This window comes from Haloferax sulfurifontis (assembly GCF_014635105.1).
GTDB classification, from domain to species: domain Archaea; phylum Halobacteriota; class Halobacteria; order Halobacteriales; family Haloferacaceae; genus Haloferax; species Haloferax denitrificans.
This window is the reverse complement of sequence record NZ_BMCI01000003.1, coordinates 166264-388953: the sequence shown is the minus strand read 5'-3', so window position 1 is coordinate 388953 and position 222690 is coordinate 166264. Positions and strand designations below refer to the sequence as shown.

Below are 222690 nucleotides of genomic sequence, written 5' to 3'. Positions count from 1 at the left end.
GAGAGGCGACGGCGGCCCCGCTCCCGAAGGCCACCGCGACCGCGCCGACTCAGGCCAGTCGCGCTCGGTAGTAACTCGACTCGGCGTTCGGGACGGTCACCTCACGCACGTCGAGGGCCGCCTCGGCGGCGACCGCCCGGAGCCGAGCGGGCGAGACGAGAACGAAGTCGAGCGTCGGCCCGCGCAGGTCGCCGTACTCCACGCGGAACGACCGCCGAGCGATGCCCTCTCGCGGGCCTGGCCGGTAGCCGAAGAACCGCTCGGGGTCGATGCGCGTCGGGTCGTACGAGTCCACGACGACCTCGCCGGACGACGAGACGAGGTCGGAAAACGACGCGAGCAGGTCGGCGAGTCGGTCCAGCGACCCCGCGAGGCCGACCTGCGTCCCGTTGGCGAGGACCGTCTCGAAGCCCCCGGTCGCCGACCCCGCTTGACTCGCTTCGACTGGCGGGTCGAACATGTCGCCGACGACCGCCGCCTCGACGCCGCGCTCGCGGGCCGCACGCACCGCGTTCGGGCTCACGTCGAAGGCGACGACTTCGCCGCGGTCCTGCACGGCGAGGGCGTGTTGGCCCGCGCCGCACCCCACGTCGAGGAGCGGGGTTCGGAGGGAATCGACGAACTCGCGCTTCGCGGCGGGCCACCGCTCGGACGGGACGAGATAGTTCTCGTAGACGTGCGCGTCGCCGGCGGCGGCTCCGGCGGCGGCTCCGGCGTCGTCGCCGGCGCGGTAGACACAGGGGGCGCGCAGACAACCGCGAACGCGGTCCAACATCGCCAGTCCGAGGGCGTCGTCGGGCATGACGGGTCGTTCGTCGCCCTCGTGTAAATTATATTTAATGTTCCGGATGGTAGCAATTAACAGACATGGGGGACGGAGGAAGCGTCAGTCCAGCCGGTCCAAGTCGCCGTGTAGCTCGCGGTTCATCACGTCCGCGACGAACAGACGGATGCGCTTGTGAAGCTCCGCTTCGGTGTCGTAGGTCTCGATACGGAGGTCCCAGCGAGCGCGCGCCGCGCGAATCATCTCGCTCGTGACGCTCGCCTCGTGGACGAAGACGATTCGGTCGCCGTGCGTCTCGGAGAGCCGTTCGAGTATCGACCCCGCCTCCTCGCCGACGCCGAAGTTGTGGCCGAGAAACGGGAGTACGAACACGGTCGCGTTGCTCGCCTCGGCGAACGCGAGCGACTGCGTCGCGGCGTCAACCTCGTCGGTTCCGATGTCCACGTCGACGGCGAGAAAGGCGTTCACGCCCGGGTCGGCGCGGAGCGTTCCCTGTACGCGTCGGAGGAGCGCGAGCGCGTCGTCGACCTCGTCTCGCGCGGCGAACAGCTTCCGAATCGGCCCCGGAAGCTCCTCGATGTCGATGGCGGCGAGTTCCTCCTCCGAGAGGACGTAGTTGAGGTTGAACGACTTGTACGGACCCATCACGTAGACGAGAAACCGGTCGTAGGTCGTTCGCCCGAGCGCCGCGCGTATCTCGTCGCGCGAGACGGCGTCCGTCATGGGCACACGTACCGCGCGATAGTATATAAAATCCGGATTTTTCAGCGAAGCTCGACTCAAGAACCGTTAAACCGACACGCCGCGTCTAGCGAACCGAGATGGCGACGAACGACCCGGTCGATTCGGACGGCCTCCCCGAGGACCCCGCCGAGTTGCTTCCCCCGACGAGCGTCCTCACGCTGGACGAGTACCTCGACATGCAGGCCGCGCTCGGCGACCGGACGCGGTTCACCCTGCTGTACCGGCTGGTCCACTTCGGCGAGCGGAGCCCGAAGGCGCTGGCCGAGGCGCTCGACGTGCAGGCGAACACGCTCCACTACCACCTCAACAAGCTCGTCGACGCCGGGTTGGTCGAGAAGCGAAAGCGGGCGCGAGCCGACGAGGAAGGGCTGTTTTCGTACTACCGCGCCACGTCGCTCGGCTCCGACATCCTCGAACACGGCGTCGAGGAGCTCATCCGGCGCGAGCGCGACTACCGGGACGCCTACGCGTCTGAATAGCGGCGTCGCGGCCGGTCGCCGCGTCTCAGTTCTCGCCCCGTGACTGCCGAAGCCGCCGCCTATTTGGCGCTCGCTCGCACAGGCTGAAGCGATGTCCAATCTCCTCCCCGAGGAAGCACAGGAAAAGCTCGTCACCGTCTGCCGCACGGCCGTCGGCGACAGCCTCCGCTCGCTCACGTACTTCAGCCGCTTCGACTACGTGCAGGTGTACCTCCGCGAGGACCTCGAACAGGAGGCCGACCTGAACTCCTTTATCGGCAACGAGTGGCACGACTTCAAGATGACACAGGACGCCTACCGCGGGTCCGAACTCGGCGACTACGAGTACACGATTCGCGTGTTCGAAAACGGCTATCTCGTCCGAATCACCGTCGAGGACTTCGGCGTCTTCGTCACGACCGACGGCATCTCGATGCAGGACTTCGAGGCGCTGGCGGCCGCGACGACCGAGATTCTCGACGAGTGGGCCATCGAGGAGTAAGCGGTCGACCCCGAAACCGGCTCCGTCAGTCCCAGAACGACTGGGTCCGGGCGTATTCGCGCTCCCGTTCGAGGATGTCGCGGTAGAAGTCGTCTTCGTCCTCGCGGAGCTTGTTGATGATGCGCGCGGCGTTGTGCGGGCCGACGCCGCGGGCCGCGAGCGCGACGACCGCCCGCTCGCCGTGGGCCTGCACCAGACTCGCCGAGCGGTAGGCTCGCTTCGTCAGTCGCTCCTGTTCGTCGTCTTTCTCCGGCGCGCGGACCGCTTTCACCGTCTCGTCGTCCCACGGGTTGAGCGCGGCGACGCGGGTCGCGCCGCACTCGGGGCACGTCACGGGTTCGCGGACGCGCTTGACCTTCGTTTTCCGAGTCCAGTCCTTGCAGTGGAGACACGCCAACAGCACGCGGTCGTTCTGAATCCGGTCCCGGACCGTCTCGATGACGCTCGCGTCGGCGTTCTCGGGGACGAGCAGGTCGGTGCCCGACCCGCGGCCGCCGGTGCCGATGGCGGTCGGTTCGCGGGCGACGGAGAGTTCCACGTCGCCCTCGCGGAGGCGGCGGAGCAGTTCGACCGTCTCCGCGACGGCGAGGTCGGTGTGGAACACCTCGCGGACGGCCTCGTCGTAGACGGGCGTGTCCTCAAGCGCGGCGAGGAGGCGGTCGCCGCCGAAACGGCCCTTGCCCTGATAGCGCTTGAGCGCGCCGAACTTCGCGGCCACCTGCGCCAGCGTGAACTTCAGCGAGTCCGACCGCTTGAGCGCGAGTTCGAGCAGGGCCTCGACGTGGTCGGGGTCGGTCTCGCGGAGCACCTCCGCGAACGTCGTCGGGCGGACCTTCCCCGGCACGTCGAACTCGACGCGGTAGGGGTCGACCTCCATGCCGACCGAGGAGCCGGTCCGCTGGCCGATGAGCGCCGACAGGAGCCGCCCGAGCGTCTCGTTCACCCGGTGGCCGTGCGGCGAGTTCAGCGTCACCTTCCGGGGCGAGCCTTCGAGGACGAGCCTGTTCGCCGTCGGAATCGGCGCGCCGGCCTCGACCTGTCTTTCGATGGGGCCGAGCGCCGACCTGACCGTGGCCTCGTCGGTCGGGTAGCGCATGGCGATGTCTCGGGCGACGGCCTCGCGGTCGGCCCCGGACTCGAACTGCGGCGCGGCCACGTCGCGGAGTTCGCCCACCTCGCCGGCGACCGGCGCGGGGACCGGAATCTCCGAGCCGACCCACGACGGCACCTCGCCGCCGGGGTCCTCGATGGGCGAGACGTTCACCCGCGCCTCCTCGTCGTCCACGTCGTTGACGCGCCACATCTCGCCGCGCTGGATGAACGTCGCGCCCGGCGCGGCGAAGTTGAGGACGAACTTCTCGTCGAGCGTCCCGATCTGCCGGCGCGAGGAGATGTCGTGGACGTCGTAGGTCTCCTCGTCGGGAATCATCGAGAGGTTGGCGTAGAAGTACTGCCACGTGCCGCCGGACTTCTCGAGGAGGTCCTTGTCCTCGTCGAGCCAGAGGAGGCGGTTCCCCGAAAGCTCGCGGACGACGGCGCGGAAGTCGTCCTCGGCGAGGTCGCGGAAGGGGTACGCCCGCGTGATAATCTCGTAGGCGCGGCGGGCCGACACGTCGCCGTAGTCCATGACGACGCCGACGATTTGGTTAGCGACGGTGTCGAGGCTCCCGTGGTGGACGCGGGCGGGTTCGACCTCGCCGGAGACGGCCCGCCGGGCGATGGCGAGCGCTTCGAGCGTGTCGTCGGGGTGGTCGGTGACGACGGTCCCGCGGGAGACGACGCCCAAGCGGTGGCCCGCGCGACCGACCCGCTGGAGGAGCCGCGACACCTCGCGGGGGCTGTTGTACTGGACGACGTGGTCCACCCGACCCACGTCGATACCGAGTTCCATCGACGACGTGCAGATGAGCGCGTCCAACTCGCCGGCCTTGAAGCGGTCTTCCACGTCGATGCGAACGTCCTTCGACAGCGAGCCGTGGTGGACCTCGATGGGGTCGCCGAGCGCCTTGAACCGCGAGCCGAGCGCCTCCGCGGTCTGTCTGGTGTTGACGAAGACGAGCACCGACTCGTGGTCGCGGACGATATCCCGAATCGCCCGAACGTGGCTCGCTATCTCGGGGTCGGTGGCGAGTTTCCCGGCCAGCGCCTCGTCCTCGTTCGTCACCTCGGGGCGGACGACTTCGAACTCGACGCGGTTGTCCACGTCCACCTCGATGACCTCGAACGGGCGGTCACCGGTCAGGAACTTCCCGACCTCGTCGGGCGACCCGACCGTCGCCGAGAGGCCGATTCGCTGGAACGACCCGGCCAACTCGCGGAGCCGCTCCAGCCCGATTGTCAACTGCGCGCCGCGCTTGGCCGACGCGAGTTCGTGGACCTCGTCGACGACGACGTGGTGCACGTCCGAAAGCGCCGTTCTGAGCTTCTTCCCCGTGAGCATCGCCTGTAGCGTCTCGGGCGTCGTCACCAACACGTCCGGCGGGTCGTTCGCCTGCTTCTGGCGCTGGTACTGCGTGGTGTCGCCGTGGCGAACGTCGATGTCGATGTCGAGCCGTTCGCCCCACCAGTCGAGCCGCTCGCGCATGTCCCGGTTCAGCGCCCGAAGCGGGGTGATGTAGAGCGCCGAAATCCCGAATCGGTCCTCGGCGTCGGCGATGGCCGAGAAGACCGGGAGCATCGCCGTCTCCGTCTTGCCGGTGCCCGTGGGCGCGATGATGAGACCGTGTTTCCCGTCCGAAAGCGGGGGAATCGCCCGGCGCTGGGGCTCTGTCGGCGTCGTGAATCCGCGCTCCGAGAGCGCGTTCCGAACGGGCGACGAGAGCGTCGCGAAGGCGTCCATTCCGGCGGCGGCCTCGCCGTCTGGCATCGCCCGAGGTAGCGGTTCGAGGCGATTAAGCGCACCGCTCGGGGCGGTCCCCACCGGGAGATTCATGTCGCCCGTGAATCAACTTCGGGCGTGTCCCCGAAACGAGTCTACTGGTCCGCGTTCCTCGTCTTCGGTCTCTGCGCCGCCGTCGATATCGCGCTCGACGTTTCGGCGGGAGACGTGGGTATCAACACCGCGGCGGCGGCCGCGGGCGTCGTTGCGGTCGGCTACGCGTCGGTCGTCGCCCTCCGCGACCCCGACCGCGCCCGAGTCCCGACCGACTGGAGCCCGCTCGTCTACCTCGTCGTCCTCGGCGCGGCGCTCTACGCCTTCGGCGTCGCGCTCCAACTGTACTCGGTGGTGACGTGACTCCCGAGCGGTCCTTTTGGCTGTCGCAGGCGGGCTTCACCGCCGGGAACCTCTTCATCGTTCTCGGCAATCAGTGGGGCGACCTCGCGGCGTGGCAACTGGTCTTCGCGGCGGTGCTGGTGCTTTCGACCCTCTGGTTCGTCGGCTACGCCGTGCAGGAACGAAAAAAAGGCGTCCCGGAGTTCTTCCGCGAGTGGACCGGCTGGCAACGACTCGCCCGCGTGGCCGCCGTCGCCGTGTTCGTTCTCGGCACTCTCACGTTCGGTTTCGGCTCGGGGCTGTTCTGACGACCGAGGCCATCCCGGCGACTGCGGCGACCGCGACCACCGCCCCTGCTACTCAGACGTTCCGGTAGTCGCCCAGCCGCGTCCCGTCGAGCAGGTAGGCCTCCCCGTTCGCGAGGCCGTCGGGCAGGAACGGCGAGAGAAAGCCCTGTCCGGCGACGTTGACCCACGTCCCGCCCGAGGTGTCGTTGAACGCCGGGAACACCACGAGTTCGGCGTCTGCTCGCGTCACCTCCGCGGGGGCGACCTCGTAGTGTTCCGCGAACACCGCGGGCGCGAGGGAGCCGCGGAGCCAGACGCGCTCTTTCCGCGCGCCGCCGACCTCGTCTTCCAGCCTGACCGCCGGGTGTTCGTGGGCCGAACAGACCACGTCGGCGGCGAGCACCTCCCGCGAGGGCCACGTGTGGCCGTGGCAGAAGCCCACGTCGCCGAGGCGGACGCCAGCGGGGTCGGTCACCTCCACGTCGTCGCCGAAGAAGTCCGCGAGGCCGCCGTCGTGGTTGCCGGGGACGACCGTCAGTTCCGCGCGGTCGGCCACGGCGGCCGCGAGGGCGCGCAGTTCCTCGGCCTCGTCTCCCTTCTGGTCGCCGATGCGGTGGCCGAGGTCGCCGAGGACGACCAGTCGGTCGGCGTCGGTCCGGTCGAGAAGCGACAGCAGGCGCTCGCGGCGGACCGCGGCCTTCGACGGGAGTTCCACCCCGCGTTCGTACCGCAGGCCGGCCTCGATGCCGGCGTGGTAGTCGGCGACGACGAGCGAGCGCTCGGGGAACCCGCGCCTGCTCGTCCGCGCCACCGCGGCGGGATGGCCGGGAATCGGTTCGACGAGCGGTCCCGACACGGCCTCAGATGGCCTTCAGCACGCCGTCCTGCGGCTCGTAGCACCGACCGCCGAGGAGCGCCTCCTGGATGGCGTCTTCGACCGCGCCGGGGTCCGCGCCGTACTCGTCGACGACGGCGGCGACGACCTCGTCGCGGGTCGCGCCGTCGCCCCCGTCGAGGTCGTCCATGGCGTCCACGACGACCGATTCGAGGTCGATGTCCTCGGCCTCGGCGGACTCGTCGGCGTCGGGCGTCGGCTCGTGTTCGGGTTCTGGCTCGGATTCGACCGCTGGTTCGGGCTCCGGTTCGGGCTCGGCCGCGGCGTCAGCCGCGGGTTCCGGTTCCGGCTCTGCCACCGATTCGGCGTCGGCGGGTTCGTCTCGGAGTTGCTCGGTGAGGTCGTCCGCGTCGGGCACGTCGATGTCCGCCTCGCCGGCGGGGTCGACGTCCGCGCCGGAAGTGAACTCCGTGCCGAACTCGGACTCGATTTCGGCCCGCTCGTCCTCGTCGAGTTCGTACATCCCGTCTGGGTCGACCGAGTCGTCGGCGTCGGAGGACGCGGAGTCGGTCGAGTCGGTCGCCGACTCGTCGGCCGGCGCGTCCGCCTCGGGTTCGGGTTCGGGGTCGTCGAAGCCGTCGTCGAAGTCGCCGAGGGTTCCGCTTCCCGATTCGTCGAGCGAACCGGCGTCGGTCGTACCCGCGTCGGGGGCGTCGTCTTCGAAGTCACCGAGCGCGCCGTCGTCGGCCCCGGCGTCGAAGTCTGGCTCAGAATCGACGTCGAGCGAGTCGGTCTCCGGTTCGGGTTCGGACGTGAGGTCGGCCGCTTCGACCGATTCGGACTCGGCCGTCGCGGACGGCTCGCTCTCCGGTTCCGGCTCGGACGCCTCCGACTGGCTCTCGGTCGCGGCCGTCGTCTCGGTGGCGACGGGTTCCGGTTCGGGTTCGGGTGCGGGCTCCGGCTTGGTTTCCGCGACGGGGTCGGATTCAGACTCCGGCTCGACGGCCTCGGACTCGGTACTGTCGGCGGGTTCCGGCTCCGGCTCGTCGGCGACCGGTTCGGACTCGGATTCGGCCTCGAACTCCTCCGGGTCGGCGTCGAACTCACCCGCGTCGGGCTCCGCATCGGCGGGTTCGTCGGCGTTGTCCGCGTCCGCCTCACCGACCTCGATATCGATGCTCTCTGCCGGTTCGAGGCCGAGTTCGGGGAGCGGACCGAGCACCGCGTCGCCGCCGTCGCCGGGGGCGACGTCGAGGTGGTCGACTTGGTCGCGGTCGCCCGCGACGAGCTCGAGCGCCTGCACGGCCACTTCGCGCAGTGCTTCGAGGTAGGTTCGGGTCGTCCCGTAGTGGTCGATGGCGCGGGGGATGCCCGCCGCGAGCGTCGGGTCGACGCCGCGGGCTTCGAGCGCGCGGGTCAGGTCGTCGCCACGGTAGGGCATCGACAGCGCCTCGTCGAACACCGCGATGCGGCGGAGCGTCGCCTCAGCGGCCGAGACGATCCAGCGGTCGCGCACGTCGGCGTCGACGGTGTTGACGCTCTCGGGGCGGACCGAGGAGTAGACCACGTCCGCGTCGTCCGGTTCGTACGTCCGGGCCTTGCCCGCGAGCGAGACGAACGCCGGGGGCGTCGCCGCGTCGAGGTAGGCCATCGGCTCGGGCTGGTACTGGCCGGCGTAGGTGACGAACGCGCCCGTCGGGTCGGCGATGCGCCCCCGGAGCACCTCGTCGTTGACGTGTTCGATCTCGGTGAGCACGCCCGCGACGAACGTCCGGTTGAGTCGCGCGCCGGTTGGCGTGACCACGTAGTTCGGCGCGCGCTCCTCGTCGCTCTCGGAGTACGAAAGCGACGCGTCGTCGAACTCGGCGGCGAAGACGCGGTAGGCGATTTCCCGCGTGCCGACGACCGGCGAGGCGCTCATGCGCGCACCTCCGTGAGGAGGGCGGCCGCGCGTTCGGCCGGGTCGTCGTCGGTCTCCTCGAACTCGTCGGCTTCGAGGTTCGCGCCGTACTCGTCCACAGAGAGGTTCCCGCGGACGCGGTACTCGCGGCCGACGAGCGTGTCGGCGATGTCGTCGGCGACGACCTCCTTGTCCATCGCCTCGCGGGCGGCCTCCATCGCGTCGGCCATCGTCCCGCCGTAGATCTCCTCGGTGAGGTCGCGGTCGAGGATGGCGGTCACCGTGCCGGTGCCGTCGTCGAGAATCGCCTTCACGCGCATGTCGTCCTCGCCGTCGACCTCGCCGTGCTGTCGGCACTGGCCGTTCTGGACGACGCGGCTACACTTCGGACAGCGCTCGATGAGCCCGGAGCCGTCGCGCACTTCGAGGACGTTCCCGAGCACTTCCACGTCGAACATCCCGCCGGCGTCGACGGCCTCGCCGATTTTCAGGCGGGGCGCGGAGTCGGTCACGGAGACGGGGTCGTCGAGCACGTCGAGCGTCGTGAACTCCGAGAGGTTCACCTGCGGCACGCCGCGGAACTCGCGGACGTACACGTCCGAGAGACGCAGGCTCGCGCCCTCTTCCACGTCGGGGCGGGGTGCCCAGTCGGTGAAGGGGAGTCGCCCGGACTCGTCGGCGACGACGCCCGAGAGGATTGTCGTCTCGCCGTTGCGACCGTCGATGGTGCGCGAGTCGACTTCGAGGACGCGGACCTCGACGGTCCGGCCGCGGTCGCCGGCCTGGAGGTCGATGAGGTCGGCCTCGCCGCCGATGCGGTCGTCGTAGGGCGTCTCGACCGTCTCGGACTCCACGCCGACCGTCGAGGACGCGCCGATGTTCAGTTCGGGCTTGCCGTCCCACTCGCGGACGCCGGCGTTGCCGATGACGACGGAGTCGCCCGGTTCGAAGCCGAAGTCCTGCCACGCGGTGTAGGAGATGACGCCGGACTCGTCGGCGAGTTCACCCTCGCGGATGGTCTGTTCGTCGCCCTGATAGACGATAGAGCGGGTGCCCACGGTGAGCACGCGGACCGTCACCGAGACGTTGCCGCCGTCGGGGTCGATGTCGGCGATGCGCTTCGTCGAGGGCGCGCCGTCGCTCCCGCCGGAGCTTCCGCCGCCGTGTTTTCGTCGGACGCTCTGTTTCGCCTCGTCGAGCGGGACGCTGTACTGCAGGAGGTTCTGCAGGTCGGATTTGACCTCCTCTTTGTCGACACCGAGGGCGGAGGCAAGCTCCTCGGCATGCTGGTCGAGTTCCATCGAGTCGGGATTCGCCCCCGTCGGATAAAAAGTGTTGCCGGGCGGCCGGGCGACCGGCCGCGGGCGAATCACTAAGTGCTCGCGTGCCAGTTGGACTCGTATGTCGAACGACGAGGGCCCGGACGCCGGCGACGCCGACGAGGAGGTCTCCTTCTCCGTGACCATCGAGGACGGCTGGACGACTATCGTGATGGAAGGCGACAAGGACAGCGCGGTCGTCGTCCGCTCCGCGTCCGGCGAGCGAATCTACCTCCCGCCGGAGGGGTTCGACGCCGAGGCGGCGGCCGACAGCGCGTACCAGTCGGCGGACAGCCCCTACCAGTCGGCGTACGACTCGCCGTACCAGTCGGTCCAGACCGACGACTCGCCGTACCAGTCCGCTCGCGGCACGATGCCGCGAGAGGGGATGGTCCCGACCCGCGGCGGCTACCGAATTCGCCACCCAGAACCCGTGACCGACGTGCGGCTCCTCCGCTGAGTTCCGATACCGTCGATTTCCGAGCCGGAGTGCTGACCCCCGGGTTCGACGTTCAGTTCGCGTCTGACTCGGCGGCGTCCGCGTCGCCGGCGTCGGCTTCGTTCTCCGCGCCGGCCGAGGGGTCGACGTCATCGTCGAGGATGCTGTGGTAGTACGCTACCGTCTCGTCGACGACGCGGTCCCACGTGTACGGCTCGTACTCCGGTTCGCCGTCGAGCGAGAGGCCGTACTCGATGCCGTCGGCGATGGAGCGCGAGTCGGGTTCGACCTCGATGACGCAGTCCTCGGGGAGGACCTCCGCCGCGCCGCTCTCGGTGGCGACGACGCGCGTGCCGGTCGACAGCGCCTCGACGATGGTGATGCCGAACGGCTCTGACAGCGACGGCGAGACGAACAGGTCCGCCGAGGCGTAGTAGTCGCCGAGCGCCTCTTCGGGGACGTAGCCGGCCCACTTGATGCGGTCTTCGACGCCGAGCAGTTCGGCGAAGCGCTTGAGTTGGGCGGTGAGGTGACCCGACCCGCCCATGACGAGCGTCACGTCGTCGCGGGCGAGCTTCTCCATCGCGTAGACGAGATGCGAGATTCCCTTCTGGTCGGTGTGCCGGCCGACGAAAAACAGCATCTTCCCGTCGATGCCGAGTTCTTCTTTGAGGTCGCGGCCCGTCGTCTCGCACTCCGAAAAGCCGTTGTAGATGACGTGGCAGTCGCCGCCGTACTCGCGTTTGACCTTGTCGGCGAGGAGTTCGCTCACCGCGAGCAGGTGGTCACAGCGCTCGGCGATGCGGCGCTCGGTCTCGACTTCCCGCTGGGGCGGGTCGATGTTGCGGTCGGACGAAAGCGAGTGGAACGTGGTCACCCACTCCACGTCCTCGTTGTTCGACTTCGCGCGCGACCCCGGGCCGTAGCCGAACCAGTCGTGCGTGTGGACGATGTCGGCGTCGGCGGCGCGCTCCGCGAACGTCGAGCCCAGCCGTCCGATTCGGGTGATGATGTCGCCTTCGCCCGTCGGAACGCCCACGATGCCCTCGCGGTCCGGCGCGTACTCCGCGGGGAGCACGAGTTCGATGTCGACGTCCTCGCGGTCTTCGAGTCGCTCGAACATCTCGCCTACGTGCGTGTCGAGCCCGCCGCTGACGTTCGGCGGAAACCCCCACCCCAGCATCAGGACCTTGGCAGTCATAGATGACACAATGTACCACAGAGGCCTATTTAATTCCTGTCCGGCAATACTCCGACGGCACCTCACCGAAAGGCGTTTTCGCCGCGGCGACGACCCGCGAGTATGCACGTCCACGTCAACGCCGCCGCGAGCCTCGACGGCAAGCTCTCCTCGCGCCGCCGCGAGCAGGTGCGGATAAGCGGCGACGACGACTTCGCCCGCGTGGACGAGATTCGCGCGGCCGCCGACGCCGTCGCCGTCGGCGTCGGGACCGTCCTCGCCGACGACCCGCATCTCACGCTCGACGACCCCGCCCTCGTCGCCGCCCGCGAGGACCGGGGCGACCCGCCGCACCCCGCCCGCGTCGTCGCCGACTCGCGCGCTCGAACCCCGGCCGACGCACGGATTCTGGACGACGCGGCGACGACCTACGTGCTCGTCTCCGAGGCCGCGCCCGCCGACCGCCGCGAGGCGCTCGAAGCCGCCGGCGCGGAACTCGTCGTCGCGGGCGAAACGCGGGTGTCGCTCCCCGACGCCCTCGAAGCCCTCGAAGCCCGCGGCGTCGACCGACTCATGGTCGAGGGCGGCGGCGAACTCATCTTCTCGCTGTTCGAGGCCGGCCTCGTCGACGAACTCACGCTCTACGTCGGCTCGATGGTCATCGGCGGCCGCGACGCGCCGACGCTCGCCGACGGCGAGGGCTTCGTCGCCGACTTCCCCCGACTGTCGCTCCGCGTCGTCGAGCGCGTCGACGACGGTGTTCTCCTGACCTACGACTGCTGAGCCTCGTTCCTCGAATCCGGCCGTTTTCGCCGCGAACGCGGAGTTTCGCGGTCGTGCGTCGCCACGCAAACAGGCGCAATGGGTAAGAGTGTCGCGCCGATACGTGGAGATATGAGCACTCCGAAGACAACCGATGTACCCGTCCATATCGAGAGTTCGGACGAACTCGACGAACTCATCGCCGACAGCGCGGTCGTCCTCGTGGACTACCACGCTGACTGGTGCGGCCCGTGTAAGATGCTCGAACCCACGGTAAAGGAAATCGCCGAGGAGACCGACGCCGTCGTCGCCAAGGTCGACATCGACGAACTCCAAGAGCTGGCCCGCGAGCAGGGGATTCGCAGTGTCCCGACCCTCCAGTTCTACGCCGGCGGCGAGCAGGTGAAGGAGGTCATCGGCGTCCAGAGCAAAGAAGACCTCGTCGACATCATCGAAGCCGCCGCGTAAGCCGGCGTCAGCTCCGCTCGGCTCGATTCTTCGTTTTTCTCTCACGGCTAGCGACGGCGCGGCGCGCGCTCGGGTGCGTTCGGGCGTCGTCGCTCGTCGGGGCAGTTCGGTCGAAAAGCGGAGTCAGAAGACGGCTCAGAAGGGCGCGTCGGACACGTCGGGTTCGAACCCCGCGCCCGCGTCGTCGTCGTAGAAGCCTCCGGTCGAGGCGTGGACCGCGTCTATCTCCTCGAACTCGGCGACCATGCGCGACTTCAGCGCCTGAATCGTCATCGGCGAGATACCGCATCCGGAACACGCGCCGGTGAGGGAAATCCACACCTCGCCGGTCTCCTTGTCGATGGCTTCGATACCCGCGTCGCCGCCGTGCATCTCGATTTGGGGGAAGTTCCGCCGCATGAACAGGTCGAGCCGTTCTTCGAGGGACTTCTCCGACGTCTGCGAACTCATACCGAGACGTGGGGTGCGGGCGAGCATAACGATTGCTCCGAACGAGGTCGCGGCGAATTTCGCGAGACGCTGTCGGGGGAGTCGGTCGGCGAGGGCTTTTTACCACGGAGAGAGTATCAGAACCTATGATTTCACTCGACGAGGCAGTCACGGCCCGCCTGGAATCCCACGGCGCGCGGTTCGAGGTGCTCATCGACCCCGACGCGGCGCTCGCGATAAAGCGCGGCGAGTTCGACGGCGACCTCGAAGAGGTCATCGCCGCCGAAGACGTGTTCGAGGACGCCTCCCGCGGCGACCGCCCCGCCGAGAACGACCTCGAAGAGGTCTTCGGAACGACCGACCCGCTGGAGATAATCCCCCAGGTCGTCAAGAAGGGGGAGATTCAGATCACGGCCGAACAGCGCCGCGAGATGCAAGAACAGAAGCGCAAGTCGCTCATCAACCGCATCGCGCGAAACGCGGTGAACCCGCAGATGAACGACTCGCCGCACCCGCCGGAGCGAATCGAGCGCGCGCTCGAAGAGGCCGGCTTCAAAATCGACCCGATGGAGCCCGTCGAGTCGCAGGTCGACGACGCCCTCGACGCGCTCCGCCCCGTGTTGCCCATCAAGTTCGCCGAGGTCACCGTCGCCGTCCAACTCCCCGCCGAGTACGCCGGGAGCGGGCAGGCCCAGATTCGGAGCTACGGCGACCTCGAACGCGAGGAGTGGCAGAACGACGGCTCGTGGGTCGGCGTCATCACCTTCCCCGCGGGGATGCAAAACGACTTCTACGACAAGGTGAACAACATCACGAGCGGCACGGCCGAGACGCGCATCGTCAAGGACGAAGACGAGCTCTGAGACGGGTGCGGGTCGGCACGGCCGAGACGCGAACGCGAACTATCCTTTCTTGAAGCCGACGAGGAAACCGCCGGAGAAGCCGGCGGAGACGGACAGCGTCGAGAGAATCGTCGAAATCCAGTCCGGCGGCGCGCCGCTCGCGGCGTCTTGGGTGGCGCTCACGAGCCCGCCGGTGAGGCGCTCCCAGTCGACGGTGATGATGCCCCGCGATTCGAGGAACTTGAACACGGCGAGTTCGAGGCCCACGATGACGGCGATGAGCTTCGCGATTTTCTTGGCCGCGAAGCCGATGATGCCGCCGATGACGGCCCCGCTTCCGAACTCGATGCCGAGCTGTTGTGGGTCGATACTCAGTTGTAAGGGGTCCATACGGCGAACAACCCGTCCGTCGATATAAGTGATTTGTGGGGAGACTGTCGTCGTCGCCGAACTGTCAGGTCGCGGCCGGGCAACCTACAAGAGTCCCGGCGTCCAAACGCGGCCATGGAACGGGAGGTGACGGGACGCCATCTCGACGCGTGACCCCGGCCGAGCGGGGCTTAAGTGCCTCCGGCGGCTAGTACCGACTGACACAGTGCAGGCAACGTACCCCACACTCGAGGTGCGGCGATGAGCCGCGTCGTCGTCGCGAAGCGCGTCGACCGCGGAGACGCCGACCTCACGGAGATATCGGACCTCGCCCGCGCGGCGGGCTACGAGGTCGTCGGCGAACTCACCCAGACCCGCGAGGAGGACGCCGCCTTCCACTTCGGCGAAGGGAAAGTCGGCGAGTTAGCGTCGCTCGTCGCGCGCGAGGACGCCGCCGCCGTCGTCTTCGACAACCGACTGGGCCCCTACCAGACGTACAACATCGCCCAGAAGCTCCCGGACGACGCGGAGGTCATCGACCGCTTTACGCTCATCCTCGACATCTTCGGCCAGCGGGCGAACACCCGCAAGGCGCAGTTGCAGGTCGAACTCGCCGAGCTACGCTACGAACTGCCGCGCGCCGAGGCGAAGGCGTCGCTGGCGAAGCGCGACGAGCGCCCCGGCTTCATGGGGCTCGGCGAGTACGACGAGAGCCGCGAGCAGGACATCAAGGTCCAGATTTCGCGCATCAAGAACGAACTGGACGCCATCGCGGACAAAGAGGAGACCCGGCGCGAACAGCGCCGCGAGTCCGGCTTCGACCTCGTGGCGCTCGCGGGCTACACGAACGCCGGGAAGTCGACGCTGATGCAACGGCTCGCCGCCGACCTCGAAGTCGGCCAGAACGACGACCTCCACCCGGACCTCGACCCGACCGCGGAGTCACAGGACAAGCTGTTTACGACCCTCGGGACGACCACCCGGCGCGCCGAAACGGGCAAGCGAGACGTGCTTCTCACCGACACCGTCGGGTTCGTCTCGGACCTCCCCCACTGGCTCGTCGAGTCGTTCAAGTCCACGCTCGATTCGGTCTACCGGGCCGACCTCGTGTTGCTCGTCGTTGACGCCTCCGAGCCCATCGAGGAGATGCGCGAGAAGCTCGTCACGAGCCACGACACACTCTACGAGCGCAACGAAGCGCCCATCGTGACCGTGTTCAACAAGGTGGACAAGGTCGCGGCCGAGGAGCTCGACGAAAAGCGCGCGGCGCTGTCGGCGCTCGCGCCCAACCCCGTCGCCGTCTCGGGGCTGACCGGTGAGAACGTCGAGGAACTGGCCGCCCGCGTCGAGGACGAACTCCCCCCGTGGGAGCGCGAGCGCCTCCTGTTGCCGATGGCCGACGACACGATGAGCCTCGTCTCGTGGCTCTACGACCACGCCCACGTCGAGACCGAGGAGTACGAGGGCGAACAGGTCCACGTCGAGTTCGAGGCGCGCCCCGCTATCGTCGAGAAGGCGCGGGCGAAGGCCGCCGACCTCTCCGTGCCGGCCGACTCGGCCTGAGCGGCCTGCGCCGAGTCGCGCCCACCACGCTTTGGTCCGTCGCGGACTCGACCCGACCCGCCGGTTTCGACTCAGTCGAGCGTCGCTTTCTCCTTCGTGACGACTTCCACGTCCGAGATTCGCGTCCCCGGATACTGGCCGTCGTCGTCTTTCTCCGCGGCTTTCACCATGTCCCAGACGACGTTGAGGCCGGTCGTCACGCCCTCTAGCGCCTCCATCTCACAGCCCGTCTTGCCGGTCGTCCCGACCGTCACGGAGAGCGTGACCGACTCGTCGGCCACCTCGAACTCGGTGTCGACGTTCGTGATGGGTATCTGGTGGCACATCGGAATCGTCTCCCACGTGTGCTTGACGGCCTGAATCGCGCCGATTCGGGCGGTCGCCAACACGTCGCCCTTCCCGATTTCGTCGTCGCGGATGGCCCGAACCGTCGAGGCGCTGAGGTGGATGGTCCCGCGGGCGACCGCCCGGCGGCGGCTGTCCGGCTTCGCGCCCACGTCGACCATCTGGACGTTGCCCTCCTCGTCGACGTGGGTCAGGTCGCGGTCGTCGCCGTCGGCCGATTCGTTCGACTCCGCACCGGCGCGCTCGTCGCTCATGCTTCGTCACCTCGCAGGGCCGCGGGCAGTCGTTCCAAGAGGTCGGTGGCGACGAGGCCGCCGCCGAACGCCTCGGCGGCGAGGTCGCCCGCGCGGCCGTTTCCGTAGGCCGCGACGGCGGCCGCGTCGAGCGGGGGCAGGACGGCCGCGAGCGCGCCGGTCGCGCCCGCCAGCACGTCGCCGGTGCCGCCGACTGTCATGCCGGGGTTCCCGGTCCGGTTGACGCGGACGTCGTCGCCGTCCGAAACCACGTCGTACGCGCCCTTCACGAGGAGCGTGTGGCCGAGGTCGGCGGCGAACTCGCGGACGAGGTCGCTCCGGACCTCCCAGTCGGAGTCGGTCTCGCCGCCCATCTTCCGCAACTCGCCCTGATGGGGCGTACAGATGAGCGTCGCCTCGGTGTCCACGTCGGGGACGACCTGCAGGGCGTCGGCGTCGACGACGGCGGTCCCGTCGTAGGCGGCGAGGAACTCGCGGACCGCGGCGAGCGACTCGTCGGCGTCGCCGAGGCCGGGGCCGAAGACGACCGCGTCGCGGTCGGCGGCGAAGTCGAGGAGGTCCGGGACGTGTTCGGGCGCGAGTCGGTCGCCCGAAAAGCCGCGGACGATGAGGTTCTCGGAGTAGCCCTGTACCTCGCGGGCGACGGCCTCGGGGCAGGCGACGCGGGCGAGGTCAGCGCCGGCTCTGAGGGCCGACTGCGCGGCGAGCGCGGGCGCGCCGGTGTACGGACCGCCGCCGACGACGAGCACGTCGCCGTGGTCGCCCTTGTGGCTCTGGGCGTCGCGGTCGAGCGCGAGGAGGTCGCCGGGACCGGTGAACAGCTCCGCGGCCTCGGGGATGCCGATGTCGGCGACGACGACCTCGCAGTCGAGGTCGCCGAGGCCGGGCTTGTCGTCGTGGAAGGTGACGACCCGGTCGGCGTCGACCGCGAGGCCCGCCGCGTCGCCCGTATCGGCGTCGACGCCGGAGGGAACGTCCACCGCGAGGACGGTCGCCGAGGAGTCGTTGATGGCGCGCGCGGCCGTCGCCTCGGGTTCGCGGAGCGCGCCGGTGACGCCGGTGCCGAGCATCGCGTCCACGACGAGGTCCGGGTCGCCGAGGTCGAAGCCGGCCGAGTCGGTGACGGTCCGGTGGTCGGCCTCGCCCGCGACGAGGGCGTCCCAGTTCTCGCGGGCGATGTCGGTCGAAATCGTCTCGGGGCGGCCGAGCAGGTGGACGGTCACGTCGTACGCCTTCAGGAACCGCGCGGCGACGAGGGCGTCGCCGCCGTTGTTGCCGCGCCCGGCGACGACTGCGACCGACGCGCCGGGGTCCGCGAGGTCGCGGCACGCCCGCGCGACGGCGTTCCCGCTCGACTCCATGAGCTGTTTCCGCGGCACGCCGAGCGCCTCGGCGTTCAGGTCGACCGCGGCCATGCGTCGACTCGTAATCATACGCCTCCGTTTGCCCGGCGGCGCGTTAACACATGTGGTCGCGGGTCGGATTCGCAACGTTTGACACGGCGGCGGCTGAATCCGCGGTAGTGACTCGCCGCCTCTTCGGAACTCTCTGCGGACTCGTCTTCCTCGTCAACTTCGGCCGCGTCGCGTTCCCGCCGCTCGTCGAGACGCTCCAGACGCAGTTCTCGGTCGGCCCGGCGACCATCGGCGTCGTGACGAGCCTCGTCTGGCTCGGGACCGCCATCCCGCGCATCCCCGTCGGCTACCTCCTCACGCGCGTCTCGCGGTCGAAGGTCGTCCTCGGGTCGGGCACGCTCCTCGTCGCCGCCGCGGCGTTCACCGCGAGCGCGACGTCGGTGCTGACGCTCCAAATCGGCGCGTTCGGCCTCGGGCTCGCCTCGGGGGCGTACTTCGTCTCCGCGACCCCGCTCGTCGGCGAACTGTTCCCCGAGCGCGTCGGCCGCATGGTCGGCATCCACGGCGCGGCCAGTCAGGTCGCCGCCGTCGTCGCCGCGCCCGTCGTCGTCTTCATCCTCGCGTCGTACTCGTGGCGCGAGACGTTCTGGGTGCTGGCGGTCGCCGGCGCGCTCGTGACGCTCCTCCTCTACGCCGTCTCCCGCGACGGGAGCGCGGGGGCCGGCACGGGCGCGGACCGCGATTTCTCCGCCGCGCTCGGCCACTGGAAGCTCATTCTCACGGGCATCCTCCTCATCGCGCCCGCGGGGTTCGTCTGGCAGGGGCTTTTCAACTTCCTCGTGTCGTACATGACGCAGGCGAAGGCGTTCGACCCCGCCGCGGCGAGCACGATGCTCACCATCGTCTTCGCGGCGGGCGTCCCCGCGTTCTCGCTTTCGGGCCGCCTCGCCGACAAGCTCCCGCACGTCCCGTACATCTTCGGCCTGCTCGTCGCCTTCATCGGCGCGCTCGTCGCCCTGACGTACGCCCAGGGCTTCGTCGCCGTCGCCGTCGTCGTCGCGGTGCTCGGCTACGTCGTCCACAGCCTGTTTCCCGCGCTCGACACGTTCATGCTCTCGTCGTTGCCGAGCGACGCCCGCGGGAGCGCCTACGCCGTCTTCAGCGGCGCGGCGCTCCTCTTGGAGGCCAACGGGAGCGGCGCGGTCGGCTTCCTGACCGAGGCGAACTACGCCTTCGAGGCCGTCTTCCGAACGCTCGCCGGGGGACTCGCGGTGTTCGTCGCCGCGCTCGCCGTCCTCTACGCGCTGAACCGACTGCCCGGCGTCGACCGCGCCGAGCCGTCGAGCGCCTGACAGCCGAAACGATTTACTTCTCCCTCCAGAAATATCACCCACGTGTCAGAGTTGCGACCGTCCGACGGAGCCGTCGATGCGAGCGGTGAGGCCGACCCTCGGGTTCACTGGCTCGACGACGACGAGACGGCGCGACTCCTCGGAAGCCTCTCCTGTGACACCGCCCGCGACCTGCTTTCGTGTCTGCAGGAGTCGCCCGCGACGGCGACCGAACTCTCGAAGCGGGTCGACACCTCCGTCCAGAACGCCCGTCACCACCTCGGAAACCTCATCGACGCCGACCTCGTCCGCGTCGCCGACACCCGCTACTCCGAGAAGGGCCGCGAGATGAAGGTGTACGCCGCCGCCGCGCCGTTCGTCGTCTGCGTCGGCGGCGACGCCGACGACCGCGAGGCCTTCGCCGAGGTCATCTCCGCGTTCCTCGAATAGCTCGGCGCGCCCCGCCCCATTCCTCCTCGCTCCGCCCCGCCCCACGCCTCCTCGCTCCGCCCCGCCCCACGCCTCCTCGCTCCGCCCCGCCCCACGCCTCCTCGCCCCGGCGCGAACGTTCAAGTGCGACGCCGCGGCCACTCACCGACACCCCTATGGCCGTCGCAACTGGACCACAGAGCGTGACCTGGCAGGAGGTGTTCGGCCACCCGGAGGCGTACCCGGAGCAGGCCGACGGAATCGAGACCGCGATACAGACCGCCCGCGACGACGGCTTCGCCGTCGTGGAGGGCGCGTGCGGGACCGGCAAGACGATGCTCGCGCTCACCGCCGGCATCGACCTCGTCCGCGACCCCGACTCCGACTACGAGCGCGTCTTCGTCCTCACGAGCGTCAAGCAACAGCTCCGGCAGTTCGAGGCCGACCTCCGAACCATAAACGAGAACCTCCCGACCGACTGGAAGCCCGTCTCGGGGCTCACGCTCGTCGGCAAGTCCGACGTGTGTCCCTACAGCCGCGAGGGCTGTGGCGGCATCGACGACGCGACCGTCTACGACCGCTGTGAGGCGCTCCGCGACCGGACCCGCGGGCTCGTCGGCGACGGCGGCCGGACCAGCGCCGAGGCGCTCGCCACGGACGCCCGCGAGCAACAAACCGGCCTCCTCGACACCGGCTCGACGGCCGCGGGGCCGGACTACCTCGAAACCGCGGGCGACCCGACGCCGTACCCGACGTCGATGCCGGAGTACGAGGACGTGGAGTACTGCCCCTTTTATGCGAACTTCCTCGCGGACCTCCCCGAGGACGGCGACCCAATCGAGGCCGTCCCCTTCGAGTTCGACGAGAAGGGACTCATCGGGACCGAGGACCTCGTCTCGCTGGCCGCGGGCGCGGGGTCGTGTCCCCACTCCGTGATGGGCGCGCTGTTGCCCCACGTCGAGGTCGTCGTCGGCAACTACTACCACGCGTTCGACCCGACGACCGTCGGCACCTTCACCGGCGCGCTCGTCGACGACTCGACGTTCGTCATCTGCGACGAGGCGCACATGCTCGAACCCCGCGTCCGCGACCTCGTCTCCGTCGGCGTCGGCGACCGGACGCTCCGCGACGCCGAAAGCGAGTTCACGCGCGTCATCCAGCCCGTGAAGTTCGACGACGCCGGCAAGTCCACCGTCGACGCCGACCTCGTCCGCGGGGAGCTACAGGAGGCCGACGTGACGCTCCGCGAACTGGAGGAGACCCGGGACTTCATCCGCGACCTCCGGGAGGAACTCGACCGGCGCGTGACCGCCCACCTCGACCGCGAGTACGTCGGCTGGCGCGCCGACCTCACCGAACTCGAAGACGAGGAGCTCCCGCTTCGAGACCCCGAGGAGCCCGGCGTCGACGAACTCACCGAGTGGGCCGAAGAGAGCGGCCACGACGAGGGGACGTGGGTCCGCGCCGAGGCGACCGGGTCGGCGGTCGCCCGCATCCTCGACTCGGTGGAGGACGACGACAGGCGCCGGGCCGCGCCCGCGGCGGGGCGGGCGCTTTCGACGTGGGCCTACGCGGACCACGAAAAGCACTTCCGCGAAATCGAACTCGAACGGACGTGGGACGAGATGGAGCCGCCGGAGTCGTGGCGGCGCGCGTACAACGCCCGGCTGTCGGTCCACAACTGCGTCCCCGGCGAGGCCATCGCGGAGCGCCTCGGCGACTTCGGCGGCGGCGTCCTCATGAGCGCGACGCTCGAACCAATCGACGTGTTCCGGCGCGTGACCGGCCTCGACGCCCTCGCCGACGACGGCCGCCCGGTGGCAGAGCGGACGTTCGGCCTCGGCTTCCCCGAGTCGAACCGCGCGAGCTTCGCCGTCGACGTGCCGAAGTTCACCCACAGCAACCGCGGGCCGCCCGGCGAGGAAAACGAGACGCGGCTCGCGTACACCGACGCCGCGGTCGAGGTGTGCGAGCGGTCGCCGGGGAACGTCCTCGTCGGGATGCCGAACTACGCCGAGGCCGAGTGGATGGCCGGCGCGCTCGAAGCCCGCGTCGGCAAGCCCGTCCTCCTCGACGAGTCGTCCGACGACGGGGCCACCGAGCGACTCAAGCGCGACTTCTTCGGCGGCGAGGGGAAGGTGCTCGTGACGAGTCTCCGCGGCACGCTCACCGAGGGCGTCGACTACAGCGGCGACAAGCTCTCGGCCGCCGTCGTCTGCGGCGTCCCGCTCATCAACACGTCGTCGCCGCGGACCCGCGCGGTAAAGACCGCCTACGACCGCGAGTTCGGAGACGGGTTCGAGACCGCGCTCACGGTGCCCGCGGTCAGAAAGGCGCGACAGGCCATCGGGCGCGTCATCCGCGGCACCGACGAGGTCGGCGTCCGCGTCTTCGTCGACGCTCGGTACGCCCGCGACTCGTGGAACGGCGTCCGCGACTACCTGCCGGCACAGGAGCGCGAGGAGTTCAGACCCGTCAGTCCGGACATGCTCGGCTTCGGCCTCGACCAGTTCTGGTCGTCGGTCGAGTAGTCGCGGCCGGAGTTGGGTCGGGTCAGGCCGGGTGGAATCGCGTCCTGCGAATCGGCCGTCAGAAAGCGGCTACCGCTCGTCGTCCCACGCGTCCCGGCAGTCGTCGTCGCAGAAGTGCCGCGCCTGCAAAGCGTCGTCTTCGACCCACGTGACGACGTGGTGCGTCGGGCTGTTCACAATCGGTTCCCCGCACGTCGCGCAGGTCGGGGCGTCTTCTGGGTCTACGTTTTCTTCCAAATCGGACGTGGGATCGACCATTGACACCCAGATGGCGGTTCCGGGCACTTCAACCCGTCTCCGCCGGCAGAAGTCGCCCGACGGCGCGGCCGACGCCGCGAAACTGTGGAATCCACGCCTTCGCGTCGGCGAGCGCGGCTATGTATCACTCCGTACTCCCACTTGGTGCAACGTTTTGTAACCTCCGGATATTGTCAATGCCTACCACACTTAGTGAAGGTTATGTAATCACGGTCGCGTTTGTTTACGTGACGGCGAATGTCCGAACTGCCCGCATCTCAGAACTCGGTTGCAGGGACCGCTGACCGCGCCGGCGCGGATACCACCGGGGAACGCTTCCTCCATAGCGTCGTCGTCTCCTATCGAGGGAGCCCGGACCAGGTCACCGTCTACCCCCGACGCGACAGCTGTTGCGACCGGATGGAGGCGTGGTTGACCGCCGACGCCGACGCGTTCGTCTCGCTCGACGAGATGTGCTGAGTCGCCGACGCCGACGCGGTCGCCGCGCCGCCGACGAGAGCCTCCGCCGCCGCTAGCCCCCTCCGACGCCGCGTCGCGTCAGCCGACGAACTCGGCGTCGGACAGCGTCTTTTGTACCGCCTCTTCGCCCACCGCCGCCGCCAGCGCCTCGAAGCCGGCGCGCTCGGCGCGGTCGCCGGCGTTCGCCACCAGCCGCGAGACGATGAACTCCGGCGTGGACTTGCCGACCGTCCCGAACCGCGGCTGGTAGTCCACGCGCAGTTCCAGCTCGTCGGTCAGCCCCTCGGCGAAGATGCCGTCGATGCGGGCCTCCGGCGGGAGCGGGCTCAGCTCGTCCGCGAGGTGCGTGACGTAGACGCCGAAGGCGTCGCGCTCGACGGTGAGGTTCACGAGGCCGTTGAGCAGGTCGGCCGCGCGACCCGGCTCGGTGATGGCCTCGAACTCGTCGACGAGCATCAGCGTCCGCCCGTCGCCCGAAAGCGGCGGGACGATAGACTTGAGCGTCGATTCGAGCACGCCCGCGTTGAAGCTCGCGTGCCGGCGGTGGAACACGACCGAGTCGAACCGACCGACGACCGCCGACTCGGCGGGGACGGGAAGCCCCATCGACGCGAGGATGGCGACCTGCGAGAGCGTCTCCAAGAGCGTCGTCTTCCCGCCGCTGTTGGCCCCCGTGAGGACCGACACGCGGTCGCCGACCGGCGGTGTCGACCCGGCGGGACACGCGAGTTCGTGGTCGCCGACGGCGTAGGAGACGGGCTGTGGGTCGTCGAGAAAGAGGTTCCGCGCGCCGCAGACCGCCAGCCCGGTCTCGGCGATGTCCGGCGGCGTCAGGTCGTACTCGTCGGCGAACCGCGCGAGCGACAGCGACAGCGCCACCTCGTCGACGGCCTCGACCGCGAGGTCCACGTCGTCGCGGGCCGCCCAGATTCGGTCGCGTAACTCCTCGGCGACGGTCTCCTCGCGGGCGGCGACGTCGGCTTCGAGGTCCTCGACGAGCGCCCGGAGCGACGCGCTCACGAAGTCGGTCGCGTCGCGGGCGTCCTCGGCGGCGACCGACTCGACCTCGCCGCGCGAGAGGTCGGTCTCCTGGGCGACGTACTGGACGAACGCGGCTCGGAAGTCGTCCAGCGAGCGGACGCCCCGCGACTGGATGGTTTCGAGCACGTCGAACGAGCCGGATCGGAGTTCGTTCGCGGTGTCGAGCCGGCTCCGCAGGCTGTCGAGGCGCTCGTCGGCACCCGCCGCGACCGAGCCGTCGTTGTCGACGTAGCCGAGCGCCCCGAGCGCGTCGCGGAGGGCGTCGGGGTCTGCCTCCGCCAGCGCGTCGAACGGCTCGCCGCGGAGTCCGGCCTCCCGGAGTTCGAGCGCGGCGCGGACGGCGGCGCGCTCGGTCTCGCCGGCCTCGTCGTAGTCGCGGAACGCCGCCTCGATAGCGTCGCGGGCGTCGCCGTCGAGGTCGGCCCACGCCTCCCGCGCCGCGAGGATGCGGTCGAGGCGGTCGCGCCGGGCCTCGACGCCCGGAAGCGGCGTCAACACGCGGATTCGGTCGGCGGCGTGTTCGGTCAGCGCGCGGTCGCTCGCCAGCGACAGCAGGTCGTCGTACACGTTCCGTGCGTCGCGGGTCGCAAGCGCGTCGATACCGGCCTGCCCGTCGGCCCGGCGGAGAATTCTGACCGCCCGCCCGCGGGTGACGCCGGCGTCGACGAGCGCCCGCACGTCGGCCGACTCGATGGCGGCGACCGCCCCCTCCCTGCCGAGCGCCGATTCCAGTCGGTCCGAGGTCTTCGGACCGACGCCCCAGTAGTCTTCGAGTCGCATACCGAGGGCGTCTCACCGGGCGCTCTTAGGTCCACCCGTCGGGCGGTGCCGCCGCTGTTCGAGGGAGACCGCGGAGAAAAATCAGTACGATGTGGCGCGCTGGTCGGTGTCAGTGCCGGCCGTCTCGTCGGACCGGAGCAGGCGTCGGCCGGGCACCGCCTCCGCGTCGCGGTCGAGGTCGCGGGCCGCACAGACCGCGAGCACGGCCGTGAGCGTCCGGACGGCGCGCTCGTGGTCGGCGCGGCAGTCCCGGAGGGCCATCGGGCTGATTCCCAGTCGGTTGTACGGTTCGAGGTCGGCGCTCGTGACGACCCCGCTGTCGCGGTAGTCTGTGGCGATTTCCACGAGGAGCGAGTGGACGTGGATGAGTTCGTTTTTCTTCATGAGTTGCACATATGTGCTCATCGGGCGTAAATGGCGCGGTGAGGCGTCCTTTCGGTCTTGTATCTGCCTCCGCTAGAAATGAATGTACGAGTCGGGGACACGAACGAAACACCCGTCGCTCGTCGGTCGATTTCGCGGAAAGGGAGTTGGGGTTTGGGCAGGGACACGTCCCCTGGGCGGAGAGGGGGTGGGTTGTCGATTCCGCCGTGGGGGCGTGCGGGCACGACGAGTGACCCGGGCAGGTCACTGTGGCCACATAGTGGAATGGAACGGTCAGTAGTAATTCACGGCCCTACGTGGTTAGGGAAGAGCCGGCCCGACCGAGAAACGCACAAGTCGGTGGGGGTTAGAGTCGGGGTATGCACGCACGACGGGACGCCGATTCGCGGGGGGGTCGAGAGGGATGACCGACGGGTCTCGGCGGTCGGTCGGCGAGCCGTCGGCGACCGAGCGCGAACTGCGCCAGCGGCTCGACATCCTCGCGACGTTCAACGAGGTCGTCGCTGACGTGAACGAGACGATCGTCGACGCCGCCGGGCGCGCGGACATCGAACGGCAGGTCTGCGAGCGACTCGTCCAGACCGGGGAACTCCGGTTCGCGTGGGTCGGCGTCGTCGACGAGACGACGGGCGACGTGGAGCCGACCGCGTGGGCCGGCGTCGAGGACGGCTACCTCGACGAGATTTCCGTGTCGGTGTCGGCGGACAGCCCCGCGGGAAACGGCCCAGTCGGGCGGGCGGTCCGGTCGAACGCGGTGCAGGCGACACACAGCATCGCCGACGACCCGTCGTTCGGGCCGTTCCGCGAGCCGGCGCTCGAACGCGGCTACCGCTCGGCGGCGTCGGTCCCGCTCGTCTACGACGACGCGCGCTACGGCGTGCTCACGATGTACGCCGAACACGAACGGGCGTTCACCCCGGAGCTCGACGAGCCGATTTGGAACCTCGGACACGCGGTCGCCCACGGCATCGACACTCACGTCCGCCGGGAGCGCGAGCGCGAGCTCGAACGCCGCGAGCAGGCGTTTTCGCGCATCGTCGAGAACATCGAGGAGTACGCGCTGTTCCGCCTCGACGCCTCGGGGCGCGTCGAGAGCTGGAACCGCGGCGCGGCGGCCATCAAGGGCTACGACACCGAAGAGATACTCGGAGAGCACATCGAGACGTTCTACACCGACGAGGACGCCGAAGACGGCCTGCCCGACCGCCTCCTCGACCGGGCGCGCACCGAGGGCCGGGTCGAAGACGAGGGCTGGCGCGTCCGGGCCGACGGCACCCGCTTTTGGGCGTCTGTCACCATCACCGCTCTGACCGACGACGCCGGCGAGGTCATCGGCTTCGCCAAGGTGACACGCGACATGACCGACCGGAAGCGCCGCGAACGGCAACTGGACGCGGTGTTCAACAGCACCTTCCAGTACATCGGGCTGGTCGACCCCGACGGGACGGTCCTCCGGGTGAACGACGCCGCGCTCGACCTCGTCGACGCCGACCGCGACGACGTCATCGGACTGCGAGCGTGGGAGACGCCGTGGTGGCGCGACGACGACGAACGCGTCGCCGACCTCCGGGACTCGCTGGACCGCGCGGTCGACGGAGCGTTCGTCCGCCACGAGGTCGAAATCGACCACGAGAACACCGACCGGACGGTCGTCATCGACTTCTCCGTCACGCCGGTCGACGACGACGAGGGCGAGGTGTCGTTTCTGGTCCTCGAAGGCCACGACATCACCGCCCGCAAGGAGCGAGAGCGGGCGCTCCGCCGCGAACAGGAGCGACTGGAGTTCGTCAACCGCATCATCCGCCACAACCTCCTGAACGGGCTGAACGTGGTCGGCGCGCGGGCGGACATCGTCGAGGACTTCGTGAGCGACGCGGGGCTGACGCACCTCGAAACGATACAGGGACGCGTCCGCGAGATGACCGAGCTGGTGGGGACGATGCGGACGTTCATGAAGGTCATCGTCGAGCGCGAGTCCCACGAGTTCCGCCCGCGCCGAATCGACGAGGCGGTCGGCCACGGCGTGGAGTCGCTCCGGCGGGAGTCCGACGCCGCGAGCGTCGCGGTCGGGCGACTGCCGGAGATTTCGGTCGTCGCCGACGACCTGCTGGACGAGGTCGTCGAGCACCTGCTGAAAAACGCCGTCCAGCACAACGACAAGCCGGACCCCGCGGTCGAAGTCGAGGTGGCCGCCGGCGACGACGCGGTCGAACTCCGCGTCTCCGACAACGGGCCGGGCGTCCCCGACGAGGAGAAACACCGCATCGTCGACCAGCGCATCGAGGACCTGTCGAACCCGGGCAACGGCTTCGGTCTGTTTCTGGTCCGCGAAATCGTCGAGAGCTACGGCGGCTCGGTCGGAATCGAGGACAACGACCGCGGCGGGGCGACGTTCGTCGTCACGCTCCCGCGGGCGTGAGGCCGCCCCGCGCACCGCTCGCCTTCCGCTCTGTTCTCCCCGCCTTCGGACGGGGGTACCCCGCCCGTCGGAGACCGCCGACTCGGGTCGCCGTACCGCCTAAATTCCACCTTCTGCGATGGGCAGATATATTACTGTTCGCCGTCACTGTGTGTTCGATACGATGGTCACCGAACGCTCGGCGCGCGAGAGCCCCGAACTTCGGGCCGCCGAGCAGGTCGTCCTCGTGGTCGACGACGACGAGGACCTCGCGGACACCTGCCGGTACTGGCTCGACGGCGAGCGGTTCGCCGTCGAGACCGCCTACGGCGGAAAAGAGGCTCTCGGTCGACTGGACGACACCGTCGACGTCGTCCTCCTCGACCGCCGGATGCCGAACGTCACGGGCGACGACGTGCTCGAAGAGATTCGCGAGCGCGGCCTCGACTGCCGCGTGGCGATGATGACCGCGGTCGAGCCCGACACCGACATCGTCGACATGCCGTTCGACGCCTATCTCGTCAAGCCCGTCTCGGAGACGGAGGTCAAAGAGACGGTCGAGGAACTGCTCGTGCGGTCGGGGTTCGACTCCGAGGTCCGCGAGTACTTCGCGCTCGAATCCACCGAGGCGGCGCTCGACAGCCGCGACGTCGAGGAGCTCCGCGAGCCGGAGGCGCTTTCGGACCTCCGAAGTCGCCTGGAGGCGGTGCGGACCGAACACGAGGAGGCGATTCGCAACCGCGAGGCCCAGCTCGACCGCCTGAACCGGACCAACGAGCTCCTCCGCGACGTCGACCGGGCGCTCATCGACGCGCGCACCCGCGACGAAATCGAACAGACCGTCTGCGAGACGGTCGCGAGCGCCCACGAGGCCGCGTTCGTCCTCAGGCGCACCGCCGCCGGCACGCTCCGGTGTACCGCGGCGGCCGGTCACGGCCTCGACCCCGCGGGCGTCGACGTAGATTTCGTCGACGAGGCGTTCGACATCGACGGCATGGTCGAAGACGGCTTCGCCTTCGACGACATCTCCGAGGCGCACCGCGCGGCCGTGTTCGGCGACGACGCCGCCGCCCTCGACGCGGTGTCGGCGCTCTGTGTCGCCATCGACTACCGCGAGACGATGTACGGCGCGCTCGTCGTCTACGACGAGACCGACGGCTTCGACGACGAGTCCGCCGCGCTGTTTTCCGACCTCGGGGCGACCGTCGGCAACGGCATCAGCGCGGCTCAGAGCAAACAGCTTCTCAACGGCGACAGCGTCGTCGAACTGGAGTTTCAGGTCGGCGGCGACGCCGGCGACACCGGCGTGCTCGCCGGGCTCTCGGCGACGCTCGACTGCCAGCTTTCGCTCGACAGCGCGAGCCGCCTCGACGATGGTCTCACCTGCTTCGTCAGCGTCGCGGGCGCGTCGGGGGCGGACGCCGTCGAGGCCGCCGTCGACGCCGACGACGTCTCGCAGGCCCGCGTCGTCTCCGACGGAGACGAGGAGTCGGTCGTCGAACTCCGCACCGACGCCGAGGCGGTGCTTTCGACCGCTATCGACCACGGCGCGAGCGTCGAGCGGTTGACGCTCTCGGAGGGCTCCGGCAGTCTCGCGCTCCACGTCGCGGCCGACGCCGACCACGGCGCGCTGGTGGAGGCGGTGACGACGGCCGCACCGGGCGTCTCCGTCGTCGCAAAGCGCGAGGTCGAGCGGTCCGTCCAGTCGCCGGACTCCTTCCGGCGGGCGCTCGACTCGAAGCTGACCGACCGACAGCGGACGGTCCTCGAAACGTCGCTCGTCTCCGGGTACTTCGAGTGGCCCCGCGGGAGCACGGCCGAGGAGGTCGCCGACTCGCTCGGTATCTCGCCGCCGACGCTCCACGAACACCTCCGGACGGCGGAGCGAAAGCTCATCGAGACGTACTTCGACGAGCTGAGTCCCGCGCCGGCGGACGACTGAGAGACGCGGATACGGCGGGAGAACGGTTACTCGAGTTTCGCTTCTGGCGCGTCGCCGACGAGCCGAGCGGCGGCGTCGAAGACATCGCGTTTAGTGACCGGCTTCGTGAGGACGTCGTCGACGGGGAGCGCGGTCAGTTCGTCGCCGGGCGAGGCGCTGAGCATGACGACGCCGAACGACGACGGGTCGACCCGGCGGCGGAGTTCTTCGAGGACGGACTCGCCGGAGAGACCGGGGAGGTTGCGGTCGAGAAAGACGAGGTCGACGTCGTCGTCGAACGCCTGAAGCGCCTCGCGCCCGGAGTAGGCGACCCGGACGCGGTAGCGGCGTTCGAGCCACAACGCGAGGCTGTCGGCGAGGGCGGCCTCGTCGTCGACGAGGAGGACGGTCGGCGTGTCGTCAGTGTGAGTCTGTGTCATGGCTCGGGCCGTGGTTACGTCGTCGCGGGCGTGGTCGTCCGGAGTCGGACGCGGGTGGAGGTCGGCCGCCGGTCGGGAGCGCCGCTCACGCGTCGTTCATGCGCTGGGACTGCGTGTCTCCACAGCGCGTACAGCGCGTGACGCGGTACGGTTCGCGGGAGAACTGTCGGTTCTCGCGTTTCCGGCTCTCGGTCTTGATTTCGATGGAGACGTCGTGAGGCGTCCGCGACTCACACGACGGGCACTCTTCGACGAACTCGTTGTTTCGGGGACTGCTTTTACTCTTCGACATAGAGTGGTCGTAGCAGTAGCTATGGACTGTATGCGGTTGAATACGGAACCTAATCGATTTGGGACGCGCGAACCAATCGAGGGGCGACGGCCGCTCGTCGACCGAACGAACTCACTCTGCGGGGACGATTTTCTCGTCGTACTTGTCGCGGAACTCCTGGATGAGCGTGCCCATCTGGGCGTACCAGTCGTTGAGCATGCGTTGCATGTCGTCCGCGACCTCGTTGGGGTCGGTCGGGTGGTAGACGTGGTAGTAGCCGCCGTGTTCGTAGTTGACCTGTTCCTTCTGGATGAGCCCCGCCTGCAACAGACGCTGGATGGAGCGGTAGGCGGTCGAGCGCTCGCGTTCGACCGCGTCGGCGACCTCGTCGACGGTGAGGTGTTCCTCGGTCTCGACGAGCACCTCGAAACACCGCCGGTCGAGTTGTTTCAGTCCGTGGAGACACTCGAGGAGCCCCTCACACTCCATGTCCGATTGCAGGTATTCGACCATCGAGCTAGCCATTATCGGTTCGGGCTACGTGGTCAGCCCTCAAAAGGGTTTGTATAGTTTGCACAACACCGGGGGAGAAACGGCGGCCCGGTGTCGCGGATTCGTGTTCGATGCGAGTGCGGTTCGCGTGTGAGTCGTCGCCCTCAGTCGGCGGTCGAACTCCCGGTGGCCGAGGGCGCGCGCATGGACTTGACGGCGCTGTAGAGCACCGCGCCGGAGACCATGAGCGCCGAGCCGAGGATGAGCGCGAGGCTGACGTAGTCGAGGACGCCCATGCCGAGGTAGTTCCCGGCCTGCCGCACGGCGACCGCGAGCGCGCCGAGGAGCAACATCAGGCCGAAGTAGACCTTGATTTCGTCCTCGTCGACGATGGAGGTCGCGGCGGAGCCGACGCGCGCGCCGAGCGCCGAACCGGCGAGGAGCGGCGCGACGATAGAGAGGTCGACGCCGCCGGACTGCGCGTAGAGGAACGAGCCGATACCGCCCGAGAACATGATTTCGAACAGGTCGGTCCCGACCGCGATTGGCACCGGGACGCCGATGAGGTAGAACAGCGCGGGCATGCGGATGAAGCCGCCGCCGACGCCGAGGAACCCCGAGAGGAGCCCCGTGGCGAACGCGACGAGGAGGATCATCCACAGCGAGACCTTGACGCCGCCGCGAAGCGTTATCATCGGCGGGAGCGAGTAGCTCTGAATCTTCTTCGCCAGCTCGGGGATGTCGTCGGCGTCGATGTCGGCGTCGCCGTCCACGTCGTGGCTGACGCCGCCGCCGTTGCCGCCCTTCAGCGCCTCGTAGGTGACGAACAGCCCGATACCGCCGAGCAAGAGCACGTACGTGACGCTGATGATGTTACCGGCGAGTCCGAGCTCTTCGAGGTAGAGGACGATTTCCTTCCCGACTTCGAGGCCGACCGTGGTCCCGATAATCATCGAGACGCCGAGTTTGTAGTCGACCTGTCCGAGGTCGCGGTGTTTCAGCGTCGCGATAACCGAGGTCCCGAAGACGAACGCGAGGCCGGAGCCGACGGCCACGCGCGAGGGGTAGCCCATGACGAGGAGCGCGGGCGTCACGAGGAACGACCCGCCCATGCCGAAGAAGCCGAACAGGATGCCGATGAGGACGCCGAACGCGACGAAAAGCGCCAGCATCCCGGCCGACATGCCCAGTAGCTCGAACACGCTCACTCACCACCGATGGCCTTCCGCACGGACGGCCCGACCGCGGCGGTCAGCGCGCCGTAGCCGACGTACAGGACCATCGCCTCGACGAGGACGATGCCGACGAGCGCGGCGGCCTGAACGTTGCCGCCCAACGTCTCGATTCCGAACATCTTACCAGCACCCCTCGGGGTGCCCGGTGTGTATTGTGCGAATCATACTTTCTTGTACATGGCTGGCTAACCGGAGTGAGGATATAACGCTTTTGGGAATACTATACAATACCATATCCTCGTTGCATACACATAAGTTATAGAAACAGCATAGAAATACCACTAAATCGGGGCACATTTTGTATCACGCGGCCTTACAAACATATTTGGCCGCTTCCTATGACAGAAGAGTATTTTGTCTATTGTACAATTCTATTCCCACATGGAGTCGGAGACGAGAGAACGGCGTCGAAAGGCGCTCACGGCGGCACATACGAGCGTCTGGGCGAGCTTCGAACGCCACGCTGGGAGGGAACACGAGTCTCCGCACTCGACGGCGCGCGCGACTCGTTGCCTCGCGTCCGCGTTCAACGGAGCGGGCGTCGAGGGCGTCGCCGCCGCTTACGGTCGAGGTCGAGGTACGAAAAGAACGAAATCGAAACCGGGTTCGTCGCGAGACGGCTCAGTCGGCGGAGGTGCCGGTCGCGGCGCTCTCGGCGCGGCGGGCGCGCCAGAGCCCCTGTAGGTACGCGCCGACGAACATCCCGCCGATGGCGATGAGGATGGGGTAGTTGCCGATGCCGACGCTGGCGTAGGCCGCGCCGGGGCAGATACCCGAGATGCCCCAGCCGGCTCCGAAGATGACCCCGCCGACGACGACGTTCTTGTCGAACGACTTCAGGCGGCGGCCGTAGTCGCGCCCGGTGAGGGGCGCGCGGTCGCCGAACGCCTCGGCGAGCGCGAAGACGGTGCCGGTGACGACGGCGGCGCCGCCCATCACGAAGAGGAGGCCGAAGTCGTCGAACTGGAGGAAGTCGAGGACGACCTCCGGGCGGGCCATGTTGCTGACGGCGAGGCCGAACCCGAATATCAGGCCGCCCGCGATGACGACCAGCATGAACCCGAGTCCGCGCTCGTCGTCGCTCACGGCGACACCCCCAGCGCGCTCAGGAGCTGTGCGATCCCGATGGCGACGAGCATGAAGGTGGCGACGTTGACGAGCGAGGTCCGCGAGCGCGAGCCGACGCCGCAGACCCCGTGGCCGGACGTACAGCCCTTCCCGATGCGGGTGCCGACGCCGACGAGCACGCCGCCGACGGCGAAGCGCCACGGTTGCACGTCAGAGACCCACCAGCCGTCGCCGAACAGGACGGTGTACAGCGCGGCCCCGGCGACGATGCTCAGCGTGAACACGACCCGCCAGTCCCGCGAGGCGACGTACTTCGCCTTGTTGAACCGCGGGAGGTCGGAGACGTACGACAGCGTCGATTCGAGGAAGGTGCTCGCGCCGGCGATGACGCCCGTCCCGAGGTAGATGACGGCGGTCCCGAGGCCGATGAGGAGGCCGCCGAGCGCGTAGTGCGCGATGCCGTTCGGGAAGAGCCCGTCGACGAGGAGCGGCGTCAGACCCGACATTTAGTTCGTCAGGGCTTCGTTGCTGGCCGCGCAGTTGTTCGGCCCGAGTTCGAGCTCGAAGGCGCGGTCGTCGTCGGACTCCTGCACACCGAGGTTCGTTTCGATGATGTCGACGTAGTTGGCCGGCCGCGGCGGCATATCGGAGAGGATGAACTCCACGAACTCCTCTTTGGGCATCGAAAGTGCGTCCATCGTGTCCTTCAGTTCCCCGAGCGTGGCGGTGTAACTGCCGTCGTCGGCGGGGATTGCCGCGTCGCTGAAGTGCGCGGAGGCCACGATGGCGTCGTCGTCGTGCGAGAGGACGCGCTCCTGCAGGGAGTCGTAGAGCATCCCGGCCGCGTCGGGCGCGCCCTCGTCCCCGTCTTCGAGGTCGGGGCGGGCGACCGACTCGATGAACAGGCCGTCGCCCGTAAAGAGCACGTTGTCGACCTTGTAGGTCGTCATGCCGGTCGTGTGGCCGGGCGTGTGGATGGCCTCGATGTCGGTGTCGCCGACGGTGAGGGTCTCGCCGTCCGCGATGGTCTCGTAGGGGGTGTCGTAGTCGACGCCGCGGCCTTCGGCGGCCTCGGGGATGACGCCCGTGACGCCGTAGTCTTCGACCAGCGTGCGGACCCCGCTGATGTGGTCGGCGTGGATGTGCGTGTCGATGGCGTACTTCAGCTCCGCGCCGAGCGCCTTCGCGTCGGCGACGTACTCGTCGGCGAAGTAGCGAAGCGGGTCGACGACGGCGGCCTCGTCGCCGTCGACGACGAGGTACGCCAGACAGCCGCTGGAGGGGCGCTGGTACTGCGCGACGAGCGCGTCGCCGTCGGTCTCCAGTTCGGTGTACTCGTAGATGCTCGCCCAGCCGTTCATGCCGCGTTCGAGCGCCACGGCGTCGTAGCCCTCCTGGATGAGCAACCCGGCGACGTACTCCGAGGAGTGGCCCTTCGCACAGAGGACGACGAACTCCTCGTCCTCGGGCAGGTCCTCGAACAGCGACTCGTCGAGCTCCTCGTCGAGGAACTCGAAATAGGGGATGTTGACGTGCGAGACGTTCTCGCCGTCGATGCGCCAGTCCTCGTGTTCCGACGGCACGCGGTTGTCGAGGATGGTCAGCGCCTCGCCCTCGTCGATGCGGGCTTTCAGCGCCTCGGGTTCGATGACTGGCACGTCGACTTCGAGTTCCGGCAGGTCTGGAACGGTCATGTATGCATCACCCACTATCGGGTGGTTCGACTTAAGCTTTCGGATGGTAGTTTGGATTTTATGCAATATTCTCTCCGTAGACATCGACCGAAACTAGTGCGATTTCGCACCTACGCGAGCACACAATGGCTCTCTAACCCGTTAAGTGCCGATTTGACGCCCTTCAGCCCGTTCGATAAGGTATTGTGGTGTCTCCCCAAGAACCGACACACTTTTACGAAGCACCCTTATATTGTGGAATACACCCAACACAGGTGACCTCGAAAATGAGTACATACGAACCCACCGAGACCCTCGACGTGAAAGGACTGTCCTGCCCGATGCCCGTCGTCAAGACCCGCGGCGCGGTCGACGAGCTCGAATCCGGCGAGATTCTGCAGGTCGTCGCGACCGACTCCGGCAGTATGAGCGACCTGAAGGGCTGGGCCGACGCCACCGACGGCGTCGCCATGCTCGAACAGGAAGAGGCCGAGGAAGACGGCGACGCGGTCTTCCGCCACTTCATCCAGAAGGAATGAGCTCGGACGCCGACGCGCCCGTCGACGCGGGAGCCGACTCCGTCGAAGACCTCCGTGCGCAGGTCCAAGCCCTGCAGGAGGAGGTCTCCGACCTCCGGGAGGCGACCGACGACGACGGACAGAAGTCGATGACCATCATCGCGACCAAAGGCACCCTCGACATGGCGTACCCGCCGCTCATCCTCGCCAGCACGGCGGCCGCCTTCGGCTGGGACGTCGTGGTCTTCCACACGTTCTGGGGACTCGACATCCTCCACGAGGAGAAGTCGAAGAACCTGAAGCTCAGCGCGGTCGGCAACCCGAGCATGCCGATGCCGAACGCCGTCGCCGCACTGCCCTTCATGGACAACGTCGCCACGAGCATGATGGAAAAGAAAATCAAGGAAAACGGGACGGCGACCATCGAGGAACTCATCGAGACCTCCCTCGACATGGGCGTCGACCTCCAGGCCTGCCAGATGACCATCGAACTGATGGGCTACGACGAAGCCGAGTTCTACGACGGCGTCACCACCGGCGTCGGCGCGGCGACGGCCCTCCAGCACATGGCCGACGCCGACGTGCAACTCATGATTTAGGCCGGGTCGTCGTCTCCACCAGTAATCCAATCCCCCTACTTCCCCACCCCAACTCCAGCCACACCACTCCACCCAACTCCACCTCACCCGCCACCACCCCTGCGGTTCCCCTTTTCACTTTCTTCGGACGCGACGAGCGCGGTCGCTGTCGCCCGCTCGGCGCGTGAGTCCAGAAAATCCGAGGCCGACGAGCGCGCCGTCGTTCGATTCAGACGTTCCAGCCGTCGCCGAACGACGAAAAGCGGTCGAGGTCGTGGCCGAACAGCACGTCGCCGCCGGTCCGGCGTTCGAGTTCCTTCACCGTCTGGAGGCTCTCGAACCAGTCGCGCTCGCTCCAGAGCAGGCCGGGGCCGAGCGGCACCTCGTCGGCGTAGTTGCCTTCGACGTAGCACTCGTCGCCCGCGACGAGCACGTCGCCGTCGGGCGTCTCGATGTGCGCGCCCAGCACGCCGGGCGTGTGACCCGGCAGGTGAATGAGCCGGAAGCCGTCGAACAGCGTGTGCTCGTCGCCGTGGACGACGTGCCAGTTCAGGTCGCGGTCGAAGTCCGACGCGAGGTACGCGATGGAGCCCTCGGTCGTCTTCGCCGAGTAGTACGCGAACTTCAGTTCCTCCTCGTGGACGTATATCGGGACGTCCGTGCCCGCGAACTCGGCGAGGCCGCCGGCGTGGTCGAGGTGCAGGTGGCTCATCACCACCGCGTCGATGTCGTCGAGGTCGTAGCCGACCGCGTCGATGTCGTCTTCGAGCGTGTGTTCCGCGGCGTCGACGTGCGAAAACGCCTCGTACAGCGGTTCGGGCCAGTAGCCGTCGCCGGCCGCCGGGTTCGAGCCGGTGTCCCACAGCACCGTTCGGTCGGGGCCGTCGACGACGGCGTTCCAGACGACGAACTCGGTCATCTCGTGGTCGGGGTTCGGGTTCGACGCGCTCCCCATGGAGTAGCCGTCGAGGACGTAGCCGGTGTCCGCGTGGACGCGACCGCGGTCGACCAGGTGGACGCTGATGTCACCCATACCCCCGGATTAGGACGGAGCGGGCATAACCGTTCAGGCAGACAATATATCTCCGTCGAGCACTAGAGATTCGCGTCGTTTCGGCCCGCTTTGTGTCGGGTTGCGGGACGAACGGTCGGAAAGTAAAAGCGAGACGAGGGCGGTTCCGGGCCGGTCGACTACTCGCCGGGGCCGACTTCCTCGAACGGCTGGACGATGACGAAGCCGTCGTCGCCGGCGAATTCGAGCTGGTAGGACTCGCCCGACGAGCGGCCGAGCAGGCCCTTGATGTTGATGTCGCGGTTCGACGACGGCGAGACGTTGCCGCTCCAGGCGACGGTCGCGTTGGGGTCGGTCTTCGCCGGCGTCTGGAGGACGATAGGCTCGCCGTGGGTCGTGATGGCGACGTGGCCGGGGCCTTCGAGGAAGACGTTGAACAGGCCGCCCGAGGAGGTGCCGGCGATGCTCGTCAGCATCTTGATGTCCCAGTTCACGCCCGATTCGAACGCGAGCACGTCGTTGCCGTTGACGCTCAGTTCCTCGCCCGCGTCGAGTTCGAGAATCTGGACTTCCTTGCCCTGGTCCGCGAGGTAGAGGTGGCCGGTGCCGGTCGCCTGCATCATGACGTCGCCCTCGCCGGTGGCTTTCTTCTTGAGCATCCCCGTCAGCCCGCCGGCGGACTTGCGCTCGAAGGAGATGTCGCCGGTGTAGCCGACCATCGACCCGGCTTTCGCCATGACCTCCCCGTCGAGGGCCACGTCGAGGAGTTTCGAGTTTTCGAGTTCGAAGGAGTCGCCGCCTTCGGACGGTGCGTGCGCGCTGACGAATTCGTCGATATCCATTGGAGTCACCGAGTCGTAGCGGAGACGACTCTACCGGAGAGGCGACTGTCAGGGATATAGTTCTGTTTGCCGCGAAAAGCCGGACCCGAACCGCCGGGGTCGCTCAGCTCAGCCCTGTCGGCTTCGATGCCCGGGGCTCCATTCGGCGTCGAGCGCCTCGTGGGTGAAGGGGACGGCGTCCTCGCCGGCGTAGGTGGCGACCAACTGGCCGTCGCCTTCGAGGTAGTACTTGTAGGTCGTCAGCCCTTCGAGACCGACCGGGCCGCGGGCGTGAATCTTGCCGGTCGAGATGCCCACCTCGGCGCCGAGGCCGTAGCGGTAGCCGTCGGCGAATCGGGTCGAGGCGTTGTGGAAGACGCTGGCGGCGTCGACGCCGGTCATGAACGTCTCCGCGCGCTCGGCGTCGTCGGTGACGATGGACTCGGTGTGTTTCGAGCCGTGGGCGTTGATGTGGTCGACCGCGTCGTACAGGTCCGAGACGACCTTGACGGAGAGTTCGAGGTCGCCGTACTCGGTGTCCCAGTCGTCGTCGGTCGCGGGGTCGACATCGACGTGCTCGCGGGTCGCCTCGTCGCCGCGGAGGACGACGCCCTCGTCGCGGTAGCGTGCGACGACCGCGGGCAGGAAGTCGGCGGCGACCGCCTCGTCGACCAAGAGCGTCTCGACGGCGTTACAGACCGCGGGGTACTGCACCTTCGCGTCGAGGGCGATGTCTTCGGCCATGTCGAGGTCGGCCGCCTCGTCGACGTAGACGTGACAGATGCCCTCGGTGTGGCCGAGCACGGGAATCTGGGTGTTGTCCTGGATGTAGCTGACGAACTCCGAGGAGCCGCGGGGCATCACGAGGTCGACCATGTCGTCGAGTTCGAGCAGGCGGTCGACCTCCTCGTGGGCCTCGATGAGCGTCGCCCAGCCGTCGGGGAGCTCTTCGGTGGCGGACAGAATCGTCTCGTACAGCACGCGGTTCGACTCGCTCGCCTCGCTCCCGCCCTTGAGGATGACGGCGTTGCCGGACTTCAGCGCCAGCGCGGCGATTTGGACGAGCGCGTCGGGCCGCGACTCGAAGATGGTCGCGACGACGCCGATGGGGACCGAAAGCTTGTACAGTTCGAGGTCCTCGTCCAGCTCTCTCGCTTCCAGCGTCTCGCCGAGCGGGTCGTCCTGTTCGGCGACGGACTCGACCATCCCGGCGATGTCGTCGAGCTTCGCCTCGTCGAGTTTGAGGCGGTCGACGAGCGCCTGCGTGTACTCGCCCTCCGCGAGCATCGCCTCGGCCTCCCCGACGTCCTCGCGGTTGGCCGCGAGAATCGCCTCGCTGTTGTCGCGGATGGCGTCCGCGATGGCTCCGAGCGCGGCGTCGCGGTCGGCCGCGTCGACGTTGGCGAGGCGGAGCGCCGCCGACTGTGCCCGTTCGACCTGCGCGGTCGTGTCTCGCTCAGTCATCGAGTTCACCATCGAGCGGGAGGAACATTGTTCCCACCGATTCGCGCTCGGCTATCTTCGCCAACACGTCGGGTTCGGTCGACTGCGCGATGACGGCGGGGATGCCGTACTCGGCGGCGTCGCGCGCGCCGCGGACCTTCGTCTGGATGCCGCCGAAGCCGCCGGTCGAACTCGCGGTGACGACGTCCTCGACGTCGCTGTAGTTGTCGCCGACGACCTCGATGGGCTCGGCGTCGGGGTCCTCCTTCGGGTTTCCGGTGTAGACGCCGCCCACGTCGGTGAGCGTCACGAGCAGGTCGACGCCGATGCCGACCGCGATGTTCGACGAGATCATGTCGTTGTCGCCGATTTGGAGCTCCTCGGTGGCGACCGCGTCGTTCTCGTTGATGATGGGCACGACGCCCCACTCCAGAAGCGTCTCGACCGTGTTCCGGAAGTTGGTGAAGCGCTCGGGGTTCTCCAGGTCGTGCTGGGTGATGAGTATCTGGGCGACCTTCCGGTCGTAGCGCTCGAAGCTCTCCGTGTAGCGGTGCATGAGCAGGCTCTGGCCGACCGTCGACAGCGCCTGCGACGCTTCGAGGGTGTCGCGGTCCGCCGTGGGGTGGTCGAGTCGGCCGATGCCGGCTCCGACCGCGCCCGAGGAGACGAGAAGCACCTCCTTGCCGCGCGAGAGGAGCGACTCGATGTCGTCGACCAGTTTGTCGAGCTTGTCGTCGTCGAGGTTGGAGTCGTCGTCGGTCAGCGAGTTGGTGCCGGCCTTGACGATGACGCGGTCCGCCTCGGCGGCGGTCTCGCGGGCGGCGGCGACCGCGTCGGGGTCGGCGGGCGCGGTCGTTTCGGTCGACTCGGTCGCCTCCGAAACCCCGGTCGTCTCGCTCAGTTCACTCATCGGCGAACTCCTCCGCGAGTTCCTTCGACCGGCGCTCGGCGGCGACGACCGCCTCGGTGACGGCCTCGTCGGCGGCGCTGTCCCAGAGGACCTCCATCCCCTCGATGGTCGTCCCGTTCGGCGAGCAGACCGCGTCGATGAGTTCGTCGGCGGTGCGGTCGTCCTGGACGACGGTCTCGGCCGCGCCCTTGAACGTCTGGGCGGCGAGAGTCTCGGCGTCTTCCTCGGAGAGTCCGCCCGCGATGCCGGCCTGCGTGACGGCCTCGATGAGATAGAAGACGAAGGCCGGCCCACTGCCGTTGACCGCGGTCGCGATGTCCATCTGCGATTCTTCGACCTCGACGAACTCGCCCACGTCCGAGAGGAGTTCGCGGACCTCGTCGGTCAGGTCGCCGGTCGCCGCCGCGGCCATGTCGCGGGTCTCGGCGGCGAGGTTCGGCATGATGCGAACGACGCGGGCGTCGGTGTGCGCCTCGACGAACGCGGTCGGGACGCCCGCGGCTATCGTGACGAGAGTCTGGTCGGGAGACAGGTCGAGTTCCGAGAGGACGGCCCCGACGATGTCGGGCTTGACCGCGACGAACACCACGTCGGCCTCGGCGGCGCGCGACACGTCGTCCGTCGTCTCTTCGCAGTAGTCGGCGACCGCGGCGAGGGCGTCGGGGTCGAGGTCGCAGGCGATGACCGAGTGGCCACCCGCCTTCCAAAGCCCGGTGAGGAGGGCGCTCCCCATGTTTCCACAGCCGATAACGCTCGTTCGTACCATTGGTGCTGACTCAAGGTACGACGCTCAGATAGTAACTGCGTTCCGGTCAAGCCATGCCAAACCTAAAAACGAGTTGTCAGTTCCGGGGGCCGTGGCGGGACCGCCTTACAGCGCGCCCTGCCGGTAGATGAGGTTGCGCTGAATCTCGTTTGCGCCCTCGTAGATGACCGGGATGCGCACGTCGCGGTAGACCCGGGAAATCTTGTACTCGTTGAGGACCGACCGGCCGCCGTGGAGTTGCATGCCGCGTTCGGCCACGTCGACCGCCGTCTCGGTCGATTTCGTCTTGGCCGCGGCCGCCCAGAAGCCGGCGTCCTCGCCGTTTGCGACCTTCTCGGCGGCGCGCCAGTTGAGCGCGCGCGCCGCCTCGAACTCCATTCGCATGTCGGCGAGGATGTGCTGGACCGCCTGGAACTCCGAGACGGTGCGCCCGAACGCCCGCCGGTCGTGAACGAACTCCCACGCCTCCTCGATGGCGGCGGCCGCGAGACCGAGGCTGTGGCCGCCGACGACGACCCGGCCGTGGTTGAAGAAGTCCGCGAGCATGTAGAAGCCGCCGCCCTCGGTGCCGATGAGGTTCTCCTCGGGCACCTCGCAGTCGTCGAAGACGATGTGTCCCTGCTTCGACGCGCGCATGCCCATCTTCTCGGGGATGTGCTCGGCCTCGTAGCCGGGCGTGTCCGTCGGCACGACGAACATCGAGTAGTTCGAGTAGCGGTCGTCGGTGTCGGCGGTCTTGGCGTACACCGTCAGCCAGTCGGCCTCGACGGCGTTGCCGACCCAGTACTTCTCGCCGTTGAGGACGTAGCCGTTTTCGGTCTTCTCGGCGGTCGTCTCCATGCCGGCCATGTCGGAGCCGGTCTGCGGCTCGGAGACCGCGAGCCCCGAAATCTGCTCGTTTTCGGCGACCGGGCGGAGCCACCGCTCCTTCTGTGCCTCGCTCCCGTAGTCCTCCATAATCTCACAGCCGAACGAGGCGAGCTGGAGCGTCAGCGCGATGCCGGCGTCGGCGCGGTAGAACTCCTCGGAGATGGCGAGCATCTGCTGGAGGTCGAAGCCCTTCCCGCCGTACTCCTCGGAGATGTCCTGTGCGACGAGCCCCGCGTCCATCCCCGCTTGGAGCACCTCGTGGGGGTACTCGCCGGACTCGTAGTAGTCCGCCGCGACCGGGTCGATGTGCGCCTCGGCGAACTCCCGCGCCTCCTGTTTGAGGTCACGGGCGTGTTCGGGCACGATGGTGTCGTCGAGAAGTTCCATACCACGCCATAGAATTGTACAGTAAAAATAGTGTATGGAACCAGTCTAAACTTCAAACTCGTTTTTCGTTAAAACATCCGTCCGCCCCGCCGCTCACTCGTCCGACGGGGCCTCCGCGTCGGGCGTCTTCCCCTCGATGAGCGACGAGTCGTCGTACTGGTCGCGGAGCACCTTCTTGTCGAACTTGCCGGTCGCGGTCTTCGGCACCTCGTCGATGAACACGACTTCGTCGGGGGCCCACCACTTCGGGAACTCGTCTTCGACGAGCGCGACGAGTTCGGCCTTCAGCGCGTCCTGGTCGGCGCCGCTCTTCGGGACGATAAACGCCACGGGGCGCTCCTGCCAGCGCTCGTGGGGGACGCCGATGACGGTCGCCTCGGCCACGTCGTCGTGGGCCATGATGCTGTTTTCGAGTTCGAGCGACGAAATCCACTCCCCGCCGGACTTGATGACGTCTTTCGCCCGGTCGACGATTTGGACGTAGCCGTCTTCGTCCACCGTGACCACGTCGCCGGTCTTCAGCCAGTTGCCCTCGTAGTCCTCCTCGTTCGCGTCGGGGCGCTCGAAGTACTCGGTCGTCACCCACGGGCCGCGGACCCACAACTCACCGAACTCCTCGCCGTTCCACGGGACCTCGTTCCCGTCGTCGTCGACGACGCGCATCTCGAGCCCCGGCGCGAGCAGGCCCTGCTTGGCGCGCTTTTCGTACTGCTCTTCGGCGGAGAGGCCCTCCATCCCCGGCTTGAGGTGGGCGACGGTGCCGACCGGCGACATCTCCGTCATCCCCCACGCGTGGAGCACGTCCACGTCGTACTCCTCGTCGAACCGGCGGATGACCGACTTGGGCGCGGCCGACCCGCCGATGATGATGCGTTCGAGCGACGAGACGTCCGCGTCGTGCTCGTCGAGGTAGTCGAGCAGGCCGAGCCACACCGTCGGCACGCCCGCGGTCATCGTCACGCCCTCCTCTTCGATGAGTTTCGCGAGGTCCTCGGGCGTCGGCGACGGGCCGGGGTAGACGTGTTTCGCGCCCGCCGCGGTCGTCGAAAACGGCAGACCCCACGCGTTGACGTGGAACATCGGCACCACCGGCATGATGACGTCCTTCGCGCCGATGTCGAGGCCGGACTCGGGGAGCGTCGCCATCGTGTGCGCCCACAGCATCTGCTGGGAGTACTCGACGCCCTTCGGCTCGCCGGTCGTCCCCGAGGTGTAGCACATCCCCGCCGGCTGGTCCTCCGGGAGGTCCGGCCAGTCGTAGTCGTCGGGGAAGTCGGCGACGAACGACTCGTAGTCCGTCACCGGAGAAAGCCCCACGTCGTCCGGTACTTCGGAAGCCATCACGACGAACTGCTCGACCGAGGCGAAGGCCTCCTCGTCGACCGCGCCGGCGAGTTTCGGCGCGAGCGACGGGTCCACGAAGATGATGCGGTCTTCCGCGTTCTCGACGATGTACTGGATGTGGTGGTCGGGCAGAAGCGGGTTGATGGTGTGCAACTGCGCGCCCATCGAGGGCACGCCGAAGTACGTCTCGAAGTGTCGGTTGTGGTTCCAGCAGAACGTCGCCACCCGGTCGCCGTCCCCGATGCCGGCGTCCGAAAGCGCCCCCGCGAGCCGTGCCACGCGTCCCTCGTACTCCGCGTACGTGTAACGTTCCAGCCCTTCGGCGGTCCGAGAGACGATTTCGCGGTCCGGATAGAGCTTGCCCGCGCGCCACAGGAACGGCCGAAGCGTCTGGTTGGTAGCACCTACCATACTATCCTCTTGTGGTAAAACATAATGATTGTTTGGAAGCGACTCGGCGGGGCGCGGGCTGTGGATTCCGCGTCACCCGCGGGCGCGTTCACTCCTCGTCGCGGTCGAGAGCGAGTTCGCCGGTGCCGTCGGTGTCGTTGGTGCCGTCGCCGTCGTCGGTGTCACTCTCTGCGCTCCCGGCGTCGCCCTCCGCCCGCTCGGCGTCGCTGTGTTCGTCTCCGTCGGCGCTCGCCTCACCGTCGCCGGCTTCGTCCTCATCGGCTTCGTCGCGGTCGGCGTCTGCGACGACCGCGTCGTCCTCGGCGTCGTCGATGGCGTCCCCGTCGATGTCGGTGGCGGACGTCGCCTCGTCGGGTTCGGTCTCGACTTCGCCGGCGTCGTCGTAATCGGCCGCGCGCGCCGGTTCGGCCTCCGCGACGGGCTTGGCCGCGACCAGTCGCTCGCGGACCGCCTCGCGGTCGACGGTCCCCGAGACGGTCCGCGGGAGTTCGTCCGCGGTCGCGACCTGTCGCGGGCATTTGAACCCGGCGAGTCGCTCGCGGCAGAAGTCGTCGAGGTCCTCGTCGTCCGGCGGGTTCTCCGGGTCCGCGGGAACGACGAGGGCGGCGACGCGCTCGCCCCACTCGGCGTCGGGGACGCCGAGCACGGCGGCGTCGTCAACGTCGGGGTGGTCTCGCAGGACCGCCGCGACCTCGCCGGGGTCGACGTTCTCGCCGCCGGTGATGATGCGGTCGTCCTTCCGGTTCAGGACGTACAGGAGGCCGTCGTCGTCGCGGTAGCCGATGTCGCCGGTCCGGAGGCCGGCGTCGGCGAAGGCGTCGGCGGTGGCCTCGGGGTTCCGGTAGTAGCCGGGCGAGACGGTCGGTCCCGAGACGACGAGTTCGCCCGGCGTGCCGGGTTCGACGGGGGTGCCGTCCTCGTCGACGACCCGGAGGTCGGTGAAGTAGAGCGGCCGCCCGACGGTCCCCACGTCGGCGAACGCCTCCCGCGGGGTCGCGGTGGCGACCTGCGACGCCGTCTCGGTCATGCCGTAGGTCGGGTGGACCGGCACCGAGTAGTTCCGACAGCGCTCGACGAGCTCGTCGGGGGCGGGCGCGCCGCCGAGGAGCACCACGCGGAGCGAGTCCGAGAGCGTCCCCCGGCTGTCGAGCATCCGCGTGAGCATCGTCGGCACGAGCGAGACGCCCGTCACGTCGTACTTGCCGATGTCGTCGGCCGCGCCGCCGGCGTCGAACCCCTCGCGGAGGACGACCGTCGTCCCGTACAGCGGCCCGCGGAGAATCGGGCCGATGCCGCCCATGTGGTGCAACGAGAGCGTGACGAGCCACCGGTCGTCGGGAGAGACGCCGAGTCGGAACGCCCCGGCGACGGCGTTCGCGAGCAGGTTGCCCATGGTGAGTTTCACCGCCTTCGGCGTCCCGGTCGTCCCCGAGGTGAAAAGCAGGAGCATCGTCTCCGAGAGGGACCAGCCCGCCGGTTCGACCCGCTTCGGCGCGATAGACGAGAGGTTGATGACGCCCTCCCACCGCGGGTCGTCCACGGAGACGACGGGCACGTCGGCCGTGGCCTCGACCGCCGTCGACTCGGTGGACTCGCCGCAGACGAGCGTGGTCACGTCCGCGAGTTCGAGGTTCCGAGCGATTTCGTCGGCGGTGAGTCGGTCGCCGAGGGGGACGAGCACGGCCCCGAGGCGCGTCGCGGCGTGGATGAGTCGGACGTAGTCGACGCCGGGGTCGAGAACGACGCCGAGGTGGTCGCCGGACTCGACGCCGAGGGCGGCGAGCTGGCCGGCGGTTTCGTCGACGAGCGCGTCGAGTTCGCGGAAGGTCCACGAGTCGCCGGTCGCGGCGTGGATGAGCGCCCGGCGGTCGGGCGTCGCGGCGACTCGGTGGGAGAGCCAGTCGCGCATCGGCCCGGCGAACCCGCGGGACCCGGCGTCGGCGTCGGAGTCGGAACCGCTCGCGGCGGGGGCGTCGCCGTGTTCGGCCGAGCCGTCGGTGGCGGTCGTGTCGTCGGCCGCGTCGTCAGGAGAGCCCGTCATCGCTCAGTGCGAGACGAACTCGACGAGGACGCCGCCCGTGGATTTCGGATGTAAGAAGGCGACCTCGTGGCCCCACGCGCCGGGGCGCGGTTCCTCGTCGATGCGGTCGACACCGGCGGCCTCGGCGGTCCGAAGCGCGCCCTCGATGTCGTCGGTCTCGACGGCGACGTGGTGGATGCCGCCGCCGCGCTTGTCGAGGAACTTCGAGATGGCACCCTCCTCGTGGGGTTCGAGCAGTTCGAAGTAGCCGTTTTCGAGTTCGAGGAAGACGACCGACATGCCGTCGAACGTCTCCTCGTGGGCCACGGGCGCGTCGAACAGCTCCGCGAACAGCGCGGCCAGTCCGGCGGCGTCGGGCGTGGCGATTCCGACGTGGTCGAAGTGCATGCCTCCAGTTCGTCGGGCGCAACGGATAAACCCAGACGGTTCGATACTCCTGTCATGATAGTAACGACAACGGAGACGGTCGTCGGCCGCGACATAGAGGAGACGCTGGGCGCCGTCCGCGGGAACACGATTCGCGCCCGAAACGTCGGCCGCGACATCACGCAGGGCCTCCGAAACATCGTCGGCGGCGAGCTCAAGTCCTACACCGGGCTGATGGCCGAGGCGCGCGACGAGGCGACGGAACGGATGATAGCCGAGGCGGAGGCGATGGGTGCCGACGCCGTCGTCGGCGTCCGGTACGTGACCGCCGAGGTGGCGCAGGGCGCGGCCGAGATTCTGGCCTACGGGACCGCCGTCACGCTCGTCGGCGGCTCCGACGCCGACGCCGAACCCGCGTCCGAGTCGAACGCCGACGTGGCGTGAGCCGACGATGACGGCGCCGACCCGGCGGCGCGCCGCCCGCGACCCGCGGCGGTTCGCACGCGAATTCGCTCGACTCGCCAGTGACTGGACCACGCTCGCCGTCTTCGCCGTCCTCGCGGCCGTGTGGGCGGTCGGCTTCTTCGACGTGTTGCCGAAGGAGATTTGGGTCGTCGACTACCCCGCGCTCGTGGCCGCCTTCTTCTTCGACACGCTCGCGGCCAACGAGTTCGGCGCCCGCGAGACATCGGTGTTCTACCCGGCGCTCGCCGTCTTCGGCTACCTCCAAGCGATGCTCGTCGTGGCGGTCGCTCGGTGGCTTCGGGGGCGGTTCGTCGAATCCGGGGAGTGACGGGACGGAGCGAAGCGAGTCGGGAGGGAGCGCAACGGAGCGCGGAAGGGCGCGTCAAGAGCGGGACGCGAGGGGCGAGTGGTCGCGGGGTGTGAGTGTCGGAGGTGCGCGAGCGGGGTCGGCGTGGATTCGCGGCGTCGGGTCGGGCCTCAGTCGCGGGCGGTCCGGGCGACCGTGACCTCGACGGGGACGCCGGGCACGTCGACCGTCAGCATCGAGCGGTCGGCCCGGGTGACGATGACGCGGGCGACGGCGACGACGGCGGCGACGGTGACGGCGACCGCGAGCGACGCCACGGGGTAGGTGACGACCGCGACCACCGCGGCCATCGAGGCGAGCAGGACGGCCTGCGTCGCCAGCGAGGGCGCGGGACGGTGATGGGAGGGGTGGTAATCGGAGACGGTACGACTGTCTCGGGAGCGTCTTCGTGACATTCGTCTGGTGAGGTGGACAATCGGATGCGATACCGGGGGCTCTCCGGTCGAAGAGCCCCGCAACGCGACGGCCGCCGCTCGAAACGTCGAGCGACTGGTGGCGCGAACCTCGCGCCGACAGACGGCGGCCGGGCGTGTGACGGGTTTAGAATCCAGTAAACGGCATCATAAGCCTCGATTAGCCCCAATCGGGGGATGATAATAAAACTGGTTAGCCGGGTGAAAGTATAGACTTAGTGACTCGTTGGCACGGGGCGGAGAGGCCGCCGGCGCTGGTCGTTCGGGAGTGACGGGGGCGGCTCAGGCCATGCCGGGTTCGTACTCGCCGAACTCCTCGCGGAGGACGCCGCATATCTCGCCGACCGTCGCATAGGCCTTGACCGCCGTGACGATGAGCGGGAGGAGGTTCTCGTCGCCGTTCGCGGCGGCGCGGATGTCCTCCAGCGCGGCCTCGACGGCCTCGTCGTCGCGGTCGTCCTTCCGCGCGTCGAGCGAGTCGACCTGCTTGCGCTCGTCTTCCTCGGAGACCTCTTGGACCTCGACGGTCGGCTCCTCGTCCACCTGGTACTCGTTGACGCCGACGATGACGCGCTCGCCCTCCTCAATCTCGCGTTGGCGCTCGTAGGCCACGTCCTGAATCTCCCGCTGGACCCACTGGTTTTTCACGGCGTCGAGCATCCCGCCGCGGTCGTCGACCTCGTCGAGCAGGTCGAACGCCTCGTCTTCGATGTCGTCGGTCAGCGCCTCGACGTAGTAACTGCCCGCCAGCGGGTCGATGGTGTCCGCCGCGCCCGACTCGTGGGCGAGAATCTGCTGGGTGCGGAGCGCCGTGCGGACCGACTTCTCGGTGGGGAGCGACAGCGCCTCGTCCTTCCCGTTGGTGTGGAGCGACTGCGTGCCGCCGAGGACGGCCGCCAGCGCCTGATAGGCGACCCGGACGACGTTGTTCTCGACCTGCTGGGCGGTGAGCGTCGACCCGCCGGTCTGGGTGTGGAACTTCAACTGCATCGACTTCGGGTTCTCCGCGCCGAAGCGCTCTTCCATGATTTTCGCCCACATCCGCCGGGCGGCGCGGAACTTCGCCACCTCTTCGAGGATGTTGTTGTGGGCGTTGAAAAAGAAGGACAACTGGGGAGCGAATTCGTCCACGTCGAGACCCGCCTCGACCGCGGCCTCGACGTACTGGATGCCGTTGCCGAGGGTGAACGCGACCTCTTGGGCGGCGGTCGAGCCGGCCTCGCGGATGTGGTAGCCGGAGATAGAGATGGTGTTGAACTTCGGCGTCTCCGCCGCGCAGAACTCGAAGATGTCCGTGATGAGTCGCATCGACGGCTCCGGCGGGAAGATGTAGAGGTTCCGCGCGATGTACTCCTTCATGATGTCGTTCTGGATGGTGCCGCGGAGCTCCTCGCGGGGGACGCCCTGCTTGTCGCCGAGGGCGACGTACATCGCCAGCAACACGGCCGCCGGGGCGTTGATGGTCATCGACGTGGAGACCTCGCCGAGGTCGATGCCGTCGAACACCGTCTCCATGTCGTGGAGGCTGTCGATGGCGACGCCCGACTTCCCGACCTCGCCGGCGGCCATCATCGCGTCGGAGTCGTAGCCCATCTGCGTCGGCAGGTCGAACGCGAGCGACAGCCCCGACGAGCCGTTGTCGATGAGGTAGCGGAACCGCTCGTTGGTCTCGGCGGCCGTCCCGAAGCCCGCGTACTGCCGCATCGTCCAGAGCCGCCCGCGGTGCATCGTCGGATAGACCCCGCGCGTGTACGGTTTCTCGCCCGGGAAGCCAACGTCCTCGTCGTAGTCCACGTCGGCGTCGTCCGGGGTGTAGAGCCGCTCGACGACGTTGCCGCCCGTGTCGGTCGTGAACTCCGCTTTCCGCTCCCCGAAGCGGTCGAGCGTCGGCCCCAGCGTCTCGTCTTCCCACTCGGCTTTCGCCTCCCGAATCTCTTCGAGCTCGTCGGGATCAAACATGGTCGAAGATGTGGTTCGTCTCTACTTAAGCGTACGCGGGTCGGCGAACGGCGGTCGGCGTCGCCGGCCGGTGCGCGACGACGGAGAGAGTGACGGCGGTCCCCGCGAACGCGGCCGCGGCGACCGATTTTATGTCCCTCGCGCGCGCCCCTCCGGCATGGACATCCTGACCGACGAGACGCGGCGGTTCCTCGCGGCGACCGCGCCCGAACACGACGCGGTGCAGGCCGAGATGGCCGCCTACGCCGACGAGCACGGCTTTCCCATCATCGGTCCCGAGGCGGGCGGCGTGCTCCGCGTCCTCGCGCATCTCGCGGACGCGACGCGGCTGTTCGAGTTCGGCTCCGGCTTCGGCTACTCCGCGACGTGGTTCGCCGAGGGGATGGCCGACGACGGCGAACTCTACCTGACGGAACACGACGCCCACGAACTCGACATGGCGCGGGACTTCCTCGACCGCGCCGGCCTCGCCGACCGGACGACCTTCCTCGAAGGCGACGCGCTCGACCTGTTCGAGGGCGTCGACGGCGAGTTCGACCTCGTGTTGTTGGACCACCAGAAACACCGCTACGCCGAGGCGTTCGACCTCGTCTCCGACCGGGTCGCCGACGGCGGGGTCGTCGTCGCCGACAACGTGATGCGCGGCCCGCTCGACTTCGGCGCGCTCACCGACTGGAGCGAAGGGCAGGCAGAGGCCCTCGACGGGGCCGACGCCGACACCCGCGGCATCGCGGCGTTCCTCGACGCGGTGCGGGCCGACCCGCGGTACGAGACCATCGTCCTCCCGGTCGGAAGCGGCCTCGCGGTCAGCACGCGGGTCGAGTGAGCGCGCGACCGCCGGGCCGCGCGCCGACCGCCGCGCACCGACGTTCGCCACGCTTTTGAGCGCCCACCCCGACCCTTCGGGTATGTTTGGAGGCGGCGGGATGAACCCGCGAAAGATGAAGCAGATGATGAAGCAGATGGGCATCGACGTGACGGAGCTCGATGCCGAGGAAGTCGTCATCAAGACGGCCGACGAGGAACTCGTCTTCAGCGACGCGCAGGTCACGCGCATGGACGCGCAGGGCCAGGAGACGTACCAAATCGTCGGCGAGCCCGAGACGCGCGAACTCGGTGCCGGCGACGACGGCGGCGACGAGTCCGCTGAGTCCGCCGGGGCCGCCGACGCCATCCCGGCCGACGACGTGGCTATCGTGGCCCAGCGCGCCGGCGTCCCCGAGGACGAGGCCCGCGAAGCGCTGGAGGCCGAAGACGGCGACCTCGCCGCGGCCATCGCGCGACTGGAGTGATACTCCTCGTCCACGGCGACCGGGAGTACCTCCGGGCGCCCGGCGACGAGCTTCACACCGACCTCGGGATGCTCACCGTCCCCGAGGACGTGGAGGCCGGCCAGACGCTCGAAACCCACATCGGCGAGGAGTTCCTCGTCCGCGAGCCGCGCGGCCCGGACCTCTTCAACCACTTCGAGCGCACCGGCGCGCCGATGATGCCGCGAGACATCGGCCTCATCGTCGGCCACACGGGCATCGCGGCCGGCGAGCGCGTCCTCGACGCGGGGACCGGCACGGGCGTCCTCTCGGCGTACCTCGGTCGCCTCGGCGTCGACGTGACGACGTTCGAACGCGACGCCGAGTTCGCCGACGTGGCCCGCGAGAACATGCGACTCGCCGGCGTCGAAGAACGCGTCGACGTTCGCACCGGCGACATCACGGACGAGGTCGACGACCTCGCGGCGTCGGCGTTCGACGCGCTCACCCTCGACACCGAGAACGCGCCCGAGGTCGTCCGCCACGCGCCCGACCTGCTCGTGACCGGCGGCTACGTCGCCGTCTACTCCCCGTTCGTGGAGGGCACGCGCGCGGCGGTCGAAGCCGCCAGAGAGGCGGGCCTCTCGGACGTGGAGACGTTCGAGACGATTCAGCGCCACATGGACTTCAACGACCGGGGGTCGCGCCCCTCGACCGCCGGCGTCGGCCACACCGGCTACCTCGTGTTCGCCCGCAACGAGTGAGCGAGTCCGACCCGGGCGGGCCAATTTCTCTTTCGGCCCGACCGTGTCGCCTCACTCGATGCGGCGAATCACGCGAAACAGCTCTTCTCTGAAGCGTTCGGGGTCGATTGCCTCCCGGAGCGCCGCCGCCGTCTCCCCGTCGCCGCGGCGGACCTCGCGGGGGTACGCGCCGCCGGTCAGGAGGAACTCGCCGTCGACCGGCGTCACCGCGAGGTAGGCGTCGGCGGCGAGTTCGACCCCGGCGAGTTCGACGGTCGCCGCGTAGCGAACCACGTCGGCCTCGGCTTCGGTCGCGTCGTCGCTTCGAGGGTCGTCGCCTCGGGCGTCGTCGCGCTGGTCGCGGTCGCCACCGCCGCCGACCCGAACCCGGAGCGTCCGCGACTCGACGCGGCGGACGTCCGAGAAGCCGCGGGCTTCGAGGCGCGACCGGAAACCGGCGCTCGCGCGCTTGCCGACCAGTTTCGTCAGCGCCTTCGACGGCGGCGTGTGCGGTCGGATTTCGAGGCGGCTGGCGAACAGAAAACGCCACGGGCCGTCGGCGGTCGCCGGGACGCGCTCGCGGATGGCGGCGTCCTCGTAGACGACCGTCCGGGCGACGACGCTGACGGGGCCGAGTTCGAACGGGCGGTCGGTCGCGTCGTCGACGCGGACCCACCCCTCAAGCGGCGGGAGGGTCGGCGGGGCGAGCGCGTCGGCCATACCCCGCGTTACGGACGGAGGGCTCAAAAAGGCGAGTCGCTCAGTGGTCGTCTTCGCGCCACTTGTGGTCGCACTCGACGCAGGTGAAGAAACGCGTCTCGGACTCGTCGGCCGAGCGAATCTGCTTCATCTCGTAGCGCGCCACGTCGTGGCCGCACTTCGGGCAGATGGCCTTCGTCGTCGGCCCGATGTCGGCGTTGTCCACGTCGGACATGTCGACGACCTCGCTGGACTCCTGGCCCTCGGTCGTGACCATCGACTTCTCCTTTTCGCTGTCGCGCGCTTTCTCGTGGCCGTTCGGACAGACCCAGACGCCGTCTTGCGGCGTCATCAGGGACCCGCAGTCGTCGCAAAACTCCATGATAGTACGTCCTACCGCTTGAAGGACTTAAGCGTCAGGATTGCGCCGCGCTCGCGGGGTGAGCGCTGAAAAAGGCCGGCGCGAAGCGAGCGACTGAACCGGGTCGAAACGGGCGACTCAGGCGTCGCCGTCGGACTGCCCCGGCTCGCCGAGCGCCTCGATGGGCATCGCGTTGTTCAGTTCGTAGTACAGGTCCTTCGCGTCGGCGAACTCGGCCGTGAGGCAGTTCCCGACCAACTCGCCGAGGTCGGCGTTCCCGTCGGCCATGAGCACCGTCACACCGTCGAGGGAGGCCGCGGCGTCCCGGCGCGAGACCGGGTACGAGAGGTCTTCGAGGAGGGATTCGACGCGGCCGAGCGTGATGGATTCTTTCACGATTGTTCATTATACATGGAGCGTATTAGCAGTTGTAGGAGCCGTGCTAGCACGGCGACAGTGCGGAATCGGTGAGGCTAATCGGCCGACATCACCGGAGAACGGTCTCTCAGTCGAGTTCTATTCGAAGTCGGGGTCGCGCTTGTCGAGGAACGCCTCCATCCCCTCGCGCTGGTCGTGGGTACCGAACAGGCCGCTCCAGACGCGGGCCTCGAAGTCGAGCGCGGCGTCACGCGGCGCGTCGTGGGACATGTTGATGGCGGCTTTCGCGCCCGCGAGGGCGTGTCGCGGCTTCGACGCGAGCTCGGCGGCGAGGTCCTCGACGTGCGATTCGAGCTGGTCGTGGGCGACGACCTCGCCGACGATGCCGTACTCGTGGGCGTCGCTGGCGTCGATGCGCTCGCCGAAGAAGATGAGCCGTCGCGCGACCTCGTCGCCGACGAGCGCGGGCAGGCGGACGTTCCCGCCCCAACCGGGCGTGATGCCGAGGTCGATTTCGGTCTGCCCGAGGAGCGCGCGCTCGGAGGCGACCCGGAGGTCACACGCCAGCGCGAGTTCCATGCCGCCGCCGAAGGCGTAGCCGTTGATGGCCGCGACGGTCGGCGCGGGGAACTCCTCCAAGCGCGTCGCGATGCGGTGGCCCTGCTCGGCGTAGTTCTGCGCGGCGGGCGTTCCGATGTCCTTCATGTAGCCGATGTCCGCGCCCGCGACGAACGCCTTGTCGCCCGCGCCGGTGAGGACGACCACCCGCGCGCCGCCGTCTTCGGCCTCGTCGAGCGCCGCTTCGAGCGCGTCGAGCGCGTCCGCGTTGAGCGCGTTCATCTGCTCGGGGCGGTCGATGGTGATGGTCGCCACGTCGCCGTCCCAGTCGAGTCGGAGGGTGTCCCAGCTCATACTCGGGGCGACGCGAGGGACAGGGATAATAATTAACGTTTCGCGGTCGCGCCGAAGAATCCAGAACAACGTTATACCCCCTCCGTCGAATCCACCGATATGACGCTCTCCGACGAGGCGAAAGAACGCCTCGCCGACATCGTCCGGCTCCAGCCGACGAAGAACAAGGAGTTACAGAACCGCTGGGACCTCGAAAGCGGGAGCGAGGTCCACCGCTACCTCGAATCCGAGCTGAAAGACTACTACTACCGCGACGACAACAGCCTCATCCGCGCCACCGCGGAGGCCGCCGAACTCGTCGGCGTCGAACCCGGCGTGGAGGGCGACGACGAGGCGGAGTCCGTGCCGAGCGTCATCCGCGTCCCCTCGCTCGAAGCCCGCGTCTTCGAGGTCGTCGCCGGCCCCGACGACCGCTCCGAGAGCGTCGTCAGCGTCCTCAACAAGCTCCGCGAGGAGTTCGACATCGACCCCGACGTGGACGACGTGCGCCGCGCGCTCCAGAGCCTCCGCCGCAAGGGCGTCATCGAGGTCGTCTACCGGACCGTCCCCACGTTCCGCCTCGCCGTCGAGCGCGACGAGGTCGACGTGGAAGTCGTCTGACCGCCCGTCTCCGCGACGCTATTCTCGCCGCTCGAACACCAGCGCGTAGTGGTACGGCGGGATGTCGAGTTCCGCCGTCGCCGCGAGGTCGGTCGCCTCTGCGACCATCGCCGCGGTCTCCTCGGGACCGAGGCGCAGGTCGGTCGGCGGGCCGCGAGGCTCGCCCGCGACGGTCGTCTCCGCTCGGGGGAGCGGCCGCCAGTTGACGACGACGAACCGGCCGCCGTCGGCGAGAATCGACTCGACTTCCGTCAGGAACTCGTCGGGGTCGTCGACCCCGTGGAACGCGTTGGCGAACAGCGCCACGTCGACGGGGTCGGCGAGGTGCCCCGATAGCTCGCGGGCGTCGCCGCGGACCGATACCACGTTGTCGATGCGTTGCTGGGCGGCGAGCTGGTCGAGTTCCGCGAGGAGGTCGTCGTCGAGGTCGACCGCGTACACCGTGGCCGGCGCGACGATTCGCGCCGCCGGCAACGCGAAGTAGCCGTTTCCACAGCCGATTTCGGCGACGGTGTCGCCCGGCGACAACCCGAGGTCCCGAAGCGTCTCGCCCGGCGTCGGCCACAGCTTTCCCCACCAATCCCAGTCCGGCAGACTCGTGTTCTGGAATCGTTCCATATCAGTCGGTCCGAGGGGCGCGAAGTTAGGCGTTCTCACTCCCGCGTTCGGCGCGGTCTCGTTCGCGCTCGCGCCGTGCCTCCAGAATCCGGCGCACACCCTTTCCGGGGCCGCCCTCGATGGGCCACCCCTTCATCCGCCACGCCGGCGGCTCCGGCTCGAACGACGGACACGAGTGGGCGCACTCGCGTTGGCTCTGATAGCAGTCTTTCGCGGCGCACCGCGGGACGAGCGCGCGGCCGCGCCGGTCGAGTTCGAAGTGACGGCAGTCGGGTCGCATCGTGTCCACGTAGTTCCGCCAGCCGCGGTCGAAGGCGCGTTCGGCGAGGACGAGTCGCCGCCGGGCGTCCGCCGGGTCCGGCGAGAGCGAACTCGGGTGCCACAGCACCTCCGCCGAGTCGCCGTCGACGCCGAGGATGCCGACTTCGGCCGGGAGGTCCTCCAGCAGGGCGGGTTCGACCCGTCGGCCCGTCACCTCGGTGGCAACCCAGACCTCGTCTGCGAGCGCCCGCGACACGTCGTGTTCGAGTTGGTCGGCGAGCGCGCGCGCGGCGCTGGCGTCGAGGTCCGGCTTGTTCTCGATGGCGACGACGCGCTCGACCCAGTCGGGGTACGGCGCAGTCCGTCGGTACTCGACGCGGTTCCGCGAGCCGCGGCGTTTCTCGACGAGCCCGAGCCCCGCGGCGCGGTGGACCGCCGGCACGACGTGTCGCCACGGGAAGTCGGGTTCGGGGACGGCGTCTCTGTACCACGCCCACTCGGCGGGCGCGTGGCGGACGACGCGCAGGAGGTCCGAGTCGAAGCCGTCGGTCGAGAGGGCGCGTCGGGCGGCGAACGCCTCGGGGTCGACCTCGACGACGACGGTGTCCCAGCGGCGCTCTCGGGTGCCGAGCTGTCGGGCGACGAACGCGGGGCGCGGGCCGTCGGGGTGCCACGCGCGCTCGGCCCAGCGGCAGACCCGTAGCTCGAAGGCGAACTCGGGGTCACGGTCGCTGTCGCGGTCGGCGGCGTCGCTCACGACCGGGAGTTGCGGCGGGGAGCCGAAGGCGTTTCGGTCGGGCGGCTTCGGCGTCCGGCCCGACGACGAAGCAGACGATACCGCGGGTGTCGCCGCCCGCAACGCCCGCGTCGCCCGCGCCGACTCGCGGCGCTGTCGCTCGCGGGTGTCGCGTCTCGGGCGTCGGCCGAACCGACCGACGCTACTTCAGGTACTTGTGTTCGCCCTCGTTTTTCGCGGCGAGGTCGTCGAGGAACTCGTGGGCGCGCTCGAATATCTCGCGGGGGCCGTCCTGCGTGATGGTGTTGATGGCCTGCTCGTAGTCGCGCCACTGGAGGTCGCGGTGCTCCGTCGAGAGCTCCGCGGACGCCTCGAACGAGCGCGCGATAAAGAGGTGGACCGTCTTGTGAATCGTCGTACCGTTCGCCTCGAAGACGTAGCTGTAGTCCTCGCGGAAGCCGTCGATGAGGCGGAAATCTTGGATTCCAGCCTCCTCTTTGACCTCCCTGATTGCCGTTTGCTGAAGCTCCTCGTCCCCTTCGACCCCGCCCTTCGGGAACTCCCAGTCCCCGGGACGGCTCTTCAGGAGTAAGTACTCCCTCCGGCCGCGGGTGTCGCGGAAGAGAATGGCTCCAGCGCTGACCGCTTCGACTGCCATTACCCGAAATAAACGTGCCACCCTTTAAGAGGGTATCGGAGCCTGTAGCGCGTTCGCACGGTTTTTCACTCGGGATTCGGGTCGTGGGGGCCCGAGTCACCGGTTCGTGTAGATGCGCTTTTACCGTCGGAGCGTGCAACAAGGAGTAGTACCCAGCTATGGCCTTCGTCACAAAACTCACCTTTCAAAGCGGTGATAAGGCGGTCCTCGACCGGGTGGTCGACGACCTCAAGCAGTTCATCGAGCGGAAGGGCGCGGAGTGCCGCGGCCCCCACTCCGACCAGCCGAAACAGGTGAGCGTCCCGCAGTACCGGACGCTCCAGCCCGGCGACCAGTTTTCGTCGTGGTCCTACCCCGTCTACACCCGCCGCCTCGAAATCCACGGCGCGGACCAGATCGCCCGCGAAGTCGGCCTCAAGGAGTTCCCCGACAGCGTCCACCTCGAAATCGAAGTCGAACAGAAAAAGCCGCTCGGCCACCGTCGCTGACGGCGGCCGCGGAACGCGAAAAACGACGCGGGTCCCCGCTTTTCCTCCGGTCTCTGCGGTCGCTCAGGCGTCCGGCCCGAGCAGTTCGACCACGTCGCCGGTTCCGACGTGGTTGGTCGCGTCGAACGACGTGACCTCAAGCCGAATCTTGTCTTCGACGGCCGCGTCGCCGCCGTCTTCGACCCGGATGACCGAGTCGCCGATGCGGACGGTGAGGCCGTCGCCGTTGCGCTCGCTGACGTAGGCCGTGATGACCTCGCCGGGTTCGAACGTCGGCGTCGCGGTGCGGAACGTCCAGCCGGCCAAGAGCTTGTCGAGGCGGCTCATACGCGGCTCACCTCCTCGCTCGTGCGGTCGGAGACGTACTCGCGGCCGTAGCCGGTCCACGCGGCGAAGAGGAACACCGCCACGAGGAACCAGCCGTGGAACACGTAGGGGAAGACCGACGCGGGGTTCACGAGCATCTCGGCCGTGAACCACGGCGTCGCCTCGCCGCCGACGAGCCCCTGCATAGCCCCGTAACCGGCGAGCAGGCCGCCGCCCCACGGGAAGATGTAGCCGAGCGCCGAGGTGTTGGCGTCGAGGATGTTGGCGCGGCGGTAGCCGTTGATGTTGAAGCGCTTGCCGAGCGTGGCGATGTAGGGCGCGATGGCGATTTCGGCCGCCGTGTTGATGGTGACCGTCGCGTTGACGAGCGCCGTGCCGACGACCATCGTGGTCTCCGCGCGGCGGACCGTCGTGGCGACGCGGTCGATGACGAGCTCCTGAATCGCGTCGAAGCCGCCGCCGGCGCGCATGATTTCCGCGCCCGCGACGAGCAAGAGCGTCAGGACGATAAGCGGGAAGAAGCCGGCCGCGCCGGAGTAGACGCTCCCGCCGACGCCGACCTGTCCCGCGGGGACGGTCTCGACGACGGCCCCGAGGAGCGGAAGCGCCTCGACCGCCTGCGTGAGGCCGTTCTGCGGCGCGCTGAACAGGAGCATGCTCCCGGCCGACACGTCCACGAGGTTCGCCGCGCCGAGCGCGACGTTGAACGCCGCCGCGAGGAGCAGGCCCCACGAGACGGCCTCGATGATGTGCCGGCCGCGGACGGCGAGGACGATGACCACGGCGATGTCGAGCAGGTGGACGAGCCCCCACGGCGACACCGACGCGGAGACCTCGCCGGCCACGTCGACGTGCGGCATGCCGCCCCAGACGCCGGGGATACCGAAGCCGGCGACGAGATACGCCGCGATTGCGAGCGCCGCCGCGACGACGGCGTACTTCACGCGGGACGCGACGACGCCGCCGATGTCGGCGTCCTGCGTGACCGCGGAGACGATGGTGGTGTCGCTGACGGGCGCGAGGTTGTCCCCGAACACCGCGCCGGAGAGAATCGCGCCGAACAGCAACACGGGGTTCGCGCCGAGGAGGAGCCCCGCCGGGAAGACGAGGCTCGTGAAGGCGATTGCGGTGCCGTAGCCGGTGCCGATACCGGTCGCCAGGAGCGCCGCGAGCAGGAACGTCACCGCCGGGAACAGCCCCGGACCGACGTTCAGGACCGTGGCCGCCCAGACGAGGCCGTCGACGAAGCCGCCGACCTGGATGGTCTCGGCGAACATCCCCGCCCAGAGCCACGCGACGACCGCCGTCGCGGCGACTCGGCGGGTCATGCCGGCGAAGATGACGTCCGCGTAGTCCTTCCAGTCTCCCCGGACGAACAGCAGTCCCACGATGAGTCCTGTCAGCATCCCCGCGACGAGGCCGGTCGTATCGCCGATACCGAGGATACCGCTCTGGAAAATCGCCCACGCGATGAACAGGGCGATGGGCAGGGCGCTCACGAGGCGCCCGCCGCGGAAACTGAGCTCGATGTCCGGTTCTTCTGGCATCGTTTGTCAGAGATTGACTGGGATATATAATAGGCACGAATTTCCTCCAACTATTTCTTCCAAAGTTGAGTTTCTCGCCCACGAACTGTCGGGAGCGTTTATCATTGCCGGGGAAAAAGAGTCCAGACATGAGCAACCGAGCGACGATGGACGACCTCGTCTCGCTTCGCCGCGACCTGCACCGCCACCCCGAACCCGCGTGGTGCGAGTTCTACACCACCGCCCGCCTCGTCGACGAACTGGAGACGCGCGACCTCGACGCGCTCTACGTCGGCCCCGAGACGCTCGACGCCGACGAGCGCATGGCCGTCCCCGACGACGACGACCTCGACGCGTGGTTCGAGCGGGCCCGCGAGGCCGGCGCGCGCGAGGACGTGCTCGACCGTCTCGCCGGCGGCTACACCGGCGCGGTCGCCGTCGTCGAACGCGGCGAGGGCCCGACCGTCGGCCTCCGCGTCGACATCGACGCGCTCCCCATCCCCGAGTCCGAGGCCGATGACCACCTCCCGGCCGCCGAGGGCTTCCGCTCCGAGAACGAGGGCTTCATGCACGCCTGCGGGCACGACGCCCACGCGACCATCGGGCTCGGCGTCCTCGACGCCGTCATCGACTCCGACTTCGAGGGGACGTTCAAGGTGTTCTTCCAGCCGAGCGAGGAGCAGGTCGCCGGCGGCAAGGCCGTCGCCGAGGGCGGCCACCTAGACGACGTGGACTACCTGCTCGCGGTCCACGTCGGTCTCGACCACCCGACCGGCGAGGTCGTCTGCGGCATCGACGGCTTCCTCGCGGTCTCGCACTTCCGCGCCGAGTTCACCGGCGCGCCGGCCCACGCGGGCGCGAAACCCGAGGAGGGGAAGAACGCGAACCTCGCGGCCGCGACGGCCACTCAGAACCTCTACGGCATCTCCCGGCACTCCGACGGGGCGACCCGCGTCAACGTCGGGCTGATGGGCGGCGGCACCGCCACGAACATCGTCGCCGAAGAGGCGTTCATCGAAGGCGAGGTGCGCGGCGCGACGACGGAACTCATGGAGTACGTCGAGGGCCGCGCCCACACTATCATCGAGTCCGCGGCCGCCATGCACGACTGCGAGGTCGAAATCAACGTCGAGGGCAAGGCCCCGAGCGCCCGGAGCGACGACGCGCTCGCGGCCATCGTCGGCGGCGTGAGCGAGGGCGTCGAGGGCGTCACCTCCATCCTCGACCGCGACGAACTCGGCGGGAGCGAGGACGCGACGTACCTCATGCAACGCGTGCAGGACCGCGGCGGCCTCGCGGCCTACGTCGGCGTCGGCACGGACCACCCCGGCGGCCACCACACCCGGACGTTCGACGTTGACGAGGAGACCATCCGCATCGCCGTCGACGTGCTCGCCGGGAGCGTCGAGCGAATCGCGGCCGAGCGTCCCTGAGACGGTCTGAGCGCGTCGTTCGAGCCACCTCTGACCGCGTTACCGCGACGGAGACGGCACACTGTCGCCCGAATCGCCCCGACGAACCGCCAGCGGTTATTTGTCCCCCCCGTGCATAGCCGCCAGCGATGGGGTTCCTCGGCGGTGAATCGACCGAAGACACAGACCTGCGTCCGGGTCTCGCAGTCGTCGGCATCGCCGTCGGCGTCGCGGTCGTCCAAGTCGCCGTCTTCCCCCACAGCACCGAGGTTCGCTGGCTCCGGTTCGCCGTGGAGTTGCTTCTGGTTCCGATTCCCCTCGCCGGCGCGTTCGTCGTCGGGACCGTCCGCGACGTGCAGGCGGTCTGGCGGCCGCTGTACGCCGGGACCGCGCTGTTCGCCGTCTACGCCGTCACCGACGCGGTCGACGAGCTCGTCACCCAGCCCGAGGCGGTCACGCTCGTCTTCGAAGACGGGACGCTCCTCGTCGGCTCGGTCGCGCTCGTGGTCGGGGCGCTCCGGTGGTCGACCCACCGCGACGCCCGCGAGACGGACCTGCGCCGCCGCAACGAGCGGCTCGACCAGTTCGCGTCGGTCGTCACCCACGACCTCCGCAACCCGCTGAACGTCGCCCAGATGCGACTCGAACTCGCCCGCGAGGGCCACGGGACCGACCACCTCTCGACGGTCGCCGAGGCCCACGACCGGATGGAGGCGCTCATTCAGGACGTGCTCCAGCTCGCCCGCGTCGGCGAGTCGGTCGGCGACGTCGAGCCCGTCAGCCTCGCCACCGTGGCCGCCGACGCGGTGACGAACACCAGCCTCGGGGCGTCGGGACTCACCGTCGAGGCCGACGCGAGACTGCTCGCCGACCGGGGCCGACTCACCGCCGTCTTCGAGAACCTGTTTCGGAACTCCGTCGAACACGGTTCCACGAACCGCCGGGACTCCTCCGACGAGACCGCGGAGCGCGGCGCTCGGAGCGACCAGTCGTCCGCCGCCGAAACTACCCCGGCAGGCGCGGGCGGCCGCCGGGCGGTGGCCGACGCCGACGGGGGAACACCGGGCGTCAACGTCCGCGTCGGCCCGCTCGAAGACGGCTTTTTCGTCGAAGACGACGGCCCCGGCATCCCGCCGGAAGAACAAGACCGAATCTTCGAGTCGGGCTACAGCACCGATACGAAGGGGACCGGTCTCGGCCTCGCCATCGTCGCCGGCGTCGCCGACGCTCACGGCTGGGAGGTGACGGCGACGACCGGCGAAAACGGTGGCGCGCGGTTCGAGTTCCGAGGCGTCTCGTTCGCGGCGGAGTCCGAGGTCAGTACTTCGGGTCCGCGCCGGTGAGTTCGTAGATGTCGTCCATGATGCGGTCCCGCTCGACCTTCCAGCCTTCGAGGGCGCTCGGCCGACTCGGATAGCGGCCGTAGTGAGCCAGCAGTTCGTCGGCGAGGCGCTTGACTTTGAAGAACTCGTAAATCTGGCTCCAGTGGCCGTAGCTCGACGCCGCGGTCTGCGCGAGGAGGACCGGGCCGAACGAGGTCGTCCCGGAGTAGAGCGCCTCCGCCAGCTTCTCGCCGGGGATGGAGGCGATGAGGCCCATCAGGTCGTCCACGTCGACGGCGGTCGAGAGGATGTTGTACACGTCGAGGCTGGCGTAGCGGCCGCCGAAGTGGTCCATGACGCGCTGGTTGTAGCGCCACAGCGTCTCTTCGCTCACGTCGCCGGCTTCGAGCGCGATTGCGGCCTGCTCGCCGGCGTACTTCCCGGCGTAGGCCGCGCCGGCGATGCCGCCGCCGGTCGTCGGGTTGACGTGGGCCGCGGCGTCGCCGACGGCCATGTAGCCCGGCGCGGTCGCCGAGTCGTAGGGGCGGCGGGTCGGGAGGGCGGCGCCGAGCTTGTCGACGACCTCCGCGCCCTCGAATTCGGGGCGCTCGCGGAGGTCCTTTTTCAGGTCGTCGACGAGCTTCATCGGCTCTTCTGTCATCTGGAAGCCGAGGCCGGCGTTGATGGTCGTCTCCGTCCGCGGGAAGTACCAGACGTAGCCCGCGGCGACCTCGGCGGGCTTGAACACGAGCGCGTCCGACCACTCGACGGGCTCGGGGACCTCGACGACCTCGCGGTACGCCGACGAGAAGTGCTGGTAGGAGACGTTCGTGTCGAAGGTGGTCCCGGCGAAGTCCACCTTATCCTGGAGGAGCGACAGCGAGCCCGCGCCGTCGATGACGATGTCGGCGTCGTACTCGACGACCTCGCCGTCGTGTTTGCCGACGATGCCGGTGACGGTGCCGTCGTCGTCCTGTGTCACGTCTTGGACGACCGTGTCGTAGTGGAGTTCCGCGCCGGCTTCCTCCGCGCCCTCGATGATGAGCCGGCCGTACTCCCAGCGGTCGATGACGGCGAGTTCGCCGGGGACCGGGATGTCGAGGACGGTGTCCTCCTGCGGAATCTCGAAGCGGCCGTGGTCCACCTCGGTGTTGGTGAACGCGGGCTCGATTTTCGACTTCGGAATCGCCTCGGGGAAGGCGTCCGCGCCCTTCAGGGCGTCGCCGCAGGCGATGTGGCCCGCTTCCTCCGCGGGCTTGCGCTCGACGATGGTCACGTCGTAGCCCGCGTTCGCGATGGTGGCGGCGGCGTAACAGCCGGAGGTTCCCGCGCCGACGACCACCACGTCCACGGACTGGGTCCGTGGGCTCGCCGAGGAGTCCCCGGCGGTGTCGTTCTCGTCTGTGGACATGGTATCACCTCCATATCGCGGGCTGAAAACTCTTTACTCCCGCACCGACCGCGCGGGGCGACTCCGGCGGGAACCGCTCCCGCCGAGACGCGGCGCTCGACGGGGAGAGACCGGGGACGAGAGGCAGGAGAAAACGGAAACCCGAGGCGACCGAGTCGCTCAGCGGTTGTCGTCGCCGGTGTCGTAGTGCTCGCCCGAGGCGGCCGGGATGCGGGTGCGGCCGACGAGCGCGAGGACGACGAGGACCGTCACGTACGGAATCGTCTGGATGAGCGAGTCGGGAACGCCGTATCCGGGGACCTGCTGGAGGCGAATCTGGGCGGCCTCCAGCCCCGCGAAGAGGAACGACGCGCCGAACGCGCCGACGGGGTTGTAGTTCCCGAAGAGGAACGCCACGATGGCGATGAAGCCCTTCCCGTTGACCATCGTCTGGTTGTTCCCGACGAACTGGCCGAGGCCGAGCGACAGCGCGGAGCCGCCGATGCCGGCGAGGAAGCCCGAGAGGAGCACGCCCGCGTAGCGGACGCGGCTCACGTCGACGCCGACGGTGTCGAGCGCCTTGGGGTTCTCGCCGGACGCGCGGACGTGGCGGCCGAACGCCGTGCGGTTCAGGACGTACCACGACGCCGGGACCGCGACGAGCATCATGTACACCGCGGGGTCGGCGTCGAACAGCGCACCGAAAAACGGGATGTCCGAGAGGACGGGAATCGTCCACGTCCCGAGGGTCGTCCCGAGATTGTCGGTGTTGACGCCGCCGTAGTAGACGGTCGCCGCGAACGGCGCGAGGCCGAGCGCGATGAGCCAGACGGCGAGGCCGGCGATAATCTGGTCGGCCTTGAAGCGGATGCAGACCACGGCGAACAGCGCCGAGAACAGCACCGACGAGAGGACGCCGGCGAAGAAGCCGATCCAGATGGCAGGGAGGCCGAGGACGGTCATCTCGGGGCCGACGACGGCCGTGGTGATGACCGCGGTGAACGCCGAGATGATGAGCAGACCCTCCAGCCCGATGTTCACCACGCCGGCCTTCTCGGAGAAGATACCGCCGAGCGCGGCGAAGGTGATGGGCACCGAGAGCCGGAGCGCCGACGAGAGCGTGCTCCGACTGGTGAGGATGGCGAGGAGGTTGCCCCAGATACTGCTCGGGAAGGCGAGGCCGAGCAGTGCGATGAGCAGGAAGACGCTCAGCGCCCCGCCGGCGAGCGTCGCTCTGTAAGACAGTTCGGTGTCGCGGAGTCGGTCGATGGTGGTCGTGCTCATTCGTCGTCACCTCCGAGAGCGCCGCCGTCCGTGGCCACGGTCTCCCGGTCCGGTTCGAGGTCGATGGCGGAGCCGAGCATGCGGAAGAACTCGGGCATCGCGACGAACAGGATGATGAGACCGCGGAGGACGCCGACGAGCTGTTTCGGGACGCCGGTCCCGAACTGGACCGCGAGGGAGCCGGACTTGAGCGTCCCGAACAGGAGCGCCGCCGGGACGACGCCGAACGGGTTGTTCCCCGCGAGGATGGAGACGGTGATGCCGTCGAACCCGAGCGCGGGGACGCCGGCCTGCCACTTGCCCATGACCATGAGCACCCAGATGGCACCGCCCATGCCGCCGAGCGCGCCGGAGAGGAACATGCTCGTGACGGTCGTTCGCTTGGCGTCGACGCCGCCGTACTCGGCGGCTTCGGGCTGTTCGCCGCTCGTCCGGAGGTCGTACCCGAAGGAGGTCTGTTCGAGCAGGAACCAGACAGCGACGACGAGCGCGAGGCCGAACGCGAGCGCGAGAATCGAGAAGTCGCCCCCCTGCGGGAACGCCACCGGGAGGAGCGTCGCCCAACCGGGAAGCGGCGTCGTCTCGACGACCTGCGAGTCGGGGTTCGAGAAGAACTCGCTGACGAGGACGAACGCGATTTGCGCGGCGATGAAGTTCAGCATGATGGTCGTGATGACCTCGTTGGCGTCGGCGTACGCCTTGAGCGCGCCCGGAATCGCGCCGTAGAGGCCGCCGACGAGCGCGCCGACGATGACGGCGAGCGGAATCAGGACGAGGCCGCCGACGAGCCCGGACGGGAGCATCGGCGCGACGAAGAAGGAAAACAGCGCCGTCGCGAGGCCGCCGAGGACGAGCTGTCCCTGCGTCCCGATGTTGAACAGGCCCGCGCGGAAGGAGACGGCGACCGAGAGGCCGGTGAAGATGAGGAGCGTCGTCTCCTTGAGCGTGAGCGCGAGCCCGAAGTTCAGCGGGTTCCAGTCGGGGTTGAACAGCGCGGGGTCGTTCAGGAGGAACGGCTCGCCGAGCGCCCCGTTGAACAGCACGAGGTACACCTCGACGGGGTCGTAACAGAAGCCGGTACCGAACAGCGTCGTCGCCGCGGTCTGGCACGTCGTGATGCGGCCGGAGACGAGGATGATGACCGCGCCGACGAGCACGGCCATGACGAGCGCGGCGAAGCTGATGAGGATGCGCTCGGTCGCGGAGGCGGCCGTCAGCCGCCGGAGAACGGCCTTCGCGTTCTCGACCGCGCTCATCTGGCGTCACCCACGGGCGGTTCCGCGTCGGTCGCGTCGGCGTCGGGGCGTTCGCCGGCCATGAGCAGGCCGATCTCTTCTTCGGTGGTGTCGCGTGGGTCTACGATGTCCATGAGTTCGCCGTCGTGCATGACGCCGAGGCGGTCCGAGAGGCCCTGCACCTCGTCGAGCTTCGAGGAGACGAGAAGCACCGCTTTGCCCTCGGCTCGGAGGTCCAAGAGCCGCTCGTGGATGAACTCCATCGCGCCGATGTCCACGCCGCGGGTCGGGTGGGTGGCGACGACGAGGTCCGGTTCGCGTTCGAACTCGCGGCCGACGATGAACTTCTGTTGGTTTCCGCCGGAGAAGGACTCCGCGTCGGCGTCGGCGTGCGGCGGTCGAACGTCGTACTCGTCGATGATTCGCTCCGCGTGGTCGCGCGCGTCGGACCAGTGTATCCGGCCGTCGGCGGCGAACGTCGGGCTGTGCTGGCTCCCGAGGATGCCGTTTTGGACGAGGTCGAAGTCCATCACGAGCCCGCGCTCGTGTCGGTCCTCGGGGATGTACGCCATCCCGTCGTCGATGCGGGAGCGGCGCGAGGCGTCGGTGACGTCCCGGCCCTTGTAGGTAATCGAGCCCTCGGTCGGCGTCCGCAGGCCGGTGATGGCTTCGACCAACTGCGACTGGCCGTTGCCGTCGACGCCGGCGACGCCGAACACCTCGCCCTCGCGGATGTCGAACGACACGTCGGAGACGGCGGGGATGCCGCGGTTGTCCTCCGCCGAGAGGTTCCGCACCGCGAGCACCTCGTCGCCCGGTTCCTGCGGTTCGGCCTTCGGTTCGAGGAGGACCTCGCGGCCGACCATCAGCTCGGCGAGTTCCTCGTTCGACGTCTCGTCGGCCTTCACGGTGCCGACGTTCTTGCCGTTTCTGAGGACGGTGATGTCGTCGGCGGCGTGCATGGCCTCGCCGAGCTTGTGGCTGATGAAGATAATCGTCTTCCCCTGTGCAGTCAGCTCCTCGAAGACGCGGAACAGCTCTTCGACCTCCTGGGGAGTGAGGACCGCGGTGGGCTCGTCCAAAATGAGGATGTCCGCCCCGCGGTAGAGTGCTTTCAGAATCTCGACGCGCTGTTGAACGCCGACGCTCACGTCCTCGATGGCGTCGTCGGGGTCCACGTCGAATCCGTATCGGTTCGAGAGGTCGATGACCTCTTGGCGCGCGCGCTCCCGGTCGACGGTCGTGCCGAACCACTTGCGCGGTTCGTTGCCGAGGACGATGTTCTCGGCGACCGTCATGGGGTCGACCAGCATGAAGTGCTGGTGAATCATACCGATTCCGGCGTCGATAGCGTCCGCGGGTGAGTCGAAGTCCCGCGCTTTCCCGTCCACGCGGACGGTCCCCTCCGTGGGTTCGTAGAGCCCGTAGAGGATGTTCATCAACGTCGTCTTGCCGGCCCCGTTCTCTCCCAGAAGTGCGTGCACCGTGCCGCGCTCGACGGTCAGGTCCACGTCGTCGTTCGCCACGACGCCGGGGAACCGTTTTGTGATTTCGTCGAGATGAACAGCGGTGCTCATCTTGACCCTTTTTTCGGGGGGGTTCGCTTAAACTCGTGGGATTCGAGTCGACGCGGGAGTGGTCCACACGGAGCGTCGCGGCGGTTATCGGGGAGTTCGAACTGTTCAACCCGCGGGCATGTTCGACTGCCCGCGGTGTGGAACCGGCAATATTGACTGCTTCGTCTCGGACGCCGTCGCTCGGGGCGCGGCGTCGAAAGAAATGCGAGTGACGGGTCGCGGGGTTACTCGGTCGTCGTCGGAATCTCGATGTCGCCGGCGATGATGGCCTCGCGGGACTCCGAGAGCGCGTCCTTGACGTCCTGCGGGATTTCGGAGCCGAGTTCCGCGCCGTAGACGGCGGCGATGCCGTCCTCTTCGAGGCCGAGCGTCATGGTGGAGCCGCCGCTGAACTCGTCGTTGACGACGTTCTCGACGGAGGTGTACACCGCCGACTCGACGCGCTTGACCATCGAGGCGAGGATGACGTCGGCGTAGTTCGGCTCGGTCTGCGACTGGTCGGAGTCGACGCCGATGGCGAACTTACCCTGCTCTTTCGCCGCCTGGAAGACGCCGAGGCCCGTGCCGCCGGCCGCGTGGTAGACGATGTCCGCGCCGTTGTCGTACATCGACGTGGCGATTTCCTTCCCCTTCGCGGAGTCGGAGAACGACCCGGCGTAGGCCGCGTCGACCGTGATTTCCTCGTCCGCGTGCGCCACACCGGCCTCGAAGCCGGCCTGGAACTTCCGGATGAGCGGGGCGTCGACGCCGCCGACGAAGCCGACGTTCTTCGAGTCGGGCGTCGTCGAGCCGGAGCCCGCCGAGAACTCCTGGGTGGTGAGGAGACCGGCGAGGTAGCCGACCTGGAACGAGCCCTGCTCCTCGCGGAACAGGTAGCTCGCCACGTTGTCCTCGTCGACGGTGTCGTCGACGATCATGAAGTTCTGCTCCGGGAAGTTCGGTGCCGTCTCCGCGAGCGCGGACTTCTGGGCGTAGCCGATGCACGACACGAGGTCGTAGTCCGGGTTCGACGACTGCGCGAACCGGCGCTGGAACTGCGGGAACTCCTCGGCCGCCGAGGGCTGAGCCTCGTCGTACTCGACGCCGAACTCCGAGGTCGCCTGCTCGATGCCGCGCTTCGCGGCGTCGTTGAACGACTTGTCACCGAGACCGCCGAGCGCGTAGACCATGCCGACGTAGGCCGCCGGACCGGACTCCTCGGTCGTCTGCTCGGCCGCCGTGGTCTCCTCGCCGCCGGACGACTCGGTCGTCGTCGCCGTCGTCTCTTGGCTCCCCTCGGACGGTCCGCCCGTACAACCTGCGAGGCCCGCGATACCCGCGACCCCTGCCGCTTTGACAAAAGAACGTCTGTCCATATCTATGAACTCCTATTGAGACAGGGGCCGCGAAAATTGCATAAAGGTGTCGTTTCGCGGTTTCAGCGGCGTCGCATCACCACGTTTGCAAATCGGCGGGAACGGGACCGCGGTTCACCTTCGCGGACGTCGAGTTCGCGCCGCGCCGGCTCGCGCTCGCGCCGGGTCGAACCTGCCCCGGTACCCGCTCAGGCGTCCTCGATTTCGCCCTCGACGACGGCCGTCACCTCGTCGACGAGCGCGTCCACGTCGTCGGCCTCAGCGTACACCCGGATGTAGGGCTCGGTCCCCGACGGGCGGACCAGCGTCCACGACGCGTCGGCGAACTCCAGTCGGACGCCGTACTCGGTGTCGACCGACTCGGGGGCCATCGCCTCGGGGAGCGAGCGTTCGAGCGCCGCCATCGCCGCCCCCTTTTTCTCGTCGGAGCAGGGGACGCTCACCTTGCGATACGGGCGCTCCGTAACCGGCTCGCGCAGGCCGGCCATGCCGGACTCGGCGGCGAGACGGGCGACGAGCGCCGCCGAGGCGATGCCGTCTATCCACCCGCCGAACGACGGGTGGATGTGTTTCCACGGCTCGGCCGCGAACACCACGTCGCCGCCGCCGGCGCGGGCGCTGGCGATGCCCTCGTGGAGCGCGCCGAGGCGGACGCGTTCGACGCGACCCCCGGCCTCGCGGACCCGCTCGTCGATGCGGCCCGAGGCGTTGGGCGTCGTGACGACGACGGGGTCGTCGGCGTCGGAGACGCGGACGTAGTGCTCGGCGACGATGGCGATGACGGTGTCCTCGTGGACGACCTCGCCGTTTCCGTCGATGATGACGATGCGGTCGGCGTCGCCGTCGTGGCCGATGCCGAAGTCGAAGTCGCCGTCGGCGACGAACGCGATGAGGTCCGCGAGCGTCTCGGGCGTCGGCTTCGACTCGCGGCCGGGGAAGTGGCCGTCTATCTGCCCGTTGAGCGTGACGACGCGCGCGCCGAGGTCGCGGAGGACCTGCGGCGTGCCGAGTGCGGACATGCCGTTGCCGCAGTCGACGGCGACGGAGAGGCCGTCGAGGTCCGACCCGTGCCGGCCGGCGAACTCGACGATTGCGTCGCGGTAGGCGTCGAGGACGCCGCTCGTCCCGGCCGTGCCCCAGTCGTCCCAGTCGGCCGGGGTCGCGCCCGCTTCGACCCGCGTCTCGATGTCTCGTTCGAGGTCGCGGTCGTACTCCTGTCCGTCGACGAACATCTTGATGCCGTTGTCCGTCGGGGGGTTGTGCGAGGCCGTGAGCATGACGCCGCGGCGGCCCCGCGAGGCGAACGCGAGCGCCGGCGTCGGGACGACGCCCACGCGGGTCACGTCAGCGCCCGCGGAGAGCAGGCCGGCCTCGACGGCGGCGACGAGGCCCTGTCCGGTCGTCCGTCCGTCGCGGCCGACGACGAACTCGGCGGACCCGTCCGATTCGAGCGCGGCGAGGCCGGCGGCGCGGCCGACGCTGAGGGCGAGTTCCGGCGTCACTCGCTCCGTCGCGCTCCCGCGGATGCCGGCGGTGCCGAAAAGTTCCATAGTCCAGCGTTGGCGGGGTCGTACTTAGATGCTGACGGTTCGGGAGATGCGTGCGAGGCGGGCGCACGGGTCGGTGGCGGCGACGACCGCGGAGACGGTCGCTCGGGGAGCCTGCCCCCCGAGGAACCGACCGCCCGAGACAGCACGCCTTTGACGCCGGGGGACGAAGCGAAAGCCATGAGCGAACACGGTCGAACTCGCGCACACGTCTACGTCTCGGGCCACGTCCAAGGCGTCTACTACCGGGCGACGACCCGCGACACCGCCCGCGACCGCGGCGTCGACGGCTGGGTGAAGAACCTCGCCGACGGCCGCGTCGAGGCCGTCTTCGAGGGCCCCCGCGACGACGTGGAGGCGATGGTCGAGTGGTGCCACGACGGGAGTCCGATGGCGACCGTCGAGGACGTGGACGTCACCTACGAGGAACCGGACGGCGAGACCGGCTTCCGCGTCGAGCGCTGACGGGAACCCGACAACCGACCGATAACATCAACGAGACGGCCAAATCGTTCAAGCGGGGTTCGGGGGACCTGTCCCCATGCGCTTCCGGAACGACACGCGGGGAATCGGCGTCGCCAAACTGTTTTTCACGCTCGTCACGAGCGTCGGGCTCGGCCTCTCGATGGGCACCTCGTTTCTCATCGTCCGCGGGCCGTTCCTCGGCGGGCCGTCGCTCGACCCGTTCCCGATGATGGCGGCGCTCGCGGTCTTCATCGCCGGCATCGTCGTGCTCTCGTGGGGGTCGACGCGGCTGTTCGGCGTGGCAACCGGCGCGTGAGAATCGGCACGTGAAATCGGCGCGAGACACGGCACAGCACGGCACAGCACGGCTCACGCCGGCCGGTCGACGCCGAGTTCGGCCATCGCGCGGACCACGACGTGCGCCTCCACGAGGTCGCGTTCCTCGACCATGGGGTCGTCAGAGTCGTCGATGGCGGCGCGCGCCTCGGCGAGCATGCGGTCTTCCTGTTCTGTCTGGTCGGGCTCGTCGCGGGTGCTGTTCAGAAGCGCCTCGAAGTCCTCGCGGATGCTGAAGTCCGCGCGGGCGACGTTACACCGCGAAAGCGGGTGCATGCCGAGGTCCAAGACCAACTCGGCGACGAGCTCCCAGTCGCTCTCGCAGAACTGGAGCGTCACGTCGCCGACGATGTCGCGCCACGCGATGGGGGCGGCGTTCTCCATGAGCATCACCGCTCGCGGGGGGACCGCGATGCGGGCGACGGTCTTCGGGTCGTCACAGAGACAGCAGGGCTGGTCCGTCCTGCCGGTGTACATACGCGGGGTTAGGATGGGTCGCAGATGTAGCTTCGGGCCGGAGACCCGAGGCTCGAAACCGGGCGAGAACGGGGCGAAACGCCGACCGAAGCGGACGCTCGGGGCGTGGAAACGGTCGGGTTCGAGCCCGGGGCGGGGTCGTCGAACCCGAGTAGAGGCAGCGGGAGGCGCGGCCGACTGCGTGCTGGCACTGAATCACGCATTGGGCTGGGCTGGGTATTCTGTGGTGGCGACAGTGGCCACGCCATCTATCTGATTGAACACCGTGCATAAATATCTTCTCCTCTGAGAATACCACACACTATTGTTGACTATATACTAGTGTGTTTCAACATTCTGGAGTTGGTTATGCATGATTGTCAATCCGAGAGATACCATCCGAGAGCGCTCACCGGGACGCGAATCGCCATCTCCAGTCCGACGGCGTCTGTCGGCGGGTCGCTCGGGAGCGACGCGAGGGGACGGCTGGCCGCGGCGGCGAGGACGAGCGCGTCGAGCACGTCGTCGCGGGCCACGTCGCGGCGGAGCGTCCGGTCCAGCGTCTCGCGGTAGGCGCGCTCGGGGTCGAACTCTGACTGGTCGGTCGCGTCGGCTTCCGAACTGTCGCCGCCGTCCCCGGAGACCTCGTTTCCAGCGAACGCCGTCCTGAGCACGTCGAGGCGGCGGTCACGGCCCTCGGGCGTCGATTTCGGTTCCGAGAGGGGTTCGCCGGCGAACGCGGCGAACGCGAGTTCGGGATGGGACTCGAACACGCGCTGTCGGGCGCGCGGCGTCTGCCGGAAGACGGCGTCGGCCTCGCGGATTTTGGGCACGAGATGCCACGCCTGAATCGAGAGTCCCGCCCCGGTCCGCTCGCGGTTGGCCGCGCTGGCCGCCTCGTGGGAGTCGGCGGCGAGGACGGCCCGGACGGGCGCGAAGAAGACGGTGGCGGCCCGAGAGCCGAGTCGCTCGCGGGCCTCGCGGTCGCACGCCCGGCGGGCGGCGTCGGGCAAGCCGATAGGGATGTCGACGAGCACTCGCGCGGCGTCGCGCTCGCGGGCGAGGTCCCAGACGGCGGCGAAGTCGGCGACGACTCGCACGGAGAGGCCGCCCGCGGCGGCGACGGCGCACACCCAGCCCGCAGAGCAAGCATCAACACCGACAACGGAGCGTCGCTGTGACACGCGTCGTACTCAGGGGCCGGGAGGCAAAAGCGCCGAAGTTAGGAGTCGAGGGTTGCGGCCGTCATCTGTCGGCAGGAGTCGCGGAGTTCACCGAGTTTCACATCGGCGTTCGCGTCGAGCGAGACGAGCACTTTCACCTCGTCGTCGAGCGGCACCCTGACGATGAGCACGTCGTCGATGGCGAACGCGACGAGTTCCGGGCCTCCGATTGGCAGGTCTTCGAGGGGTTGGTCGATGGCCTCCTCGTTCGTGAGCGTCGCAACGAGCGTCTTGACGGTGTCCTCGTCGTAGCGGTCGAGAAGCGACCGCTCGAAGAACCGAATCCGCGTCTGAAGCGGCTCGCACCACGCAATCGCCCGGAGCGCGTCCCCGTACGCGTCCTGTAACTCGGAAGACATTTCCGGCGCGGGGAACTCGCCCGCTTCGACGACGGTAACGTCCGCCTCCCGGTCGAGCGCGACGCGCTCGTAGGCGAGTTCGCCGAGGTCCGTCAGCCCGTAGAGCCTCCCTTTCTGCTGTGACTCCGGCACCAACAGTTCGACGATGCCCCGCTCCCGAAGTTCGGAGAGCGCCCGGGACACGTGCGGCTGTGCGAGGTCGGTCTCGACGGCGATTCGGGAGGGAAGTCCCGAACCGTGCTCCGAGAGATACCGACAGACGGCCAGCCGGTACCGTGAACTCGCGATATGCCCCGCGGAATCCCACGTCTCGGTCATAACCGAGACTCTCCGCTGGTCGTTTTCATCATGATTGACACGTCCCGTGATGTTATGGAGTGCCAAGCGGGGTATATCTTTCGAGGGTCGGACAATACTACCATATACGTACCATATATGCGTTGAGAACGAAACGACTGGGCACCCTATCGCCTCAGATGAGACGAAATCGGCACCGGTTGAATGTACTCATCAGACGTGTGAACCCCGAGTAACGCCCGTGTAACCGGATACCCGAACGGTTACCCGGTAACACTCGTATCAGCAAACATATATGTTGGTTCGGACTCGTACCAGGTAATGCAATGTTAGTAGTTCTCCGGACGACGGACCGCCACACGACCACCGCCGCGACGGAGGTGTCGAGATGAGCGTCGCGCTCCAGTTCGCCTCCCCGGGCGCGGACGTCGCGTTCCTCCTCGCGCGCGTCCTCTTCGGCGCGGTGCTCGCGTTCATGGGACTCAACCACTTCCTGAACCTCGACCACATGACCGGCTACGCGGAGATGAAGGGCCTGCCGGCACCCCGCCTCGGCGTCGTCGTCTCCGGCGGGATGCTCGTCTTCGGCGGGCTCGGTATCGTCCTCGGCGTCTTCCCCGCGCTCGCCGCCGGTGCCGTCGCCGTCTTCCTCGTGGTCGGGACGCCGGTGTTCCACAACTTCTGGGCGGTCCCCGAGGACCAACAGGAGTCCGAGATGACCGGCTTCCTGAAGAACGTCGTCATGCTCGGCGGCGCGCTCGTCTTCCTCGCGCTCACCGGGACGACGTGGTCCTACGCCATCGGCCTGACGCTGTTCTAACCCCGCCGACGGGGCCGCGGCGCGAGTTCCGACACGAACCCGGCAGAACACCCGCCCCGACGCCGACACCGAACCGACACCAACACCCGAGCTGACGCTCTCCCACAGATTCATCGGCCTCCGAACCCACCACACATCCATTCGTGACCGACGCAATACCGGATTCGACACGCCCTCGTCGCCCGCCGAGTAGCCGACCACGCCCGCCCGCGGAGGCGAGTCGCTGATGGACGGCGCGCCCGACGCCTTCGGCTCGCCGTACCGCCTGCTTTCCGGGGCTGTGGTGCCCCGCCCCATCGCGTGGGTGAGCACCCGCGGCGACGACGCCGACAACCTCGCCCCGTACAGTTTCTCCACCGTCGCCAGCGTCGACCCGCCGGTCGTCGTCTTCGCGCCGGTCGGCCGCGGACCGTCGCTGAAGGACACGCCGCGAAACGCCATCTCGCGCGGCGAGTTCGTCGTCAACGTGGTCACCCGCGACCTCGTGGAAGCGATGAACGAGACCGCCGCGACGGTCCCCTCGGGCGTCGACGAGTTCGACCACGCCGGCATCGAGAAGGCCGAGGCCGTCCGCGTCGACGCCCCGCGCGTCGCCGACGCCAAAGTCGCCTTCGAGTGCACCCTCTACGACAGCATGGAGGTCGGTTCGTCGACGCTCGTCCTCGGCGAGGTCGTCCACGCGCACGTCGCCGACGAGGTGCTGACCGACGGCAAACTCGACACGACGAAACTCGACGCGGTCGGCCGACTCGCGGGCAGTGAGTACGCGACGACCGACGACCGGTTCGAGCTCGTTCGCCCGGACTAGCGCGTTCCGACGAGACAGCTCCCGCGGCCCGTCCGTTATCACGAACTGATAATGGGGCGCGAAGGTTTATCGCGGGATACGCGTTCTGTCTGAACAATGAGCGACGTGTCGTTGTCGAGCGTGCTCTCGTTTCTCGATACTGACGACGCGGCGACGGTCGTCGAGCGGGTCCGCGCGGCCCGCGGGGAGCGGACGAAACGGAGCGTCCGCGACGGGCGGACGTTCCTGTTTGCGGCCCCGGACGGGGAGTCACAACCGGCCGAAGTCGTCTGGATAGACGTCGAAGCCGCGTTCGACGCCCGGAGCGTCGAGGCGTTCGCCGAGCGCTGTGACGACCGCGGCGTCTACGGGACGCTCCTGACGACCGGCGACGAAGAGCGGGCCGCGGAGACGCTCGCGCTCGCGTTCGCCACCGACGAACAGCTCGACGAGCCCGACGAGGACGGCGACCGCGCGCTCCTCGTCGACCCCGACGAGGTCGAACGCCCCATCGACCTCGTGGCGCTTTCCGACCTCGTGGACGCGCTCGAAGACGCCGGCCTCGACGACGACATCATCGACGAGTATCACGAGCCGCACGAACCGGAGTTCGAGGAGATTCTCGACGAGATAGACGCGGAAGAAGCCCGCGCCGCGGCCGAGGCCGACGCCGCGTCGGATACCGGTTCCGGCCGCGCGCTCGCGCTCCTCGTCGCGGCCGTCGTCGTGGTGGCGGTCGTCGCCGCGCTCGTCCTGTTCGGGCCGCTCTGAACGGCGCTCGGGACCAGTCACTCATTCTGTCTCGCTCGCGACCCATCTCACCCGCGAGCGCGCCGCTCTGCGAGTCGCTCGATTCTGCGAAGCGCGACCGCACAGACGGCGGCGTACGGCCCCGCGAACACGGGGACTTCGAACGCCACCGCACACCGGTCGGGTCCGACCGGCTCCACGCGATGCCCCGTCGCGGGAACGCCGGCCACGCGCCACGTCCACCGACGGGCCTCGTCGTCGCACGTCTCGATGCCGAACGGGACCCAGACGCCGGCGACGCGGACCTCGCCGCGGTCCCCCGCCTCGATTCGCCCGTCGACGCCGCGGACGCCCGACACGCTCGGTCCCCAGTCGGGCCAGTCGGCGACCGACACCAGCACGTCCCACGCCGCCGTCTCGGGAGCCGAAACCCGCCGCGAGACGACCAGACGCCGCCCGTCAGGCGTTCGCTCCACGCGCGTTCGGGTCCGATTCGACGCGCCCCTCATACGACCTAGTATGCTAATAAGTCGTAATATAACATCGCCGAAATCTTTATCCGCGAACCGTGGTAGCAACTACCAAGGCAACACATGAGCAACACAAGTGACCGCCCGAAGACGATGCGAGACGTCAGCCACACACCGCCGACAGGCGAAAGCGTCACGAACGTCTGGGAGCGAGGACACGAATCCGAGTCCACAGAGTAGGCGGGCGGACTCGGCCGACGCGACGAACAGCAAACGAACCACCCGCATCGAATTCGACCGACCAATCGAACCGTAACGAACCACCCGCACCGTAACGAACCACCCGCATCGAACCCGACAACCAGCCAACTACTCGACGCCAACCAAACAACGCAATCACGATACAGCCACACACGAGACGGTTACCCGCGTAACCGAATTACCCGCGTAACCGAACGACCGACTGCATCGAACTCGACTGTCTCCCGCTGGAGAGGGAGAACGTGCCACCTTCCTGCGCACCGATTGCGACCGACCCCGCCGGCCGTCCCGCCGGCGCGCACTCGATTTCCGACCGATTCTTTCCGTGAGCCGCCGGAGCCGACGCCTATCGGGACGTTTAACCCCGAGTCCGACGGGCGTTCGAACATGAAGGCCACCGCCAAGGCCCACCCGATTCAGGGCCTCGTGAAGTATCACGGGATGCGAGACACCGAGCGCCGAATGCCGTATCACGACAGCATCAGCGTCTGTACGGCCCCGAGCCACACGAAGACGACCGTCGAGTTCCTCCGCGACGCCGACGAGGACGTCTACGTCATCGGCGGCGAGGAAGTCGAGGGCCGCGGCGCGGAGCGCATCCAAGCCGTCGTCGACCGGGTCCGCGAGCTGGCCGACTTCGACCACCGCGTCCGACTGGAGAGCGAGAACTCCTTCCCCTCGAACATCGGCTTCGGCTCGTCGGCGTCCGGGTTCGCCGCGGCCGCGATGGCGCTCGCCGAGGCGGCCGGTCTCGACATGACGCGCCCCGAGATATCGACCATCGCCCGCCGCGGGTCGGCGTCCGCCGCCCGCGCCGTCACGGGCGCGGTCTCACACCTCTACTCGGGCATGAACGACACCGACTGCCGCTCCGAGCGCATCGAGACCGACCTCGAAGACGACCTGCGCATCGTCGCCGCGCACGTCCCCGCCTACAAGGAGACCGAGCAGGCCCACGCCGAGGCCGAAGACAGCCACATGTTCCAGGCGCGGATGGCCCACATCCACGCCCAGATAGACGACATGCGCGACGCGCTGTACGACGCCGACTTCGACGCCGCCTTCGAACTCGCCGAACACGACTCGCTGTCGCTCGCGGCGACGACGATGACCGGCCCCGCCGGCTGGGTCTACTGGCAACCGCGCACCATCGCCGTCTTCAACGCCGTCCGCAAGCTCCGGAACGAGGAGGACGTCCCGGTCTACTTCTCGACCGACACCGGCGCGAGCGTCTACGTCAACACGACCGAGGAGCACGTCGACCGCGTCGAGGAGGTCGTCGCCGACTGCGGCGTCGAGACCGACGTGTGGGGCGTCGGCGGCCCCGCCGAGGTGCTCGACGAGTCCGAAGCGCTGTTCTGAGTTCTCTCGCGCGGGCAACCGGCGCGCGCCGGCGACCGGCACCCGCCGTCACCCTCTTTTCTCTCGCGCCCTACCCGTCAGTCATGCGTGTCCTGGTTCTCGGTGCCGGGTACGCGGGCCTCACGCTCGCCCGCGACCTCGAACGCCGACTCCCCGCCGACGCCGACCTGACCGTGGTGAACGACTCGCCGCATCACCTCGTCCAACACGAAGTCCACCGCGCGATTCGGCGGCCGGCGGTCGCCGACGCGATTCAGGTCCCCCTCGACGAGGCGCTCGACCGCGCCGAGGTCGTCGTCGACCGCGTGACGGGCGTCGACCGCGACGCGCGGACCGTCGAACTGGACGACGGCGACGCCCTCGACTACGACTACTGCGCGGTCTGTCTGGGCGCTGAGACCGCCTACTACGACATCCCCGGCCTCGAATCGCACTCGGTCCCGCTGAAGCGCGTCGCGGACGCCGAAACCGTCCGCAAGCGCTTTTTCGACGACTGCGACGAGGGCGGGACCGTCGTCGTCGGCGGCGCGGGGCTGTCGGGCGTGCAGGTCGCGGGCGAACTCGCCGCGCTCCGCGACGAGGAGGGCGCGCACGCCGATGTCGTCCTCGTCGAGCAACTGGACGCCGTCGCGCCGTCGTTCGACGAGTCGTTCCAGCGGGCGGTCCGCGACGAACTCCTCGACAGGGGCGTCGAGATTCGGACCGAGACGACCGTCGAGTCGGTGACCGACGCGACCGTCCAGACCGACACCGGCGACGTCGACTACGACCTGCTCGTCTGGACCGGCGGCATCGCCGGCGACGACGCGATGGGCGGCGAGCGACCTCCCGTCAGGGCGGACCTCCGACTCGACGGGCGGACGTTCGTCGTCGGCGACGCGGCCCGCGCCGTCGACGCCGACGGCGAGCCCGTGCCGGCGAGCGCCTCCGCGGCGCTCCGCGAGGCGAAGACCGTCGCCGGCAACATCGCCGCACAGGTCGAGTTCGAGGCCGACGCCGGCGAGAACGAGTTCGCCCCGCGGCCCGAGCCCTACCGCTTCGAGGTGCCCGGCTGGATCGTCTCGGTCGGCGACGGCGCGGTCGCGCAGGTCGGCCCGAGCATCTTCCGCGGGAAGGCCGCCAAGGCGATGAAAGCCACCGTCGGGGCGGGCCACCTCACCTCCGTCGGGGCGGTTTCGCGCGCGGTCGACCTCGTCGACGAGGAACTGCACGCCTGACGGGTCGTCGGGGGCAAACCGCTCCGCGGTTCGGCGGCCTACCCCTGAGAAGTTCTTTATCGGATGCCGGAGTATCTCCAGCTATCACCGACGATACCGGGCACGACCGCCGAGACTTCGCGTCTGTGGGCACTCCGCGAGACGTGACCGCCGAGCGAGGTGTTCGATGAACTGGCAGCACACGGCCTACGCCTACCCGATGGTCTTCGCGGCGGTCGTCGCCGCCGTCCTCTCGGCGTACGCGGTCCGGTTCGTCCGCCGTCGCGGGCGAAACCCGACTGTCGTCTCGTTCGCCGTGCTGACGGCCGCCGTCTCCTTCTGGACCGCGACGACGGCGGTCAAACTGCTCCTCGTCGACCCCGGCGCGAAACTGTTCGCGTACAAGCTCCTCCACGTCGGCGCGATGACGGCCGCGCCGACGTTCTTCGTCTTCGCCCTCGCGTACACCGGCCGCCGGGAACTGCTCGACCGCTACGTCGTCGCGTCGCTGTACGTCGTCCCGGCGGTGTTCCTCGTCGTCCTCTTTACCAACCCGCTGGAGCTGGGCTACACCGGCTGGCAGTTGTCGACCGTCGACGGCGTGACGACGCTCTCCGTCACCGACGGCCCGGTGAGCGTGTTCGGCCTCGTCTACGGCTTCGTGCTTCTGTTCCTCGGGCTCGGCGTCATCGGCCAGTACGCCCTCGAACTCGACCGCCCCTACCGGACACAGGCGACGCTCCTCCTCGTCGGGATGGTCGTGCCGTCGGTCGTCGCCGCGCTCGAACTCACCGACACCGCGCCGCTCGCCGGCGGCGTCAACCTCATCCCCGCCTCGCTCGCGGTCCCCTCGGTGACGTTCGGCATCGCCGTCTACCGCTACCGGCTCCTCGACATCCTCCCGCTCGCCTACGCGACCGCCGGCGCGCACTCGGCCGACGGGCTCGTCGTCCTCGACGCCGACGAGGTCGTCGTCCACGTCAACGACCACGTCCGCCCGCTTTTGGGAACCGACGGCCCGCTCCTCGGCCGCCCGGCGAGCGAGGCCGTCCCGAACTACGGCGATCTCGCCGGCGACCCCCCGACGTGCGACGTGCTCGTCGAGGGGGGGCGCTACGTCGAACTGACGCGCATCCCGCTCGACCGGGCGGGCGACCCGCTCGGCTGGGTCGTCTCCGTCCGGGACGTGACGCCGCGGAAACGCTACGAACTCGCCTTGGAGTCGAGAAACGACGAGCTGGAGGTGCTCAACCGAATCGTCCGCCACGACATCAGAAACGACATGCAACTCGTGACGGCGTACATCGACATCGTCCTCGAACACGAACCGCTGTCGGACGAGGCGCGGAGCCAGTTGGAGACCGCGCTCCGGCGGGCGCTCAACACCGTGGACCTCACCGACGTGCTCGGACAGCTGATGCGCGCGACGAACGACGACGAGCGCCGCCGCGCCCTCGACGTCGGCGACGCGGTCCGCGAGGCCGTCGAAGACGTGCGCGAGGGCTATCCGAACGCGGCGTTCACGGTCGATGACCTCCCGCCGGCAACGGTGTTCGCCAACGACCTGCTCGACTCCGTGTTCGTGAACGTCCTGAAGAACGCGGTCGTCCACAGCGACCGCGACCACCCGTCGATTTCCGTCTCGGGCGCGGCGGACGGCGAACGCGTCACCGTCCGCATCGCCGACGACGGCCCGGGCATCTCCGACGAACGGAAATCGGTCGTCTTCGGGAAGGGCGCGAAAGGGTTAGAGAGCCCCGGCACCGGAACGGGACTGTACCTCGTCGAGACCATCGTCACCAACTTCGGCGGCACCGTGCATATCGAGGACAACGAACCCCGGGGGAGCGTCTTCGTCATCGAACTCCCGCTCGCGGCCGTCGAGGCCGCCGACTGAGCTGACCCGTTTGACCCGTTCGGCCCGCCCGACCCGCCGAATCCCCGCCCGCCGAGTCAACTCGACGCACGTTTTTCTCGGTGTCACAACCGTTATCGCCCGCGTTTGTGACTAACAACCATGGACTATTCGCTCACGGACGAACAGCGGGCCATCCGCGAGGAGGTCCGGCGGTTCGCCGAAAACGAGATTGCGCCCGTCGCGGTCGAGTACGACGAGGCGGAGGCGTACCCCGCCGACGTCGTCCGCAAGGCGGCGGAGATGGGACTGACGGGGGCGCACTTCCCCGTCGAGTACGGCGGCGTCGGCTACACGTCGCTGGAGAACGCCATCGTCACCGAGGAGCTGTTCGCGGTCGACCCCGGTATCGGACTCTGCATCACGAGCGCCGGCTTCGGCGCGGAGGCCATCATCAGCTTCGGCACCGACGACCAGAAAGAGCGCTTCCTGCCGCCGATTACGGACGGCGAATCCGTCATGGGCGCGGCCATCAGCGAGCCGCAGGCGGGCTCCGACGTGACCTCGGTGCGCACCCGCGCCGAGAAGGACGGCGACGAGTGGGTGATAAACGGCAGTAAGATGTGGATAACGAACGGGAGCGTCGGCGACTACTTCGTCGTCATGTGCCGGACCGACCCCGATGCGGACGACCGCTACGCGGGCTTCTCGCAGATTATCGTCGAGGCCGACCGCGACGGCTTCGCCGCGGAGAAGATAACCGGGAAGATGGGCATCCGCGCCAGCGACACGGCCGAACTCGTCTTCGACGACGTGCGCGTGCCCGCGGAGAACCTCGTCGGCACCGAGGGGATGGGCTTCCTCCAGCTCATGCAGTTTTTCGACGAGACGCGGACCGCGGTGGCCGCGCAGGCGGTCGGCATCGCCAAGGGAGCCTGCGAGCGGGCGCTCGACTACGCCAGAGAGCGCGAGCAGTTCGGCCGTTCCATCGGCGACTTCCAGGCGATTCAGCACAAGCTCGCGGAGATGCACACCGCGACCGAAGCCGCCCGGCAGTTGACCTACAAGTCGGCGTGGAGCGTCGACAACGACGAGGGCCAACTGACCACGCTCGCGTCGATGGCGAAGGAGTTCGCCTCGAACGTCGCCACCGACGTGGCCGACGAGGCCGTCCAGATTCACGGCGGGGCCGGCTTCGTCAACGACCACGACGTCGAACGGCTCTACCGCGACGCGAAAATCACGCAGATTTACGAGGGGACCACGGAGGTTCAGAAGAACATCATCGCCCGCGAACTGCTCGGCAAGGGCTTCTGAGGCGGGGCTGAGACCTCCCGCGACTCGCGGGACTTCGCCGCCGCGGTCGGCGTCGACCGTGGATGAGGTTTTACCGCCGCCGCCCCAAGAGCGAGCGTGGCACCGTTCGACGCGATTCTCTTCGACCTCGACAACACGCTCTGTACGAACGACCAGAGCGGCGAAACCGTCTACGCCGGCGCGTTCGACGCCGCCGGTCTCGACCGCTTCGGCGAGCCGTCGGACCTCTGGGCCTCGCTCGACGGCCCGCCGGACCACGACGACCACGAGGGTTACCTCGCCGACGGCTTCGAGCGCGTCGCCGCGAAACACGACCGCGAGGGGGTCGACGTCCGGGCGCTGGCCCGCGGGTTCGTCGAGACGGTCGACCACTCGGCCGTCTCGTTCAGACCGGGAGCCGAGGCCGCGCTCGCCGCCGCCCGCGAGCACGCGTCGGTCGGCCTCGTCACCAACGGCCCCGAACGTCGGCAGTCTATCAAACTCGACGCGCTCGGCATCGCCGACGCGTTCGACTCGGTCGTCTTCGCGGGCGACATGCCGCGGCGAAAGCCTCACCCCGACCCGTTCGACCGGGCGCTCGAAGCCCTCGACGTCCGGGCGGACGCGAGCCTCCACGTCGGCGACTCGCTCGAGTTCGACGTGGACGGTGCCCACCGCGCCGGCCTCGACGCCGCGTGGTGCCCGGTCGAAACGGACGGTAAACGCGACCCGGACCCGACCTCCTACGCTCCGGCGTACGTCCTCCGGTCGCTCGCCGACTTCCCGGCGATTCTCGACGGCGGACCGTGACTCGGCTCACGCGGCGTCGGCGTCGCCACCGACCGCCCGTGAACCGTCCGCTGGACCTTTGTTCGCGTCGCCCGAGAGTGGGTCCATGAACCCCGTCGCGACCGTGCTCGCCCGCGAATTCCCGGAGCGACGCGTCGCGAGGACGGCCCGCGTCCCGAAGGGGAACCACAAGCGGACCGCGGTCGCGACGTTCGCCGACGGCGGGGAAGTCGTCGTCCAGACGGCGACCGACGCCGCGGCGCTCGCCCTCGAAGCCGCCCTCTCGCGGGCGGTCCGCGAGCGCACGACGATTCCGGTCCCCCGCGTCCTCGCGTCGGGCGCGCTCGACGGGGTCGGCTACGTCGTCGCAGAGCGCGCCCCGGGCGACGAACTCCACGAGCGGTTCGTCTCGCTCGACGCGACGGCCCAGCGACGCGTCGCTCGGTCGTTCGGCGTCGGCCTCGGCCAGCTCCACGAACAGTTCACCTTCGACGGCTACGGTCGGCTCGTGGGCTCTGCTCGCGGCGGACAGCGAGCCGACGGGGGCGACGCGGCCGCGGGCGGTGCCGCGTTCGAATCGGAAACGGCGACCGACAAGGGATTCGACGCCGCGAGCGCCGACGACAGCGATTGGGAGACGTGGTTCGCCGCCTACGCCCGCGAGGGAATCGCCGCGATCCCGCCCGCGTTCGACGGGCTTCGAGAGCGGTTGGAGGAGGCCGTCGCGGCCGCCTCGCTCCCGGCGAACCCGCCGTCACACCTCTACCCGTGGGACTTCAGACCGGGGAACGCGCTCGTCGCCGACGGCCGCGTGACCGCCGTGCTCGACTGGGGCCAACCGATGGCCGCCGCGCCCGGACTCGCCGTCGCCAAGGTCGAACACCTCGTCGCCGACTGGTACGTCGAAGACGGCGCGCCGCTCCGCCGGGCGTTCCGCGCGGGCTACGAGTCGGTCCGGCCGCTTCCGGCGGTCCCGCGCGCCTATCGGGTCGCCGCAGTCGTCCGCTCGTCCGTCGATTCGGCGGGCGAAGTGACCCGTCCCGGCTACCCCGAGCGGACCGGGACGGCCGCGGTGGACTTCCACCGAGCGCGACTCGACGCGCTGTTGTGACCTCGCGTGGAGTCGCTCGGGGCGTCGCCGCCCGGCCGAAGCCGCGCGGTGACGCTCGGCGACACCAACTACTAATTCGGAGTGCGTGGTATAGCCACGCATGGTACGAGAAGACGGCAAGCGAAACTTCGTCCTCGTCGAAGACGGCGAGGAGACGAGCGTGTTCAGCGGAACGTATCCCCGGCAGGCGGCGCTGAAGGCCGCCCGCCGGCTCCACCCCGCCCCCAGCCCCGACGACATCGACGGGAAGGCGACGCTCAGGCTCCGCGAGCGCGGGACCGACCGCGTCCACATCTACGAGGGGTGGGCGTGGACCGAGGCGAAAGACGACGACGCCCCCGAGTGGATGGACGACTACGTCACCCGGGCGAACGTCTCGAAGCGGGGCATCGAGCACCTCGAAGCGTAAGCCGGGGGTTCAGCGGGTCCGTGGAGACCCGGGGTCGGTCTTCGGTTTTCTTTTGGGTCGCGTGTCGCGCGCTTCGCACGTCGAGCGGCGAGTCGCCGGCTCAGTCGCCGGCCTGCGCCGCCTCGCCGTGACCGCCGCGGCCCTCGTTTCCGACCGACTCCGAGCGGTGGAGCCAGTAGAGGACGCCGAACAGGGCCGTTGCGAACACGTTCAACACGAGTTTGTAGTCGGCCTCGATGCTCACCTCGGCGATTTGAACGCTCTCGGGCGACGGGATGAGCCCCGCGCCGAGGAAGACGAAATGGATGACGACGCCCGTCAGGACCGCCGACACGAATATCATCCCGGAGAGGACGGCCGCGAACGTCGTCCCGTAGTACTCGCGGTAGGCGTCCATGATGGGCGGGACGATGAGGTCGGCGTAGATGTAGCTCAGGACGCTCCCGAACGGCAGGCCGTTCGAAAACAGCACCGCCCCGAACGGGACGTTCCCGACCGAGCAGACGAAGGTGGCGACGCCGATGACCGCCCCGAGGACCGCGGTCCAGAAGACGTACACCGGGAGCCCGAACGTCGGCCCCGAGAACACCGAGGTCCACACCGACTCGGGGATGAAGCCGGCGATGAGGCCGGCGAAGACGAAGCCGATGGCGATTTCGTCCCAGAGCATCCCCCACTCCTTCCACTGCTTGTCGGCGAGCGCCTTCCACCCCGACAGCGACGTGGCCCGCTCGCGGACTGTCGTGTTCGCCGCCTCGGGGTCGAAGCTCTCCTTGCACGACTTCGAGCAGAAGTAGAACGTCCGCCCGTCGTGTTCGACGCTGTACTCCGTCTCGTCGGGGTCGACTTCCATCCCGCAGACGGGGTCGCGGACGGTCTCCGAACCCTCGACTTGGACGTTCCGTCGAGCCTGTTCGACCACCTCGTCGGGCACGACGTAGACGAGGCCGAACGCCATCAGCCCGATAAGGATGAACCCGCCGAGGACGTCGGCCACGAGGAACTGCCAGCCGAGCAGAATCCAGATGACCGCGCCGATTTCGATGACGAGGTTGGTCGAGGCGAACATGAACGCCCCGAGGGTCGCCGCCGCGGAGCCGCCCTTCTTGAACAGGTTCTTCGCGGTGGCGATGGCGCTGTAGGAACACGACGAGGAGACGAAGCCGAACAGCGAGCCGTAGCCGATTTCCCGCGGGCCGTGGCCCGCCAGTAGCTCCGAGACCTCCTCGCCGGAGGTCCACGCCTCCACGCCGCCGGCGATGGCGAAGCCGACGACGAGCGCCCACCACGTCACCCACGCCATGGCCGCGGTGGTCGAAAGCGCCTCTCGGGTGCTCTCTACGAGGAACGTCCCGAGTGGTTGTGTGGTCGTGAACACGCCGAGTCCGACCGTCGCGAGTGCGATGACCGTGAGTATCGCGTATTCGGTCCGGTCCATGTGGGTGTGTATGAGGGGAGCCGTACCTAACTCGGTTGTGCCTAGAAGAATCGGGGTTTCGGCGCGGCGCGAGTTCGGATTGTAAAACCCCAAGGGGGAGTGAGCTCAGAACGTGAGCCGGTGCGTTCGGCTTGAGCCGTCGCTCGTCGCGAGGTTCCTCGCAAAATCATGGGCGCTGCAGGATTTGAACCCACGGCAACTTGGTCCGAAGCCAAGCACTCTGTCCAGACTGAGCTAAGCGCCCTACATGACTTCGTCTGTTGTGGACTGCTTTAAATGGATTGATTCGAGGCGGCGACTCCGCGCGATTTATACCCGACCTCGGAACAATACGGGGTATGTCTCTCGGAGCGCGGGCGCGCGGGTTCGCCGAACTCACCCGACCGGGAAACGCGGTCGCCGCGGGCGTGCTCACGTTCACCGGGGCGTTCGTCGCCGGGGCGTCCCCGAGCGATGCGCTCGTCGTCGTCGCGGCGGTGCTCGCCACCGTGTTCGCCACGGGCGCGGGCAACGCCGTCAACGACTACTTCGACCGCGACATCGACCGCATCAACCGACCGGACCGGCCGATTCCCCGCGGCGCGGTGAGCGCCGCCGAGGCCAAGTGGTTCAGCGTCGCGCTGTTCGGCGGCGCGGTCGTCTCGGCGCTCGTCCTCCCGGTCGTCGCCATCGCCATCGCCGTGGTCAACCTCGTCGCGCTCCTCGCGTACACGGAGTTCTTCAAGGGACTCCCCGGCGTCGGCAACGTCGTCGTCGCCGCGCTCACCGGCTCGACGTTCCTGTTCGGCGGCGCGGCCATCGGCGAGCCGTTGGGCGCGGCCGTCCTCTGCGTGCTCGCCGCGCTGGCGACGCTGACCCGCGAAATCGTCAAGGACGTCGAAGACATCGGCGGCGACAGAGCCGAGGGGCTTCGGACGCTCCCCATCGTCGTCGGCGAGGCGGCGTCGCTGTGGTTCGGTGCGGCCGTCCTCGTGGTCGCGGTCGGCGCGAGCGCGGTGCCGTTCGTCCGGGGGGAGTTCGGACTGGCGTACCTCGCCGTGGTCGTCCCCGCCGACGCGCTCATGCTCGTCGCCGCCGCCCGGTCGTTCAGTGACCCGGCCGCGGCCCAGCGTCGGCTCAAACACGGAATGTTCCTCGCGGCGTTCGCGTTCATCCTCGGACGGGCGGCGGCACCGGCGGGAGGACTCATATAAACGGTGGGGACGAGCGACCGGTCAGTTCCCGGAGAACACCCCGACGAACCGGAAGTGTTCGATCCTCCAATCAAAAAGAATATTACCGGCTCACTGTATGGTCGTACTATCCGATGACCCCCGGCGAGCGGAAGCGTCAGGCGAGTGCATTCCTCGGAGTCGACGACATCGAGCCGAGGTACCTGCATGTATAACCTGGGCGCTGATCTCGACGTCGAGGTCGAACCGGGCACGAACCTCCTCCTCGTCGGACCGCCGCTGACCGGCAAGCGCTCGCTGGCGCTCGACATCCTCGCGGCGGGGACTCGAAACGGCGAGGGGTCAATCATCGTCACGACCAAAGACGGCGCGGACCGCATCCTCTCGGACTTCGGCAAACGACTCGACTACGAGGGCAAACCCGTCGCAGTCGTCGACTGCGTCACGAAACAGCAGGGCGTCGGCGAAGTCCGCGACGACGAGCGAATCCGCTACACGTCGTCGCCGGTCGACATGACCGGTATCGGAATCAAGCTTTCGGAGATTCTGCAGGAGTACTACCAGGACCGCGGGCTCTCGGAGAACCGCATCATGCTCCACTCGCTGTCGACGCTCCTGATGTACGCCGACCTCCAGACCGTCTTCCGGTTCCTCCACGTGTTCACCGGCCGCATCCAGAGCGTGGGCGGACTCGGCCTGTTCACCATCGACGCCGACGCCCACGACGACCGGACGATGAACACCATCAAACAGCTTTTCGACGGCATCATCACGACCCACGAGGACGCGCCGCCGGACATCCGCATCGCGGACCACTAGACGAGACCTCGAGCCGTCTACGACTGTGAGACGACGATTCCAGAGACCAGAGACTGCGGACCGACGGGCGGGAGTGGGACGGCGGCCGCGCCGCACAGCCGCCTGACGTTTTTATCCGCGCCCCGTCTCCTCGTACGTATGCCCATCACCAGCGACGACGACATCCGCGCGCTGTTCGACGCCGAGACCGTCGCGGTCGTCGGCTGTTCGGCCACGCCCGGCAAGCCCGCCCACGACGTCCCGGCGTACATACAGAGACAGGGCTACCGCGTCGTCCCCGTCAACCCGTTCCACGACGAGATTCTCGGCGAGACGGCGTACGACTCGCTCGCCGACGTGGACGAGGACGTCGATATCGTCGACGTGTTCCGACCGTCCGAGGAGGCGGGCGACATCGTCGACGCCGCAATCGAGCGCGCCGACGCCCGCGGCGACGTGGCCGCCGTCTGGCTCCAACTCGGCATCCGCGACGACGACGCGGCCGCCCGCGCCGAGGAGGCGGGGCTCTCGTTCGTTCAGGACCGGTGCTTCAAGGTCGAGCACTCGCGGCTCGCCTGAGCGCCCGCCGAACCGGCGGTTCGACCCGGGTCGGCTTCCGGCCGGCCTTTGCTACCCTTCCCACGACTCGAAGTCGCCGTAGACGCCCTTCGAGAGGTATCGCTCCGAGGAGTCGGGGAACACCGTGACCACGGCGTCGTGGGGGAGGTCGAGGTCGCCGGCGGCGGCGCGCTCGGCCACGTCGATGGCGGCCAGCGAGTTGGCGGCGGCGCTCGACGCGACGAGGTGTCCCTCCTCCGCGGCGAGGCGTTGCATCTCGGCGTGGGTGTCGCGGTCGCCGATTTGGACGATTTCGTCCACCAGTTCGGGGTCGAACAGCTCGTTGGTCGCGGGGTCGTGCGTGCCGATGCCCTCGGTCTTGTACGACGCCTCCGCCACGTCGCGGCCGTGGAGCCGGGCGTAGAGCGACCCCTCGGGTTCGACGGCGGTGACGAACGTGTCTTCGTGGCGTTCGCGGCCGTAGCGCGCCAGCCCCATGAGCGTGCCCGCGGTGCCACAGCCGGCGACGAGCGCGCCGACCGCGCCGTCGAGCGCGTCGTAAATCTCGGGCGCGGTCGTCTCGTAGTGCGCCTCGGGGTTGAGCGGATTGGAGAACTGCTGGGGGACGACGGCGTCGTCGAGTTCGTCGGCGAGCTTGTGGGCGCGGTCGATAGCGCCGCCCATCCCGTCGGCGGTGGGCGTGTTCACCACGTCGGCTCCGAGCGCGCGCATGAGCGTCTGTTTCTCCACGCTGAACCGCTCGGGGACGACGAACACCGCGCGGATGCCGAGCTGGCCGGCCGCGACGGCGAAGCCGATACCGGTGTTGCCGGCGGTCGGCTCGACGATGGTGCCGCCCTCGGGGAGTTCGCCAGATTCGAGCATCCGTTCGAGCATGTACTTCCCGATGCGGTCCTTGACGCTCGCGCCCGGGTTGAACGATTCGAGCTTCGCGTAGACGGGCACCTCGTCGGGCGACGCGTGGACCCTGACGAGCGGCGTCTCGCCGACGGTGTCGAGCACCGAGTCGAAGGGGCCGCGGTGCGTGGTCATACGCGGGCAAAAGTTGCCCCAGACCCTGAACGTTTTCATCCCGTCGTTCCCCCTCGCCGGAAGCGGACTCGCACGAGAACGAGTCGAGAGACGCCGCTCTGAAGTCCGAGTCGGGGCTCCGACGGGAGCGTGGTGCCGAAAGAGAACCAGAGAGACGGAGGGGCTAGTCGGCTTACGCTTCGTCGGTGGCGTCACTCGACGCGTCGGCGTCAGATGCGTCGGCGTCTGCGGTCTCGTCGCCGGCCGCGTCCTCCTCGGCCTCGGCGATGTGTGCGTCGGCGATGACGGCGTCGAGGTCGATACCCTGCTCTTCGGCGATGGCTTCGAGAATCGCCCGCTGTTCGGCGTTCTCGGCTTCGAGTCGGTCGACGCGCGACTTCGTCTCGTTGACCGTCTCGCGGACCTCGACGACCTGCTCGCGCAGTTCGTTGAGCTTCTTGTACACGTCTTCGGCCATCTCTGCGACCTTCTGGAGCTTCTTCGCGGTTCCTCCGAGTGCCATGTGTCGCCTCTCGGACTCGGGGCTTGTACGACTTCCGGTGCGGCGTGGCCGGCACCGAAAACGCGAGCGCCGAACCCCGGGGACGACACCCGAGCACCTCAGCCGAGTTCGTTCGGGTCCACCCGGTCGACGAGGAATCGGAGGCCGACAAGCGCGACGACGCCGACGAAGACCAGCCCCGCGACGGCGGCCTTCGCGCCGACGCCCGCGGTCCCGAGCGCCAGTCGCGCGGCCGTGTTCGCGGGGTTCAGGGGCAGAAGCGACGTGCCCGCGAAGACGAGGAGCACGCCGATGGAGTACAGGAGTTGTGCCACCCGGCGGTCGGGCGACGTAATCGCCACCGCCGCGCCGAGGGTGACGACGACGGCCGACAGTCCGGCGACCATACCGAACAGCCACGGTACGCTCTCGATAGCGGTCCCGTTCAGTTGGAGGAGGAGCATCCACGCGATGGCCTGCACCGGGGCCAGTCCGCCGGCCGCGAGGAGCTTCCCGTCCACGACGGCCGCGAAGCTCACGGGCGCGACGCGGAGGAGTTCGAGCGTGCCGCGGGCGACCTCCTCGGCGAGCGAATCCACCACCAGCGACCCGGAGATGAACACGGGCAGGAACAGCAGAAGCGGGACGAGCACCGTGTAGGTGAAGCCGAAGTACGGGCTCGACTCCGTCGCCGGTGGGAGGGAAAGCGGGTCCGTTGCGAGGGACGCGCTCCGCTCCGCGCGCTCGGTGCGCTCCAGCTCGCGGAGCGCGTCGCGGAGGCGGACGACGACCGCCGTCGTCTCTACCCCCGAGTCGGGCGCGACCGCCGTGACTCGTATCCTGCCGTCTTCGCCCGTCGAGGCCTCTAAGACGGCATCGACCTCCCGCTGTTGGAACGCCGTCAGCGCGTCCGACGAGGAGGCGTACGGCCGCCCGCTGAGTCCGTCTTCGGTCCCGACGGCGCGGAGCAGGTCCTCGACGGCCTCCTCGTCGCCCGTGACGGCCACGTCGACCTGATAGCTCGCCGCGCCGGGGTCGTACAGCGAGACGAGGCCGACGACGAGGAACGACGAGAACGCCGCGACGAACAGCTGGATGGCCAGCGCCAGCACGATGGTCTTCTCCTTGCGGAGACTGCCGAGTTCGCGCCGGGCGATGGCGAATCGCGGGTTACCCAAGGGAGCTCACCACCTGCAGGTTGTAGACGAGGTGAATGGCGATTGCACCCACGAGCGCGACGCCGTACGCCGAGCGCCCCCGACTCGCTCCGAAGGCGGTCACGCTGGCGGTCACCGCGTGGAGCACAAGCGGCGCGAGGAACAGCCCGAGGACGACGAGGACGCTCACGCCGGTGCCGTCGGCGATGCCGACGCCGGAGGGCGCGAAGGCGGTCTGTCCGAGGGTGAGAGACTGCAACCCGGCGAGTTGGGCGATGGCGGTGAACTTCTCGCCGACGAAGAAGCCGAGCCCCGAGAGCCCGCCGAGGACGAGCGACGACCGGAGCGTCCGGGAAAACCGCGCCTTCTCGAAGGCGGCGAGGACGTGGAGGCTCTTTGCCAGCTCCTCGACGACCGCGACCGCGACGAGAATCATCGGGACGGTCAGGTCGATGGGGAGGACGAAAAGCACAGCGATGGCCAGCAGTTCGGCGATGAAGACGAACGGAATCGACAGCGCCGACAGCGTCGCAACCGAGCGCGCCCGCGAGATGCGGCTGTCGAGCGCGTCGAGGAACTTCAGCGGGACCGGGCGTTGGGTGAACATGTCCTCCTCCCGGTAGACGCCGACGCCGAGCAGGAACAACACGCCCGCGGCGAGGAGAATCGGCCCGACCGAAAACAGGAACTCGCCGAGCGGAATCGACTCGCCGGCGAGGTCGCGGACGACGAGCGTCAGCGGCGAGATGAGCGCGATGGGCGTGATGTTCGTGAAGATGGCCGGGACGAACGTGTACGTCGTCAGGAACACCGACACCGTCACCGTGACGAACGTGAGCTCCTTGAACGACCGGGCGAACATCGCGCCGACGAACGTCGACGCGAGGAACAGCAGGCCGACGGGGACGACCGCGGCCACCGAGACGACGCCCCCGCCGACCGCCGCCGCGATTGCGACGGTGATAGCGACCGTGCCGAGCAGGTACGGGAGCGTCTTGCCGGCGACGATGTCGCCCGGCGAGATGGGCGCGACGAGGAGCAGTTCGCCGCGGCGGTTGATGCGCTCGTTGAGGACGCTCGACCCGTACGCCTGAATCACGAAGTTCATCGGCACGAGGAAGGCAAACGCGAGGACGAGCGAGGCAAAGGGGAACGGCGGGCTGATGCTCGCCGGCGACCCGCTGGTGTCGCCGCCGAACAGACCAGCCATCCCGCCGAGCGACGGGGCGTCGACACTGCCGTCGTCGGCCGCCGCGGCGTCGGACGCGCTCGGGCCGCCGCCGGCTGTCCCGCCCGCGGTGTCGCCGGTTCCACCGCCATCCCCTGCTTCGGTGTCGGTTCCGCCGCCGCCAGCAGTCCCGGGGTCGCCGCCACCGCCTGCACTGGCGTCGACGCGGCTTCCGGTCGGGACCAGCGCGTCCCGTTCGCGGTACTGGAGGTCCACGACGACGGGGAACGCGGCGGACTGGTTCTCCTCGCGGGCCATCTGTCGCTCGTTGTACGACTGGACCGCGTCGCGGAACGCGGCGTAGGCGGCCCGGCCGGTCTGCGTGTCCGCGACCGAGATGTGCGTCTCGCTGACGACGAGCTCGACGTTCGGGTCCGAGACGGGGCGCGGGTCGAGCGTCGACGACTGCTCGACCGCGTCGTAGTAGGGGTTGTCGCCGGCGATGCCGACGCGGTAGAGGTCGCGGTCGAGCGCGCCGCCGCCGCCCGCCGCGCCCGCCGCGATGCCGCCGGCGACGAGGACGGCGACGAGGCCGATGACGGCGGTTCGGCGGTCGAGCGTCCCCGCCGAGCGCGACACCTCCCAGCGGGCGATGCGGAGGACGGTCCGAGCGTGCGCGATGAGTCGGGTTCGGCGGTCGCTCACGACTGCTCGTTCCCTCCGGCGACGCGCCGTTCGGGCTCGTCGACGGCGGTGGTCCCGCCGGCGGCCCCGCCGCGTCCGCCCTCGGCTTCGCTCGTCGTGGGCGCCTCGCGGGCGAGGCGGAGGAAGATGTCCTCCAGCGACGCCTCGTCGGTTCGGATGTCGGCGACGCGGCCGCCGGCGGCCTCGGCGCGCTCGCGGAGCGACTCGACGGCCGACATCTCGTCGACGACGGCGACGTGGCGCTCCTCGCCGTCGGCCTCGTCGTCCGCGGGGAGCGTCTCCGCGAGCGGGACGGTCGTGAAGACGCGGTAGGTCGTCTCGCCGTGTTCCGCGCGAATCTCGGGGACCGTCCCGCGGGCGATGATTTCCCCGCGGTTCATGATGACCACGCGGTCGCAGATGGACTCGACGTGAAACAGGTTGTGCGCGCTGAAGACGACGGTCTTGTCCTCGTCGCGGAGTTCGCGGACGAACTCCAAGACGACGTTCGTCGTCAGCGGGTCGAGGCCGCTGGCCGGTTCGTCGTAGATGAGCAGGTCGGGGTCGTTGACGAGCGACCGGGCGATGGCGACCTTTCGCTTCATTCCCTTCGACATGTCGCCGAGTCGCCGGTCGCGGTATTCGAGGTCGAGGCGGTCGAGCACCGCGCCGGTGCGCTCGTCGGCCACGTCGCGGGGCACGTCGTAGAGGTCGGCGAAGAATCGGAGGTACGACCGCGCCGTCATGTCCTCGTACAGCGGCGACTCCTCGGGGAGAAAGCCGAGTTTGCGCCGCATCGCCGGCTCCTCGGGGTCGTATCCGAGCACCGACGCCGACCCGCCGGTCGGCTCGACGAGCCCGGCGAGCATCTTCAGCGTCGTCGTCTTCCCCGCGCCGTTGGGGCCGACGATGCCGAACACCTCGCCCGACTCGACCGAGAAGTCGCTTCCCACGACGGCGGGGAAGTCGCCGTAGGTCTTCCGCAGGTTCTCGACCGTAATCATTGTGAGAGTTTCACGCGGGACGGCATAAAAAGCGTTCGCGCGGGGTTTCAGGATTGATAGCCTTCCCCTTCGCGGGGCAACAGTTTCGCCGTCCCGCGGCTGACGAAAGGGGACGACCGCAGACGCCCGACGAGCGCCGTTAGTCGTACTCGTAGAAGCCCTTGCCCGTCTTCTTGCCGAGGTCGCCCGCCGCGACCTTGCGCTTGAGCAGGTACGCCGGCTTGTAGCGGTCGCCGAGCTCCTCGAACAGCGTCTCGGAGGCGTCCAGACAGATGTCGAGGCCGATGTGGTCCGCGAGGGTGAGCGGCCCCATCGGGACGTTCGTGCCGAGGGTCATGCCGCGGTCGATGTCCTCCTTTTCGGCGACGCCCTCGTCGTAGGCGCGGATGCCCTCGTTGAGCCACGGCATGAGGATGCGGTTGGTGACGAAGCCGGGTTTGTCGTCGGACTCCCACGTCTCCTTGCCGAGGTCCTCGGAGAACTCGTGGGCGAACGCGACGACCTCGTCGTCGGTCTTCTCGCCGCGGACGACCTCGACGCCCTTCATAATCGGCACGGGGTTCATGAAGTGGAGGCCGACGACGAGTTCGGGGCGCTCGGTCGCGGCCGCGATGGTCGTGATGGAGAGCGTGCTGGTGTTCGTCGCCAGCACGACGCCCTCGGGCATCAGGTCGTCGAGGTCGGCGAAGATGTCGCGCTTGACGTCCATGTTCTCGACGGCCGCCTCGACCACGAGGTCGCAGTCGGCGAGGTCCGCGAGTTCGGTCGTCCCCGAGACGCGCCCTTTGGTCGCGTCGGCCTCCTCCGCGGTCAGTTTCTCCTTGGAGACGAATCGCGAGAGGCTGTCGTCGATAGCCGACAGGCCGCGTTCGACGTACTCGGGTTCGAGGTCGCGCATGACCACGTCGTAGCCGGCCATCGCGGCCACCTGCGCGATGCCGTTGCCCATCGTTCCCGCGCCGACGACGCCCACCGTGTCGATGTCTTCGGTATCGTACATGTCCAGGTCTGCGCGAGGTGGGGAGGTAAAACTTGCCGATGCGTTCGGAATAGTGACAGACCCGTGACTACCACGGGAAGACTCAAGTCGGGCGCAAGAATGGGGACATGCAACGGTGATTGGGGTGAACGACGCCGGCAGAGACGACAGAGACGACGCGAGCGGGGACGGAGGGGAAGCCGTCTCGGACGCGCGCCCGAGCGACGGCGAGGGCTCGACCCGGGCGAACGAGGCGGACGAGGGGCCGTCGGACCCCGACGAGGCGCTGACGCACCTGCTCAGACCGCGGGGCGAGCGCGCGAGCGACGGCGTCCCGACGGAGCTACAGGACCTGAAATACGTCGGCCCGGCGACCGCCGACTGCCTCGCCGGGGCGAACATCGACGCGGCCGCTATCGTCGACGGCGAGGTGTGCTACCGCGACCTCGTCGCCGCGGGGACGAACCCCGGCGTGGCGGCGAAGATTCGGCGCTGGCACTCGCTTTCGTGGTCGTTCAACTCCGGCGACGACCTCGACCGGCGCTCGTCGCAGGTCCGCGGACTGGGCGACGACGAGCGCGCGTGGGTCGCCGCGAGTTCGGGCGACTGGGACGAGACCGGCGGCGCAGACGACGCCGACGACGGCGACAGCGACGGCGAGGCCGGCGATTGGACGCCGAGCGGCCGGGGCGAGACGACAGGGACGAACGGGTCCGCGCGAGACGGGGACTGGACGCCGTCGGGGTCTGAAGGCGGGCCGGACACGCCCTCGGGGCCGACGGCGTCGGGTGATTGGACGCCCAGCGGGCGGGAGACGACCGGCGCGTCGGCCGACGGCTCGGGAGACGCGCTCGCGGCCGAGGCGGCGTGGCGCGAGCGGTCGAAACCCGAACCGCTCACGACGCTCGCCGGCGTCGACGAGGCCGACGTCGAACTGCTCGCCGAGGCGGGCGTCCGGTCCGTCAGGCGACTCGCCACCGCCGACCCGGAACACGTCGCCGACGCCCTCCAAATCGACCCGACCGTCGTCAGCGCGTGGAAGGACCAGGCGCGCGACGCCATGGAATGACCGCCGGTTCTGACTGCCGTCCGAATTTTTACTATCTGAGTAGTAATTTTCATTCGCATCGTATTCTCCCGTAATATTTTGTTACAGACCCCATAACGACTGAATCCAGCAATATCTCCTAAACCACTCTAGACGCAGTATTTATATAGGTAGTTACACCATTTTGAATCAGATGATGCCCGGTTCCGACACGGCCGTCGACTCCCCGCAGACGGTATCTTCCGCCCCGACGACGCTCGGGGGCAGTTCCCGCCTCGCCGACGACTCGCCGACGACTCGCCGACGCTCCGAGGGGTGGGCCTGATGGCGACGACAGACATCAACACCGCCGAGACCGCCCGCGACGTGCGGACCATCGACGGCGTGGTCGACGTCATCGCGAGCACCGCGCCCGAGATTCGGACCGGCCTGCCCGGCCGGCGCGTCACCGCCGAAGACGAGAACCCGAGCGGCGAGACGCAGATGGCCGCCGACGTGTTCGCCGACGACCTCCTCTGCGAGCGCATCGGCGCGCTCGACGGCGTCGGCGAGTACGCCAGCGAGGAGCGGCCCGAGTCCGTGGACGTTGGCACCGGTCGCCTGTCGGTCGCTGTCGACCCGCTCGACGGCTCGTCTAACCTGAAGCCGAACAACACGATGGGGACCATCTTCGCGGTGTACGAGGCCCCCCTGCCGGCCCACGGCCGCGACCTCGTCGCCGCCGGCTACGTCCTCTACGGCCCGGTCATGACGATGGTCGTCGCCCGCAACGGGACCGTCGACGAGTACGTCATCCACGACGACGCGAGCCACGAGCTCGTCCGCGAGGACGTTACGCTCCCCGACGAGGGGTCGGTGTACGGCTTCGGCGGCCGCGTCCCCGACTGGACCGACGACTTCGAGGCGTTCGCCCGCGAGGTCGAACAGGACGCCTCGCGTAAGCTCCGCTACGGCGGGTCGATGATCGGCGACGTGAACCAGATTCTGACCTACGGCGGCATCTTCGCGTACCCGACGCTGGAGTCCGCCCCCGAGGGCAAACTCCGCGTCCAGTTCGAGGGCTACCCCATCGGCTACGTCATCGAGACGGCCGGCGGCGCGACCTCCGACGGCACGAAGTCGCTTCTCGACGTGGACAAGGACGAACTCCACGCGCGGACCCCGATGTACGTCGGCAACACCGACCTCGTGGCGATGCTCGAAGCCGCGCTGGACTGAGCGCGCCCGACTCGTCGACCACAGTAACCGCACCGACCGCACCGAGCGAACCGAAACGACCGGGCACACTCGTTTTCCACGGACTCCGCAGTCGATAGCGACTGGTCTCCGAGCGGACTGCGGCCGGACTGCCGCCGGCCTCTATTCGACCGCCCGGCAAATCGTGCATGGAAAACCATTTTGAATACGGTGGTGCATCACCGAGTATGAAGGTCAGAATCGGCGACGGCGCGACCGGCGACGAGGCCGAGGCCATCGCCAACGCGCTGGCGCGACACCTCGGGACGGACGTGAACGTCTTCGTCGGCGACGGCGAGGAGGCCGTCGCGGACGCCGAACCGCCCGCGGACACCTTCCCGCTGGACGACGACATGGGACCGACAGAGCGCGAGGAGAAACTCCGCGAGGAAATCGCGGACATCCTCGGCGGCGGCCCCGAGAAGTACAAACAGCGCCTGCCGGAGTCGGGAAAGCTGTTCGTCCGCGACCGCCTCGACCTCTGGTTCCCCGACGGGCTGGCGTTCGAAGACGGCAAGTTCGCCAACTTCGACTCGTGGCACGAGAACTCTCCCGAGGTCGACGAGGCGGACCCGAACACCCGCCTGCCCGGCGACGGCTTGCTCACGGGTGCCGCCGAGTTCGAGGGTCGCGACCTCCACGTCATGGCCAACGACTTCACGGTCAAGGCCGGGTCGATGGCCCGCCGCGGCGTCGAGAAGTTCCTTCGGATGCAACAGCGGGCGCTCAAGACGGGCAAGCCGGTGCTCTACCTGATGGACTCCTCGGGCGGCCGCATCGACCAGCAGACCGGCTTCTTCGCCAACCGCGAGGGCATCGGGAAGTACTACTACAACCACTCGATGCTCTCGGGGTACGTCCCGCAGATTTGCGTCCTCTACGGGCCGTGTATCGCCGGCGCGGCCTACACGCCCGTCTTCGCCGACTTCACGGTCATGATCGAGGGGATGTCCGCGATGGCCATCGCCTCGCCGCGGATGGTGAAGATGGTCACCGGCGAGGAGATTTCCATGCAGGACCTCGGCGGCGCGCGGATGCACGCCGAGGAGTCCGGGAGCGCCGACCTCGTCGCCCGCGACGAGGCCCACGCCCGCGAACTCGTCGCCCAACTCGTCACCTACCTCCCCGACAAGGCCGGCGAGAAGCCGCCGCGCTCCGAGTCGAAACCGCCGCGGTACTCGCCCGACGGCATCGACGAACTCATCCCCGAGTCGCCGAACCGCCCCTACGACGCCCACGACCTCATCGAGCGCGTCGTCGACGCCGAGTCGGTGTTCGAACTGAAACCCGACTACGGCGAGGAAATCGTCACCGCGTTCGCCCGCATCGACGGCCGGCCGGTCGGCATCGTCGCCAACCAGCCCACCGAGCGCTCGGGAGCCATCTTCCCCGACGCCGCCGAGAAGGCCGCGGAGTTCATCTGGACCTGCGACGCCTACGAAATTCCGCTCCTCTACCTCTGTGACACGCCCGGCTTCATGGCCGGCTCGCAGGTCGAAAAAGACGCCATCCTCGAGAAGGGAAAGAAGTTCATCTACGCCACGTCGTCGGCGACGGTGCCCAAGCAGACCGTCATCGTGCGGAAGGCCTACGGCGCGGGCATCTACGCCATGGGTGGCCCGGCCTACGACCCCGAGAGCGTCATCGCGCTCCCCTCGGGGGAGATCGGCATCATGGGCCCCGAGGCCGCCATCAACGCGGTGTACGCGAACAAGCTCGCCGACATCGACGACCCCGAAGAACGGGCGCGGATGGAAGACGAACTCCGCGAGGAGTACAGAGAAGACATCGACGCCCACCGGATGGCGAGCGAGGTCGTCATCGACGAAATCGTCCCGCCGTCGACCCTCCGCGACGAGCTTGCGGCCCGCTTCGAGTTCTACGCGGACGTGGACAAGTCGCTCCCCGACAAGAAACACGGGACCGTCATCTGAGCCGACTCGGGGGTTAATGCTCTGTTTTTCCGGCGGGTAATCTCACGGTAACTGACCTAAGCGGTTCGTACTGAGGGTGTCGGGGGTGCTACGGACGCTATCGCCTGCTGACTCCCGTCCCGCTCCACCGCGTCCCGCCCGTCGTCTCGGCCCGGTTTCGGGAACTGTCGCCTGCCGATAGCCCGCCATGAGCCACGAACTCCCCATTCCCGAGACGCCCCGACCGGCACTCACACACGCGGTGAGCGACGAGCACGTCCTCTGGACCGTGACGATGCTGGCGTTCGTCCTCGACGTGCTGACGACGCTCTACGGTCTCGGCCGGGGACTGGCCGAACTGAACCCCGTCGTTCTCGCGCTCATGCCCGCGCTCGGGCCGGTGGGTGCGCTCATCTCGCTGAAACTCGTCGTGCTCGCGGTCGCGGTCGTCGCGTGGCACGTCCTCCCGAGTCGCTACCGCGGGGCGATTCCAATCGGCGTGGCCGTCCCGTGGGGCGTCGCCGGGCTGATGAACACGCAACTCATCCTCGTCACGGTGTTCGGGTAGGCCGCCGGAGCGAGTCGAGAAGCACGGCCCACGCGAGCCCCGCCAGTCCGATGTCGCGGGCGAGCACGTCGCCGAACAGGCCCCCCTCGACGACGAAGACGACCGCGAGGTAGAGACACGTCGCCGACAGCGAGACGGCCGCGACGGCGCTCGCGAGGGCGGTGTAGCGGTCGGCGACGATGGCCGCGCCGAAGCCGACTTCGAGGACGCCGTTTACGAGCATGAACGTCACCGGCGAGACGACGAGCAACGGCGCGAGCCACGGGACGACGTAGGCCGACCACGAAAGCGGGTCCAGAAGTTTGTGGACGCCCGCGGCCAACACCATCGCGCCGAGGCCGACTCGGGCGACGGTCATCGGGTCGGGTGCGCGGGCGGCGACCGACGCGGCCCGGTCGCTGGCCGACGCGACTCGCGCAGAGAGACCGTCGAAATCCATGTCCGGCTTAGCGACGCCGGAGAGAAAACGGTGCGGGTGGGTTGGAGGCCGGTCCAGTCAGCCGGTTCAGGCGTCGTCCGCGTCGGCGTCGACATCGTCGGCGAACTCGCGTTTCAGCGACAGCGCCGTGCGCTCGAACTCGCAGACGAGTTCGTCGTCCTGATTGAACACCTCGACGCGCATCGTCACCACGCCGCGCTCGCCGTCGGAGGTCTCGCGCTTGTCGAGGACGGTCGTCTGCGCCCGGAGCGTGTCGCCGTAGAACACCGGGTTCGGGTGGGACACGTCGTCGTAGCCGAGGTTCGCCACGATGGTCCCGTCGGTCGTGTCGGGAATCGAGAGGCCGACCGCGAGGCTCATCGTGTAGAGGCCGTTGACCAGTCGCTCGCCGAACTGCGAGTCGGCCGCGAACTCGGCGTCGAGGTGGAGCGGTTGCTGATTCATCGTCATGTCGCAGAACCGCTGGTTGTCCGACTCCGAGACGGTACGGCGCTTTTCGTGTTCGATGGTCCGGCCGACCTCGAACTCCTCGTAGTACAGACCGGTCATAGTGGTGCGTGTGATAGACCGTGATAAAACCGTGCCGGTCGGTCGCACCGTGTGACAACTATTGCCCCGAACAAAACTAGATAACAACCATTATAATTATCCACAATAGAGGATTGCGAAAGCGCCCGATGGCGGCTGATTCGGTCGGCCGTTCGGTCGACGGTTCGGCCGTCACTGCGGGCGCGGGACAACGCGTCTGTCCCCCGGCACAGCCGGCGCTCGGCCGGCACGACCAATCATGGCATCCGCAGTACCATCCACCGCGACGGACGACGAACCGACCGAAGAGACAGCCCTCCAGACGGCCCGCCGACAGCTCGAACGCGCGGCGGCGAACCTCGACGTCGACCCCGGCGTCATCGAGCGGCTTCGGCATCCGAATCAGGTTCACCGCGTCTCGGTGCCGCTCGAGCGCGACGACGGTTCGACCGCGGTCTACACCGGCTACCGCGCCCAGCACGACAGCGTCCGCGGCCCCTACAAGGGCGGCCTCCGGTTCCACCCCGGCGTGACCGAGGCCGAGTGCATCGGGCTCTCGATGTGGATGACGTGGAAGTGCGCCGTGATGGACCTGCCCTTCGGCGGCGGCAAAGGCGGCATCGTCGTCGACCCCAAGGACCTCTCGGCCGACGAGAAAGAGCGGCTCACCCGGCGGTTCGCCGAGGAGCTTCGGCCCTTCATCGGCCCCACGAAGGACATCCCCGCGCCCGACATGGGAACCGACGCCCAGACGATGGCGTGGTTCATGGACGCCTACTCGATGCAGGAAGGCGAGACGAAGGCGGGCGTCGTGACGGGCAAGCCGCCCGTCGTCGGCGGGAGCGAGGGCCGCGACACCGCGCCCGGCCGCTCCGTCGCCATCATCGCCCGTGAGGCCATCGACTACCTCGGCTGGGACATCGAAGACACCACCGTCGCGGTCCAGGGGTTCGGCTCGGTCGGCGCGCCCGCCGCGCGACTCCTCGACGACGAGGGCGCGACGGTCGTCGCCGTCTCCGACGTGAACGGGGCCATCTACGACCCCGACGGCCTCGACACGCACGACGTGCCGACCCACGAGGAAGAGCCCGAGGCGGTCATGAAGTACGACGCGCCGCGGAAGCTCTCGAACGAGGAACTGCTCGAACTCGACGTCGACGTGCTCATCCCGGCCGCCGTCGGCAACGTCCTGACCGCCGAGAACGCCGGCGACGTGCAGGCTGACCTCGTCGTCGAGGGCGCGAACGGTCCGACCACCTCCGCGGCGAGCGAGATTTTCGAGGAACGCGAGATTCCGGTCGTCCCCGACATCCTCGCCAACGCCGGCGGCGTCACCGTCTCGTACTTCGAGTGGTTGCAGGACCTCAACCACCGCTCGTGGTCGCTCGAACGCGTCCACGACGAACTGGAGACGGAGATGCTCCGCGCGTGGACCGCCGTCCGCGAGCGCGTCGAGGAACACGACGTGACGTGGCGCGACGCCGCCTACATGGTCGCGCTCGAACGCGTCTCCGAGGCCCACGAACACCGCGGCCTCTGGCCCTGAGCCGGGTCGCCGACGCGTCGATATTTCACCGCCCCCCTCGATACACACACCATGCCCCGACGAAGCGTCCTGTTTTCCCCCGGCGACCGCCCCGAACTCCTGCGGAAGGCCCCCGGCGCGGGCGCGGACGTGCTCGTCTTCGACCTCGAAGACGCCGTCTCGCCCGACAGGAAAGCCGAAGCCCGCGAGACCGTCGCCGCGGTCCTCGCGGACCCCGAGTTCGACCCGGACGCCGAGGTCGCGGTCCGCGTCAACCCCGGTGCCGCCGGGCGCGACGACATCGAGGCCGTCTGCGCCGAACACCCGCCGGACGTGCTGGTCGTCCCGAAGGCGACGAGCGCCGAGGACGTGACGAGCGTCGCCGGCGCGGCCCGCGAGGTCGGCGCTGACTGTCCCGTCATCGCCATCGTCGAGAGCGCGGCGGGCGTCCTCGCCGCGCCCGAGGTCGCGGCCGCGCCCGACACCGCCGCCGTCGTCTTCGGCGCGGAGGACTTCGCCGCCGACGTGGGCGCGACCCGGACCGACGACGGGACCGAGGTGCTCTACGCCCGCGAGCGCGTCGTCGTCGCGGCCGCGGCCGCCGGCGTCGACGCCATCGACACGCTCCACGTCGATTATCAGGACGAGGCGGGACTCCGCGAGGACGCCGCGTTCGGTCGGCGACTCGGCTACGACGGGAAACTCGCCATCCACCCCGCGCAGGTGCCCGTCATCAACGAGGCGTTCTCACCCGACGACGAGGACGTCGCGTGGGCGAAAAAGGTGCTTCGCGCCCGCGACGAGGCCGCAGAGGAGGGCCGGGGCGTCTTCGGCGTCGACGGCGAGATGATAGACGCCCCGCTCGTCAAGCAGGCCGAGAACATTCTCGACCGCGCCGGCGAGTCGTACTGAGCGCGCCCCGGCCGGCGCGCCGTCGCGGTCGGCGCACCGACTGCCACGTTTTATCGTTGGGTATGTGTCTCAATACTGTGGTATGCTAAAATCCCCGCTACGCTTAACCGGATGCCCGGAGCGTATTAGGGCATGGCACAAGAGGCGAATCCCTTCGAGAGTCTACAGGAGCAAATCGACGACGCGGCCGCCTACCTCGACGTGCGAGACGACGTTATCGAGCGGCTGAAGAACCCCGAGCGAGTCCTCGAAGCGAACCTCGCCGTCGAGATGGACGACGGCGACGTGGAGCTGTTTCGCGCCTACCGGTCGCAGTTCAACGGCGACCGGGGCCCGTACAAAGGCGGGATTCGCTACCACCCGAACGTCAGCCGAGACGAGGTGAAGGCGCTGTCGGGCTGGATGGTGTACAAGTGCGCCGTCGTGGACATCCCCTACGGCGGCGGCAAGGGCGGCATCGTCATCGACCCCAAGGCGTACTCCGAGTCCGAGCTCGAACGCATCACCCGGTCGTTCGCCAAGGAGCTTCGGCCCCTCATCGGCGAGAGCCGCGACATCCCCGCGCCCGACGTGAACACCGGCCAGCGCGAGATGAACTGGATTAAGGACACCTACGAGACCCTCGAAAACACCACCGCGCCGGGCGTCATCACCGGCAAGGCGCTCTCGAACGGCGGCAGCGAGGGCCGCGTCGAGGCGACCGGGCGCTCGACGATGCTCACCGCCCGCGAGGCGTTCGACTACCTCGGCCGCGACATCGAGGGCGCGACCGTCGCCGTCCAGGGCTACGGGAACGCCGGCTCCGTCACCGCGAAACTTATCGAGGACCTCGGCGCGACGGTCGTCGCCGTCTCCAACTCCTCCGGCGGCGTCTACGACCCCGACGGCCTCGACACCCGCGCGGTCAAGGGGTTCAAAAACGAGACGGGCACCGTCTCCGACTACGAGGGAACGGAGGCCATCACCAACGAGGAGCTTCTCACCCTCGACGTGGACCTGCTCGTCCCCGCCGCGCTGGAGAACGCCATCGACGGCGAACTCGCCCACGACGTGAACGCGGACGTGGTCGTCGAGGCCGCCAACGGCCCGCTCACGCCCGACGCCGACGACGTGCTCACCGAGCGCGAGGTCCACGTCTTCCCCGACATCCTCGCCAACGCCGGCGGCGTCACCGTCTCGTACTTCGAGTGGGTCCAGAACCGCCAGCGGTTCTACTGGACCGAACAGCGCGTCAACGACGAGCTGGAGCGCGTCATCGTCGACGCCTTCGAGGAACTCGTCGACGCCTACGAGACCCACGACCTGCCGAACTTCCGCACCGCGGCCTACGTCGTCGCCATCCGCCGCGTCGTCGACTCCTACGACTCCGCCGGCAACTGGCCGTAGGGTCGAGGTCAGTCGTCGTCTCGGCGTTTCGTCGTGCCGTCTCGGCGTTTCGTCCTGCCGCCTCGTCGCCTCGCTTTTCGACCGTTTCGCCCGCCGTGCCGTGTCCGCCGCAGTCGCCGACGCCGGCGATTCTGTGCATGGTGGTGAATATCACTCGGAGCGGCCGATGCCGGGGGATTCAAGTCGGTGTAGGTCGCGTCATTCATCGATGCGTCAGGACCACCTCATCTCCGCGTCGCACCTCTCGCGGGAGGACATCGAGGCGGTGCTCGACCGCGCGGCCGACATCGACGCCGACCCGGCCGCGTTCCGGCAACGACACGCCGGAAAGGTTCTCGGGCTCTGTTTCTTCGAGCCGAGCACGCGAACCCGGATGAGCTTCGACTCCGCGATGAAACGCCTCGGCGGCCAGACCGTCGATATGGGCCCGGTCGAGTCGTCGTCGGTCAAGAAAGGCGAGACGCTCGCAGACACCGTCCGCGTGGTCGAGGGCTACGCGGACGCGCTCGTGCTCCGCCACCCGAGCGAGGGCGCGGCCACGATGGCCTCCGAGTTCGTCGACGTGCCCCTCGTCAACGCGGGCGACGGCGCTGGACAGCACCCGAGTCAGACCCTGCTGGACCTCTACACCATCCGGGAGAACGCCGGCCTCGACGACCTCACCATCGGCATCATGGGCGACCTGAAGTACGGCCGGACGGTCCACTCGCTGGCCGAGGCGCTGACGAACTTCGACGCCAGCCAGCACTTCATCAGCCCCGAGAGCCTGCGGCTCCCCCGGAACGTCCGCTACGACCTCCACGCCTCGGGCGCGCAGGTCAGAGAACACACCGAACTCGACGAGGTGCTCCCCGAACTCGACGTGCTCTACGTGACGCGCATCCAGCGCGAGCGCTTCCCCGACGAAAACGAGTACCGCAAGGTCGCGGGGCAGTACCAGATCGACTCGGAGACGCTGGAAGCGGCGTCCGACGACCTCACAATCATGCACCCGCTCCCCCGCGTGGACGAGATTTCGCCGGACATCGACGACACCGACCACGCGACGTACTTCGAACAGGCCCACAACGGCATCCCGGTCCGGATGGCGCTTCTGGACATCCTCCTCTCCCAAGACGATGACTGACGACCACCAACTCCGCGTCTCGAAGATTCGAAACGGCACCGTCATCGACCACGTCGCCGCGGGACAGGCGCTCAACGTCCTCGCCATCCTCGGCATCGACGGCACCAGCGGGGAGGCGGTCTCGGTCGGGATGAACGTCCCCTCCGACCGCCTCGGCCGCAAGGACATCGTGAAGGTCGAGGGCCGCGAGCTGAGCCAGTCCGAGGTGGACGTGCTGTCGCTCATCGCGCCCGCCGCGAGCATCAACATCGTCCGCGACTACGACGTGGTCGAGAAGAACCGGGTCGTCCGCCCCGACGCCGTCGCGAGCATCATCTCGTGTCCGAACAGAAACTGCATCTCGAACGCCGACGAACCCATCCAGTCCCGCTTTACGGTCCTCTCGGACGGCGTGCGCTGTGACTACTGCGAGACTATCGTCCGCGAGGACGAAGTCGCGGCCAACCTCGACGTGAACTGACCGGCGTTACGGGTCGTCCAACCCCCTTTTTCTCGCGGCGCTCGCCGGACAGCGGTGGTCCTCGTCGGCGAACTCGACGCCGTCGAACTCGAATCTCGCGCCGCCTGTCGCCGCGGCCCCGACGGAGACCGACCAGCCGTGGGCCTCCGCCAGCGACCGGACGATGTCGAGGCCGAAGCCCGTCCCCTCGGGCGAGGTGGTGAAGCCGCGTTCGAACACCCGCGCGGCGTCGGCGGCGGCGATGCCGGAGCCGTCGTCTTCGACCGCGACCGTCCCCTCGGCGGGCGACGCGGTGACGCGGACGGTCAGCGGCGAGGCCCGCTCGTCCGCGGTCCCGTGTTCCACAGCGTTCCGAAACAGGTTCTCGAACAGCCGCTGGAGCCGGCCGGGGTCGGCGTGGACCGTCGCGGTCGACTCGACGACGAGCGTCGCGTCGCCCGTCTCGACCGTGTCCCACGCGCGGCGGGCGACCGCCTCGACGGAGACGGGCGTGAACTCGACGACGGCCGTCCCGCGGCGAGCCGCGGTCAACACGTCGGTGACGATGTCGTCGATTCGGGTCAGCGAGGTGGCGACCCGTTCGAGGTTCGCGGAGTCGTTCACCTGTCGTTCGAGGTCGAGAAAGCCGATCGCGACGGAAAGCGGGTTCCGAAGGTCGTGCGAGAGGACCCGCGCGAACTCGCCGAGGCGCTCGTTTTGCTGTGCGAGGCGCTCTTCGTGTTGCCGGCGGGTCGTGATGTCGCGGCCGACGCCGCAGAAGCCGACGAGCTCCTTGTCAGGTCCCGCGAGCCGGCGGCCGGTGAGTTGGAACAACAGCGCGCCGTCGTCGGTCGGCAACCGCGCTTCGACGACGGTCGTTCCCGTTCGGATGACCTCCTCGACGGCGCGTTTGACCGCCGGGCGGTCGGCCTCGTGGAAGAACGCGTCGGCCGACATCCCGGTGAGTTCGGCGGCCGACATCCCGGTGAGCTCCGTGAGCCGCTCGTTCCACGAGACGAGTTTCCCCTCGCGGTCGTAGACGTAGAACACGTCGTCGAGCGCGTCGAGGGCGTCCTCGATGAACCAACTCGCGTCGGCCGGGGTCGCCCCCCGGTCGAACGCGTCGATGGCGACCCGCGCCTTGTGGTGTTCGCAGGCGAGCCGCCGGACGCGCGAACCGAGCGCGTCGTCAGAGGGCGCGTCGGCGGGGGCGTCGGTGCCATCGCCGTCGCTGTCGTCGCTGTCGTCGCCGTTGTCGCGCTCGGCCCGCCGCAGGACCGCCACACGGTCGAGGTAGGCGTCGATACCCAAATCGACCAGTTCCGTCACGGCGTGGTCGGCGTCGTCGGTCGCGAGGAAGACCACCGGGAGGTCGTCGTCGGTCGCGCGAACCTCGCGGAGCAGGGCGACGCCGTCGCCGTCGGGGAACGCCGCGCCGAGGACGAGACAGTCGTACGCGTCGCCGTCGAGGGCGCGGCGGGCGGCGGCGAGCGTCGCCGCCGAGTCGACGACGGCGGGCGAGACCGCCCGCTGGACGGCGCGGAAAATCGCGCGGTCGCCGTCGGCGGAAAGGACGCGAATCGAGGAGTCGAGTGGCATCGGGCGGAAGGAACGAACTGAACGACAAACAGAATGGTCTCAGATAATATAAAGTTTCTGTGAATTCTCACAAAAAATGAACCGCAGTAGAGCGCGAGTGGCCAGTTCCCAGTCACCTGCGCGCGTTCTCCCGGTGTCGTAATCACTTAGTGCGGTGCGGTCGAAGTTCTCGGTATGTCCAAGAAGGCCAAACTGGTCCTGGTACTGGCGCTCATCGCGGTCCTCTACACCGTGTTTTCCGGTAGCGGAGAGACCGTCGAAGTCGAAATCGAAGAGTAACCACGTTCTCGGCGCTCGGTCGACTCCGACCGAGTCTGCCCGACTCTCGACCGTCCAGCGGCCGAGCCGGGGAGCGAGCCGCACGCCCGAGAGCGAACGACTTACCCGACGCCCGCGCGAAGGCGGAGCCATGTACGGGGTCGTCACGCGCAACGAGGAGGAAGTCGACTGGCCGGAGTTCGACCGCGGGTTCTACGAGGTCAAAGACGTGACCGGCCGGGCGGCCGAACCGCTGTCGAACGCCGTCAACATGATCTCGTGTTTCGGCGACAACGCCGCCGCCAACGAGAGCCCCGAACTGGTCCCCGTCGACGGCGAGGGGAACCCGGCGACGCGCGACCGCACGTACTTCGACTGGGCGTACATCTGCCCGACGAACGAGAGGTACCGCGCCGGCCTGCTGGAAATCGTCGCGGACGCCGCCGCGGCCAACGGCGACGTGCGCCTCGACGACGTGGGCTTCCCCCGCGACGAGTACTGCCGGTGTGAGCGGTGTACCTCGCAGTTCGAGGCGTGGGCCGACGACCGCGACCGCGACGCCGACGACGAGGGCGCGTGGTTCGAGTGGCGCGCCGAGGTCATCACCGACTTCGTCGCCGACGCCGCCGAGCGCGTCCCCGGCCGCCTGTATCTCACGCTGTATCCCGACCCTTATCCGGGCCACCTCTACCGCCGCGCCGGCCTCGATATCGAGGCGCTCTCGGAGTACGTCGACGAGTTCGTCGTCCCGCTGTACGACACCCACTACGGGACGACCTACTGGCTCGAAACCATCGCCCGCGGCTTCGTCTCGCTTCTGGAGCCGTACGACGCCGACTTCTCGCTCGAACTGTACGCCGTGAACGTGGACGTGGACGACCTCATCCACGCCATCGAGGTCGCAGACGAGTACGCCAAAGACGTGCTGTTCGGCTACGACGCGAGCAACGCCGCCGCGACGCTCCGCCGGATGACCGCCGACGGCTCGCGCGGAAAGACCTACCACCCCGACGACGCGACCCGCTGAGCGCGGGGCTCATCGGCGAGGCGACCGCCCCGGAACCGACCTCAGAACGCGCCGGCGAGGTAGCCGATGACGACGATGCCGAGGAGGAAGACGAGCGTCGCGAACGCGAACAGGGCGAACATCAGTCGCCGCTGTCCGCTCGTCGGTTGTGCCATGGACGTTCTCCGGACCGCATCCACTTATGATAGTCGGCGCTCCGGACGGTTCCGTTCGGGCGGTATCCCCCGACGCTTCAGTCGAGGTCTTCGATGGGCTCTGCGTTCCCGAAGTACGGGTCGGGGCCGTCGCCGGGGGCGGCCCACTCGACGGCGTTGTCGAGGACGGTGCGAACCTCCGCCTGCTCGTAGATTGGGTAGGTCTCGTGGCCCGGCCGGAAGTAGAAGACGCGGCCCTTGCCGCGGGTGTAACAACAGCCCGAGCGGAACACCTCGCCGCCCTCGAACCACGACGTGAACACGAGTTCGTCCGGCGCGGGGATGTCGAACCGCTCGCCGTACATCTCGGCGCGGGGGACCTCGAACGACTCGGGAAGCCCGTCGGCGATGGGGTGACCCGGCTCGACGACCCAGACGCGCTCTTTCTCGCCCGACTCGCGCCACTTCAGCGAGCAGGTCGTCCCCATCAGGCGCTTGAACGGCTTGGAGTAGTGCCCCGAGTGGAGCACGAGAAGCCCCATCCCGTCGCGGACGCGGTCGACCACGCGGTCCACGATGTCGTCGTCCACCTCGTCGTGGGCCTTGTGGCCCCACCACGCCAGCACGTCGGTGTCGTCGAGGACCGACTCGGTGAGCCCGTGTTCGGGTTCGTCCAGCGTGGCGGTCTGCACGTCGTAGCCGGCCTCGCGGAGCCCCTCGGCTATCGTCGCGTGGATGCCGTCGGGGTAGACCGCGGCGACCTCGTCGTCTTCCCTCTCGTGTCGGTACTCGTTCCAGACGGTGACGGTGACCATACTCCCGGCGTCACCGGGCGGCGACAAGTATGCACCGAACGCGGGGCCGGCGGAGGCGCGAGGCCGGGTGAGACCGCCCGACTGCCCGGCTACGTCCCTTCGAACTCCGGTTCTCGGCGACTCACGAACGACTCCAGCCCCTCGGCGTGGTCGTCGGTGTCGAGTATGACCGCCTGCGCCGACGCCTCGTGTTCGATGGCCGCCTCGATGGAGTCGTCGGGGCGGCGGAGCAGGCGCTTGGAGGCGGTGAGCGCCTTCGTCGGGCCGCCGGCGATGCGCTCCGCGAGGGCGGCGAGGTCGGCTTCGAACTCGTCCTCGCCCGCGACGCGGTTGACGACGCCGAGTTCGAGCGCCCGCTCGGGACCGAGTTCCTCGCCGGTGTAGACGAGTTCCATGGCGACGTTGCGCCCGACGAGTCGGGGAAGGAGGTACGACACGCCGGAGTCGACCGCGAGACCGACCCGGCGGAAGCCGAAGCTGACGAAGGCGTCTTCGCGGAGGAGTTGGAGGTCGCAGGCGATGGCGAGCGCGCCGCCCGCACCCACGGCCGGGCCGTCGATGGCCGCGACCGTCGGCAGGTCGCACTCGTAGACGCGGCGCACGGCGTCGGCGGTGTCGCGGACGACGTGGTCGACCGCCTCGGGGAGCGTCATCGCGTCGGCCTGTAGCTCACTCATGGCGTTCACGTCGCCGCCGGCGCAGAACGCGCCCGCCTCGTCGCTCCCGCGGACGACAACACAGCGCGCCGCGCCGGGGAGCGTGTCCAGCGCCTCGCGCACGCCGGCGGTCACCTCGACCGTCAGCGCGTTCCGAACCGCCGGAGCGTCCAGCGTCACCGTCGCCACGCCGTCGTCGAGCGCGAGCCGTACCGCGTCGGAGTCGAGTTCGACCTCGGTCATCCCCCGGGACGACGTGCAGAATCGTGAAAAACGTTTGGACCGTGGAGAGTTGATTGTTGTCTGCGCCTCAGGGGAACACCGCGTCCACGTCGATGCCGAGACCGGGGGCGTCGGGGACGCGCATCCGGCCGTCGCGCACGGGTGCCGGGTCGGCCGCGAGGTCGGCGTCGAGGAGCGAGGCGGTCGCCAGCCCGTGGGCCCGGTCGCCGGGGAGCGACGCCGCGACGTGGAGCGCGCCGAGTCGGGCGACGACGGCGTCGATGGTGGTCGTGACGACGACGGCCACGCCGGCGTCGCGGGCGCGGGCCGCGAGGTCGCGGACGCGGTCCGGGCCGCCGAGCGCCATCGGCTTGCAGACGAGCACGTCCGCCGCGTTCGAGGCGATGGCCCGTCCCACCGGGACCGCCGAAAGCGACTCGTCGAGCGCGATGGGCGTGTCGTGGAGCCGTCGGAGCGCGGCGTGGCCGTCGAGTTCGTCGGCGGGGAGCGGCTGTTCGAGGTAGTCGAGGTCGAGGACCGACTCCTCGACCGAGTCGAGAAAGCGGTCGGCGGTCCAGCGGTCCCACGCGGCGTTCGCGTCGGCCCGGAGCGACACGTCGGGACCGACCGCCTCGCGGACCGCCCGCAGGCGCGCCACGTCGTCGGTCGGGTCCCGCGCGCCGACCTTCAGTTTGAGGCAGTCGTACCCCGACGCGACGGCGGTTTCGGCGGCCTCGACGGTCGCCTCGGGACCGTCGTCGCCGAGGGTCGCGTTCACCGGAAGCGAGGTGTGGGAGTCGGTGTCTAGGGCCGCGGCGAGCGGCCGGCCGGCGGCGCGAGCGCGGGCGTCGGCGACGGCGAGCGAGACGGCGTGTCTCGCGGCGGGCGCGTCAGCGAGCGTCCCGTCTTCGAGCGGGGACTCGGGGTCGGCGTCACCGGTGGCGTCGTCTTCGGCGAGCCCGGCGAGCGCGTCACGGCAGTCGGCGAACGACTCGGTCCAGCCCGGAAGCGGGGTCGCCTCGCCGACGCCGGTTTCGCCCGCGACGTCGACCGCGACGAGGAGCCCCTCGCGGCGCTCGATATCGCCCGCGGCGGTCGAAAGCGGCGTTCGGAGGTCGACGGCGAACTCGCGGAGGCGCATCGTCACGCGAGGACGAGGCCGACCGAAAAGAGGACGGCGTAGAGCGCGAGGAGTTTCCCCGTGTCTTCGAGCGCGGGGTTGAGCTTCTCGCCTTTCGTCTCGGTCACGACGGTCCGCGCGATGCGGGCCGCGACGGGCATCGAGAACATGGGGAGAAGGACGAACCAGTCGAAGTCGGCGCGGGTCCAGAGGTAGACGGGGACGGCGTAGGCGAGCGCGAGCATGGCGAGGTACTCGGCGCGGGCGAAGCCGTAGCCGAACCGGACCGCGAGCGTCCGCTTGCCCGTGGTCGCGTCTTCCTCCTTGTCGCGGACGTTGTTCACGACGAGGATGTTCGTGGAGATGGCCGCCATCGGGAGGCTGGCGAGGACGGCGGCGAGCGTGACGGTCCCCTCGGGAATCCCGACCGTGAGGGGGGCGGCGAGGACGCTCGCGGCCTGCACGTAGAACGTGCCGACGACGGCGACGAGACCGAAGAAGACGAAGACGAACAGGTCGCCGAGGCCGTGGTAGCCGAGGGGGTACGGACCGCCGGTGTAGGCGATGCCCGAAGCGACCGAGAGCAGGCCGATGACGAGGATGGGCACGCCGCCGACGTAGACGAGGTACGTGCCGAGGAGGACGGCGGCGGCGAAGGTGAGATACATCGCCCGCTTGACCTCGGCCGGGGGGATGAGTCCGCCCGCGGTGACGCGGGTGAAGCCCTCGCGGGCCTCGGTGTCCGCGCCCTGCACCGCGTCGTAGTAGTCGTTGGCGAAGTTGGTCCCGACTTGGATGAGGAGCGCGCCCGCGAGCGCCGCGAGCGCGGGGAGCGGGGCGAACAGGTCGGCGTGGACGGCCACCGCGGTGCCGACGACGACCGGCGCGGCGGCCGCCGGAAGCGTCTGCGGCCGCGACGCCATCACCCACGCCCGCCTGCGAGAGATGTCCTGCGTGCTCATTGTCTGCATACGAGTGCCGGAGCAGTGAGTAAGTTCCTATCCGAAAGCGCGCGACTCCGAGGCGATGAGTGGGAGAACACGGTGGCTCGGCGGTCGCGCCGCCCCCGACGAGGCGCGTTCTCCCCGGCGTCGGCGACGACGTGGTCATCGCCGTCAGCCGACCCGGTGACGTGGATTCCTCGCTACTCGGGACCGGCGTCGGAAGCCGAATCCGAGTCGGCGGCGACGCCGAGGTGCTCGGCGAGTCGCTCGCGACCCTTCTCGGCTCGGTTTTCGACCGTCTCGTCGGAGACGTACATCTCGCGCTGGCGCTCCACGTCGGCCTCGCGGAGTTCGCGGAGTCGCTCCTCGGGGAGGTCGCAGTCGTCGGGAACGCGGCTGTCGAACCGCTCGCGCCAGTCGTCGCGGGCGGCCGCCTCGTCGGCGAGTTCCGCCTCGGGGCGCAACCAGTCCCAGTGGCGCGCGAGGTCCTCGGGGTACCCCCGTTCGAGGCGGTGGTCGGTGATGGCCGACCGGCCGACTCGCGCGCCCTGTCCGGCCGACATGATGGCCTGCACGTTGACCTCGCTCACCGGCGCGGCGACGTACAGCCCGTCGATCGGCGTGCGCCCCTCAACGTCGGCGTAGTCGCGGTCGAACGTCGTCCGCGTCTCGCCGTCGTACTCGTAGGTGACGAACATCTCGTCGTCGCCGAGCGGTTCGAGGAAGTCGCCGCCGTAGCGGGCGGCCGCGACGACCCGCCTCGCGGTGACGGTCTCGCCGCTCTGGGTCGTGACCGCGAAGCCGGGGCCGGTGGCGGCCGCGTCGGCGGCATCCCCGCCGGAATCCCCCGCGACGTCCGCGGTCTCGTCGTCCCCGACGAGTTCGACCGCCTCGACGAGGTCTGAAACGAGGTCACAGCCGGCCGCCTCGACGTGGTCGTGGATGAGCCCGTAGAACGTCTCGATGTCGACGCCGCCGGGGAAGCCGAGGTAGTTCTCCAGATAGGCACAGCGCTGGAGCGACGACCGGCCGCGGTCGAAGACGACGGTGTCGAGGCCGTACCGGCCGGTGAAGACGCCCGCCGAACAGCCCGTCGGTCCGCCGCCGACGATGGCCACGTCGTAGTCGAACGCCGCGGCGTCCGCCATCTCAGAACTCCCCGGTGACGACGTCCGCGACGCGCTGGCGGTCGAACAGTTCGGCGTCGCCGGTCACCTCGCCGAACTCCTCGGGGTACATCTGCTTCGCGGCGCGCTCGGTCAGAAACAGGTTGTGAATCGGCCCCTGATTGAGGTAGCCGCCGCGGTAGACCCGGCCGTTCTGGACGGCCGTCAGCTCGCCGCCGACGGGGTGGTCCTCCATGTACGCGAGGACGGTGTCGCGGAACTCCGCGGCCGTCTTGCGCTCGTGGCCGCGAACGAGCATCACGTCGGGGTCGACTTCGAGGAGGTTCTCGTAGTCGAGTTCGCCGCGGTTGGTCGTGCTGAGGTTCTCGATGTCGGTCCCGGTGAGCGCGTCGGTGACGCCGAGGTCGTTCCACTGCTTTTTGCTCGTGCCCTTGTCGTTGAGGCGGTACGGCGAGAACGTCTCCGGCTCGGTCGTCCCCTCGTAGGTGAGAAAGACGTTCGGACGCTCGTCCGCCGGCGGCAGTCGCGACTGTATCTCCGCGATGAACTCGTCGTGGAGCGCCGCGAACGCCTCGTAGCGCTCTTCGCGCTGGAACACCTGCGCGACCTTCTCGAACGCCTCGTAGAGGGTGTAGTAGCGGTAGTCGTGCCAGCCGTCGGACCGGCGGAAGATGAGATTGCCGACGAACGGGGCGACGTTCTCCGCGATTTCGTCCACGTCCTCTTGGTCCCAGTCGAACCAGTTGATGAGCATGTTCGGGTCGTAGAGGTGGACGTCGTTGTCGAGTTCGTAGAACTCCTCTTTCGTCCTGACCTCGGGGTACGCCTCGATCTGCTCGCGGTCGACGCTCACGCCGGGAAGCTCGTCGTAGACGTAGGTGTAGTACCGGCCCGCGCCGCCGACGCCGGTCACCCCGTCGCCGACGCCGAGCGCGACGGCCATGTCCGCGTAGCCGCCGTCGTAGGCGGCCCACGACTCGGGAACCGAGTCGAACGTGACCTCGCCCATCGGCTCCATCGCCACCGAGTACGAGGCGTCGGCCTCGGCCGCGTCGGTCTCCGTTCCCGCCTCCGTCTCGCTCGCGGCGGTCGTTTCGGTCGCCGTCTCGGCCGCGGCTGTCGTCTCGTCGCTTCCCGACGAGTCCGACGTACAGCCGGCGAGCATCCCGGCCCCGAGCGCCGTGCCGCCGTAGCGAATGTAGTTGCGTCGCGTGAGTCCCTCGTTCCCGGTGGAGTTCTCGTCCATAGGATTTAGGCTACCCTAAACACACAAGAGCGTTCCTATTTTTCGGCGTGCCTAAACTATGGCGAGGTGACGCGTTTCGTCGCGGGAGACGAGCCGAGACGAAACGAGCCGAGACGAAACGAAACGAGGCCGCATCGCGGGCGAGAGACCGGTATCGGGCGGCGAGCCGGCGTTATCTCAGTAGTGCCACGGGTAGTCGCGGAAGCGCGGTTCGCGCTTTTCGAGGAAGGCGTCGCGGCCCTCCTGTGCCTCCTCGGTCATGTAGGCGAGTCGGGTCGCCTCGCCGGCGAACACCTGCTGGCCGACCATGCCGTCGTCGGTCATGTTGAAGGCGTACTTCAGCATACGCATGGCCGTCGGCGACTTCTTCGTCATCTCGTCGGCCCACTCCAGCGCCACCTCCTCCAGTTCCTCGTGGGGAATCGCCTCGTTCGCCATTCCCATGTCGACGGCCTCCTCGGCGGAGTAGGTCTTGCCCATGAAGAACACCTCGCGGGCCTTCTTCTGGCCGACCTGCTTTGCGAGGTACGCGGAGCCGAAGCCGCCGTCGAAGGAGGCCACGTCGGGGTCGGTCTGGAGGAACTTCGCGTGCTCCTCGGAGGCGAGCGTCATGTCGCAGACGACGTGCAGGGAGTGGCCGCCGCCGACGGCCCACCCCGGCACGACGGCGACGACGGGTTTCGGCATGAATCGGATGAGCCGCTGGACTTCGAGGATGTGCAGGCGACCGGCCTTCGCCTCGCGGACGAGCGGGTCATCGGAGGCGTCGGCCTCGTCGTCGTCGCGGTACTCGTAGCCCGAGCCGCCGCGGACCGACTGGTCGCCGCCGGAACAGAACGCCCAGCCGCCATCCTTCTCGGAGGGGCCGTTGCCCGTCAGGAGGACGCACCCGACGTTCGCGCGCTTTCTGGCGTCGTCGAGCGCGGCGTAGAGTTCGTCCACGGTTCCGGGTCGGAAGGCGTTGCGGACCTCGGGGCGGTCGAACGCGATGCGGACCGCCGGCACGTCGACGGCGCGGTGGTAGGTGATGTCGTCGAACTCGTCGGACCCCGGGACGGGCTCCCAGCGGTCGGGGTCGAAAATCTCCGAGACCATACCGAGAGGCGGCGCGGGCGGCGCAAAAAGATTCGCTTGCGGCCGCGGTTCGGGGGGCGGCCCGCCGCCCGACCGCTCCCCCGGCCCGGAAATATTTGTCAGTCCGCGAACGACTCCCGCGCATGTCGGCCGCGACCACCCTCCTCGTCAGACTCGTCCACCTCGTCGGAATGGCGCTCGTCTTCGGCGGCGCGGCGTTCGCGTGGGCGACGCTCAGCGCCGCCGGTCCCGGACGCGCGGACGCCGGCGGCTCGACCGCCTCTCTCGGCGAACCAGCCGCGCTCGCAGTCACGTACGAGTGGGTCTTCTGGGCGACCATGGGCGCGATGGTCGTCACCGGCGTCGGCAACCTCGGCGCGCTCGGCCCGCCCGGACCGTCCGGGCGCTGGGGGTCGATACTGACGGCGAAACTCCTCGCGGTGACCGCGTTCGTCCTCGGGTCGTTCGTCCGGACGCTCGTCGTGTTCCGGCTCCGGCGGGGCGACTCGACTGGTTCGGGGCGCTCGGTCCTCGCGAAGGGCTACGGCGCGACCGCCGCCGCGCTCCTCGTGCTCGTCGCGCTCGCGGAGGTGCTGGCGCATGGCTGAGGCCGCCGCCGGCCGCGTCGAGGCGTGGGTCGTCTCGTCGTTCAACCTCGTCGTCCTGAGCCTCGTCGGACTCCTCGCCGCGCACGCGAGCGGGGCGCTCGAAGGCGAACTCGCCGGCTTCGGGACGCTCCCCGGCGTCGCCGTCTTCGCGTATCTGTGGCTCCTCACCGCGGCCGCGACCCGGTGGGCGCTGGCGGACGGCGGGCTGGCCGGCCTGCGGAACGGCCTCCGCGGACTGTGGCGACTCGTCCTCCGCGGGTTCGCGGCGGGCGCGCTCATCGGGGGAGCGTTCCTCCTCGGGGTGGTCCTCGTCGGCGCGGTCCTGAACGGCGCGCCACTACTCTCGCTGGCGTTCATCGCGCTCATCGGCGTTGCGGCCGCGAGCGTCGTCGGGGGCGTCATCGGCGGCCTGTCGGTCCTCCTCGACGCCGGCTGTTACTGGGTGGCCGGCCGGCTCGTCGGGCGGTGGACGGAGTCGGGCGCCTCGGGGCGGGCCGCCGACGCGGAGTGAGTAAGTGAATGAGTCAGCCAGTTAGTCAGCCAGTCTGCCCCGAAGCGGGCCGCGCGGACTCGTCAGCCACGACGCCAGCCCGACGAGTATCGCGCCCGCGATGCCGACGAGGAAGGCGGTCGCCCCGGCAAGCGACCCGTAGGCGACGAGTCCGGTCCCGACAAAGGCGGTGGCGAGCGACCGACGGCGACCCATCGACTCGGGGTAGCCGACGGTGTTGAACCGCGCGAGCGCCCACGCAATCACGGCGACCAGCGGCGCGAGACCGAGGCCCATCAGGGGTCGCTGGACGACGAACCAGAAGACAGGAAGAGCGACCACGACCGCGACGAGCGCGAGCGTTCCGCGGCGGCCGAGCGCCGGAGGATAGCCGCGCTCAGCGATATCCGAGAGGAGTACCACGCCGAAGACGACGGTCCCGCCGGCGAAGACCCCGGCGAGCGGTTCGTGTGTGACGACGGCCGCGTACGCGAACACGAGGACGCCGAGAAAGCCGGCGACGGCGTAGACACTGCCGCGATACTGGCGGAAAGACGTGGAGGACATGTCGCCACGATTCGGAGCGCGGGAGAAAAGTCAGTCGGTCGACTGGTTCGGTCAGTCGGTCAATCGGACAGTCGCTCGACCGCGCGCTCGGCGATGCGCTCGCGCACGCGGTGCGAGGACTCGGCGTCGGTCCGGACCTCGATGACGTCGGTGCCGTCGGTGGCGACCGACTCGGCGTAGGCGTCGCGGAAGTCGTCCGGGTCGACCGACGCGAACGAGAGGTCGTAGAGGTCCTCGGTTGCTTCGAAGTCGAGACCGTGGGGCGTCTTGAACTGGTCCGTGAAGGGCGGCTCGTACTCCTCGATGGGGAGCATGTGGAAGATGCCGCCGCCGTCGTTGTTGACGAGGACGATAGTCGCGTCCACGCCGAGGCGGCCGAGCGCGAGCAGGCCGTTCATGTCGTGGTAGTACGCGAGATCGCCGGTCAAGAGCGTCAGGTGGTCGGTCGCCGCGGAGCCGGCCCCGAGCGCCGAGGAGACGATACCGTCGATGCCGGACGCGCCGCGGTTGCCGAGGACCGTTCGGGACTTCGTCGAGGGGCGCGCGAAGCGGTCGAGGTCGCGGACGGGCATGGAGTTCGAGACGAACAGCGTCGAAGGTTCGGGCGCGAGGTCGGCCACGTCGGCCGCGAGTCGGCCCTCGAAGGCGTCGGTCTCGTCGTCGACGAGGCTCCAGTAGCCGTCTTCCGCGTCGGTCCACAGCGCGTTCCACGCCTCGTCGGGGCGGTTGCGGACGAGTTGCGAGAGCCGCCACGCGAGCACCGACGGCTCGGCCTCCACGAGGTCGGTCGCGCCGAACTCGGCCTCGCGCCAGCGGCCCGTCGGGTCGACGAGGTACTGTCGGGCGTCGGTGCGCGCGAGGTACTTCCGGAGCGGCTTCGAGGTCGGCGACGCGCCGATGCGGACCACGACCTCCGGGTCGGGCCAGTCGGCGGTGACGCGCTCGTCGAGGTAGGCGTCGTAGCCGCCGAGGACGGTCGTCGTCCGGGTGTGGCCGCCGAAGCGAAGCCCCGAAAGCGGGTCGGCGACGACGGGGAAGCCGGTCGCGTGGGCGAACGCGGCGACGGCCTCGGCGTTGAATCCCGGCGGGTCGGCGGCCCCGGCGACGACGAGCCCCCGGTCGACCGCGAGGTCGTCGGCCAGCTTTCGGAGGTGGTCCTCGGAGAGCTCCGGCGCACCCGCGGTCGTCTTGACGTAGGGTCGGCTCCCGCTCCGGCCGTCGAGCGCCTCGGGGTCGAGGTCGGCGGGCACGTCGCCCTCGACGTACGTCGGTTCGAGCGGCTTTCTGAAGGGGAAGTTGAGGTGGACGGGACCGGCGTCGACGCCGGTTGCCTCGGAGACCGCGCGGGCGGCGGTGGTTCGGAGGCTCCGGAGCTTCCTGTCCGTGGCCTCCGGTTCGGGCATGTCCTTGTACCAGCGGACGGCGTCGCCGTAGAGCTTCTCCTGGTCGACGGTCTGGTTGGCCCCGCTGTCGCGGAGTTCCGGCGGGCGGTCGGCCGTGAGGACGAGCATCGGCACGCGGGCCTGCGACGCCTCGATGACCGCGGGGTGGAAGTTGGCCGCGGCGGTCCCCGAGGTGCAGAGGACGGGCGTCACCTCGCCCGTGCGTCGGGCGCGGCCGAGCGCGAAGTAGGCCGCCGAGCGCTCGTCGAGGTGCGAGAACGTCTCGATGTCGTCGTGGCGGTCGAACGCCTCCGTGAGGGGCGTCGAGCGACTGCCGGGTGCGATGCACACCGCGTCGATGCCGGTGCGTGCCAGTTCGTCGGCGAAGGTCCGTGCCCAGAGGGCGTTTCGGTTCGGTGCTGTCATCTCGTCTAAGTCGTCGTCAAATCGAGTCGAATCGAATCGGTTCGAATCGGAGGCGGTCGTCGGCTCCGGTGCCGGTCGTCGCTCCCGAACTCAGTCGTCGCGTTCGAGTTCGTCGAGGACGGGTCGGTACTTCAGTTGCACCTCGTCCCACTCGGCGTCGGGGTCCGAGTCGGCGACGAGGCCGACGCCCGCGAACAGCGTCGCCAGCGTCTCCTCGACGATTGCCGAGCGAAGCGCGACCGCGAAACTGCCGTCGCCGTCGGCGTCGAACCAGCCGACCGGCGCGGCGTACCAGCCGCGGTCGAACGGCTCGGTGTCCCGAATCACGTCGAGGGCGGCTTCCGGCGGGAGGCCGCCGACCGCGGGCGTCGGGTGGAGCGCGTCCACGAGAGAAAGGACGTGCTCGTCGCGTTCGAGCGTCGCGTCGATGGGCGTCCAGAGGTGCTGGACGGTCGCGAGCTTCCGAATCCCGCGGTCGCCGACGCGAATCTCGGCCGACAGGGGCGCGAGCTGTTCCCGAATCGTCTCCGCGACGAGCTCGTGTTCGTGGTTGTCCTTCTCGCTTCCGAGCAGTTCGTTCGCCAGCCACTCGTCTTCGTCGTCGGTGTCGCCGCGGCCGGTCGTCCCGGCGAGCGCGCCGGTCTCGACCTCGCGGCCGCGGAGCGAGACGAGTCGCTCGGGCGTCGCGCCGAGGAAGCTCGCCCCGCCGTTCGGCTCGACGAGGAAGCGGTGACAGTCGGGGTACGTCTCCCCGAGGCGGGCGAGGAGGTCGGGCGCGGCGGCGGGGCGGTCGAGTTCGACTTCGAGCGCCTGCGCGAGGACGACCTTCCGAAGGTCGCCGGCGCGGATGCGCGAGACCGCGGCGTCGACGCTCTCGTGCCACGCCTCCACCGAGGTCGTCCGGTGGCGGTCCGAGACGCCCGGCGGCCCCTCGGGGGGCGCGTCGTCGAGCGATTCGAGCGTCTCCCGGAGGTCGTCGAGTCGGTCGCCGACGCTCTCGCTGTCGGCCTCGTCGTCGACGGCGGTGACCGTGAGCCACGCGTCGTCGCCGTCGAAGACGACCTGCGCTTCGGGGACGACGAAGCGCGCGGCCGGGAAGTCGGCCCACGGGTCGCGGCCGGTCGCCTCCTCGTGGAAGGCGAGGCCACCGAAGAATCGCGGGCGAGCGGCGTCGGGGGCGTCCACGTCCGCGCCGTCGAACAGCGCCGTGGCCGCCCGGCGGACGCGCGCGAGTCGCTCGGGACCGTCGGCCTCGACGGCCACGGCGACGCCGCCGCCGACGACGGTTGGCTCGTCGGGGGCGGTCCACAGCGCCCGCGGGCGTTGCATCGCCGCGAGCGACGCCGAGACGGGGGGCGCAGACAGTCGAACCGACCTGCTGACGAGGTGGGTCCCCACCTCGTCGGTCCGCAACGGTTCCATCGACCGTGGCTCAGGACCGGGGACGCTTGAAACTCTCCCTTCTGTTCCGCACCCCGGTCGGGCGACCCCGGTCGAACGTGCACATCTGTCCACCGAGCGACAACGCCGGTGGCTCGGACGCGAAGCGACCGCCGAAAACGCCTGAAAATCAGCTTAGCTGTACCGCTCTTCGTTCCACGGGTTCGCCCACCTTTTTCCGTGGTTCGCTACGCTCACCACGCAAAAATCTGGACCAAAAACTTAGGTTAGCTGTACCGCTCTTCGTTCCACGGGTTCGCCCACCTTTTTCCGTGGTTCGCTACGCTCACCACGCAAAAATCTGGACCAAAAACTTAGGTTAGCTGTACCGCTCTTCGTTCCACGGGTTCGCCGTGTTCGAGTAGCCCCGTTTCTCCCAGTAGCCGCGTTCGGGCTCGGTGAGGAACTCGACGCCCGAGACCCACTTCGCGCCCTTGTAGGCGTACTTGTGCGGGGTGACGACCCGGAGGGGGCCGCCGTGGTCGGCGGGCAGGTCCTCGCCGTCGTAGCCCCAGACGAACATGACCTCGTCGCGCATGCACTGGTCGAGGGGCAGGTTCGTCGTGTAGCCGTCCATGGCGTGGAACATCACGTGGACCGCGTCGTCGTCGACGCCGACCGCGTCGGCGAGCGCCGGGAACGTGACGCCCTCGAACTCGCAGTCGAACTTGCTCCAGCCGGTGACGCAGTGGAAGTCCTGTATCTGCGTCTCGGAGGGGAGGTCGCGGAACTCGTCGAACGAGAGGTCGAGTTCGGTGTCGACCGCGCCCCACGCCTCGAACGACCACGTCTCGGGGTCCCACGAGGGCGTGCCGCTCTTGGAGAGGACGGGAAAGCGCTGGGTCTCGCGTTGGCCCGGCGGGAGTCGGTCGCCGCCGAACTCCTCGTAGAGGTGGGTCACGTCGTTGGCCATGCTCGAAACTTCGGCCCGACGCACCTATCACTAACGACTCCGGACACCCGCCGGCGACCGGAGAAACGGACCGCACTAACCGAAGGTAAACGGCGGTTCGCGTTCGCCCGGACGACCTTCGGAAAACCCGATTATTCCCCCGGTAGAGTTATATACGGCCCTTCCAAAGCGACGGACGTTCAGATGCCCAAAGTAGAGATTACCGTGCCGGAACACCTGGAGATGCAGATCGTCCAACTCGTCGAACAGGGCGAGTTCGTCAACCGCGACGAGGCCATCGAGGACCTGCTGTCGACCGGTATCCGCGCGTACAAGACCAGCGGTCCGATGTCCGACGAGGACCGCGCGTACGAAGACGACGGAATGATGGGCCACGAAGACGAGTACGTCTTCTGAGCCGAGTGACAGAATCCCCCAATAACTCTTAAACCGCCTTCGCTCCTACCCAACGCTCATGCACAAGGACGAACTGCTGGAGCTTCACGAACAGATGGTTATCATCAAGGACCACTTCTCGGCCCGCGAGCACGTCGATTCGAGCCTGTTCGACCCCTACGACGAGCTCGCCGTCGAGCCCTCCCACGTCCACAAATCGAAAAGCGAGCACAAACACGCCGTGTTCGTGCTCGGCAACGCCCTCGCGACCGCGATGAGCGACGACGAGTTCTCCAGCGCGGGCCGCGTCGGCAAGCGCATGGAGGAGTTGGCCGACGACGCCGAAGGCAAAATCTGAGCGGCCGTCGACCGCAACGCCTCCAGCGACCGCCCGCCAGCCGCGGAGTCGCCGCTGGCGGTGGCGCGCGTGTCGGTCGCTAGCAGTTCTCAAGCAGTTCTCCGCGGGTTTCTTTACCACCCGTTCGCACGACACAGGTAGCTAATGCTAGAGATTCCGGGCTGGATACCGTTCCAGCGGCTCGCCGCGCTCCTCGCGCTCCTCGCGGCCGCCGTCGCGCTCGCCGTCGTCGACAGACCGAGTCGGGTCTCGGCGGCGCTCCGGCGACGCTTCCTGTTCGGCCTCCCGCTCGGAACGCTCGTCAGCGCCGGCGGCGTCCTCCTCGTCTACCTCGTGGTTCAGGACGGCTGGTCGTCGTGGTACCGACCCATCGTCATCCCGTTCCGGGCGTGGTCGTACTTCTATCCGACCGGGATGCTGACCGCCGCGTTCGCCCACTCCAGTCCCGGCCACCTCGTCGGCAACCTCGTCGGCACGCTCACGCTCGCGCCGGTCGCGGAGTACGCGTGGAGCCACTATCCGACGCGCCGCGGGTCCACCTCGTTCGGGTCGGCCCGCGAGAACCCGTACGTCCGGTCGCTCGTCGTCTTCCCCGCGGTCGTCTTCGGCGTGGGGCTCCTGACGGCCGTCTTCGCGCTCGGCCCGGTCGTCGGCTTCTCGGGCGTCGTGTTCGCGTTCGCCGGCTTCGCGCTCGTCTTCCGCCCGCTCGCGACCGTGTTGGCGTTCGTCTCCGGGCGCGTCGTCAGCCTGTTTTACAACGCGATGCTGTCGCCCGAGGTCGTCTCGTCGGCCCGCCCCACTTTCTCGACGCCGTGGTGGTCCCAAATCGCCATTCAGGGCCACGCCATCGGCTTCCTGTTCGGCGTCCTCCTCGGCGTGTGGCTCAGTCACCGCCGCGAGGGGTCGCCCCCGCCCGCGCTCCGCAGTTTCGCCGGCGTCCTCCTGTTTGCCGTCAGCGAGTCGCTGTGGGCGGTGTACTGGTACCGCGGGGGCGATACCTACGTGCTGTTTCGCGCCGTCGGCTTCGCGCTCGTCGTCGCGCTCGCGACCGTCGTCGCGCTGACGGTCGCGGCCTCCGACAAGCCGCTCCGGGCGTACGCGCCCGACACCTCCATATTTTCGGCCCGCCGCTGGCAGGCCGGGGCCGCCGTGCTCCTCGTGGTCGTCGCGGCGCTGTCGGGGCCGGCGATGCTGTACAACACGTTCACCGCGAGCGGCGACGACTTGCCGGGCGAGAGCGTCACGGTCAGGGACTACGAGGTGACCTACGCCGAGGACGTGCCGAACGGGCTGACCGCCGTCTTCGACGTCGAACTGTTCGGCGAGTCGACGACGACCAACACCTCGGGGGTCATCGTCAAAAGCGAGCGGCGCGGCATCTGGACGACCGCCGTCTCGACGAACCGGCTGGCGTTCGACGGCGAATCCGCGGTCAGACTCGGCGGTCTCGGCTGGCGCGACCGGGTGACGGCGGTCCGCGACGGCTACGTCGTCACCGGCGCGGGAACCGCCTACCGGGTGTTCCTCGTCGCCGACGGCGAGGCGCGACTGGCGTACGACACCGGCCCGGTCCGGGCCGAACCCGTCGTCGCCCGGCGGAGCGTCTCGGTCGTGCCGACGGCGACGGGCTACGACGTGCAGGTGTCGTCCGACAGCGGGACCGTCAGGGGACCGATGCCGACCGAGAACACGACGACGACGCTCGACGGGATTCGGTTCGTCCGCGAGAACTCCCTCGTGTTCGCCGAGTCGCGCGGGACGAGAGTCCGCGTCGCGCGAGCAGAGACGTACAATTAGCGTGGGTTAGGCGTCGCGCGGTGACGGTACCGGCGGGACGACCGCCGCGGCTCCCGGTCTGCGCGACGGTGCGCCGCCGGCTCACCACTCGATGCGGAACACTTCGGCGTCGAGCTGTCGGCGGTCCTCGTCGTGGAACTCGAACTGGCGGTCGAGGTCGAACGTCGCCCGGAAGGCGTCGGTGAGGTCGCCGCCGGCGTCGGCGACGAACGACTCGACGAACTCCTTGCTCCCCTCGTTGTGGACCGAGTAGGACACGTCGGCGACCGACGCGACCGATTCGAGGAAAGCGCGGTCGGCGTGTTCGTTGCCCCGTTGCGCGCCGAACGGGGGGTTCATGAGCACCGTGACCTGCCGGTCGTCCGAGAGACAGAGCGGCAGGCGGGTGGCGTCGGCGCGAATCCAGTCGATGGGGGCGCTCGCGCCGACCCGGCGGGCGTTGTCCGTCGCGGTGGCGAGCGCGTCGTCGTCGAGTTCGACGCCGACGACGCGGGCGGGCGAACGGAGCGCCGCGCCCAGTCCGAGCATGCCGGTACCCGAACCTAAATCGAGGACCGTCGCGCCCTCGATGTCGCCGCGGAGGTCCGCGAGGTGGACGAGGTGCGCGGCGAGGTCCGGCGGCGTCGGGTACTGTTCGAGCGAGACCTTCGGGTTCTCGAAACCGGCGACCACCGCCAACTGCGCCTCCAGCGCGGCCTTGGTTGCCATCAGCCGTCGATGGAACCTCGAAGCTCAAAAGCGACGCCCTCGCGCCGAGCGCGCTCGCCGAGCGCGGCGAGCGCCGACTCGGCGTCGTCGGGGCGACAGCACTCCGCGACGTCGACGGCGACCCGGCCGACGCCGAGGAACGCGGCGGCGCGGACGTACTCGCGGAGGCGGTCGGACTCCGATTGCACCGCGAGGGGGTCGTCCTCGCCGAAGCGGGCTTCGACGGTGAGTTCGGCCGGGAGGTAGCCCTCCTCGGCGAGTCCGGCCTTCAGGTCGCGGAGGTGCGACGGTGCGGTCGACTCCAGCCGCGACGCGTCGAGGACGACGGGAGTCAGGTCGGCGGGGCGGCCGGCGGTGACGGCGGCTTCGACGGACGAGGATTCGAGCGTGCTCATGTTGCGCATACATTTTCTCTAGTTATGTATATATCTTTGTAAATGCGCAGTAGTAATTAGACAGAGGCAGATTCGCCGGTGACGCGCGGATATCCCCGCGAACGTGACAACCTAGAGACTAATGTAGACCGGTGTCGTACCACCGTTGGGGGAGCACGCTCCACCCCCATTCCCCTCGACCCTGCGCGAGCGATTCTGCTCGTCCCGACGAGGTTCTACTCGGACAACACTGCTACTCGTACGTGTACGAGAGGACCTCCGTTCCCCCGGCGTCCCGAATCGTGACCGTGTCGCCGCCGTTGTTCCACACCGCGCCGCCGCGACCCCAGTAGACGTCCTCGTCGGTGTCGGTTCCCGACCCCGTGTGGAGCGTCAGCGACGCGCCGGGGTCGAGTTCGGTCCCCCCGGCGAACGTGTAGGTCGCGCCCGCCGCGTCGGAGACGGTCCACCCCGAGAGGTCGAGTGTCGCGCCGCCGTCGTTCCGGAGCGTGACGTACTCCTCGTTCAGGTTGTCGTTGTCGTTGCCGGGCGCGTCGGCGACGACCGAGACGGAGAGGCCGTCGTCGGTGGTCGCGTCCGCGCCCCCCGCGGCCGCGCCCTCGGTCGCGCAGGACCAGAGGCCGACCCCGCGCTCTCTGGCGTCGCGTTCGGCGCGCTCGTAGCGCTCGCGCTCCTCGAACGAACTCTCGTAGACCCGGGCGTGGCCCTCGGTGATGAGGTCGTAGTTGAACTCCGCGCCGTCGACGACGACGTACGCGAGGAGCCGCCCGTAGTAGCCGCGCTCGCCCGCCTTCTCGTCGTACCGGAGTTCGACCGTCCGGTCGGCGAGCCGGGACTTCGCGTAGGCGCTCGCGTTCTCGCCGGCCGCGCGGAGGCAGGTCCGTCCGGCCTCCGTCTCGGGGACCCCCTCGAACTCGTCGGGCGTGTTCTCGGCGTGGACCTCCGGGGTGTCGACGCCGAGGAGGCGGACCGTCTCGCGCGCGCCGTCCGGCATGACGACTTTGATGGTATCACCGTCGACCACCTCGACCACCTCGACTGTCACGTCGCCCAGGGCGGCCGCGGTCGTCGGCGACCCCGACTGCGACGTCGTCGACGCCGCCGCTGTCGCGGTCGGTTCGACCGTCGTCGTCGCGTCCGCGCCGCCCCCGCCGAGACAGCCCGCGAGGACCGCGAGCGCGACGACAACGAGTGTCGCGGTAGCACGTCTGACCATTCGATTCACCGTTTGTCAGGGAACCGTATAAGTAGGTGCGTCCGGGTTGCCCGAATCCGAACTCGTCGAATCGCCAGACAGCGGCCTGTATCATATTTCTGTTACAAAGGTTTAAATTCACGCTCCACCAGAAACCTTTTAATGGAACGTCCGAGCCGGCAGCGTCAACGAGAGGAGGAGGCAACGGCACAAGAGGACGAGCAAGTCAACTGCCCGGAGTGCGGTTCTGACCAGATCGTCACGGACGCAGACCAGGGGGAGTTGGTGTGTGACGACTGCGGCCTCGTCCTCGACGAGCGACAGATCGACCGCGGCCCGGAGTGGCGGGCGTTCAACCACTCCGAGCGGCAGTCGAAGTCGCGCGTCGGTGCGCCCATCACGGAAACGATGCACGACCGGGGGCTGACGACGACCATCGACTGGAAGGACAAGGACGCCTACGGCCGCTCGCTTTCGTCCGAGAAACGCTCGCAGATGCACCGCCTCCGCAAGTGGCAAGAGCGCATCCGGACGAAGGACGCCGGCGAGCGCAACCTCCAGTTCGCGCTCAGCGAAATCGACCGCATGGCCTCGGCGCTCGGCGTCCCGCGGTCGGTCCGCGAGGTCGCGTCGGTCATCTATCGCCGCGCGCTCAACGAGGACCTGATTCGCGGCCGCTCCATCGAGGGCGTCGCCACGTCGGCGCTGTACGCCGCGTGTCGTCAGGAGGGCATCCCGCGCTCGCTCGACGAGGTCGCGGAGGTGTCGCGCGTCCCGCAGAAGGAGATCGGCCGCACGTACCGCTACATCTCGCAGGAACTCGGACTCGAACTCAAGCCCGTCGACCCCAAGCAGTTCGTCCCGCGGTTCGCCTCCGCGCTCGACCTCTCCGAGGAGGTCCAGGCGAAGGCGACCGAAATCATCGACGTGTCCGCCGAGCAGGGCCTGCTGTCGGGCAAGTCGCCGACCGGCTTCGCCGCCGCCGCCATCTACGCCGCGTCGCTTCTCTGCAACGAGAAGAAGACTCAGCGCGAGGTCGCGGACGTGGCGCAGGTGACAGAGGTCACCATCCGAAACCGCTACCAAGAACAGATCGAAGCGATGGGCTTCCGCTGAGCGTCGGCCCGCAGACCCGACCCGCGACCCGGCTCGCCGTCACCGATTGAGACCGTCGAAGACGCGCAGTTTCAGTTTTTCACGAACACCACGACCGACCGCCCCCAGAGGCCGGTGTCGTACTGGTGTGCGACGTAGCCGTCGAGGAGCGGCGCGACCGTCCCGCGCTCGTCGGCGGGCGCGATGACCACCGGCGGAACCGACGACCGGGCTTCGAGCGCCTCGGGCGTCGCCGCCGATGTCGAGTCGGCCCCGAGTCGCTCGACGTACCACGCCATCGGGAGCCGCTCGCCCCACGCCTCGGGGACCGGCGGGTAGTCGGCCGCGCCGTCGGCGACGTACATCGAACTCCCGTAGTAGAGCACCTCCGGGGCGTCGTCGTCGGTCGGTCCGACCCACGCCGAGAGGTTGTCGCGGAACGACGAGAACTCCTCCGACGGCTGGGCGAACTGCGCGAGTTCGGCGTCGCGGTCGCTCGGGGCGTACACCTCGCTCGACGCCACCGCGCCGGTCTGGGCGACGAGCGCGAGCAGGACGACGACCGCGGCCGCGACGCGGGGCACGTCCCGTGAGTCGAAGGCGCGACGGCCCCAGCGGACGAGCGCCGCGAGGCCGACGCCCGCCGGGAGCGCGAGCGGGACGACGACGTAGACGCCGAGCCACGGCGCGGACACCTCGGTCAGCATGGGGACGAACGCCAGCGACGCGCCGGCCCAGTAGACCGCCGCCGACACCTCCGAGCGCGGCCCGCCGGCCGTGTAGCGGTCGACGAGGAAGACCGCCGCACCGAGGACGACGACCGGGAGCGCCGCCAGCGCGAGCGCGCCGAGGAGGTCGCCGAGATAGGGGAGGTACTCGTGGGTCCCCTCGGGGTAGCGGTCGACGACGCGGACGCCGACGAAGCGACGGACCGAGTCGAAAAGCGCCGCGTCGATTGCGCCGAGCACCGTCCCCGGCGTGTAGAGACCCGCGCCGTCGGTGTCGCCCGCCCGCGGCGCGAAGGCGAAGACGTAGACCGCGACGAAGACGAGGGCCGAGCGAGCCGCGGGGGTCGCCGCGCCGCGGAGTCGGGCGGCGTACTCGCCGAGGCGCATCGCGGCCGGGCGCGCCGACGGGAGGAGCGCCGCGTGGTCGAACACCAGCAGTCCGGCGACGCCGAGACAGCAGAGGGCGACGACGCCGAGCCCCGACGAGGCGACCGCGAGCGCGACGGCCGCGGCGAGTCCGTAGGCGTTGCGCCGCCCCGCGCCGTCGACGAGGCGGAGCGCGAAGCCGAAGGCGACGAGCGCGAAGCCGACCGCGAGCACGTCGCCGCGGGCGAACCGCCCGTAGTAGACGAGGATCGGATTCGCCGCGAGGACGGCCGCGAACCCGAGGGTCTCGTCGGCGGCGAGGCGGCCGCGGAAGAGGAGCGCGGCGAGCGGGAGCGCCGCGCCGAACAGGGCAAAGGGGAGGCGGAGCGCGAAGTCGGTCGCGCCGACGAGCGCGAGCGACGGCCGCGAGAGGTGGTAGACCAGCGGCCCGCCGGCGACGGGGCGATACGAGAGGAAGCCGGTTTCGAGCGACCGGAGGCTCCAGTAGCCGACGCGGGCCTCGTCCCAGTGGAGCGGCCGGTCGCCGAGGCCGACGAGGCGGACGACGAGCGCCGCGGCCGCGAGCGCGACGACGGCGAGCGTCGTCCGGTCGGGACGCCGTCCGGCGCGGGAGGGGGTCATGAGGTGACGTGACGCGCCGGACGGCAGAAAGGTTACGACTCGCGGAGGCCCCCCGGCCCGCCCCTTCGAAAGCGTCATCCCCGCCGACCGGTAGCACTCCGATATGTCGCTCATCGAGTCGCTACCCCCTCGGCCCCTCGAACCGCAGGAGCTGACGTCGCTGAATCGCGCGGACGCGTTCGACCTCGTCGTCGCCGTCGAGGACGACGGCCCCGCCCGAAGCCTGCTTTTCGCCACCGACGCGTGGGTCAAAGGCGTCGCCTACGAGGACGACGCCGGCTGGTCGGTCGTCGAGACGGTCGCACTCGACGGCGAGACCGAGCGAATCGACGGACTGCAGACGTGCGAGGAAGCCGTCCTGTCGTTCCGAGGCGACGGGAACGAGGAGTAGTATTAACCGCGTTCCGAACTAAGTATAATCCGTCATGTACAGCGAAATCCTCGTCCCCACCGACGGAAGCAAGGCCGCCGAACGCGCCATCGACCACGCCCTCGACATCGCGGAGACGTACGACGCGCGGATTCACGCGCTGTACGTCGTCGACACCAGCATCTACACCTCTCTCGACGCCGGCGCGGACGTGGTCATCGACGCCCTCGAACGGGAGGGCGACGCCGCGACCCGACACGTCCGCGAGGCCGCCGACGAGGTCGGCATCGACGTGCAGGCGGAGGTCGTCACCGGGACCGCCTACCGCTCCATCCGGAAGTACATCGACGACCACGACATCGACCTCGTCGTCATGGGCACCCACGGGCGCACGGGCCTGAGCCACTACCTCCTCGGGAGCGTCACCGAACGCGTCGTCCGCACCTCGCCGGTGCCGGTGCTCACCATCCGACTGGACGACGAAGACGAGGACGAGGCGGACGCCGACGAGAGCGCGGACGCCGACGCCGAGGCTGAGGAGTAGTCCGAACCGCGTGTCGTCGCGGTCGGCGACGGGGTCGCCGCGGCTTTGATAAACAGTTTTGGTGCGGTCGCGCATACGCCGCGGTATGACCGAGTACACCGTCGAGTTCGTCGGCACGGGCGAGACCATCACCGTCTCCGACAAGCAGACCATTCTCAAGGCCTGCATCGAGGAGGGCATCGCACAGGAGTACTCCTGCCGCGTCGGGATGTGCCTCGCCTGCTCCGCCGAGATTCTCGAAGGCGACGTCACCCAGCCCGCCGCCCGCGGGCTGACCGACGAGGAGGCCGAGCGCTTCGCGCTCACCTGCATGGCCCGCCCGCAGAGCGACCTCAAACTCGACCGCGGCGCCTACCCGCCGAGCATCGAGGGCGACGCCGCGGCCGCCGGCACCGCCGCAGACGACGACTGACGACGGGTACTCACCGGGGCCGGTCCGCCGGCCCGCGTTCTCCGCTTCGTACCGAGTCGCCGAGCCGACGCGCTGGTCCGACGTACTCGCTCGGCCCGCAATCTGCCCGCGGACCGCGTCTCACGCCTCGCTCGTCGCCGCGCAGTTGTTCGGCCCCAACTCGACGTCGAACGCCTCCTCGTCGGTCAGCGAGTCGCGCCCGAGGTTCGTCTCGATGATTCGCTCGTAGTTGGCCGGCCGCGGCGGCATATCCGAGCAGACGAACGAGACGAACGCCGACTCGTCCATCGCGAGCGCCGCGAGTCGCTCCCGAAGCGCGCCGAGTTCGGCGACGTACGCGCCGTCGTCGCCGGGGACCGTCCGGGGGCCGCGGTGGGCTGGCGCGACCAGCGTGTCGTCCGCGAACGCGCCGAACCGTTCCGTGAGCGTCGCGTGGAGCCGTCTCGCGGCGTCGGTCGCGCCCTCGTCGCCGTCTTCGAGGTCCGGGCGGGCGACGCTCTCTAAAAAGAGGCTGTCGCCCGCAACGAGCAGGTCGCCGAGGCGGAACGCGGTCATCTCGGTCGTGTGTCCCGGCGCGTGGACGGCGACGAGTTCCGCGTCGCCGACGCCGACGGGCTCGCCGTCCGCGACGAGTCGCGCGTCGAAGTCGAGGCCGCGGTCGGTCGCGCCCGCCGGGAAGACGGCGGTCGCGTCAGCGCGCTCTGCGACCGCTCTGACGCCGCTGACGTGGTCGGCGTGGACGTGGGTGTCGACGACGGCGACGACGTCCGCGCCGCGCTCGCGGGCGTCTGCGACGTATCGGTCCGCGAACGCCCGAAGGGGGTCGATGACCACGGCCTCGTCGCCGACGACGACCAGATAGGCGAGACAGCCGCTGGAGGGGCGGTCGTACTGGAGGACCGTCGCGTCCGCGTTCCCGACCGAGAGTTCGCGGGCGCGGTAGACGCGCGCCCAGCCGTCCGTGCCGGTTTCGAGGTTCTCGGCGGGGACGCCGGCCTCGGAGAGCAGGTCGGCGACGTGCGCGCTCGACCGACCCTCCGCGCAGACGACGACCACCGGCGAGGGCGCGTCTCGGAACTCGGCCGCGAGTTCGTCGACCGTGCCGCGAATCTCGGCCTGCGTGAAGCGAATCGCCGGAATCTGCGTCGCGGTCACGGCCGCGCCGTCGACGCGCCACGTCTCGAACTCGTCGCGGTCGCGCACGTCGAGCACCGTCGTGGGGTCGCCGCGGGCGAGTCGGGCCGCCAGTTCCTCGGGAGTCATACGCACACGATACGCGCGCCGGGCGGAAGAACGCTCCGCGGGCCGAAAAGAGAGCGAAGCGTTCGCTACTCGGTCGTTCCGCCGTCGTTACTGAGACGGCGTGACGGCGGTTCGTCGAAGTCGAACTCGTCGACGACGTCGCCCGGCGGGCCGTCGACCCCACCGGCGGACGGGGCGTCGGAGCCCGGTTCCGGTGAGGCGTTCGACCCGCCAACGCCGCCCGTCTCGCCGCCTACGAGGCGTTCGGCGGCGTCGCGAATCGAGAGCACCTGCTCGGTCTGCGAGCGGTTGGCGTCGGCGATATCGCCGATTTGGTCCGACACGGTGGTCGCGCGGGCGGTCGCGTCGTCGACCATGCCGGCGATTTGCTCGGCGCTCGCGGCCTGGTCGTCGGTCGCCGAGGCGACTTCGCCGACGCCGACGGTGGCCTGTTCGACCGCCGCCGAGATGTCGGAGAGGCTCCGCATCACGTCCTCGCCGCGGTCGATGCCGTCGTACAGTCGCCCGGTCGTCTGCGAGAGGCTGTCGATAGTCTCCTGCGCCTCGGTCTGGATGTGTCCCACCGTGCCTTCGACCTCGGCGGCGCGGGCCTGCGACTCCTCGGCGAGGTTCTTCACCTCGCTGGCGACGACGGCGAATCCCTCGCCCGCGTCGCCGGCGCGGGCGGCCTCGATGGAGGCGTTGAGCGCGAGCAGGTTCGTCTGTTCGGCGATGTCGTTGATGGCGTCGAGCACCTCGTCTATCTCCGCGATCTGGTCGTGGAGTCGCTGGACGTCCTCGGAGGCCGTCTCCGCGGCCTCGCTCACGTCGCGCATCACGTCGATGGCCTCGTCGGCCGCGTCCTCGCCCTCGGCGGCGCGCATGGCGGCGTCGGCGCTGGTCCGCTCAACCTCCTCTGCGGTCGCCGCGATCTCCTCGACGGTCGCGCTCATCTCGGACACCTCGGCGGCGACGGTCGCCATGTCGTCGGCCTGCGCCTGCGCCGTGGCCTCGATGTCGTCGGTTCGCTCCGTGACCTCCTCGGAGCTCCGCAGGAGCGACTCGACGGGGGCGCTCACGTCGGCTTCGACCTCGTTGGCGAGGGCGCGCCGACGCTCGGCGGCCTCGCGCGCCGCCTGACTGTACGAGTGGATGTACGTCTCCATCGCCACCTGCTGGTCGAGAGACAGGAGCTTCAACACGGGGAGGACGCGCGCGACGACCTCGTCGACGGCGGCTTCGACCCGGTCGTCGCCGCCGCCGAGCCCGCCCGAAACGCCGGACACGCCGCCGAGAAGTCCCGAAAAGAGGCCGCCACGGTTGCCGTCGGCGTCGAACTCGGTGTCGGCATCGCTCCCTGCCGTGTCGCCGCCGGTGAACTCGGCTTTCACCTCGTCCGCGACGGCACCGAGAATGCCCTCGTAGTAGACCGAGTACGCGCCGAGGTAGAACTTCGGCCCGAGGTCTATCATATCGTGTAACTTCCCGATGCGCGCCCGCTTGGCGAAGTAGTCCCCGTCGTACTCGCCGCGGCCGAGTTCGCGGAGATACGTGGCCTGGTCGGCCTGTAACATCTCGGTCGTCTTCGTCGAGCGACCGAAGAACTTCCCCGTCGCGTGCTCGCCGAGGTGGTCGTAGAACTCCGCCGCGAACTCGTCCGCAAACTCGTCCAAGAGCGGTTCGAGGTCGCGCAGGCGACGTTCGTCTCCCTCCGAGAGCCGAACGAACGATTTCCGTCGGTCGATTTCCGCCGCATCGATATCCAACTGCGAGAGAAGTGCGTCTCCGTCGACGCGCGCTCGCGCGCCGGCGTCGACTTGCCCCGAGGAGTCTGCCATATACTTTCTTCAACGGACACCGGTATTTCAACCCTCTCCGCGGAATATCACGAATGATACCGGGATTGATTGCCGTGAGAATCCCACATTCGCCGACCGGTCCGAACGTTCAGGTGACTGGCGAGCCGATATCCGGCATGGACGCCGATTCGTTCCGCGAGTCAGTCGAGACGGCGAAGCGAACCCAACTCGACCGGCTCGGCTCGTCGAAGCTCCTGTTGGCGCTGACCGAGGCGGACCTCTCCGAACCGGCGGTGCTCCGCGCCGCCGCGTACTCCGAGCACGCGGCCCGCGGGACGTTCGCGGCGTGGGCCGCAGACGAGGCCGACGCCGAAGCGAGAGCCGCCTTCGAGGCCACCGCGACCCGAGAGGCCGAACATCTCGACCGCGTCCTCGACGCCCTCGGCGAGGACATCGACCTTCCCGACGAACCCGGCGTGATGCACGCGTACCTCCGCGGGCGCGAGGTCGCTATCGAGCGCGCCGCCGCCGGGATGGTCGGCCGCGGCCTCGTCTCGATTCGCACTCACACGCAGGTCATCGGCTTCTTCGTCAACGAGGCCGACGAGCCCCGCGCCGACCTCTTCCGCGAGTTGAAAGCCGAGACCGAAGAGACGCTGTCGGCCGGTCTCGACCTCCTCGACGACCGCTGTGCGACCGACGCCGACTGGGAGCGCGCCCGGATGGTCGCAGAGTACGTCGTCCAACTGGCGTACGACGACTACGCCGACGGCCTCGCCGAACTCGGCGTCGACCCGAAGCCGCTCTGCTGAGTCGCCGCCGCGACGACCGGCCCGCCCCGCACTGCCCAGCCCCGCGCCGCCGACCCAATCTATTCGTGTCCCCGAGTGGTAGCCGGAGGTATGACTTCCGAGGTTCGCGGGCGCGTCGAGGCGCTGTACACCGCGCCGTCGAAGGCCGAGCCGATGGCCTCCCACGAGGCCGTCTCGGTCGCGCCAGGCGGCATCGAGGGCGACCGCTACGCCGACGGCGACGGCTTCTACTCGGCGACCGACGGCTGTCCGGTGACGCTCGTCGACGCCGCGGTGCTGGACGACGCGGCGCGCGAGTACGACCTCGACCTCGCTGGCGGCCGGCACCGCCGGAACGTCGTCGTCCGCGGCGTCGACCTCGCCGGTCTGCTCGACGCGACGTTCGAACTCGGCGGGGCCGAACTTCGCGGCACGAAGCTCAGGCCGCCCTGCGCGCACCTCGCGGACCTCGTCGGCGACGACGTGGGCGACGCCCTCCGCGAGTCCCGCGGCGGCATCTGCGCGGACGTGCTTTCGCCCGGCCGGGTCGCGGTCGGCGACGACCTCCGCGTGACCGAGGCGAACCCGCGCGAACTGGGTCGGCAGATAGCCCGGCGACTCGGCGGCGACGCGGTTGCGGGCGACGGCGACGACGCCGCGGCGAGCGACGAGGAACCGCACGGGAGCGGCCACGAATGACCGGGGGAGACGATACCGACGACGCGGCCCCGACGGCCTCGACCCCGGTGGAGCGCGCGCACGCCGCGCTCGCGTCGCTCCGGGTCGAGGGCGACAGCTCGGCGTCGACCGCAGACGCACCTGCGAGCACGGCCCCGGCGGTCGCCGTCGCTCCCGGCCGCGTGAACCTCGTCGGCGGCCACACCGACTACAACGACGGCCTCTGCCTCCCGATGGCCGTCGACCGCCACGTCGCGGTCGCGGCCCGCCCGAGAAGCGACGACCGACTCCGCGTCCGCGCCGCCGACTTCGACGAGACGGCCGAGCTCGCCCCCGACGACGACCCCGACGGGTGGGCGGCCTACGTCGCCGCGGTCGCGCGCGTCCTCCGCGAGGACGACCCAATCGGCGGCGCGGACCTCGCCATCGCATCCGACGTGCCCACGGGCGCGGGACTCTCCTCGTCGGCCGCGCTCGAACTCTCCGTCGGTCGCGCGCTCCTTGCGGTCGCCGGGCGCGACCGCCCCGCCGCCGACCTCGCGCTGGCGTGCTGGCGGGCCGAACGCGAGGGCGTCGGCGTCGAGTGCGGCATCCTCGACCAGTTTTCGGCCGCGCTGTGCGAGGCCGACTCGGCGCTCTTTCTCGACTGCCGGAGCCGCGAGACCGAGTCGGTCCCCCTCGGCGACGGCGTCGGCGTGCTCGTCATCGACACCGGCGTCTCCCACGAACTGACCGAATCGGGCTACAACGACCGCGTCCGCGAGTGCGAGGCGGCGCTCGACCGCCTGCGCGAGCGCGCCGACCGCGACCTCGACTCCCTGCGCGACGTGGACCGCGCCCTCCTCGACGCCCACGCAGACGCGCTGGACCCGGTTCACTACCGCCGCGTTCGGCACGTCGTGACGGAAAACGAGCGCGTCCGACGCGCCCGCGACGCGCTCGTCGCTGGCGACCTCGACCGCGTCGGCGACGCGATGCTCGCGGCCCACGACAGCCTGCGCGACGACTACGAGGTGAGCTGTCCGGAGCTCGACGCGGCGGTCGAACTCGCCGCCGAGACGCCGGGCGTCTACGGCGCGCGGATGACCGGCGGCGGCTTCGGCGGAAGCGCGGTCGCGTTAGTCGACGGCGACGCGCTCGACCAAGCCGCGCGCGCGATTCGAGCCGCCGCCCCCGAGCGCGTCGGCCCCGACGCCGACGTGTTCGCCTGCCGTCCCTCCGCCGGCGTTCGACTGGTCGGCGAGAGGTGAGGAGACGAGCCGACGGCTCCGCGTGCGAGGTCGGAAAAATGGAAACGCGGGTCCGTGAGTCCTGCTGTGGTTTCGGTTCGGCTTACGCCTCGTCAAACAGCGTCTCGCCGTCGACCATGTGTTCTTCGACGGTGTCCATGTCCAGCGTCACGCCGAGGCCCGGCTTCTCCGGAATCTCGATGTAGCCGTCCTCGATGACCGTCTCCTCGACGAGGTCGCCCCACCAGCCCAGCTCGTAGGAGTGGTATTCGACCGCCAGCGAGTTCGGAATCGCCGTCCCGACGTGCGCCGACGCCATCGTCGCCACCGGCGACGACACGTTGTGCATCGCGACCGGCACGTAGTACTGGTTCGCCACGTCCGCGATCTTCTGCGTCTCGCGCATCCCACCGACCTTCGGCATGTCCGGCGCGACGATGTCCACGGCCTGATTCTCGATGAGCCGGCGAAGCTCCGTCACGCGGTAGCGGTTCTCGCCGACCGTGATGGGCGTGAGCGTCGACTTCGTGACCTCTTCCTGCACCTCGAGGTTCTCCGGCGGCACGGGGTCTTCGAGCCACCACACGTCGTAGTCTTCCAACTCGGCCGCAAGGCGCTTTGCGCTCCCGCCCGAGAACGTCCAGTGGCAGTCGAACGCCACGTCCGCCTTGTCCTTGACGCGCTCTGTCACCTTCTCGACGATTTCGGCCTTGTGCCGAATCTCGCCGGGCCGCAGGTGGCGGTTCGCGCGGTCCTTCTCGAAGCCCGACGGCACGTCGAGGTCGAATTTGAGGGCGTCGTAGCCGAGTTCGTCGACCACGCGCTCTGCCTCGTCGGCGCACGCCTCGGGGTCGGCCTCCTCTTCGGTGTGGCAGTCGCAGTAGACTCGCACCTTGTCGCGGTACTTCCCGCCGAGAAGCTGGTAGGCCGGGATGTCGAGAATCTTGCCCGCGAGGTCGTGAAGCGCGATTTCGATGCCCGCGATGGCGGTGACCGTGACGCCCTCGACGGAGCCCTCACCGGACATCTTTTGGATGAGATGCTCGTACAGGCGGTCGATGTCGAGGGGGTTCTCGCCGATGACGAACGGCTTCATGCGCTCGATGAGTTCGGGAACGCCCGCGCCCCAGTAGGCCTCGCCGGTGCCGACGACGCCCGCGTCGGTGTAGATGCGGACGAGCGTCCACGGGAAGTTGCCGTCGATCATCGTCGTCTGCACGTCGGTGATTTCGACGTCGCGGCCGCCGCCGCGCTTGGCCGTCACGCCCATCGTCTCCGCCGACAGCTCTCGCATCGTGTACTCCGCGTTCGGATCGTGTAAATCCGCGTAGTTCTTACCCATGCAGAGTGGTTTACTCGGACGTTAGTAAAGTTTTTCCGACCGAGACATGTCTCCGCTCGTGACTCGGGGGACCGGGAGCGAAGTCAGACCGGCGCGCGTCGGTCGAGGGAGTCGCGGAACGTCTCGCGGACGAGCGCGTCGAGGTCGGCGGGGAGACCGAGGCGGCGGAGGTCGGTGTCGGGGTCCGCCTCGGGGTCGGGGTCGATTCCGCGGCGGCGGACCGCGAGGAGCCGCCAGAGATACGCGAGTCTGAGCAGACGCATCGCGTCGGGGACGTCGGCACCGCTTCTGACGCGGTAGGTCACCCACGCGGAGTCGGGCAGGACGTGGTGCGGGTCCGCGAGCCCGTCGGTGAGAAGCACGTCGCGGACGCGCCTCGTGAGCGCGAGGTCGACGACGCCGGCGTCGTGGACGTGGGCGATTTCCCTGCCGGCGACGACGAACTCGGTCCCTCCGAAGCGGTGCGGCGCTGTCTCGACGCCGGGCCAGCGCGAGACGCGCGAGATGATTCTGTCGATGGAGGCGGTCATTCAGTGACTGTACGCGCTCCGAGAAGATAACTACAGAGCCGGAGGCCCCGAGACGCGGCGTCTTTCGACCCGAGTTCGACACCACGTAGCCCGACGATAACCACAGGATTTCCGGACATTCTGTTCACGGTGAGTGTCTGTCGAAAATAGACCCTCAGATTGGCGTGGTATTCGCGGATTAACACGGGTTAGGAACGCGAATGTTCGCATCCGGTGATGGATTCGAGCAGTTCCTCCGCGGTCCGGGGCGCTCTCTACCGGGGAAATTTCGGAGCGCGACGCCGAGCGGTAGACGATTCGTAACGAAGCCCTCGGAACGCAAATAACAGGTCGAACCATGTCTCTGACCCCCACCGATGTACCAACCCCGAGAACCGACTCCGACCACCGGGAGGTCAGGCGATGAATCTCGGCCAGCTCGGCGTCGGCGTCGTCGTCCTCATCATCGTCGCGTTCGCGCTCCTCTCCGGCGGCGTGAATACGCCCGAGACGCCCGCGCCGGTCGACGACGCCGACAGAAGCATCGGCGCCGACGTGGCCGGCCCCGACGCGGACGACGCGCCGCCCGAGGACCCCGACCCCGGAATCGAAGCCGAACCCGTCGTCGCCGGCGACGACGGGGCCGACGACTCGGGCGACGACGGCACCGCAAACGAGAGCGAAAGCGAGAGCGGGACGTTCGAGACGGTCGAGACCGGCGACAACGACACCGACTCGGCGACGAGGACGACCAGACCGCGCGGGAGCCCGGTCGGCGTCTCGAACTACAATGACGACGACTCGTCTTCGGACGATTCGAGTGACGACTCCTCGACTGACAACAGCGCGGACGACTCGTCTTCAGATGATTCGAGTGACGACTCCTCGACTGACAACAGCGCGGACGACTCGTCTTCGGACGATTCGACCGACGACAGCGCGGGCGACTCGACCGACGATAGTGCAGACGACTCGACCGACGACAGCACCGATGACTCGTCTTCGGACGACTCGAACACCGACGACACCGGCGACGACTCGAACACCGACGACACCGGCGACGACTCGGGTGGCGACATCGGGATGTGCACGGTCTGAGCCGCCTCGGAGTCACCCCCGAAACACTCGCCTTGCTCAGCTGTAGCGACCGGGCACCGCGACGACGCGGCCCGCTCAGTCGACCAAGAGATTGAGGGCGTAGGCCGTCCGGAGCACCGACGCGGCATCGCCGCGGGGAAACACCAGTTCGTCGGTCTCGCGGACGTGGTCGAGCACGCCCGGCGAGGAGTGTTCCGGAGCCGCCGCGAGCCCGCACTCGTTTTCCGCGGCCCACTGCATCACGTCGAGGTCGGACTTCGAATCGCCCATCACGAGGACGAACGGGTCGTCCACCCCGAGCACGTCGAGCGCGGCGCGGACCCCCGCCGCCTTGTTCAGGTCCACCGCGGAGAGTTCCGCGGCGTCGGCGTGGTAGTACGCGACCGTCACGCGTTCGAGGGTCCGTTCGACGTCCTCGGGAATCTCCGCCTCCGACTCGGGAAGCCCGTCGCGGTCGTCGAGCACGTCGCGTATCTCCGGGTCGCGCGCCGCGAAGTACGCCCGCGCCCAGTCGGGGCCGGCGGGGTCGTCGGTGAGCGCCTCGCCGAGGAGGTCAAGCAGGTAGACGAGCGCGCCGTCGATGACCGCCTCGGCGTCGTCGCTCCCGGTCTCGAAGTTCGGTTTGAGCGTGACGTTGAACTCGTTGCCCTGCAGGTGAACGCCACCGCGGAGCGCGTCGGGGAGGTCGCGGATGACGCGCCCGCGGACCGACTCGAACACCGACTGCACCGAGTCGTCGAGCGTCTCGTAGAGGAGGCGCTTCGTGTCCGAGCCGTGACCGGGCGTGAAGACGCCGGTGCCGGCCTCGTAGACGATGCTCACGTCACCCGAGTGAACGAGTTCGTTGCCCAGCCCCTGAATGGCGAACCCCTTGACGTTCTCTAAGGTCTGGCCGGTGCAGATGACGATGGGAACGTCCCGCTCGTGGAACCGGGTGAGGAGGTGGAGCACCTCGCGAGGAATCTCGTTGTCCGTCTGCCCCGCGGAGCGAAGCGTCTCGTCCACGTCGAGGACGAGCGCGTTCACTTCTCGCCCGTACTTCGTGTAGAGGTCGAGGGCCGTGAAGGCCTGGTCACGCGTCGCGCGCGCGGCGAGTTCGGCGTAGCGGTCGCCGTCCGAAAGCGCGCGGCGAATGCGGTCTTTCTTCGCCGTGAGTTCGTCGTCGACCGCCTGCCAGTGCGACAGCGCCACCGGCGAGCCGAGCGGCGGCAAGAGGTCGACGAAGTCCTGTGCGTCCCGGACCGCGTCCGCGTCGAAGTTCCCGTACAGTCTGTACAGGAGGTCGTACCGCTCCATGACTCGGGGTCGTCACCCAACCGCATTAAACCCGCATGGGTGCCGGTTCCCCCGCGGCGTCTCGCCGGCGGAGAGACGCGCCGCCGACGGTCGGTCGGCCCCGCAACTCTGATACCGACCCGCCGACGACGTGTGCACATGGCACACTGGACCGACAGCATCGTCGGCGACCGGATGACGGTGGACCGCGAGTTCAACGAGCAGGTGATGAACTCCCGGTTCAACAGTCAGGAGTGGGGTCTCATCATGACGGCGACCGAGTTCGAAATCGAGAACGCGGACGACCCCGAGGCGGCGCGCATCGTCGCCGACACGGAGAAGGTCCCGCAGATTATCCCCGAACTCGACAACATCCGCAGTCAGATGGGCGGGATGGGCGGCGGCGGAGACGACTCCTCGTCCGCCGGCGGCATCGTCGACTCCATCAAGGGCGCACTCGGGATGAGCGGCGGCGGAAAGAAGGGCGAACAGGAGAAACTGGAGGCCGCAGAGCGACTCACGCAGGCGTACGCCGACGAACTCCAAGACCACCTCGAAAAGAAGGGCAAGTGGAATCAGGTCCGGGTCAGCTACCTCGAATAGCCGGGGCGTTCCGGCGGTTGCGTTCGCGCCCGGCGTCTCAGTACTCGTCGCCGGCGTGGAACAGCGTTCGCTCGCTCGCCTCGTAGATGTTCATCAGTTCGTTGATGAGTTCGTCGTACTCCTCGTCTTCCTCGCGGAGCGCGTCGAGTCGGGCGACCGTCTCGTCGTCGAGGTGAATCTGCGGCATACCTACACCCACGCCGCGTGACACCTTAAGCGACGTGGGGCGGCGGATTCGACTGCCACCGAGCACCGAGAGCGCCGCCGCTGGGCGGGACACGTATCGAAACGAAAAACCGGCGGTGTGCCGGGTGGAGACGACGGCCGGTGTCGGTTCGAGTGCGGACGCGACGAGCGCTCGACGGTGAACGTGCCACCGCCCGCGCGGCGTTACTTGAACAGCGACTGGCCGGCGCTACCGGAGACCTCGGTCAGGTCGGCGTGCACGTCGGCGATGCGCTCGCGGATGTCGCGGCCGGCGACGCGGGGGTCGAACACGTCCTTGTTCGGCGACCAGTCGGTCTCGTTGAAGAACGTGTCGCGGGCGTCCGCGACGCCCTCGGGCGGGACGATGGCGTTCGGTTCCTCGGTGTAGCGGTCGTAGGCGGTGCGCGTGTACTCGTACTGGTAGCGGGTGTCCTTGTTGACCTTGCAGATGCCGTGTTTGAGCATCTCCTGCAGTTGGTCGGGCTGGACGCCCGAGGAGCCGTGGAGGACGAGCGGCGTGTCGAGGCCGTGGTCGCGCAGGGCCTGCCGGATGTCGTTGGCGAGGTCCGGACGGAGTTCGAGGTCCTTGCCCTTGGCGACGCCGTGTTGCGTGCCGACGGAGATGGCGAGCAGGTCCGCGCCCGTCTTCTCGACGAACTCGACGGCCTGCTCGGGGTCCGTGTAGAACGCCTCTTCGGCCTCGATTTCGTCTTCGACGCCCTTTATCTGGCCGAGTTCGGCCTCGATGAGGACGTCGGAGTCCGCGGCGTCGACCATCTCGACGACCTCGCGGCTCGTCGCGACGTTCTCGTCGAACGGCTCGTGGGAGGCGTCGATCATGATGGACGACGGGATGTCGAGTTCGATCTGTTTCTCGATGAACTCGAGGTCCGTCTGGTGGTCCATGTTGAGGAAGACGCCGATGTCGTACCGCTCGGCGATGGTCTCGATGTAGTTCCCCATGGCTTTCAGGCCCGCGACGGCGTCGCCGTCGCCCGCGAACCGACAGGCCCCGCCGCTCATCTGCAACAGGAGGTCCGAGTCCATCCGGTCGGCTCCCTCCATGAGACCCATCATAATGTTCGGCTCCGCGATGTTACTCGCGATGAGGCCGAATCCTTCGTCGAGCGCCTCGTCGTACACTGTGGCGAGTTCCTCCCCGCCGTAGAACGGCATTATGCGTTCACCTCGGTTTCGTCAACGACTGCGAGACTAATAATGTATGGGAAGTGAGTTTCGATTCTGCACGTTTTCGTTTGTTCACGTTCGAGTTAATTTTCATCGGGGGATGGAGCGCCGCCGCTGACGGGCGGGGGAAAAACGAGAAACCGTCGGCGGGAGTTACGAGAACAGCTTCTTCAGCCGGGCGAACAGTCCCTTTTCGGGGTCGCCGCCGCGGCGCACGGGTTCGTCCGAGTCCGCGGCGTCGCCGGACGAGTCGTCGGCGTCGGCACCGGCCTCGGCGTCCTCGCCGTCGTCGCCGCTACCGAACGTGACCGAACCGGTCTTGCCGGCCTCGGCGAGTTCGACGGCCTTCTCCACGACTGCCTCGGCGTTGTTCACGCCGTCTTTGACCGTCCCCTTGAGGACGAGTTTGCCGTCGAATCGGTCGCGGCTGACCGAGGTGTCCGAGGTGATGATGACCGCGTCGGCCTCGGCGATGGCGTCCGAAGACAGTTCGTCCTGCGTGCCCATCGCGCCCTGGACCTCGACGTCGATGTCGTGGCCGAGGCGCTCGCCGGCCTGCAGGAGGTTCTCGGCCGCCATCTGGCTGTGTGCGATTCCGGTCGGACAGGATGTGACTGCGACGAGTTTCATAGCTCTAGTGTAAGGATTTCCGCGACTTCAGCCTTGGTGTCGGCCTGAAGGACGCGCTCTGCGAGTTCGCGGGCGTCCGCGGTGTCGGTCTCCGTGACGGCCGCCTTGACCTGCGGCACCGTCACGGCGCTCATGCTCAGTTCGTCGAGGCCGAGCCCGACGAGCAGTTCGGTGAGGTCCGGGTCGCCGGCCATCTCGCCGCACATGCCGACCCAGCAGTCCTCGCCCTCGGCCGCCGAGACGGTGGCGTCGATGGCGCGGAGGACCGCCGGCTGTCGGTAGTCGCCGAGCTCGGAGACGCGCTCGTTGCCGCGCTCGGCGGCCATCACGTACTGCGCGAGGTCGTTCGTCCCGATGCTGAAAAAGTCCACGTGCGGCGCGAACTGGTCGGCCATGAACGCCGCGGCGGGCGTCTCGACCATGATTCCGAACTCGGGCAGTTCGTTCGCGACGCCGTCGGCGTCGAGGTCCGCGGCGACCGACTCGAACCGCTCGCGGCCGGCGCGAAGCTCCTCGACCGTCGAGACGAGCGGGAGCATCACCGACAGGTTCGCGCCGTCGGCGCTGGCCGCCGCGCGCAGGAGCGCGCGCACCTGTGTCTCGAAGAGGTCCGCGTCCGGGCCGAGCGACCGGCGGATGCCGCGCTCGCCGAGGAACGGGTTCTCCTCGTCCGGCAGGTCGAGGTACGGCACCGGCTTGTCGCCGCCGATGTCGAGCGTCCGCACGACGACGCGCCCGCCGTCGAACGATTCGAGCGCCTCGACGTACGCCTCGTACTGCTCGTCTTCGTCCGGCGGCGACTCGCGGTCGAGAAAGAGGAACTCGGTGCGGAACAGACCGACGCCGTCGGCCCCGCGGTCGACGGCCGGCCCGAGGTCCGCCAGCGTGCCGATGTTGGCGGCGACCTCGATGTCGACGCCGTCTGCGGTCTCGACCGACTCGTGTCGGACGTCCACGTCGGCGGCGGCCGCGGCGGCCTCCTTGCGCTCGTCGGTCGGGTCGACCACGAGGTCGCCCGACTCGCCGTCGACGACGACTTCCGCGCCGTCCTCGACGGACTGGAGTTCCTCGCCCACGCCGACGATGGCCGGCAGGGCGAGCGAGCGCGCGAAGATGGCCGCGTGGGAGGTGCGGCCGCCCGTCACCGTGACGAAGCCCGCGACGCGCTCCGGGTCGAGTTGCGCCGTGTCGCTCGGCGTGAGCCGTTCGGCGACGACGACGCTCCCCTCCGGCAGGGACGAGAGGTCGACGCGCTCGCCGTCCGAGAGGACGCGCACGAGTCGGTCGCGCACGTCGCGGAGGTCGTCGGCGCGCTCGCCCATGCGACCGCCCATGTTCTCGAACTGCTCGACGAACTCGGAGAACGTCTCCTGCACGGCGTGTTCGGCCGGGAGCCCGCCCTCGATGGCGTCGGTGACGCCGTCGGTTATCTGCGGGTCGTTGAGGAACTGGACGTGCGCGTCGAACACCGCGGCCTCCTCCTCGCCGACGCGTTCGGCGGTCCGCTCGCGCTCGGCTTCGAGTTCGTCCTCGGCGGCCGCGCGGGCGTCCTCGAAGCGCGCCAGTTCGGCGTCTTCGTCCACGTCTTCCGGTGCCGGCGGCTCGGGTAGGTCGGCGTCCGGTCGGTACCAGACGACGGTGCCGACGCCCGAAAGCGGTGTCACGCCAATGCCGGAGAGGGTTCGTTCGGTCATGGCTTACTGTTTGGCTTCGGGCGTCGAAAGGATATCCTCTAGGGCGTCGAGTGCCGCTTCCGCGTCGTCACCCTCGGCGACGAGGCGCACGGACTCGTCGTGGCCGACGCCGAGACCGGTGACGGCCAGCATGCTGGCGGCGGGGACGAGGTCGTCCTCGTCGGCGCGGCCGAGCTGTACGTCGGCGTCGAACTCGTTTGCGGTCTCGACGAACTGCGAGGCCGGCCGGGCGTGAAGCCCGTCTTCGGGGACGACCGTGACGGTCCGCTCCATCACTCGACCACCTCGGCGAGCACGTCCTGGACGGTCTGTTTGCTCTCGGCTTCGAGGAGCTTCTCGCGGACGTCCTCGTGCATGAGCGACCGCGAGAGGGCGCTCAGAATCTGCAGGTGGTCCTCGCCGCCCGCCGCGGGGACGAGAATCATAAAGAGGAGCTTCGCCGGCTTGTCGTCCATGGCGTCGAAGTCGATGCCCTCGGTCGAGCGCGCGAAGGCGACCGTCGGCTTCGAGACGGCGTCGGTCTTCGCGTGGGGGATGCCGATGCCGAAGCCGACGCCGGTCGTCGCCTCCTCCTCGCGTTCGAGGAGGGCGTCGAGCGCGGCGTCGCGGTCGTCGACGCGACCGGCGTCGACCGCGAGGTCGAGGAGGAACTCGATGGCTCCCTCCTTCGTCGCCGGCGGCTCTTCGAGCGAGATCAGTTCGAGCGGTGTGATGGTGCTGATGTCAGTGACGTCCATTGTATTGTGCTTCGTTCGAGTACGGAAAGATTAGTTCGGTTGTGGTCAGTCGTCGGAGCTCTGGGCCGCGACCTTGGCGTCGAAGTTCGGCTTGATGGCCGTCGCGATGACGGCCGTGACGATGGAGCCCAGGAGGATGCACGCGACGAACATGAACGGCTGGTTCGACAGCGGAACCACGAAGATGCCGCCGTGCGGTGCCGGCATGTTCACGCCGAGCGCCATCGAGGCCGCGCCGGCGACGGCGCTCCCGGCGACGACGCTCGGAATGACGCGGGCCGGGTCGGCGGCCGCGTACGGAATCGCGCCCTCGGTGATAAAGGAGAACCCGAGGAGCACGCCGCTCTTGGCGTTCTCGTACATCTCGGCCGCGTACTTCTGCGGCGCGATGAAGTTCGACAGCGCGAGGCCGATGGGCGGGACCATGCCCGCGATCATGACCGCGGCCATCGGTGCGGTGACGCCCTCGGAGATGAGGCCGACGGAGAACACGTAGGCGACCTTGTTGATGGGGCCGCCCATGTCGGCCGCCATCATCGCCCCGAGGAGAGCCCCCAGAACGATTGCCTGTCCGCCGCCCTGCATGTTGCTCAGGAACGCGGTGAGTCCCGCGTTGGCGATGGAAATCGGGACGCCCAGCACGAACAGCATCACGGGCGTGAGCACCGCGGTGGTCGCCACCGGGATGAGGAGCACGGGCATCATCGGTGCGATGAACTCCGGCACGTCGCGCTGTTTGAACCAGCGCGCGACGATACCGGCGAGGAACCCGGCGACGATTGCGCCGAGGTAACCCGCGCCGGCGGAGCCGCCCTGAAGGCCGATGACGTCACCGGCCGCCTGCAGGACGTTGCCCTGCTGGATGATGTACGACAGGATAAAGCCCGGTGCGAGGCCCGGTCGGTCGGCGATGGCGTACGCGATGTACGCGCCGAGGACCGGAACCATCAGCGTCAGCCCAGCGACGCCGATCTGCGCGAGGAACCAGCCGGCGGTCCCCGTGCTGTTGAATACGTCTTGTACGTTGTTCGAAAGCGAGGCTACCGCGTAGCCCAGCGCGAGAAAGATTCCGCCGATGGTCACGAACGGAATCATGAACGATACCCCGGTCATCAGGTCCTCCTTCACCGACGTGAGGTAGGACCGAACCGCGTCTTCTGCGTCGTTTGCCATAGTGTTGCCACCCCTACGAAAGAACGTACGCAAATGTGCTCAAAAACCCTTTCGAATATGAACGTTACTGCGCGTTTTGGTCGTTGATAAACGTTTATACGAGAATCACCGAGTCCGAACGGTCGTCACCTCGACGTGCATCTCGTTCGTCAGCACGTCTTCGAGGTGCGGGACGCGGGTGCCGGCGACGCCGACGACGCGCGCGGCCGTCAGGACGCCCATTCGGAGGGCGTCAGCGTCGGACAGCCCGTGTTCGCGCGCGGCGAGGAAGCCCGACATGACCGCGTCGCCCGCGCCGACCGTGTCGACGACCTCCACGTCGAGCGCGGGCGCAGAGAGCACCTCGCTGTCGGTGACGAGGAGCGCGCCGTCCGCGCCGAGCGAGGCCAACACGTACTCGAACCCGCGCGCGTGAAGCTCCTCGGCGGCCTCGACGGCGTCGGCTTCGGTCTCGACCGTTCGGCCCGTCGCCGCCGCGAGCTCGGAGCGATTGGGTTTGCAGACGTAGTAGTCGGCGTCCAGTTCGGCGAGGTACTCGCCGCCCATGTCCACCGCGATTTGCCAGTCGCCCGCGCGAGCGAGCCTGTCGACGTCGGAAAGCGACATCCCCGGCGGGAGACTGCCGCCGACCAGAAGCGTGTCCGGCTCGTTCGCCTGTGCGGTTTCGACGAGTTCGTCCACGTCGGCCGGCCGAATCTGCGGACCGTTGTGATTGAGTTTGTACTCGCCGTCTTCCGCGAGCACGGTCGTGTTCAGCCGCGTGTCCGCGTCGATGGTGACGAAGTCCGAGGCGATGCCGTCGGCGTCGAGTCGGTCGCGGACGAACTTCCCGAAGTGGCCGCCGAGAAAGCCCGAGGCGGTCGCGTCGGCGTCGAGCGCCGAGACGTACTTGGCGACGTTGATGCCCTTGCCGCCGGCGGTGAACACCGCGTCGTCGGTCCGGTGGACGACGCCGGTCTGAAGCGGTTCGTCGAAGTGAATCGTGTGGTCGACTGCTGGGTTCGGGGTGACTGTGAGAATCATCGTGCAACTCCGTCGACGACGGTGACGCCCGCGCTCTCTATCTCCTCTCGGGAGTCGGCGTCGAGCGTCCCGTCGGTGATAAACAGGTCAATATCTTCGAGTGATGCGAACTGGACGAAGCTCCGTCGGCCGAGCTTCGAGAGGTCGGCGACGAGGACGACCTTTGCGGCCTTTTCGACCATCAGCTTTTTCATCCGCGCTTCGTCCTCGTTCGGGGTCGTGAGGCCGGATTCGACGTCGAACCCGTTCGTGCCGAGGAACAGCAAATCGAAGTTCGTCCGCTCCATGAACGACTCCGCGGTCGGCCCCACGAGCGCCTTCGTCCGCCGGCGGAGCGTCCCACCGGTGAGTTTGACCTCGTTGTCCTCCTCGTTCAGTTCGATGGCGAGCCGCGGCGAGTTGGTGACGCCGAGTATCGTCCCGTCCTTGGGGACTTTCCGGGCCACCTCCATCGTGGTCGTCCCGGCGTCGAAGAACACGACTTGCCCCTCGGCCAGTTCTTCGACCGCGCGGTCCGCGATCGCGCGTTTCCCTTCGAGATTCTGTACTTCCTTCTGGCCGTAGGTCTGCTCGCGCCCGACGGAGGTCACGGGGACGGCCCCGCCGTGCGACCGCTCGATGAGCCCACGGTCTTCGAGTTCGCGCAGGTCGCGCCGTATCGTCGCCTTCGAGTAGCCGAGATGTTCGGACAGCGACTCGACCGACCGACCGTCCGAGTCGGAGACGAGTTCGACGATGCGGCGTTTGCGCTCTGCTGGTAACATCGGTGGCGATTCCTCGTTAGGTGGAAGATAGGTCGGGGAGTAGTGTTAATTGTTTATGTTGGATTCCGCCCGTATCTGTTCGAAACGGACGGATTCCACACAGGAACGAAAACGGGGTGTTCGTGGGTGAGAAAACGATCAGAAACGAAAACGAGCGTGTTCGAAACGAACGTCGAACCGCCGATTCGGTGCGTCGCCGGCGCTCAGAGACGGTCGAGAACCGCGGCGGTCACGTCCTCAGTGGAGGCGTCGCCGCCGAGGTCCGGTGTGCGCGGCCCGTCGGCGAGGACGCCTTCGACGGCCGACCGAACGCGGTCGGCTTCGTCCTCGTAGTCGAGGTAGTCGAGGAGCATCGCCGCGGACAGAATCGTCGCGGCCGGGTTGGCGATGCCCTCGCCGGCGATGTCGGGCGCGGAGCCGTGAACCGGCTCGAACAGCGCGGCGTCCGGGCCGATGTTCGCCGAGGGGAGCAGTCCGAGGCCGCCGACGAGGCCGGCGGCGAGGTCCGAAAGCACGTCGCCCGCGAGGTTCGGACAGACGACGGTGTCGAACTGCGTGGGGTCCAGACAGACGCGCGTCGCGAAGGCGTCCATCAGGACCTCTTCGGCCTCGACGCCGCGCTCGTCTGCGACCGAGACGACGGCGTCGCGGAAGCGACCGTCCGTCTCGCGCATCACGTTCGCCTTGTGGGCGACCTGGAAACTGCCGCCCTCGCCGCCGACGTAGTCGCAGGCGTACTCGGCGAGTCGCTCGGACGCCGAGGTGGTGACGACGCGCGTGAGCGTCGAGAGGTCCTCCGAGAGGCGGTCCTCGTGGCCCGAGTAGACGCCTTCGGTGTTCTCCCGGAGGAAGACGAGGTCCGTCTCCGGACGCAGGGCGTCGACGCCGGGGTAGGCCTTCGCCGGGCGGACGTTGACGAAGGAGTCCACCGCGGTCCGAAGCGGCAAGATGACGTCCGCCGCGGTCTCGCCGGCCGCGCCGAACAGCGTCGCGTCCGCCTCGGCGGCGAGGTCGTAGGTCTCCTGCGGGAGCGCCTCGCCCGTGGCTTCTTTGACGTGGTCGCCGGCGTCGGCCTCGACGAACTCGAAGTCGCCGACGGCCTTCAGCACGTCAACCGCCGCCGGGATGACCTCCGCGCCGATGCCGTCGCCGGGGATGACGACGATTTCCTCAGTCATCGACGTAGGGCAGGGCGGCGGCTTTCTCGGCGACCGCGTCGGCGTTCGACTTCATGAGCGCCGTCGTGTCCCAGACGCCCTCGGTGAGCGCCTTCCTTTGTGCGTCGTCGACGGTCACGTCCACGGTGGTGTCGCCGTAGGTGACCGTCTCGTTTTCCACGTCCACGTCGATGTCAGCGTCCGGGTGCTCGTCGACCCAGTCCTGCAGTTCGGTGATGGTGTCGTGGTCGGCGGTGACCGTCGGAATGCCGAGCGCGAGGCAGTTGCCCGCGAAAATCTCGGCGAACGACTCGCCGATGATAGCGTCGATGCCCCAGCGCATGAGCGCCTGCGGGGCGTGCTCCCGAGAGGAGCCACAGCCGAAGTTGGCGTTGACGACCATGATGGAGGCGTCCTGGAACTGCGGCTCGTTCAGCGGGTGCTCTTTGGGTTCGTCGTTCTCGTCGTAGCGCTGGTCGAAGAACGCGAACTCGCCGAGGCCGTCGAACGTGACGACCTTCATGAACCGCGCCGGGATAATCTGGTCCGTGTCGATGTCGTTGCCGCGGATGGGCACGCCGGAGCCGAACGCGGAGTCGATTTCGGGAATCTCGTCGGTCATGCGGTGGTCACCTCCTTCAGTTCGCGCACGTCAGTCACTTCCCCGGTGATGGCCGCCGCGGCGACCATGCGCGGGTTCATCAGGACGGTGCGGCCGTCTTTCGACCCCTGCCGACCGATGAAGTTGCGGTTCGACGAGGACGCGGAGGCCTCGTCGCCCTCCAGTTGGTCCTCGTTCATGCCGAGACACATCGAACAGCCCGCCTCGCGCCACTCGAAGCCGGCGTCCTTGAATATCTCGTCGAGGCCCTCCGCCTCCGCGGCGGCCTTGACGCGCTGACTGCCGGGGACGACCATCGCGCGAACGCTGTCCGCGACCTGTCGGCCCTTCACGACCTCCGCCGCGCGGCGGAGGTCGGGCATGCGGGCGTTGGTACACGACCCGAGGAAGGCCACGTCGATTTCGTAGCCCTGCATCGTCTCGCCGGGCGTGACGCCCATGTGTTCCTGCGCCATCCGGGCGGTGTCCTGCTTTTCTTCGGGCAGGTCCTCCGGGGCCGGAATCGGCTGGGTGATGCCGACGCCCTGTCCGGGCGTGGTCCCCCACGTCACGACGGGTTCGAGTTCGGAGCCGTCGATGGTGACGACGTCGTCGTACTCGGCGTCCTCGTCGGAGCGGATGGACTCCCAGTACGGCTTGAGTTCGTCGAACCGCTCGGGGTTTTCCTGGAAGTACTCCGTGTCTTTCAGCCAGTCGTAGGTGGTCTCGTCGGGGTTGACGTAGCCCGCGCGAGCGCCGCCCTCGATGGACATGTTACAGATGCTCATCCGACCCTCCATGTCGAGGTTCTCGATGGCCTCGCCGGCGTACTCGTAGACGTAGCCGACGCCGCCTTCGGTCCCGAGGCGACGGATGATTTCGAGGATGACGTCCTTGGCCTCGACGCCGGGGCCGAGTTCGCCCGTGACCTCGATTTTCCGGACCTTCTTTTTCTCCATCGCGACCGTCTGGGTCGCAAGCACGTCGCGAATCTGGCTCGTGCCGATACCGAACGCGAGCGCGCCGAACGCGCCGTGGGTCGAGGTGTGGCTGTCGCCGCAGACGATAGTCATGCCGGGCTGGGTGAGTCCCTTCTCGGGCCCGATGACGTGGACGATGCCCTGTTCGCCCGACGTGGGGTCCGAGAAGTTGATTCCCGCGTCGCGGACGTTCTGTTCGAGTTCGGCCATCATCTCTTCGGCGGCGTCGTCGCGGAACGGCCGCGACTGGTCCGACGTGGGGACGATGTGGTCGACCGTCGCGTGCGTCCGGTTCGGGTAGGCGACTTCGAGGTCGCGCTCCTGCAACATGCCGAACGCCTGCGGGCTCGTCACCTCGTGGATGAGATGGAGGCCGCAGAACAGCTGGGTCTGGCCGGTCGGAAGCTCCGAGACCGTGTGTTCCTCCCAGACCTTGTCGTACAGCGTTCCCTCACTCATGGCGGTCACCCGGTACGACGCTGTCGTCGCGGCCGCGTTCCCAGACCTGGTTCGCGCCCTCGCCGTTGCGGGGCGTGTGGTCGACGTCGCCCATCGTTTGGGTCTCGGTCGCGTCCCCGTCCGTCGCCGCGGGCGTCGAGTCGCTCCGACCGCCGTCGGTGACGGCCGGGCCGCGCTCGTAGACCGTGGTGAACGTCTCGCCCGTATAGGGGTTCGTGTGGCTGATGTCTCGCATTCGGTCTGTCGTGTCGTCGCGTGTCATTGGTGTCGTGTTCAGTCGTCCGCCGGCGCTTCGGCTTTCTCCGCGTCCGCCTCGTCTTCCTCGTCGGCCCACGCGAACAGGTCGCGAAGCGGCGCGCCGACCTGTTCGATGTGGTGGTTCTCCTCTGCGTCCTTGAGCTGGGAGTACGACGGCCGGCCCGCCTGGTTCTCCAGAATCCACTCGCGGGCGAAGGTGCCGTCCTGGACCTCCTCCAGAATCTCCTCCATGTTCTCGCGGGCGTGCTCGTCGACGACGCGGTCGCCGCGGGTCAGCCCGCCGAACTCGGCGGTGTCGGAGACCGAGTCCCACATCTCGCCGAGCCCGCCTTCGTACATCAGGTCGACGATGAGCTTCAGTTCGTTCAGACACTCGAAGTAGGCCATCTCGGGGGAGTAGCCCGCGTCGACGAGCGTCTCGTAGCCCTGCTTGACCAGCGAGGTGACGCCGCCGCAGAGGACGGCCTGCTCGCCGAACAGGTCGGTCTCGGTCTCCTCTTGGAACGTCGTCTCGATGACGCCCGCGCGGGTACAGCCGAGACCGTGCGCGTACGCCAGCGCCTCCTCTTTGGCGTCGCCGGTCACGTCCTGGTAGACGGCGATGAGACCCGGCGTCCCCTCGTTCGCCTCGTAGTTGCGGCGGACGAGGTGGCCCGGCGACTTCGGCGCGACCATCGTCACGTCGACGTCTTCCGGGGGTCGAATCTGGTTGTAGTGAATGTTGAAGCCGTGGGCGAACTGGAGCGTGTCGCCCGCGTCGAGGGAGTCGCGAATCTCCTCGAACACCGCCGGCTGGACGGTGTCGGGGACGAGCACGGAGACGATGTCGCCCTCGGCGGCCGCCGCGGCCGGCTCCTTGACGCGGAGGCCGTCGGCTTCCGCGGCGTCGCGGGACGAGGAGTTCGCGCGGAGGCCGACGACCACGTCGACCCCGCTGTCGGCGAGGTTCTGGGCGTGGGCGTGGCCCTGACTGCCGTAGCCGATGACGGCTACGGTCTTGTCGTCGATTTGGGAGCGGTCAGCGTCGTCGTCGTAGTAGACTTCCGTGGTGAGTTCTGTCATTGCGTATTCGTGTTGGGTTTGGTGGGTTCGCCGGAGGTTCCGGGTTCCTCTCCGGGGACGGTCTTCTTCGAGCCGTGGGCGAGCGCGGTCTGGCCGGTCCGGGCGATTTCGATGATGCCGAACCGCCGGAACGCGTCCACGGCGTCGTCTATCTTGCGCTCGTCGCCGGAGAGTTGGACCGTGATGGTCTCGGGGCCGGCGTCGAGCGTGCGGCCGTCGTACATCTCCGTGATGGCGTGGACCTTATCGGGGTCCTCGCCGCGGACCTTCAGGAGGACGAGTTCCGCGCGAACGGCGTCGTCGTCCAGCTCGCCGACGGAGATGACGGGCTTGAGCTTCGCGAGCTGTTTTTCTATCTGGTCGATGCCCGGTTCGGGCTCCTCGACGACCATCGTGATTCGGGAGTGGTCCTCGACCGTCGTCGGGCCGACGGTGAGGCTCTCGATGTTGAACTGGCGGCGGGCGGCGAGGCCGGCGACGCGCGAGAGCACGCCGGGTTCGTCCTCGACGATGGCCGAAAAGACCGCGCGCCGCGGTTCGTGTTCCGATTCCGCTTCGGGGTCGATGCGGATGCCCTGCGCGTTGCGGCGGCCGTCGGGGTGTGGCCGCTCGTCGGGCGCGGGGCCCTGCAGTCCTGTCCGATTGTCGCTCATAACTGGTCCTCCGAGAGTGCGAATTTGCCGTTCGCGCCGCCCGAGGAGACCATCGGGTAGACGTTCTCCGCCGGGTCGACGTGGAAGTCGATGACCGAGGGGCCGTCGTACGCGAGCGCTTCCTCGATGGCGTCGGGAACCTCCTCGTAGGAGTCGACGGTCCAGCCGCGCGCGCCGAACGCCTCGGCGAGCTTGTCGAACTGGGGACACCACTCGTAGCCGGCGGCCATGCGTCGGCCCTCGAAGAAGGCGTCCTGCCACTGACGGACCATCCCGATGTACTCGTTGTTCAGGATGGCGACGGTGATGTCGAGGTTCTCGCGGACGGCGACCGAAAGCTCCTGAATCGTCATCAGGAACGAGGCGTCGCCGTCGACGCAGACGACCGTCTCGTCGTCGTCGGCCGCGACCCGCGCGCCGATTGCGGCGGGCAGGCCGTAGCCCATCGTGCCGAGGCCGTGAGAGGAGACCCACCGCCGCGGCTCGGTGAACGTCCAGTACTGGGCGGCCCACATCTGGTGTTGGCCGACGCCGCTCGTGACGATGGTCTCGTCGGGCGTGGCCTCGTCGAGCGCCTCGACGACGAACTGCGGCTTCAGCGGCTCGTTGTCCGGGGCCGCGTAGTCCATCGGGTACTCGTCTTTCCACGTGAGACACTGTTCGACCCACTCGCGCGCGTCGGGGCCCTCGTCCAGTTCGGCGTCGACGCGCTCGATGGCGCGGCCGGCGTCGCCGACGACCGGGTAGTCCGCGTGGACGTTCTTCGAGATTTCCGCCGGGTCGATGTCGATGTGGACGACCTCGGCCTCGGGCGCGAACGTGTCGATGCCGCCGGTCAGGCGGTCGTCGAACCGCGTGCCGACCGCGATGAGACAGTCGGTGTGCGTGATGGCCATGTTGGCGTAGCCGGTGCCGTGCATCCCCGCCCACGACAGGCAGAGTTCGTGGTCCTCCGGCATCGCGCCGATTCCGGGCATCGTGGTGACGACCGGAATCCGGTGCTCGGTCGCGAACTGCCGGGCGACCTCGGTCGCGTCGGCCTTGACCACGCCGCCGCCGAACAGCAAGAGCGGCTTCTCGGCGCGCTCGATCGCGCGCGCGGCCGCCTCGACCTGCGAGTCGGCCGGGTCGGTGCGAGCGCGGCACGTCTCGGGCGGCTGTGCCGCCCCCGGCTCGCTGTCGGTCTCGTTGAGCGAGACGTCCTTCGGGAGGTCGACGAGCGTCGGGCCGGGGCGGCCCTCGGCGGCGAGCGCGAACGCTTCGCCGACGGTGTCACCGACCGTGTCGGGCGACGAGGCGAAGTAGTTGTGCTTCGTGATGGGCGCGGTGACGCCCGTGGTGTCGGTCTCCTGGAACGCGTCGGAGCCGACCATGTCGGACGGGACCTGCCCCGTGAGCGCGAGCACCGCGTCGGAGTCCATGTTCGCGTCGGCGATGCCGGTCACGAGGTTCGTCGCGCCCGGGCCGGACGTGGCGAGACAGACGCCGGGGTCGCCGCGAACGACGCCGTACGCGTCGGCGGCGTGCGCCGCGCCCTGCTCGTGGGCCATCGTCACGTGACGGATGTCCGAGTGGTACAGCGCGTCGTAGATGGGCATTATCGCCCCGCCCTGCACGCCGAAGGCGGTCTCGACGCCGGCGTTTTCGAGGGCGCGGACGACTGACGTCGAACCCGTGGTAACCTCGGTCGGCGTCTCGGTCGAGTCGTCGTCGGCTTCCGTCGCGTCGGGGTCGGTCGTGGCTGCGGTTCGTTCGCTCATGTGTGGGCTCCGTGGTGTGTGGTCGGTCGTCGATACGAGTTGTCTGGTGACTGCGTGTGGTGCTGGTGCGCCATTGTGGGGACTTCGGACGTGTCTGAAAACGGTGCGGATACGCGGGACGGAGAGATGGTGTGGTAGGGGGCTATGCCCCTACAATAATGAGCGACCGAATCGCGCCGACGGCGGCGTCGCTGGCCCCGGCGACCGGGGTCGCGCGAACCGCGTGTTCGTCGTGCGAGGTCATCGTATGCAACACGTCCGTCCCGTCGGTAATAATGCTTTCGCGGCGGGCAACGATTGCACGCCGGTCGGGAGGTCGAACGCGTGCAGGGCGGTCGCCCCGTAGGGCCACAGCCCGGCGCCATCAGGCGCGGACCTCCTCCTCCGTGTCGTCCTCGTGGGTGATACCCACGTCGCGAGCGAACACCTCGAGCGTCGAGTCGTCGACGCGTTCTTTCTCCGCGCCGTGGTCTTTGACGCGGCGGGTGACCTCCCGGACCTCGGCGTCCGAGGGGTCGAACCCGATATCTGCGAGGCGTTTGCGTACCGAGTGCGTCCCCGTGTGCTTGCCGAGTACGAACTCGCGGGTCGCGCCGACCATCTCCGGGGTCATGACGCCCGGTTCGAACGTGTCGGCGTTCTCGATGACGCCGGCGGCGTGGATGCCGCTCTCGTGAGAGAAGGCGTTGCGGCCGACGACCGGCTTGTTCGCCGGGACCGGGATGTCGGACGCCGCCTCGACGATGCGAGCCAGCTCGGTTATCTTCGTCGTGTCGATGCCGGTGTCGACGCCGTAGAGGGATTCGGCGGCCATGACGACCTCCTCGTAGGCGGCGTTGCCGGCGCGCTCGCCGATGCCGTTGACCGACACCTGCGCCTGTGCCGCGCCGGCCTCGAAGCCGGCCATCGCGTTCGCCGACGCCAGTCCGAAGTCGTCGTGCGCGTGCACGTCGATTCTCGCGTCGGTGTGCTCTCGGACCGTCGCCACCATGCGGGCGAAGCGAGTCGGCGTCGCCACGCCGCAGGTGTCCGGCAGGTTGATCCAATCGACGCCCGCCTCGGAGACGGCCTCGACGACTTCGATGAGGAAGTCTTCGTCCGTCCGGGTGGCGTCCATCGGCGAGAACATTACTTCAACGCCCGCGTCGCGGACGTGTTCGACACTGCGGACGGCCCGCTCGACGGCTTCCTCGCGGGAAGCGTGCATCGAGTCGGCCAACTGGACGTCGCTGGTGCTCACGAACGTGTGCACCATGTCCACGCCGGAATCCAGCGCGGCTTCGATATCCTTGTCGACGACGCGGGCCAACCCGCACGTCGTCGCGTCCGTCGAAGCAGCGATATCTGCGACTGCTTCGAACTCCGCCTCCGAGTTCACCGGGAACCCGGCCTCGATGACGTGGGTACCCATGTCGTCGAGGGTTTCGGCGATGTCGCGCTTTTCCTCGTAGCTGAACGAGGTTCGCGGTGACTGTTCGCCGTCGCGGAGTGTCGTGTCGAAGATTCGTACGTCTTCGATTTCAGATTGTTGGGCTAATGTGCCCTGGAAGAACTCGACCCGCCGGGGAACCCGACGAATCCTCCGTGTCTTTGTGAGACATCGTGTCAGTCACGTGCCCGAACTCCTATTTAAACGTTTCTCCCCGACAGTATCACGAACGTTCAGGGGGTGTCGCGTGACAACCCGCACCGACCCTAATCGACGTACCTAAACGACCTTATAGTATTTAATGTCATATATTGACTTGATATGCTCGCTTGGCGTTCGAATCGCTGTACTACATAATACAATCGAATAGAGTTTAGAAACAAAATTTCGTGGCCGATGCGCGCACCGCGGACTGGACAAACGTGGATTGAAACGCGACTGTCGCGTGCAACGTGATAACAATGAACCAATCGCGACGCTCGACGGCGGGCTCGCGGCCCGACCGAACCCTTTTCTCGTCGCTCGACAACCGGGCGGGTATGGGCGATTTCAATCTCAACTTGCAGACGGCCGAAGAACACCTCGACGAAGACGACGCCGAGGGCGATGTCGTCCTCGGCGTCCTCGACGGGTCTACCCCGCCCGAAGAGTGGGTCCAGTCCGTCGCCCGCGGCAACGTCCTCTTTCTCGCCATCGAAGGCGACCTCAACAAGCTCGCGTCGGGCTTCGCACGCGACGTCAAAGACATGGGCGGCCAGCTGATGCACTTCCGGAAGTTCCTCGTCGTCTCCCCACCGGGCGTGGACATCAACACGGACGACCTCTGAGAGGCCGACCCGCGTTGGTCCCGCGTCCCGGCGAGCGACCGCCGACGTGAGGCGCGAGAACCGGGGGCATGGGCCGCGGGGAGAGTCCTTATGCACCGCGCGCTCGACGATACTGGCATGCCGATGAAAGGTCGCGGTGCCTCCGAACCCCGCGAAATCGACCGATGGGACCACGGCGTCGGCTGGCTCGCACACCCCGACGAGACCATGCAACGCGCCAGCCACGCCGTCGAAGTCGACGGCGACGTGTGGGTGTTCGACCCCGTCGATGCCCCCGGCGTCGACGACCTGTTCGCCGAGTTCGGCGACGTGGCCGGGGTGGTCGTCGGCCTCGACCGACACAAGCGGGATTCGGCCGCCATCGCCAACCGCCACGAGGTGCCCGTCTACGTCGCCTCGTGGATGACCGGCGTCGCCGACGAACTCGACGCGGCCGTCGAGCGCTTCGGGGCCGACCTCGCCGACTCGGGCTTCGAGGCGTTCCGCCTCGTCGACCGCTCGCTCCCGCCGTGGCAGGAAGTCGGCTTCTACCACGACGAGTACGACCTGCTCGTCGTCCCCGAGTCGGTCGGCACGGTGGACTACTTCTGCGCCCGCGGCGAACACCTCGGCGTCCACCCGATGCTCCGGCCGTTCCCGCCGCGGCGCGTGCTCTCGCGCTACGACCCCGAACGGCTACTCGTCGGTCACGGCGCTGGCGTCCCCGTGAACGCGGGCGACGAGCTTCGAACCGCGCTCGGAAACGCCCGGCGAAACCTCCCGAGCGCCTACGCCCGGGCGTTCACCTCGATGCTCTCGAACTGATGCCCGACGATACGACCGCCCCCGGCGACGAGCACCTCTCCGGCGCGGAGCCGACACCCGACCGCACGACCGACGGGGAAACCGTCGATTCCGATTCCGGTTCCGAAGTCGAAGTCGAGGGCGAGCGGCGACGGATTCACGTCACCCGGGGACTCGTCGACCTGCTTCTCGACATGGCCGAAGACGCCGAGCCGTCGTCGATGAATCTCGTCCTCGCGCCGACGCCCGCGGGCGAGTTCGACGACGACCTCGGTCTCGACCCGGAGACGCCGGTGCTCACCCACTTCTACATGGCCGAGGCCGGCCAGTCCGTGAGTGCCGTCTTCGGGATGGACCTCGGAACGCCCGCCGGGCGCGGCCGCGCCCGGTTTCTCACCCACCCGCAGGGACCGTTCGAGCTCACCGAGCGCGACGACCTCGCGGCCGTGGTGCTCCTCGCCGTCCCCCCGTGGGAACGGCGGACGCTCGCCGCCTTCGACCGCGCCAGCCGGAAGTTGGAACTCGCCGTCGTCGAGGCCGAACCGCCACAGGAAGAACTCGACTAAGCCGACCGTTCCAGCCGGCTATCGCAGGTAACCGAGGTCAGTGAGCTGTTCCGCTATCTCTTGGAACTCCGCCTCCGAGAGGTCGCCCCCGGAGCGCTCGTGCTGGATGACGATACTGCGCAGGAGGAACCGAACGAGATCGCTCGTGCTCGAAAAGGTGGTTCCCTCGATGGTGTCGTCGACGCGAGCGGCCAACTCCTTCGGGATCGAGACCGTCGTGTACTCGGTCATGGGTCGACCGTGGCACCGGGCGAGGTTAACCCCAACGGTGGCGACCGCGACCGTCCGTCCGGTTTCTCGGCGTTCACCGGCGATATCCCCGAAGGTCGGGGGTTTTTCCATGCGGGACATCCTATACACGTTCGATGGCCGCGAGACCGCCGCAGAACGATACGTCGGAGCCGAACTCAATCGAATTCGGTATCGCCGCGCTCGCCGATGACGTCGACACCGCAGACATCGACTACCCGGCAGACGCCAGCGAAATCGTGCGAGCGCTCGACGACGTCGCCGTGCCGATTGACGCCGCGGGCAATACGGTCGCGATAAGCGACGCCCTCGCCGCCGCGCCGAAAGACCGATTCGACTCCCGCCGCGACCTCTTGGAGACGCTCCACCCGGTGTTCGAGGAGTTCCGCGCCAAAGCGTCGAAGAGCCTGATGGGTCGGCTCCGTTCGCTCGTCCCGTTCTGAAGCCGGTCTCGGTGGAGGCGTCCGGTCTCGACAGCCGGCGCGAGCCGGCGCTCACTCCAGTTCTTCGATGCGTTTCATCTGCTCGCGATGCAACGATAAGATGAGGTCCGACAGCACGCCGAACATCAACAACTGCACGCCGAAGAGGATTCCCGCCGCGGAGACGACGGCGATGACTTCGTGGGAGACCGAGCGAACCACCCACTCGTAGGCGACGTAGAGTGCGAGGCCGACCCCGGTCGCCGTCGACGCAAACCCGACGCTTCCGAAATAGAAAAGCGGATTGTTGGTCTTAGCACGGCGGTACAGTTCGAGAAAGATGATACCACCGTCGCGAATCGGGTCGAGGTTCGTGTCCGAGCCGTCGGGCCGCGGGTAGTACGTCGTGGGGACGACCGTCGTCTTGATGCCACGCTTCGCGCACTCGACGGCCATCTCCGTCTCGATGCCGAAACCGTCGGAGGTGAGCGTCATGTCGAGAAACGACTCGCGAGTGAACGCCCGGTAGCCGCTGAGAATATCACGGAAGTCCTGACCGTGAATGAACGCGAACGCCCGGTTAATGATGCGGTTTCCGACCCTGTTGAGCCGCGTCATCGCACCCGGACGCATGTCGGCGAAGCGATCGCCGATGACGTGGTCGTACCCCTCCGTAAGCGGGGCGAGCATCTTGGTGGCGTCCGTCGCTTCGTAGGTTCCGTCGCCGTCGAGCATCAGGACGTACTCGGCTGTGACGTGGTCCTCGATGGCCTCTCTGACGGCTTGGCCCTTTCCGGTACCCGACTGGACGACGACGTGAGCACCAGCGTCTTCGGCAATCTCACGCGTTCCGTCCGTCGAATCGCCGTCGATGACGAGGACGTTTGTGAATCCCTCGTCCCGGTAGTCAGAGACGACGTCAGCGACAGTTTCCGCCTCGTTGTAGGTGGGGATGAGGATACAGACGGCGTCGGGGGTGGGCATTGTTACAGTGGTGGTTGAGGACTTCTCAAAAGGGTTTTCTCTTTAGTATCAAGGACACGACTTAGTCACGAACCTGAACGGTTTACACGGATGACAGTCGGCGTTGTGCGAACTGACGTCGCTAACCCGTACTATATCACGCCCCGAAAGCCGCGTTTTATCTCCAACCGGGAGTCTGTTTGTGCCACCCCACCAACTCGGTTCGGTCAAGGAGGCTCCCCGAGGCTGTTACTCGGGCGGGCAGTACTGGAGCCGTAGCTCCACCAATATCTCGTGGGTATGGATCGCAGCTGCTTGGTACTCGTACACCCTTGTACTTTTTTGCCCATCCTCTACACCCTTTTTGCTTTTAAGTGTCTTCGGCTCACCCCGGTACACCCACCGATATCAGGGGTGTACACACTCGCCCGTTTTCCGCAGGGGGTGTATTCGTATCGTCGTCTCGGGGGTGTGAATTTGGTGCTGAGGTCCTGTCGACCACTGACCACAGTCTACGAATCCCCCCGCGTGTTTTCGTGCCGTAGCGTCGCGCTTGACTGTGGTTTTTCGTTTCCTCACAGGTCTGTGCTCGTCGACGGACTCACTAGATCATCGAGTCGCGACGCCTGTCACTTTCTCTCTCATCACCAGTACACCTCATCGTACAGGTGGTGTATTGTCTGTTTTCGTTTCTTCGCAGAGAGTCTCCTCGCCTATCGTCGGCACTCACACTTGCTTCGACCAGCGCAGTTCACGTTCACTCAACAATCGCTGAATCGACCATATTTTCGAAGCTGATGTCCTGTGTATCCAGTATACCTCGATCTGAAATGTTGGTCTATTCGATGGATCTCACTTAGGGGAGTCTCTAATCAAATCAGAGCCTCGGGACGATCATAACGAAGGTGTCTTTCCGGGAAATTGTGTGGGTGTGCGCCAGCCAGAATTGCAACTAACCAGAGAGGTGGTCGCTACCGATATGAACTCTGGAGGACGGTAGCAAAGGGGTGAGACCCGTGTTATTTTTATTACCCTCGTTCAACCGGGGGTATGCGCACTCTCGCTCGCCGTCTGGCGAAAGGGGCGGTGTTCCTTTTTTCGCTCACGGGAATCCCGTACCTGCTCTACGGATTGCTCTACTACGTGGTTGACCCGGAGGGCTCCCCAGCGAACAAGCAGGACGCGGAACCGACGGTCAGCATCGTGCTGCCGACGTACAACGAGGAACGAATCATCGAAAACAAACTCGACGACATCTACGCGCTCGACTACCCGATGGAGAAAGTCGAAGTCGTCATCGTGGATTCGAGCGACGACTCGACGCGAGACATCATCCGTAACTGGTTCGAGCGCCGCGACACGCCGACGCTGAACCTCATCGAAGAAGACGAGCGTCGCGGCCTCGCCCCTGCGCTCAACGACGCCTACGCCGCCGCAAAAAACGAGATGGTGGTCAAGACCGATTGCGACTCGAAAGTCGCACCCGATGCGCTCCGTGTCGCGGCCGCCAACCTCGCCGACCCTCACGTCGGCGCGGTCACCGGCCGAAACGCAGACGTCCTGGGAGGCAGCGGCGTCGAAGAGGGGTACCGTGGAATCCAAGCGACCATCCAAACGCTCGAATCGCATCTCGATTCGACGCTCATCTTCCACGGGCCGTTCTCCGCGTTCGAAAACGACGAAATCGTTCCCATTGACCCGGACTCCATCGCCGACGACACCGAACTGGCACTGCTGATTCGTCGGAACGGCAAACGCGTCGTCTTCGACCCCGACATCCGCTACAAGGAGGCGTCGCACTCTGCGTTCTCCAAGCGGCGAACGCAGAAAGACCGGCGTGCGATGGGCTTGATTCGACTCCTCGCCCAGCACCGCGACGCATTGGGTCGGTACGGAATGTACGGGGCTGTCGTTCTCCCGTTCAACTGGTGGTTTATGATCGTTTCGCCGTGGTTGCTCACTGGCGTGCTGTCGGTGACGACGCTCGTCGGGTTCGCCCTCGGTGGCCCCCTTGGACTCGTTGTACCCGGTGCCGTCGCCGCGTTCGTCGCTCTCGGGTCACGCGATGAACTCGGGCCGCTCCAGCCCGCCTACGCACTCTTCGATACGCAGGTGTCGCTGCTCTTTGCGAGTGTGAAACTGCTGCGCGGGGAAGGGAGTGCGATTTGGGAAGTCGACGAAGAACTGCGAGACCAGTACGAATGAGGATACTGCAGGTGACGCCGCGGTATCCGCCGCAATCCGGAGGTGTGGAGACACACGTAGCAGAAATTTCAGAGCGACTCGTCGATCGTGGGCACGAGGTTACTGTCCTCACGGCTGACGCTGGCGGGGATGGGTTTCGACGCGAGCGCCGAAACGGCGTTCGTATTAAGCGCTACCGCGGGGTCGCACCGGACGGTGCCATGCATATTTGCCCGCAGATCATGCGGGCAGTTCGGAACGCGGACGCCGATGTCGTCCACGCACACAATTATCACTCGTTCCCGCTGTTTTTCGCGGCGCTGGGTGTCGGTGAGCGACGGTTCGTCGTGACGACGCACTACCACGGTGGCAGCGCGAGTTCGGTTCGGGAGAGACTGCTGTCGCTTTACAGGCCGTTCGGCAGGTGGGCAATCAGACGTGCCGACGCTGTCATCGCCGTCAGCGAGTGGGAACGCGAACAATTGGCAAGGGACTTCGACGTCGATGCGACGGTGATACCGAACGGACTCGACGTCGAGCGGTTCACGTCGGCCACGGCGTTCGATCGGGAACGACCGTATCTCCTCACAGTTGGACGGTTAGAGGAATACAAAGGTGTCCAGCACGTGATTCGTGCGATGACCGACCTCCCCGAATTCGACCTGCTCGTCGCGGGGAGCGGGCCGTATCGCGATGCGTTGGAGCGAATCGCACGAGAGGCTGGTGTCGAAGACCGAGTCGAGTTCCTCGGATACGTTGATAGCGAGACGTTGCCCGGTCTCTACGCCGGTGCCGATGTCTACGTGACCATGAGCGAGTTCGAGGCCTACGGGATGACGGTGGCAGAGGCGTTGGCGGCGGGGACGCCGTGTGTGGTGAGGGAAGCGGGGGCATTAGTGGACTGGGCAAGAAGAGAAGGAAGTTTCGCGATTCAAGATGCCAGGTCCTCGGAGATAGTCAGTGCAGTCCACTCTTTGGACCACGTTGATGTCGATATTGATATTGGCATCACGTGGAGCGAAGTGGCCGAGTTTACTCAGATCATCTATCAAAATCAATAACCTAGCATCGTTTTTGTCTCAGAGGGTTAGCAGATCAACCGAGCGCCCAAATCAAAGAGGACAAGACGGATTTTCTCGCTAATTAAACCCACAAACAAGGGATTGGGTCTACGAAGGGTTGGTTGGACATAGGTAGTTGTATATTTCTAGAATGAATTTATCGGCTCTGGTAAATCACTAGATGGCGGCGGATTCGGTCGTTAACTCAAAGGAGTTGAAGCGGAAGACTGTTGATACCTATGTCGAAAATCTCCCGCTTCACGACAAAAGTCGTCACGTTGGCTAAAAATGTTGTCACCGACTACGTCCTCGTCTCGCTGCACTGTCTTCGGGTTTACCTTGATGAATCGTACCGCAAGGCACTCGATTTGCTGAGCGAGATGCCGCATATTTTGGGGAGATCGGCCTCGAAGAGGGCGGTCTCCCTGACCACTCGACGCTGGTTAAAGCGTTTGATAGGTTCGAAATGAAGATCTGGCGAGTGCTGCTGCGCCTGTCGGCGCAGCTGCACGACCCCTCGGGTCACGCCGCAATCGACGCTACGTTTTTCGACCGCGAGAACGCCAGCAAGCACTACTGCCGCCACACGAATTACCGCGTTCAGACGCTCAAAGCGACGGCTCTCGTGGATACAGAGACTCAAGGGATTCTTGACTGTACGACCGAGAAAACGCACGACACACAGCTCGGCTGGCAGGTCGCCTGCCGCAACGCAGACGACCTGCACAGCCTCGCCGCTGACAAAGGCTACGAATCGGATGGATTTACGCGAGAAACTCCGAGAAGAGGACGTCAGACCGCTGATTAAGCACCGGATCTTCCGGCCCATCGACCCGCGCGTTATGCGCGTGGTCGATGGGCCTCGATGCCGTCAACGATCGATGTGTGAGACCGTCTTCTCGTCGATCAAGCGCACGCACGGCGACGCCGTGCGAGTGCGAACCTGGTACCGAGAATTTCGTGAACTCGTCGTGAAGTGTGTCATTCACAACATCAAGTGTGCCGCAAAACAGTGAAATCAACCGCTGTATGGCGATTCACCAGAGCCATTAAAAGGGAAATACCTTATTAGACCTAGGGATGAACGAACCTGTACATGAGTCTATTCGACTGGTTCAACAGTTCTGTCCAGTCAATCCGGACAGACGGAATGGATGGTGTTAAAGAGTCATCGTACGAATTTCGAGTAGGATGTGTCAGGTGGATTAGCAATTTGAATTATAATCCAACATCAGTTTGGGAGCGTGATTGGGACCTTCTGATTGTACTTGACGCTTGTCGTTTGGATTTACTACAATCTGTCGCAAATGAATACCAGTTTCTCTCAAACCAGAACTCGTTAACGTCAGTTGCGAGTTCGACATCGGATTGGGTAAAGAAGATTTTCGACCCACAGTATAAACGCAAACTCGCACAGGCAGCGTATGTTACTGGAAATCCTAATTCGATCTATGCATTCCCTTATACGTTCTCTAATCAGTGTGACTGTGGGGCTGAGATCAAACCTTCGCACCAAGCCGTGTACCATGAGGGGTGTGAAATATGTTCATCCTGTAAAACAAAACTCACCGGAGAACGAGAGGTGCCTGTGAAGATATTGAAAGAGGTCTGGCGAAGGAGTTGGGATAACGATATCGGAACGATTCAACCCAGACCAATCACTGATACAGCAATCGAGACCAGTAGGAACCAGGACATAGATTCGATGATTGTCCATTACATGCAACCGCATCATCCGTTCATTCCCGCACCAGAGTTAGACCAAGGCTCGTATATCGGTCCAAACGATAAAGAGCGAAAGAAGCAGTCACGGACGATATGGGAGCAGTTACGGACCGGAGATGTGGACGAAGAAACAGTGTGGCGTGAGTATAAGAACAACTTACGCCACGTATTAGAGGACGTCGAAATACTGTTGGAAAATGTTGACGCCGACACTGCCGTCGTTACCTCAGACCACGGAAACGCGATTGGAGAGTATGGGATTTACGGCCATCCACGTTGGATGCCAATCGACCCACTCGTTACCGTCCCGTGGTACGAAACTACTGGAACGGACAACAAAACACACACACCCACAGAGAGTGTCACAAATTCAAATGTCACTTCTGAAGAGGTGACACAGAGACTCCAAGATCTCGGTTATTTTTAGTTCCAAGTGGTTATCAGTTGCTAAAGAGAGTCGGTAGGACTCATGGGGGATGCGAAGTCGACAATGGTGGCCAAAAACGACTCCAACATCCAGGTGCTCTGGGTGAACTACAGGTGTTGTCGAGAATAAGAGTGACAATTAGTCGGTAGCTTGATCGCTGCAACATCAAGGTATTACCGTTCGTGCGATTCCGAATACTCGGCGCCGGACACCTCCACTGATACCGATAATGACCGTGAAGTAAGTGATAACACCGAGCAGAACTAATCCAACAAGTAATGCGGCGGACATCCCGGGGAGCCTGGCTCTCACAGCGTAGACGACACCGGCCATTACGAGCGCGGCTAGGACCTCGGCCAGGACCTCTCGGCCAGGAAGATCAACGTACGAGAGGTCAAGAATCGAAAAGAGATAATAAGTAAGATACAACAGTTGCAGGGACATTCCAGCAAAACTCGCCACTACAGCACCCTTGATTCCAATCGTCGGGACAAGAATAAGATCAAGAACAAGATTTGTAATCATGAGAATAGCACCACCCCGAAAGGTGATGTCGGGACGGTCCATTCCGCTCAGTACAGCGCTAGCAGTCGACCGAAGTCCTTCCGGGATTCTTGTTGCGACGGCACCGAATGCGATGACTGCTGCCGAGGCGAACTCCTCCGTGTAGAACGTGACGATGATTGGTTGTGCGAGAACACCGAACCCAGCCAGAGCAGGAATCCCAAAAAACAATCCCAAAACGATTGAATCGTTGAGGAGTTCCCGAATACGCTCGTTATTTCCTTCCATATCTAGCCGACTGATCTCAGGTGCGACCGAGCGGGTAATTGCGCTGTAGATAACCATGACAAGGAGAGAGAATCGAAAGCCAATTCCGTATACGCCTGTTGATGATGTACCAAGTAAAATTGTTATTATGATAATGTCGATATTATCGTAAAATTTCTGGACGAAGTTGTTGAGGAAGCTGTACCGAGCGAACCGAACCAGACTATAGATGTGGTGCTTCGTGGGTGAGGCAATGTTGAAACGATTTGAGACGAGACAGATCGCTATCAGCGATGCGAACACCGCACCCGCCATATATCCTATCATGAGTCCAATGGCACCGAAACCGATAGAGACAAGTGAGACCTGAACGGCGACTTGCCCAACCGAATTTGCGAAGTTGATGGCTCCTGAGCGTCCAACTTGGAATTTGCTTGCTAGAAGTGCACCCAAAGTATCCCTCATTTGATATGAAATGACTGTCACAATAATCACCAATACTGAGATTCCCCCAAAATTAAAGAAATTTATCAGTAGTTGTGATGACAATAGGATGCCCGCCGAGACAGTGACAACAAGTAATATAGATAGCAACAAACCAGCAGTTGCAAACTGTTCGGGATCTCTCCCCTCACTGACTCGTTTAACGATTGCTTCGTTCAGACCGCCGTTTCCAAGCAAAACAAGGAATGTGACGACAGTCTCAAACGCATAGAACGTGCCGAGGGACGTCTGAGGATCAGGAAGTGTTCGAGCAAAATAAATGCTCGCGATCCAGGCCACAGCGAGTGCACCCATCTGGGCAATCAACCAACCAATACCAGAACGAGCAGTATCCATCTTATCTCAGTTCAAAGTGTATCGGATTAATAGTTCTCGTATCGGATTCACAGCCAGTTACCAGTGCCGCGTCAGCTAAGGCATTTTGAATACGTAGGAAACAAACCGTAGGTAGTAGAAAATATATTGCATGAACGGCCATACAGAGATTGATTCACAGAACTTCGATTCAGCAATGGTAACTGTGTTAGAACGAACTGTCTCAACGTCATAAATACGTGACCTCCAAGATACGCGCGTCTATTGTTATCCCGACCTACGAGCGACCGTCGAAATTAGAGCGGACATTAGGGTCAGTCTGTGACCAGACCGCAGACAATTATGAGATAATCGTCGTCGACGACGGCTCCGAATCCGAAAACCAACACGACGTTCTCAGGCGTTTCGAAGAGCAGGGACACGTACAAGTACTACGACAGGAAAATTCGGGACCTGCGGCAGCACGTAACCGGGGGTGGCGACGTGCGGCAGGTGAGTTTATTCTGTTCACAGACGACGACTGCATCGTTCCGCGAGATTGGGTACATTCGTTGGTTGCTGGTTTCGAACCGGGTGTTGCAGCAGTAGGTGGCTCGTTAGTCCCACTCGAGGAACTATTGAGGAGCAACCGCTTTGCTCAAGCGCACAGATTTCGAGACCAGATGTCGTACGATGAACCGGACGAGCCAGTTCGGGGTGAAGGTGACTTGGCAGTGGGCGGAACGGCAAATGTTGCATACCGACGGTCTGTGCTTTCCGAGATGGACGGATTCGATGAATCGTTCCCATTAGCAGCAGGAGAAGATGCAGACCTACAGCGCCGGGTCGTTGAAGCCGGATTCGATATGAAATACATCCCAATATCTGTAGAACACAACGATGATTACAGTTGGGAGTCATTCGTTAGTAGAGCAATCCGGTCTGGAGAAGGAACACACCACTTCCATCAAAAACACGGTGGATCTCGGACAATACCGCGGATATTGTTTGGGCTGTTTGGCTCGTTAGCCTATCTTCCCTTGGCTCTACAACAATCAAAAAATCTGGACGTGTCCTTCTTATACGTTCTTGAACGTATGTTAAACCGTGTTGGGGAGCTGAAAAGTACGATTAATTCGTAGGTGGACGGATTACCAACCGTCCATTGCCAACTGGTACACATCACAAATTTCGTCGATGACTGTTTCGGGAGAGTACCGGTTGTAGACATACGCCTGGTTCTGGACTCCATCGCCTGATCGATTTCGTGCTAGCGAAATTGTCTCAGCGAGCTTTTTGGCGTTTCTTGGCGGACAGAGGAGTTCGTCTTGCTGGACGATTTCTGCGGGCCCCCCTAGGTTAGTTGCAACCACTGGAAGGCCTGCTTGCATCGCCTCTAGCAACGTTCGCCCGAACGGTTCCGGCCATATACCTGGATGGACGAATAAGTCAGCATCTGTGTAGTACTGACGTAGTTGCTCGTACGGAATCTGGCCCGTGAAATCGACACGAGAGTTAACTTCCAATCGATTAGCTAATGACTCAAGGGATTGACGTTGGTCTCCAGTGCCAACTACTCTGAGAGAGATATCCGAAGAAAGATGAGACAGAGACTCAATAAGATACTTGACTCCCTTCTCTCTGATTAGGCTACCAACGAAGAGTAACTGATAGCTATTGGAGTCTGTTCCAGATTCAGGAATTTTAAATGAAGGATCAAGCATATTTGGGACCACATCGATCGGAACGTCCTGGAATCCGTTTTCGCGGTAGATAGTTCTGGAAGCGTCGCTCAGAGTGATAAAGCGGTTGATCCGTTTTGTTTCGCTCCGGATAATTCGGCCAGTAGTGCCCATTGAGAGAAGTTCGTACAAACGTCGTTTCGGGGGTGCTTTTATTCCGAAAGCCGACTTAGGTAGGAGGTCATACGAGTTCAGTGTCGCTACGCTTGGAACGTCCATCTGAGAGGAGAGACGACCAACAACAGGGTTCAATACGATGTTGTACGAATGGAGTACGTCGAATGATTCTAACTGCTTGAGTTTCCTTCTCAATGGGAGGTATGCCAGTAGATTCGAACACTCCAGTATCTGGTGTGGGAGGCTTCTAAATCGGTGGACTTTGATTCCGTCGACTGATCGCGCACCGGCGCCATCGAAACTAAACACCTCAACACGATCTACCTGAGGTGATAGTTCATTTGCAAGAAGTTGGACACTGATTTCTCCCCCACCGTGAACGTTAGGTGGATATCGGGGTGTGATGATGGCGACACGCACGATATCAGCGGTGAGCGTGAATTATAAAAATCTTTGGTAGGCACTACCTTCTTCAGCAGCCAGTCAAAAAATAGGATTGGAAGATTGTACTGTAGTCGTAAGTGGTGTCACTCTTTCTGAATGGGGTCTCTGAGGCTACGCTCAACCCAAGGAACACTACGGTACACTTCTCAAAGTTTATTTGGAGTTATAGTTCACTTCTACCACTACTGACAATAATAAATATCTCAGAAGCTTCTTCGATGTCGGAGGCCAACAATAACTTTGAGAGACTGTATACGAGGAGACTCTATACCAACACCGCGACGGTAGCACGAAGATACCACTGTACGGGCAGCCGATACTCGTCAATCACAAGGACGGTCGCACTATCTGTGTCAGGTATTTCGAGGTACGTCTCGACATCCTGTGCGTTCGTATCACCACCGTTGGTCACGACGAATACTCACTGGACAACTGACCAGAGAGCAAGTCGCCGACGAGAATCACCACGGTTGCGATATAGAACGTATTGTGAGAATGCCATTACCAGGCGATTTCAAGTCCTCAAAACTCAAGTAGTGTAATCGAGGGAGCGAGCGCGACAGCGTCGTACTGATGATTTTGAGGAGTTCGGTAGAAGACGCCTGCACGTAGATGAACACCCACGACCAGTGGATGACACTTCTGATGAGTGCTGACACAAGCCATTTCGAGGGCGAATCTAACTATTGAACGCCGTCTGCGAGTTGTGCCCCTTCCAACTATCAACACCGGGGAGTTACCCCATAAAACCCGGCAACTGCAACGAGTAGAGAGATTCGCAGACGTTCAGCTTGGCCAAACAGTTCGTATTCCCACATAGACAACTTCAAGCACGTGAAAAATTTAGAGGAGAGAACCGATTTCACGCAGTCAGTCAGTCACGTCCAGCCCCCTACCTCATTGTGGACGGGGACGACGAGTGAGACCATCATTGGCCCTCAAAGTATGAGCTTTTTTAAGAAAGTTCGTCGTATGATATTTTCGGGGAGACGTTCCTCCCATGTTCGCATGGAGCGGTGGATTTTAGATAGGGGAAAGGAATCTGTCTTTAATGAAAGCGATCATTCCAGCTGCCGGTCAAGGGACACGGCTCTACCCCCAGACGCATACGAAACCAAAGGGAATGGTAAGGCTAGCTGGAAAGCCGATTCTCGGACATATCCTCCAAAATATTGCCGAGACGAATGTCGAAGAAGTCGTCGTCGTCGTCGGAGGGACTATGAAGGACCAGATTACTGAGTACGCTCGGTCTGCATTCTCCGAACAGTTCGCGTTCGACTTCGTTGAACAAGAGAACGCAAAAGGCCTCGGCCACAGTATCTATCAGGCCGAATCTATCGCCCGCGGCGACGAGTTACTCATCGCACTCGGGGACATGCTCTTCGAAAACAGATTCAACACATTCCTCGATGCTCATGACGAACTTCCGGAGAGCGACGGAAGCATCGGCGTGAAAGAGGTTTCCGAACCGAGCCATTATGGCGTCGTCGAGATGAGCGGGGACAACGCAGTCAGCCGACTCGTCGAGAAACCTGATGACCCACCATCGAACTTAGCTATCAGTGGCGTGTACATTATCGAAAATTCGAACGCACTTTTTGACGCGCTCGGGCATCTGGTCGACAACGACATCAGAGGTGCTGGAAACGAGTTCCAATTAACCGACGCGCTCCAGAGGATGGTCGAACAGGGGTGCAACCTCCGAACATTCGAAGTCGAAGACTGGTACGACTGTGGTCGTCCCGAGACGCTTCTGGAAGCCAACCGTGTTCTTCTCGAACGAACTAAAACAAATGGAGACGAGCAACTTAGAGGATCTGTCATCATCCCTCCCATTGACGCTGGAGAGAACATAACCGTCAAAGAGAGTGTCGTTGGCCCATACGTGAGTATTGACGATAGGGCCACGATAGAACAGAGCATCGTCGCCAACAGTATTGTTGGACAGAATGCGGTCTTACAGGGCGTCAATATCAACGAAAGCATCGTCGGGAGTAACACCGATGTCCACGGTGAGGCGAACAATCTCAACGTTGGCGACAACAGCAGTATCTATTTCTAACAGATGTCGGAAGACAAAAGTTCACTACAGCCTGATACAGAAATCACAACGCACGTAGTCGTGACTGGCGGTGCGGGATTTCTCGGGAGCCACCTCGTCGATAGCCTCCTTAAAGATGGGTTCCGTGTCACTGTTCTCGACAACTACGGGAGTGGCCGTCAGGAGAACTTGGCGCATGTTGAGTCGCCAAGGCTTACGGTTCAGAAACACGATGTCCGGGATCCGTTCCCTGAATTCAAAACTGTCGATGTCGTCTATCACATGGCGTCACGGGCGAGTCCAGAAGATTTCACCTCGCACTCCGTCGAAATCGCACTGACGAACAGTCAGGGGACCAAGCGCGCACTCGAATGTGCTCGTGACCACGACGCTCGCGTGTTCATCGCCTCGACGAGTGAAGTGTATGGGAATGCAGACGAACACCCACAGTCGGAAACGTACAACGGCAACGTCAACATCAGAGGCCCGCGAGCGCCCTACGACGAGTCGAAGCGCTTCTCGGAGGCACTCGCCGTCGCGTATGAACGGAAATACGAGATGGACATTCGCACCGCTAGAATCTTCAACACGTATGGTCCCCGAATGGATCCAAACGACGGTCGTGTGGTTCCGAACTTCCTGACGCAGGCGCTCCGTGGTGAGGACTTGACTGTCTACGGTGATGGTAGTCAGACCCGGAGTTTTTGTTACGTATCAGATCTGGTCGCAGGAATCCGAACGATTGCTGATGCCCCTGCTGAAGTCGCTGCAGGCGATGTGTTCAACATCGGGAACACGGAAGAGATTTCCATTCGAGAATTAACTGACGTCATCCTCAATGTCGTCGATACCGATTCCGGCGTGACGTACAAATCACTTCCACAAGACGACCCAGAAGTTCGACGCCCTGATATCTCCAAAATCACGTCGCAGCTCGATTGGAAGCCCTCGATCTCGCTCCGAACGGGACTCAAAAGAACGATTCCGTATTTCGAACAGCGGCTAACAGACGACTAATCGCGGAGTCAGTGAAAACTTCGAGGAAGTCCACGCAGAACTCGAAGAGATGGGTCTCGTTGGAGAAGAGTAATCCGAGTCATCTAACGTGGTGAGTTTATACACAACAGTCGAATTGCGAGCAATAACTATATCCACCTCATGCATTTTCACCACCTGCACGCAGACGTAACACATGAGCAAATCGGAGACCGTCCTCGTCACTGGTGGCGCGGGCTTCGTCGGCAGTCACGCGGTCGAGTACTACGCAGAACAGGGTGCCGACGTCACGGCACTCGACAACCTCAGTCGAACTGAGACGCTCGAAAATGCCGATGAGAGTCGGAACACCGCGGCATACAACTGGAATTTCATCGAGGAGAACTACCCCGAGGTCGAACTCGTCGAAGCTGACATCCGCGCCGCTGATACGCTCGAATCCATCGTCGAAGGGCACGACGCAATCGTGCACACCGCCGGCCAAGTCGCAGTCACGGCGTCGCTTACTGACCCTCGCACGGATTTCGAGGTGAACGCCGAAGGGACGTTCAACGTCCTCGAGGCTGCACGGAAAGCAGACAGCGACCCTGCGGTGGTGCTCGCCTCGACGAACAAAGTGTACGGGAACAACGTCAACGACATCTTCGTTCGTGAGGAGGAGAGTCGCTACTGGTACGACGACCCTGACTTCGAGAACGGCATCCCCGAGTCCCTCTCTATCGACGGGTGTGAACACACACCGTATGGCGTTTCGAAACTCGCTGCTGACCTCTATGTGCAGGACTACGCAGAGCGACAGGAGGTCCAAGCGGCCGCGTTTCGCATGAGTTGTATTTACGGGACGCGCCAGTTCGGAAACGAAGACCAGGGATGGGTTGCTCACTTCGCAATCAGCACGCTCAACGACGAGCCGCTGACCATCTTCGGAGACGGAAAGCAGGTTCGTGATGTCCTCTACGTGAAAGACCTCGTTCGCGCCTACGACGCGTTCCTCTCAGACCCTGACGGGAAGTCCGCGGTCTACAACATGGGTGGCGGCACGGAGAACACGACAAGTCTCCTCGAATTCCTCGACCTTCTCGAAGAAAAGTCGGGGAAGCGTACCGACATCTCCTTCGACGAGTGGCGTGAAGGAGATCAAAAGGTATACGTCTCGGATACGTCACGAGCACGGAACGAACTTGACTGGGAACCGAAAGTCGACTTCGAAGAAGGAATCGAGCGGTTCGTCAACTGGTACGAAAGCCGATAACGTTCCTGAAAAAGAAGTTTTGAAGACCGACTTTCACAAGACTTATGCGCGTTTTCCGAATCCATCGAATCAATGAGCGTAGACTCTGAACGTACAGAGGGCCTTGATTCTCAGTCGGTCCTCGAGCTGTTCAAAGACTGGTATCACGTCCCCATCCTCCTCGTGATATTAGTCACTATGTTGGCTATTCGTCTCCGGTCGTACAGCAATTTCATCAGAGATGGTGATGTCCTTTTCTCAGGAAACGACGCGTGGTACCACCTCCGCGAAGTTTCGTACACGGTTCGCAATTGGCCCTCCACAATGCCGTTCGACCCGTGGACGAATTTCCCGTTCGGGACGAGTGTCGGTCAGTTCGGCACTATCTACGACCAAATAATTGCGACGGTCGCACTCATCGTTGGACTCGGGAGCCCCTCCGCGGATTTAATCGCGAAGACGCTCCTCGTGGCACCGGCAGTCTTTGGTACGCTCGTCGCCATTCCAACGTTCTTGATCGGCCGCAGACTTGGCGGACGCCTCGGTGGCCTTTTCGGCGTCGTCATCCTGATGCTCCTACCCGGGACCTTCCTTCAACGTGGTCTCGTCGGATTCGCCGACCACAACATCGCCGAGCCGTTCTTCCAAGGTTTCGCAGTCCTCGCGGTTATGATTGCTCTTCGTGTCGCAGACCGGGAAAAACCCGTCTGGGAGCTCGTTGAGGCCCGCGACTTAGACGCCCTCCGCGATCCCCTCAAGTGGTCCGCGCTTGCTGGCGTCGCCATGGCGGTCTACATGTGGTCGTGGCCGCCAGGCATCCTCCTCGTTGGCATCTTTGGTCTCTTTTTGGTCCTTGCGATGGTTTCTGACTTCGTTCGTGGGCAGTCTCCCGAACATGTCGCGTTCGTCGGTGTCGTCTCGACGCTCGTCACCGGTGTCTTGATGTTCGTCCCACTGTCCGATACTTCGTTCAGTATTACCCAATTCAGTCTCATTCAACCGCTGTTCTCGTTCGGTATCGCTCTCGGTGCTGCCTTTCTCGCCGCACTCGCTCGCTGGTGGGAGTCGAACGATGTCGACGCCCGAGGATACCCTATTTCCGTCGCTGCCATCGGCCTCATCGCGATAGCGCTGCTGGCGGTCATCCTCCCGGACGCTTTCAGACAGATCACAACTAACTTCCTCCGCACGGTCGGCTTCAGCGCCGGGGCAGCTACTCGGACCATCGGAGAAGCACAACCGTTCATCGCTGCAAACTCACTCCAGTCGAGCGGTCAGACTGCTGTCGACCGTATCATGTCTGAGTACGGTTTCACCTTCTTCACAGGTGCTCTCGCGGCAGTTTGGTTCGTCGCGAAACCACTTGTCAGGGGTGGGAACTCGCGGAAGATTGGATACGTTACCGGGAGCCTGGTTCTCATCGGAGTTCTCTTCTTGATACCGGCACTTCCGGCAGGGGTCGGCAGTGTCCTCGGTGTCGAATCGTCGCTCGTTAGCCTCACCATCGTCACCGCACTCATCGTGGGTGCAGTGATGCAAGCTGACTACGAGAGCGAACAGTTGTTCGTCCTCGTGTGGGCCGCGATTATCACCTCGGCAGCGTTCACGCAGGTTCGTTTCAACTACTACCTCGCAGTCGTCGTCGCGGTGATGAACGCCTACCTCCTTCGAGAAGTCCTCAGACTCGACTTCATCGGCTTCGCGAGCGTCGACCGCCTCGGCGACATCTCGTATGGACAGGTCGCAGCAGTCGTGATTGCCATCCTGCTCATCCTCACGCCCGTACTCATCATCCCAATCCAACTCGGTAATGGCGGCGTGTCTCAAACCGCCATGCAAGCGTCCCAGACCGGTCCAGGGACCGTCACTCAGTGGGACGGAAGCCTCACCTGGATGCAGAACAACACACCCGCGGAAGGCGAGCTCGGCGGCGTATCGAACCGGATGGAGTACTACGGGACGTACGAGCGCGCAGACGACTTCGACTATCCGGACGGTTCGTACGGCGTCATGTCCTGGTGGGACTACGGTCACTGGATTACCGTCCTCGGCGAACGCATTCCGAACGCGAACCCGTTCCAGGAAGGTGCGACGGAGGCAGCGAACTTCCTCCTCGCCGACGACGAACAGCAGGCTGAATCGGTCCTCACCTCGATGGGTGACGACGGTGAAGGCGACCAGACTCGCTACGTCATGGTCGACTGGCAGATGGCTTCGACCGACTCGAAGTTCAGCGCGCCGACCGTCTTCTACGACGAGTCGAACGTCTCTACGTCGGACTTCTACAGTCCGATGTACCGCCTGCAAGAGCAGAACGGACAGACGACTATCGCCGCCGCATCGAACGTCAAAGACCAGCGCTACTACGAGAGCTTGATGGTCCGGCTCTACGCGTACCACGGAAGCGCTCGCGAGGCGGCGCCGATCGTCGTCGACTGGGAAGAACGCACATCCGCCGACGGCTCGGTGACGTTCAGAGTGACGCCCTCGGACGGGCAGGCAGTCAGGGTGTTCGACAACATGACCGCGGCAGAGGAGTACGTCGCGAACGACCCGACGTCCCAGATCGGCGGTCTCGGAACGTTCCCCGAGGAGCGCGTTTCGGCCCTCGAACACTACCGTCTCGTGAAGTCCTCGAACAGCTCGGCGCTCCGCTCGGGGTCCTACCAGAACTCCATCGTCAGGGAGGGCAACACCTACGGCATCCAGCCGCAGGCGCTCGTCCCCAACAACCCCTCGTGGGTCAAGACGTTCGAACGCGTCCCCGGCGCGACGGTCGAAGGGAGCGGTGCCCCGGCCAACGCGACGGTGACCGCGCGCGTTCAGATGCGCGACCTGACCACGGGCACGAACTTCACCTACACACAGCAGGCGCAGACCGACGCCGACGGTGAGTTCACGATGACGCTCCCGTACTCCACGACCGGCTACGACGAGTACGGCCCGGAAAACGGCTACACGAACGTCAGCGTCCGCGCGACGGGGGGCTACGCGTTCACCGGCCCGACCTCGGTCGCCGGAAACAGCACTATCGTCACCTACCAGGCGGAGAACGTCGCCGTCGAGGAGGGCCTCGTCAACGGTGCCGAAGACGGTGCCGTGCAGGTCAGCCTCGAACGGAACGAACAGGAACTCGACCTGCCTGTTGACTCCTCGTCCGGAGATTCCTCGTCGGACGACTCGCAGACGAACGAGTCGACGTCGGCTTCGGTCTCGGCGTCAGTCGACGCTGGCGCGGTCTCTGTCGCCGCCTAACGGAGCACAGAGCCGGCGACGTCTCTCGCGGTCGCATTTTTTCCACGCAGTTCAGAACAACCGCCGACAGTCGAGCAAGCGAGTGCCGACCGAAGCCGCTCGGGAGCGTCTCCGGACTCGACTCAGATGAGCGGAGCCGACTCAGACCAGCGACTCGTAGTCGATTCCCTCGCGTCGAGTGACGATGCGGCGACCGTCGATGACGACGCGCGAGCGCATGGCGTCGAACTCGTCGTCGAGCGCCGCGAACTCGTCCCAGTCGGTCGCGACGAGCGCCGCGTCGGCGTTCGCGAGCGCGTCCGCGGCCGAGTCGGCGTACTCGATGTCGGGGAACCGCTCGCGCATGTTGTCGGTTGCGACGGGGTCGTAGCCGACGACGTCGGCTCCGGCGTCGACGAGCGAACTGATGAGTAACGTCGCCCGCGACTTCCGGATGTCGTCGGTGCCGGGCTTGAACGCGAGCCCGAGCACGGCGACGCGCTTGCCGTCGGGGTCGACACGTTCTCGGAGCAGGTCGAGCATTCGCTCCGGTTGGCCGTCGTTGACGTCGACGGCGGCCTGCAGGAGGCGCGGTTCGTAGCCCTGGGCGCGGGCGGCGGCGATAATCGCGGCCGTGTCTTTCGGGAAGCACGACCCGCCCCATCCGAGACCCGCACCGAGGAACGCCGACCCGATACGGGCGTCGAGACCGATAGTCTCCAACACCTCGTCGGAGTCGACGCCGAACTCCTTGCAGATGTTCGCGAGGTCGTTGGCGAGGCTGATCTTCGACGCGAGGAAGGCGTTGTTGGCGTACTTTATCATCTCGGCTTCGCTGATGCCGGTCTCGACGACCGGCGGATTCCCGGCGCGTTCGACGAGCGGGGCGAAAATCTCGGCGAGTCGCTCGTGCGCCCGGTCGGTCTGTGCGCCGAAGACGATTTTGTCAGGGCCGAGGAAGTCGTCGACTGCGGTGCCCTCGCGGAGGAACTCGGGGTTCATCGCGATATCGAACCCCTCACCGACGCGTTTCCCCGACGCCTCCTCGATTCGCGGCCCGATGACGTCGACCGTCGTCGTCGGGACGACCGTGCTCTTGGTGACGACGAGATGCGAACCGTCTTTCCGCGCGAGCGTCTCGCCGAGCGACGTCGCGGCGGCCTTCATCGCGCCGAGGTCGATACTGCCGTCGTCGTTCGACGGGGTCGGGAGGGCGAGGAACGTGGCCTCCGTGTCGAGAATCTCGTCGTAGTCGGTCGTCGCTCGGAGTCCGTCTCCCGCGTGCCGTTCGACGAGTTCGGCCAGCCCGGGCTCGTGAATCGGACATCGGCCCTCGTTCAACGCCCGAACGATATCGTCGTCGATGTCGACGTTGACGACGCGGTGGCCGAGCTCCGCGAAGCAGGCCGCGACCGTCGTGCCGACGTACCCGCTACCGATGATGCTGAGCTTCATTGACAGAGTTGTGCACGCCGTGAGCTTTGATTCTTTCCGAGTCCGGCTCACACCCGAGCGCGCCGCAACGTCGAACGGTGGACTGATATCCTCGCCGAGAGAGCATCCGACAACGAAATGTCGAGGAACTCAGACGGGTCGACAGCCCGTTTCTCGTGGCTTCTCATCTACCTGAAAGGCGTCTGTATGGGGGCCGCCGACGCCGTTCCGGGCGTCTCGGGCGGTACTATCGCGCTCATCACTGGCATCTACGAACGACTCATCGGCGCGGTGACGGCCATCACGCCCGGCCGCATCAAACGCGTCCTCGGCGTCGTCGTCCCCGGCCGCCGAGCCGACGCGGTCGCGGCGATGCGCGAAATCGACATCGGCTTCCTGCTCGCGCTCGGCGCGGGTATCGCCACCGCCATCGTGACCGTGATGCGCGTGCTCCACATCGCGCTCACCGAGGCACCGGTGCCCACCTACGGCTTCTTCTTCGGGCTCATCGCCGCGTCGGCGGTCGTCCTCTACGCCCAGGTGTCGCTCGACGGCCCGCGTCAAATCGCGGCGGCCGTCGCCGGGTTCGCCCTCGCGTTCGTCGCCTCGGGCGGGAGCGGCGGCGCGTTCGGGCACTCGCCGCCGGCGATTGCGGTCGCCGGCGGAATCGCCGTCAGCGCGATGATTCTCCCCGGCGTCTCCGGGTCGCTTCTCCTGTTGATTCTCGGACAGTACGAGTACATGAACGCGACGCTCAACGCGTTCATCGACAGCCTCCTCGACGTCGCCGCCGGCGCGCCGCTGTCGGTCGTCGTCGAGTCGGGCACGGTCGTCGTCACGTTCATGGTCGGAGCCGTCGTCGGCCTGTTCACCATCGCGCACGTCGTCCGCTGGGCGCTCGAACACTACAGACGGGCGACGCTGGCGTTCCTCGTGAGCCTCATCGTCGGCGCGCTCCGCGCCCCGGTGGTAGAGAGCACCGCCGCGCTCGTCGAATCGGGGCGGTCGTGGACGACGGAACTCTACGGCGCGTTCGTCGTGGCCGCGGTCGTCGGCGCGGCGGTCGTCTTACTCGTCGACCGCTACACCGGCGTCATCGAGTCGTGAGCGGAGCGTCGTGGCCACAGGTGCCGCGGGACCACAACCAACCACAGCGGGCGACTGACGGGGGGATACGACCCTCCGTGCGCTCTGTGAGAAGGAAGTTGAGGGGTTGTTCGGAGTCGATGACCCGCCGAGTCGCGCGAGTCGCTGGTCACTCGCGGGCGACGGCGATGTTTCGAACCGACCCGCCGCAGTCGGGACACTCCGACAGGTGGGTCTCGCTGACGGTTCGCGTGCGACAGGAGCGACACTCTTGACATCCTCTCTGCGCTAAAGCGCGAGGATTCCTCCGTTGGGGGTTCGGCTACCGACCCACGGAGGCAACTTGCGGGTTTGTACGCACTTCTTTGGGACTTCCATGAGGGTATGGTTTCCCCGACCAATTGTGGTCGTCCCACTCGAATCGCACGGGCCGTGCCATCGGCCTGATTTCGCAATCGCTGTTCTCTCGAAGGAACGTCTTAGACGCCGTGAGGTCAGCGTGTCCCTCGAAGCCACACGGACACGTCAGCGTATCTCCGTGGCGAGCCGTCTTTTCGTGGTCGCCACACTCGGGACACGTCTGACTCGTCCACGCTTCCGACTCGGCTTCGAGAGAGATGCCATATTCCTCACAAACGCACGCGAGACGGTGGATGAACTTCTTGAACGCCCAGAAGTTGTGCGTTTTCTCGTTCACTCTGACCGACCAATGCGTTTCCAGCAGGCCGGTCAAGTCACCCACGTACACCGTTGCCACGCCCTCGTCGTACAGTCGTTCAACGAGGTCGCGTACCAGCGCGTTCTGTGCGTGGTCACGACGCTTCGTCCGCTGTCGGTACAGCCGTCGAATTCGCTTGGAACTGTATCGTCCTTCACGGAGTTTCGACTGTAGGCGGGCGATTTCATCTGTCGTCTCGCGGAACCGTCCGAACAACTCTCGACCGTCGTAGAGATACTGGTTCCCAGTAGTCGTGGAACAGGCGACGAGATTGTTTGCGCCAACGTCGAGGGCGGCTTCTTTGGAAGCCAGTGGTGAATCCAGTCGAAAATCAGATACGGTGACTGGTTGGAAAGCCCTGAACGTGTCGCTCACTTCGTCATACTCAAGTTCCAGACGACCTTGTTTGCCGTCCCACTTCGGGTTGCCTCGGACTTCGAGGCGGAGTCGTTCGTGGTAGCCGAGTCCATATTCGTCTTTCAGTTCTTGCCCGACAGGGATTTCAAGACGGCTACGCTTGCCCCACTGAATCGTGTACTGGTTACATCGGATGTAGGTGCGGAGTTCGCGTCCGTCATCTTCGTTGCCCCAGTACGACGGTGGGGTGGTGTACTCGCCTTTCTCCTTGAGGGCGAAGAACGACCGCCACGCTTCGCTGTTCTTGCGCGTGATCTGTTGGACAGTCGCGCTCCCGATGACGCCGTTGTAGCGTCCTCGGTACTCGGAGGTATCCCACACGTCACCGTCGCCAAAGTAGCTTTGACGACGTTCGTAGGTCAGTTCGTTCCACAGGGAGGCTGAGGCATCGAGTAGCCGTAGGAGGCACTCTTTGTCGTTCTCGGTCTGTGGGTCGACCTCGAAGGTGTTGACGCGCTTCATGCGTCGGAACCCCCCTGTTCAGTGATGTACTGTTCGACAGCGCCCTTCGACGCGCTTCCCGCCGTTCCGACGTAGTAGGAACGAGTCCACTTCACACGGTCGTCGTAGCGTTGGTTGTACTTCCGCGCCGAGATGCCCTTGACCCAGTTGACGATGAGAGAAGGGGCGTTCTTGGGTGGACTCCCGATGAACAGGTGTACGTGGTCGGGCATGACCTCGGACTCGGCCAGTTCGAGGCCCTTGTCTTCACAGATTTCCACAAAAATGGTTTCGAGACGTTCCTTTGTCTTCCCCGTCAGCTGCGAACGCCGATACTGAGCGGAGCCCTGTTCCGCGAGGTCAGCGGGATCTTCGATTCCGCCAGATTTCGGCACGAATACTATGTGGTAGTAGAGTTCGTATTTCGCGTGACGGGTACTCTTCACCATCCATTCATACTGTCATGTTTGGGCGGGTTAAAGATTGCGTTGGAACCCTGTCTATGCCATCGTCAGCGATTGAATACTATTGGTCGGCTTCATCCCCGTCGCCAGATTACGTCTGGCGGGCAACCAGAACGCGGCGTGTTCTGGTGACGCCCTGAAGGGCGAGGCTTTCGCCTCGAATTTCCCTAAGTCTTGTCCTGAGATTCACCAAACTACTCTCAGATTTAATATTCTTAACCGGAGTAGACACTCAAACGGGAACCGAATCAACCACATCTCAGAGTACTGTTCAATTCCGACGGAGATTCAGTTCACCGACCCCCGTCGCGTCAGCGCCGGGCGACGCAGACGAACGTCTCGCGTCGCGTCTCGGCGTGAGAGACGGTGAAGCCGACCGATTCCAGCGCCGAGACGGCGTCGCCGAGGCCGAACCGCTCGTCGAGCGGCGGTCCGTCGTCGCCCGAACCGGACGTGGACCAATCGACCACGACCACTGAGCCGCCGGGGCGGACGACGCGGGCGAGTTCGGCGAGCGCGTCGTCGGTTGCGAACTCGTGGTAGGTCATCGTCGAGAAGGCGGCGTCGAGGTGGTCGTCGTCGAAGGGGAGCGACGCCACGTCGGCCGTGACGAACTCGACGGTGTCGGGCGCGCCCTTCTCGCGGTAGAAGTCGTGCATGACCTCCTGTACGTCCACGGCGTAGAGCGTCCCGACGTGCGGGGCGACCTCGTCGGTGAAAAAGCCGGTGCCGCTTCCGAGGTCGGCGACGACGCTATCGGGGGCGACGCCGAGGCGCGAGAGGAGTTCCTCCCGGGAGACGAATCGGAACCGCGCGGGGTCGTCCAGTTTCGCCGCCCTGTCGGCGTCGAAGGTGTGAAAGCCCATGCGCACACTCCGCACCCCGGCCCGTAAGTCCCATCGGTTCCGGCCCGAGTCGTGTTCGACGCGTGCACATCCGTCCGCGGTCGGTCCGGTGGCAAGGCGACGCGGGTCGGTCCGCTGGCGGGGCGGCCCGACTCCGAGCGGCCGACCGCGAAACTGCCGACGGCGATGGGCTTTTTTGCTCGGCAATCGGTCACACACGTATGGAACCCCAACTTCGACGGCCGACGCGACGCGTCTGCGAGCGCTGTGGTCGGGTGGAACGCTGGGACGACGACGCCGCGACGTGGCTCGTCGCCGAAGCGGACGGCGAAAAACAGGTCGGAAGCGCCTACTGCATCCACGAGTGGGACATCAACGGGCGCTTCGCTCCCTTCGAGGAACCGGCCTGAGACGCCGAGAGCGACGCGAACGACCGGCGATTACGCCGCGTCTTCTTCCCGGAGCGATTCGAGCACGGACAGCGTGCCGTCCATGTACGACTGTTCGAGCACCGTGTCGGCGGCCCCCTTGGCCACGTCGTCCGCGTTGGCGACAGCGAACGACCGCCCGGCGACGCCGAACGTCGAGGCGTCGTTGACGCTGTCGCCGACGGCGACGAACTCCTCGGGGTCGTAGTCCATCGTCTCGCAGACGCGTTCGAGGCCGACGCCCTTCTCGACTCCCGGCGTCTTGATGTGGTAGGCGAAGCCGGTGTCGATGACTTCGAGGTCGAACTCGTCTGCGACCTCGCGGAGGAGCGCCTCGTCGGCGTCGAGACGGGCGATGATTTCGGTCTCGCGCCAGCGGTTCGCGGTGTCCGCGGCGTCCCACCCGAGGTCGCCGCCGCGCGCGACGAACTCGTCGGCGGCGGCCTGCGCGGCCTCGCGGTCGCCGGTGAACGTCACCTCGCCGTCGGCGAGAACGACCCCGCCGTTCTCCGCGATGACCGTCTGCGGGAGTCCGAGGTAGTGACACAGCGAGACCGGATAAGGAAACGCCTTGCCGGTGGCGAGGATGACGGGGGCGTCCCACGTCGGGAGCGCCTCGAACGCGCGGGGGTCGAGGTGGCCTTCCGCGTCGGTGAGCGTCCCGTCGATGTCGAGTACGAGCGGCGGAACCATACCCGGAGTTGGGAGACGGGGGAAAAAGGTTCAGCGGTCGGGGAGAAGCGCGCCGCGGTCCGGCGGGTCGTCGGTCCGACGGCTGGTCGCCCCCGCGATTCAGCGCTCGCCGTCGTCCAGCCCGCGGAACGCCAGCGTCGAGAAGTTCGGGACGGGTCGCGTCGCCGGCCGCCCCGGGCCGTCGGTGGGGTCACAGTCCGAGACCCGCCGGACGATGCCGAGGTCCGAAAGCTCGTAGAGGACGCGCCGGATGGTCGCGGGCGACAGCGACACCCGCGGCGACGCGGCGATGTGCTCGGTCGCCGCCGAGACGGAAGCCGCCTCCCCGTCGTCGAGCGCGACGAACGCCCGAAGGACGCGGCGACGGCTCTCGGAGAGCGCGAACACGCGGCCGAGCGAACAGCCGTCGTCGGGGACGGCGTCGATGCCGGCGCAGACGTACTCGGTATCGACGGTGTCCGCGCCGTCGGCGGCGGCGAGCGTCGCCGCCCCGTAGAGCGCCGACAGCGCGTCGTGGGCGTCGCCGTCGGCCCACTCGGCGACCTCGCGCGTCGCCTCGTGGGGAAGCGCGTTTCGGGTGACGCCGTCGGACGCGCGCGCGACGAGGATGTCGACGAGACTGTGGCGTTCGTAGGCCGAGACGGCGATTGACCTCGCGGGCGTCGCGGCGGTGTCGCCGTCCGCCTCGCCGCCCGCAGTCGCGTCGTCGCGGGGGTCGCGGCCGACGGTGAGCACCGAGACGTGCGGCGACACCGACCCGAGCGTCTCGACCGCCGTCGCCGCGGAGTAGGTCTCCGGCTCGCCCACGTGGTCGACGGCGACGACCGCGTGTTCGTCGTGAGCGACCCACTCCGCGAGCCGCTCGCGGAGCGCCTCGACGCCGACGCCCTGCGACGGCACCGGCTCCTCGCAGAGCGCGTCGAGCGCCGCGTGGAGAAGCGCGAACTCGGTCGAGGCGTCGCGAGAGTCGACGTAGGCGAACGAGGTCGTCGGCGTGGCGGCGGTGCGCGTGGTGGTGTGGATGACCGACCGCCGGGCGGGGAGCGCGCTGGCGAGGTGCTCGAAGAGCGACGCGACGACCGCCGACTTCCCGACGCCCTTCGGTCCGTGGACGTGGGCGTTGGGCGGCAGGTCGCCGTCGAACACGGGGTCGAGATGGTCGAGGATGCGTTCGAGCGTCGGGCCGCGGCCGGTCGGCTCTTCGGGGTGGGCCGTCGGGTCGAGCGCGCTCAGGTCCCGAACGAGCCGGGGCCGCTTCCCGCCGCGGCGTCGTCGCCTGGTGATTCTGTCTTCGAGGCGCATGGCGTGGTAAGTCCCTGGCCGACGGTATCCGGCGCACGCCTAAAAACCGACCACTCCCGACAACGTCCCTGACAAGTGAGAACACGAAACACTGAAATCGGCCGTGACGGCCGCCTCAAAGCCAGTTGAGAGGTTCGTGGTCGCCTTCTTAATCGAGTCGGACGTAACTAATTGGAACAATAATTTTGAATTATCGCCGTCGTTTCGATTCGGTGTAGAAACGCCGAGCTACGGCATTCTACGGGCGCTCCGATGGCAGTCTCGCGACCGAAGTGGTCTGTTCCGTGAGACGAACGGGACGCGAGACGAGTGAAGGTAAAATAAAGTGCCGTCGGTCCTACCTCACGAAAGACAGATGAAAAAATCGCCGAGCGTCCTCGTCATTGGCGGGGGGTCGACCGGCACGGGTATCGCGCGCGACCTCGCGATGCGCGGGCTGGACGTGACCCTCGTCGAGAAGGGGAACCTCACACACGGGACGACGGGGCGGATGCACGGACTCCTCCACAGCGGGGGTCGGTACGCGGTATCGGACCAGGCGTCCGCCAAGGAGTGTATCGAAGAGAACCGCGTCCTCCGGCGCATCGCGGGCCACTGCGTCGAGATGACGGGCGGGCTGTTCGTCCAGCGCCCCGAGGACTCAGACGAGTACTTCGAGAAGAAACTGGAGGGTTGCCGCGAGTGCGGCATTCCGGCCGAGGTGCTGTCCGCCGAGGAAGCGCGCGAGATAGAGCCGTACCTCGCGAAGGACATCAAACGCGCCATCAAGGTCCCGGACGGGGCGGTCGACCCGTTCCGCCTCTGCGTGGCGAACGCCGCGAGCGCCGTCGAACACGGCGCGCGCATCGAGACGCACTCCGAGGTCACCGACGTGCTCGTCGAGGGCGGCGAGGTCGTCGGCGTCGAGGTCACCCACCAGACCGGCACCGGACCGTACGTCCACGGCGAGCCCGGCGAGGTCGAGGAAATCCGCGCCGACTACGTCGTCAACGCGACGGGCGCGTGGGCCGGCCAAATCGGCGACTTCGCGGGCGTGGACGTCGAAGTCCGGCCGTCGAAGGGCGTCATGACCATCATGAACACCCGGCAGGTGGACACGGTCGTCAACCGCTGTCGGCCGAAGGGCGACGCCGACATCATCGTCCCCCACGAGACGACGTGCATCCTCGGGACGACGGACGAGGAGGTCGAGGACCCGGAGGACTACCCCGAGGAGGGCTGGGAGGTCGACCTGATGATAGAGACGCTCTCGGAGCTCGTGCCCATGTTGGCCGACGCGCGGACGATTCGCTCCTTCTGGGGCGTCCGCCCGCTGTACGAGCCGCCGGGCACCGGCACGGAGGACCCGACGGACATCACCCGCGAGTTCTTCCTGTTGGACCACGCCGACCGCGACGACCTGCCGGGCATGACGAGCATCGTCGGCGGCAAGCTCACGACCTATCGGATGATGGCCGAGCAGATTTCGGACCACGTCTGCGAGAAGCTCGGCGTCGACGCCGAGTGCCGCACCGCCGACGTGCCGCTCCCGGGAAGCGAGGACTTCACCGTCCTCCGCGACTACATGGACGATTTCGGCCTGCGGTCGCCCATCGGCCGCCGGTCGGCCCAGCGGCTCGGCTCGCGCGCCGACGAAGTCCTCAACAGCGTCGACCCTAACCCGGTCGTCTGCGAGTGCGAGGCCGTTACCCGCGCCGAGATTCACGACGCCCTCGACACCGCGGGCACGGAACTCAACTCCGTGCGCATCCAGACGCGCGCCTCGATGGGCAACTGTCAGGGGGCAATCTGCTGTCACCGGATGGCGAACGAACTCGCCCCCGAGTACGACGAGGAGACCGTCCGGGCCTCGCTCGACGACCTCTATCAGGAGCGCTGGAAGGGCGAGCGCCACGCGATGTGGGGGACCCAGCTCTCCCAGACCGCGCTGAAGCACATGCTCCACGCGGCGACGATGAACCGCGACGAGGACCCCGCGGCGGCCGACGCCGACATCGACTTCGCCGCCTTCGACGACGGCGGCGCGTCGGAGGACGACGCCTCGGGCGTCGCGTCCGGCGGCGCGGTCGCGGACGGCGGTCGCAGACGGGCCGCGGACCGCGCGAGCGACGACGCGCTCGGAGGTGCCGATGGCGATAACTGACGACGTACTCGTCATCGGCGGCGGTATCGCCGCCTGCACGGCCGCGCTCTCGGCCGCGGAGACGGGCGCTCGCGTGCGCCTGCTCGCCCACAAGAAGAGCACGCTCCGACAGGCCAGCGGCCTCGTCGACGTGCTCGGGCACGCCGGCGGCGACGGTCCGCTTTCGGACCCCTTCGCCGGCCTCGACGCGCTCCCGGAGGGCCACCCCTACCGCGTCGTCGGCGAGGACGGCGTCCGCGCCGGGCTCCGCGTCTTCGACGAGGCGGTCGGCGACGCCTACCGCGGCGGCCACACCGACTCGAACGCGCTCGTGATGACTCACGGCGGCGCGGTGAAGCCGACCGCGCGCTACCCCGAGTCGGTCGCGCCCGGCCTCGCCAGTTCGTCGGGCGACACGCTTCTGGTGGGCTTCGCGGGCCTCACGGACTTCGACGCCCCCGTCGCGGCCGACCACCTCGCGGCCGCCGGCGTGCCGTTTTCGGCCCGCGGCGTCACCGTCGAGTTCCCCAAGCGGTTCCGCGCCGACGCGAAGGTGACGCGGTTCGCCAAGGCCCTCGACCGCGACGAGGAAGTCGCGGGCGGCACGGTCCGCTCCGTCCTCGCCGACACCGTCGCCGAGGAACTGGACGGCGAGTCGCGCGTCGGCTTCCCGGCGATGCTCGGCGACGACCACGACGAGGCGGTCCGCGAGGAGCTTTCGGACCGCCTCGGCGTCCCCGTCTTCGAGGTGCCGACCGGCCCGCCGAGCCTGCTCGGACTCAAGCTCGAAGACATCCTGTTCGACGCGCTCGACGAGGCGGGCGTCCGCATCTCGGCGGGCAACCCGGCGGTCGATTTCGAGGCCGAAGACGGCCGCGTCGAGACGGTCATCGTCGACCAGAAGAGCCGACCGACGCCCTACTCGGCCGATCAGGTCGTCCTCGCGACGGGCGGCCTCGTCGGCAAGGGCCTCGACTCCGACCGCGAATCGGTCACGGAGCCCGTCTTCGGCTGTCACGTCCCGCACCCCGAGGACCGCTACGACTGGTCCGAGCCCGAGGCGTTCGGCGACCACGCGTTCGCGCGCTTCGGCGTCGTCCCCGACGACGAACTCCGGCCGACCGACGAAGACGGCGAACCGCACTTCGAGAACCTGCGCGCCGCGGGCGGCGTCGTCGGCGGTGCCGACGTGGCGCGCGAGAAATCCGCGAGCGGCGTCTCTTTGGCGACGGGTGCCGTCGCCGGCCGCCTCGCGGGCGAGGAGGCAACCAGATGAGCGACGCAGAATCCCCAGGCAATCCAACGCTGACCCCCGACGCACAGACAGACGACTTCGAGGCCGTCGAGGTGTTCCCCGACAGCACCGACATGGACCTCCGTCCCGGCGCGGACAACTGTTACAAGTGTACCGCCTGCGACGTGTCCTGCCCGGTCGCCGAAGTCGACGACGAGTTCCCCGGGCCGAAGTTCCAGGGTCCCGAGCAGTGGCGGCTCAAGCGCAAGGAAGACGAGGCCGTCGACGACTCCATCATGTCGTGTTCGAACTGCATGCGCTGTGACGACGCCTGTCCGTCGGGCGTCCCGCTCAGCCAGATGCACAACACGGCCCGCGGCGAGTACGTCGACGAGGAGATGGACAAGCTCTCGCGGGAGTACATCCGCAACCGCATCCTCGCCAACTACGGCACGCTCGCCCAGCTGGGAGCCATGTTCCCGCGGCTGGCGAACGCCGTCATGGGCAACTCGGTCGTCCAGCGGATAAACGAGAAAGTGCTCGGCGTCACGGCCGAGCGCGACTTCCCCGAGTTCGCCACCCAGACGTTCCGCGAGTGGTGGAACGAACGCGGCGGCCCGCAGGTCCGCTCCGAGGAAAAGCGCGTCGCCTACTTCCACGGCTGTTACTCCAACTACAACACGCCCGAGGTGGGCAAGGCGATGGTCCGCGTCTTCGAGTCGTTCGGCTACGAGGTCGTCGTCCCCAAACAGCGCTGTTCGGGGACGCCGATGTTCGCGAACGGCATGCTCGACGACGCCAAGCGCGCCGCCGGCATCAACGTCGACAACTTCGCGGGGCTCATCCCCGAGGGCTACGACATTATCGCGTCGTGTACCTCCTGTTCGATGTCGCTCCGCCAGGAGTACCCCGAACTGTTCGACATCGACGGCATCGAGGACCTCTCGGCGCACACCTACGAGGCGCTGGAGTACCTCCGCATCCACGAGGACCTCGAAGGCGCGGTTCGCGAGGCCTCGGTCGACGACCAAGCCTTCGCGTACCACGCGCCGTGTCACGGCCGCAATCAGGGCCTCGACCGGCAGGCGGTCGAGCTGTTCCGCCAGCTCGACGGCGTCGAAATCGAGGACGTCGGCGACTCCTGTTCCGGCATCTCCGGCACTTACGGCTGGAAGGAAGAAAAATACGACAAGTCGATGCAGATAGGCGCGGACATGTTCGACCACATGGAGCACGCACAGGGGAGCGTCGGCATGACCGAGTGTCCGACCTGCTCGATGCAGATGGAACACGGGACGGGGTACGACATCAAACACCCGCTCCAACTCCTCGAAGAGGCGCTGGTCTGACACGCGCGCACGGCTGACGACCCGCTCCGTTCGAGCGCCGGACCACTCAAACGTCGTCACGCTCAGCGCGCGCGCCGAGTCGCCGGCGATTTTGCGGACTATATTGCCCCTAAATCGCCGTTTTTTCCCGTTACTCGGCGGCCGCGGCCGTTCTGTCCACGGATCACCCTCATTGATTAAAACGTCCGAAAAAGCGCCCGTGTGAAATAGTACTCCCCGAATTCAAGCGTTTAACGGCCTCTAACCCAATTTTAGTCGTCACATTATGCGAGGGAGTAGTAAAGAAACATTTATCATATAATTTGTACACGTTTGTAGTGGTAGGACTCTCACACCGAGAGTTCGTATCGAGGTTGGTTAGAAATGTCAGGAGAAACTTACGTCGGTGCCATCGACCAAGGCACCACAGGCACGCGGTTCATGGTGTTCGACCACGACGGCAAGGTGGTCGCCAACGCTTACGAGAAACACGAACAGATCTACCCAGAGCCCGGTTGGGTCGAACACGACGCAAACGAGATTTGGGACAACACGAAGAAGGTCATCGACGCGGCGCTTTCGAGCGCCGGGCTCGACGCCGAGCAGTTGGAAGCTATCGGTATCACGAACCAGCGCGAGACGACGCTCATCTGGGACCGTGAGACCGGACAGCCGATTCACAACGCAATCGTCTGGCAGGACCGTCGGACGACCGACCGCATCGAGACGCTCGAAGCGGACGGCAAGACCGACGACGTGCGCGCCAAGACGGGGCTCGAACCCGACGCGTACTTCTCTGCGACGAAAGCCGAGTGGCTACTCGACAACTCCGACCCCATCAAGCTCCAGCGCTCTCGGCCCGAAGACATCCGAGACCGTGCCGCCGACGGCGAGCTCGCGGTCGGGACCATCGACACGTGGCTCATCTACAACCTGACGGGGAACCACATCACGGACGTGACGAACGCGTCGCGGACCATGCTGTTCAACATCCACGACATGGAGTGGGACGACGAACTCCTCGAGGAGTTCAACGTCCCGCGCGAGCTCCTCCCCGAGGTCCGCCCGTCGTCCGACGACGACCACTACGGCGAGACCGACGCGGACGGCTTCCTCGGCGCGGAAGTCCCCGTCTCCGGCGCGCTCGGCGACCAGCAGGCCGCGCTGTTCGGCCAGACGTGTTTCGACGCGGGCGACGCGAAGAACACCTACGGTACCGGCTCGTTCATGCTGATGAACACCGGCGACGAGGCGGTCATGTCGGAACACGGCCTCCTCACCACCGTCGGCTTCCAGCGCTCCGGTGAGCCGGTCCAGTACGCCCTCGAAGGCTCTATCTTCATCACGGGCGCGGCTATCGAGTGGCTCGAAGACATGACGCTCATCGACAACGCCGCCGAGTCCGAGAAGCTCGCTCGGTCGGTCGAGTCCACCGACGGCGTCTACTTCGTCCCCGCGTTCACGGGCCTCGGTGCGCCCCACTGGGACCAGCGCGCCCGCGGCACCATCGTCGGCATGACCCGCGGCACCCGCCGCGAGCACATCGTCCGCGCGACGCTCGAATCCATCGCGTTCCAGACGCGCGACGTCGCCGAAGCGATGCAGTCCGACAGCGACATCGACCTCTCCAGTCTCCGCGTCGACGGCGGCGCTGTCAAGAACAACTTCCTCTGCCAGCTCCAGTCGAACATCCTCGACACGGAAATCGTCCGCCCGCAGGTCGACGAGACGACCGCCCTCGGCGCGGCCTACGCCGCCGGCCTCGCCGTCGGCTACTGGGAGACGCTCGACGAACTCCGCGAGAACTGGCAGGTCGACCGCGAGTTCGCCCCGAAAGACCCACAGAACGTCGAAGCGCGCTACGGCCGCTGGAAAGAGGCCGTCGACCGCTCGCTCGACTGGGCACGGGAGGAGTAACACGTGTTCGAAACATTCGCACTCCAGATTCCGGTCATCGGCGTCAGCGCCGAGCGGTTCGTCGTCCTCCTGCTCGCGGCGTTCGCGGGCGGGATGTTCGGCGCGTCCGTCGGGGCGCTCCCCTCGTTCGTCTTCACCGGCTTCGTCGTGCTCCTCGGCGAGACGGCGGGGACGGTCATCCGACAGCTCGAAGGCGCGGACCTCGTCACCGCCGGCGAGCTCGGTACGGGCATCACCGGTAGTATCGGGTTCGGCCCGTTCGTCGGCCCGCACATCGTGTTCGCGGCCGGCGTCGCGGCCAGCGCCTACGCCGGCAAGAACGCCGAGTTCGACGTCGACGGCAAGAACATCCTGCACGCGTTCGGGACTCGACCCGACGTGCTCGCCATCGGCGGCGTCTTCGGCGTGCTCGGCCTGCTCATCGCCCGCATCTCCAGCGGTATCGGCCTCCCGCTCGACGGCGTCGCGCTGTCGGTCATGACGACGGCGCTCATCGCCCGCCTCGCGTTCGACTACCCGCTCATCGGCACGCCCGCCGGCGACGGTTACCTCGACATGACGCCGTTCGAAAAGGGCACGCTCCGCGGCGACGGGAGCGACCGACTGGCGGTCGAGCCGTGGCTCCCCCAGCAGTACAAGTGGGCCAACGTCTCCGTCATCGGCCTCGCGGCCGGCGTCCTCGGCGGATGGGCGTGGCTCGTCACCGGGAGCTTCTTCCTCGGGTACGGCATCTCCGCGGCGAGCCTGCTGTTCTTACAGCTCGGCGTCGAGAACTTCCCCGTCACCCACCACATCACGCTCGGCGGCTCGTCGTTCGCGGCGGTCGCCGCGCCGATGGTCGGCGGGAGCGAACCGCTCATCCTCGTGGCCGCCGCGGTCGGCGGTCTCGTGGGCGCGCTCCTCGGTGAGGTCACCCAGCGCGTCGCCTACTCCCACTCCGGGACCCACGTGGACCCGCCGGCGATGTCGATTACCATCTACTCGCTCATCCTCGGCGTGCTGTTCCTCCTCGGGGTCATCCCCAACGCGGCGTACCTCGGGCTCTAAACCCGAACGCCCCGGCCCCGCACCCGTCGTTCACGGTTTTTTGTCGCCGCGTTCCGCAACCGGTAGCGATAACGCTCCGCGGTCGATACCCGACGTATGGAACGCATCGTCGCCGTCGTCCCGAAAGACGGCCTGCACGCTCGTCCCGCCTCCCAGTTCGTCGAGACCGCGAACTCCTTCGACGCCGACATCCAACTCGGCCGCGCCGACGAGGACGACCTCGTCCCCGCCGCCAGCATGCTCGCCGTCACCGGCCTCGGCGTCGGCCACGGCGAGGAGGTTCGCCTCGTCGCCGACGGCGACGACGCGGAGGCCGCGCTCGACGCGCTCGAAGAAGTGCTGTCGACGCCCGAAGCCGGCGACGAAGAATAAGGAAACGAACCGAAACGAACCGAAACGGAACTGCGAGCCGCCGCGTCGCGCGGCGGTCTCTTTTCGGGTCGGTCGGTGGCCCGGACGCCCGGGTCGTCCCTGACGGCTCAGTTCAGCTTCCGGTAGTCGCGGGCGTCCTCGGCGCGCTCGACGACCGAGTCGAGCGTCGCCTTCTTGCTCGTCGTCTCGACGGCCGCGTTGAGCGTGCCCTCCAGCACCGGCGCGTCCGCGATGACCGCCTCGGAGTCCATCGCCATCTCGATGGCGAGTTCCGCGTTCATCACGGCGCTCCCGAGGTCCACGAGGACGACGACGCCGTCGCCGTCGTCCGCCTCCTCGATGCCCTCGCGGATGCGGTCCGGCGAGGTGCCGATGCCGTCTTCGTCGCCGCCGGCGGGGACGATGCGGGCGTTGCCGCCGCCCATCTGCGCCGCGACCTCCGCGATTCCCTCGGCCGCCTTCGCGCTGTGCGAGACGACGACGAGACCGATCATTCGTCCCTCCCGACGGCGTCTTCGGCCCGCGCGTCGCGGTCGACCTCGCCATCGAGGTACTCTTCTGCGGTCTCAAGCAGTTCTTCGAGGATGAACAGCGTGCTCGTCGCGCCGGGGTCCTGGTGGCCGACCGAGCGCCAGTCGAGGAACGACGCGCGGCCCTTCATCGCCTTGATGGGGACGGTGAAGGCGACGCCGCGCTCGGCCGCGTCGACGGCCTTGGCGAGCGCTTCGAGCGGCGGGAGGTCGTCCTGCTCGACGGACTTCTTGTAGGTGTGGACGGCGGGGACGAGCGCGTCGACCATCGTCTTCGCGCCGACCTGCGCGCCGCCGCGGTCCTTGACCTTGTCGAGGTACGCCTCGGCGAACGCCACCGAAGTCTCGGCGGTGATGCCGTCTTCGAACTCCTGGCTGGCGAACATGATAGAGCCGCCGTAGAGGGGGCCGGAGGCCCCGCCGACGTTCGAGATGAGCGTCGTCCCGACGTTCTTGACGACCTCGTTCGGCTCCATCTCGGCGAACTCCTCGCGCTTTTCGGCGGCCTTGCCGAAGCCGCGCTCCATGTTCGCGCCGTGGTCGGCGTCGCCGATGGCGGAGTCGAGGTCCGTGAGATACTCCTTCTCCTCGGCGAGGCGCTCGGCGACGTTGTCGAGCGCGTCCAGCACCGCTTCGCGTTGTGTCTCTGAGTCAGCCATGGCTGACCTTCGTCGGCCGGGGGTTAATCCCTTGTCCCGCGAGACTGTTCTGCCGCAAAAATCGGGGACGTGTCGGGGGTCGCCGCCGGGAGTTCGCGGCGGAGGTCGTCGCGCGCTCGGCGGCGGTGCGTCCGACTTACTCGGTGACCGTCAGGCCGGGCGTCTCCGCGGGCGCGCCGAGGAGTTCCTTCAGTTCGTCGTCGACGCGGAGCACGGAGACCGAACAGCCCATCATGTCGAGGGAGGTCATGTAGTCGCCGACCCACGCGTCCCACGTCTCGACGCCGCGGTCGTTGAGGATGGACTGGAGCTTGCGGTTGACGATGTACAGCTCCGAAAGCGGCGTGCCGCCCATACCGTTGACCATCGTGACGACCTCCTCGCCCTCGCCGAGGTCGAGGTCGTCGAGGACGTTCTCGGTCAGGTGCTCGGTAATCTCGTCGGCGCTCATGACGTCGGCGCGCTCGGTGCCCGGCTCGCCGTGGATGCCGATGCCGAGTTCGATTTCGTCCTCGCCGAGGTCGAACGTCGGTTCGCCCTTCTCCGGGGTGACACAGGATGTCAGCGCCATGCCCATCGTGCGCACGTTGTCGATGACCTTCTCCGCGACCGCTTTGACCTCGGCGAGGTCGCCGCCCGCGGCGGCCTTCGCGCCGGCGCATTTGTGGACGAAGATGGTGCCCGCGACGCCGCGACGACCCGACGTGTACAGCGAGTCCTCGACGGCCACGTCGTCGTTGACGACGACCTGCTCGACATCGACGCCCTCCATCGCGGCCATCTCGGCGGCGGTGTCGAAGTTCATCACGTCGCCCTCGTAGTTCTTGACGACGCAGAGGACGCCCTCGCCCGCGTCCGTCGCCTGAATCATCTCGTTCAACTGGTCGGCCGTCGGCGAGGTGAAGACCTCACCGGCCGCCGCGCCGTCGAGCATCCCCTCGCCGAGATAGCCCGCGTGCGTCGGCTCGTGGCCCGACCCGCCGCCGGAGACGACCGCGACCTTCCCCTCGACCGGCGCGTCGCCGCGGACGAGGACGTTCGTGCCGTCGAGCCGGCGGAGTTCGGGGTGCGCCGCGACCATCCCGTCGAGCATCTCGTCTACGACCGCTCCGGGTTCGTTGATGAGTTTCTTCATGACTCACCGTCCCTCACGTTCGATAAGGCCAAAAGTGTTGGTCAGTCGGAAGTCGAGACGGTCGCCGTCTGCGAAAAATCGGCGGTAAGCGCCCTCCATTTCACGGGTCGCGGCGGCGGCCGAGCGTCGGGCCGGCGGAGACGCCGCGGGCCGGTGCGGACCGGCGCGCGACCGCCTCAGTCGAGTTGCGTGACCGCGATGGTCACGGACACGTCCTCGACGTCCCACGTCTCGACCGTCTCGCCCTCGGCCGACCCGAGGTCGAACTCGCGGGCGCGGACCTCCTCGGCGATGAGGTCGCTGTTCTCCGCGACGAAGCCGGCGACGCGCTCGTCGTCGACCGCGAGCGACACGTCGATTTCGGCCTCGACGTCGAGGTCGAGCTGTTTGCGCATCTCCTGGATGCGGCGGATGACGTCGCGGGCGTAGCCCTCGGACTCGATGTCGTCGGTGAGTTCGGTGTCCACGTAGACCGTGCCGCCCTCGAAGTCGGCACCGCTGACGTGTCCCGGCGGTTCCGCGCGGTACGAGACCATCTCGTCTGTGAGGTCGTACGTCTCGCCGTCGACCTCGACGCCCGACTCGACCTCGGCGCGCGAGAGCCCCTCGACGGCCTCCATGATTTCCTGGGCGTCAGCGCCGAACTCCGGCCCGATGACGCTCATCTGCGGTTCGGCCGTCTCGACGAGTTCGTCGAAGACCTCGACGACCTGCACGTCGCGGGTGTTCACGCGCTCGGCGAGGAGGTCCGAGAGCGCGTCGACCGCGTCGGCGACCTCGTCGTCGTCGGACTCGACGACGATACGCGAGACGGGCCAGCGGAGCTTGCGGCCGCCGAGTTGGCGGGCGTGCGCCGCGGCTTCCTCCACGTCGCGGAGGACGGCCATGTTGGCCTCTAACTCCTCGTCGCGGCGCTCCTCGTCGGCCTCGGGGTACGACAGCATGTGGACGGACGTCGCAGAGCCGTCGAGCCGCTGGTACATCCGCTCGGCCATGTAGGGCGCGTAGGGCGCGATGAGCCGGATGGACTCCGAGAGCACCGTCGAGAGCGTGGCGTACGCGCCGAGCTTCGACGCCGAGTCCTCCTCGTCCCACATGCGCTCGCGGATGGCCTTCACGTAGAACCGCGAGACGTCCTTCGTGATGAAGTCGAGAAGGGCGTTGAGCGCGGTGGAGACCTCGTAGTCGTCCCACGCGTCGGCCATCTCGGCTTCGACGGTCTGGAGCCGCGAGAGCACCCACTCGTCGACGACGGTGAGTTCGCCCGCAGAGAGGTCGGCCTCGGCGGGGTCGTAGCCGTCGAGGTCCATGTACGGAAGCGGGAACCGGAAGACGTTCCAGAAGATGTTGAGCGTCGACTGGGTGTCGGCGAGGCCGTCCCACTCGAACGAGAGGTCGACGCCCTGCTGGTCGTGGCTGAGGAGGTAGGCTCGAAGCGGGTCGCGGCCGGCGCGGTCGATGGCCTCCTCGGGCGTCACGATGTTGCCGACGGACTTCGACATCTTGCGGCCGTCCTTGTCGTTGGCGAAGCCGTGCATGATGACCTCCTTGTACGGCGACTCGCCGGTCGCGGCGGTGCCCATGCCGAGTTGCGACCAGAACCACCCGCGGGTCTGGTCGTGCGCCTCGATGATGAGGTCGGCGGGCCACAGCTCGTCGTAGGCGTCCGTCTCGCCGGGGAAGTCGAGGGTGCCCCACGTGGCGACCGAGGAGTCAATCCACACGTCGAACACGTCGGGGACGCGCTCGTAGGTGACGCCGTCTTCGGTGATGGTGATGGGGTCGACCGAGGGCCGGTGGAGGTCCACCGTCTCGGGGTCGACGTCCTGGTCGGCGCGCTCGGCGAGTTCCTCGCGCGTGCCGACGACAATCATCTCCTCTGCGCCCTCGGCGTCGGGGTCGTTCGGGACCCAGATGGGAAGCGGGATGCCCCAGTAGCGCTGGCGCGAGACGTTCCAGTCGGGCGCGTCGCTCACGAAGTCGCGGAAGCGGTTGTCGCGGGCCCACTGCGGGTGCCACTCCGAGTCCTCGATGTTGTCGAGGAGTTGCTCTTTCACGTCGGTGACCGTGATGAACCACTGGTCGGTGGCGAGGAAGATGATGTCCGTGTCACAGCGCCAACAGTGGCCGTAGCGGTGGTCGTGCTCGCCGGCGTGGAGCAGGTGGCCGAGGTCGTCGAGGTCCTCGATGACCTGCGGGTTGGCGTCGCGGACGAACGTGCCCGCGTAGTCGCCGCCCTGCTCCGTGAACTCGCCTTTGTCGTCCACGGGGACGAACACGTCGAGTCCGAGTTCCTGCCCGCGGGCGAAGTCCTCCTGCCCGTGGCCGGGCGCGGAGTGGACGAGACCCGTGCGGTCGGCCTCGACGTAGTCGGCGGTGTACACCTGTCCAGCGCCCTCGAAGTCGGCGTACTCGGCGACGACACCGGCGAGCGGGTGGTCGTACTCCCAGCCGACCATCTCCTCGCCCGTGACCTCCGAGAGGACCTCGTAGTCCTCGTAGCGGCCCTTCTTCAGCACCTCCTCGACGCAGGGTTCGGCGAGGTACAGCACCTCGCTCTCGCCGTCCTTCTCGGCGCGAACTTCCTGATACGTCATCTCGCCGTCGACGGCGACGAACGTGTTCGCGGGGATGGTCCACGGGGTCGTCGTCCAGATGACGAGGTTGCCCTCGCGGCCCTTCAGCGGGAACTTGACGTAGATAGACGGCGAGGTGATTTCGTCGTACTCGACCTCGTTGGCCGCGATGGCGGTCTGACAGCGCGGGCAGTAGTTGACGCTCCGTTTGCCCTGTTCGACGAGTCCGTTCTCGGCGACCTTCGAGAAGGCCCACCACGCGGACTCCATGTACTCGGGCGACAGCGTCTGGTAGGGGTTGTCCCAGTCCATCCACGCGCCGATGGACTGGAAGTCCTCGTCCATCGCCTCGCGGTTGCGGACGGCGAACTCCTTGCACTTCTGGATGAACTGCTCCATGCCGAACTCCTCGATGTCGCGCTTCGAGGTGAAGCCGAGTTCCTCTTCGACTTTGACCTCGATGGGGAGGCCGTGCATGTCGTAGCCGGGGCGGTCGGTGACCTGGTGCCCCGTCATGCGCTTGTGTCGGATGACGGCGTCCTTCAGCGTCTTGTTCCACGCCGTGCCGAGGTGCATCTGGCCGGAGGTGTACGGCGGGCCGTCGACGAAGAAGAACGACGGGTCGTCGGCGTGTGCCTCCTTCGTCGCCTCGTACGCGTCGTGTTCGTCCCAGTACTCGCCGACCACGGACTCCACGTCCGACGGCGTGTACTGGTCTGCGATGTCTTCCATACCCCGTCCTTCTCGTGGATATATATCAAAACGGCGGGTCTGGTCCGCGTCGGCCGGGCGTTCCGCCGGGTCGGACTCAGACATGAGTGACCCTCCGCTGTCGATGGTCTACTGGTCGCTGTCGATACGCCTGTCGGGTGTAGTGGGTGTGTCGCTTCATTGGGATTCCGGTGGTCGCGGTCACACCGGACGGGAGACCGCTGTCGCTCGGAAGTCGATACGGACGGGAGTCGAAGATGAGAGAGATGCGAGGCTACTGCCCCGCAATAATGGGCGACGGGGCGACGACCGACAGTCGGGACTGGCCGACCGCGGGCGGACGGCGCGAGGTCCGGCGTCGTCGCATGCTATCCGAGAGCAGTCCCGCGAGGCGTATAACGCTTGCTCCGCGGCCGACTGCGACAGGTGTTCGACGGCGACGGCGACAGGGACGCTACCGGTCCGACCAGCGACCGACGCGATAGGTCGCCACAGTCTGTTCGGGTTCCGTCCCGTGTGTGGTTCCGGACTCGTCCTCGCGCTCGAACACCCGGAGCGTGGCGTTCGTCGGCGCGGCACCTCTCGCTACGTCGAACGTCGAGAGGTGAGTACAGACGAACGTGTCGGCGTCCAACGGTTCGAGGTCGGCCGGCGCCGACCGTCGAATCGGGATGTCGGCGTCGCGCCAGCCGGTCCACGACGGCGACAATCCGATGTTGTAGAACGCGGCGTCTTCGCGGGCCATTCGGACCTCGAACAGGAGGACGAACGAGTCGCCGGCGGCCCCCAGCAGGTCGTTGGAGTACCGCCCCTGCATCGCGCGGTCGGTGAACACGTCCGTCTGGTCGTCCGGCGGGTCGGCGAACAGCCACCCGCGGACGTCGGCGTCCTCGGGGAACGTCCCTTTGACGTACTGCTCGTCTGCCGGGTGGAGTCTCGAGTGACCGGTGTCGGCGCGGATTCGACCGCTGGCGGTTCGTCGGGCGTCGGCGAGACAGCCCGAGAGGCCGGCAAGCGAGAGCGCGGCGGCGCTCGAAAGGAGGGCTCGGCGGTGCATGCACGGAGCCTCGGGGGCCTCCGGGTTAACGTTTAATCCCACGTAATCCACAGGAGGACCGCCAGCGCGACCGCTTGGAGGACGTGGATGCCCATCAGCACCCGCCACGCCGCGGCGGGGACGGCGGTGGCGAACCAGACCGACAGCGTCGGGTCGACGAGGTAGTAGTAGAGCGCGAACAGGCTCTGTGCGAGGAGGAACGTCCCGAAGACGACCAAGCCGAGCGCGTGCTTCGACCGGAAAAGCAGGTAGTTCCGCCCCCAGACGCCGAGCATGACGACGAGGAACACGACGCTCGCGCCGAGCGAGAGCCGCGCGGCGTCGACCCAGACGCTCATGGCCGCCGCTGTGCCCGGGGCGGTTCACGTCGTCGGGGTCGCGTCGGCGTCATTCGTTCGGGTGGGTTGTCTCCCGGGGCCGGGTCGAGTGGGGTGCGCTCGCAAACCGGGGGTCGAGTGGGGTGCGCTCGCAAACCGGGGGTCGGTCGGGCCGCTCTGCGGTCAGTTGTCCGCGACGACGCTGAGGTCGAACGCGGCGTCGGCCGGCTCGTCGTCGGGCGTCAGGTAGCCGAGCGCGATGGCAGTGTAGGCGCGGCCGCCCTCGACCGCGACGTCGAACTCGGCGGCCACGTCGCCGTCGTTCGACTCCGTGTCGCCCCGAATCTGGAGGGTGTACTCGCCCGCGGGGACCTCGACGGTCGCGGCGTCGCCGAAGCCCGCGCCGTCGACGAGGGCGTCCCCGGAGCCCGCGACGGTCACGTCGACGGCGGGCGCGTCGGGCGAGGCGTGAAGCACCCGGACGCGGGCCATGTCGTCCGCGGGGGCCGAGCGGTCGTCTTCGAGGAGCGAGACGGCGAAGCCGTTTTCGGCCGCCGAGTCGAGTTCGCCGAGCGCCGCGGCGGTGTACGCGCCGGCCGCGAGGTCGAGCATCTCGTCGAAGACGACGGTGTCGGGCGCGTCGGTCGCGCGAATCGTCACTTGGTGCGAGCCGGCGGTCAGCGCGAGGTAGTCGCTGACCGCGCCGAACGGCACGTCCGAGAGCGCGACCGCGCCGTCGACGAGGACATCGACGTTCGGCGCGTCAGGCGAGAGGTGCGCGGCGCGGAGCGACACGTCGCGCTGGACGAGTCCGCCGCCGCCGGAGCCGGCGTCGACGACCGCGACTGGCCGGAAAGCCACATCCGCGGGCTCGTCGTCGGGCGTCAGGTAGCCCGCCGCGAACACCGTGTAGACGGTGCCGCCGGCGAGTTCCACGTCGAACTCGGCGACCGCGTCGCCGTCGTTCGAGTCCGTGTCGCCCCGGACCTGAAGCGCGTAGGTGTCGGCCGGCACCTCGACGCTCCCGGACTCGGTGAAGGCGACGCCGTCGAAGAGTACCGTGTCGCCGGCGGTCACGTCGACGGCGGGCGCGTCGGGCGAGGCGTGGACCACGCGGACCCGAGCCGTGTCGTCGGACGGGAGCGACACGTCGTCTTCGAGGACGAGCGGTTCGAACGTCTCCTCGGCGAGTTCGCCGACCGCGGCGACGGTGTAGGTCGCCTCGGCGACGTCGAGGTCGCCCTCGAAGGCGACGGTCGACTCGTCGCCGGCGGCGGTCACTTTCACCGCCCGGGTCCCGACGGGCACCGAGAGGTAGTCGCTGACCGCGCCGAACGGCACGTCAGAGAGCGCGACCGCGTCGTCGACGTACACGTCGACGTTCGGCGCGTCCGGCGAGAGATGCGCCACGCGGAGCATCGCCGTCTCCGGTTCCGGCGTGGGTGTCGGGGTGGGAGTCGGCGTCGGCGTCGACGTCGTGGTCGTCTCGGTCTCGTCGTCGGTCCCGCCGCCGCCCATGCACCCTGCGAGTCCGCCCGCGATGGCGACGCCACCGAATCCACGGAGTACGTCGCGTCGTTTTATGTTCGTCATAGCGACAGGAGATGAGAGCGACGGTCGAAATATCACCGTTTTCCCAAATCTGACCACAATGCTTCCAGAAATAAGTATATCCCGCGAGAATACCACGAATAAGGGAATATTCTCAAGGGCCGTTGCGGACGAGGCTCGTGGGAAGCCGAACAGAGGAAAACGACGAGCGGGCGAAACGCGGCGGCCTCAGAAGTCCGGCAGGTCGTCGGGGGCTTCGTACTCGGACTCCCAGTCGATGTAGTCGTCTTTGAGCACGTCGCACACGTCCTGTCCGAGTTCGGTGAGACCGGCGTTGATAGACGACACCTCGCCCCACGAGGTCAGGTCGGGGTGGAGGTCGCGCTCCTTCCAGTCCTCGGGGATGCCGGGGGCGTGGTAGCCGACGCGGTCGGCGAAGTCGTCCCAGAAGAAGTCGAAGTGGGAAAGCAGGTCGAGGTCGAGGACGATTTCCCACTGCGCCTCGGTGACGGGCGTCTCCGCGGCCCACGCCTCGAAGGCGTCGGCCCACGCGCCGGCTTCGAGGAACGCCTCCAACTCGGCGCGCTTGAAGTCGGCGTCGGCCGCCACCTGCGCGTCGTCGTACTGGTTCGGGTCGACGGTCGGGAGCGACGGCGGGTCCGGGACGGGAACGTCGAGCATGGTCGCCAGTCGGTCGCCGCCGGGGAAAAGAGTTCGGCGCTGTCGCCGAGCGCCTCAGTTCTCCATGCGCTCGATGACGGATTCGAGCTGGTCGGCGCGGGCGGCGACCGCCTCGGCGCGGAGCTCTTCTTCCTCGTCGGTCTCGCAGACGAGTCGGGGGACGGGCGTCGGCTTCCCGTCGTCGTCGAGCGCGACGAACGTCAGGAACGACGTGGTCGTCTTCCGTAGCTCGTCGGTCTTCGGGTTCTCGGCGTGCACGTCGACTTTCACGTCCACGCTGGTCCGGCCGACGTTGAACACGTACGCCTCCATCACGGCGACTTCGCCGAGGTCGATGGGGCTGATGAAGTCGACGTGGTCCATCGACGCGGTGACGCACTGGCGGTTCGAAAAGCGCATCGCGGCGATGGCCCCGCAGATGTCCATCCAGTGGAGGACCGCGCCACCGAGGGCCCGCCCGAGGTTGTTGGTGTCGTTCGGCAGGAGGAGTTCGGTCATCTCGGTGCGCGACTCTTCGAGCGTCGCGGTGGGTTCGCTCATGCGAGCAGGGTCACGCTGAGGGGGCTTGAAATCGTGGGGCGCGGCGGCGACGCCCCGCGTTCACTCGTCGAAGTCGGCGTCGAACGCCTCGGGCGACTGGCCGGCGGCGTCGAGCACGTCGTCGGAGACGAGAATCGGGCAGTCCACGCGGATGGCGAGGGCGATGGCGTCGCTCGGGCGCGCGTCGAAGACGACCGACCGCGCCTCGCCGTCGTGGTAGCGCTCGGCGTCGACCTTGGCGAGGAACGTGCCGTTCGAGAGGTCGTCGATGCGGATGCTGTCGATGGCCCCGCCGAACTCCGTCACCATCTCGACCAGGAGGTCGTGGGTCAGCGGGCGCTCGAACTGCTCGCCTGAGAGACCGAGTTGGATGGCCTGCGCCTGGTCCGACGTGATGACGATGGGCAGGAACTCGTCGCGCGCTTCGAGGACGACCGCCGGGACGTTCGAGCCGTCTTCGCCGACGCCGACCCCGATACCGCGGACCACGGCACGGTGTTTCATGCTATGCTGTAGTTGGGCGGAGTACGAATAGTTACCCCAGCGCGAGTCGCCGACCCGGTCGCCGTCGGCTCCCGCGGGGCCTCATCGTCTGGCGAACTGGACGGCCGCGACGACGAGCAGGATGACGAGACCGCCGGCGAAGAAGGCCAGTCCCGGCGGGACTCCCTGCGCCGCCGCGGGCGCGGCCTCCGCGGCCATCGTCGAAACCGTCGCGTCGGCGGACTCCGTGGCACCGCCGGCACCGCCGAGGACGCCGAGCCCGCGCGATGCGACCCACTGGACGAGCGCCGAGAGCAGACCCAACACGGCGACGCCGCCGAGCAGACTCGTCAGCATGGACGCGAGGCCCGTCCGCGTCTCCTCGCCGGCGGCGACGACGACGAGCGGCCTGTCGGCGGGCGCGTACACCTTCATCTCGCGGCCCTTCTCGGAGTAGACGGTGTCGACCACCTCGACGAGGCCCGCGTCGTCGAGCTTTCGGAGGTGGTACTGGACGTTCTGGAGCGACGTGTCGACGCGCTCTGCGAGTTCCGCGGCGTTCGTCGGCTCCTCGTGGAGCGCGGCGAGCACGCGGCGGGCCGTCCCCGACGAGAGCGCCGACAGGAGCTCCGACGCCTCGTCGTCTTCGAGTCCGATGACCCGCGGCGAGGACTCGTCCGCGGCGGAGGTGTCGGGGGTGGAGGGCAACAAACCGGCCATACGGGGGGTACTCCGCCGGAGGATACAAACTTGTTGTCCCGCCAGCCGAAGAATCGCCGGCGCTCAGACGCCCTCGCCGACCACGAGGACGCGCAGGTCGTTGACGTTCGTCCCCGTCGCGCCGGACTCGACGAGCGCGCCGGCCTCCCGGAGGGCCGGGAGCGCGTCGTTTCTCGCCAGCGCGGCGCGGGCGTCGCCGGCGGCGACAGACGAGGAGTCCACGACCGCGCCCGCGACCTCCGTCCCGCCGTCTTTCCCGTCGCTATCGATGCTGGCGAGGACGGTCGCATCGGGGAGTTCCGCGGCGGCCGCGAGGCAGAATTCGAGGTTCGGCCCGCCGTCGCCGTCGCCGCGGACCGTCACGGTGCACTCGCCGCCCGAGAGAACCACGGCGGGCGCGGAAATCGGATTTCCGGTCGCCAGCGACTCCTCCGCGACGGCGACGTGGGTCTTCGCCGCCTCGCGCGCCTCGCCGCGCACGCGAGAGGAGAGGATGAGCGGGTCGTACCCGCGTTCGTCGGCCACCCCGCGGGCGGCGTCGAGCGCGGTGAAGGTGTCCGCGAGAATGTGGTTCGTCACCCGATCGAACACCGGGTCACCGGGCTTCGGCGTCTCCGGGATGTCGCCGGCCGAGCCGCGGGCGAGGCGCGTGCGGACCGACTTCGGCACGTCGAGGTCGAAGCGGTCCAGCACGTCGAGGGCGTCGTCGTAGGTCGTCTCGTCGGGCGCGGTCGGGCCGGAGGCGATGACGCCGAGGTCGTTTCCGACCACGTCCGAGAGGACGAGTCCGACGACCGTCGCGGGCGCGGCGAGTCGCGCGAGGCCGCCGCCTTTCAGCGTCGAGACGTGCTTTCTGACCGCGTTGAGGTCGTGAATCTCCGCGCCGCTTTCGAGCAGTCTGTCGGTCGTCTCCTGTAACTCGGCGAGCGAGACGCCCTCGGCGGGCGCCGGGAGGACCGCGCTCGCGCCACCCGTGACGGCGGCGAGGACGAGCGTCCGGTCGTCGAGGTCCGAGAGGAGGTCAGCGAGTCGCCGGGTGCTCTCGACGCCGCGCGCGGAGGGAACCGGGTGGTCGCCGGGGAGTCGCTCGATTCGCCCGTCGGGGCGAGGCGACGGGTCGGGCGTCACCACGACGCCGCCGTCGATGCGGTCGCCGAGGACGGCTTCGAGGGCGTCGGCGACGCCGTCGCCGGCCTTGCCCCCGCCGACGACGAGGATGCGGTCGTATGCGGTCAGGTCGTACGTGGCGTCCGCGACGGTCAGCGCGTCGCCGTCGAGCGACACCGACTCGCGGACGACGCGGTCGGGGAGCACGGCCTCGACGCCGGCGCGGAGGCAGTCGATGGCCGTCTCGTGGGCGGGCGTCGGGGTTCGAGCGTCGAACTCCTGCATAGTTCGTGGGGGATGCCGACACGGATAAAAACCGTGGGGCGGTAAACCCGGCGATGAACGATTCGTCGCCCGGCGAGGGTCACGTCCGCGTCGTCGGCACGGCCCACGTCTCGGCCGACAGCGTCAGAGAGGTCGAAGAGACCGTCAGAGAGGAGCGTCCCGACGTCGTCGCGGTCGAACTCGACGAGGGGCGCTACCGACAGCTGAAGGGCGGAACGCCCGACGACATCGAAGCGCGCGACCTGCTTCGCGGCAACACCGTCTTCCAGTTTATCGCCTACTGGATGCTCTCGTACGTCCAGTCGCGGATGGGAGACAAGTTCGACGTGAAGCCCGGCGCGGACATGCTCGCGGCGGTCGAGACCGCCGAGGACGAGGGCCTCGACGTGGCGCTCGTCGACCGCGACATCCAGGTGACCATCCAGCGCTTCTGGCGGCGGATGGGCACGCTCGAAAAGATGCGCATGGCCGGCGACCTCCTGTTCGGGGTCGCCGACGCCCGCGGCATCGGCGCGGTGTTCGGCATCGCCGTCGGCGTCGTCCTCGGGCCGCTCGTCGGCCTGTTCGGGGGTGCGGTCGGCGTCACCGACCTCCTGTTGACGCGCACCGCCACCGCCGCGGTCCTCGGGGGCGCGGCCGCGTACCTGCTCTACACTATCGCCTCGTTCTCCCTCGACGGCGACGACGCGGTCCTCGCCGGCCTCGGCGGCGGCGCGGCAATCGGTATCGTCGCCGGCTTCGGCCTCGGACTCGGCACTGGCCTCGTCTCCGGAGTCCTCGGGAGCCTCGGCATCGCCATCGTCGGCAGTCTCGTCATCGGCGTCCTCGCGGGCGTCGTCGTGGGCGTCACCGTCGGCGCGGTCCTGAACGCCTTCGGCCTGTTCGCGCCCGTCGAGGGCGACGCCGACTACGAGGAGTTCGACATGGCCGAACTGACCGACGGCGACGTGGTCTCGGCGATGATGGAGGAGTTCCGCCGGTTCAGCCCCGGCGGCGCGGAGGCGCTCATCGACGAGCGCGACGCCTACATCGCCCACCAGCTCGTCGCGCTCCGGCAGTCCGGTCGGCACGTCGTCGCCGTCGTCGGCGCGGGCCACCGCGAGGGCATCGAGAACTACCTCGAACACCCCGAGACGCTCCCGCCGATGGAGTCGCTCGTCGGCGTCGCCGAAAAGGACGGCTTCCCGTGGGGCAAACTGCTCGGCTTCGGCGTCACCGCCGTGTTCGTCGCCTTCTTCGTCCTCCTCGCGATGGCCGGCGTCGGCAACGAACGACTCCTGACCATCTTCGGCGCGTGGTTCCTCATCAACGGCGTGTTCGCCGCCGCGCTCGCCAAGGCCGCCGGCGCGCGGTGGACCTCCGCCGTCGTCGGCGGCCTCGTCGCGTGGATGACCTCCATCAATCCGCTTCTCGCGCCCGGCTGGTTCACCGGCTACGTCGAACTCCGCCACACGCCCGTCAACGTCGGCGATATCGGCAAACTGAACGAGCTCCTCTCCGACGAGGAGACGCCCATCGTCGAACTCGTCGGCCAGATGTTCGACGTGCCGCTGTTCAAGCTCATCATGGTCGTCGCCATGACGAACATCGGAAGCATCGTCGCGAGCTTCCTCTTCGTCACCTACGTCATCCCCGTCATCGCCTCCGACCTCGGCGGCGTCGCGGGCGTGACGAACCTGATGCTGGAGGGCGCGCGCAACAGCGCCGACCTCATCTGGAGGTCCCTGACGTGAACGTCTCGTTTTCCTCGCGCGAACTCCGCGACCTGCTCGTCGCGTGGGTCGCCCTCGGTCTCGCCTTCGCTATCTTCTTCGCCGGCGGCGGCAATCGCACCATCCAACTGCTGACGAGCGGGTCGTTCGGCCTCGCGCTCGTCGTGAGCCTCCTGACGGCCGGCGTGGGCTTTCTCCTCCACGAAGTCGCCCACAAGGTCGTCGCCGTCAAGTTCAATCAGGTCGCCGAGTTCCGCGCCGACTACGGCATGCTCGCAATCGCCATCATGAGCGCGCTCGTCGGCTTCATCTTCGCCGCGCCGGGCGCGGTCTACCACCGCGGCGTGCTCACGGAGCGCGAACACGGTCTCATCGCCCTCGCCGGGCCGGTGACGAACCTCTTGCTCCTCGTCGCCTTCGCGCCCGTACTCGTCGTCGGCGTTGCCGTCGGTTCCGACGTGGTCCAACTCGTCGGCGCGCGCGGGCTCATCATCAACGCCTTCCTCGCGGCGTTCAACATGCTCCCGTTCGGCTCGCTCGACGGGAAGACGGTCCAGTCGTGGAGCACGCCGGTGTTCGCCGGCGTGCTCGTCCTGTCGGTTCTCCTCACGGTCGGCCTGTTCCTGTTCGTCGGGTTCTGACCCGACCGGCGAGGGTTCGGACGACCCTCGACTCTCGATTTCCGGTTCACCCCGTTCTCGAAGTCTCAAGCGACCGCTAGAGTCGAGACGCGGCAGAGAGCACTCGGAGCATTCGGAGGGCTCGGAGGGTTCGATCAGACTGCACAGACGGTACTCGGGGCGCGGCAGGGACGAATGGAGGAAGGAGGAGACCGCACGAGTGCGACGGGGACCGGTCGCCGTGGAGGTCGGGATTCGGGGCAGGGTGCGGCCGTGGCGTGCAGTTCGGGACGCGAGGTCGGTGTTTGGGTTGGAGTTGGGCTGAGGTCGGTGTTTGGGTTGGAGTTGGGCTGAGGTCGGTGTTTGGGTTGGAGTTGGGCTGAGGTCGGTGTTTGGGTTGGAGTTGGGCTGAGGTCGGTGTTCGGGAGGGGGCCGCTGTCAGGTGGGCCGGTCAGCGAGCGGGTCGCAATCGTGGGTGACGCTGACGCGCGCTTTGTGGAGCGGGCCGTCGGCGGGGAACCGAGACGAATCCGGGTTGGTCGTACGCGTCGGGGACCGCGGTTACTGCCGGCCGTGGTCGCGCCCGAGGACGAGCGCGACGGCGTGGAGGGCGATGAGCCCGGCGAAGAGGGGGATTTCGCCGGGGCTCAGACCGCCGCTGAGGACGGGCAGGTACGCGAGGGGCAACGCGACTGCCGACCAGAACGCGACGGTTTCGAGGGGGGCGTACGCGAGGCGGCCGAGGGTCGATGCGAGGTCGAGCGCGACCGAGTCGTTCGTGGAGGGTATTCCGGACATCGTCACCTCTGCATACGACGGGGGCCATAATATAAGGGGCCGAGCGTTACCGTGAATTCGGGTCCTTTTTCGACCGTTCAGGACCGGGTTACGGAAGACATTCTTCTTTCGTAACGTTTTACAAATCGATTAAATCGCCCGAGAAAGTTTATTCTCTCGCCTCGTGCTTTTTCGCAAATATTGCAATAGTTGTTGATAATTCGATAACAACGACCCGGAAGCCGACGATTAGGAGGGTCGTAGCGGGCGGCGTCGCAGAGCGCGCGCGGCCGGCAGGAAGTGGGTAACCCCGCGGGCGACGCCGGCCTCCCGTCCCTCCGTCGTCGGCCGGGCCGCCGGCAAACGCTCATCTATGCGAGAACGTGTATGATTCGTACCCTGTGATTTTATATTTCGGCCTATCTCGTACACGAACATGACGAACGACGACTCCGACGGGATGACCTACGCCGACGCGGGCGTCGACATCGAGGCGAGCGAGGCCGCGACCGCGGCGCTCGTCGCGCAGGTCGGCGGCGGGTCGGGCGACTACGCCGGCCTGCTCGACATCGGCGACCGCTACCTCGGACTCGCCACCGACGGCGTCGGCACGAAACTGCTCGTCGCCGAGGCGCTCGGCGACTACTCGACGGTCGGCATCGACTGCATCGCCATGAACGCCAACGACCTCGTCGCGGCCGGCGTCCGGCCCGTCGCGTTCGTGGACTACCTCGCGGTCGACGCGCCCGACGAGACGTTCGCCGAGCAGGTCGGTCAGGGCCTCGCCGCGGGTGCCGAGGAGGCTGACATCGAACTCGTCGGCGGCGAAACCGCCGTCATGCCGGAGGTCATCAACGGCCTCGACCTCGCGGGCACCTGCGCGGGACTGTCGCGGAAAGACGCCATCTTCCTCGGCGAGGCCGAGGAGGGCGACGCGCTCGTCGGCTTCCCGTCGTCGGGCATCCACTCGAACGGCCTCACGCTCGCCCGCAAGGCCGCGACGGCCGACGGCGACTACGACGACGCGTGGGACGGCGACGACTACGACACCGTCGGCGAGGCGCTCCTCGAACCGACGCGGCTCTACACCTACCTGCTGGACGACCTGCGCGCGGCCGAGACCAACGCCGCGGCCCACGTCACCGGCGGCGGCTGGACCAACCTCGAACGCATGGGCGAGTTCCGCTACGTCGTCGACGACGCGTTCGACCCACAACCGGTGTTCGAGTTCGTCCAGGAACGCGGCGGCGTCTCCGACGAGGAGATGCACACGACGTTCAACATGGGCACCGGCTTCGTCGCCGCGGTTCCCGAGGAGAACGCCGAGGCGCTGGTCGAGGCGACCGACGGCCGCGTCATCGGTCACGTCGAGGCGGGCGACGGCGTCTCGATTCGCGGGCTCGACCTCTGAGGCCGGACCGAGCGCCGAATCGAACTGTTCGATGAGAAGCAGTATTTTACCGACGTTCGCCATAGTGGAGGTGTGACTTCACCGCCACCGACACCGAGCGGCCTCCCGCTCGTGGGCCACACAGTGGGCTTCGCGGCCGACCCGTTCGGCTTCGTCGCCGACCTCCTCGCGGACCACGCCGTCGAGGACGCGGTCGGACTGGACGTGGTGGGGATGGACGACCTGTACGTCCTCGCACACCCCGACCACTTCGAGCGGGCGTTCGTGACCGACCGCGACTCCATCGTCAAGGGCGGCGAGTTCGAGGCCGCCTTCGGCGACGCCGTCATCGCCGCCGAGGGAGACGAGTGGCGGCGACAGCGCGACGAGCTAGAGCCCTTCTTCCGCTGGGAGCGGGTCGGCGACTACGCGCCCGTGATGCGCCGGCAGGTCGAGCGCCGCCTGCGGACGTGGCCCGACTCGGGGACGCTGTCGCTCGAAGCCGAGATGAAGGCCGTCACCTTGGACATCATCTTCGCCACCATCCTCGGACGGGAACTCGACCCCGACGGCGACGAGCGGGTTCGGTCGGCCGCCGACGGTCTCAACGGCCGCTTCGCGCCCGCGTCGTGGGTGTTGCCCTCGTGGGTGCCGACGCCGAGCCGACGCCGGTTCGACCGGGCCGACCGCGTCCTCCGCGAGGAGGTCCGAAAACTGGTCGAGACCGCCGACGAGGAGAGCCTCACGCGCCGCCTCGCCGACGCGCTCGGGAGCGACTCAGACTACCCGGCGACCGTCGAGTCGCTGGAGAACCAGCTCGTGGGCATGATCTTCGCCGGCCACGAGACGACCGCGCTCGCGCTCACCTTCGCGCTGTACCTGCTCGCGACCCACCCCGCCGCCCGCGACCGCGCCGCCGACGAGGTCGACCGCGTCGTCGGCGACGGCCCCGTGACCGCCGACGCGACCCGAGACCTCCCGGTTCTCGAACGCGTCATCAAGGAGACGATACGGCTCTATCCGCCGGTCCACACGCTCCCGCGGGAGACGGCGAAACCGTTTCCGACCGGCGACCGAGTCATCCCGGCGGGCACGGACATCCACCTCTCTATCATCCGCATCCACCGCGACGAGCGGTGGTACGACGACCCGCTCGCGTTCCGCCCCGAGCGGTGGGACGAGAACAGCGACCGACCCGCCTACGCCTACCTGCCTTTCGGGGCCGGGCCGCGGAGCTGTCTCGGTCGGGCGTTCGCGCTCACGGAGGCGAAAATCGTGCTCGCGACCGTCCTCCGCGACTTCGAACTCGACTGGGGCGGCGACGGTGGGTTAGCAATCACGCCCGAGATGACGACCCAGCCGAGGGGCGAGACGCCGCTCGTCGTCCGGCGACGCTGAGCCCGAAGCGGCGTGCGTCGGAGAGCCGTCGCCGGTGTCGGGGTCCGCCTCAGATGTGGGCCGCGATGTCGGCCTCGGTGATGATGCCGACCGTCTCGCCGCTCTCGACGACGATGATAGCCGAGTTGTGGTCGAGGTAGACGCCGATTTCGTCCAGCGTCGTCTCGGGTTCGACGGTCGTGACGCCCTCGGACATGACCTCGTTGACCGGGCGGTCGGTGACGTCGTCTTCCTGAACGTGGCGGATGTCGGCGTTCGAGATGATGCCGAGCGGCCGGCCGTTCTCGATGACGGGCAACTGCGAGAAGCCGGCGTCGAGCATGATGTCGCGCGCCTCGCGGACGGAGTTGTCGGGGGCGACGCTCCGGACGGTCGTGTTCATGATGTCCTCCGCGCGAACGATGCGCCCTTCGGCCTCGTCCAGCGCCTCGACGATGCGCCGGAGCGTCGAGAGCCGCGGGTCGACGTCGCCGCCCTCGATGCGGGCGATGAGCGGCTGGGAGACGCCGGCCATGTCGGCGAGTTTGCTCTGCGTCAACTCGAGGGAGTTCCGCCGTTCCCTGAGGTCTTGGGGCGTGGGGAGTTCCATGCCGGAGTGATAACCCGTAGTTATGAAAAAGTGTTCCGGTCGCTCACCGGGGGTGGAGCGTCGCGGGCGTCGCGAAAATCGGTCGCTCGTGTCGGTGGTCGCCCCGAGTGCGGTGGTCGGCGCGACGCGGTGCGGCCGGGCGCGACGGCGCGGCGTTACTGGTCTTCGTCGGAGTCGAACTCGCGGATGTCGATAACGTCGAGGGGGACGTCGCGGAGCGCGCCGCCGACCTCGCTTTTCGCGATGCGGGAGGCGTGCTTCTCGCCGTCCGCGTTGAAAATCTTGATTTCGAGGAGCAGGCCGACGAGGGCGGTGTTGGCCGCGATGAACGCGGAGTCGAACGGTTCGCCACAGGCGGGACAGGGCGTCGCGCCGACTTCGACCTCGACGTACTCCTTGTCTTTCTGGTTGAGTCGCTTGCCGGCCTCGCTGACCGCGACGCCGATGGCGTCGTCGATGTCTTCTACGTCCCGGACCAACCAGGCCGCCTCCATCGCGACGAGATAGTTGCTCATACACACGTTACGCGCCGGTGGGGTTTCGTGTCTTGTGGTTCGAGCGCCGGGGCGCGTGGGATTAACACACCCGGCGCGCGCGCCGGCCGCGACGCGTTCGAACCCGCGACACTCCCGCCGTTCGACCGGAGCGCGCGTGACCCGCGCATGCCACGGCGATAATCGCTATAACTTATGAAAAAGCGCTCCGCGGGTCACGCGCGACCCACGCCGAATAGTCGGTCTAGTTGGAGTAGAGACAAGTGCACTTTAATCGGTAGACAGCGGCGGGGTGTCGCGCGCCGGGCTGAGAGAAGATTTATATACGGGCACCGCCCGAGCCTCCACTGAGGACACGGTGATGATTCCCCGCCTAACCAAGTACGTCCTGTTTGCCGCCTACCAGCTATCGGTCGCGATGGGTATCGCGCTCCTCCCCATCGCGCTCGCCGCTCGCCGGATGGGTGTGACCCTCCCGATTCGCCGGCTCGTGGAAACGACCGGAACCGCCTACGAACGCGCCGCGGGTCGCTAAGCCGACTCGCGCGACTCCCTCCTTCCGACGCCGCTCGCCGCGAGCGACCGCCCCGCGCGGCCGCCGACGACGCGCGTCTGACGCTTTGGCACCGGCAACGGCGAGGTGAAGGGTTGCATTTATCAGCGCCGAAGTGCAATCGCTGACAATGCGTACCCCGACTCACGACGAGTTCTCCGGCCGTCTCGACTCGCTGAACGGCGACCGCTCGAACGTGTTCGGCCCCGAGCTCGGCGAGTTCCCGCACGCCGAGCGTCGCGCCGACGAGCTCGGAGACAAAGAGACGAAGACCGGAACGACCACCGTCGGTATCAAGACCGAAGACGGCGTCGTCCTCGCGACCGACATGCGCGCGAGCATGGGCTACATGGTCTCCTCGAAGGACGTCCAGAAGGTCGAAGAGATTCACCCGACGGGCGCGCTGACCATCGCCGGTTCCGTGTCGGCCGCCCAGTCGCTCATCAGTTCCCTCCGCGCTGAGGTCCGCCTCTACGAGGCCCGTCGCGGCGAGGACATGAGCATGCAGGCGCTGTCGACGCTCGTCGGCAACTTCCTCCGCTCGGGCGGGTTCTACGTCGTCCAGCCCATCCTCGGCGGCGTCGACGAGACCGGACCGCACATCTACAGCATCGACCCCGCCGGCTCCATCCTCGAAGAGGAGTACACCGTCACCGGCTCCGGCAGTCAGTACGCCCTCGGTGTGCTCGAACAGGAGTTCGAAGACGGCCTCAGCATCGACGAGGCGAAGCAGGTCGCCACGAAGGCTATCCGCTCTGCGGTCGAGCGCGACCTCGCCTCGGGTAACGGTATCAACATCGCCGTCGTCACCGAGGACGGCGTCGACATCCAGCGCCACCAGAACTTCGAAGGCCTCGAATAAGTCGCCCGCAGTCGGCGGTTTCTCTTCGTTTTCGCGACTTGCGACCGGTGGGACTGGTCGGACACCCATGAGGCACCGGCAACGGAACACCCCCGGCCGCAGTTCTCACTCAGTCGTCGCCCGGAAGCGGCCGCAACAGTCCGTACCACGTCCGGTAGACGACCACGCCGAGGACGCGTCCGAACCCGAAACTGTACCGGAACGACTCGGTGCGGGGGAGCAGTCGGCGCTGGACCCCGATACCGACGAGGGTGACGGCCATCCCGCGACGCCGGTTCGTGCGAACCCCCCAGCTATCGCGGTCGTACGCCCACACCTGTCCGATTCCCCACGCCCCGCCGACGGCGACCCCGCTCGGCGACAGCGGCGTCGGTTCGTGCGACTCGTCGTCGCTGGAGCGGAGCAGACGGCGCATCGACACCATCCAGAGCGCGGTGAGAAGCGCGATACCGAACTCGGCGACCGCTTTCGTCCGACGGGAGACCATACGCGGTCTTCGCTGGACGCGACAATAGTTATTGCTCCGACAAAACGCGAGAGCGTCAGCGACCGACGAGAACGGCCCCGAGCGCCGTCGCTGACCCGAGAACGGGGGCGAACAGCTCCCTCAGAGCCAGTCTGAGAACGCGCCTTCGAGGAGGGAGTCGGACTGCCGTTCGACGTACTCGCGTTGCATCTCGCGGAGCGCCGCCTCGAAGTCGCCGCCGTCGTCGAGCGCGTCGCTGACGCGGGCGCGCTTCCAGTCGGCCGGCGTGACGCCCGTCTCAACGCGCTTTCGCAGGGGTTCGAGGTAGTAGTTGGCCTCCTCCTCGGAACAGCCCGCGAGCCGAAGCCCGTCGCGGGCGTGGACGAGCAGGTCCTCGTAGAGGTCCGCGCCGGTCGCCTCGTCGCCGTCGACGTCTATCCAGCGCAGGTCGCCGTGGGGGCCCTCGCGCATCGCGGTGTAGAAGTTCTCCTCCGCGGTCTCCCAGTCGAGGTCGATAACGGGGTGGTCGAGTCGGGGGAGCCGCTCCATGAGCCCCGCGAAGGCGGCCTGAAACGCCACGGAGTCGCGGACGGTCGGCTGGCCCGCGATGGGGCGGAACTCGATGCGGGCGTTGGCCGACGACCGGGACGCGCCGTCGAACACCGGGCGGACCCACCGCCAGTAGGTGCCGTGTTTCCGGCGGAGCGTGGCGAAGTCGTCGTCGAACCGGTCGCCGCGTTCGACCGACATGGGGACCATCGTGGAGTCCTCGACGACGCGGTCGACCGCGTCTTCGACAGTGTCGAGGTCGCCGGGGAAGGCGACCTTCTCGTGGTCGCCGGAGTTGAGCACCGACTCGAACACCGCGATTCGGTTCTCGTCCCAGCCGTCGGCGAGAATCTCGTCGGCCGTCGCGTCCTCGTCGTAGAGGTCGGCGGGGAAGAACGGCGAGTTGACGCCGAGCGCGAGGAGTGGGCCGGCGACCCGGAGCGCGTAGTTGAAGTGGTACGGCAGGTCGTCGGCGTGCGGGACCTGATAGTGCGGCTGAATGGACGTGATGAGCGCCTCCGGCATCACGGTGTCCGCTTCGAGCGAGACGTGCGGCGCGTCGAGCGTGAACGACGCCGGGGCGGTCGGGCCGTTGGCCATCGCGTGATACCGCACGGAGTTGCTCATGTTCGTCGCGAGGCGGACGCCCCCGTCGGTGACGGAGTCGGTCAGGTACTCGCGGGCGCTCTCGCCGGCCGGCGGGATGCTCCACATCCCGTCGGAGACGAGTCGCATCCCCTCGGCGGCGGCGCAGTCGAGCGCGGCGTCGAGTCGGGCGCGGACCTCGGACTCCTGCGCGCGGAGGCCGTGGGGGTTCAGCGGCTGGGGGCTCGTGGTCATCTCGGCGTTGTGGAGCCCCAGCTCCTTCTCGAATCCCATGAGGCCGAGCAGTCGGCGCGGGACCCGCATGAGCGCGTGCACGTCGTCTTCGCTCGCGGACCAGCGACCGTCGGAGACGGCGTAGAACTCGTACTCCAAGCCGACGATTGACTGGTGGTTGTCGAAGGTCCCCTCGCGCAGTTCGCGCTTGAGCACCTCGGCGTCGGCTTTCGCTTGCGCTTCGAACTCGGCCGCGTCGACCGCGAGCACGTCTTCGACGCGCTCTGCGAGGTCGTCGCTCATACCCGGCGTTCCGGCGTCGAACGCCTTCAACTTCCCGGCACTCCGGACGTTCGGTAGCGAATCACACCCCCGACGACTGTCGAGACGCTTTTGCCCCGCGCGGCGATACCCACGGACGATGCAGTTCGCCGAGTTCGCCGCCCGCGCCGCCGAGATAGAAGCCGAGCCAGCGGACCTCGCGGTCGTCTCGCTCCTCTCAGACCTCTTTCGCGACGCCGGCGACGACCTCCCGACGGTCGCCCGCTTCGTCCAGGGTCGCGTCTTCCCCGCGTGGGACTCGACCACGCTCGACATCGGCCCGCGGCTCTGCCACGAGGCTATCGCCCGCGCCGCCGGCCCGAACGTCTCGGCCGACGACGTGGAAGACCGCCTCGCCGACCGCGGCGAAATCGGCGCGGTCGCCGCGAGCTACGACTTCGGCGGCCAGCGCGGCCTCGCCGCCTTCGGCTCGGGCGGACAGGACGGTCTGACCGTCGCCGAAGTCGATTCAGAACTCCGGGCGCTCGCGGCCGCCTCCGGCTCGGGGAGCGAAGAAACGAAGCTCAAGACGCTCTACGGCCTGTTCAATCGGACCGACCCCGACGAGGCGCGCATCCTCGCACGGCTCGTCCTCTCCGAGATGCGCATCGGCGTCGGCGAGGGGGCCGTCCGCGACGCCGTCGCGGAGGCGTTCCTGGTCGACCCCGCGGACGCCGCCGCCATCCGCGACGACGACGCGGACTCGGAGACCGAAGACGCCGCCCGCGACCGCCGGAACGAGGCCGTCGCCGCCGTCGCCCGCGCCCTACAGGTGTCGAACGACTACGGCATGGTCGCCGAACTCGCCCGCGACGAGGGCGAAGCCGGCCTCGACGGGGTTCGCCTCGAAGTCGGTCGCCCCGTGCAGGCGATGCTGGCGCAGGCCGGCACCGCCGCCGACGCGCTCGACGAGTGGGAGACCGCCGCGGTCGAGACCAAGTTCGACGGCGCGCGCGTGCAGGTCCACCGCGACGCCGACGGCGAGGTCTCGCTGTTCTCGCGCAACATGGAGGACGTGACCGGCGCGCTCCCCGAGGTGGTCGAGTTCGTCGCGGACGCGGTCGACGAGCCCGTCATCCTCGACGGCGAGGTGGTGGCGATGGACGACGACGGCGAACCCCTCCCGTTTCAGGAGATTCTTCGGCGCTTTCGCCGCAAGCACGACGTGGGCCGGATGCGCGAGGAGGTCCGCGTCGAACTCCGGGCGTTCGACTGCCTGCACGCCGGCGGCGACGACCTCCTCACCGACCCGCTTTCCGCCCGCCACGACCGACTGACCGCGGTCCTCGGCGGCGACTCGGCGGCCGTCTCGGACCTCCTCCTCTCGGACGACACCGAGGAAATCGCCGCCTACGAGGCCGACGCCCTCGACGCCGGCCACGAGGGCATCATGCTGAAGAACCCCGACGCGCCGTACTCGCCGGGCGACCGCGGGAAGAACTGGCTGAAGCGCAAGCCCGACGTGGAGACGCTGGACCTCGTCGTCACCGGCGCGGAGTGGGGCGAGGGCCGCCGCGCGGAGTTCCTCGGGACGTTCCTGCTTTCGGCCCGCGTCGAAGCCGACTCGGGCGACGACGCCTTCGAGACCATCGGCAAGGTCGCCACGGGCATCACCGACGAGGAGTTGGCCGAGTTGACCGACCTCCTCGAACCCGAAATCGAACGCGAGGAGGGCAAGGAGGTCGACATCCGCCCCTCCGTCGTCTTCGAGGTCGGCTACGAGGAGATTCAGGCGTCGCCGACGTACTCCTCGGGCTACGCGCTCCGGTTCCCGCGGTTCGTCACCGTCCGCGAGGACAAGACCGCCGAGACGGCCGACTCGCTGGAGCGCGTCGAGCGACTGGCCGACTCGCAGTGAGCGACGCCGCCGCGGGGCGCGCCCAAAGAGATATAGTATCTGTGAATCGACACCTTCGGACGGTGGTCCTCCATGAATCTTGACGCCCTCTGGAAGCCGGTCGTCCTCTACACTGGCCTCCTCGGTCTGCTCACGGTCGGCGCGGCGTATCTCGCCACGCACTCGGGATTGTACATACTCGGGTTGACGGGAGCCGGCGTACTCCTCGTCGTACTCGGCGGCGGGGCCGTGGGACAGATGGGCCCAAGTAACGTCGAACACGCGGGCGAGAAGGGCGGGACGAACAGAGTCGTCTCGAACGCGGGGCTGTGGTCGCCCGTGGAGACGGACACCTCGCTCCGCCTCACCCTCCTGTTCTACGGGGCCGGGTTGTTCCTGTGGAGCCTCGTCGTGTTCGGCGTCCTGCGCGACACGCTCGTCTGAGTCGGGGGTCGCGCACCCGCCGCCCGACACTCGTCTCCGTCCGCATCGACCGCCTCGCCCCGAGAGCCGCGCTTTTTACCCCTCGGTTCGAGGTGTCGCGTATGACCATCAAACACGACGGCCTCGACGTGTCGTGGCTCGGCTACGCGACCGTCAGAATCGAGTCGCCCGACGGCTTCGTCGTCTACTTCGACCCCGGCCGCTACGGCGTCCTCGACGACTACTACGCCCGCGACGGCGACCTGATTTTGGTCACGCACAACCACCACTACGACTCCGACGCCATCGAGCAGGTCGCCGACGCCGACGCGACGGTCGTCGCCTTCGAGGGGGTCGACGCCGCGACCATCGACCGCGACGTGGTGCCGGTCGAGGAACTCCCCTACGAGACGGTCCGCGTCGGCGAGGAGGACCACCTGACCGTCGGCGAAGCGGACGTGTGGTCACTCCCGGCGTTCAACGACCCCGACGGCCCGCACCTCCGCGACGGCGACGTGGTCCACCCCCGCGGGTTCGGCTGTGGCTTCCACATCTCAATCGCCGACCGAACCGTCTTCTGGCCCGGCGACTCCGACGTGCTGGCGGGCCACGAACACCTCGAAGTATCGCTGTTCCTCGCCAACATCGGCGGGTCGGTCGTGATGGACCGCCGCGAGGCCGCCGACCTCGCGGAGACGCTCGACCCGGACCTCGTGCTCCCGATTCACTACAACACGATTCCGCTTCTCGAAACCGACCCGGACGCCTTCGTCGTCGACGTGGCGAACCGCGGCATCCCGGTCGTCCTCGACGACCCCGACCAAGTCTGAGACGGCGAAGCGGACAGACGGACCGAACGATTTTGCCTCGGCGGGCCGTCGGTTCGGGTATGGACCTCGACTACGGCATGCTCGGCGGCCGGCGGCCCTACTACCGCTTCGGCGACGCCGACGCCGACCCGCTCGTGGTGCTTCCCGGCCTCTCGGACGCCTTCCAGCGCACCGACCCGAACCGCGCGACCGCGGCGGCGCTCGCCGGCCTGTTCCGCGAGTTCGACGACCGCGACGTGTGGGTGGTCGGCCGACCGCGACACCTCCCGGTCGGGTCGACCACGCGCGACATCGCCGCGGGCTACGCCGGCGTCATCGACGAACAGGACCTCTGGCCGGCGGACGTTATCGGCGTCTCGATGGGCGGCCTCGTCGCCCAGTACCTCGCCGCCGACTACGGCGACTACGTTGACTCGCTGGCGGTCGTCTCCGTCGGGACGCGACTCGGCGGCCACGGCGAGAACGTCGTGACGCGCTGGCGCTCGCTGGCGGGCAAGGGCAACTGGGCAGAAGTCGTCGCCGACGCGGAACGGGAGTCCGCGACCGGCCTCGAAGCGACGGTCGCCCCGGCGCTCATCGAGGCGGCCGGCCGGGTCGTCGACCTCCGACCCGCCGTCCCCGCCGACGCCGTCGTCTCCTGTACGGCCTGTCTCGAACACGACTCCCGGGAGATACTCGGCGACGTCGACGCGCCGACGCTCGTCGCCGCCGGAAAATCGGACCGACTGTTCCCCGAACCGCGGGTTCGGGAACTCAAAGACGGCGTCGCGGACGCGACGCTCGCGCTGTTTTCGGGGGCGGGCCACAGTCTCGCCACGAGCGAGCCGCGAACGCTCAACGGCGTCGTCAGGCGTTACTTCGACGGCTTCAGGGGGAAAGGGCTGTATCCGTAAGCGCGCATCACGAGCCGCGACACCCTCGAACTCCTTCGCGGCAACAGGCTCATACAGCGGGCGGCCGTCGACCCGCCATGCGCGACGCCCTCCGGTCGAGCCCGCTTTTCAGTGTTCGTCGGCTCCTCGTCTGTCTTGCCGCCACGCTCGTCGTCGTGACGACCGACGCGCTGTTGTTTCACATCGAACCCATCCGAACCGCCGCGGAGTTCGCGACCGAAGTGGCGATCCACACCCTCGGCTTCTACGGCGGGTTCACTATCGTGGCACTGTTCAGTCTAACCGAAACGAGCTAGAACACCGGCGACCGGGTGTGACCGGCGTTAGATGATGCCCATCTCGTCGAGGCGCGTCGGCAGGTACTCGTCGGTCACGAAGTCGAGACCGCGGGAGGCCAGCGCCTGCTGTTCGGCCTTCTTGCCGATGTCGAGTTGGAGCTCTATCTGTTCGGTCCAGTAGTCGCCCATGAACCGCGGGTCCTCCAGTTCGGACTGGAGCGCGTTAATGTCGGAATCTGCGAGCGGGTCGGTCGGGAGGTCGTAGTCCACGATGTCCTGCGGCTGGATGCCGACGAACTTCGCCTCGGGCGTGGCGAGATACTCCGAGAGGTGCGCGGACTTGATAGAGCCGTAGGCGACGGAGCCGAAGATGCGGTAGGACCACGGGTCGCCGTCTGTGAACACCACGACCGGCAGGTCGAGTTCGTCGTGCAGGCGTTTCGTGATACGTCGGGTGGCGCGCGCCGGCTGGCCGCCGAGGTGGACGACGAGCGCGTTGTAGTCGTCGTCGAAGCCGTTTTCGACGAGGCGGTCGCGCATACCACCGGTCTCGACGCACATGACGAAGTCGATGTCGTGTTCGAGGAACTCGATGGTGTCGGGGTTGTTCGGAATCTGGTAGCCGCCCTGACCCACGTCCAGTTGGCAGTGAATCTCGCGGTCGCCGCGGTTCGTCTGCTCGCGGATTTTGAGGGGCCCCATGAGCTTCGCGCCGGACTCCTCCGGGCGCATGTGGAAGTCCTCGCGCTTGACTTCGCTGACGATTTCCAAGTCCTCGATGAGCTTGTTGGACTCGTCTTGGTCGGAGAAGTGCGCCTCCTCGTTGTCCCACGACTCGGAGATGTAGTACAGCTCACGCAGGGTGGACGAGCGGTCCTCGTCGAGTTGGCGCGCGAGGAACTCGATGGTGTAGGCGGCCTTCAGGAGCTTTCGCGCCCCCCGAACGCTGTTCGCAGAGCGCTTCGAGGTCCGGTCGCCGTACACCCAGACGTTGGCGTCCTCGTCGTACTCGATGTTGCTTTTCGTCCGCGTTGGGAGCGTCATGTACGGAATCTCCCCCGCGTCGAACTGGTCGTAGAACTCCGCCGCGAGGTCGATGAGACGCTCGCGGGCGCGTTCCTCGGATGTCTGCCGTTCGGATGCCATTATACGTTCACCGTGAGTTTCTCCGTCTCGACGCCGTCGACGTTGATGTCGAACGACGCGTCCTGTGCGACCGAGTACGTGAGCGTCGCCGTGTCACCGGACGACACCTCTGGGTTCCACTTGACGAACCACTCCCCGTCGAGGTCGACGACCGTCGCCTCGCCGTCGAGGCCGGTCGGCTCAGCCGAGACGATGTCCGTGATGTCCGGCGACTCGTTCGTGTTGGAGTGGTTCGTCACCGTGAGCGTCACCTCGCCGTCGTCGACCGCCCGCTCGACGGTCAGGTTGTTCATGATGCGGCCGAGCGCGCCGTCGATGTTCGGCTCGGGTCGGCCGGTGACCTCCGAGAGCTTCGTCGCCATCTGCGGGAGGATGCGACCGAGCACGTCCTGTTTCTCGCGGCGCTTCTGGAGCGACCGCCGCTTCGAGAGGTAGGACTTGAGGTCGCGGGCCGCCTCGCGGATGGCGAGTTCGACCTCGTCTTGAATCGCCGGCACGTCCGCGAGCGCGTCCTTCGACTCGCTCGTGAAGGGGACGTTCGTGGAGGCGACGTGGACCATGAGGACCGCGGGGCCGTTCGGCATACCGCTACCGCCCGGCTGGTCGAGGCCGTA

Annotated in this window: 226 protein-coding genes, 1 tRNA gene and 2 pseudogenes (1 of these 229 only partly in view); 99 read left to right on the top strand and 130 right to left on the bottom strand. The window is 67.4% G+C overall.

Going from position 1 to position 222690, the window contains the following annotated elements:
• Window positions 1-49: 49 nt before the first annotated feature.
• Together IEV64_RS10270 and IEV64_RS10265 are read right to left on the bottom strand one after the other, a co-directional pair.
• Entirely contained in the window at window positions 50-802 is a 753-nt protein-coding gene (locus tag IEV64_RS10270; protein WP_188423813.1) for a class I SAM-dependent methyltransferase, read from the bottom strand.
• Window positions 803-886: 84 nt separating this feature from the next.
• Window positions 887-1507, bottom strand: coding sequence for a DUF7509 family protein (locus IEV64_RS10265; RefSeq protein WP_007273858.1), 621 nt, complete (start codon window positions 1505-1507; stop codon window positions 887-889).
• A gap of 98 nt (window positions 1508-1605) precedes the next feature.
• On the opposite strand from IEV64_RS10265, the gene IEV64_RS10260 reads away from it, so the two are divergent.
• Both IEV64_RS10260 and IEV64_RS10255 read left to right on the top strand, forming a co-directional pair.
• Complete coding sequence (locus IEV64_RS10260) at window positions 1606-2007, top strand: ArsR/SmtB family transcription factor (protein WP_004968102.1); 402 nt, start codon at window positions 1606-1608, stop codon at window positions 2005-2007.
• Between the two features lie 91 nt (window positions 2008-2098).
• A complete protein-coding gene (locus IEV64_RS10255) occupies window positions 2099-2488 on the top strand; it encodes a DUF7522 family protein (RefSeq protein ID WP_007273857.1) in 390 nt (129 codons plus the stop codon).
• A 25-nt stretch (window positions 2489-2513) separates the two neighbouring features.
• Here the strand turns inward: IEV64_RS10255 and IEV64_RS10250 are convergent, their stop codons facing one another.
• Complete coding sequence (locus IEV64_RS10250) at window positions 2514-5354, bottom strand: DEAD/DEAH box helicase (RefSeq protein ID WP_188423812.1); 2841 nt, start codon at window positions 5352-5354, stop codon at window positions 2514-2516.
• Between the two features lie 90 nt (window positions 5355-5444).
• Here IEV64_RS10250 and IEV64_RS10245 point away from each other — a divergent pair, with 90 nt between their 5' ends.
• Entirely contained in the window at window positions 5445-5723 is a 279-nt protein-coding gene (locus tag IEV64_RS10245) for a hypothetical protein (RefSeq protein ID WP_007273855.1), read from the top strand.
• The gene (locus tag IEV64_RS10240) at window positions 5720-6010 is read left to right on the top strand and encodes a hypothetical protein (protein ID WP_007273854.1); all 291 of its coding nucleotides are present in this window, start codon (window positions 5720-5722) and stop codon (window positions 6008-6010) included. The genes IEV64_RS10245 and IEV64_RS10240 overlap by 4 nt, the downstream gene beginning before the upstream one ends.
• A gap of 52 nt (window positions 6011-6062) precedes the next feature.
• Here the strand turns inward: IEV64_RS10240 and IEV64_RS10235 are convergent, their stop codons facing one another.
• The 3 genes from IEV64_RS10235 to IEV64_RS10225 are packed head-to-tail and all read right to left on the bottom strand — an operon-like array spanning window position 6063 to window position 10025.
• Window positions 6063-6845 (bottom strand): metallophosphoesterase, encoded by a 783-nt coding sequence (locus IEV64_RS10235; RefSeq protein ID WP_188423811.1) that lies wholly within the window; start codon window positions 6843-6845, stop codon window positions 6063-6065.
• 4 nt (window positions 6846-6849) lie between these two features.
• Window positions 6850-8745, bottom strand: coding sequence for a rpa-associated protein (locus IEV64_RS10230; protein WP_188423810.1), 1896 nt, complete (start codon window positions 8743-8745; stop codon window positions 6850-6852).
• Window positions 8742-10025 carry a Single-stranded DNA binding protein gene (locus IEV64_RS10225; RefSeq protein WP_007273851.1) on the bottom strand — a complete coding sequence of 428 codons (1284 nt, stop codon included), beginning with the start codon at window positions 10023-10025 and terminating at the stop codon, window positions 8742-8744. Before IEV64_RS10225 ends, IEV64_RS10230 begins: the two co-directional genes overlap by 4 nt.
• A gap of 100 nt (window positions 10026-10125) precedes the next feature.
• Here IEV64_RS10225 and IEV64_RS10220 point away from each other — a divergent pair, with 100 nt between their 5' ends.
• Window positions 10126-10503, top strand: coding sequence for a DUF7510 family protein (locus IEV64_RS10220; RefSeq protein WP_007273850.1), 378 nt, complete (start codon window positions 10126-10128; stop codon window positions 10501-10503).
• Window positions 10504-10555: 52 nt separating this feature from the next.
• Here the strand turns inward: IEV64_RS10220 and IEV64_RS10215 are convergent, their stop codons facing one another.
• On the bottom strand, window positions 10556-11665 hold the full coding sequence (locus IEV64_RS10215; protein WP_007273849.1) for a glycosyltransferase family 4 protein: 1110 nt from the start codon (window positions 11663-11665) through the stop codon (window positions 10556-10558).
• A gap of 120 nt (window positions 11666-11785) precedes the next feature.
• Here IEV64_RS10215 and IEV64_RS10210 point away from each other — a divergent pair, with 120 nt between their 5' ends.
• Together IEV64_RS10210 and trxA are read left to right on the top strand one after the other, a co-directional pair.
• A complete protein-coding gene (locus tag IEV64_RS10210) occupies window positions 11786-12445 on the top strand; it encodes a 2,5-diamino-6-(ribosylamino)-4(3H)-pyrimidinone 5'-phosphate reductase (RefSeq protein ID WP_007273848.1) in 660 nt (219 codons plus the stop codon).
• A 111-nt stretch (window positions 12446-12556) separates the two neighbouring features.
• Window positions 12557-12892, top strand: a complete 336-nt coding sequence (trxA, locus tag IEV64_RS10205) for a thioredoxin (RefSeq protein ID WP_007273847.1) — start codon at window positions 12557-12559, stop codon at window positions 12890-12892.
• Between the two features lie 135 nt (window positions 12893-13027).
• On the opposite strand, the gene IEV64_RS10200 is transcribed toward trxA, so the two are convergent.
• Window positions 13028-13342: a NifU family protein gene (locus IEV64_RS10200; protein ID WP_007273846.1), complete on the bottom strand. Its 315-nt coding sequence runs from the start codon at window positions 13340-13342 to the stop codon at window positions 13028-13030.
• 125 nt (window positions 13343-13467) lie between these two features.
• Here IEV64_RS10200 and IEV64_RS10195 point away from each other — a divergent pair, with 125 nt between their 5' ends.
• Complete coding sequence (locus tag IEV64_RS10195) at window positions 13468-14184, top strand: ribosome assembly factor SBDS (protein ID WP_007273845.1); 717 nt, start codon at window positions 13468-13470, stop codon at window positions 14182-14184.
• Between the two features lie 39 nt (window positions 14185-14223).
• Here the strand turns inward: IEV64_RS10195 and IEV64_RS10190 are convergent, their stop codons facing one another.
• Window positions 14224-14553: an FUN14 domain-containing protein gene (locus tag IEV64_RS10190; protein WP_007273844.1), complete on the bottom strand. Its 330-nt coding sequence runs from the start codon at window positions 14551-14553 to the stop codon at window positions 14224-14226.
• Window positions 14554-14793: 240 nt separating this feature from the next.
• On the opposite strand from IEV64_RS10190, the gene hflX reads away from it, so the two are divergent.
• Window positions 14794-16095 (top strand): GTPase HflX, encoded by a 1302-nt coding sequence (gene hflX, locus IEV64_RS10185; protein WP_188423809.1) that lies wholly within the window; start codon window positions 14794-14796, stop codon window positions 16093-16095.
• Between the two features lie 71 nt (window positions 16096-16166).
• Here hflX and moaC read toward each other — a convergent pair whose 3' ends face one another.
• Together moaC and IEV64_RS10175 are read right to left on the bottom strand one after the other, a co-directional pair.
• Window positions 16167-16694, bottom strand: a complete 528-nt coding sequence (gene moaC, locus IEV64_RS10180) for a cyclic pyranopterin monophosphate synthase MoaC (protein WP_004968122.1) — start codon at window positions 16692-16694, stop codon at window positions 16167-16169.
• Window positions 16691-18127, bottom strand: coding sequence for an NAD(P)H-hydrate dehydratase (locus IEV64_RS10175; RefSeq protein ID WP_188423808.1), 1437 nt, complete (start codon window positions 18125-18127; stop codon window positions 16691-16693). Before IEV64_RS10175 ends, moaC begins: the two co-directional genes overlap by 4 nt.
• An 89-nt stretch (window positions 18128-18216) precedes the next feature.
• Here IEV64_RS10175 and IEV64_RS10170 point away from each other — a divergent pair, with 89 nt between their 5' ends.
• The 3 genes from IEV64_RS10170 to IEV64_RS10160 all read left to right on the top strand — a co-directional run bounded on the left by IEV64_RS10170 (window position 18217) and on the right by IEV64_RS10160 (window position 22340).
• Window positions 18217-19401 (top strand): MFS transporter, encoded by a 1185-nt coding sequence (locus IEV64_RS10170; RefSeq protein ID WP_007273840.1) that lies wholly within the window; start codon window positions 18217-18219, stop codon window positions 19399-19401.
• Window positions 19402-19443: 42 nt separating this feature from the next.
• Entirely contained in the window at window positions 19444-19830 is a 387-nt protein-coding gene (locus IEV64_RS10165; RefSeq protein ID WP_049917733.1) for an ArsR/SmtB family transcription factor, read from the top strand.
• A gap of 155 nt (window positions 19831-19985) precedes the next feature.
• Window positions 19986-22340 (top strand): ATP-dependent DNA helicase, encoded by a 2355-nt coding sequence (locus IEV64_RS10160; RefSeq protein WP_188423807.1) that lies wholly within the window; start codon window positions 19986-19988, stop codon window positions 22338-22340.
• A gap of 69 nt (window positions 22341-22409) precedes the next feature.
• Here the strand turns inward: IEV64_RS10160 and IEV64_RS10155 are convergent, their stop codons facing one another.
• Window positions 22410-22598 (bottom strand): DUF7576 family protein, encoded by a 189-nt coding sequence (locus IEV64_RS10155; protein ID WP_049920409.1) that lies wholly within the window; start codon window positions 22596-22598, stop codon window positions 22410-22412.
• A 237-nt stretch (window positions 22599-22835) separates the two neighbouring features.
• Between IEV64_RS10155 and IEV64_RS10150 the strand changes: the two genes are divergently transcribed.
• Window positions 22836-23057 carry a DUF7511 domain-containing protein gene (locus tag IEV64_RS10150; protein ID WP_049917734.1) on the top strand — a complete coding sequence of 74 codons (222 nt, stop codon included), beginning with the start codon at window positions 22836-22838 and terminating at the stop codon, window positions 23055-23057.
• 78 nt (window positions 23058-23135) lie between these two features.
• Here IEV64_RS10150 and IEV64_RS10145 read toward each other — a convergent pair whose 3' ends face one another.
• Entirely contained in the window at window positions 23136-24878 is a 1743-nt protein-coding gene (locus IEV64_RS10145) for a DNA mismatch repair protein MutS (RefSeq protein WP_007273837.1), read from the bottom strand.
• 81 nt (window positions 24879-24959) lie between these two features.
• Window positions 24960-25262: a UPF0058 family protein gene (locus IEV64_RS10140; RefSeq protein ID WP_007273836.1), complete on the bottom strand. Its 303-nt coding sequence runs from the start codon at window positions 25260-25262 to the stop codon at window positions 24960-24962.
• Window positions 25263-25665: 403 nt separating this feature from the next.
• Here IEV64_RS10140 and IEV64_RS10135 point away from each other — a divergent pair, with 403 nt between their 5' ends.
• Both IEV64_RS10135 and IEV64_RS10130 read left to right on the top strand, forming a co-directional pair.
• Window positions 25666-27681, top strand: coding sequence for a sensor histidine kinase (locus IEV64_RS10135; protein WP_188423806.1), 2016 nt, complete (start codon window positions 25666-25668; stop codon window positions 27679-27681).
• Between the two features lie 163 nt (window positions 27682-27844).
• Entirely contained in the window at window positions 27845-29602 is a 1758-nt protein-coding gene (locus tag IEV64_RS10130) for a bacterio-opsin activator domain-containing protein (RefSeq protein ID WP_188423805.1), read from the top strand.
• Between the two features lie 26 nt (window positions 29603-29628).
• On the opposite strand, the gene IEV64_RS10125 is transcribed toward IEV64_RS10130, so the two are convergent.
• From IEV64_RS10125 to IEV64_RS10090, 8 genes are all read right to left on the bottom strand, one after another.
• Window positions 29629-30021, bottom strand: coding sequence for a response regulator transcription factor (locus tag IEV64_RS10125; protein WP_004968132.1), 393 nt, complete (start codon window positions 30019-30021; stop codon window positions 29629-29631).
• Between the two features lie 85 nt (window positions 30022-30106).
• The gene (locus IEV64_RS10120; protein ID WP_004968133.1) at window positions 30107-30313 is read right to left on the bottom strand and encodes a DUF7835 family putative zinc beta-ribbon protein; all 207 of its coding nucleotides are present in this window, start codon (window positions 30311-30313) and stop codon (window positions 30107-30109) included.
• A 111-nt stretch (window positions 30314-30424) separates the two neighbouring features.
• Complete coding sequence (locus tag IEV64_RS10115) at window positions 30425-30805, bottom strand: helix-turn-helix domain-containing protein (RefSeq protein ID WP_004968134.1); 381 nt, start codon at window positions 30803-30805, stop codon at window positions 30425-30427.
• 143 nt (window positions 30806-30948) lie between these two features.
• Window positions 30949-31968 carry a sulfite exporter TauE/SafE family protein gene (locus tag IEV64_RS10110; RefSeq protein WP_049920408.1) on the bottom strand — a complete coding sequence of 340 codons (1020 nt, stop codon included), beginning with the start codon at window positions 31966-31968 and terminating at the stop codon, window positions 30949-30951.
• A gap of 20 nt (window positions 31969-31988) precedes the next feature.
• Complete coding sequence (locus IEV64_RS10105) at window positions 31989-32138, bottom strand: DUF7512 family protein (RefSeq protein WP_004968137.1); 150 nt, start codon at window positions 32136-32138, stop codon at window positions 31989-31991.
• Between the two features lie 502 nt (window positions 32139-32640).
• A complete protein-coding gene (locus tag IEV64_RS10100) occupies window positions 32641-33105 on the bottom strand; it encodes a DUF6691 family protein (protein ID WP_004968138.1) in 465 nt (154 codons plus the stop codon).
• The gene (locus IEV64_RS10095; RefSeq protein WP_007273832.1) at window positions 33102-33593 is read right to left on the bottom strand and encodes a YeeE/YedE family protein; all 492 of its coding nucleotides are present in this window, start codon (window positions 33591-33593) and stop codon (window positions 33102-33104) included. Before IEV64_RS10095 ends, IEV64_RS10100 begins: the two co-directional genes overlap by 4 nt.
• Window positions 33594-34781 carry an MBL fold metallo-hydrolase gene (locus tag IEV64_RS10090; protein WP_188423804.1) on the bottom strand — a complete coding sequence of 396 codons (1188 nt, stop codon included), beginning with the start codon at window positions 34779-34781 and terminating at the stop codon, window positions 33594-33596. It abuts the gene before it with no gap.
• Between the two features lie 266 nt (window positions 34782-35047).
• Between IEV64_RS10090 and IEV64_RS10085 the strand changes: the two genes are divergently transcribed.
• Entirely contained in the window at window positions 35048-35299 is a 252-nt protein-coding gene (locus IEV64_RS10085; protein WP_049920402.1) for a sulfurtransferase TusA family protein, read from the top strand.
• Complete coding sequence (locus IEV64_RS10080) at window positions 35296-35877, top strand: DsrE/DsrF/DrsH-like family protein (protein ID WP_004968143.1); 582 nt, start codon at window positions 35296-35298, stop codon at window positions 35875-35877. Before IEV64_RS10085 ends, IEV64_RS10080 begins: the two co-directional genes overlap by 4 nt.
• Before the next feature lie 208 nt (window positions 35878-36085).
• Here the strand turns inward: IEV64_RS10080 and IEV64_RS10075 are convergent, their stop codons facing one another.
• The 9 genes from IEV64_RS10075 to mce form a co-directional block, all read right to left on the bottom strand.
• Entirely contained in the window at window positions 36086-36889 is an 804-nt protein-coding gene (locus IEV64_RS10075; protein WP_188423803.1) for an N-acyl homoserine lactonase family protein, read from the bottom strand.
• 158 nt (window positions 36890-37047) lie between these two features.
• Complete coding sequence (locus tag IEV64_RS10070) at window positions 37048-37710, bottom strand: AIM24 family protein (RefSeq protein WP_188423802.1); 663 nt, start codon at window positions 37708-37710, stop codon at window positions 37048-37050.
• A 108-nt stretch (window positions 37711-37818) separates the two neighbouring features.
• Window positions 37819-39153: a glutamate-5-semialdehyde dehydrogenase gene (locus tag IEV64_RS10065; protein ID WP_188423801.1), complete on the bottom strand. Its 1335-nt coding sequence runs from the start codon at window positions 39151-39153 to the stop codon at window positions 37819-37821.
• Complete coding sequence (gene proB / locus IEV64_RS10060; protein WP_188423800.1) at window positions 39146-40042, bottom strand: glutamate 5-kinase; 897 nt, start codon at window positions 40040-40042, stop codon at window positions 39146-39148. The genes IEV64_RS10065 and proB overlap by 8 nt, the downstream gene beginning before the upstream one ends.
• Window positions 40035-40808: a pyrroline-5-carboxylate reductase gene (gene proC, locus IEV64_RS10055; RefSeq protein WP_188423799.1), complete on the bottom strand. Its 774-nt coding sequence runs from the start codon at window positions 40806-40808 to the stop codon at window positions 40035-40037. Before proC ends, proB begins: the two co-directional genes overlap by 8 nt.
• A gap of 105 nt (window positions 40809-40913) precedes the next feature.
• Window positions 40914-42065 (bottom strand): acyl-CoA dehydrogenase family protein, encoded by a 1152-nt coding sequence (locus IEV64_RS10050; protein ID WP_007273824.1) that lies wholly within the window; start codon window positions 42063-42065, stop codon window positions 40914-40916.
• A 93-nt stretch (window positions 42066-42158) separates the two neighbouring features.
• Window positions 42159-43820: a long-chain fatty acid--CoA ligase gene (locus tag IEV64_RS10045; protein WP_188423798.1), complete on the bottom strand. Its 1662-nt coding sequence runs from the start codon at window positions 43818-43820 to the stop codon at window positions 42159-42161.
• Between the two features lie 88 nt (window positions 43821-43908).
• Window positions 43909-45861 (bottom strand): o-succinylbenzoate--CoA ligase, encoded by a 1953-nt coding sequence (gene menE, locus IEV64_RS10040; RefSeq protein WP_188423797.1) that lies wholly within the window; start codon window positions 45859-45861, stop codon window positions 43909-43911.
• A 3-nt stretch (window positions 45862-45864) separates the two neighbouring features.
• A complete protein-coding gene (gene mce / locus IEV64_RS10035) occupies window positions 45865-46248 on the bottom strand; it encodes a methylmalonyl-CoA epimerase (RefSeq protein ID WP_007273821.1) in 384 nt (127 codons plus the stop codon).
• A 54-nt stretch (window positions 46249-46302) separates the two neighbouring features.
• Here mce and IEV64_RS10030 point away from each other — a divergent pair, with 54 nt between their 5' ends.
• Window positions 46303-46671, top strand: a complete 369-nt coding sequence (locus tag IEV64_RS10030; protein WP_007273820.1) for a YbjQ family protein — start codon at window positions 46303-46305, stop codon at window positions 46669-46671.
• Window positions 46672-46678: 7 nt separating this feature from the next.
• Window positions 46679-47020, top strand: a complete 342-nt coding sequence (locus IEV64_RS10025) for a hypothetical protein (protein WP_188423796.1) — start codon at window positions 46679-46681, stop codon at window positions 47018-47020.
• Between the two features lie 149 nt (window positions 47021-47169).
• Here the strand turns inward: IEV64_RS10025 and IEV64_RS19835 are convergent, their stop codons facing one another.
• Window positions 47170-47454 (bottom strand): hypothetical protein, encoded by a 285-nt coding sequence (locus tag IEV64_RS19835; protein WP_229722581.1) that lies wholly within the window; start codon window positions 47452-47454, stop codon window positions 47170-47172.
• 300 nt (window positions 47455-47754) lie between these two features.
• Window positions 47755-49431, bottom strand: a complete 1677-nt coding sequence (locus IEV64_RS10015) for an acyl-CoA mutase large subunit family protein (RefSeq protein WP_188423795.1) — start codon at window positions 49429-49431, stop codon at window positions 47755-47757.
• 157 nt (window positions 49432-49588) lie between these two features.
• On the opposite strand from IEV64_RS10015, the gene IEV64_RS10010 reads away from it, so the two are divergent.
• From IEV64_RS10010 to IEV64_RS10000, 3 genes are all read left to right on the top strand, one after another.
• Entirely contained in the window at window positions 49589-50257 is a 669-nt protein-coding gene (locus IEV64_RS10010; protein ID WP_007273816.1) for an O-methyltransferase, read from the top strand.
• An 82-nt stretch (window positions 50258-50339) separates the two neighbouring features.
• The gene (locus IEV64_RS10005; protein WP_083874860.1) at window positions 50340-50723 is read left to right on the top strand and encodes a nascent polypeptide-associated complex protein; all 384 of its coding nucleotides are present in this window, start codon (window positions 50340-50342) and stop codon (window positions 50721-50723) included.
• Complete coding sequence (locus tag IEV64_RS10000; RefSeq protein WP_007273814.1) at window positions 50720-51445, top strand: methyltransferase domain-containing protein; 726 nt, start codon at window positions 50720-50722, stop codon at window positions 51443-51445. The genes IEV64_RS10005 and IEV64_RS10000 overlap by 4 nt, the downstream gene beginning before the upstream one ends.
• Window positions 51446-51496: 51 nt before the next feature.
• Here the strand turns inward: IEV64_RS10000 and IEV64_RS09995 are convergent, their stop codons facing one another.
• The 4 genes from IEV64_RS09995 to IEV64_RS09980 all read right to left on the bottom strand — a co-directional run bounded on the left by IEV64_RS09995 (window position 51497) and on the right by IEV64_RS09980 (window position 53774).
• Window positions 51497-52144: a DUF6517 family protein gene (locus tag IEV64_RS09995; RefSeq protein ID WP_188423794.1), complete on the bottom strand. Its 648-nt coding sequence runs from the start codon at window positions 52142-52144 to the stop codon at window positions 51497-51499.
• Between the two features lie 40 nt (window positions 52145-52184).
• Entirely contained in the window at window positions 52185-52505 is a 321-nt protein-coding gene (locus IEV64_RS09990; RefSeq protein WP_008574128.1) for a transcription factor S, read from the bottom strand.
• 117 nt (window positions 52506-52622) lie between these two features.
• Window positions 52623-52880, bottom strand: coding sequence for a DUF5789 family protein (locus tag IEV64_RS09985; RefSeq protein WP_007273812.1), 258 nt, complete (start codon window positions 52878-52880; stop codon window positions 52623-52625).
• 120 nt (window positions 52881-53000) lie between these two features.
• Complete coding sequence (locus IEV64_RS09980; RefSeq protein ID WP_188423793.1) at window positions 53001-53774, bottom strand: enoyl-CoA hydratase/isomerase family protein; 774 nt, start codon at window positions 53772-53774, stop codon at window positions 53001-53003.
• Between the two features lie 99 nt (window positions 53775-53873).
• Here IEV64_RS09980 and IEV64_RS09975 point away from each other — a divergent pair, with 99 nt between their 5' ends.
• Window positions 53874-54374 (top strand): DUF5797 family protein, encoded by a 501-nt coding sequence (locus tag IEV64_RS09975; protein WP_188423792.1) that lies wholly within the window; start codon window positions 53874-53876, stop codon window positions 54372-54374.
• 18 nt (window positions 54375-54392) lie between these two features.
• Here the strand turns inward: IEV64_RS09975 and IEV64_RS09970 are convergent, their stop codons facing one another.
• The 3 genes from IEV64_RS09970 to IEV64_RS09960 all read right to left on the bottom strand — a co-directional run bounded on the left by IEV64_RS09970 (window position 54393) and on the right by IEV64_RS09960 (window position 56647).
• Window positions 54393-54992 (bottom strand): class I SAM-dependent methyltransferase, encoded by a 600-nt coding sequence (locus tag IEV64_RS09970; RefSeq protein ID WP_007273809.1) that lies wholly within the window; start codon window positions 54990-54992, stop codon window positions 54393-54395.
• A 25-nt stretch (window positions 54993-55017) separates the two neighbouring features.
• Window positions 55018-56010, bottom strand: coding sequence for a DUF5787 family protein (locus tag IEV64_RS09965; protein WP_188423791.1), 993 nt, complete (start codon window positions 56008-56010; stop codon window positions 55018-55020).
• Window positions 56011-56191: 181 nt separating this feature from the next.
• Window positions 56192-56647, bottom strand: coding sequence for a bis(5'-nucleosyl)-tetraphosphatase (locus IEV64_RS09960; protein WP_004043548.1), 456 nt, complete (start codon window positions 56645-56647; stop codon window positions 56192-56194).
• A 158-nt stretch (window positions 56648-56805) separates the two neighbouring features.
• Here IEV64_RS09960 and IEV64_RS09955 point away from each other — a divergent pair, with 158 nt between their 5' ends.
• Complete coding sequence (locus IEV64_RS09955; RefSeq protein ID WP_004969907.1) at window positions 56806-57135, top strand: uS10/mL48 family ribosomal protein; 330 nt, start codon at window positions 56806-56808, stop codon at window positions 57133-57135.
• Between the two features lie 63 nt (window positions 57136-57198).
• Here the strand turns inward: IEV64_RS09955 and IEV64_RS09950 are convergent, their stop codons facing one another.
• Together IEV64_RS09950 and IEV64_RS09945 are read right to left on the bottom strand one after the other, a co-directional pair.
• Window positions 57199-57462 carry a DUF7513 family protein gene (locus IEV64_RS09950; RefSeq protein ID WP_007273806.1) on the bottom strand — a complete coding sequence of 88 codons (264 nt, stop codon included), beginning with the start codon at window positions 57460-57462 and terminating at the stop codon, window positions 57199-57201.
• Complete coding sequence (locus IEV64_RS09945) at window positions 57459-59009, bottom strand: Na+/H+ antiporter NhaC family protein (protein ID WP_007273805.1); 1551 nt, start codon at window positions 59007-59009, stop codon at window positions 57459-57461. The genes IEV64_RS09950 and IEV64_RS09945 overlap by 4 nt, the downstream gene beginning before the upstream one ends.
• Window positions 59010-59137: 128 nt before the next feature.
• Here IEV64_RS09945 and IEV64_RS09940 point away from each other — a divergent pair, with 128 nt between their 5' ends.
• Complete coding sequence (locus IEV64_RS09940) at window positions 59138-60421, top strand: amidohydrolase (protein ID WP_049920401.1); 1284 nt, start codon at window positions 59138-59140, stop codon at window positions 60419-60421.
• Window positions 60422-60549: 128 nt separating this feature from the next.
• Complete coding sequence (locus IEV64_RS09935) at window positions 60550-61743, top strand: sensor histidine kinase (RefSeq protein ID WP_007273803.1); 1194 nt, start codon at window positions 60550-60552, stop codon at window positions 61741-61743.
• Here the strand turns inward: IEV64_RS09935 and IEV64_RS09930 are convergent.
• From IEV64_RS09930 to IEV64_RS09905, 6 genes are all read right to left on the bottom strand, one after another.
• Window positions 61718-63133: a geranylgeranyl reductase family protein gene (locus IEV64_RS09930; RefSeq protein ID WP_007273802.1), complete on the bottom strand. Its 1416-nt coding sequence runs from the start codon at window positions 63131-63133 to the stop codon at window positions 61718-61720. The genes IEV64_RS09935 and IEV64_RS09930 overlap by 26 nt on opposite strands.
• Window positions 63134-63292: 159 nt before the next feature.
• Window positions 63293-64396 (bottom strand): ABC transporter permease, encoded by a 1104-nt coding sequence (locus IEV64_RS09925; RefSeq protein ID WP_188423790.1) that lies wholly within the window; start codon window positions 64394-64396, stop codon window positions 63293-63295.
• Window positions 64393-65652, bottom strand: a complete 1260-nt coding sequence (locus tag IEV64_RS09920; RefSeq protein WP_188423789.1) for an ABC transporter permease — start codon at window positions 65650-65652, stop codon at window positions 64393-64395. Before IEV64_RS09920 ends, IEV64_RS09925 begins: the two co-directional genes overlap by 4 nt.
• Window positions 65649-67208, bottom strand: coding sequence for an ABC transporter ATP-binding protein (locus tag IEV64_RS09915; RefSeq protein WP_007273799.1), 1560 nt, complete (start codon window positions 67206-67208; stop codon window positions 65649-65651). Before IEV64_RS09915 ends, IEV64_RS09920 begins: the two co-directional genes overlap by 4 nt.
• Window positions 67209-67432: 224 nt before the next feature.
• Window positions 67433-68563 (bottom strand): BMP family lipoprotein, encoded by a 1131-nt coding sequence (locus IEV64_RS09910; RefSeq protein ID WP_007273798.1) that lies wholly within the window; start codon window positions 68561-68563, stop codon window positions 67433-67435.
• Between the two features lie 188 nt (window positions 68564-68751).
• The gene (locus IEV64_RS09905) at window positions 68752-70113 is read right to left on the bottom strand and encodes a phosphopentomutase/phosphoglucosamine mutase (RefSeq protein ID WP_188423788.1); all 1362 of its coding nucleotides are present in this window, start codon (window positions 70111-70113) and stop codon (window positions 68752-68754) included.
• A gap of 177 nt (window positions 70114-70290) precedes the next feature.
• On the opposite strand from IEV64_RS09905, the gene IEV64_RS09900 reads away from it, so the two are divergent.
• Together IEV64_RS09900 and IEV64_RS09895 are read left to right on the top strand one after the other, a co-directional pair.
• Window positions 70291-70575: an acylphosphatase gene (locus tag IEV64_RS09900; protein ID WP_007273796.1), complete on the top strand. Its 285-nt coding sequence runs from the start codon at window positions 70291-70293 to the stop codon at window positions 70573-70575.
• Between the two features lie 76 nt (window positions 70576-70651).
• Window positions 70652-70891, top strand: a complete 240-nt coding sequence (locus IEV64_RS09895; RefSeq protein WP_007273795.1) for a DUF8132 family protein — start codon at window positions 70652-70654, stop codon at window positions 70889-70891.
• Window positions 70892-70944: 53 nt separating this feature from the next.
• On the opposite strand, the gene IEV64_RS09890 is transcribed toward IEV64_RS09895, so the two are convergent.
• From IEV64_RS09890 to IEV64_RS09880, 3 genes are all read right to left on the bottom strand, one after another.
• Complete coding sequence (locus tag IEV64_RS09890) at window positions 70945-71388, bottom strand: DUF7960 family protein (RefSeq protein ID WP_188423787.1); 444 nt, start codon at window positions 71386-71388, stop codon at window positions 70945-70947.
• A 359-nt stretch (window positions 71389-71747) separates the two neighbouring features.
• Entirely contained in the window at window positions 71748-72551 is an 804-nt protein-coding gene (locus IEV64_RS09885) for a DUF429 domain-containing protein (protein WP_188423786.1), read from the bottom strand.
• Between the two features lie 38 nt (window positions 72552-72589).
• Entirely contained in the window at window positions 72590-73267 is a 678-nt protein-coding gene (locus tag IEV64_RS09880) for a winged helix-turn-helix domain-containing protein (protein ID WP_188423785.1), read from the bottom strand.
• Window positions 73268-73634: 367 nt separating this feature from the next.
• On the opposite strand from IEV64_RS09880, the gene IEV64_RS09875 reads away from it, so the two are divergent.
• The 3 genes from IEV64_RS09875 (at window position 73635) to IEV64_RS09865 (ending at window position 75624) form a co-directional block, all read left to right on the top strand.
• On the top strand, window positions 73635-74066 hold the full coding sequence (locus tag IEV64_RS09875; RefSeq protein ID WP_188423784.1) for a DoxX family protein: 432 nt from the start codon (window positions 73635-73637) through the stop codon (window positions 74064-74066).
• 226 nt (window positions 74067-74292) lie between these two features.
• Window positions 74293-74874, top strand: a complete 582-nt coding sequence (locus tag IEV64_RS09870) for a flavin reductase family protein (protein WP_007273790.1) — start codon at window positions 74293-74295, stop codon at window positions 74872-74874.
• 96 nt (window positions 74875-74970) lie between these two features.
• Complete coding sequence (locus IEV64_RS09865; protein WP_007273789.1) at window positions 74971-75624, top strand: hypothetical protein; 654 nt, start codon at window positions 74971-74973, stop codon at window positions 75622-75624.
• A 47-nt stretch (window positions 75625-75671) separates the two neighbouring features.
• Here IEV64_RS09865 and IEV64_RS09860 read toward each other — a convergent pair whose 3' ends face one another.
• A complete protein-coding gene (locus tag IEV64_RS09860) occupies window positions 75672-76112 on the bottom strand; it encodes an SRPBCC family protein (protein WP_188423783.1) in 441 nt (146 codons plus the stop codon).
• Window positions 76113-76196: 84 nt separating this feature from the next.
• Between IEV64_RS09860 and IEV64_RS20175 the strand changes: the two genes are divergently transcribed.
• The 8 genes from IEV64_RS20175 (at window position 76197) to IEV64_RS09825 (ending at window position 84352) form a co-directional block, all read left to right on the top strand.
• The gene (locus IEV64_RS20175) at window positions 76197-76313 is read left to right on the top strand and encodes a DUF7989 family protein (protein ID WP_481128873.1); all 117 of its coding nucleotides are present in this window, start codon (window positions 76197-76199) and stop codon (window positions 76311-76313) included.
• 408 nt (window positions 76314-76721) lie between these two features.
• Window positions 76722-77696 (top strand): phosphomevalonate decarboxylase MvaD, encoded by a 975-nt coding sequence (gene mvaD / locus IEV64_RS09855; RefSeq protein WP_007273787.1) that lies wholly within the window; start codon window positions 76722-76724, stop codon window positions 77694-77696.
• An 83-nt stretch (window positions 77697-77779) separates the two neighbouring features.
• A complete protein-coding gene (locus IEV64_RS09850; RefSeq protein WP_007273786.1) occupies window positions 77780-78913 on the top strand; it encodes an NAD(P)/FAD-dependent oxidoreductase in 1134 nt (377 codons plus the stop codon).
• Window positions 78914-79079: 166 nt separating this feature from the next.
• The gene (locus IEV64_RS09845) at window positions 79080-80789 is read left to right on the top strand and encodes a sensor histidine kinase (protein ID WP_188423782.1); all 1710 of its coding nucleotides are present in this window, start codon (window positions 79080-79082) and stop codon (window positions 80787-80789) included.
• A gap of 120 nt (window positions 80790-80909) precedes the next feature.
• Window positions 80910-82064 (top strand): acyl-CoA dehydrogenase family protein, encoded by a 1155-nt coding sequence (locus IEV64_RS09840; RefSeq protein WP_007273784.1) that lies wholly within the window; start codon window positions 80910-80912, stop codon window positions 82062-82064.
• Between the two features lie 96 nt (window positions 82065-82160).
• On the top strand, window positions 82161-82853 hold the full coding sequence (locus IEV64_RS09835; protein WP_188423781.1) for an HAD family hydrolase: 693 nt from the start codon (window positions 82161-82163) through the stop codon (window positions 82851-82853).
• A gap of 85 nt (window positions 82854-82938) precedes the next feature.
• Complete coding sequence (locus IEV64_RS09830) at window positions 82939-83943, top strand: phosphotransferase family protein (protein ID WP_188423780.1); 1005 nt, start codon at window positions 82939-82941, stop codon at window positions 83941-83943.
• A gap of 100 nt (window positions 83944-84043) precedes the next feature.
• Window positions 84044-84352, top strand: a complete 309-nt coding sequence (locus tag IEV64_RS09825; protein WP_007273780.1) for a non-histone chromosomal MC1 family protein — start codon at window positions 84044-84046, stop codon at window positions 84350-84352.
• 100 nt (window positions 84353-84452) lie between these two features.
• Here the strand turns inward: IEV64_RS09825 and IEV64_RS09820 are convergent, their stop codons facing one another.
• The gene (locus IEV64_RS09820; protein ID WP_188423779.1) at window positions 84453-85790 is read right to left on the bottom strand and encodes a permease; all 1338 of its coding nucleotides are present in this window, start codon (window positions 85788-85790) and stop codon (window positions 84453-84455) included.
• Window positions 85791-85959: 169 nt separating this feature from the next.
• Window positions 85960-86034 (bottom strand) — tRNA-Arg (locus IEV64_RS09815).
• A 94-nt stretch (window positions 86035-86128) separates the two neighbouring features.
• On the opposite strand from IEV64_RS09815, the gene IEV64_RS09810 reads away from it, so the two are divergent.
• From IEV64_RS09810 to IEV64_RS09800, 3 genes are all read left to right on the top strand, one after another.
• Window positions 86129-86983, top strand: coding sequence for a geranylgeranylglycerol-phosphate geranylgeranyltransferase (locus IEV64_RS09810; RefSeq protein ID WP_007273751.1), 855 nt, complete (start codon window positions 86129-86131; stop codon window positions 86981-86983).
• A 186-nt stretch (window positions 86984-87169) separates the two neighbouring features.
• Window positions 87170-87781: an RAD55 family ATPase gene (locus tag IEV64_RS09805; RefSeq protein ID WP_004969949.1), complete on the top strand. Its 612-nt coding sequence runs from the start codon at window positions 87170-87172 to the stop codon at window positions 87779-87781.
• Between the two features lie 138 nt (window positions 87782-87919).
• Window positions 87920-88339 (top strand): CoA-binding protein, encoded by a 420-nt coding sequence (locus IEV64_RS09800; protein WP_007273750.1) that lies wholly within the window; start codon window positions 87920-87922, stop codon window positions 88337-88339.
• A gap of 51 nt (window positions 88340-88390) precedes the next feature.
• Here IEV64_RS09800 and IEV64_RS09795 read toward each other — a convergent pair whose 3' ends face one another.
• From IEV64_RS09795 to IEV64_RS09770, 6 genes are all read right to left on the bottom strand, one after another.
• Window positions 88391-89371: a PLP-dependent cysteine synthase family protein gene (locus IEV64_RS09795; RefSeq protein ID WP_007273749.1), complete on the bottom strand. Its 981-nt coding sequence runs from the start codon at window positions 89369-89371 to the stop codon at window positions 88391-88393.
• A 172-nt stretch (window positions 89372-89543) separates the two neighbouring features.
• The gene (locus IEV64_RS09790; RefSeq protein WP_007273748.1) at window positions 89544-89873 is read right to left on the bottom strand and encodes a DUF5798 family protein; all 330 of its coding nucleotides are present in this window, start codon (window positions 89871-89873) and stop codon (window positions 89544-89546) included.
• 98 nt (window positions 89874-89971) lie between these two features.
• Window positions 89972-91030: an ABC transporter permease gene (locus IEV64_RS09785; protein ID WP_188423778.1), complete on the bottom strand. Its 1059-nt coding sequence runs from the start codon at window positions 91028-91030 to the stop codon at window positions 89972-89974.
• Window positions 91023-92882 carry an ABC transporter permease family protein gene (locus IEV64_RS09780; protein ID WP_188423777.1) on the bottom strand — a complete coding sequence of 620 codons (1860 nt, stop codon included), beginning with the start codon at window positions 92880-92882 and terminating at the stop codon, window positions 91023-91025. Before IEV64_RS09780 ends, IEV64_RS09785 begins: the two co-directional genes overlap by 8 nt.
• Window positions 92879-93865, bottom strand: a complete 987-nt coding sequence (locus tag IEV64_RS09775) for an ABC transporter ATP-binding protein (RefSeq protein WP_188423776.1) — start codon at window positions 93863-93865, stop codon at window positions 92879-92881. Before IEV64_RS09775 ends, IEV64_RS09780 begins: the two co-directional genes overlap by 4 nt.
• A 139-nt stretch (window positions 93866-94004) precedes the next feature.
• Window positions 94005-94865, bottom strand: a complete 861-nt coding sequence (locus IEV64_RS09770; protein WP_188423775.1) for a 3-hydroxyacyl-CoA dehydrogenase family protein — start codon at window positions 94863-94865, stop codon at window positions 94005-94007.
• A 124-nt stretch (window positions 94866-94989) separates the two neighbouring features.
• Between IEV64_RS09770 and IEV64_RS09765 the strand changes: the two genes are divergently transcribed.
• The 5 genes from IEV64_RS09765 to IEV64_RS09750 all read left to right on the top strand — a co-directional run bounded on the left by IEV64_RS09765 (window position 94990) and on the right by IEV64_RS09750 (window position 99609).
• Window positions 94990-95913, top strand: coding sequence for a helix-hairpin-helix domain-containing protein (locus IEV64_RS09765; RefSeq protein ID WP_188423920.1), 924 nt, complete (start codon window positions 94990-94992; stop codon window positions 95911-95913).
• Window positions 95914-96085: 172 nt separating this feature from the next.
• Window positions 96086-96217, top strand: a complete 132-nt coding sequence (locus tag IEV64_RS19955) for a hypothetical protein (RefSeq protein WP_268237537.1) — start codon at window positions 96086-96088, stop codon at window positions 96215-96217.
• Window positions 96217-97110: a class 1 fructose-bisphosphatase gene (locus tag IEV64_RS09760; RefSeq protein ID WP_007273742.1), complete on the top strand. Its 894-nt coding sequence runs from the start codon at window positions 96217-96219 to the stop codon at window positions 97108-97110. Before IEV64_RS19955 ends, IEV64_RS09760 begins: the two co-directional genes overlap by 1 nt.
• A gap of 206 nt (window positions 97111-97316) precedes the next feature.
• Window positions 97317-99062, top strand: coding sequence for an acyl-CoA carboxylase subunit beta (locus IEV64_RS09755; RefSeq protein ID WP_188423774.1), 1746 nt, complete (start codon window positions 97317-97319; stop codon window positions 99060-99062).
• 187 nt (window positions 99063-99249) lie between these two features.
• Window positions 99250-99609: a DUF5658 family protein gene (locus IEV64_RS09750; protein ID WP_007273740.1), complete on the top strand. Its 360-nt coding sequence runs from the start codon at window positions 99250-99252 to the stop codon at window positions 99607-99609.
• Here IEV64_RS09750 and IEV64_RS09745 read toward each other — a convergent pair.
• Together IEV64_RS09745 and IEV64_RS09740 are read right to left on the bottom strand one after the other, a co-directional pair.
• Window positions 99593-100048 (bottom strand): DoxX family membrane protein, encoded by a 456-nt coding sequence (locus IEV64_RS09745; protein ID WP_188423773.1) that lies wholly within the window; start codon window positions 100046-100048, stop codon window positions 99593-99595. The genes IEV64_RS09750 and IEV64_RS09745 overlap by 17 nt on opposite strands.
• A 66-nt stretch (window positions 100049-100114) precedes the next feature.
• On the bottom strand, window positions 100115-100645 hold the full coding sequence (locus IEV64_RS09740; RefSeq protein WP_338041842.1) for a MaoC family dehydratase: 531 nt from the start codon (window positions 100643-100645) through the stop codon (window positions 100115-100117).
• A 190-nt stretch (window positions 100646-100835) separates the two neighbouring features.
• Between IEV64_RS09740 and gdhB the strand changes: the two genes are divergently transcribed.
• The 5 genes from gdhB (at window position 100836) to pyrI (ending at window position 105985) form a co-directional block, all read left to right on the top strand.
• Window positions 100836-102122: a glutamate dehydrogenase GdhB gene (gene gdhB, locus IEV64_RS09735; protein WP_188423772.1), complete on the top strand. Its 1287-nt coding sequence runs from the start codon at window positions 100836-100838 to the stop codon at window positions 102120-102122.
• Between the two features lie 51 nt (window positions 102123-102173).
• Entirely contained in the window at window positions 102174-103013 is an 840-nt protein-coding gene (locus IEV64_RS09730; protein ID WP_188423771.1) for an HpcH/HpaI aldolase/citrate lyase family protein, read from the top strand.
• Between the two features lie 132 nt (window positions 103014-103145).
• Window positions 103146-104399 carry a Glu/Leu/Phe/Val family dehydrogenase gene (locus IEV64_RS09725; RefSeq protein ID WP_188423770.1) on the top strand — a complete coding sequence of 418 codons (1254 nt, stop codon included), beginning with the start codon at window positions 103146-103148 and terminating at the stop codon, window positions 104397-104399.
• Between the two features lie 208 nt (window positions 104400-104607).
• A complete protein-coding gene (gene pyrB, locus IEV64_RS09720; RefSeq protein ID WP_007273735.1) occupies window positions 104608-105525 on the top strand; it encodes an aspartate carbamoyltransferase in 918 nt (305 codons plus the stop codon).
• Complete coding sequence (pyrI, locus tag IEV64_RS09715) at window positions 105518-105985, top strand: aspartate carbamoyltransferase regulatory subunit (RefSeq protein WP_004043480.1); 468 nt, start codon at window positions 105518-105520, stop codon at window positions 105983-105985. The genes pyrB and pyrI overlap by 8 nt, the downstream gene beginning before the upstream one ends.
• Window positions 105986-105991: 6 nt before the next feature.
• Here pyrI and IEV64_RS09710 read toward each other — a convergent pair whose 3' ends face one another.
• Window positions 105992-107563 (bottom strand): hybrid sensor histidine kinase/response regulator, encoded by a 1572-nt coding sequence (locus IEV64_RS09710; protein ID WP_188423769.1) that lies wholly within the window; start codon window positions 107561-107563, stop codon window positions 105992-105994.
• 409 nt (window positions 107564-107972) lie between these two features.
• Between IEV64_RS09710 and IEV64_RS09705 the strand changes: the two genes are divergently transcribed.
• Window positions 107973-108848 (top strand): hypothetical protein, encoded by an 876-nt coding sequence (locus IEV64_RS09705; protein WP_188423768.1) that lies wholly within the window; start codon window positions 107973-107975, stop codon window positions 108846-108848.
• 232 nt (window positions 108849-109080) lie between these two features.
• On the opposite strand, the gene IEV64_RS09700 is transcribed toward IEV64_RS09705, so the two are convergent.
• From IEV64_RS09700 to IEV64_RS09670, 7 genes are all read right to left on the bottom strand, one after another.
• Window positions 109081-109797, bottom strand: coding sequence for a ThuA domain-containing protein (locus IEV64_RS09700; protein ID WP_188423767.1), 717 nt, complete (start codon window positions 109795-109797; stop codon window positions 109081-109083).
• An 89-nt stretch (window positions 109798-109886) separates the two neighbouring features.
• Window positions 109887-110696, bottom strand: coding sequence for an enoyl-CoA hydratase/isomerase family protein (locus tag IEV64_RS09695; protein ID WP_188423766.1), 810 nt, complete (start codon window positions 110694-110696; stop codon window positions 109887-109889).
• 67 nt (window positions 110697-110763) lie between these two features.
• Window positions 110764-111816, bottom strand: coding sequence for an o-succinylbenzoate synthase (menC, locus tag IEV64_RS09690; protein WP_188423765.1), 1053 nt, complete (start codon window positions 111814-111816; stop codon window positions 110764-110766).
• Window positions 111817-111818: 2 nt separating this feature from the next.
• Window positions 111819-112757 carry a 1,4-dihydroxy-2-naphthoate polyprenyltransferase gene (locus tag IEV64_RS09685; protein ID WP_188423764.1) on the bottom strand — a complete coding sequence of 313 codons (939 nt, stop codon included), beginning with the start codon at window positions 112755-112757 and terminating at the stop codon, window positions 111819-111821.
• A gap of 182 nt (window positions 112758-112939) precedes the next feature.
• Window positions 112940-113887 (bottom strand): FAD-dependent monooxygenase, encoded by a 948-nt coding sequence (locus IEV64_RS09680; RefSeq protein WP_188423763.1) that lies wholly within the window; start codon window positions 113885-113887, stop codon window positions 112940-112942.
• Window position 113888: 1 nt separating this feature from the next.
• Window positions 113889-115112: an ABC transporter substrate-binding protein gene (locus IEV64_RS09675; RefSeq protein WP_188423762.1), complete on the bottom strand. Its 1224-nt coding sequence runs from the start codon at window positions 115110-115112 to the stop codon at window positions 113889-113891.
• A 177-nt stretch (window positions 115113-115289) separates the two neighbouring features.
• Window positions 115290-116207, bottom strand: coding sequence for a 1,4-dihydroxy-2-naphthoyl-CoA synthase (locus IEV64_RS09670; RefSeq protein ID WP_007273726.1), 918 nt, complete (start codon window positions 116205-116207; stop codon window positions 115290-115292).
• 122 nt (window positions 116208-116329) lie between these two features.
• Between IEV64_RS09670 and IEV64_RS09665 the strand changes: the two genes are divergently transcribed.
• Both IEV64_RS09665 and IEV64_RS09660 read left to right on the top strand, forming a co-directional pair.
• Complete coding sequence (locus IEV64_RS09665; RefSeq protein WP_188423761.1) at window positions 116330-116794, top strand: hypothetical protein; 465 nt, start codon at window positions 116330-116332, stop codon at window positions 116792-116794.
• Entirely contained in the window at window positions 116787-117305 is a 519-nt protein-coding gene (locus IEV64_RS09660; protein ID WP_188423760.1) for a DUF7965 family protein, read from the top strand. Before IEV64_RS09665 ends, IEV64_RS09660 begins: the two co-directional genes overlap by 8 nt.
• A 21-nt stretch (window positions 117306-117326) precedes the next feature.
• Here the strand turns inward: IEV64_RS09660 and IEV64_RS09655 are convergent, their stop codons facing one another.
• The 4 genes from IEV64_RS09655 to IEV64_RS09640 form a co-directional block, all read right to left on the bottom strand.
• Window positions 117327-117851, bottom strand: a complete 525-nt coding sequence (locus IEV64_RS09655; protein ID WP_188423759.1) for a hypothetical protein — start codon at window positions 117849-117851, stop codon at window positions 117327-117329.
• Window positions 117852-117910: 59 nt separating this feature from the next.
• Window positions 117911-119659 carry a 2-succinyl-5-enolpyruvyl-6-hydroxy-3-cyclohexene-1-carboxylic-acid synthase gene (menD, locus tag IEV64_RS09650; RefSeq protein WP_188423758.1) on the bottom strand — a complete coding sequence of 583 codons (1749 nt, stop codon included), beginning with the start codon at window positions 119657-119659 and terminating at the stop codon, window positions 117911-117913.
• A 90-nt stretch (window positions 119660-119749) separates the two neighbouring features.
• Entirely contained in the window at window positions 119750-121081 is a 1332-nt protein-coding gene (locus IEV64_RS09645; protein WP_188423757.1) for an isochorismate synthase, read from the bottom strand.
• Between the two features lie 337 nt (window positions 121082-121418).
• A complete protein-coding gene (locus IEV64_RS09640) occupies window positions 121419-122012 on the bottom strand; it encodes a sulfite oxidase-like oxidoreductase (RefSeq protein ID WP_188423756.1) in 594 nt (197 codons plus the stop codon).
• A gap of 183 nt (window positions 122013-122195) precedes the next feature.
• On the opposite strand from IEV64_RS09640, the gene IEV64_RS09635 reads away from it, so the two are divergent.
• The 3 genes from IEV64_RS09635 (at window position 122196) to IEV64_RS09625 (ending at window position 124542) form a co-directional block, all read left to right on the top strand.
• A complete protein-coding gene (locus tag IEV64_RS09635; RefSeq protein ID WP_004043463.1) occupies window positions 122196-122408 on the top strand; it encodes a ribbon-helix-helix domain-containing protein in 213 nt (70 codons plus the stop codon).
• A gap of 58 nt (window positions 122409-122466) precedes the next feature.
• A complete protein-coding gene (locus tag IEV64_RS09630; RefSeq protein WP_004969989.1) occupies window positions 122467-122745 on the top strand; it encodes a UPF0058 family protein in 279 nt (92 codons plus the stop codon).
• Window positions 122746-122889: 144 nt separating this feature from the next.
• Window positions 122890-124542 carry a rhomboid family intramembrane serine protease gene (locus tag IEV64_RS09625; RefSeq protein WP_007273719.1) on the top strand — a complete coding sequence of 551 codons (1653 nt, stop codon included), beginning with the start codon at window positions 122890-122892 and terminating at the stop codon, window positions 124540-124542.
• 81 nt (window positions 124543-124623) lie between these two features.
• Here the strand turns inward: IEV64_RS09625 and IEV64_RS09620 are convergent, their stop codons facing one another.
• The 3 genes from IEV64_RS09620 to IEV64_RS09610 all read right to left on the bottom strand — a co-directional run bounded on the left by IEV64_RS09620 (window position 124624) and on the right by IEV64_RS09610 (window position 126861).
• Window positions 124624-125250, bottom strand: coding sequence for an METTL5 family protein (locus tag IEV64_RS09620; protein ID WP_188423755.1), 627 nt, complete (start codon window positions 125248-125250; stop codon window positions 124624-124626).
• Entirely contained in the window at window positions 125250-125645 is a 396-nt protein-coding gene (locus IEV64_RS09615; RefSeq protein WP_049920406.1) for a DUF7961 family protein, read from the bottom strand. The genes IEV64_RS09620 and IEV64_RS09615 overlap by 1 nt, the downstream gene beginning before the upstream one ends.
• 232 nt (window positions 125646-125877) lie before the next feature.
• Entirely contained in the window at window positions 125878-126861 is a 984-nt protein-coding gene (locus tag IEV64_RS09610) for a lamin tail domain-containing protein (protein WP_188423754.1), read from the bottom strand.
• 141 nt (window positions 126862-127002) lie between these two features.
• Here IEV64_RS09610 and IEV64_RS09605 point away from each other — a divergent pair, with 141 nt between their 5' ends.
• Window positions 127003-127956, top strand: a complete 954-nt coding sequence (locus IEV64_RS09605) for a transcription initiation factor IIB (RefSeq protein WP_004043457.1) — start codon at window positions 127003-127005, stop codon at window positions 127954-127956.
• Window positions 127957-128027: 71 nt separating this feature from the next.
• Here the strand turns inward: IEV64_RS09605 and IEV64_RS09600 are convergent, their stop codons facing one another.
• Entirely contained in the window at window positions 128028-129671 is a 1644-nt protein-coding gene (locus IEV64_RS09600) for a flippase activity-associated protein Agl23 (RefSeq protein WP_188423753.1), read from the bottom strand.
• 103 nt (window positions 129672-129774) lie between these two features.
• Here IEV64_RS09600 and IEV64_RS09595 point away from each other — a divergent pair, with 103 nt between their 5' ends.
• The 3 genes from IEV64_RS09595 to IEV64_RS09585 all read left to right on the top strand — a co-directional run bounded on the left by IEV64_RS09595 (window position 129775) and on the right by IEV64_RS09585 (window position 130997).
• A complete protein-coding gene (locus IEV64_RS09595) occupies window positions 129775-130062 on the top strand; it encodes a DUF7964 domain-containing protein (protein ID WP_007273714.1) in 288 nt (95 codons plus the stop codon).
• A 34-nt stretch (window positions 130063-130096) separates the two neighbouring features.
• The gene (locus IEV64_RS09590; protein ID WP_188423752.1) at window positions 130097-130585 is read left to right on the top strand and encodes a universal stress protein; all 489 of its coding nucleotides are present in this window, start codon (window positions 130097-130099) and stop codon (window positions 130583-130585) included.
• A gap of 85 nt (window positions 130586-130670) precedes the next feature.
• The gene (locus IEV64_RS09585; protein WP_188423751.1) at window positions 130671-130997 is read left to right on the top strand and encodes a 2Fe-2S iron-sulfur cluster-binding protein; all 327 of its coding nucleotides are present in this window, start codon (window positions 130671-130673) and stop codon (window positions 130995-130997) included.
• Window positions 130998-131117: 120 nt separating this feature from the next.
• Here IEV64_RS09585 and IEV64_RS09580 read toward each other — a convergent pair whose 3' ends face one another.
• Complete coding sequence (locus tag IEV64_RS09580; RefSeq protein WP_188423750.1) at window positions 131118-132260, bottom strand: MBL fold metallo-hydrolase; 1143 nt, start codon at window positions 132258-132260, stop codon at window positions 131118-131120.
• Between the two features lie 65 nt (window positions 132261-132325).
• Window positions 132326-134077, bottom strand: coding sequence for a globin-coupled sensor protein (locus IEV64_RS09575; RefSeq protein ID WP_188423749.1), 1752 nt, complete (start codon window positions 134075-134077; stop codon window positions 132326-132328).
• A gap of 137 nt (window positions 134078-134214) precedes the next feature.
• Between IEV64_RS09575 and IEV64_RS09570 the strand changes: the two genes are divergently transcribed.
• From IEV64_RS09570 to galK, 3 genes are all read left to right on the top strand, one after another.
• Window positions 134215-134850: a rubrerythrin family protein gene (locus IEV64_RS09570; protein ID WP_188423748.1), complete on the top strand. Its 636-nt coding sequence runs from the start codon at window positions 134215-134217 to the stop codon at window positions 134848-134850.
• 90 nt (window positions 134851-134940) lie between these two features.
• Window positions 134941-135528 (top strand): MOSC domain-containing protein, encoded by a 588-nt coding sequence (locus tag IEV64_RS09565; RefSeq protein ID WP_188423747.1) that lies wholly within the window; start codon window positions 134941-134943, stop codon window positions 135526-135528.
• Window positions 135525-136757 (top strand): galactokinase, encoded by a 1233-nt coding sequence (gene galK, locus IEV64_RS09560; RefSeq protein WP_188423746.1) that lies wholly within the window; start codon window positions 135525-135527, stop codon window positions 136755-136757. Before IEV64_RS09565 ends, galK begins: the two co-directional genes overlap by 4 nt.
• A gap of 82 nt (window positions 136758-136839) precedes the next feature.
• Here the strand turns inward: galK and IEV64_RS09555 are convergent, their stop codons facing one another.
• Window positions 136840-138078, bottom strand: coding sequence for a mandelate racemase/muconate lactonizing enzyme family protein (locus IEV64_RS09555; protein WP_007273707.1), 1239 nt, complete (start codon window positions 138076-138078; stop codon window positions 136840-136842).
• Window positions 138079-138161: 83 nt separating this feature from the next.
• Entirely contained in the window at window positions 138162-138608 is a 447-nt protein-coding gene (locus tag IEV64_RS09550) for a luciferase domain-containing protein (RefSeq protein WP_007273706.1), read from the bottom strand.
• Between the two features lie 402 nt (window positions 138609-139010).
• Between IEV64_RS09550 and IEV64_RS09545 the strand changes: the two genes are divergently transcribed.
• Entirely contained in the window at window positions 139011-139685 is a 675-nt protein-coding gene (locus IEV64_RS09545) for a hypothetical protein (RefSeq protein ID WP_188423745.1), read from the top strand.
• Window positions 139686-139760: 75 nt separating this feature from the next.
• On the opposite strand, the gene IEV64_RS09540 is transcribed toward IEV64_RS09545, so the two are convergent.
• Window positions 139761-140981: an HAD family hydrolase gene (locus tag IEV64_RS09540; protein WP_007273704.1), complete on the bottom strand. Its 1221-nt coding sequence runs from the start codon at window positions 140979-140981 to the stop codon at window positions 139761-139763.
• Between the two features lie 138 nt (window positions 140982-141119).
• Here IEV64_RS09540 and IEV64_RS09535 point away from each other — a divergent pair, with 138 nt between their 5' ends.
• Window positions 141120-141563, top strand: coding sequence for a DUF5799 family protein (locus tag IEV64_RS09535; protein ID WP_007273703.1), 444 nt, complete (start codon window positions 141120-141122; stop codon window positions 141561-141563).
• A gap of 37 nt (window positions 141564-141600) precedes the next feature.
• Here the strand turns inward: IEV64_RS09535 and IEV64_RS09530 are convergent, their stop codons facing one another.
• The 17 genes from IEV64_RS09530 to IEV64_RS09450 all read right to left on the bottom strand — a co-directional run bounded on the left by IEV64_RS09530 (window position 141601) and on the right by IEV64_RS09450 (window position 157518).
• Window positions 141601-141750, bottom strand: coding sequence for a DUF7557 family protein (locus tag IEV64_RS09530; protein WP_004970780.1), 150 nt, complete (start codon window positions 141748-141750; stop codon window positions 141601-141603).
• A gap of 203 nt (window positions 141751-141953) precedes the next feature.
• Window positions 141954-142946 (bottom strand): class II fructose-bisphosphate aldolase, encoded by a 993-nt coding sequence (fba, locus tag IEV64_RS09525; protein WP_007273702.1) that lies wholly within the window; start codon window positions 142944-142946, stop codon window positions 141954-141956.
• A gap of 165 nt (window positions 142947-143111) precedes the next feature.
• Window positions 143112-143588 carry a fructose PTS transporter subunit IIB gene (ptfB, locus tag IEV64_RS09520; protein ID WP_049920391.1) on the bottom strand — a complete coding sequence of 159 codons (477 nt, stop codon included), beginning with the start codon at window positions 143586-143588 and terminating at the stop codon, window positions 143112-143114.
• Complete coding sequence (ptsP, locus tag IEV64_RS09515) at window positions 143585-145282, bottom strand: phosphoenolpyruvate--protein phosphotransferase (protein ID WP_007273700.1); 1698 nt, start codon at window positions 145280-145282, stop codon at window positions 143585-143587. Before ptsP ends, ptfB begins: the two co-directional genes overlap by 4 nt.
• Window positions 145283-145285: 3 nt before the next feature.
• The gene (gene ptsH1 / locus IEV64_RS09510; protein ID WP_004970774.1) at window positions 145286-145555 is read right to left on the bottom strand and encodes a phosphocarrier protein HPr; all 270 of its coding nucleotides are present in this window, start codon (window positions 145553-145555) and stop codon (window positions 145286-145288) included.
• Window positions 145555-146019, bottom strand: a complete 465-nt coding sequence (gene ptfA, locus IEV64_RS09505) for a fructose PTS transporter subunit IIA (protein ID WP_004970773.1) — start codon at window positions 146017-146019, stop codon at window positions 145555-145557. Before ptfA ends, ptsH1 (IEV64_RS09510) begins: the two co-directional genes overlap by 1 nt.
• Window positions 146020-146064: 45 nt before the next feature.
• On the bottom strand, window positions 146065-147192 hold the full coding sequence (gene ptfC / locus IEV64_RS09500) for a fructose PTS transporter subunit IIC (RefSeq protein WP_007273699.1): 1128 nt from the start codon (window positions 147190-147192) through the stop codon (window positions 146065-146067).
• Between the two features lie 105 nt (window positions 147193-147297).
• The gene (pfkB, locus tag IEV64_RS09495; RefSeq protein WP_007273698.1) at window positions 147298-148215 is read right to left on the bottom strand and encodes a 1-phosphofructokinase; all 918 of its coding nucleotides are present in this window, start codon (window positions 148213-148215) and stop codon (window positions 147298-147300) included.
• Window positions 148212-148979 (bottom strand): HTH-type transcriptional regulator GlpR, encoded by a 768-nt coding sequence (gene glpR, locus IEV64_RS09490; RefSeq protein WP_188423744.1) that lies wholly within the window; start codon window positions 148977-148979, stop codon window positions 148212-148214. Before glpR ends, pfkB begins: the two co-directional genes overlap by 4 nt.
• 203 nt (window positions 148980-149182) lie before the next feature.
• On the bottom strand, window positions 149183-150157 hold the full coding sequence (gene leuB / locus IEV64_RS09485; RefSeq protein WP_007273696.1) for a 3-isopropylmalate dehydrogenase: 975 nt from the start codon (window positions 150155-150157) through the stop codon (window positions 149183-149185).
• Window positions 150150-150758 carry a 3-isopropylmalate dehydratase small subunit gene (leuD, locus tag IEV64_RS09480; RefSeq protein WP_007273695.1) on the bottom strand — a complete coding sequence of 203 codons (609 nt, stop codon included), beginning with the start codon at window positions 150756-150758 and terminating at the stop codon, window positions 150150-150152. Before leuD ends, leuB begins: the two co-directional genes overlap by 8 nt.
• Window positions 150755-152176 carry a 3-isopropylmalate dehydratase large subunit gene (gene leuC / locus IEV64_RS09475; RefSeq protein WP_007273694.1) on the bottom strand — a complete coding sequence of 474 codons (1422 nt, stop codon included), beginning with the start codon at window positions 152174-152176 and terminating at the stop codon, window positions 150755-150757. The genes leuD and leuC overlap by 4 nt, the downstream gene beginning before the upstream one ends.
• Complete coding sequence (locus tag IEV64_RS09470; protein WP_007273693.1) at window positions 152169-152438, bottom strand: DUF7989 family protein; 270 nt, start codon at window positions 152436-152438, stop codon at window positions 152169-152171. Before IEV64_RS09470 ends, leuC begins: the two co-directional genes overlap by 8 nt.
• A gap of 11 nt (window positions 152439-152449) precedes the next feature.
• Window positions 152450-153496 carry a ketol-acid reductoisomerase gene (ilvC, locus tag IEV64_RS09465; protein ID WP_148416299.1) on the bottom strand — a complete coding sequence of 349 codons (1047 nt, stop codon included), beginning with the start codon at window positions 153494-153496 and terminating at the stop codon, window positions 152450-152452.
• Window positions 153493-154149 carry an acetolactate synthase small subunit gene (gene ilvN, locus IEV64_RS09460; protein WP_004970764.1) on the bottom strand — a complete coding sequence of 219 codons (657 nt, stop codon included), beginning with the start codon at window positions 154147-154149 and terminating at the stop codon, window positions 153493-153495. The genes ilvC and ilvN overlap by 4 nt, the downstream gene beginning before the upstream one ends.
• On the bottom strand, window positions 154146-155909 hold the full coding sequence (gene ilvB / locus IEV64_RS09455) for a biosynthetic-type acetolactate synthase large subunit (RefSeq protein WP_007273691.1): 1764 nt from the start codon (window positions 155907-155909) through the stop codon (window positions 154146-154148). Before ilvB ends, ilvN begins: the two co-directional genes overlap by 4 nt.
• A 364-nt stretch (window positions 155910-156273) precedes the next feature.
• Window positions 156274-157518, bottom strand: coding sequence for a LeuA family protein (locus tag IEV64_RS09450; protein ID WP_229722592.1), 1245 nt, complete (start codon window positions 157516-157518; stop codon window positions 156274-156276).
• A 359-nt stretch (window positions 157519-157877) separates the two neighbouring features.
• Here IEV64_RS09450 and IEV64_RS09445 point away from each other — a divergent pair, with 359 nt between their 5' ends.
• From IEV64_RS09445 to IEV64_RS09435, 3 genes are all read left to right on the top strand, one after another.
• The gene (locus IEV64_RS09445) at window positions 157878-158165 is read left to right on the top strand and encodes a DUF5779 family protein (RefSeq protein WP_188423743.1); all 288 of its coding nucleotides are present in this window, start codon (window positions 157878-157880) and stop codon (window positions 158163-158165) included.
• 117 nt (window positions 158166-158282) lie between these two features.
• Complete coding sequence (locus tag IEV64_RS09440; RefSeq protein ID WP_188423919.1) at window positions 158283-158969, top strand: hypothetical protein; 687 nt, start codon at window positions 158283-158285, stop codon at window positions 158967-158969.
• Window positions 158969-159514, top strand: a complete 546-nt coding sequence (locus IEV64_RS09435; protein ID WP_188423742.1) for a JAB/MPN domain protein-containing protein — start codon at window positions 158969-158971, stop codon at window positions 159512-159514. The genes IEV64_RS09440 and IEV64_RS09435 overlap by 1 nt, the downstream gene beginning before the upstream one ends.
• Window positions 159515-159532: 18 nt before the next feature.
• Here the strand turns inward: IEV64_RS09435 and IEV64_RS09430 are convergent, their stop codons facing one another.
• On the bottom strand, window positions 159533-159745 hold the full coding sequence (locus tag IEV64_RS09430; protein ID WP_004063282.1) for a ribbon-helix-helix domain-containing protein: 213 nt from the start codon (window positions 159743-159745) through the stop codon (window positions 159533-159535).
• A gap of 134 nt (window positions 159746-159879) precedes the next feature.
• Between IEV64_RS09430 and IEV64_RS09425 the strand changes: the two genes are divergently transcribed.
• Complete coding sequence (locus IEV64_RS09425) at window positions 159880-160206, top strand: DUF5789 family protein (RefSeq protein ID WP_007273686.1); 327 nt, start codon at window positions 159880-159882, stop codon at window positions 160204-160206.
• Between the two features lie 51 nt (window positions 160207-160257).
• On the opposite strand, the gene aglJ is transcribed toward IEV64_RS09425, so the two are convergent.
• Window positions 160258-161169 carry an S-layer glycoprotein N-glycosyltransferase AglJ gene (aglJ, locus tag IEV64_RS09420; protein WP_188423741.1) on the bottom strand — a complete coding sequence of 304 codons (912 nt, stop codon included), beginning with the start codon at window positions 161167-161169 and terminating at the stop codon, window positions 160258-160260.
• Between the two features lie 1029 nt (window positions 161170-162198).
• On the opposite strand from aglJ, the gene IEV64_RS09415 reads away from it, so the two are divergent.
• From IEV64_RS09415 to IEV64_RS09400, 4 genes and pseudogenes are all read left to right on the top strand, one after another.
• Window positions 162199-163353, top strand: coding sequence for a glycosyltransferase (locus IEV64_RS09415; RefSeq protein WP_188423740.1), 1155 nt, complete (start codon window positions 162199-162201; stop codon window positions 163351-163353).
• Entirely contained in the window at window positions 163350-164393 is a 1044-nt protein-coding gene (locus IEV64_RS09410; protein WP_188423739.1) for a glycosyltransferase family 4 protein, read from the top strand. The genes IEV64_RS09415 and IEV64_RS09410 overlap by 4 nt, the downstream gene beginning before the upstream one ends.
• 466 nt (window positions 164394-164859) lie before the next feature.
• Window positions 164860-165409, top strand: a pseudogene (locus IEV64_RS09405) (IS5 family transposase).
• 80 nt (window positions 165410-165489) lie between these two features.
• Window positions 165490-166545 carry an alkaline phosphatase family protein gene (locus tag IEV64_RS09400; protein ID WP_188423738.1) on the top strand — a complete coding sequence of 352 codons (1056 nt, stop codon included), beginning with the start codon at window positions 165490-165492 and terminating at the stop codon, window positions 166543-166545.
• 165 nt (window positions 166546-166710) lie between these two features.
• Here IEV64_RS09400 and IEV64_RS09395 read toward each other — a convergent pair whose 3' ends face one another.
• Window positions 166711-168156 carry an oligosaccharide flippase family protein gene (locus IEV64_RS09395; protein WP_188423737.1) on the bottom strand — a complete coding sequence of 482 codons (1446 nt, stop codon included), beginning with the start codon at window positions 168154-168156 and terminating at the stop codon, window positions 166711-166713.
• Window positions 168157-168374: 218 nt separating this feature from the next.
• Here IEV64_RS09395 and IEV64_RS09390 point away from each other — a divergent pair, with 218 nt between their 5' ends.
• A complete protein-coding gene (locus IEV64_RS09390; RefSeq protein ID WP_188423736.1) occupies window positions 168375-169256 on the top strand; it encodes a glycosyltransferase family 2 protein in 882 nt (293 codons plus the stop codon).
• A 9-nt stretch (window positions 169257-169265) separates the two neighbouring features.
• Here the strand turns inward: IEV64_RS09390 and IEV64_RS09385 are convergent, their stop codons facing one another.
• On the bottom strand, window positions 169266-170393 hold the full coding sequence (locus tag IEV64_RS09385; protein ID WP_188423735.1) for a glycosyltransferase family 4 protein: 1128 nt from the start codon (window positions 170391-170393) through the stop codon (window positions 169266-169268).
• A gap of 1075 nt (window positions 170394-171468) precedes the next feature.
• Here IEV64_RS09385 and IEV64_RS09380 point away from each other — a divergent pair.
• The 4 genes from IEV64_RS09380 to IEV64_RS09365 all read left to right on the top strand — a co-directional run bounded on the left by IEV64_RS09380 (window position 171469) and on the right by IEV64_RS09365 (window position 177940).
• The gene (locus IEV64_RS09380; protein ID WP_188423734.1) at window positions 171469-172479 is read left to right on the top strand and encodes a sugar nucleotidyltransferase; all 1011 of its coding nucleotides are present in this window, start codon (window positions 171469-171471) and stop codon (window positions 172477-172479) included.
• A gap of 3 nt (window positions 172480-172482) precedes the next feature.
• On the top strand, window positions 172483-173475 hold the full coding sequence (locus IEV64_RS09375; protein ID WP_188423733.1) for an NAD-dependent epimerase/dehydratase family protein: 993 nt from the start codon (window positions 172483-172485) through the stop codon (window positions 173473-173475).
• A 175-nt stretch (window positions 173476-173650) separates the two neighbouring features.
• Window positions 173651-174706, top strand: coding sequence for an NAD-dependent epimerase/dehydratase family protein (locus IEV64_RS09370; RefSeq protein ID WP_188423732.1), 1056 nt, complete (start codon window positions 173651-173653; stop codon window positions 174704-174706).
• Window positions 174707-174778: 72 nt separating this feature from the next.
• Entirely contained in the window at window positions 174779-177940 is a 3162-nt protein-coding gene (locus tag IEV64_RS09365; RefSeq protein ID WP_188423731.1) for an oligosaccharyl transferase, archaeosortase A system-associated, read from the top strand.
• Between the two features lie 141 nt (window positions 177941-178081).
• Here the strand turns inward: IEV64_RS09365 and aglM are convergent, their stop codons facing one another.
• Window positions 178082-179374 (bottom strand): UDP-glucose 6-dehydrogenase AglM, encoded by a 1293-nt coding sequence (aglM, locus tag IEV64_RS09360; protein ID WP_188423730.1) that lies wholly within the window; start codon window positions 179372-179374, stop codon window positions 178082-178084.
• A gap of 117 nt (window positions 179375-179491) precedes the next feature.
• On the opposite strand from aglM, the gene IEV64_RS09355 reads away from it, so the two are divergent.
• Window positions 179492-180460 carry a DUF368 domain-containing protein gene (locus IEV64_RS09355; RefSeq protein ID WP_049920384.1) on the top strand — a complete coding sequence of 323 codons (969 nt, stop codon included), beginning with the start codon at window positions 179492-179494 and terminating at the stop codon, window positions 180458-180460.
• A gap of 148 nt (window positions 180461-180608) precedes the next feature.
• On the opposite strand, the pseudogene IEV64_RS19830 reads toward IEV64_RS09355, so the two are convergent.
• The 4 genes and pseudogenes from IEV64_RS19830 to IEV64_RS09335 form a co-directional block, all read right to left on the bottom strand.
• A pseudogene (locus IEV64_RS19830) lies at window positions 180609-180719 on the bottom strand (rubrerythrin-like domain-containing protein); the annotation flags it as partial.
• Between the two features lie 42 nt (window positions 180720-180761).
• Entirely contained in the window at window positions 180762-182036 is a 1275-nt protein-coding gene (locus IEV64_RS09345) for an RNA-guided endonuclease InsQ/TnpB family protein (protein ID WP_188423729.1), read from the bottom strand.
• Window positions 182033-182464 carry an IS200/IS605 family transposase gene (gene tnpA, locus IEV64_RS09340; RefSeq protein WP_188423728.1) on the bottom strand — a complete coding sequence of 144 codons (432 nt, stop codon included), beginning with the start codon at window positions 182462-182464 and terminating at the stop codon, window positions 182033-182035. Before tnpA ends, IEV64_RS09345 begins: the two co-directional genes overlap by 4 nt.
• A 326-nt stretch (window positions 182465-182790) precedes the next feature.
• A complete protein-coding gene (locus IEV64_RS09335) occupies window positions 182791-183345 on the bottom strand; it encodes a class I SAM-dependent methyltransferase (RefSeq protein ID WP_007273670.1) in 555 nt (184 codons plus the stop codon).
• A gap of 200 nt (window positions 183346-183545) precedes the next feature.
• On the opposite strand from IEV64_RS09335, the gene IEV64_RS09330 reads away from it, so the two are divergent.
• Complete coding sequence (locus tag IEV64_RS09330) at window positions 183546-183734, top strand: HEWD family protein (RefSeq protein ID WP_042663830.1); 189 nt, start codon at window positions 183546-183548, stop codon at window positions 183732-183734.
• 30 nt (window positions 183735-183764) lie between these two features.
• Here the strand turns inward: IEV64_RS09330 and IEV64_RS09325 are convergent, their stop codons facing one another.
• Complete coding sequence (locus IEV64_RS09325; RefSeq protein WP_188423727.1) at window positions 183765-184445, bottom strand: phosphoglycolate phosphatase; 681 nt, start codon at window positions 184443-184445, stop codon at window positions 183765-183767.
• 99 nt (window positions 184446-184544) lie between these two features.
• Window positions 184545-185747: a Cdc6/Cdc18 family protein gene (locus tag IEV64_RS09320; protein WP_188423726.1), complete on the bottom strand. Its 1203-nt coding sequence runs from the start codon at window positions 185745-185747 to the stop codon at window positions 184545-184547.
• A gap of 355 nt (window positions 185748-186102) precedes the next feature.
• On the opposite strand from IEV64_RS09320, the gene glpA reads away from it, so the two are divergent.
• The 6 genes from glpA (at window position 186103) to ptsH1 (IEV64_RS09290) (ending at window position 193767) form a co-directional block, all read left to right on the top strand.
• A complete protein-coding gene (glpA, locus tag IEV64_RS09315; protein ID WP_007273667.1) occupies window positions 186103-187890 on the top strand; it encodes an anaerobic glycerol-3-phosphate dehydrogenase subunit GlpA in 1788 nt (595 codons plus the stop codon).
• Entirely contained in the window at window positions 187877-189145 is a 1269-nt protein-coding gene (gene glpB / locus IEV64_RS09310; RefSeq protein WP_188423725.1) for a glycerol-3-phosphate dehydrogenase subunit GlpB, read from the top strand. Before glpA ends, glpB begins: the two co-directional genes overlap by 14 nt.
• Window positions 189142-190452: an anaerobic glycerol-3-phosphate dehydrogenase subunit C gene (locus IEV64_RS09305; RefSeq protein ID WP_007273665.1), complete on the top strand. Its 1311-nt coding sequence runs from the start codon at window positions 189142-189144 to the stop codon at window positions 190450-190452. The genes glpB and IEV64_RS09305 overlap by 4 nt, the downstream gene beginning before the upstream one ends.
• A gap of 363 nt (window positions 190453-190815) precedes the next feature.
• The gene (gene glpK, locus IEV64_RS09300) at window positions 190816-192348 is read left to right on the top strand and encodes a glycerol kinase GlpK (RefSeq protein WP_004970734.1); all 1533 of its coding nucleotides are present in this window, start codon (window positions 190816-190818) and stop codon (window positions 192346-192348) included.
• Between the two features lie 3 nt (window positions 192349-192351).
• Window positions 192352-193395, top strand: coding sequence for a DUF7973 family transport facilitator (locus IEV64_RS09295; RefSeq protein WP_004970733.1), 1044 nt, complete (start codon window positions 192352-192354; stop codon window positions 193393-193395).
• Window positions 193396-193491: 96 nt separating this feature from the next.
• Window positions 193492-193767: a phosphocarrier protein HPr gene (gene ptsH1 / locus IEV64_RS09290; protein ID WP_007273664.1), complete on the top strand. Its 276-nt coding sequence runs from the start codon at window positions 193492-193494 to the stop codon at window positions 193765-193767.
• 107 nt (window positions 193768-193874) lie between these two features.
• Here ptsH1 (IEV64_RS09290) and dhaM read toward each other — a convergent pair whose 3' ends face one another.
• The 12 genes from dhaM to IEV64_RS09230 all read right to left on the bottom strand — a co-directional run bounded on the left by dhaM (window position 193875) and on the right by IEV64_RS09230 (window position 206119).
• Window positions 193875-194261, bottom strand: coding sequence for a dihydroxyacetone kinase phosphoryl donor subunit DhaM (gene dhaM / locus IEV64_RS09285; RefSeq protein WP_004063261.1), 387 nt, complete (start codon window positions 194259-194261; stop codon window positions 193875-193877).
• Entirely contained in the window at window positions 194258-194956 is a 699-nt protein-coding gene (gene dhaL, locus IEV64_RS09280; RefSeq protein WP_007273663.1) for a dihydroxyacetone kinase subunit DhaL, read from the bottom strand. The genes dhaM and dhaL overlap by 4 nt, the downstream gene beginning before the upstream one ends.
• Window positions 194957-195092: 136 nt before the next feature.
• Complete coding sequence (gene dhaK / locus IEV64_RS09275; protein ID WP_007273662.1) at window positions 195093-196091, bottom strand: dihydroxyacetone kinase subunit DhaK; 999 nt, start codon at window positions 196089-196091, stop codon at window positions 195093-195095.
• A gap of 176 nt (window positions 196092-196267) precedes the next feature.
• On the bottom strand, window positions 196268-199399 hold the full coding sequence (gene ileS, locus IEV64_RS09270) for an isoleucine--tRNA ligase (RefSeq protein WP_188423724.1): 3132 nt from the start codon (window positions 199397-199399) through the stop codon (window positions 196268-196270).
• Between the two features lie 433 nt (window positions 199400-199832).
• Entirely contained in the window at window positions 199833-200435 is a 603-nt protein-coding gene (locus IEV64_RS09265) for a hypothetical protein (protein ID WP_188423723.1), read from the bottom strand.
• Window positions 200436-200467: 32 nt separating this feature from the next.
• Window positions 200468-200773, bottom strand: coding sequence for a DUF8036 family membrane protein (locus IEV64_RS09260; RefSeq protein ID WP_007273659.1), 306 nt, complete (start codon window positions 200771-200773; stop codon window positions 200468-200470).
• Window positions 200774-200935: 162 nt separating this feature from the next.
• Window positions 200936-202345 carry a DUF4397 domain-containing protein gene (locus tag IEV64_RS09255; RefSeq protein ID WP_188423722.1) on the bottom strand — a complete coding sequence of 470 codons (1410 nt, stop codon included), beginning with the start codon at window positions 202343-202345 and terminating at the stop codon, window positions 200936-200938.
• A 186-nt stretch (window positions 202346-202531) separates the two neighbouring features.
• Window positions 202532-202984, bottom strand: a complete 453-nt coding sequence (locus IEV64_RS09250; RefSeq protein WP_004970720.1) for a DUF7992 family protein — start codon at window positions 202982-202984, stop codon at window positions 202532-202534.
• 54 nt (window positions 202985-203038) lie between these two features.
• Complete coding sequence (locus IEV64_RS09245; protein ID WP_188423721.1) at window positions 203039-203524, bottom strand: acyl-CoA thioesterase; 486 nt, start codon at window positions 203522-203524, stop codon at window positions 203039-203041.
• A 60-nt stretch (window positions 203525-203584) separates the two neighbouring features.
• Window positions 203585-204028, bottom strand: coding sequence for a bifunctional nuclease family protein (locus IEV64_RS09240; protein ID WP_007273655.1), 444 nt, complete (start codon window positions 204026-204028; stop codon window positions 203585-203587).
• Window positions 204029-204109: 81 nt separating this feature from the next.
• On the bottom strand, window positions 204110-204727 hold the full coding sequence (locus IEV64_RS09235) for an ArsR/SmtB family transcription factor (protein ID WP_188423720.1): 618 nt from the start codon (window positions 204725-204727) through the stop codon (window positions 204110-204112).
• Between the two features lie 63 nt (window positions 204728-204790).
• Entirely contained in the window at window positions 204791-206119 is a 1329-nt protein-coding gene (locus IEV64_RS09230; RefSeq protein WP_007273653.1) for a glycerate kinase type-2 family protein, read from the bottom strand.
• A 53-nt stretch (window positions 206120-206172) separates the two neighbouring features.
• On the opposite strand from IEV64_RS09230, the gene IEV64_RS09225 reads away from it, so the two are divergent.
• Both IEV64_RS09225 and IEV64_RS09220 read left to right on the top strand, forming a co-directional pair.
• A complete protein-coding gene (locus IEV64_RS09225) occupies window positions 206173-207852 on the top strand; it encodes a TraB/GumN family protein (RefSeq protein ID WP_007273652.1) in 1680 nt (559 codons plus the stop codon).
• Window positions 207849-208472, top strand: coding sequence for a zinc metalloprotease (locus tag IEV64_RS09220; RefSeq protein ID WP_007273651.1), 624 nt, complete (start codon window positions 207849-207851; stop codon window positions 208470-208472). Before IEV64_RS09225 ends, IEV64_RS09220 begins: the two co-directional genes overlap by 4 nt.
• 540 nt (window positions 208473-209012) lie before the next feature.
• On the opposite strand, the gene IEV64_RS09215 is transcribed toward IEV64_RS09220, so the two are convergent.
• Window positions 209013-209249, bottom strand: coding sequence for a DUF8028 family protein (locus tag IEV64_RS09215; protein WP_007273650.1), 237 nt, complete (start codon window positions 209247-209249; stop codon window positions 209013-209015).
• A 415-nt stretch (window positions 209250-209664) separates the two neighbouring features.
• Between IEV64_RS09215 and purM the strand changes: the two genes are divergently transcribed.
• Both purM and IEV64_RS09205 read left to right on the top strand, forming a co-directional pair.
• Window positions 209665-210639 carry a phosphoribosylformylglycinamidine cyclo-ligase gene (gene purM, locus IEV64_RS09210; protein ID WP_188423719.1) on the top strand — a complete coding sequence of 325 codons (975 nt, stop codon included), beginning with the start codon at window positions 209665-209667 and terminating at the stop codon, window positions 210637-210639.
• A 72-nt stretch (window positions 210640-210711) separates the two neighbouring features.
• Window positions 210712-212016 carry a cytochrome P450 gene (locus tag IEV64_RS09205; RefSeq protein ID WP_188423718.1) on the top strand — a complete coding sequence of 435 codons (1305 nt, stop codon included), beginning with the start codon at window positions 210712-210714 and terminating at the stop codon, window positions 212014-212016.
• Window positions 212017-212065: 49 nt separating this feature from the next.
• Here the strand turns inward: IEV64_RS09205 and IEV64_RS09200 are convergent, their stop codons facing one another.
• Window positions 212066-212605, bottom strand: coding sequence for a CBS domain-containing protein (locus tag IEV64_RS09200; protein WP_004041437.1), 540 nt, complete (start codon window positions 212603-212605; stop codon window positions 212066-212068).
• Window positions 212606-212760: 155 nt separating this feature from the next.
• Window positions 212761-213120, bottom strand: coding sequence for a DUF555 domain-containing protein (locus tag IEV64_RS09195; RefSeq protein WP_004970698.1), 360 nt, complete (start codon window positions 213118-213120; stop codon window positions 212761-212763).
• 340 nt (window positions 213121-213460) lie between these two features.
• On the opposite strand from IEV64_RS09195, the gene IEV64_RS09190 reads away from it, so the two are divergent.
• Both IEV64_RS09190 and psmB read left to right on the top strand, forming a co-directional pair.
• Complete coding sequence (locus IEV64_RS09190; protein WP_004970695.1) at window positions 213461-213634, top strand: hypothetical protein; 174 nt, start codon at window positions 213461-213463, stop codon at window positions 213632-213634.
• A 148-nt stretch (window positions 213635-213782) separates the two neighbouring features.
• On the top strand, window positions 213783-214514 hold the full coding sequence (gene psmB / locus IEV64_RS09185) for a proteasome endopeptidase complex subunit beta (RefSeq protein ID WP_004970694.1): 732 nt from the start codon (window positions 213783-213785) through the stop codon (window positions 214512-214514).
• 109 nt (window positions 214515-214623) lie between these two features.
• On the opposite strand, the gene IEV64_RS09180 is transcribed toward psmB, so the two are convergent.
• Both IEV64_RS09180 and IEV64_RS09175 read right to left on the bottom strand, forming a co-directional pair.
• Entirely contained in the window at window positions 214624-215001 is a 378-nt protein-coding gene (locus tag IEV64_RS09180) for a DUF8097 family protein (RefSeq protein ID WP_188423717.1), read from the bottom strand.
• A 120-nt stretch (window positions 215002-215121) separates the two neighbouring features.
• A complete protein-coding gene (locus IEV64_RS09175) occupies window positions 215122-216651 on the bottom strand; it encodes a glutamate-cysteine ligase family protein (protein ID WP_007273645.1) in 1530 nt (509 codons plus the stop codon).
• 118 nt (window positions 216652-216769) lie between these two features.
• On the opposite strand from IEV64_RS09175, the gene ligA reads away from it, so the two are divergent.
• The 5 genes from ligA to IEV64_RS09150 all read left to right on the top strand — a co-directional run bounded on the left by ligA (window position 216770) and on the right by IEV64_RS09150 (window position 220948).
• A complete protein-coding gene (ligA, locus tag IEV64_RS09170) occupies window positions 216770-218527 on the top strand; it encodes an ATP-dependent DNA ligase LigA (RefSeq protein ID WP_188423716.1) in 1758 nt (585 codons plus the stop codon).
• A 72-nt stretch (window positions 218528-218599) separates the two neighbouring features.
• Window positions 218600-218950, top strand: coding sequence for a DUF8070 family membrane protein (locus tag IEV64_RS09165; protein WP_188423715.1), 351 nt, complete (start codon window positions 218600-218602; stop codon window positions 218948-218950).
• Between the two features lie 101 nt (window positions 218951-219051).
• A complete protein-coding gene (locus tag IEV64_RS09160; protein WP_007273642.1) occupies window positions 219052-219759 on the top strand; it encodes an MBL fold metallo-hydrolase in 708 nt (235 codons plus the stop codon).
• A 59-nt stretch (window positions 219760-219818) separates the two neighbouring features.
• Window positions 219819-220652, top strand: coding sequence for an alpha/beta fold hydrolase (locus IEV64_RS09155; RefSeq protein WP_188423714.1), 834 nt, complete (start codon window positions 219819-219821; stop codon window positions 220650-220652).
• Window positions 220653-220729: 77 nt separating this feature from the next.
• Window positions 220730-220948, top strand: coding sequence for a hypothetical protein (locus tag IEV64_RS09150; RefSeq protein WP_007273640.1), 219 nt, complete (start codon window positions 220730-220732; stop codon window positions 220946-220948).
• 27 nt (window positions 220949-220975) lie between these two features.
• Here the strand turns inward: IEV64_RS09150 and IEV64_RS09145 are convergent, their stop codons facing one another.
• Together IEV64_RS09145 and IEV64_RS09140 are read right to left on the bottom strand one after the other, a co-directional pair.
• Entirely contained in the window at window positions 220976-222076 is a 1101-nt protein-coding gene (locus IEV64_RS09145) for a DNA topoisomerase IV subunit A (RefSeq protein WP_007273639.1), read from the bottom strand.
• On the bottom strand, window positions 222076-222690 hold the final stretch of the coding sequence (locus tag IEV64_RS09140) for a DNA topoisomerase VI subunit B (RefSeq protein WP_007273638.1). Its footprint extends 1782 nt past the window's final position; 615 of the gene's 2397 nt are visible here — the last part of the coding sequence; its start codon lies beyond the right edge, outside the window; it ends in the stop codon at window positions 222076-222078. The genes IEV64_RS09145 and IEV64_RS09140 overlap by 1 nt, the downstream gene beginning before the upstream one ends.

Bases quoted from the DNA above. Each gene is read 5' to 3' on its own strand.
- IEV64_RS09410 (WP_188423739.1), top strand. From the start codon at position 163,350: ATGAGGATACTGCAGGTGACGCCGCGGTATCCGCCGCAATCCGGAGGT.
- IEV64_RS10215 (WP_007273849.1), bottom strand. From the start codon at position 11,665: ATGCTGGGGTGGGGGTTTCCGCCGAACGTCAGCGGCGGGCTCGACACG.
- IEV64_RS09685 (WP_188423764.1), bottom strand. From the start codon at position 112,757: ATGAGCACGCAGGACATCTCTCGCAGGCGGGCGTGGGTGATGGCGTCG.
- IEV64_RS09890 (WP_188423787.1), bottom strand. From the start codon at position 71,388: ATGTACACCGGCAGGACGGACCAGCCCTGCTGTCTCTGTGACGACCCG.
- dhaL (WP_007273663.1), bottom strand. From the start codon at position 194,956: ATGGCTGACTCAGAGACACAACGCGAAGCGGTGCTGGACGCGCTCGAC.
- IEV64_RS09605 (WP_004043457.1), top strand. From the start codon at position 127,003: ATGGAACGTCCGAGCCGGCAGCGTCAACGAGAGGAGGAGGCAACGGCA.
- IEV64_RS10145 (WP_007273837.1), bottom strand. From the start codon at position 24,878: ATGCGACTCGAAGACTACTGGGGCGTCGGTCCGAAGACCTCGGACCGA.
- IEV64_RS10255 (WP_007273857.1), top strand. From the start codon at position 2,099: ATGTCCAATCTCCTCCCCGAGGAAGCACAGGAAAAGCTCGTCACCGTC.
- IEV64_RS09225 (WP_007273652.1), top strand. From the start codon at position 206,173: ATGAACGATTCGTCGCCCGGCGAGGGTCACGTCCGCGTCGTCGGCACG.
- tnpA (WP_188423728.1), bottom strand. From the start codon at position 182,464: ATGGTGAAGAGTACCCGTCACGCGAAATACGAACTCTACTACCACATA.
- leuB (WP_007273696.1), bottom strand. From the start codon at position 150,157: ATGACTGAGGAAATCGTCGTCATCCCCGGCGACGGCATCGGCGCGGAG.
- IEV64_RS09790 (WP_007273748.1), bottom strand. From the start codon at position 89,873: ATGGCACTCGGAGGAACCGCGAAGAAGCTCCAGAAGGTCGCAGAGATG.
- IEV64_RS09600 (WP_188423753.1), bottom strand. From the start codon at position 129,671: ATGACCCCCTCCCGCGCCGGACGGCGTCCCGACCGGACGACGCTCGCC.
- IEV64_RS09535 (WP_007273703.1), top strand. From the start codon at position 141,120: ATGGCACACTGGACCGACAGCATCGTCGGCGACCGGATGACGGTGGAC.
- IEV64_RS09425 (WP_007273686.1), top strand. From the start codon at position 159,880: ATGGCCGCGAGACCGCCGCAGAACGATACGTCGGAGCCGAACTCAATC.
- IEV64_RS09900 (WP_007273796.1), top strand. From the start codon at position 70,291: ATGAGCGAACACGGTCGAACTCGCGCACACGTCTACGTCTCGGGCCAC.
- menC (WP_188423765.1), bottom strand. From the start codon at position 111,816: ATGCGCCTCCGCGAGTTCGCCGTCGACCTCCGAACGCCGCTTTCGACC.
- IEV64_RS09675 (WP_188423762.1), bottom strand. From the start codon at position 115,112: ATGGACGAGAACTCCACCGGGAACGAGGGACTCACGCGACGCAACTAC.
- IEV64_RS09860 (WP_188423783.1), bottom strand. From the start codon at position 76,112: ATGAGGGGCGCGTCGAATCGGACCCGAACGCGCGTGGAGCGAACGCCT.
- IEV64_RS10260 (WP_004968102.1), top strand. From the start codon at position 1,606: ATGGCGACGAACGACCCGGTCGATTCGGACGGCCTCCCCGAGGACCCC.
- IEV64_RS09970 (WP_007273809.1), bottom strand. From the start codon at position 54,992: ATGGAACGATTCCAGAACACGAGTCTGCCGGACTGGGATTGGTGGGGA.
- IEV64_RS09620 (WP_188423755.1), bottom strand. From the start codon at position 125,250: ATGGCAACCAAGGCCGCGCTGGAGGCGCAGTTGGCGGTGGTCGCCGGT.
- mce (WP_007273821.1), bottom strand. From the start codon at position 46,248: ATGCACTTCGACCACGTCGGAATCGCCACGCCCGACGCCGCCGGACTG.
- IEV64_RS09770 (WP_188423775.1), bottom strand. From the start codon at position 94,865: ATGTACGATACCGAAGACATCGACACGGTGGGCGTCGTCGGCGCGGGA.
- IEV64_RS10230 (WP_188423810.1), bottom strand. From the start codon at position 8,745: ATGAGCGCCTCGCCGGTCGTCGGCACGCGGGAAATCGCCTACCGCGTC.
- IEV64_RS09260 (WP_007273659.1), bottom strand. From the start codon at position 200,773: ATGAGCGTCTGGGTCGACGCCGCGCGGCTCTCGCTCGGCGCGAGCGTC.
- IEV64_RS10210 (WP_007273848.1), top strand. From the start codon at position 11,786: ATGCACGTCCACGTCAACGCCGCCGCGAGCCTCGACGGCAAGCTCTCC.
- IEV64_RS09895 (WP_007273795.1), top strand. From the start codon at position 70,652: ATGCGCTTCCGGAACGACACGCGGGGAATCGGCGTCGCCAAACTGTTT.
- IEV64_RS09175 (WP_007273645.1), bottom strand. From the start codon at position 216,651: ATGAGCGACGACCTCGCAGAGCGCGTCGAAGACGTGCTCGCGGTCGAC.
- trxA (WP_007273847.1), top strand. From the start codon at position 12,557: ATGAGCACTCCGAAGACAACCGATGTACCCGTCCATATCGAGAGTTCG.
- IEV64_RS09195 (WP_004970698.1), bottom strand. From the start codon at position 213,120: ATGAGCAACTATCTCGTCGCGATGGAGGCGGCCTGGTTGGTCCGGGAC.
- fba (WP_007273702.1), bottom strand. From the start codon at position 142,946: ATGCCGTTCTACGGCGGGGAGGAACTCGCCACAGTGTACGACGAGGCG.
- IEV64_RS09380 (WP_188423734.1), top strand. From the start codon at position 171,469: ATGAAAGCGATCATTCCAGCTGCCGGTCAAGGGACACGGCTCTACCCC.
- IEV64_RS10265 (WP_007273858.1), bottom strand. From the start codon at position 1,507: ATGACGGACGCCGTCTCGCGCGACGAGATACGCGCGGCGCTCGGGCGA.
- IEV64_RS09995 (WP_188423794.1), bottom strand. From the start codon at position 52,144: ATGGCCGACGCGCTCGCCCCGCCGACCCTCCCGCCGCTTGAGGGGTGG.
- IEV64_RS10135 (WP_188423806.1), top strand. From the start codon at position 25,666: ATGACCGACGGGTCTCGGCGGTCGGTCGGCGAGCCGTCGGCGACCGAG.
- IEV64_RS20175 (WP_481128873.1), top strand. From the start codon at position 76,197: ATGAGCAACACAAGTGACCGCCCGAAGACGATGCGAGACGTCAGCCAC.
- IEV64_RS09980 (WP_188423793.1), bottom strand. From the start codon at position 53,774: ATGAGCTGGGACACCCTCCGACTCGACTGGGACGGCGACGTGGCGACC.
- IEV64_RS09145 (WP_007273639.1), bottom strand. From the start codon at position 222,076: ATGGCATCCGAACGGCAGACATCCGAGGAACGCGCCCGCGAGCGTCTC.
- IEV64_RS09375 (WP_188423733.1), top strand. From the start codon at position 172,483: ATGTCGGAAGACAAAAGTTCACTACAGCCTGATACAGAAATCACAACG.
- IEV64_RS10075 (WP_188423803.1), bottom strand. From the start codon at position 36,889: ATGGGTGACATCAGCGTCCACCTGGTCGACCGCGGTCGCGTCCACGCG.
- leuC (WP_007273694.1), bottom strand. From the start codon at position 152,176: ATGAGTGAGGGAACGCTGTACGACAAGGTCTGGGAGGAACACACGGTC.
- IEV64_RS09200 (WP_004041437.1), bottom strand. From the start codon at position 212,605: ATGGAACTCCCCACGCCCCAAGACCTCAGGGAACGGCGGAACTCCCTC.
- IEV64_RS09870 (WP_007273790.1), top strand. From the start codon at position 74,293: ATGGACGGCGCGCCCGACGCCTTCGGCTCGCCGTACCGCCTGCTTTCC.
- purM (WP_188423719.1), top strand. From the start codon at position 209,665: ATGACGAACGACGACTCCGACGGGATGACCTACGCCGACGCGGGCGTC.
- IEV64_RS09945 (WP_007273805.1), bottom strand. From the start codon at position 59,009: ATGCCAGAAGAACCGGACATCGAGCTCAGTTTCCGCGGCGGGCGCCTC.
- IEV64_RS10155 (WP_049920409.1), bottom strand. From the start codon at position 22,598: ATGGTCGATCCCACGTCCGATTTGGAAGAAAACGTAGACCCAGAAGAC.
- IEV64_RS09655 (WP_188423759.1), bottom strand. From the start codon at position 117,851: ATGTCCTCCACGTCTTTCCGCCAGTATCGCGGCAGTGTCTACGCCGTC.
- ligA (WP_188423716.1), top strand. From the start codon at position 216,770: ATGCAGTTCGCCGAGTTCGCCGCCCGCGCCGCCGAGATAGAAGCCGAG.
- menE (WP_188423797.1), bottom strand. From the start codon at position 45,861: ATGACGGGCTCTCCTGACGACGCGGCCGACGACACGACCGCCACCGAC.
- IEV64_RS09540 (WP_007273704.1), bottom strand. From the start codon at position 140,981: ATGGAGCGGTACGACCTCCTGTACAGACTGTACGGGAACTTCGACGCG.
- IEV64_RS09445 (WP_188423743.1), top strand. From the start codon at position 157,878: ATGGGCGATTTCAATCTCAACTTGCAGACGGCCGAAGAACACCTCGAC.
- IEV64_RS09700 (WP_188423767.1), bottom strand. From the start codon at position 109,797: ATGGTCACCGTCACCGTCTGGAACGAGTACCGACACGAGAGGGAAGAC.
- IEV64_RS10175 (WP_188423808.1), bottom strand. From the start codon at position 18,127: ATGATTACGAGTCGACGCATGGCCGCGGTCGACCTGAACGCCGAGGCG.
- pfkB (WP_007273698.1), bottom strand. From the start codon at position 148,215: ATGATTCTCACAGTCACCCCGAACCCAGCAGTCGACCACACGATTCAC.
- aglJ (WP_188423741.1), bottom strand. From the start codon at position 161,169: ATGCCCACCCCCGACGCCGTCTGTATCCTCATCCCCACCTACAACGAG.
- pyrB (WP_007273735.1), top strand. From the start codon at position 104,608: ATGCGTCAGGACCACCTCATCTCCGCGTCGCACCTCTCGCGGGAGGAC.
- IEV64_RS10030 (WP_007273820.1), top strand. From the start codon at position 46,303: ATGATAGTAACGACAACGGAGACGGTCGTCGGCCGCGACATAGAGGAG.
- IEV64_RS09915 (WP_007273799.1), bottom strand. From the start codon at position 67,208: ATGAGCACCGCTGTTCATCTCGACGAAATCACAAAACGGTTCCCCGGC.
- IEV64_RS09470 (WP_007273693.1), bottom strand. From the start codon at position 152,438: ATGACACGCGACGACACGACAGACCGAATGCGAGACATCAGCCACACG.
- IEV64_RS10220 (WP_007273850.1), top strand. From the start codon at position 10,126: ATGTCGAACGACGAGGGCCCGGACGCCGGCGACGCCGACGAGGAGGTC.
- IEV64_RS09955 (WP_004969907.1), top strand. From the start codon at position 56,806: ATGGCCTTCGTCACAAAACTCACCTTTCAAAGCGGTGATAAGGCGGTC.
- IEV64_RS09250 (WP_004970720.1), bottom strand. From the start codon at position 202,984: ATGCTCGACGTTCCCGTCCCGGACCCGCCGTCGCTCCCGACCGTCGAC.
- IEV64_RS10010 (WP_007273816.1), top strand. From the start codon at position 49,589: ATGGACATCCTGACCGACGAGACGCGGCGGTTCCTCGCGGCGACCGCG.
- IEV64_RS10130 (WP_188423805.1), top strand. From the start codon at position 27,845: ATGGTCACCGAACGCTCGGCGCGCGAGAGCCCCGAACTTCGGGCCGCC.
- IEV64_RS10160 (WP_188423807.1), top strand. From the start codon at position 19,986: ATGGCCGTCGCAACTGGACCACAGAGCGTGACCTGGCAGGAGGTGTTC.
- IEV64_RS09975 (WP_188423792.1), top strand. From the start codon at position 53,874: ATGACGCTCTCCGACGAGGCGAAAGAACGCCTCGCCGACATCGTCCGG.
- mvaD (WP_007273787.1), top strand. From the start codon at position 76,722: ATGAAGGCCACCGCCAAGGCCCACCCGATTCAGGGCCTCGTGAAGTAT.
- IEV64_RS09320 (WP_188423726.1), bottom strand. From the start codon at position 185,747: ATGCGCCTCGAAGACAGAATCACCAGGCGACGACGCCGCGGCGGGAAG.
- ptfC (WP_007273699.1), bottom strand. From the start codon at position 147,192: ATGGCAAACGACGCAGAAGACGCGGTTCGGTCCTACCTCACGTCGGTG.
- IEV64_RS09630 (WP_004969989.1), top strand. From the start codon at position 122,467: ATGCACAAGGACGAACTGCTGGAGCTTCACGAACAGATGGTTATCATC.
- gdhB (WP_188423772.1), top strand. From the start codon at position 100,836: ATGGCATCCGCAGTACCATCCACCGCGACGGACGACGAACCGACCGAA.
- IEV64_RS09960 (WP_004043548.1), bottom strand. From the start codon at position 56,647: ATGGCAGTCGAAGCGGTCAGCGCTGGAGCCATTCTCTTCCGCGACACC.
- menD (WP_188423758.1), bottom strand. From the start codon at position 119,659: ATGACAGCACCGAACCGAAACGCCCTCTGGGCACGGACCTTCGCCGAC.
- IEV64_RS09265 (WP_188423723.1), bottom strand. From the start codon at position 200,435: ATGCACCGCCGAGCCCTCCTTTCGAGCGCCGCCGCGCTCTCGCTTGCC.
- IEV64_RS09875 (WP_188423784.1), top strand. From the start codon at position 73,635: ATGAGCGTCGCGCTCCAGTTCGCCTCCCCGGGCGCGGACGTCGCGTTC.
- IEV64_RS09610 (WP_188423754.1), bottom strand. From the start codon at position 126,861: ATGGTCAGACGTGCTACCGCGACACTCGTTGTCGTCGCGCTCGCGGTC.
- IEV64_RS09365 (WP_188423731.1), top strand. From the start codon at position 174,779: ATGAGCGTAGACTCTGAACGTACAGAGGGCCTTGATTCTCAGTCGGTC.
- glpA (WP_007273667.1), top strand. From the start codon at position 186,103: ATGAAAAAATCGCCGAGCGTCCTCGTCATTGGCGGGGGGTCGACCGGC.
- IEV64_RS09880 (WP_188423785.1), bottom strand. From the start codon at position 73,267: ATGACCGAGACGTGGGATTCCGCGGGGCATATCGCGAGTTCACGGTAC.
- IEV64_RS09575 (WP_188423749.1), bottom strand. From the start codon at position 134,077: ATGGCAGACTCCTCGGGGCAAGTCGACGCCGGCGCGCGAGCGCGCGTC.
- IEV64_RS09590 (WP_188423752.1), top strand. From the start codon at position 130,097: ATGTACAGCGAAATCCTCGTCCCCACCGACGGAAGCAAGGCCGCCGAA.
- IEV64_RS09990 (WP_008574128.1), bottom strand. From the start codon at position 52,505: ATGGAGTTTTGCGACGACTGCGGGTCCCTGATGACGCCGCAAGACGGC.
- IEV64_RS09845 (WP_188423782.1), top strand. From the start codon at position 79,080: ATGAACTGGCAGCACACGGCCTACGCCTACCCGATGGTCTTCGCGGCG.
- IEV64_RS09795 (WP_007273749.1), bottom strand. From the start codon at position 89,371: ATGACCACGCACCGCGGCCCCTTCGACTCGGTGCTCGACACCGTCGGC.
- IEV64_RS10120 (WP_004968133.1), bottom strand. From the start codon at position 30,313: ATGTCGAAGAGTAAAAGCAGTCCCCGAAACAACGAGTTCGTCGAAGAG.
- IEV64_RS10005 (WP_083874860.1), top strand. From the start codon at position 50,340: ATGTTTGGAGGCGGCGGGATGAACCCGCGAAAGATGAAGCAGATGATG.
- IEV64_RS09415 (WP_188423740.1), top strand. From the start codon at position 162,199: ATGCGCACTCTCGCTCGCCGTCTGGCGAAAGGGGCGGTGTTCCTTTTT.
- IEV64_RS10190 (WP_007273844.1), bottom strand. From the start codon at position 14,553: ATGGACCCCTTACAACTGAGTATCGACCCACAACAGCTCGGCATCGAG.
- IEV64_RS09680 (WP_188423763.1), bottom strand. From the start codon at position 113,887: ATGGCGGACGCCGCGGCGTTCGACTACGACGTGGCCATCGTCGGCGGC.
- IEV64_RS09825 (WP_007273780.1), top strand. From the start codon at position 84,044: ATGGTACGAGAAGACGGCAAGCGAAACTTCGTCCTCGTCGAAGACGGC.
- IEV64_RS10200 (WP_007273846.1), bottom strand. From the start codon at position 13,342: ATGAGTTCGCAGACGTCGGAGAAGTCCCTCGAAGAACGGCTCGACCTG.
- IEV64_RS10090 (WP_188423804.1), bottom strand. From the start codon at position 34,781: ATGACCGTTCCAGACCTGCCGGAACTCGAAGTCGACGTGCCAGTCATC.
- IEV64_RS09395 (WP_188423737.1), bottom strand. From the start codon at position 168,156: ATGGATACTGCTCGTTCTGGTATTGGTTGGTTGATTGCCCAGATGGGT.
- IEV64_RS10080 (WP_004968143.1), top strand. From the start codon at position 35,296: ATGAGCTCGGACGCCGACGCGCCCGTCGACGCGGGAGCCGACTCCGTC.
- leuD (WP_007273695.1), bottom strand. From the start codon at position 150,758: ATGACCGACGAGATTCCCGAAATCGACTCCGCGTTCGGCTCCGGCGTG.
- ileS (WP_188423724.1), bottom strand. From the start codon at position 199,399: ATGGAAGACATCGCAGACCAGTACACGCCGTCGGACGTGGAGTCCGTG.
- IEV64_RS09820 (WP_188423779.1), bottom strand. From the start codon at position 85,790: ATGGACCGGACCGAATACGCGATACTCACGGTCATCGCACTCGCGACG.
- glpR (WP_188423744.1), bottom strand. From the start codon at position 148,979: ATGTTACCAGCAGAGCGCAAACGCCGCATCGTCGAACTCGTCTCCGAC.
- IEV64_RS09550 (WP_007273706.1), bottom strand. From the start codon at position 138,608: ATGACCGCCTCCATCGACAGAATCATCTCGCGCGTCTCGCGCTGGCCC.
- IEV64_RS10270 (WP_188423813.1), bottom strand. From the start codon at position 802: ATGCCCGACGACGCCCTCGGACTGGCGATGTTGGACCGCGTTCGCGGT.
- IEV64_RS09830 (WP_188423780.1), top strand. From the start codon at position 82,939: ATGAACCCCGTCGCGACCGTGCTCGCCCGCGAATTCCCGGAGCGACGC.
- IEV64_RS09640 (WP_188423756.1), bottom strand. From the start codon at position 122,012: ATGGCCAACGACGTGACCCACCTCTACGAGGAGTTCGGCGGCGACCGA.
- IEV64_RS10045 (WP_188423798.1), bottom strand. From the start codon at position 43,820: ATGGTAGGTGCTACCAACCAGACGCTTCGGCCGTTCCTGTGGCGCGCG.
- IEV64_RS09625 (WP_007273719.1), top strand. From the start codon at position 122,890: ATGCTAGAGATTCCGGGCTGGATACCGTTCCAGCGGCTCGCCGCGCTC.
- IEV64_RS09940 (WP_049920401.1), top strand. From the start codon at position 59,138: ATGAGCAACCGAGCGACGATGGACGACCTCGTCTCGCTTCGCCGCGAC.
- IEV64_RS09355 (WP_049920384.1), top strand. From the start codon at position 179,492: ATGTCGAGGAACTCAGACGGGTCGACAGCCCGTTTCTCGTGGCTTCTC.
- IEV64_RS09800 (WP_007273750.1), top strand. From the start codon at position 87,920: ATGCCCATCACCAGCGACGACGACATCCGCGCGCTGTTCGACGCCGAG.
- IEV64_RS10050 (WP_007273824.1), bottom strand. From the start codon at position 42,065: ATGGAACTTCTCGACGACACCATCGTGCCCGAACACGCCCGTGACCTC.
- IEV64_RS09840 (WP_007273784.1), top strand. From the start codon at position 80,910: ATGGACTATTCGCTCACGGACGAACAGCGGGCCATCCGCGAGGAGGTC.
- IEV64_RS09245 (WP_188423721.1), bottom strand. From the start codon at position 203,524: ATGAGCGAACCCACCGCGACGCTCGAAGAGTCGCGCACCGAGATGACC.
- ilvC (WP_148416299.1), bottom strand. From the start codon at position 153,496: ATGACAGAACTCACCACGGAAGTCTACTACGACGACGACGCTGACCGC.
- IEV64_RS10015 (WP_188423795.1), bottom strand. From the start codon at position 49,431: ATGTTTGATCCCGACGAGCTCGAAGAGATTCGGGAGGCGAAAGCCGAG.
- IEV64_RS19835 (WP_229722581.1), bottom strand. From the start codon at position 47,454: ATGTCACGAAGACGCTCCCGAGACAGTCGTACCGTCTCCGATTACCAC.
- ptsP (WP_007273700.1), bottom strand. From the start codon at position 145,282: ATGACCGAACGAACCCTCTCCGGCATTGGCGTGACACCGCTTTCGGGC.
- proC (WP_188423799.1), bottom strand. From the start codon at position 40,808: ATGGTACGAACGAGCGTTATCGGCTGTGGAAACATGGGGAGCGCCCTC.
- glpB (WP_188423725.1), top strand. From the start codon at position 187,877: ATGGCGATAACTGACGACGTACTCGTCATCGGCGGCGGTATCGCCGCC.
- IEV64_RS09335 (WP_007273670.1), bottom strand. From the start codon at position 183,345: ATGGGCTTTCACACCTTCGACGCCGACAGGGCGGCGAAACTGGACGAC.
- IEV64_RS10105 (WP_004968137.1), bottom strand. From the start codon at position 32,138: ATGTTCGGAATCGAGACGTTGGGCGGCAACGTTCAGGCCGCCGCGCTC.
- psmB (WP_004970694.1), top strand. From the start codon at position 213,783: ATGCGTACCCCGACTCACGACGAGTTCTCCGGCCGTCTCGACTCGCTG.
- IEV64_RS10085 (WP_049920402.1), top strand. From the start codon at position 35,048: ATGAGTACATACGAACCCACCGAGACCCTCGACGTGAAAGGACTGTCC.
- IEV64_RS09305 (WP_007273665.1), top strand. From the start codon at position 189,142: ATGAGCGACGCAGAATCCCCAGGCAATCCAACGCTGACCCCCGACGCA.
- IEV64_RS09935 (WP_007273803.1), top strand. From the start codon at position 60,550: ATGGGGTTCCTCGGCGGTGAATCGACCGAAGACACAGACCTGCGTCCG.
- IEV64_RS10110 (WP_049920408.1), bottom strand. From the start codon at position 31,968: ATGTCGGCCGGGATGCTGGCGCTTTTCGTCGCGTTCGGCGTCCTCATC.
- IEV64_RS09345 (WP_188423729.1), bottom strand. From the start codon at position 182,036: ATGAAGCGCGTCAACACCTTCGAGGTCGACCCACAGACCGAGAACGAC.
- IEV64_RS09180 (WP_188423717.1), bottom strand. From the start codon at position 215,001: ATGGTCTCCCGTCGGACGAAAGCGGTCGCCGAGTTCGGTATCGCGCTT.
- pyrI (WP_004043480.1), top strand. From the start codon at position 105,518: ATGACTGACGACCACCAACTCCGCGTCTCGAAGATTCGAAACGGCACC.
- IEV64_RS09235 (WP_188423720.1), bottom strand. From the start codon at position 204,727: ATGGCCGGTTTGTTGCCCTCCACCCCCGACACCTCCGCCGCGGACGAG.
- IEV64_RS09850 (WP_007273786.1), top strand. From the start codon at position 77,780: ATGCGTGTCCTGGTTCTCGGTGCCGGGTACGCGGGCCTCACGCTCGCC.
- IEV64_RS09805 (WP_004969949.1), top strand. From the start codon at position 87,170: ATGTATAACCTGGGCGCTGATCTCGACGTCGAGGTCGAACCGGGCACG.
- IEV64_RS09430 (WP_004063282.1), bottom strand. From the start codon at position 159,745: ATGACCGAGTACACGACGGTCTCGATCCCGAAGGAGTTGGCCGCTCGC.
- IEV64_RS09730 (WP_188423771.1), top strand. From the start codon at position 102,174: ATGCCCCGACGAAGCGTCCTGTTTTCCCCCGGCGACCGCCCCGAACTC.
- IEV64_RS19955 (WP_268237537.1), top strand. From the start codon at position 96,086: ATGATGCCCGGTTCCGACACGGCCGTCGACTCCCCGCAGACGGTATCT.
- IEV64_RS10115 (WP_004968134.1), bottom strand. From the start codon at position 30,805: ATGGTCGAATACCTGCAATCGGACATGGAGTGTGAGGGGCTCCTCGAG.
- IEV64_RS09150 (WP_007273640.1), top strand. From the start codon at position 220,730: ATGCGCGACGCCCTCCGGTCGAGCCCGCTTTTCAGTGTTCGTCGGCTC.
- IEV64_RS09910 (WP_007273798.1), bottom strand. From the start codon at position 68,563: ATGGACAGACGTTCTTTTGTCAAAGCGGCAGGGGTCGCGGGTATCGCG.
- IEV64_RS10150 (WP_049917734.1), top strand. From the start codon at position 22,836: ATGTCCGAACTGCCCGCATCTCAGAACTCGGTTGCAGGGACCGCTGAC.
- IEV64_RS09240 (WP_007273655.1), bottom strand. From the start codon at position 204,028: ATGAAACACCGTGCCGTGGTCCGCGGTATCGGGGTCGGCGTCGGCGAA.
- IEV64_RS09710 (WP_188423769.1), bottom strand. From the start codon at position 107,563: ATGCCACTCGACTCCTCGATTCGCGTCCTTTCCGCCGACGGCGACCGC.
- IEV64_RS09440 (WP_188423919.1), top strand. From the start codon at position 158,283: ATGCCGATGAAAGGTCGCGGTGCCTCCGAACCCCGCGAAATCGACCGA.
- IEV64_RS09750 (WP_007273740.1), top strand. From the start codon at position 99,250: ATGAGCCACGAACTCCCCATTCCCGAGACGCCCCGACCGGCACTCACA.
- IEV64_RS09400 (WP_188423738.1), top strand. From the start codon at position 165,490: ATGAGTCTATTCGACTGGTTCAACAGTTCTGTCCAGTCAATCCGGACA.
- IEV64_RS09570 (WP_188423748.1), top strand. From the start codon at position 134,215: ATGGACGCCGATTCGTTCCGCGAGTCAGTCGAGACGGCGAAGCGAACC.
- IEV64_RS09555 (WP_007273707.1), bottom strand. From the start codon at position 138,078: ATGGGTAAGAACTACGCGGATTTACACGATCCGAACGCGGAGTACACG.
- IEV64_RS09660 (WP_188423760.1), top strand. From the start codon at position 116,787: ATGGCTGAGGCCGCCGCCGGCCGCGTCGAGGCGTGGGTCGTCTCGTCG.
- IEV64_RS09725 (WP_188423770.1), top strand. From the start codon at position 103,146: ATGGCACAAGAGGCGAATCCCTTCGAGAGTCTACAGGAGCAAATCGAC.
- IEV64_RS09705 (WP_188423768.1), top strand. From the start codon at position 107,973: ATGTACGGGGTCGTCACGCGCAACGAGGAGGAAGTCGACTGGCCGGAG.
- IEV64_RS10250 (WP_188423812.1), bottom strand. From the start codon at position 5,354: ATGCCAGACGGCGAGGCCGCCGCCGGAATGGACGCCTTCGCGACGCTC.
- IEV64_RS09565 (WP_188423747.1), top strand. From the start codon at position 134,941: ATGACTTCCGAGGTTCGCGGGCGCGTCGAGGCGCTGTACACCGCGCCG.
- IEV64_RS09645 (WP_188423757.1), bottom strand. From the start codon at position 121,081: ATGGAACCGTTGCGGACCGACGAGGTGGGGACCCACCTCGTCAGCAGG.
- dhaK (WP_007273662.1), bottom strand. From the start codon at position 196,091: ATGAAGAAACTCATCAACGAACCCGGAGCGGTCGTAGACGAGATGCTC.
- IEV64_RS09760 (WP_007273742.1), top strand. From the start codon at position 96,217: ATGGCGACGACAGACATCAACACCGCCGAGACCGCCCGCGACGTGCGG.
- IEV64_RS09810 (WP_007273751.1), top strand. From the start codon at position 86,129: ATGTCTCTCGGAGCGCGGGCGCGCGGGTTCGCCGAACTCACCCGACCG.
- IEV64_RS09905 (WP_188423788.1), bottom strand. From the start codon at position 70,113: ATGGAACTTTTCGGCACCGCCGGCATCCGCGGGAGCGCGACGGAGCGA.
- IEV64_RS10195 (WP_007273845.1), top strand. From the start codon at position 13,468: ATGATTTCACTCGACGAGGCAGTCACGGCCCGCCTGGAATCCCACGGC.
- IEV64_RS09865 (WP_007273789.1), top strand. From the start codon at position 74,971: ATGAGCGACGTGTCGTTGTCGAGCGTGCTCTCGTTTCTCGATACTGAC.
- moaC (WP_004968122.1), bottom strand. From the start codon at position 16,694: ATGAGCGACGAGCGCGCCGGTGCGGAGTCGAACGAATCGGCCGACGGC.
- IEV64_RS10095 (WP_007273832.1), bottom strand. From the start codon at position 33,593: ATGTCGGGTCTGACGCCGCTCCTCGTCGACGGGCTCTTCCCGAACGGC.
- IEV64_RS09215 (WP_007273650.1), bottom strand. From the start codon at position 209,249: ATGTCCGGAATACCCTCCACGAACGACTCGGTCGCGCTCGACCTCGCA.
- IEV64_RS09325 (WP_188423727.1), bottom strand. From the start codon at position 184,445: ATGGTTCCGCCGCTCGTACTCGACATCGACGGGACGCTCACCGACGCG.
- IEV64_RS10225 (WP_007273851.1), bottom strand. From the start codon at position 10,025: ATGGAACTCGACCAGCATGCCGAGGAGCTTGCCTCCGCCCTCGGTGTC.
- IEV64_RS09190 (WP_004970695.1), top strand. From the start codon at position 213,461: ATGATTCCCCGCCTAACCAAGTACGTCCTGTTTGCCGCCTACCAGCTA.
- IEV64_RS09330 (WP_042663830.1), top strand. From the start codon at position 183,546: ATGGAACCCCAACTTCGACGGCCGACGCGACGCGTCTGCGAGCGCTGT.
- IEV64_RS10125 (WP_004968132.1), bottom strand. From the start codon at position 30,021: ATGACACAGACTCACACTGACGACACGCCGACCGTCCTCCTCGTCGAC.
- aglM (WP_188423730.1), bottom strand. From the start codon at position 179,374: ATGAAGCTCAGCATCATCGGTAGCGGGTACGTCGGCACGACGGTCGCG.
- IEV64_RS10070 (WP_188423802.1), bottom strand. From the start codon at position 37,710: ATGGATATCGACGAATTCGTCAGCGCGCACGCACCGTCCGAAGGCGGC.
- IEV64_RS09635 (WP_004043463.1), top strand. From the start codon at position 122,196: ATGCCCAAAGTAGAGATTACCGTGCCGGAACACCTGGAGATGCAGATC.
- IEV64_RS09545 (WP_188423745.1), top strand. From the start codon at position 139,011: ATGAATCTCGGCCAGCTCGGCGTCGGCGTCGTCGTCCTCATCATCGTC.
- IEV64_RS09165 (WP_188423715.1), top strand. From the start codon at position 218,600: ATGAATCTTGACGCCCTCTGGAAGCCGGTCGTCCTCTACACTGGCCTC.
- galK (WP_188423746.1), top strand. From the start codon at position 135,525: ATGACCGGGGGAGACGATACCGACGACGCGGCCCCGACGGCCTCGACC.
- ptfA (WP_004970773.1), bottom strand. From the start codon at position 146,019: ATGGACGTCACTGACATCAGCACCATCACACCGCTCGAACTGATCTCG.
- IEV64_RS10065 (WP_188423801.1), bottom strand. From the start codon at position 39,153: ATGACTGAGCGAGACACGACCGCGCAGGTCGAACGGGCACAGTCGGCG.
- IEV64_RS09580 (WP_188423750.1), bottom strand. From the start codon at position 132,260: ATGACTCCCGAGGAACTGGCGGCCCGACTCGCCCGCGGCGACCCCACG.
- IEV64_RS09670 (WP_007273726.1), bottom strand. From the start codon at position 116,207: ATGGTCTCGGAGATTTTCGACCCCGACCGCTGGGAGCCCGTCCCGGGG.
- glpK (WP_004970734.1), top strand. From the start codon at position 190,816: ATGTCAGGAGAAACTTACGTCGGTGCCATCGACCAAGGCACCACAGGC.
- IEV64_RS09435 (WP_188423742.1), top strand. From the start codon at position 158,969: ATGCCCGACGATACGACCGCCCCCGGCGACGAGCACCTCTCCGGCGCG.
- dhaM (WP_004063261.1), bottom strand. From the start codon at position 194,261: ATGATCGGTCTCGTCGTCGTCTCGCACAGCGCGAAGGCGGCCGAGGGA.
- IEV64_RS09920 (WP_188423789.1), bottom strand. From the start codon at position 65,652: ATGAGCGCGGTCGAGAACGCGAAGGCCGTTCTCCGGCGGCTGACGGCC.
- IEV64_RS09530 (WP_004970780.1), bottom strand. From the start codon at position 141,750: ATGCCGCAGATTCACCTCGACGACGAGACGGTCGCCCGACTCGACGCG.
- IEV64_RS09160 (WP_007273642.1), top strand. From the start codon at position 219,052: ATGACCATCAAACACGACGGCCTCGACGTGTCGTGGCTCGGCTACGCG.
- ilvN (WP_004970764.1), bottom strand. From the start codon at position 154,149: ATGAGCGACAATCGGACAGGACTGCAGGGCCCCGCGCCCGACGAGCGG.
- IEV64_RS09585 (WP_188423751.1), top strand. From the start codon at position 130,671: ATGACCGAGTACACCGTCGAGTTCGTCGGCACGGGCGAGACCATCACC.
- IEV64_RS09230 (WP_007273653.1), bottom strand. From the start codon at position 206,119: ATGCAGGAGTTCGACGCTCGAACCCCGACGCCCGCCCACGAGACGGCC.
- ptsH1 (WP_007273664.1), top strand. From the start codon at position 193,492: ATGGAACGCATCGTCGCCGTCGTCCCGAAAGACGGCCTGCACGCTCGT.
- IEV64_RS10140 (WP_007273836.1), bottom strand. From the start codon at position 25,262: ATGAAGAAAAACGAACTCATCCACGTCCACTCGCTCCTCGTGGAAATC.
- IEV64_RS09755 (WP_188423774.1), top strand. From the start codon at position 97,317: ATGAAGGTCAGAATCGGCGACGGCGCGACCGGCGACGAGGCCGAGGCC.
- IEV64_RS09615 (WP_049920406.1), bottom strand. From the start codon at position 125,645: ATGAGCACGCTCGAATCCTCGTCCGTCGAAGCCGCCGTCACCGCCGGC.
- IEV64_RS09255 (WP_188423722.1), bottom strand. From the start codon at position 202,345: ATGACGAACATAAAACGACGCGACGTACTCCGTGGATTCGGTGGCGTC.
- IEV64_RS09370 (WP_188423732.1), top strand. From the start codon at position 173,651: ATGAGCAAATCGGAGACCGTCCTCGTCACTGGTGGCGCGGGCTTCGTC.
- IEV64_RS09155 (WP_188423714.1), top strand. From the start codon at position 219,819: ATGGACCTCGACTACGGCATGCTCGGCGGCCGGCGGCCCTACTACCGC.
- IEV64_RS10025 (WP_188423796.1), top strand. From the start codon at position 46,679: ATGACGGCGCCGACCCGGCGGCGCGCCGCCCGCGACCCGCGGCGGTTC.
- proB (WP_188423800.1), bottom strand. From the start codon at position 40,042: ATGAGTGAACTGAGCGAGACGACCGGGGTTTCGGAGGCGACCGAGTCG.
- IEV64_RS09775 (WP_188423776.1), bottom strand. From the start codon at position 93,865: ATGATTACGGTCGAGAACCTGCGGAAGACCTACGGCGACTTCCCCGCC.
- ilvB (WP_007273691.1), bottom strand. From the start codon at position 155,909: ATGAGCGAACGAACCGCAGCCACGACCGACCCCGACGCGACGGAAGCC.
- IEV64_RS09950 (WP_007273806.1), bottom strand. From the start codon at position 57,462: ATGAGCCGCCTCGACAAGCTCTTGGCCGGCTGGACGTTCCGCACCGCG.
- hflX (WP_188423809.1), top strand. From the start codon at position 14,794: ATGAGCCGCGTCGTCGTCGCGAAGCGCGTCGACCGCGGAGACGCCGAC.
- IEV64_RS09925 (WP_188423790.1), bottom strand. From the start codon at position 64,396: ATGAGCACGACCACCATCGACCGACTCCGCGACACCGAACTGTCTTAC.
- IEV64_RS09745 (WP_188423773.1), bottom strand. From the start codon at position 100,048: ATGGATTTCGACGGTCTCTCTGCGCGAGTCGCGTCGGCCAGCGACCGG.
- IEV64_RS09930 (WP_007273802.1), bottom strand. From the start codon at position 63,133: ATGTCCACAGACGAGAACGACACCGCCGGGGACTCCTCGGCGAGCCCA.
- ptfB (WP_049920391.1), bottom strand. From the start codon at position 143,588: ATGAAACTCGTCGCAGTCACATCCTGTCCGACCGGAATCGCACACAGC.
- IEV64_RS09595 (WP_007273714.1), top strand. From the start codon at position 129,775: ATGTCGCTCATCGAGTCGCTACCCCCTCGGCCCCTCGAACCGCAGGAG.
- IEV64_RS09665 (WP_188423761.1), top strand. From the start codon at position 116,330: ATGTCGGCCGCGACCACCCTCCTCGTCAGACTCGTCCACCTCGTCGGA.
- IEV64_RS09695 (WP_188423766.1), bottom strand. From the start codon at position 110,696: ATGACCGAGGTCGAACTCGACTCCGACGCGGTACGGCTCGCGCTCGAC.
- ptsH1 (WP_004970774.1), bottom strand. From the start codon at position 145,555: ATGGAGCGGACCGTCACGGTCGTCCCCGAAGACGGGCTTCACGCCCGG.